A 230,686-nucleotide genomic window follows, 5' to 3' on the forward strand; every position below is an offset into this window, starting at 1 on the left:
GGACATCGGCGCAGCTAAGTGACACACGTTACGCCGATCATCACGATCGGGCCGCGCAACGCAGTGTCCCGTGTGTCCCGCACCTTGGAAAGACCCGAGCCATGATCAATGTCCCGTGGGTGTCAGGCGGGTGCGGGGCCGGCCGAGCGGGCGTCGCGGCACCGGTCAGCCGGACGCGCCGCCGGTGAAGTTCCACGAGGCCAGCCGCAGTGGCGGCCCCTCCCACCAGCCGCCGTCGAACCGGTCCGGCTGGCGGACCGGCCGCCGGCCGAGGCCGAGCACCGCTCCCGGCCCCAGCGCCCGGGGGTACGCCTCGGTGAACCGGAAGTTCCGCACCGCCCGCACCGGTACGCCGTCCTCGACCAGCCACACCCCGTTGCGGGTCAACCCGGTGATCACCAGACTCTTCGGATCGAGCACCCGGGTGTACCAGAAGTCGCTGACCAGCAGCCCCCGGGCCATCGGCGCGACCAGCGCGGCGGTGTCCGCGTCCGCCACCGCCCCCGCGACCGGGCCGCCCCCGCTCCCCGGGCCCGCCGCGCCGCCGTCCGGACCCCCGCCGGCCGCCGCCGTGCCCGCGCCGGGCATCCGGAGGTTACGGGGGATCGGGCCGAAGGTGGCGCCGCCCGACGCCCCGTGGCCGGTCGACGCCGTGCCCGCACCGGCGGCGCTGCGCCGGTCGTGGGCCACCGCGCGGGTGGTGCCCGCCTCGACCAGGGTCAGCGCCGCACGTGGGGTGCCCTCCAGGTCGAACGGCATCGCCCCGCCGTACGTCGGATCGTCGACCAGGGTCACCGCCGGATCGAACTGGGCGACGCCGGGCCGGGCGAACGACTGGCCCTCGACGTGCCGCTTGCCGTTGAAGCCGTACCAGGCGAGATTCTGCAACAGGTCGGCCACGGCGGCCGGTTCGAGGACCACCTCGTACCGGCCCGGGGGCAGCTCGACCGGGTCGGCGGCGGCCCGTGCCTTCGCCGCCGCCCGGACCCCCAGGGCCGTGCCGTCCACCTCGTCGAGGCGGCCGGCGCAGAGCCGGGCCACCCCGTCCGCGCCGCCCGCGCGGGCGATGCCGTCCATCGCCGCCTCGGTGGTGCGCCCCTGCGCCGCCTGGCCGGCCGAGTTGGCGAACGCCCCCGACCGGTAGGCGGTGCGGCAGTACCCGGCCGCCTCCAGCCCGCCCACCGCGTCGACGAAGGCCCGGACCCGGTCGGCGCGGGCCGCCGGCTCGGCGTAGGCGGTGGCCTCGTCGAGCAGGCCGTTGGAGCGCACCGCCGACGGTGGGGTCAGCCCCGGCCAGGCCGGGTCGGGCGGGCAGAGCCGGGCCGCGGCGAGGGTCCGCCCGACCAGGGCCCGCAGCCCGTCCGGGCCGACCAGGCTGCCGCCCCCGGCGGCCGTCCGCCCGTCGACGTGCACCCGCAGCCGGACCGTCAGCTGCGACTCGGCGACGTTCTGGTGGATGAACGAGTTGGCGAACCGGGTCAACGCCAGATCGTGCCGGACGACGGTGGCCTCGGCCTCGGCGGCCGGGCCGGCGATCTCGTGGACCAGCTCCACCACCCGGGCGGCGACGTCCAGCTCGGTCGCCCCGGTGTCGCGCAGGCCGGTCATGCCCGCACCCCCACCCGGACGCCCCGGAACCGGGCCGGCGCGGCCGGATGCCCGGTGTGGCCGATCTGGCCGGGCTGGCCCTTGCCGCAGTTCGGGGTGCCCCACGGGACGATCTCGGAGGAGAGCATGTCCATCGACCGCCAGAACAGCGGCCCGATGCCGGTGTAGGTGGGGTTGCGCAGCATCCGGCCGCGCCGGCCGTTGCGCACCTCCCAGGCGATCTCGCAGCCGAACTGGAAGTTCAGCCGCCGGTCGTCGATCGACCAGGACCGGTTGACGTCCATCAGCACCCCGTCGTCGGTGGCCGCGATGATCTCGTCGAGGGTGTGCGGGCCGGGTTCCAGGCCCACGTTGGTCATCCGCACCATCGGCAGTCGGGCCCAGCCGTCGGCCCGTACGCTGCCGCCGTAACCGAGGCCGGCGACGGCGGCCGAGTCCCGGCCGGCGAGCACCCCGACCCAGCGGCCCTCGCGTACCGCGTCGCGTTTGACCGCCGGGGAGCCCTCGTCGTCGAAGCCGAAGCTGCCCAGGGCGCCGGGGATCGTCGGGTCGATGGTGACGTTCATCAGCTCGGAGCCGTAGCGCAGCGATCCGAGCTGGGCCAGGTCGAGCCACGAGGTGCCGGCGAAGGCGGCCTCCCAGCCGAGGATGCGGTCCAGCTCGATGGCGTGCCCGACCGACTCGTGGATCTGCAACGCGAGTTGCTCGTCGCCCAGGATTAGGTCGGTCTCGCCGGCCGGGCACTCCGGCGCGGTGAGCAGCGCCCGGGACTCGTCGGCGATCCGGGCGGCGTGCGCGGTCAGGTCGAGCGACTCGACCAGCTCCCACCCGGTGGTGCCGTACTGGCCCCGGTAGCTCGGCCAGGAGCGGCGCTGGGTCTCGTGCTCGCCGATCGAGGTGGCCGAGATGCCGCCGCCGCACTCGCGGATGTGCTGGTCGATGCGGTGCCCCTCGCTGGAGACGAACCACTTGCGGGTGTCCCAGATCTGGTAGAGCCCCTCGGCCAGGTCGGCCCCCTGCCCGCGCGCCGCCCCGGTGGCCCGGACCAGCAGGTCACCCTTGTCGGACAGCGGCACGCCGAGCGGATCGACCGCGCAGTCGGAGGCCCAGCTCGCCACCACCGGCTCGGCCGGGGCCAGGGTGATCGGTGGGCCGGCCACCCGGGCGCTCGCGGCGGCGACCTCCGCGGCCCGCCGGCCGGCCGCGCGGGCCGCCGCGTCGGACAGCTCGGGTACGGCATGGAAGCCCCACCCCGACCCGACCAGCGCGCGTACGCCCAGGCCGAGGCTCTCGTCCTGGGTCAGCTCCTCGATCGCGCCGTTGCGCGCGGACATCGACTCGTAGCGCAGGTGCATCACCCGGGCGTCGGCATACCGGGCGCCCGCGTCGAGAGCGGCCTGTACGGCTGCGGCCGCCGCGTCGAACTCGGTCATGGACCGACCCTAGGCCAGTCCACCGACATCCGTCAGGGCAGCAGATCCTCGGGTCGGATCGTGGCCCGCACCGGCTCCGTGAGGTCGAGCGTCTCCCCGACCTTGGCGACCGCGTGCTCCAGGTAGTGCCGGCCGTGTCGGCGGTAGAGGTGCAGGTTGCCGTTCTGCTGCTCGACCAGCAGGTACCACTCGATCCCGGCGGTGGCGTAATAGTGCATCTTGAGGACCTTGTCGGTCGCCGCGTTGCCGGGCGAGATGATCTCGCACACCAGGTGGACGTCGTGCGCCTCGACGTAGACCTCGTCGAAGTCGATCTCGCCGGTGACGACGAGATCGGGAATGGTGATCCGACCCGGCTTGAGGCGGACGTTGACCGCCTCCAGGACCCGCAGGTGCGCACTGCGGGCCGGCTGCCGTAGCGCGGCCCGGAGTTCTCCCGAGATGTTCTGGTGGCGGGGGGTTGGCGCTGGGGTCACGTGGAGGCTCCCGTCGAAGAGTTCGACGCGTTGGGACGTCTTGCCGAGGGAGAGGTACTCCTCTTCGGTCCACGGTCCGTCGTGGCCGAACACCGCTGCGGTCATGGCCGGTCACCTCCACCTCGTGTCGCCGGGCATCCTCCACCGGGCACCTCGCCCATGGTCGCACCCCGGGTGCGACCGGACGGCGACGACACCGGGCGGCGACTACGCTGTGGTCCGGTGACAGCTCCCGCTCCGTAGCTTATTTTCAGCCTCGGCTCTTTGTTGTAGGTTCCCTACAACCCCGGGGAGGCGGTCGTGGACAGTCCGAAGGCAGGAGACGACCCGTACCTGCGGGTGGACGACCTTCGGGTGCGGTTCGACACGGCCGACGGCGTGGTGCGTGCGGTGGACGGGGTGTCCTTCGCGGTGCCGCGTGGCCGGACGCTCGGCATCGTCGGCGAGTCCGGCTCCGGCAAGAGCGTCACGGCGCTGGCCGTGCTCGGCCTGCACGACCCCCGACGCGGCACCGTCACCGGCACGATCAGCGTCGGCGGGCGGCAACTCGTCGGCCTTCCCGAGGAGCAGGTACGCCGGCTGCGCGGCCGGGACGTGGCGATGATCTTCCAGGACCCGCTCTCCGCGCTGCACCCCTACTACAGCGTGGGGCGGCAGATCGCCGAGGCGTACCGGGTGCACCACCCCCGGGCCGGACGGCGGGCGGCGCGGGCCCGTGCGGTGGACATGCTCGACCGGGTGGGCATCCCGCAGCCGGCCCGCCGCTACGACCAGTACCCGCACGAGTTCTCCGGCGGCATGCGGCAACGGGCGATGATCGCGATGGCGCTGGTCAACGACCCGGCCCTGGTCATCGCCGACGAGCCGACCACCGCGCTGGACGTGACGGTGCAGGCCCAGATCCTCGACCTGCTCGCCGACCTGCAGGCCGAGTTCCGAACCGCGATCGTGCTGATCACCCACGATCTGGGGGTGGTCGCCCAGGTCGCCGACGACGTGCTGGTCATGTACGCCGGGCGGGTGGTCGAGCGGGGGAGCGTGACGCAGGTGCTCCGCCGGCCGCAGCACCCGTACACCTGGGGGTTGCTCTCCAGCGTGCCGTCGCTGCGCGGCGACCCGGACGCGGACCTGGTGCCCATCCCCGGCAACCCGCCCTCGCTGATCGACCTGCCGTCCGGCTGCGCGTTCCACCCGCGCTGCCGGTACGCAGGTGACCGCTCCCGCACGGTGGTGCCGGCGCTCGGCCCGGCGGGCGCGGCCGGCCACCTGGTCGCCTGCCACCTTCCCGCCGGTGATCGCGCGGCCCTCTCCCACCAGGCCGTTCCCGGGGCGGGGGTGTCCCGGTGAGCACGACGGACGTGCCGCGGTCGCGAGCGGAGGGCGGGCCGGTGAGCGCCGGTGAGCCGTTGTTGCGGGTGCGGGGGTTGACCAAGCACTTCCCGGTCCGCACCGGCCTGCGGTCGCGCGGGCTGGTGCGGGCGGTGGACGGGCTGGACTTCGACGTGCGGCCCGGCGAGACGTTGGGCCTGGTGGGGGAGTCCGGCTGCGGCAAGAGCACCACCGGCCGGATGCTGGTCCGGCTGCTGGAGCCGACCGCCGGGACGATCGAGTTCGCCGGCCGGGACATCACCCACGCCCGTCGGCGTGCGCTGCGTCCACTGCGGCAGGACCTCCAGATCATCTTCCAGGACCCGTACGCCTCGCTGAACCCCCGGCACACCGTCGGGCGGATCGTGGCGATGCCGTTGCAGGTCAACGGGATCGACCCGCCAGGCGGGGTGCGGCGGCGGGTCCGCGAGCTGCTGGAACTGGTCGGGCTGAACCCGGAGCACTACAACCGCTACCCGCACGAGTTCTCCGGCGGGCAGCGGCAGCGGATCGGGATCGCCCGCGCGCTGGCCCTGCGGCCGAAGCTGATCGTCGCCGACGAACCGGTCTCCGCGCTCGACGTCTCGATCCAGGCGCAGGTGGTGAACCTGCTGCGGGACCTGCAACGCGACCTCGGACTGGCGTTCGTGTTCATCGCGCACGACCTGGCCGTGGTGCGGCACTTCTGCCAGCGGGTCGCGGTGATGTACCTGGGCCGGATCGTCGAGATCGGCGACCGGGACGACATCTACCGGTCTCCCCGGCACCCGTACACCCGGGCGCTGCTGTCGGCCGTCCCGGACGTGACCGCGCCGGGTGGGGCGGGGCGGATCAGGCTGACCGGGGACGTGCCCACGCCGCTGGACCCGCCGTCGGGCTGCCGGTTTCGCACCCGGTGCCCCCGGGCGCGCGACGTCTGCGCCCGCGAGGAGCCGACGCTGGTGGTCGACGGCGACCGCCGGCACGCCACCGCCTGCCATTTCCCGGAGACCGGACCGCCGCCGGCCGGTGCGGGTCGGGTCGGCGGCGACACCGAGGAGGTGGCGACATGAGTGTGTCCCCGGTCGACCCGGCGACGCTGGCCGAGGTCGGGGCCGAGGCCGCGACGGGTGGCGACCGGCCCGGGTCCGGGTTCGTCGGGCGCTCGCCCGGCCAACTCGCCTGGGCCCGGCTGCGGCGGGACCGCACCGGCCTGGTCAGCGGCGGGATGCTGGTGTTCTTCGTGCTGGTGGCGCTCGCCGTGCCGCTGATCGAGTGGGGGTACGGGATCGGCCCCCGGGAACAGTTCCAGTCCCGGCTGGACGGGTTCGGGATGCCGCTCGGCTATGCCGGCGGGGTGACCGGGGAACACTGGTTCGGGCTGGAGCCGGGGCTGGGCCGGGACATCTTCATCCGGCTGGTGCACGGGCTGCGTACCTCGCTGTTCATCGCCGTGGCGGCCGCGGTGACCACGGCGGTTATCGGGGTCGTGCTGGGCACCGTCGCCGGCTACCTGGGCGGCTGGCTGGACGCGGTGGTCAACTGGGTCACCGACCTGACCCTGGCGATGCCGTTCCTGATCATCGCGCTGGCGTTGACGCCCACCATCGCGCTGCGCTTCTACGGCCAGCGCGAGGAGGTGCCGGCCGCGTTCCAGATCGGGGTGCTGATCGCCATCTTCGCACTGTTCGGCTGGACGAGCACCGCCCGGCTGGTACGCGGACAGGTGATCGCGCTGCGCGAGCGGGAGTTCGTGGAGGCGGCGCGGGCCAGCGGCGCGGGGCTGGGACACATGCTGTTCCGGCAACTGCTGCCGAACCTCTGGGCGCCGATCCTGGTGTCCTTCTCGCTGGCGGTACCGGCGTACATCACCAGTGAGGCGGCGCTGTCGTTCATCGGGGTCGGGCTGACCGACGCCACCCCCAGCTTCGGTCGGATGATCTACCGCAGCCTGGACTACCTCCAGACCGACCCGGCGTACGTCTTCTTCCCCGGCATCACGATCTTCGCGCTCGTGTTCGCCTTCAACCTCTTCGGTGACGCGCTGCGCGACGCGCTCGACCCGAAGTCGTCCCGGTAGGAGGGCCCGGCGATGGCGCGGTTCCTGGTCAAGCGGCTCTTCTCGGCGGTGTTGACGCTCTTCGCGGTCAGCGTGCTCAGCTTCCTGATGTTCTTCGCCCTGCCCAGCGACCCGGTCACCGGCATGTGCCCCAAGAACTGCAACCCGGAGCGGCTGGAGCGGGTCCGTCAGGAGCTGGGCCTGCGCGACCCGCTGATCAGCCAGTACGCCGGCTACATGAAGGGCATCGTGACCGGCCGGGATCTCGGCAGCGCCCAGGGCGGCAGGTGCGACGCACCCTGCCTGGGCTGGTCGTACGTGTCCAACGAGGCGGTCAGCGACACCATCGCCCGGGTGCTGCCGGTGACGTTGAGCATCGTCGTACCGGCGGCGGTGCTGTGGCTGCTGCTCGGGGTGGGCCTGGGCATGGTCTCGGCACTGCGCCGGGGCACCTGGCTGGACCGGGCGGCGATCGGCTTCTCGCTGGCCGGGGCGTCGTTGCAGCTCTATTTCGTGGGGGCGGTGCTGCTGCTGGTGTTCGTCTACACGCTGCACTGGCTGCCGGTGCCGAGCTACACGCCGTTGTCCGAGGACCCGCTCCGGTGGGCCGGTGGGCTGGTGCTGGCCTGGCTGGCGCTGGCGTTCCTGTTCTCGGCGATCTACGCCCGGCTGTCCCGGGCGCAGATGCTGGAGACGTTGTCGGAGGACTTCGTCCGTACCGCGCGGGCCAAGGGCCTGGCCAGACGCACGGTGTACGGGCGGCACGCGCTGCGCGCGGCGATCACGCCGGTGGTGACGATCGCCGGCCTGGACGTCGGCGGCGCGCTGGGCGGCACGGTGATCACCGAGACGACCTTCGGCCTGGGCGGTATGGGCCGTACGGCGGTCGACGCGGTACGCGCCGGTGACCTGCCCACCATCATGGCGACCGTGCTGATCGCGGCGGTCTTCGTGGTGCTGGCGAACATGCTGGTGGACGTGCTCTACGCGGCGATCGATCCCCGGGTGCGGTTGCGCTGACCGGCCCGTCGGGCGGTGGAAGTTGCCGGAATCTGCTAAACAGTCCGAAGTTTTTCTTCTTGACGATCCCCGGACGTCGGCGGTCACCCCGCCGGTGACCGGGTGGAGGAGGTAGGAGATGCGACCACGCGCAGCAGCCGCCGTCGGCGGGGCGATCGCCCTGGTGGTGGCGTTGGGGGCCTGCTCGGAGAACACCGGCGAGGGCACCACGGTGGACACCGGCCGGCAGCAGACCGGGGTGATCGCCACCGACCCGAAGGACTCCCAGGGGCCCGCCGCCGAGGTCGAGGGGGCGACCCGGGGCGGCACCTTCACCATCATCCGGGAGACCCCCATCTCCCACCTGGACCCGCAGCGGACGTACTCGTTCGCCGGCCTGATGGCCAACCCGCTGTTCGCCCGCTACCTGACCACCTGGAAGGACGACGGCAACGGTGGCCTGGTCCTCGTCGGTGACCTGGCGCAGAACCCGGGCAACAACGTGAACAGCGACTGCCGGGTCTGGGAGTTCACCATCAAGGACGGGGTGAAGTTCGAGGACGGCAGCCCGATCACGTCCCGGGAGATCGCGTACGGCATCGCCCGCTCCTTCGACCCCGACCTGACCGGCGGCCCCACCTACCTCCAGGAGTGGCTGGCCGACACCCCGCAGTACGACACGAAGTGGGACTTCAAGAAGAACAAGACGTCGCTGCCGCCGGGGCTGACCACCCCGGATGCGAAGACGCTGCGGTTCGAGTTCGCCAAGCCCCGCTGTGACCTGCCGTTCGCGGTCTCGCTGCCGACCACCGCGCCGCTGCGGCCGGACCAGGACACCGGCGTCAACCTGGACCAGCGGCCGTTCTCCTCCGGGCCGTACAAGATCGCCAAGAACCAGGCCGGGGTGCAGCTCACCCTGGACCGCAACCCGCACTGGGACGCCGCCACCGACCCGGTCCGCCACCAGTACCCGGACCAGTTCGTGTGGACCTTCGGGCCGACCGCCGACGCGGCCGTCAACCGGGTGATCGCCGACAACGGCGCCGACCAGAGCGCGTTGGCCTGGAACTACGTGCCGGCCTCGCTGGTCGCCCGGGTCGCCCAGGACCGGGGCCTCAAGTCCCGCAGCGTCCTGTCGCCGACGCCGAGCGCCAACCAGCTCGTCATCAACAACCAGCGGGTCACCGACCTCGCCGTCCGCCGGGCGCTCAACTACGCCATCGACCGCGACGGCCTGGTCAAGGCGCTCGGCGGGCAGACCGTCGCCCAGCCGATGACCACCCTGATGCCGCCGTCCACCATCGGCTACCAGGCGTACGACGCCTACCCGGCCGGCGCCAACGGCGACGTCGACAAGGCCAAGGAACTGCTCGCCGGCAAGACCCCGGAGCTGGTCCTCGGGGTGGCCGACAACACCACCGAGCAGCAGATGGGCACCCAGCTCAAGGCCAACCTGGAACGCGCCGGGTTCAGGATCACGCTGCGCAACATCCCGGACGACGCGAAACTCGACGAGATCAAGAAGAAGAACAACCCGTGGGACCTCTACATCGGCAACTGGGCCGCCGACTGGCCCAGCGGCGCGTCGATCCTGCCGGTGCTCTACGACGGCCGCACCATCAAGGCCGAGGGCAACAGCAACCAGGCGTACTTCAACGACCCGGCGGTCAACGCCGAGATCGACCGCATCCAGGCCCTGCCCCCGGCCGACCAGGGCCCCGAGTGGGGCAAGCTCGACCGGCGGATCATGACCGAGTACGCACCGGTGGTGCCGCTCTTCGTGGACGTGGCCTACACGGTGCACGGCTCGAAGGTGGGCGGGGTCTTCATCTCCAGCGTCTTCGGCTACCCGTCCTTCGTCAACGCCCACGTCAAGCAGTGACGTCGCACTGAGCCGGAACCGGGCTCCCTCCCGACGCCGATGGTGAGGGGGCCCGTCGGCTCTGTTGGACAATTGATGCCATGAGCGAGCCCGCCGCCGAACTGCCGATCTCCGATGCCCGCGACAGTCTTGCGGACGTCGTCTCCCGCGCCCACTACGCCGGGCGGATCACCTACGTGACCCGGCGTGGGCAGCGACTGGCCGCCATCGTCCCCGCCGAGCTGGCCGAAACGATCGAACGCGCCGAGGATGCCGCCGACGTCGCTGCCGCCCGGGAGGCCCTGGCCCGCATCGACGAGGGCGATGCGCCCGTTCCACTGACCGAACTGCGCCGCGAGTTGGGCCCTGGTGCCTACCCGGGCGGTCGACCCGGGCGGCGACGAGCCGCTGGCCGGGTCGCGCGACGGGCCGGCGGTCAGTCGACCCGCAGGGCCAGCAGGGCGCTCTTCAGTTCCTGTTCGACGTACTGCCGGGAATCCCGGTCGGCAACCATCAGCAGGTAGCTGTCCTGGCGGGCCGGAATTCCCGACACCGAGAACCGGAACTGGCAGGTGCCGTCGGCGAGTGCACGGGCGTCGGTCAACCGTCCACCGGCGAAGCCGAGGCCGGCGAAGATGACCACCTGGGCACCCTCTTGGACGTCGGCGTGGCCGCCCGCCCCGGCGCAGCCACCATGACCGTCGGTGACGAAGGACCCCCGGTCGCCGAGCAGCACCGTGCCCGAGGCCACGAACGTCTCCCCCGGCGGCCGGTTCGCCGCGACCGGAGTTCGGGCCCTGGTGCTGTTGCCCACGAACATCCCCCCGGCGAGCAGCAGCCCAGCAGCAGCCCCGGCCCACATCCAGCCGGGACGACGTCGCGCGGTTCGCTCCTCGTACAAGGGCTGCATGTCGTCTCCGGGGTGTCGGGCGGGCGGGACCCCCGAAAGTGTGATCGACGCTGCCCTCTCCCGCAGCCCCGTGCCGACGTTCGGTCGCTTCGTCCACCACCCGACCCCGATGATCAAGAGGTTTGCGTCAGATTCCGGCCGCAGGATGACGCGAACCTCTTGATCGCCGGGGCAAGGCGGGGCGTGGCGGGGCGTGAGCGGGCGGGTGGGGTCATTGGGGCGATGTTGGGGTGTCATGGGGCTCGGATACCGCTATATCGGTGACGTTGAGTCGATCCGGGTCGGCGTCGACCCCCGGACAGGGGCGCAATTCGATTGACCGCCGGGCGGTCGGTCGGGACAGTTCGGGGTATGGACCCGACGTCGCGTGCCAACCGGACCGCCTGGGAACTGGCCCACCAGGAGCGGGTCTGGGCCGACGACCAGATGACGGCCGAGGCGGCGGCCGGCGTCACGCTCGTCCCCAGCGAACGCGCGCTGCTGCGCGACATCCTGGCGACCCGCCCGCTGGTGGTCCACCCGCAGAGCGGCAACGGGCAGGACGACGTCGCCCTGGTCGACGCCGGTGCCCGGCTGGTGATCGGCGTCGACTACAGCGAACACGCGATCCGGGGCGCGCGGGGGCGCGCCGACGCCCTCGGCGCCGCCTGTCACTATCTGCTCGGGACGGTCCCCGGCGTGCCGCTGCGCGACGGCTGCGTCGACCTCGTCTACACCGGCAAGGGCGCGCTGATCTGGATGCCCGACATCGACGCCTGGGCCACGGAGATGGCCCGGCTGCTGCGCCCCGGCGGCCACCTGTTCGTCCACGACGGTCACCCGGCCACCGACCTGTGGACCTGGGACCTGGACGAGCCGCGCATCCGACCCGACCGCAGCTACTTCGGCCGCTCGTTCGTCTGCCCCGACGACAGTTTCCCGGCCCACGGGGCGGTGATGTGGCAGTGGACGCTCGGCCGGATCGTCACCGCCGTGGTCACCGCCGGCCTGGAGATCCGGCAGCTCGACGAGTACGCGGAGCCGTTCTGGCGGATGGGCGACGTCGACGCGGCGGCCTTCCGGGGCCGGCTGCCGAACGCCTTCGCCCTGCTGGCCCGCCGCCCCACCGCCGGCTGACCTGCCCGGCCGGCGATCCGCAGCTGGCTGAGTCGCCCGGCCGCCGCCCCGCTGACCCGCCCGACCGGCGGTCCACCGCCCGCCGCCGCACCGCGCGGTCGCCCGCCCGGCGACCCCCGGCCCGGTCCGGCGGGACGGTCCGGCCACGGCTCAGCCCAGGTGGGTACGGAGGAAGTCGAGTTCCAGACGGAGCAGGCGTTCGGACATCCCTCCGGCCGCCATGTGGGTGGCCCCGGTCAGCGGCAGCACCGCGTGCGGCCGGCCGGTCGACAGCAGCGCCGCCGACAGCCGCAGCGTGTGCGCGGCCACCACGTTGTCGTCGACCATGCCGTGCACCAGCAGCAGCGGCCGGGCCGGCTCGCCGGGATGCAGCGGCTCCGCCGCCAGCTCCACCAGCGAGTGGTGCCCGTACACGTCGATGCCGTCGTCGGGCAGGCCGAGGTAGCGCTCGGTGTACGCGGTGTCGTACAGCGCCCAGTCGCTGACCGGGGCACCGGCGATGCCGCACCGGAACAGCTCCGGATGGCGCAGCACCGCCAGCCCGGCCAGCCAGCCGCCGAACGACCACCCCCGGATCGCCACCCGCGCAAGGTCCAGGTCGGGGTGCTTGCCGGCGAGCGCGGTCAACGCGTCCACCTGGTCGGTCAGGATCACGTCGGCCACCCGCCGGTGGATCGCCTTCTCGAACGACGGCGCCACGCCCGGCGTACCCCGGTTGTCGATGGTGACCACGGCGAACCCGGAGTCCGCCCACCACTGCCGTTCCAGCCAGGCCGACCGGGCGGCCACCACCTCCTGGTGGCCGGGGCCGCCGTAGACGTCCAGCAGCACCGGCAACCGGGTGCCCTTGACGTGCTCGGACGGGTAGAGCACCGCCGTCGGTAACCGCCTGTCGGTCACCCGGACCAGCATCGGCCGGGGTGCCGACGAGGGGGTCGCGGCCAGCGACCGCAGCCGGGCCACCTCGCCGTCGCCGCGCCACACCGACCAGGTCGTCCCCGCGTCGTCCAGCGAGGCGGTCCCGACGACCAGGGTGTCCCCGCCGACCGCCGCCGTGTGCCAGCCGGGGGTGCTGCTCATCCGGCGGGCGTCCACCCCACCACCGATCACCGTACGGACCCGGTAGAGGTGCCGTTGGCTCGGTTCGCCCTCGCTCGCCTCCACCAGCAGGTCGGCCGGGCCGGGGCCGGAGGGCAGCCGGCCCACCACCCGCCGCACGTACAGCGAGGGCGGGGTGAGCAGGGTGCCGTCGGCGAACAGGCAGCGGGCGTCGTACCCGTCGTGGGCCAGTTCGCCGCCGACCAGCACCCGGCCGTCGGGCAGGTGCGCCGGGGTGCCGGGGATCGGCTCCACCCAGCGCGGGTCGGCCAGCTCGGCGTGCACCTGCGTCTCCCCGGTGCGCGGGTCCACCGCCAGCACCAGGCCGTGCTGCTGGGACCGGCGCAGCACGGTGATCAGCGGGTTGCCGTCGGCCCAGTCGACCGAGGTCAGGTACGGGTAGGTCTCCCGGTCCCAGTGCACGTCGACCCAGCCGTCGTCCAGGTCGAGCAGGTGCAGGCTGACCTCGGCGTTCGGCCCACCCGCCCGGGGGTACGCGACGGTGGTCGGCGGGGTCGCCGGGTCCGCCGGGTCGTGCAGGTGCCAGCGGGGCAGCCGGGACTCGTCGACCCGGGCGGCGAGCACCGTCCGTCCGTCCGGGGCCCACCAGTAGCCCCGGAACCGGCCGAACTCCTCCGCCGCGACGTGCTCGGCGAGCCCCCAGGTCACTCCGCCGTCCTCGCCGGCCAGCAGGGTGTCGGTGCCGTCCGGGGCGACCACCCGCAGCTCGCCCCGGCGTACCCCGTCGGCGGCGTCGGTCACGTACGCCACCCGCTGCCCGGTCGGGTCGGGGCGGGGGTCGATCACCGGCCCGACGGTGGCCACCTCGATCACGTCGCCGTGCACCAGGTCGGCCCGGAACAACCGACCGGCCAGCGCGAACACCGCCACCCGGCCCGCGCCGTCCAGGGCGTACGAGCCGATGCCGGCGGCGGTGAGCCGGCGGCGTTCACGCAACGCCCGCTCGCCCGGGGCCAGCGCCGCCGGGTCGGCGTCCTCGCCGAGCAGCATGGCCGGGTCGGCGATCAGCCGTTCCTCGGCGGAGGCTGTCTCCAGCGCCCAGAGCGCGTCGGCCGGGTCCTCCGGGCCGCCCGAGCGGAGGAAGACCACCCGGGAACCGTCGTCGGCCACGGAAACGGCGCGCGGCGCCCCGTGGCTGAACCGACGGGTACGGGCGGCCAGCTCGGGAAAGTCCACAACCCGGATCGTAGAGCCGGGCCGGGCGTGATGTGGCCTACCTGCCTGGACGCGTACGCCCCGGGGCCCGGGGACCGCCGGTTAGAGTGACGGTCGTGACGACGCTGCCCGACCGACGCCTCCTGCTGGTCCACGCGCACCCCGACGACGAGTCCATCGGCACCGGGTCGACGATGGCGCACTACGCTGCCGCCGGGGCCCACGTCACGCTGGTGACCTGCACCCTCGGCGAGGAGGGCGAGATCCACGTGCCGGCGCTGGCGCAGCTCGCCGCCGCCGAGGCCGACCAGCTCGGCGGGTTCCGCATCGGCGAGCTGGCCGCCGCCTGCGCCGCGCTCGGCGTCACCGACCACCGGTTCCTCGGTGGCGCGGGCCGCTACCGGGACTCGGGGATGATGGGCATGCCCACCAACGGGCACCCCCGGGCGTTCTGGTCGGCCGACCTCGACGAGGCCGCCGGGTTGCTCCTGGAGGTGATCCGGGAGGTCCGACCGCAGGTCATGGTCACCTACGACCCGAACGGCTTCTACGGGCACCCGGACCACATCCAGGCGCACCGGGTGGCGATGCGCGCACACGAGCTGGCGGGCGCGGAGGGCATCGCTCCGGCCAAGGTCTACTGGACGGCGATGCCGCGCAGCGTCCTGGAGGCCGGGATGAGCCACTTCACCGAGTCGGCGGACAACCCCTTCGCCGCCATCGACAGCGTCGACGACCTGCCGTTCGGCACCCCCGACGACCAGATCGCCGCCCGGATCGACGGCACCGACCAGCACGCCGCCAAGGAGGCGGCGATGCGGGCGCACGCCACCCAGATCCCGGCCAACTCCTGGCTGTACGCGATCGCCGGTAACTTCGGCGCGGAGTTCATGGGCGTGGAGTACTTCACGCTGGCGGTGGGGGAGCGCGGCCCCGGGGACGGCCCGTACGGCTGGGAGAGCGACCTGTTCGCCGGGATCGACCCGGACCCGGCGGACCTGCCGGGCGACCGGCCCGATCCGGCGGCCGGACGGCCGGTCGCGACGGCTCGCCGGCCGGAGCGGGCCGCCCCGGCGGATGACGCGTCGGCGGCCACGGCGACGGCCGGGCTCCGGTGACCCTGCCCGCCACGCCGATGCCGGTCGTCGAGGAGGAGACCGCCGCCGTCCCGCCGCCGCCCGGCTGGACGGCCCGCCTGCTCGACGTCGTGCTGCGGGTGGCCGGTGGGCTGGTCGCCGTGGTCGGTGGGGTGCTCACCGCCGTGACCGGGCTGCTGCTGTCCACCGTCCGGGCCGGCGGGCAGCTGATCGGGGTGTCGGTGGTGGTCACCATCCTGGGGGCGGTCGCGGTGAGCTGGTTCGCGTACGCCACGGTCGGCCGCAGGTGGGCGGTGGCGTTGCCGGCGCTGCCGTGGTTCGTGCTGATGGCGGTGGCGGCGGTCCGGACCGCCGAGGGTGACCTGCTGGTCGCCGGGGACAACTGGGTCGGGCTGGCGATGATCACCACCGGGGCGATGACGTTCGCGGTGATGGCGTTCCGGCAGATGCTCAGCCCGCAGCCGCGCCGCCACGACGGGTGATGACGACACACAGCCTGCGGTGGTAGATATTCCTGCCAGGAGACCCGCCGACGGGGCGGGTGGTAGGGCGGGAGGCGTGTGATGACACAGCGGTGGCGGGCGGTCGGCGTACTCGCGGCGGCCCTGTTCGCGGTCAACGTGGTGGCCCGGGTGATCATCAAGCTCGGCTTCGACGGGAACGACACCGCCGCCGACCGGGTCTCGCTGGGCATGTTCGTCGTGGTCGGGCTGATCCTCGCCGGGGTGGTGTTCACCTGGGGTAAGGCTGTTCCGGCGGCGCGCTGGGGTGCCGACGTGTCCGCCGCGGTGGCCGTGGCGCTGCTGCTGACGGTGCTCGTCGGCCCGCTGCTGGTCGGGAACAACCCGTTCGGTGGCGGCGCGGGGCTGTTCTTCGCCCAGATCTGGCTCTACCTGGTCGCCGCCGGGGCCGGCGTGGCGCTCGGCTACCTGGTGCTGATCGCGCTCGGCCATGATTACCGCTCGCAGCAACTGCGGCGGTACGCCGAGCGCAACGTGGGCAAGCCGCGTCGGGTGGTGCGGCGCTGACCCGCGCGCCCGCCGGGCTTGATCAACTCATGGGGACGCACATAGCGGTATCCGGACCGGTGCGATGTCGCAACATCGGCCCACAGGAGTCGATCAAGGTGCCCAGGCGGGTCAGGTCACGGTACGGGGCGGGTCAGGTGGGCGGGGCGACCCGGGTCAGGTAGGTGTGGTGGGTGGTGAAGCCGAGCTTGCGGTAGAGCGCCACCGCCCCAGTGTTGCGCTGCTCCACCTGCAGGAAGGCGTGCGTCGCCCCCTCGGCCGCGCCCCATGCGGCCAGCGCCCGGATGACCCTGGCGGCCAGCCCCTGCCGGCGAGCCGACGGGGCCACCTCGATCAGGCTGAGCCCCAGCCAGCGACCCTGCCCGGTGACCGTGCCCCGGCCCGTCGCCACCAGCACGCCGTCGGCGTACACCCGGGCGAAGCGGACCCGGGCCACGGCGGTGAGGATGTGCCGGGCGGAGTCGGGCAGGCCGCCCTTGCGCCCGGCGGCGACCGCGAGCCACTCCTCGGACGGCGCGGGGTCGAGCACCACGGGCGGGTCGTCGCCGTCCCGGCCCGCGCCGTCCAGGGTCGGGCCACCCTCCGGGGACGTGCGGTGCGGGTCGGAGAGCAGGGTGGTCAGGGGAACAGTCTGGACCAGGGTCAGCGGGCGGGCGGTCCAGCCCCGGGCGTCCAGTTCGACGCCGACCGGCACGGCCAGCGGCAACGGCGTGTTGACCATGGCGGGTTGGCGGTGTCCGGCGTACCAGCGTTCGATGGCGTCGACCGCCGCCGGCAGCGGCCGGTCCGGGTCGCCCACCGGCAGGGCCGAGTTGGCCCGTCCGGTCCAGCCGTCGGCGGAGCGCAGCAGCCAGTCGCCGAGCTGTCCGCGTACCGGGGCGGGCCACGCCTCGTCGGCCGCGAGTTCCAGCTCGACCACGGCCGAGGCGGTGGGCCGGCGGGTCGGCGGCACCCGCTTGGCCCGGTGCACCTCGGCCACCGGCACCCGGAGCCGGCCCTGCGCGGTGGCGATGGTGAGATGGGTCTCGCTCAGCTCGACCAGCTCACCGAGGGCGTCCGAGAAGAGGGGCCGGCCCTCACGAATCCCCACAATGCGGCGAACCACGATCCGGTGTCCCACATCCTGCTGTCGGAGCACGATCGACCTCCTCCCCGGCGAGATACTAGGCTCTTAGCGTCGCGGGTGATCGCGACGAGTCTTGCGGAGGAGAAGACCGGTGACCTACATCATCGCCGAGCCGTGCGTGGATGTGCTCGACAAGGCATGCATCGAGGAATGCCCGGTCGACTGCATTTACGAGGGCAACCGGATGCTCTACATCCACCCCGACGAATGCGTCGACTGTGGTGCCTGTGAGCCGGTCTGCCCGGTGGAGGCCATCTTCTACGAGGACGACGTCCCCGAGCAGTGGAAGGACTACACGGGCGCCAACTACGAGTTCTTCGAGGACCTGGGCTCGCCCGGCGGCGCGTCGAAGATCGGCAAGGTGGAGAAGGACGCGACGTTCGTCGCCGGCCAGCCGCCGCGCGGCGAGGGCCACTGAACCGGCCCGCCGCCGTGACACCGGGGGTACCGGCCGGGCCCGCAGCGGCACCGGCCGGGGCCGCGCCGGAGCGTCCGGCCGGGCCCGCCCCGGTGCCGCCGGGTCGGCCCGTGCCGGTGTCGGCCCGGTTGCCCGAGTTCACCTGGGACACCCTGGACGCCGCGGCCACCCTGGCCGCGGCGCACCCGGACGGCCTGATCAACCTCTCCATGGGCACGCCTGTCGACCCGGTGCCCACGGTGATCCGGCAGGCCCTGGCCGACGCGTCCGACGCGCCGGGTTACCCGTTGACGGCGGGCACCCCGGCGCTACGGCAGGCCATCGCCGGCTGGGTGGCGCGCGCCTGCGCCGCCGGTGTCGACGGGCTCGGGGTGCTGCCGACGATCGGTTCCAAGGAACTGGTCGCCTGGCTGCCCACCCTGCTCGGGATCGGCCCCGGCGACGTGGTCGTGGTGCCCACGATCGCCTATCCGACGTACGAGGACGGGGCCCGGCTGGCCGGTGCCACGGTCGTCCGTGCCGACGCGTTGACCGCCGTCGGCCCCACCTCACGGGTACGCCTGGTCTGGGTCAACTCGCCCGGCAACCCGACCGGGCGGGTGCTGCCCGCCGCCCACCTGCGCAAGGTGGTCGACTGGGCGCGGGAGCGCGGTGCCGTGGTGGCCAGCGACGAGTGCTACCTGCCGCTGGGTTGGACGGCCGATGTCGCCCCGGTGTCGGTGCTCGCGCCGGAGGTCTGCGGTGGCTCGTACGACTCGGTGCTGGCGGTGCACTCGCTGTCCAAGCGGTCCAACCTGGCCGGCTACCGGGCCGGGTTCGTCGCCGGTGACCCGGCGCTGGTCGCCGAGCTACTGAAGATCCGCAAGCACGCCGGCATGATCGTCCCGGCGCCGGTGCAGGCCGCCATGGTGGCCGCGCTCGGCGACCAGGCACACGCCGACGAACAGCGGGAACGCTACCGGGCCCGGCGGGAGACGCTGCTCGCCGCGTTCACCGGGGCGGGGTTCCGGCTGGAGCACTCCGAGGCGGGCCTCTACCTGTGGCTCACCCGCGACGAGGACTGCTGGGACACCGTCGACTGGCTGGCCCGCCGGGGCGTCCTGGTCGCCGCCGGGGCCTTCTACGGCCCGGCCGGGCAGCGGCACGTCCGGGTGGCGCTCACCGGGTCCGACACGCACGTCGCGGCGGTCGCGCAGCGGCTCGCCCAGCCGTAGGACACCTGCGGTGGGTGACGACGTCGGCCGGCTCCGGGTCGCCGTGGTGGGTACCGGCCTGATCGGCGGGTCGATCCTGCTACGGCTGCACGGGGCGGGCGTGCGGGTGACCGGCTGGGACCCGGACCCGGCGACCCGGGCCGAGGGCCGTCGCCGGGGCATCGACCTCCCCGACGACCTCGGCGACGCGGTCCGCGACCGGGACGTGGTGTTCCTCGCCGGCCCGCTGCCCAGCCTGCCGCAGACCCTGCTCACGGTGGCGGGGCTGACCGGTGAGCGGTGCATCGTCACCGACGTGGGCAGCACCAAGGCCGCGATCGCCGGGTTCGCCGGGGCACACGGGTTGACCGGCCGGTTCGTCCCCGGACACCCGATGGCCGGCACCGAACGGGCCGGGCTCACCGCCGCCCGGGCCGGCCTGTTCGCCGACGCGGCCTGGGTGCTCTGCCCGAGCGCCGACGGGCTGGTGGCGTTCCGGACGCTGGTCGGGCTGGTCGTGGACGTCTTCGGCGCGCACGTCGTGCCCATGTCGCCGCAGGTGCACGACCGGGTCGTGGCGCTGTCCTCGCACGTGCCGCACCTGCTGGCCGGCGGTCTGGCCGGGGCGGCCGCCGACTCGACGGTGCGCGACGCGGTGGTCCGGCTCGCCGCCGGCAGCTTCCGCGACGGCACCCGGGTGGCGACCACCCCGGCCCGGCGGACCGCCGCCATGCTGCTGGCCAACCGGGAGCAGGTGCTGCGGCAGTTGGCCGAGGTGCGGGCCGCGCTCGACGCGCTCGCCGAGGCCGTCCGCGACGAGGACCTGCCCACGCTGGTGGCCCACTACGAGCGGGCCGGCGCGGTGCGGGCGGCCGGGTCGGGCCGGGAGACACCCGTCCACCGGGCGTTCGACCTCGACGCCGACCCCGCCGGGGAGTTGGCGTTCGTCCGGTCGGTCGGCGAGTCCGGCGGGCACCTCACCGGCTGCGCGGTGGCGCGGGGGACGGTGACGTACACCGGGCTGCGACCGGCCTGAGCGGGCGGAAACCGGCGGCACGCCGGCCGCGCCGCTAGGGTGGGGTGCGTGGCGGACGGACCGGTGGTGGCGGTGCGCGGTGAGGCGTACCGGGAGGTGCCGCCCGAACTGGCCCGCTTCGAGGTGACCGCGACGGCCCGGGAACGGGACCGCCAGGTCGCGCTGGCCCGGCTCGCCGAGCGGGCCGCCGCCGTGCGGGTGCTGCTCGACGAGCACGAGCCGGCGGTGGACCGCCGGGAGGCCGGTGAGCTGCGGGTCCGGCCCGAGACCAACCGCTCCGGCGAGCGGGTCGTCGGCTACCTGGGCAGCGTCTCCACCACGGTCACCGTCACCGACTTCGGCTCCCTGGCCGAGCTGATGCTGCGGCTGGCCGAGCAGGACCACGTCGAGGTGGCCGGCCCCTGGTGGTCGTTGCGCCCGGACAGCCCGGCCCACCGGGAGGCCCGGCACGCGGCGATCGCCGACGCGCTGCGCCGGGCCCGGGAGTACGCCGAGGCGCTCGGCGCGCGGGTGACCGCGCTGCTGGAACTGGCCGACACCGACGAGGGCGCCGGCATGGGCGGGACGGTGTTCGCCCGCCAGGCCCGTCAGGGCGGCCCGCCGGAGCTGGACCTGGACCCCCGCCCGCAGTCGGTGCACGCGGTGGTGCGGGCCCGGTTCACCATCAGCGAGCCGGTCCTGACCTGATGCCCGGGGCGCGTCCGTTCTCCCTCGACGACCTGGTGGCCAGGGCCCGGTCGTTGGCCGACGCCGGCCCCCGGCAGCTGCTGGGCATCGCCGGTGCGCCCGGGGCCGGCAAGTCCACCCTGGCCGAGCGGATCGTCGCGGCGGTCGGCCCGAGCGCCCGGCTGGTGCCGATGGACGGCTTCCACCTCGCCCAGGCGGAACTGGTCCGGTTGGGCCGGGCCGACCGCAAGGGCGCGGTGGACACCTTCGACGCCAACGGGTACGTGTCGTTGCTGCGCCGGTTGCGCCGGTTGGAGCCGACCGCCGTCTACGCGCCGCTGTTCCGTCGTGACCTGGAGGAGGCGGTGGCCGGGGCGGTGGAGGTGCCGCCCTCGGTCCGGCTGGTGGTGACCGAGGGCAACTACCTGCTGCTCGCCGACCCGCCCTGGGACGAGGTGCGGTCGCTGCTGCACGAGGCGTGGTTCCTCGACCTGGACGCCGGGGCCCGGCTGCGCCGGCTGGTGGCGCGGCACGTCGCGTACGGGCGGTCGCCGGAGGCGGCGCAGGCGTGGGCGTACGGCAGCGACGAGGCGAACGCCGCCGTGGTGGCGGGTACCGCAGACCGGGCCGACCTGGTGATCCGGTCAACCGACCCGGGGTGACGGGACGGTACGCCGCAGCAGCCGGGCCACCAGGGCCCGTTCCCGGTGGAACTCCCACGCCTCCGGGTAGCCGCTGTGGTTGCGGATCGGCGGGTCGGCGACCTCGCCGCCGCTGGGGTGCAGCGCCTCCGGGTCGGTGACCGGCACGTCCCGTTCCCCGGCGTTGACCTGCCAGCCGAGCGGGTCGGTGTCCCGCCAGAAGTTGGTCCACGCGACGTGGCCGGAGGGCCAGGTCAGGGCGTCGGCGAGCACCCGGAGCCGGGCCGGGCCGAAGTAGGCGGGGAAGACCCGACCGTAGAGCCGGCTGAGCTGGCACCCGTACGACAGGAACCAGATCCGTCGCCGCCACCGGGTCGGCAGTTGGAGCAGGGTAGCGGCGCAGATCACCGTGCCCTGGCTGTGCCCGGAGAGGATCACCCCGTCCATCCGGCGGGGGTCGCGCTCGGCCAGCGCCAGGAGGCCGGCGATCCGGGTCTGCAACTCGGGGACGGCGCGTTCGGCGTAGCTGGGTGGGGCGAGCGGGTGCGCGGCCCGCGGCCAGAAGGTGCCCACGTCCCACAGCACCCCGACGCTGCGCCGGACGGTGTCGTTGCGGTAGACGAGCATGCCGAGGCCGGCGACCACCAGCGGCAGCCAGCCGAGCAGGGTGTCCCCGAGGTCGGCGGCGGTGTGCACCATCCCCGGCCAGCCCGACGCGCCGGCCGGCACCGGGCTGGTCCGGGTCAGCGCCGCCACACAGGACAGCGTCACCAGCACCGCCGCGATGGTGGCATAGCAGCCGACCAGTCGTACCGCGTGCTCACCGACCAGGCGGTGCAGCGCGCGGAAGGTGCTGACGTGCCGGCAGCGGCGCAGGTCGTGCGCGGAGAGGGCCTGCCCGGCGGCGGTGAGCCGGAGGTACTCGACGCGGCGCAGCCGGTGGAAGAGCACCCCGGCGCGGACCAGCGTGCCGAGCAGGGCGGCGGTGGCGACGGTGAAGGCCAGCCCGGCCCAGATCACCGGCAGGGGCGGCACGATCGGGGAGAACCCGCTGGGTGAGGCGGCCCCGTTGAGCAGGTCGGTGACCCAGTAGAGCAGGCCGGCACAGTAGGCGATGGCCATCATCCAGCCGAAACCGGCGATCACGGCGGCCCCGCGTCCGCCCCAGGCGACGTCGGTGTGCATGCCGAGCGGCTGCTGACCGGCGTCGCTGCCGGTGCGGGGAAGCAGCAGTCCGGCCGCGGCGAGCGCGATGGCCGGGGCGGCGAGCGTCCAGAGCCGCAGCCCGTCGGGGGCGGCGGGGACGCCGGGCAGCCGACCGTCGAGCCAGGCCACGCCGAGGGGCAGCAGCACGGCGGCCGTGCCGGGGACAGGCAGCGCGCGGCGGCCGGAGCGGGCGACCGTGCCGATGGCGAACAGCAGCAGCACCTGGTAGGTGGCGAGCCAGGCGACCAGCCCGTCGTAGCCGGGCAGCGAGCGGTCGGCGCGGCAGCCGGCGAGGCCGGGGTCGCGGGTGCAGCCGACCGGTGGACGGAACTGCGCCAGCGGGGTGCCGGCGGGGCCGTCCGGCAGCAGCAGGAGGGTGAAGGTGCCGGCCAGCGCGAGGCCGGTGAGCACGCCGACGGTGAGGCTCCACCGGCCGAGCGGGCTGGCCCCGCCGCGCCGGGTCAGCCAGGGGCGGCCCACCGCCACCACCGCGATCACCACGACCGTGGCCAGGGCGGCGACGGTCGGGACGGCGACCACGGCCCGGACGCCCCGGGCCGGGTCCAGCACCAGCACCGCGCCGACGGGCACCGCCGCGGCGAGCGCCGCGCCGACGCACAGGTGCAGCACGGCGGCCCGGCGCAGCTGCCCCTCCCCGCCCCAGAAGGTGGGGTCCTGCAACGGGTTGGCCAGGTTGGACGCCGGCTCGGCCGGCTGCTCCCCGTCGCCGGCCGCCGGGCGGGGTTCGGCGGGCATCTCGGCCTCGTACTGGTAGGTGCGCCAGGACACGATGCCGAGCACCAGCAGCATCGCCAACGGCACCAGCAGGCCGACGGCGAGCGCGTGGGCGTCCGCGCGCCACCAGCCCCGGCCGAGGAACTCCCACGGGCCGGGCAGTTGCCGCAGGCATTCCTGGTCGACGCACTGCCAGGCGATCAGGTCGACCCCGATGCCGGTGGCGGCGAGCACCAGGGTGCCGGTGAGGCTGAGGCAGAACAGCCGGATCAGCCAGGCGGTGACGCCGGAGCGGCTGCCCCAGCGTTCGGTGTCCGGGTCGGGCGGGATGCCGGGGCGGGCGTACAGGGCGACGTTGGCGAGGGTGAACGGCAGCAGCAGCGTCCACAGGGCGCGTTCGACGTCCCGCGCGGTCCGCGCCCCCGAGGTCAACTGCCCCCAGCTGTACGCCTCGACGACGACGGGGTCCTCGGGGCCGGAATCGCTGGCACGGTAGAAGCCGGTGACGTCTCCGCCGGAGACGAGCCGGGCTTGCGGGCCGGTGCCGGCGGGGTCGGCGGGCAGGCCGAGGACCTGGTCGGGTGGGGTGTTGGACACGCCGTGTACCCGAAGTTCGAGTACCCGCTCGGCCATCGGTGCTCCCTGGTGACGAAGTCACTACCCAGAGTGCATCGGAATCTGCCGTTCGCCCATGGTTGCGTCGGTGTTTTCGCAGCTCACGCTGCTATTGCAGGGTGCGGATCACCCGGGCGGGGTTACCCACGGCGACCACGTTGGGGGGCAGGTCGCGGGTGACCACCGCGCCCGCGCCGACCACGGTGTTCTCCCCGACGGTCACTCCGGCGAGGACGACCACCCCGCCGCCGAGCCAGGCGTTGTCCCCGATGGTGATGGGCTGGGCGGCCTCCCACTTGTCCCTGCGGGCCCGGGCTTCGACGGGGTGGGTGGCGGTGAGCAGCTGCACGTTCGGTCCGATCTGGACGTCCGCGCCGATGGTGATCCGGGCGACGTCGAGCAGGACCGCGTTGAAGTTGACGAAGCTGCGGTCCCCGAGGTGGGTCTGCCAGCCGTAGTCGCAGTGCAGTGGCGGGCGTACCCAGGCGTCCTCGCCGACGCTGCCGAGCAGGTCGCGCAGGGCGGCGAGCCGGCCCTGCGGGTCGTCGGCGGGGCTGCGGTTGAAGCGTTCGACCAGCCGTGCGGCGCGGTCGAGGTCCGCGACGATCTCGGGATCGTCGGCGACGTACGGCTCGCCGGCCAGCATGCGTTCCCTCATGGACGTCACCAGGTGATCGTCGCCGATCGGACGGGCGGACGGAGGGGAATCGGGTCGGTCGTGTCTCGGCATTGTGTCCGGACGGTCATCCCCCGGACTTCTTTTTACATACTCAGTATGTAATTCTGAGGCGTCGATGTGACTCGGTCATCTTGAGGTGACTGGTCATCTCGATGGGCTCATGTAGGTAAACGTCCCAGGAGGAGGTTCCGTTGCACGGAAGCAGAAGAACCGCGGCCGGCGGGCTGGTGCTCGCCCTGGCCCTCGGTCTGCCGGCGACGGGTGCGCACGCCGCGCCCGCCGCCCCCGCCGCGCCCCGGCCCGCCACGCCGGCCACCGGCTCCAGCACCGTCACCCTGATCACCGGGGACCAGGTCACCGTCACCCGCACCGGCGGCGCGGCCGTGCGCCCCGGCGCCGGCCGGGAACACCAGCAGTTCCTGGTCCGTCGGGAACACGGCCACCTCTCCGTGGTGCCCCGCGACGCGGTGCCGCTGCTGCGCTCCGGGCAGGTCGACAAGCGGCTGTTCGACGTCACCGGCCTGATCGCCGCCCGCTACGACGACGCCCACCGCGACAACCTCCCGCTGCTGGTGTCGTACCGCGAGGGGCAGGCCCGGCGTGGCTCGGCCGTGCTGCCGGGCACCCGGGTGACCCGCGACCTGCCGGCGATCCAGGGCGCGGCGCTGACCGCCGGCAAGTCCTCGACCGGCGCGGTCTGGTCGACGCTGACCGGCGGCGACGCCGGAGCCCGGCTCGACGCGGCAGGGGGCGTCGAGCGGATCTGGCTGGACGGTCGGCGCACGCTCTCCCTCGACCACAGCGTGCCCCAGATCGGTGCGCCCACCGCCTGGGCCGCCGGCTGGACCGGCAAGGGGGTGACCGTCGCGGTGCTGGACACCGGCATCGACGCCACCCACCCGGACCTCGCCGGCAAGGTCGCCGAGGCCCGCAACTTCAGCGACCTGCCCGACCAGCGGGACATCGTCGGTCACGGCACCCACGTCGCCTCCACCATCGCCGGCAGCGGTGCCGCCTCCGGTGGGAAGTACAAGGGTGTCGCGCCGGACGCCACGCTGCTCGACGGGAAGGTCTGCGAGGAGTTCGGCTGCGCCGAGTCGGCGATCCTGGCCGGCATGCAGTGGGCCACCACCGAGAAGAAGGCCACCGTGGTCAACATGAGCCTCGGTGGTGGCGACACCCCCGAGGTCGACCCGCTGGAGGAGGCCGTCCAGACGCTGACCGCCCAGACCGGCAGCCTGTTCGTCATCGCCGCCGGCAACGACGGCTCCGACGGCTCGGTCGGCTCACCGGGCACCGCCGACGCCGCGCTGACCGTGGGCGCGGTCGACCGGGACGACGAACTCGCCGACTTCTCCAGCCGGGGCCCCCGCGTCGGCGACGACGCGCTCAAGCCCGACATCACCGCCCCCGGCGTCGACATCGTGGCCGCCCGCTCCGTCGACGGTCAGATCGGTGACCCGGTCGGCACGAGGTACGTCGCGCTCTCCGGTACGTCGATGGCCACCCCGCACGTGGCCGGCTCGGTGGCGCTGCTCGCCCAGCAGCACCCGGGCTGGAAGGCCGGGCAGCTCAAGGCGACCCTGATGGCCGCCGCCAAGCCGCACCCGACGCAGACCGCCTACGAGCAGGGCGCCGGCCGGGTGGACCTGAGCCGGGCCATCACCGAGCAGGTCACCACCGACCCGGTCAGCGTCTCGTTCGGCCGGGCCCTGTGGCCGCACGGCGACGACGCCCCGATCACCCGGACCGTCGCCTGGCACAACGGCGGCGCCACGCCGCTCACCCTCGACCTGACCGTCGAGGTGAAGGGGCCGGACGGGAAGGCCGCACCGGCCGGCATGTTCACCCTCGGCGTCAACCGGATCACCGTCCCGGCGGGCGGCCGGGCCGAGACCACCGTCACCGCGAACACCCGGCTCGGCGTCGACGGCTACTGGACCGGTCGGGTGGTGGCCCGCTCCGGCGGCACCGTCGCGGTGACCCCGCTGGCCGTGCACCGGGAGGTGGAGAGCTACACCGTCACGCTCACCCACCTCGACCGCAGCGGCAAGCCGGGCGGCGACTACTCGACCAGCCTGGTCGACCTCGCCGACGGCGACCTGCGCGACGTGTTCGAGGCCGACGGCGTCGCCGAACTCCGGCTCCCCAAGGGCAGGTACGGGCTGAGCAGCGTCTTCTTCGAGCCGGGCCCGGACGAGGAGTCGGGCGGGCTGGCCATGCTCGCCCAGCCGGAACTGGTGGTCGCGGGCGACACGGCGGTCACCGTCGACCTGCGGAAGGCCAAGCCGGTGCGGATGACCGTCCCGCAGGCCGACGCCAAGGTCGCCCTGGTCGACATCAGCGCCAACTACCTGCTGCCCGACGACGGCAGCTACGGGTTCGGCATCGTCTCGTTCGACACCTTCGACGGGCTGTCCACCGGCCAACTCGGCACGGCGGTGTCGGCCGACGAGTTCGTCGCCACCTTCAACAGCCAGTGGGCCGACCGGGAGGCCGAGTTCAGCCCCTACCTGTACGCGCTGGGCGAGGTCGTGCCGGGCAAGCTGCCCAGCGGGCTGGTGCGCGACTACCGGCGGGGCGACCTGGCCACGGTGGTGCACACGTTCCGTGACCCGTACCCGAAGATGGAAGCCGAGCGGCTGGTCTTCCCGGACAGCGGCTACAACCTCGGCGGCTGGGCGGTCGTCCTGCCGACCGACCTGCCCGGCCAGCGCACCGAGCACTACAGCACCAAGGGGATGCGCTGGGAGTCCGAGCTGGACTTCGGCATCCCCGACCCGGAGGGCTGGCTGGACGTCCAGGCGATCCTGCTGACCCTGCCCACGAAGTACCAGCCCGGCCGGCGGGTCACCGAGACCTGGGGGGCCGCGCCGCTCGGGCCGTCCCTGCCCGCCCCGCGCTGGCCGGGGGACGGCGTCACCCGGACCGGGGACACCATCCTGGTGAGCGTGGCGCTGCACTCCGACGCGGCCGGGCACCCCGGCGGGTCACTGACCGACAGCGCCCGTACCGCGCTGTGGCGCAACGGCACCCTGGTGGAGGAGACCGACAACCCGGGGTACGGCGAGTTCACCGTGCCGAAGGCGGCCGGCGACTACAAGCTGACCGTCGCGGCCGGGCGGAGCCTCACCGACCTCGGCACCGAGGTGGAGGCGAGCTGGACGTTCCGCTCCGGGCACGTGGCCGGTGACACGCCGAAGCCGCTGCCGCTGTCGGAGATCCGGTTCACCCCGCGGCTGAGGGCCGACAACACCGCCCCCGCCGGGCAGGTCTTCGCCGTCCCCGTGCAGGTACGGCGGCAGCCGGGCGCCGGCACCGCCAAGCTGGCGAAGCTCAGCGTCGACGTGTCGTACGACGGCGGGAGGACCTGGCGACGGGCGACCGTGGTGAAGGTGCCGGGCCAGGGCACGGTGGCGCTGGTCAGGCACCCGGCCGGTGCCGGGTACGCGTCCCTGCGGGCGACCGCCCGGGACACCGAGGGCAACACCGCGAGCACCCGGATCATCCAGGCGTACCGCCTGAGGTGAGCCGGACCCGCCGGGTCCGCTCCCAGGCGGGCCCGGCGGGGTGGCCGGGGTCGGGGCGCACGCGCCCCGACCCCGGTCAGTCGTTGGCGTGCAGGGCGGCGTTGAGCGTGATGCCCTGGCCGGCGCGCGGCTTCGCCTCCAGCGCCCCGGTCACCGAGTTGCGCCAGAAGAGCAGGCCGTCGACGCCGGACAGCTCGCGGGCCTTCACCACCCGGCCGTCCGGCAGGGTGATCTTGGAGGCGGCGGTGATGTAGCAGCCGGCCTCGACCACGCAGTCGTCGCCGAGTGAGATGCCGACCCCGGCGTTCGCGCCGATCAGGCTCCGCGCGCCGATGCGCACCCGGTCGGTGCCACCGCCGGAGAGGGTGCCCATGATCGACGCGCCGCCGCCGATGTCGGAGCCGTCACCGACCACCACGCCCTGCACGATCCGGCCCTCGACCATCGAGGTGCCCAGCGTGCCGGCGTTGAAGTTGACGAAGCCCTCGTGCATCACGGTGGTGCCGGCGGCGAGGTGCGCGCCGAGCCGGACCCGGTCCGCGTCGGCGATCCGCACCCCGGCGGGCACCACGTAGTCGGTCATCCGGGGGAACTTGTCCACCCCGTACACGGCCAGGTGGCGGCCGGCGGCCCGCTCGATCACCCGCAGCTCGTCCACCCGCTCGGGCGGGCACGGGCCGGCCGAGGTCCAGGCGACGTTCGCCAGGTGGCCGAAGATGCCGTCGAGGTTCAGCTCGTTGGGCCGCACCAGGCGGTGGGAGAGCAGGTGCAGCCGCAGGTACGCGTCGGCGGCGTCCTTGATCGGCTCGTCCAGCGCGCCGATCACGGTGACCACCTGCACCGTACGCAGACCCGGCAGGGCCCGCTCGCCGATCGCGCCGGGCGGCAGGTCCAGCACGTCGGCCTGGTCCTCGCCGGGGACCAGCGGCAGCTCACCCAGACCCAGCTTGCCGGTCGGGTACCAGGTGTCGAGCACCTGCTCGGCGGCGGTCACGGTGGCCAGGCCGATACCCCAGGCGGATTGGGACGTCACTGTTCTACCCTCTCGTTCGCGGCTGCGGGGCCGGTGGGCTCACCCCTCACACCCACCGTCCAGGACGGTACCGTGCGAATCATGGAGAACCCGCTGACCCCCGAGGTCCTGGCCGATCCGGTGGCGCTGACCCGCGCCCTGGTCGACATCGAGTCCGTCTCCCTTGACGAGAAGGCCATCGCCGACTGCGTCGAGGAGGTGCTGCGCCGGGTGCCGCACCTGAGCACCTTCCGGCACGGCAACACCGTGATGGCGCGTACGGATCTCGGCCGGTCCTCGCGGGTGGTGCTCGCCGGGCACCTGGACACGGTGCCGCACAACGACAACTTCCCGTCGACCATGCGCGGCGACCTGATGTACGGCTGCGGCACCTCCGACATGAAGTCCGGGGTGGCCTTCGCCCTGCACCTGGCGGTGACCCTGCCCGACCCCCGGTACGACGTGACGTACTTCTTCTACGAGGCCGAGGAGATCGAGTCCCGGTACAACGGGCTCACCCTGGTCGCCGAGGCCCACCCGGAGTGGCTGCGGGCCGACTTCGCGGTGCTGCTGGAACCGACGTACGGCATCGTGGAGGCCGGCTGCCAGGGCACCATGCGGGCGATCGTCACGGTGCCGGGCGAACGCGCCCACGTGGCCCGCTCCTGGCGCGGGGTCAACGCCATCCACGGCGCGGGCGAGGTGCTCCGCCGCCTGGGCGGGTATCAGGCCCGGCGGGTCACCATCGACGGCTGCGACTACCGCGAGGGCCTCAACGCGGTACGGATCGACGGCGGCGTGGCCGGCAACGTCGTCCCCGACCGTTGCGAAATAGAGATCAACTACCGGTACGCCCCGGACCGCGACCCGGCGGCGGCCGAGGCGCACCTGCGGGAGGTCTTCGCCGGCTACGACCTGGCGATCACCGACGCGGCGGCCGGCGCGGCCCCGGGACTCGACGCGCCGGTGGCCCGGGAGTTCCTGGCGGCCGTGGGCGCCGCCCCGATCGGCAAGCTGGGCTGGACCGACGTGGCCCGGTTCGCGGCGATGGGCATCCCGGCGCTGAACTTCGGCCCCGGCGACCCCAACCTGGCCCACCACCGGGACGAACACGTCGAACTCACCAAGATCCGCGACGGCGCCGCCACCCTCCACCGCTGGCTGGCCCCCGCCTGACCCCGCCCGGCGTGCTCCGGCCGCGCCCCCGCCCCGGGTTCGCCCCGGTGATCAAGAGGTTTGCGTAATCGAGAGCGCTCTCCCGTGACGCAAACCTCTTGATCGCCGAGCGCAGCGACGGCCGAGCCGGCCGGGTCGGGCTGGGGTGGGTGTGGTGAGGCCCCCGGGGTCGGGGGACCACGGGGGCCTCGGTACGTACGGGTGGAGCGTGGGTGGGCCAGGGGTGTGCGGCGGCTTGCCGGTCGGGTGACGTGGGTCGGGCCAGGGTGTCAGACGCTGGTGAGGCGGGGATTGTCCGGCTCGGCGGGCTCGACGGACGGAGCGGCCGGCTCCACCGGCACCTCCAACTGTCGGGCGCGGCGGCGCTCGGCCACCACCTCGTTGATCCTTCGCTGCATCTGCCGACGGATCCGCATCCGTTCGTTGTTGCTGATCACGCTTGCTCCTCCCCCGAAGGCGCGCGCCGGGCCATACCCGGTATGTGAATAGTAAGACGTACGGGCGACAGAATTAGTTGCCCAAGATCGCGAACTTTTTCTCCGACCCGTCTGCCGGCACCGCCCTGACGTGCGTCTCCATTACGGTGGCTGTCATGAGTCAGAGCAACGGGCGGCAGTCGGGCCGCGATCCGGAGCGGCACCGGGGCGCGGTCACGCTGCGCCGTGGCGCGATCCCCACCAGCACCGCCGACCAGCGGTTACTCGACTCCCGAGGGCGCAGCGACTGGAAGACGAAGGACGCCTGGCGGGCGCTGCGCATCCTCGCCGAGTTCGTCGAGGGTTTCGACACGTTAGCCGATCTGCCGCCCGCGGTGAGCGTCTTCGGCTCCGCCCGTAGCAAACCCGACAGTCCCGAGTGTCGGCTGGCCGAGGAGTTGGGCGCGGGCCTCGCGCGGGCCGGTTACGCGGTGATCACCGGCGGTGGCCCCGGCGTGATGGAGGCGGCCAACCGGGGGGCCAGCGAGGCCGGCGGCCTCTCCGTCGGGCTGGGCATCGAACTCCCCTTCGAGCAGGGGCTCAACGACTGGGTCGACCTGGCCATCGACTTCCGCTACTTCTTCGCCCGCAAGACCATGTTCGTCAAGTACGCGCAGGCGTTCGTCGTGCTGCCCGGGGGGTTCGGCACCATGGACGAGCTGTTCGAGGCGTTGACGTTGGTGCAGACCGGGAAGGTGACCCGGTTCCCGGTGGTGCTGATGGGCACCGACTACTGGCGGGGGCTGCTCGACTGGCTGCGGGACAGCATGGCCGCCGAGGGCAAGATCGGCCCGGTGGACCTGGAGCTGATCTGCCTCACCGACGACGTCGACGCGGCGGTACGGCACATCGTCGAGGCCGAGGCGGCCCTCGCCGTCGACCAGGAGGCGGTACGCGAGGAGGCGGTCGCCCGGACCGCCGCCGACCAGCAGGCCGCCCGCCGGGCCGCCGACACCGCCACCCCCTCCCCGGGTACGCCGTCGGGCGGCACCGGGTCCACCGGCACGGGGTCCCACGGCACCGGGGGCGCGGGCCGGGGCGTCGTCGACGGCCGGGAGGACTGAGCCGGTGGCGGCGATCTGTGTCTTCTGCGCGTCCTCCCGTACCCTCGACCAGCGCTGGCTGGAGCTGGCCGCCGAGACCGGCGCGGAGCTGGCCCGGCGCGGACACACGCTGGTCAGCGGCGGCGGCTGCGTCGGCATGATGGGTGCGCTCGTCGACGGGGCGCGGGCGGCCGGCGGACGCACCGTCGGGGTGATCCCGCAGGCCCTGGTGGACCTGGAGGTCGCCGACCTGGCCTCGGACGAACTGCTGGTCACCGACAGCATGGGCAGCCGCAAGACCATCATGATCGAGAAGTCGGACGCGTTCCTCACCCTGCCCGGCGGACTGGGCACCCTGGACGAGCTGTTCGAGGTCTGGACCACCGCCACCCTGGCCATGCACACCAAGCCGATGGTGCTGGTCGACACCGACGGCTTCTACCGTCCGCTGCTCGACTGGCTGGCCACCATCACCGACCAGACCTTCCTGAAGCCGGCCGGCCTGGACCTGCTCACGGTCGCCCCGACCGTCGCCACCGCGCTCGACGCCCTGGAGGCCCGGCTGCCCTGACCCCCTGAGGCCGGGTGGCGCCGGCCGGGTCGCGCCGGCCCGGGTCCGGGCGGGGTGGTGCGGTGGGTGGTGTCGTACCGGCGTGGTGGGATGTGGGGGTGCAGGGGTACCGGCTGGTGCGCCGACCTGCCGGACCGGGCCCGCAGGACGGGCGGTCCGCCGCGGACGTCCGGGGGGACGGTCGGCACGGCGGGCCGGCTGAGGGGCCGGGTCGGGCCGGTGCCGGCGTCGAGGGGGAGCCGCGGCCCGGAGGGTCGGCGGGCGATGCCGTGCGTCCCGAGGGCAGCCCACCGGCCCGGGGACCGGCGGACGGTGCCGTGCGCCCCGACAGGCGGCACCACGATCCGCTCCAGGCGCAGGTCGTGGCGCACACCGACGGGCCGATGCTGGTCCTCGGTGGGCCGGGCACCGGCAAGACCGGCACCCTGGTCGAGGCGGTCGCCGCCCGGGTCGCCGAGGGGGTCGACCCGGAACGCCTGCTGGTGCTCACCTTCAGCCGCCGCCAGGCCACCGGGCTGCGGCACCGGATCGAGGCCCGGGTCGCCGCCGACGGCCACCTGGTGCTGCGGGAACCACTGGTACGCACCTTCCCGGCGTACGCCTTCGGGTTGCTGCGCCGGGCCGCCGCCGAGCGGGGCGAACCGTCCCCCCGGCTGCTCACCGGCCCCGAACAGGATCTGATCATCCGGGAGCTGCTCGACGTCGTCGGCGGCGAACCCGACGACGACCCGGTCGGCTGGCCGGACGACCTGCTCCCCGCCCTGCGTACCCGGGCGTTCGCCGCCCAGCTCCGTGACCTGCTGATGCGGGCCGCCGAACGCGGCGTCGGGCCGGTGGAGCTGGCCCGGCTGGGGGAGAAGCTGGGCCGCGCCGACTGGCCGGCCGCCGCCCGCTTCCTGCGCGAGTACGTCGCCGTCCTCGCCCTGCGCGACGTCGGCAACCGGGGTTCCGTGGCGTACGACCCGGCCGAGCTGGTGCGCGCGGCCACCGGCATGCTCCTCGACGATCCGGAGCTGCTGGCGGCCGAACGGCGTCGGCTGGCCCACGTCTACGTCGACGAGCTGGCCGACACCGACCCGGCCCAACAGGACCTGCTGGCCGTCCTGGCCGGTGGCGGCCGGCCCCTGGTGGCGTTCGCCGACCCGGACTCCTCCACGTACGCCTTCCGGGGTGCCGACCCGGCCGTGGTGACCGCCTTTCCGCACCGGTTCCGCACCGCCTCCGGGGCACCGGCGGCGCAGGTCACCCTCACCACCTCGTACCGGGCCGGTGCGGTGCTGCTCGGGGCCACCGGTCGACTCGCCCGGCGGCTGCGCGGCCCGGCCGGGCACCGGCGGCTGCGGCCGCTGCCCGACGCGCCGCCCGGCAGCGTCGAGGTGCGCACCTTCCGCTCGGCCACCAGCGAGGCCGCCTGGCTGGCCCACGCGCTGCGCTCCGCCCACCTGCTCGACGGGGTGCCCTGGTCGGCGATGGCGGTGCTGGTCCGCTCGACCCACCTGCACCTGCCGTCGCTGCGCCGGGCGCTGCACACCGCCGGGGTGCCCACCGTCGTGCACGGCGAGGACCTGCCGTTGCACCTGCAACCGGCGGTCGCCCCGCTGCTGCTCCTGCTGCGCTGCGCGCTCGAACCGGCCCGGCTCGACGAGGAGTCCGCGATCGCGTTGCTGCACTCGCCGCTGGGCGGGGCCGACCCGCTCGCCGAGCGGCGGCTGCGCCAGGGACTGCGGGCACTCGCCCTGGCCCGGGGCGACCGGCGGCCCTCCGGCGAGCTGATCGTCGAGGCGCTGGCCGACCCGGCGGAGCTGGCCGGCATCGAACGGCGCTGGGTCGAACCGGCTCGCACGGTCGCGGAGCTGCTCGCCACCGCGCGGACGGCGGCGGCCGTGCCCGGGGCGACCGCCGAGGACGTGCTCTGGGCGGTGTGGGAGGCCAGCGGTCTCGCCGAACGCTGGGCCGGGGCGATCAACCGGGGGCGGGCGGCCACCGGGGAGCACGAGACCGCCCAGCGCTGGCGGGCCGAGGCCGCCGACCGGGACCTCGACGCGGTGCTGGTGCTCTTCGACGCGGCGGCCCGGTTCGTCGACCGGTTGCCCGGCGCGCGGACCGAGGTCTTCCTCGACCACGTCCTCGGCCAGGACCTGCCGGCCGACACCCTGGCGGCCAGCGCCGACCGGGGCGAGGCGGTCCGCCTGCTCACCGCGCACGCGGCCAAGGGCCTGGAGTGGGACCTGGTCGCGGTGGCCGGCGTGCAGGAGGGCGTCTGGCCCGACCTGCGGTTGCGGGGCAGCCTGCTCGGCTCCGAACGGCTGGTCGACGTGCTGGTCGGCCGGGCGGACGGCACCGGCACCCGGGCCAGCCTGGTCGGGCAGACCTCCGCCCTGCTCGACGAGGAACGTCGGCTGTTCCACGTCGCGGTGACCCGGGCCCGGCGTCGGCTGCTGGTCACCGCCGTCGCCTCGGCGGCCGTCGGCGGCGACGACCACGAGGAACAGCCCAGCCGCTTCCTGCACGAACTCGGCGTCACCGGCCAGGACGGAACCGGTCCCACCGGAGCCGGCCCCACCGGAGCCGGTCCCACCCACGGTGGCCCCACCCCGACCGCCCCCGAAGACGGCCCGGCGTCGGGCGGGCCCGGCGGCGGGCCCGGTGAGAGCGACGCGGGGGACGAGGGGGGACCGGGGGAGGGGTCGACCCGGGAGCTGCCCGTCGGGCGGCCACCCCGGGCGCTCACCCTCTCCGCGCTGGTGGCGGAGCTGCGTACCGCGGTCGTCGATCCGGCGGCGTCGGTGACCCGGCGGCGCGCGGCGGCGGCCGAACTGGCCCGGCTGGCCGCCGCCGGCATCCCCGGCGCGCACCCGGACGACTGGTGGGGCCTGCGCAGCCTCTCCGACGACCGGCCGCTGGCCGACGAGGGCGAACCGGTGCGGGTCACCCCGTCGGGGATGGAGAGCGCGCTGCGGTGCAGCCTGCGCTGGCTGCTCGAACGGCACGGCGGCAGCGGGCCGGCCAGCGCCGCCCAGGGCGTCGGCAACCTGGTGCACGCCGCCGCGATGCTGGCCGAGGACGCCAGCGCCGACCGGACGGCCCTGCTGGAGTACGTGGCCGCCCGGTTCGACGCGATCGAGCTGGCGGCCCGGTGGATGGTCGGCCCGGAACGGGAACGCGCCGAGGCCATGGTGGACAAGCTGCTGCGCTGGCTGGCCGGCAACCCGCGTCGACTGCTCGCCATCGAACACGAGTTCGCGGTCCGCCTCGACGACCCGACCCGTCCGGTCGAGCTGACCGGCCGGGTCGACCGGCTGGAGGTCGACGCCGACGGCCGGCTCGTGGTGATCGACCTCAAGACCGGCAAGTCCACGACGGTCACCGAACAGGAGATGGCCGAGCATCCGCAGCTCGGGGCGTACCAGGCGGCGGTGGAGGCGGGCGGGTTCGCCGAGTTCGGCGACGAGGCCGGGGGTGCGGCGCTGGTGCAGCTCGGCACCGGCGCGAAGGACGCCCGCGAGCAGACCCAGGCCGCCGCCGGCCAGGGCCCCGAGGCCGGCTGGGCCACCGCCCTGGTCCGGCGCACCGCCGATACGATGGCCGCCTCGACCTTCGCCGCCGTCGCCAACGCGAAGTGCCGGGTCTGCCCGGTGCGGACCAGCTGCCCGGTCTCCGGGCAGGGCCGGCAGGTCGTCGAGCCGCCGACCACCGGCGGGCACCGGGCGGGCGGGGAGTGACCGTGTCGGCCGCGCCACCGACGACCGGGCGGCCGGGGCCGCGGTGCGCGACGAGGGGAGAGCGGTGACCCAGCCGACCCTGTTCAGCGCTGCCACTCCCGTGCCGCGTACCGCCGACGCCGGGCCGCGCTACACGCCTGTGGAGCTGGCCCGGCTGCTGCGGCTGCCCGCCCCCACCGCCGAGCAGGCCGCGATCATCGCGGCGCCTGTCGCGCCGCTGCTGGTGGTGGCGGGCGCCGGCTCGGGCAAGACCGAGACGATGGCCGCCCGGGTGGTCTGGCTGGTCGCCAACTCGTACGTCCGCCCGGAGCAGATCCTCGGGCTGACCTTCACCCGTAAGGCCGCCGGTGAGCTGGCGCACCGGGTGCGTACCCGGCTCGACCAGTTGGTGCGGCGGCTCGGGCGGCGGGCCCGCAATCCGCTCGACGATCCGCTGGCCGGTGAGCCCACCGTCGCCACCTACCACTCGTACGCCGGGCGGATTGTCACCGAACACGGGCTGCGGGCCGGCTACGAGCCGACCACCCGGCTGCTCACCGAGGCGTCCCGGTGGCAGCTCGTCGACCTGCTGGTGCGCAACTACGACGGCGACATGTCCGAGGTCGACCGGATGCCCAGCACCGTCACCGACGCCGTGCTCGCGCTGGCCGGCGAACTCGACGAGCACCTGGTCGACCCGGACACGCTGGCCGCCTGGACGGGCCGGTTCTTCGCCGAGGTGCAGTCCCACCCGGGCCGCGTCTACGCCGACGTGCGTAGGGCGCTGCAACTCCAGCGGACCCGGTTGAAGCTGCTGCCGCTGGTGCGGGCGTACGCCCGGCGCAAGGACGACTTCGAGGCGATGGACTTCGCCGACCAGCTCGCCCGCGCCGCCCGGGTGGCCCGCGACCATCCGGCGGTCGGCGCGGTCGAGCGGGACCGGTACCGGGTGGTGCTGCTCGACGAGTACCAGGACACCAGCCACGCCCAGGTGGTGCTGCTCAACCATCTCTTCGGCGGCGGTCACCCGGTCACCGCGGTCGGCGACCCCTGTCAGTCGATCTACGGCTGGCGGGGGGCCAGTGCCGGCACGCTCGACCGGTTCCCCACCGACTTCGCCCGCGCCGACGGCACCCCCGCCGACGTGATGAGCCTCACCACCAGTTGGCGTAACCGGCCGGAGATCCTCGGGGTGGCCAACGCGCTGTCGGTGCCGCTGCGCGCCGCCGGTGCCCGGGTGCCGGAGCTGCACGCCGCGTTGAGTGTCCGCGACCCGATCCCGCACCGCAGCCCGCGCGGGCGGGCCGCCGGCACCGTGCACTGCGCGCTGCTGCCCACGTACGTCGACGAGGCGGACTGGATCGCCGACAGCGTGCTCGCCGCCTGGCGGGGGGCGGCCCGGATGCCCGGCGCGCTGCCCGAGCACATCCCGGTGTCGCAGCGCCCCCCCACCGCCGTGCTGGTCCGGGTACGCAGCCAGATCCCGGCGATCGAGGCGGCCCTGCGGGCCCGGGGGCTGCCGGTCGAGGTGGTCGGCCTGGGTGGGCTGCTGGACACCCCGGAGGTACGCGACGTGGTCTGCACCCTGCGGGTGCTGGCCGACCCGACCGACGGGGCGGCGCTGTTGCGGCTGCTGACCGGGGCGCGCTGGCGGATCGGGCCGCGTGACCTGGTGGCCCTGCACCGCCGGGCGCGGGCCATCGCCCGGGCCCGCCGGGAGGTGACCGGCGACGACGGGCCGGAGATCGTGGTGGACGCCCTCGACGAGGCGAGCCTGGTGGAGGCGCTGGCCGACCTGGGGCCGGCGCAGGCGTACTCGGCGGAGGGCTACGCCCGGCTGCGGTCGTACGGGATGGAGCTGGCCCTGCTGCGGTACCGGCTGGACCAGACGCTGCCGGAGCTGATCGCGGACGTGGAACGCACCATCGGGCTGGACGTCGAGGTGGCGGTCCGGGCCGGCCGGGACGGCACCGGTGACGCCGGACTGGCCCGGGGGCACCTGGACGCGCTCGGTGACGTGGCGGCCCGGTTCAGCGGCGAGACCCCGGCGGCGACGCTCGCCGGTTTCCTTGCCTACCTGGCCGCCGCCGAGGACGAGGAGCGGGGGCTGTCCCCGGGCGAGGTGGAGGTGGTCGACGGCGCGGTGCAGGTGCTCACCGCGCACGCCGCCAAGGGTCTGGAGTGGGACGTCGTCGCGGTCGCCGGGCTGACCCGGGGCGGCTGGCCCGGTCAGGTCCGCAACTCCGACCAATGGCTGGGCGGGCTCGGGGTGCTGCCGTTCCCGCTGCGCGGCGACGCCGACGGGCTGCCCGCGCTCGACCTGGCCGAGGTGACCGACCAGCGGGGGGTGGCCCGTGCGGTGGCCGACTTCACCGACGCCTGGCGGGCGCACGACGAGCGGGAGGAACGCCGGCTGGCGTACGTGGCGGTGACCCGGCCCCGGCGGCTGCTGCTCTGCTCCGGCTACTGGTGGGGGGAGGGGACCAAGCGGTTCCGGGGACCGTCGGTGCTGCTCCGCGAGGTGTACGACGCCTGCCTGACCGGTGGCGACGGCCTGCTGATCGACGAGTGGGCGCCCGAACCGGCAGGTGACGCGGTCAATCCGACCACCGCGCTGGTGTTGCGGGCGGAGTGGCCGGCCGACCCGCTGGGCCCCCGCCGGCCGGCGCTGACCGACGCGGCGGCCCTGGTCCGCCGCTTCCTCGCCGACCCCGACGCGGCTCACCGCGCTTCCGCCCCCGGCACCCCGACGGTGGCGGGTCCACAGTCGGTGGGTCCACCGCCGGTGGACCGGGCGGTGGCGGGCCCACCGGCGGCGGGTGCGCAGGCGGCCGACCCGCAGCCGGCGGCCGGGGAGTCGGCTGCTCCGGAGCCCGATCCGGAGGTGGTCCGGTGGCGGCGGGAGGCGGACCTGCTCCTGGCCGAACGGGCGGAGCTGCTGCGGCAGGCCGAGGCGGTCGAGGTGACCCTGCCCGACCACCTGTCGGTGACCCAGCTGGTGGCCCTGCGCCGGGACCCGGCCCAACTGGCCCGTACGCTGCGCCGGCCGATGCCCACCCCACCCAGCCCGTACGCCCGGCGGGGCACCGCCTTCCACGCCTGGCTGGAGTCCCGGTTCGGGATCGACCGGCTGCTCGACGTGGACGAGCTGCCGGGTGCCGCCGACGCGGACGCCGCGCCCGACGGGGCGCTGGCCGAGCTCCAGGAGCGCTTCCTGGCCAGCGAGTGGGCCGACCGGGTGCCGGTGGAGGTGGAGGTGCCGTTCGCCACGGTGCTGGCCGGCGTGGTGGTCCGGGGTCGGATGGACGCCGTCTTCTCCCGCCCCGGCGGGAGGTACGACGTGGTCGACTGGAAGACCGGACGGCAACCGACCGGCGCGGAGGCCGAGGTGGTCGCGGTGCAGTTGGCCGTCTACCGGCTGGCCTGGGCGGAGCTGGCCGGGGTGCCGGTGGACCGGGTGGGGGCCGCCTTCCACTACGTCCGGGAGGGGGTGACCGTGCGCCCGGCCGACCTGCTGGACGCCGACGGGCTGACCGCGATCATCGCCGGGTTGCCGGAAAATCCGGTGGGGGGTGGCGCGACGGCAGATCCGTGGTAAGTTGCTCTTGTTGCAGTTTTGGTTTCCAGAGACTCTGTGTGCGCCTGGCGGATTGTGGCCCCAGGCGCTCTTTGTTGTGTCCGGAGTTCTCCGGGCGGGGCGACCAAAAACAACAGGCGATTCGCGCATCCCGCGCGGAGCGCTCCTCTTCGGGCCCGCAACAGGTGCGGGTCCGACGTTCCGTCAAGGAGACGAAACAGATGGCAATTGGCACCGTCAAGTGGTTCAACGCTGACAAGGGCTTCGGCTTCATCACCCCGGACGGCGGCGGCGCCGACGTCTTCGCCCACTTCTCGGCGATCCAGACCTCCGGCTACCGGAGCCTGGACGAGAACCAGCGGGTCGAGTTCGAGGTGACCCAGGGCCAGAAGGGCCCGCAGGCGGAGAACATCCGTCCGCTCTGATCTTCGGATCGTCCGGTAACACCCTCCGGGTCCTCCGGACCCGGTGACGGACCGGTCCGCCGCGCCGCCCCCCGCTCCGGCGGGACGCGGCGTGCTGCGGCGGACCGGCTCCCGTACCCCATCGGTTCGTGCTTGTGAGTCCCCGACGGACTGCTCCGTCGGCGACCGCGCCGGTTCCCGGCGCCCTCCCTCGACACGTGCCGCGTCGAGGAAGGCCATTTCCGCATGACCATGACCGTTCCCACCTTCGCCGCGACCGGCCTCGCGCCGGCGCTGCTCGCCGAGCTGACCAAGCAGGGCATCACCGAGCCGTTCCCGATCCAGGCGGCCACCCTGCCGGATTCGCTGGCCGGCCGGGACGTGCTCGGCCGGGGCCGCACCGGCTCGGGCAAGACCCTCGCCTTCGGGCTCCCGCTGCTGCACCGCACCGCCGGCCACCGGGGCCGCCCCGGCCGCCCGCTCGCCCTGGTGCTGGTCCCCACCCGGGAACTGGCCGCCCAGGTCACCACGGCACTCACCCCGTACGCCCGGGCGCTGGGGCTGCGCTGCGTCACCGTCGTCGGTGGCCTGTCCCTGCAACGGCAGGCGGACGCGCTGCGCGCCGGGGCCGAGGTGCTGGTCGCCACCCCGGGCCGGCTGCACGACCTGATCAACCGGGGTGACGCCCGGCTCGACCAGGTCGCCATCACCGTGCTCGACGAGGCCGACCAGATGGCCGACATGGGCTTCCTGCCGCAGGTGACCAAGCTGCTGGAGCAGGTCGCCCCGAACGGCCAGCGGATGCTCTTCTCGGCGACCCTGGACGGCGGGGTGGACCGCCTCGTGCGCCGGTTCCTCAGCAACCCGGTGTCGCACTCGGTGGACCCGGGCACCGCCACGGTGACCGCGATGACCCACCATGTCCTGCACGTCGACGCGGCCGACAAGCCCGCCGCGCTGACCCAGATCGCCGCCCGTGAGGGCCGCACCATCCTGTTCATGGCGACCAAGCACCGCGCCGACCGGATGGCCCGGCAACTGCTCGCCAAGGGCGTCCGCGCCGCGGCGCTGCACGGCGGGAAGTCCCAGCCGCAGCGCACCCGCATCCTGGAGCAGTTCCGCACCGGTCAGGTGACCGCCCTGGTCGCCACCGACGTGGCGGCCCGGGGCATCCACGTCGACGGCCTCGACATGGTGGTCAACGTGGACCCGCCGACCGAGGCGAAGGACTACCTGCACCGGGGTGGCCGGACCGCGCGGGCCGGTGAGGCCGGCCAGGTGGTGACCCTGGTCCTGCCGGAGCAGCGCCGGGACGTCTCCCGGCTGATGAGCATCGCCGGCATCTCCCCGCAGTCGACCCAGGTGCGCCTCGGCGACGGTGCGCTGGCCCGGGTGACCGGGGCCCGTGAGCCGTCCGGCGTGCCGGTGACCATCGTCGCCCCGCAGCCCGCCCCGGCCGCCCGGCAGCGTGCCGGTGGCGAGGGCGGTCGGTCTCATGCTGCCGGTGGCGAGGGCGGTCGTGCCCGGGCCGCCGTCGGTGGCGGCGGCGAGGGTGGCCGTCCGCACCGAACCTCGGGCCGGTCCCGCCGCCCGCGTCGCCCCCGTACCGCCTGACCGCCGCGCGTTCCCGGTCCCGTCGCTGGCGGCGCCCGGGGCCGACCGCCCGGCGGAGATCGACTCAAGTGGGCCGATGTTGCGGCGTCGGCTGGCCGGGTGGCCGCAACCTCGGCCCAGGCGTGTTGATCTTGCGATGGGTGTGGCTCGGGACCGCGTGTCGTCGCAGTTCGGGGACGGTACGGGGTCGGACCCGGACCCTCGGTGATCATGTAGCCAGGTCGGTCGGCTTGCCGGCTGTATTGCGTCCGATCGGTGACTGTTCCATTCGGCCCGACTGGTCGAAGCTTGCTCCCGGGGGAAGAACCGGCCGGCGCGGTCGGGCACGGGAGGGGTGACCATGGGGGGCGACGCTGAGTCGGGAGCGGGGCGCGAGCTACTGGTGGTGTTCGCCGTGGCGGGTGCCGGGCTCCTGCTCGCCATGGTCGCGGCGTTCGCGCCCTGGCACCCGAGGCCGGGGCGTGCCGCCCCGGCCGGGCTGGTCGAACTGCACAGCCCCGACGAGGGGCATCCGTCGACGGTCGAGCTGACCGCCGGCTGAGCCTCCCGCGGGGGGCGGTAGGTCAGGTCGTCCCGTCCGGCCGTCGGGTCCTGGGGGACCGACGGCCGGACGGGACGACCGCCGTCAGCGGGCCGGGGCCTGCTCCTGGTGGACGAGCAGGTCGGTCAGCGTGGTCCGGTCCACCACCACGGCGATCGCGCCGTCCACCGCGAGCCACACGTCACGCAGGCCGGCGGCCACCCCGTGGTAGCCGGCGTCCTCGGCGGGCAGCCCCCGTACGGTGGTCAGTGAACCACCGACGGCACGAAGCACGTCCCCGACGCTGATCTGCGAGGCGGGACGGGTCAGCGCGTAGCCACCCTCGGTGCCCCGGTGACTGTGCAGCAGGCCGGCGCGGCGCAGGTCGAGCAGGATGCCCTGGAGGAAGCTCAGCGGGATGCCCTGCGCCCGCGCCAGGCTCGCCGCCTTGACCAGATCCCCACCCCCGTCGGGGCGTCCGCCGTCACCGCCGTCGGGGCGGGTGGTCCCGCCGTCGCCGCAGGCGGCGACGGCGAGCATGGCCCGGAGCGCGTAGTCGCTGCGCGCGGAGATGTACACGTCACTGACCAGCCTGGTCCAGCACGCCCCAGCGACGGCGGATCGCCCGGTCGGCCGCCCCGAAGGCGGCGTCGACCACCAGCCCGACCACCAGGATGACGATCATCGTGGAGAGCAGCCAGGGCGCGTCGGACAGTTCCCGGGAGTAGGTGAGCTGGGCACCCAGGGAGGTCTGCGAGATGCCGACCACCAGCAGCTCACCGGCCATCAGGCTGCGCCAAGAGAAGGCCCAGCCCTGCTTGAGCCCGGCGACGATGGCCGGCAGCGCGGCCGGCGCGATGACGTACCGGTAGAGGTTCAGCCCACGGGCGCCGAGGTTGCGCCCGGCCCGGACCAGCAGCGGCGGCACGTAGTCGACCCCACTGATCACCCCGTTGGCGATGGACGGCGCGGCACCGAGCACCACCACGAAGAAGATCGCCTTCTCGCTCAGCTCGAACAGCAGGATGGCCAGCGGGAACCAGGCGATCGACGGCATCGTCTGCAATGCGGTGATCATCGAGCCGATCGCCGCCCGCAGCACCTTGGAGCGGGCCACCGCCAGGCCGACCAGCAGGCCGACCGCGACCGAGAAGACGTAGCCGAGCGCCGCCCGTTGCAGCGTGGTGGCGAGTCCGTCCCAGAGTTGCCGGCCGCCGGCCTGCCGGGCCAGTTCCTCGGCGACGGTGACCGGGCCGGGCAGCGAGTACGGCGGCTTCCACCCGCTCCAGACCACCACCTGCCACAGCCCGATGGCGATGGCGAGCGCGGCGAGCTTGGGCCAGGTGGACGCCCAGAGCCGGGCACCCCGGGAGACCTCCTTCTCCCGGCCGGCGATCTCCAGCGCGTCGAGCCCGGAGATCTCCGCGTCGGTGCGGGCCGCGCCGGTCAGGGTGTCATTTGCCATGGCGGCCCACCTCGGTACGGAGTCGGTCGGTGACCTCGGAGGCGATCGCGGCGATCTCAGGGGAGTCGATGCGCCGGGGTCGGGGCACGTTCACCTCGGTGGACCAGATGATCCGTCCGGGCCGGCTGCTGAGCAGGATGATCCGGTCGGCGAGCCGGGCCGCCTCCCGGACGTTGTGCGTCACGAACAGCACGGTGAGCTGCCGTTGCGCCCAGATGCGTTCGAGTTCGTCGTGCAGGATGTCCCGGGTCATCGCGTCGAGCGCGCCGAACGGCTCGTCCATCAGCAGGACCGGGGTGTCCAGGGCGAGGGTGCGGGCCAGGGCGACCCGCTGCCGCATGCCGCCGGAGAGTTCGTGCGGCCGTTTGCGGCCGAAGTCGGACAGGTGGACGGTGCCCAGCAGCTCCGCCACCCGTTCCCGACGCTCGGCCCGGGGCAGCCCGCGCAGCTTCAACGGCACCTCGACGTTGGCCTCGACGGTCAGCCACGGGAAGAGCGCCGGCTCCTGGAACATCAGGCCGGGGTGGGCGTCGTCGGCCACCGTGATGGTGCCGCCCTGCGCCCGGTCCAACCCGGCGACGAGGTTGAGCAGGGTGCTCTTGCCGCAGCCGGACGCGCCGACGAGGCAGACGAACTCCCCGGGCCGGACGTCGAGGCTGACCCCGTCCAGGGCGAGGACGGCGTTCGTCCCGCGCCCGTACACCTTGGTCACGCCGGAGAGCGCGACCGCGGCGGTCGCGCTCTCCGGCGGCGTCGTGGTCGACGTCACGGCTGGGTGACCTCGGCCTGGCCCTGCGCCTTGAGCACCTCGTTGAGGTACTTCAGGTCGTAGAGGCCGTCGAGGTCGACCGGCTGGGTCAACTCGACCGCGACGGCGTGGTCGAGCCCGGTCTTGAGTGAGGACGCGATGGGGTCGTTGGTGAACAGCAGGGTGGGCCACGCCTGCTTGATCAGCTTGAGGTCCAGCGGCTTGCCGGTGATCTTGCCGATGTGGTCGGAGATGGCCTGCTGGGCGTCGTCCGGTTTGGTGTTGACGAAGTCGTTCGCCGCGACCTGCCCCTCGACCAGCTTCTTCACCGTCTCGGGGTGGGCCTTGAGGAACTTGGTGGAGACGATCAGGTTGGTGATGACGAACTTCTTGTCCGGCCAGAGGTCCCGCTCGTCGACGAGGACCGTGCCGCCGGCGTTGACCAGCCGGGAGACGAACGGCTCGGGCACCCACGCGCCGTCGATCGAGCCGCTGGAGAAGGTCTCGACCGTCTGGGCGTTCTCCTGTGGGACGATCTTGACGTCGCCGCCACCCTCCTTGGTGGTCTTGAGGCCCTTCTCCTTGAGCCAGTAGCGCAGGGCGACGTCCTGGGTGTTGCCGAGCTGCGGGGTGGCGATCTTCTTGCCGCGCAGCTGCTCGACCGAGGTGATCCCGGGCTTGACCACCAGGGCGACCCCGCCGGAGGCGGCGCCGGAGATGACCCGGACGGCCTCGCCCTTGGACTTGGAGAACGCGTTCACCGTCGGGTTCGGGCCGATGTACGTGGCGTCGAGCGCGCCGGAGAAGACCGCCTCGATGGCGGCCGGGCCGGCGTTGAACGTCTTGGTCTCCAGCTTGACGTCGCTGCCGAGCTTCTCCGCGAAGATGCCCTTCTCGACGCCGACCACGGCCGTGGCGTGCGTGATGTTGGGGAAGTAGCCCAGCCGCAGCGTGACCGGGCCGGAGTCGCCCCCGGCGCTGTCGTCGTCGCCGCACGCGGCGGTGGTGCCCATCGTGGCCACGCCGACGGCGGCGAGGGTGGCGAGGGAGAGCAGCCGACGGAAGGGGAGCCGTCTCATCATCTGTCCAATCCGCAGTATTCCTATTTAGTTGGTAGGAAGAGTGGGTCAGCGCCCCGGCGGCGTCAAGCACCGTCCGCATCATGGGATGTCGGGTCTCAGATATTCCTGGTTTTCCTACCTTCTTGATAGGTTTAGCTGCCCGGCGAGGTACACCGGGCGGGACAGGGCGAGAGGGCTGCCGACATGACCTTCCACTGGTTCCTCCCCACCTCCGGCGACGGCGACCAGGTCGGCGCCGCCACGGTCACCGCCGGCGCGGCCCGGCACGCACGGGTCGCCACCGTCGGATATCTGACCGAGGTGGCGCGGGCCGCCGAGGCGGGCGGGTTCAGCGCCCTGCTCACCCCGGTCGGCTCCGGCTGCCCCGACCCGTGGATCGTCTGCGCGGCGGTCGCCCAGCACACCGGGCGGATCGGCCTGCTGGTCGCCGTACGCGCCGGCTTCGCCCTGCCCACCCTGGTCGCCCAGCAGGCCGAGGCGTTCCAGGCGGTCTCCGGCGGCAGGCTCGCGCTCAACGTCGTCACCGGCGGCGACCCCACCGAGCAGCGGGCGTACGGCGACTTCCTCGACCACGACGCCCGCTACGCCCGTACCGGCGAGTTCATCGAGGTGCTCCGCCGCTCCTGGCGCGGCGGCCCGTTCGACTTCGCCGGCGAGCACTACCGGGTCGACGGCGGCGGGCTCTCCAGCCCGCTGACCGACCCGCCGCCGGTCTACCTCGGGGGCGCGTCCCCGGCCGCCGAGGCGGTCGCCGCCCGGCAGGCCGACGCATACCTGATGTGGGGCGAGCCACCGGCGGCGATCGCCACCCGGGTGGCCCGGATCCGGGCCCGCGCCGCCGAGCTGGGCCGCACCCTGCGCACCGGGCTGCGGCTGCACGTCATCGCCCGGCACACCGCCGCCGAGGCGTGGGCCGAGGCCGACCGGCTGCGGGCCGGGATGAGCCCGGAGCGGATCGCCGCCGCCCAGGCCCGGTTCGGCCGGATGGACTCCGTCGGCCAGGCCCGGATGACCGCGCTGCACGGCGGCGGCAGCGGACGCCTCGCCGTCGCGACGAACCTGTGGGCCGGCATCGGCCTGGTCCGCGAGGGGGCGGGCACCGCCCTGGTCGGCAGCTACGCCGAGGTCGCCGCCCGGATCGACGAGTACGCCCACAGCGGCGTCGACGAGTTCATCCTCTCCGGCTGGCCGCACCGCGAGGAGGCGGAACGGGTCGGCGCGGAGGTGCTGCCCCGGGTCACCGCGCTACGCGTCGCGGTGCCGCACTGAGCCGTAGGCCCGTGTCGCGCTGAGACGCGGGCCGAGGACGGCCGTGTCACCGGTGACGACACGCTAGGGTCGATCACGTGCCGACCCGGAGAGCGAGAATTCCAGCGACGAAATACCCGGTCGAGCGGTTCACCCTCGACAACGGCCTACGGGTGGTGCTCACCCCGGACCGCAGCGCCTCGGTGATCGGCGTGGCGGTGGTCTACGACGTCGGCATCCGCTCCGAGCCGCAGGGGCGTACCGGCTTCGCCCACCTCTTCGAGCACCTGATGTTCCAGGGCTCGGAGAACCTGGAGAAACTGGCCCACTTCCGGCACGTGCAGGGTGCCGGCGGCACCTTCAACGGCTCCACCCACCTGGATTACACCGACTACTACGAGACGCTGCCCGGCAACGCCCTGGAACGGGCGCTGTTCCTGGAGGCCGACCGGATGCGCGGTCCCCGGCTGACCGAGGAGAACCTGCGCAACCAGGTCGACGTGGTCAAGGAGGAGATCCGGGTCAACGTGCTCAACCGGCCGTACGGCGGGTTCCCCTGGCTGACCCTGCCGCCGGTGATGTTCGACACCTTCCCCAACGCGCACGACGGCTACGGCTCCTTCGACGACCTGGAGTCGGCCACCGTCGCCGACGCCGCCGACTTCTTCCGCCGCTACTACGCCAGCGGCAACGCCGTGCTCGCGGTCAGCGGGGACATCGACGTCGCGGAGGCGACCGCCCTGGTGGAGCGGCACTTCGGCGACGTGCCGGCCCGCCCCGCCCCGCAGCGTCCCGACTTCACCGAGCCCGACCTGACCACCGAGCGGCGCACCGCGTACACCGACCAGTTGGCGCCGCTGCCGGCGGTGGCCTCGGCGTGGCGGGTGCCTGACCCGGTCGGCGACTTCGCCGGCTACCTGCCCTACGTGGTGCTCGCCGAGGTGCTCACCGACGGGGACGCTTCCCGGCTGGTCGAACGGATGGTGCAGCGGGACCGCAGCGTCACCGGCCTCGGCGGCTACCTCGGTTTCATGGGTGACCCGTTCGACGTCCGCGACCCCACCGCGTTGCTGCTCCAGGCGCACCTGCCACCCGGCGGCGACGTGGACAAGGCGCTGCGCACCATCGACGAGGAGCTGGACCGGCTGGCCACCGACGGGCTGACCGACGGCGAACTGGCCCGCACCCAGGCGCGGATGGCCACCCACCTGCTGCGGGACACCGACGCGGTGCTCGGCCGGGCACTGCGGATGGCGGTGCTGGAGCAGCAGCGCGGCGAGCCGGGACTGCTCAACGACCTGCCCCGGCTGGTCGGCGAGGTCACCGAGGACCAGGTCCGCGCCGCCGCCGCCACCCTGCGCCCGGACCGCCGCGCCTCCATCGAGGTCATCCCCGGAGGTGCCCGATGAGCGCGAGGAGCGAGCCGGTTTTGCGAGCCCCGCAGTCGCGAATGGAAGACGACACCGTGAGCGCGAGGAGCGAGCCGGTTTTGCGAGCCCCGCAGTCGCGAACGAAGGGAACACCGTGACCACCGCCAACCGGGCACTTCCGCCGCTGGGGCCGAACCGGCGGCTGAAGCTGCCCCGGCAGGCCGAGCGGCGGCTCGCCAACGGGCTCACCGTGATCGCGGTACGCCGGCCCGCCGTACCCCTGGTCGAGCTGCGACTGTGGATGCCGTTCGGCCGTACCCACCTGGCCCGGGGCGCGATGCTCGCCGAGACGGTGCTGGCCGGCACCGGCACCCGTACCGCCACCGAGATCGCCGCCGAGTTGCAGAAGGTCGGCGGTGGGCTCTCGGCCGGGGCGGACCCGGACCGGCTGATGCTCTCCGGCGCGGGCCTGGTCACCGGGCTGGACCGGATGCTGGAGATCCTGGCCGACGTGCTGACCGACGCCAGCTACCCGGCCGACTGGGTGCAGACCGAGCGGGACCGGCTGGTGGACCGGATCCAGGTGGCGCTGAGCCAGCCCGCCCACCTGGCCCGGACGGCGCTGCTGCGGCGGATGTACGGCCGGCACCCGTACGCGGTGCAGACCCCGGAGCCGGACCAGGTCCGCGCGGTCCGGCCGGCGGCGTTGCGCCGGCTGCACGCCGAGCGGGTGCACCCGGCCGAGGCGGTGCTGGTGCTGGTCGGTGACGTGCAGCCGGAACGCGCGCTGGATGCGGCGGAGAAGGCGCTGGGTGGTTGGACGGGGGACAGCCGGGGTGCCGAGTTGCCGCCCGCGCCGCCGCTTCAACCCGGTCCGCTGCTGCTGGTGGACCGGCCCGGTTCGGTGCAGTCGTCGCTGCGGATCGCGTTGCCGGCGGTGCCCCGGACCCATCCGGACCATGCCGCGCTGCAACTGGCGAACCTGATCTTCGGCGGGTACTTCTCGTCCCGCTGGACGGAGAACATCCGGGAGGACAAGGGGTACACCTACGGCCCGCACTCGTCGGTGGAACACTCGGTGGCCGGGTCGGTGCTGGTCGCCGGGGCCGAGGTGGCCACCGAGGTGACCGGGCCGGCCCTGCTGGAGACCACGTACGAGCTGGGCCGGCTGGCGTCGTTGCCGCCGGGCGCGGACGAGTTGGAGCAGGCCCGCCAGTACGCCCTGGGCACCCTCCAGCTCGGCATCTCCACCCAGGCCGGGCTGGCCGCCCTGACCAGCGCGTACGCGGGCAGCGGGCTGCGGCTGGACTTCCTCGCCGAGCACGCCGCCCGGCTGGCGAAGGTCACCGTTGACGACGTCGCCGAGGTGGGCGCCCGCTACCTCGCCCCGGCGCGGGCGGTGGTGGTGGTGCTCGGTGACGCCGAACGGATCGCCGGTCCGCTGGCCGCCCTCACCCCGGTCCGGACGGAGTCGGCGTGAGTGGGGAGACCGCGCCGCCGCTGGCCCGGTCGACCCTGGACCGGGCGGCGCACCGGCGTACCGATCCGCAGTGGCTGGCGCAGGCGTGGCAGCGGGCCCGGGTGCTGGTCCTGGACTCGACCCGGGACGGGCGGGCGCTGGTCCGGGCCGACGTGAACCCGCCGGTGCTGGTGCTGCGGGACGCCGCCGAGGTCGGCACGCCGGGGGAGGCTTACCCGCTCTTTCTCGGGGTGGAGCCGGACGGGGTGCCGGTCTTCGCGGTGGACGCCCCGCTGCCCGAGCTGCCGGGCACCCGGGAGGCCAACCTGCGGGAGGTCGGCCACCTGCTCGACGACCGGGACGCGGGCATCTTCACCACCGCGCTCGCCCTGGTCAACTGGCACCTGGGGCACGGCTGGTCGCCCCGGTCGGGGCACCGGACCGAGGTCGCCGAGGGCGGCTGGACCCGGGTGGGCACGGACGGCGACCGGATGTGGCCGCGTACCGACCCGGCGATGATCGTCCTGGTGCACGACGGGGTGGACGGCCCCGACGGGCGTTGCCTGCTCGGCAACAACGCCGCCTGGCCACGGACCCCGGGGCAGCGGCGGTTCTCCTGCCTCGCCGGGTACGTCGAGCCGGGGGAGTCCGCCGAGGCGGCCGTGCTGCGCGAGGTCCGCGAGGAGGTCGGCGTCGGGGTCGAGCGGATCACGTACGCGGGCAGCCAGGCCTGGCCGTTCCCCGGCTCGCTGATGCTGGGCTACCTGGCCGAGGCGGACCCGGGGGAGCCGGTGCGGGTCGACCCGACGGAGATCGCGTACGCCCGCTGGTTCACCCGGCGGGACATCGGCGCGGTGCTGGCCGGTCGTCCGGTGGACGCCGGGGACGGCGACCGGGTGGTCCTGCCTCCGCCGTCGTCGATCGCGTTGTTCCTGATCCACCGCTGGCTCGACGGCCACTGCTGACCGGTCCCGGCCCCGGGCCGTCGTTGCCGCGACGGGCCCCGGGCCGGGAACGCGGGCCGTCGCGACCGGGCGGGGAGTCGACCCGGCGGGGCCGGACCGGCCACGACGGACGGCGGGTCAGCCGGGCGGGTTCCTGTGCCGTCGGCCGGGTTCGCCGAGCGGCAGCACCTTGATCCGCTGCCGGCCGGCGCGGACCGCGCCCACGGTGGACAGGGCCCGGGCCAGCAGCAGGGCCGCGTCCCGGTCCTCGGCGTGCACGGTCTGGCGGCGCAGTTCGGGGGTGGTGGTCTCGTTGCGTAGGCAACCTCCGCCCGCCCAGGCGGCGGCGAGGTCGATGTCGGCGGCGGTGCGGATGTCGGTACGGACGATCAGGTAACGCATGGTGGTCTCCGGACGGACCGCGGGTGGCCGGGTACGTTGTGGAACTTCCACGTCACTGGATCGTCATGTTACGCCCGCCGGTGTTCCCGGCAAGGGAAACGCCGGCCTTCGACCGGGTCCTGTCCGATCATCCGATGCCTGCTCAGGCGGGTCGCCGGGTGGAGGCGACGGGTGTGGTGGCGCGACGACGCGGGGCCGCCGGCAGGCTGCCGACGGCCCCGCTGCGGTGACCGGATCAGTCCAGGGTGAACTGGCCGTCCCGGGTGCCACGGAGGAAGCCGAGCCAGTCGGCCCGCGGGAACAGCAGCACCGGGCCGTCCGGGTCCTTGCTGTCCCGCAGCGCCACCTCGGTCGTCGCGGTGCGCAGCCGGGCGACCTCCACGCAGTTGGAGGTCTGGCTTCGGCTGCTCTTGTGCCAGCGCAGGTCGGCGGGCACGGTCTGGATCTCGTTCATGGCTCTGCTCCTGGTTCCTGGAACTGCTTCGACGAAACGAGCGGCGGTCGCCCGGCCCCGTCGGGTCGGTGTGTCACCGCTCCGTCAGGCGCCCAGGTTGTCGGCGGCGTTGGGCCGGCGCTGCTGTCGGACCCGGAACCACCACGGACGACGCCGCCGTGTCGGTCAGCCGTCCCGTCGCCGCGAAGAGCCAGGTGAGGGTGTCCGATGCGGAGAGCGCCGCCGAGCATAGCCACTCAAAGGTCACTTTATAGCGATTTACCGTAGATGCCTCGGTCGACATGACGTCGATGAAGCCTCCTTCGATCGCCAACGTCTCCGGGTCCTGCGAATCGGTGAACCGGTAGAGCGAGAAGGCCGTCGGTGGCAGGTAGAACTCGCCGATCCGGGTGTCGCGCAGCAGCAGGTGCAGCGTCACGTTCGGCAGCATGGCCAGCTCGCAGAGGTGGGCGAGCTGGTCGCGCAGCACGTCCGGCGGGCAGGCCCGGCGGCCCAGCGCCGCCTCCTCCAGCACCGCCGTGTAGCGGGGGCCGTCCGGGCGGTCCAGCAGGGACTGCCGGCCCAACCGCGCCTTGACCTCGGTTTCCGGGTCGTCCCCGGCGGACGGGTCGGCCGACGCGGCGGCGGCGTTGGCCGAGACGATCCGTAGCCGGGCGTACCCCTCGGTCTGCAACAGCCCCGGCACCAGGACCGGGTTGTACTCGCGGATCTGGGCGCAACCCGCCTCCAGCTCCGCCCAGCCCAGCTGCTGCTGGGTCATCACCGGGTACGACCTGCGCCAGGCGCGCATGTCGCCGGCCTCCTCGGTGATGACCAGCAACTCCTCCCGCAGGGCAGGGGCGGCCCGGTAGAGGTCGAGCAGGACGGCGACGTCCTCCGGGTCGGGCCGGCTGCGGCCGTTCTCCAGCCGGGACAGCTTCGACGCCGACGCCCAGCCGATCCGTTCGATCACCTGGTCGCCGGTGAGTCCCGCCGCCTCGCGCAGGCGACGTAGGTCAGTGCCGAGCCTGCGGCGACGCAGGATCGGGCTCGGTACGGCAGGAGGCACGGTGTCCTCGATTCCGTAGACCGCCACGAGACGCGACGGTAACTGTATGAAACTCGCCCCCCACGGTCAGTATGGACGGCGCGACCGGCGTCGGAGGTCCCGGCGAGGGCGTGTCTTGCGACAAAAAGACGACTGTGGAACGTGCCAGCCGGGTCCGGGACGACGCCGTCCCCACCGGCGGCAGTTCCCCCGTACGCGTCCAGCCGGACGCCACCCCCCGCCGGAGGGAACCCATGCGCACCGTCCTGCGCCGCCCCGACTTCCGTCTGCTCTTCGTCGCGCTGCTGGCCAGCATGGCGGCCGAGTCGATGCTGCTGCTCGCCCTGGCCATCTGGGTCAAGGACCTGACCGGCTCCGACGGGCTGGCCGGCGCGACCATCTTCGCGATCATCGCGCCGATGATGCTGGCCCCGCTGATCGGCTGGGTGGTCGACCGTTACCGCCGCCGGCCGTTCTTCGTGGTCGCGAACCTGGGCACGGCCCTGCTGCTCAGCCCGCTGTTCGCGGTCCGCGACCGGGCCGACGTGTGGATCATCTACGTGGTGGCCGCCTGCTACGGGCTGTCCTACCTGACCCTGCACGCGACCCTGAGCGGCCTGCTGCGCCAGCTCGTGCCGAGCGAGTTGCTGGCCGACGCTAACGGGGCGTTGCAGACCGTGCGGCAGGGCCTGCGCCTCGGTGGCCCGCTGGCCGGCGCGGCCCTCTACGCCACGGTCGGCGGTTGGCTGCTGACCAGCCTGGCGATGACCGGGTTCGTGGTCGCCGCCGCCGTGGTGGGACTGCTCCGGGTGACCGAGCACCCGCCGGCCGCCGCCGCCCTGCGCTGGCCGGCCGAGCTGGGGGCGGGGCTGCGCCACCTGACCCACGAGGCCGCCCTGCGCCGGGCCCTGCTCGGCTACGGCCTGGGTTCGCTCGTGATGGGCTTCACCGAATCACTGATCTTCGCGTACGTCGACCAGGGGCTGCGCCGCGACGCCGCCTTCGTCGGGGTGCTGATCGCCGTGCAGGGGATCGGCGGCCTGACGGGCGGCCTGCTCTCGTCGACGGTGGTGCGCCGGGTCGGCGAACTGGGCGCGCTCGCCGTCGGGGTGACCCTGTTCGGCCCGGCCGCGCTGACCCTGGCCTGGCCGGACCTGCGGCTCGGCGTGCTGGCCCTGCTGCTCGCCGGGCTGTCCCTGCCGCTGACCATGGTGGGGCTGACCACGCTGGTCCAGCGGCGTACCCCGCCGGGGCTGCTCGGTCGGGTCACCGCCGCCTCCGAGGCGCTGGTCAGCGGGCCGCAGGCGGTCTCCATCGGGGCCGGGGCGCTGCTCGTCGGCGTCTTCGACTACCGGCTGCTCTTCGTGCTGGTCGGGGTGGTCACCACAGCCGCCGGCCTGTGGCTCTGGCGGGGACGTCGGCTCACCCCGCCGGTCCCGCCCAAGCAGCCGGTCCCGCCCACGACACCGCCCGTGGCCCACATCCCGGCCCCCCGTCGTCCGCTGTCCGACCCGACGGCCGACCGGCTGCCCGGGCGCTGACCCGCGACACGACGCAGCGGCCGGCCCCGACGGGGTCGGCCGCTGCGTGACGCGGGGGCGGGCTCAGCCCGCGATCGTGGCCAGGTGCTGCTTGACCTGGGTGATGGAGGGGTTGGTCAGGGCGCTGCCGTCGGCGAAGCGCAGCGTCGGCACGGTCTGGTTGCCGCCGTTGACGCTCATCACGAACTCCGCGGCCTTCGGGTCCTGCTCGATGTCGACCACCTCGTACCCGATGCCTTCCCGGTCCAGCTGCGACTTCAGCCGGTGGCAGTAGCCGCACCACGGGGTGGAATACATGGTCAACATCGTCGGATCCTCCAAGGGTCGCCGCACCGGCCCGGGTCAGGCCAGGCTAACCGGTGCAACACCGGCCGGAGCTGAGATGATTCCTCGCTGTGGCGGTTCACTCAGCGGCGGAGACGGTGCTCGCCGGGCTGGACCCGGAGCAGCGGTCCGTGGTGACCGCCCCGGCCGGCCCGGTCTGCGTCCTGGCCGGCGCCGGCACCGGCAAGACCCGGGCGGTGACCTCCCGGATCGCCCACCGGGTGCTGACCGGCGGGATCGCCGGGCGGCACGTGCTCGCGGTCACCTTCACCGCGCGGGCCGCCGCCGAGATGCGGCACCGGCTGGCCCTGATCGGGGTGCCGGGCGTACAGGCGCGGACGTTCCACGCGGCGGCGCTGCGCCAGGTGCGCTACTTCGCGCCCCGGCTGCTGTCCGGGCGGGCCATGCCGGAGCTGCTGGACAGCAAGGTCCGGGTGGTCACCCTGGCCGCCGCCAAGGTCGGCCTGCGGGCCGACCGGGCCGCCGCCCGGGACCTGGCCGGCGAGATCGAGTGGGCCAAGTCGTCGCTCGTCGAGCCGGGGGAGTACGTGGTCGCCGCGGGCAGGGCGCTGCGCGAGACGCCGTACGAGCCGGCGAAGGTGGCCGAGGTGTTCACCGCGTACGAGCGGCTGAAACGCTCCTCCGGGGTGATCGACTTCGAGGACATGCTGCGGGCCGCGGTGTGGGGCATCGAGGAGCACCCGGACGTCGCCGAGCAGGTACGCGGCCAGTACCGGCACTTCGTCGTCGACGAGTACCAGGACGTCAACCCGCTCCAGCAGCGGCTGCTCGACGCGTGGCTGGGCGGCCGGGACGACGTGACCGTGGTCGGCGACGCCAGTCAGACGATCTACTCGTTCACCGGGGCCACCTCGGCGTACCTGATCGACTTCCCGCGCCGGCACCGCAACGCCACGGTGGTCCGGCTGGTCCGCGACTACCGGTCCACCCCGCAGGTGGTCGGGTTGGCCAACGCGGTGATCGGGCAGGCCCGGGGCACCGAGGCGCGGCTGCGGCTGGAGCTGCACGGCCAGCGCCCGCCCGGCCCCGAACCGGAGCTGCGGATCTTCACCGACGAGCCGGCCGAGGCGACCGCGGTGGCGGCCCGCTGCCGTACGCTCGTCGACGGGGGCACCCCGGCGAAGGAGATCGCCGTGCTGTTCCGCACCAACGCCCAGTCCGAGGCGTACGAGAAGGCGTTGACCGAGGTCGGCGTCCCGTACGTGGTGCAGGGGGCGGAGCGGTTCTTCGAACGCGCCGAGGTCCGCCAGGCGATGGTGGCGCTGCGGGCCGCCACCCGCTCGATCCCGGGCGGGACGCCGCTGCCGATCGCCGTCCGGGAGGCGCTGACCGCCGTCGGTTGGACGCCCGACACCGCCCCGCCCGGTGGCGCCGCCCGGGAACGCTGGGAGGCGCTCGCCGCCCTGGTCCAGCTCGCCGAGGAGTACGCGGCCACCCCCGAGGTGCTGCCGATCGGCGAGGCCGCGACGGTGGAGCGCCCGGCCGGCCTGGCCGACTTCAACGACGAGTTGGCCCGGCGGGCCGCCCAGCAGCACGTGCCGACGGTGGACGGGGTCACCCTGGCCTCCCTGCACTCGGCCAAGGGGCTGGAGTGGGACGCGGTGTTCCTGGTCGGGCTCTCCGAGGGCACCCTGCCCACCTCGTACGCCCGTACCCCGGAGCAGGTCGAGGAGGAACGGCGGCTGCTCTACGTCGGGATCACCCGGGCCCGGCAGTGGCTCTGGCTGTCGTACGCGTCGGCCCGCTCCCCGGGTGGGCGGGCCCGCCGTCCGTCGCGGTTCCTGCCCCAACTGGACCGCAGCGGTGGCGGCGAACGGGCCGGTACGGGCCGGTCGGGCGGTGCGGGTGCGGCGAAGCGGGCGGTCGAGCGGCGGCGGGCCCCGGTGGTCTCCTGCCGGATCTGTGGCGCGACCCTGCTCGCCGGTGCCGACCGCAAGTTGGGCCGCTGTCCCACCTGCCCGTCCGACATCGACGAGCAGCTCTACGAGCGGCTGTGCGACTGGCGGGCCCGGGTGGCCGGGGCGCAGCGGGTGCCGGCCTACGTGGTCTTCACCGACGCCACCCTGGTCGCGCTGGCCGAACGGCGGCCGGGCCGGGTGGAGGAGCTGATCGCGATCGCCGGCATCGGCCCCCGCAAACTCGGCCTGTACGGCGAGGCGGTGCTGGCGTTGGTGGCGGGCGCGACGGTCGACGAGATCGGCCCGGAAAAAACTCTCGAAATCTCGTCGTAAATTCGTTTGCCCTCGCCCCGTGGCGAGGAATAGCCTCAGGACGCACCTCGGGAGCAGCGCCATAACGGCTGCTCACGGGGGCTGAGTCCGAATCGGCACGAGGAACGTGAGGGAGGTGGCACCCGTGGAGATCATCACTTATGAGCGTCCGGCGGCGATGCCAGCTGCCTGCGCTCCGCTGTCGGCTGCGTGGGTGGCCCTTGCCGCTCCGCGACCGTCGATCCCGCAGGTGCACCAGGTCTCGGTTCAGGCCGAGCTGAACCTGACTGTTGCACCCACTGCGGGTGTCGAGGGGACCAGTGGCTTCACGGGTCTGGGCATCGATGTCGCCAAGAAGCGCATGGATGTCCGCGGCGTTCCACCTCGAGGTAGACCGGTCTGACACTCAGACCACCGGCTCACCTCGAGGCCGCGGAACCCGCTCACCGGGATCCGCGGCCTCAGTTTTTTGCCCGTCGAAGTACGTCGGAAATGCGATCCACGAGATCGAAGTGAGAGAGAGGTGACCGGGAGATGAGTCTGGCGTTGGCCCCCCTCGACGTGAGCGTCGAGCTGGAGGCGAACCTGCCCTGTCGGAAGTTCGACCCCGACCTGTGGTTCTCCGACTCGCCCACCGACCTGGAACTGGCCAAGTCGCTCTGCGGGGACTGCCCGCTGCGCGTCGAGTGCCTGGCCGGGGCGGTCGAGCGGGCCGAGCCGTGGGGCGTCTGGGGCGGCGAGATCTTCGAGCGTGGCGCGGTCGTCCCGCGTAAGCGGCCCCGGGGCCGTCCGCGCAAGGAGGACCTCGCCCGCGACGCCGCCCTCCGGGTCGAGGCCGAGGCGCGACTGGCGGCCAGTGGTGTGGCCACCTCGCGCAGCGCGGTCCGACTGGCAGCCTGACCTACCCGATCCGTTCCACCCACCGCCGACGGTCGTCGGCCCAGAGAAAGTTGAACCCCGATGCTGCACCTGCCGAACGGAACCGAGATGCAACTACTCCACGAAGCGTTGTCCCGGGCTCGAATGCGCCGGCCTCAGGCCGGTCGTACCACCACGAGCACTGAGGCGCACCGTTCCGCCCGTACCGTCGCGATGAACAGCCGGAGCCAGTCGGCTCGCGACCTGGGCGTTCTCTGAAACCACCACTGATACGCGGGGGCGGTGACCGGATCACGGTCACCGCCCCCGCGTCGTGTCGGCCGGCCGTCGCCGGTCAGGCGACCGGGGCGAAGCCGGGCAGCCAGCGCTCCAGGATCCTCCGGTAGGGGGCCTTCGCCTCCAACTGGCAGAGCACCCCGATCGAGCCCAGCGTCACCCGGTGGATCAGCAGGTACGACGGCGGCAGGTTGAGCTGCCGGCTGAACTGGAACGCGGGCGACTTCGGGCTGGCCAGCCGGGTGGCCTCGGCGCGCAGCCAGGCCCGGGTGAACCGGAACTCCTCCTGCGCCACCGGATCCAGCATCGGGCGGATGTAGTCCAGCAGCGCCTGGGCGTCGATCGGCTCGGTCGGGTTGACGAAGCCCTCCTCGCGTAGTCCGGCGACGACCGCGTCGGCGTCGCCGCGTAAAGACAACCCGAGCAGCCGGCCGATCGGCTCCGGGGTGCCCTCGGGCATCCGGGCCACCGCGCCGAAGTCGATCACACCGAGCCGGCCGTCCGGCAGCAACCGGAAGTTGCCCGGGTGCGGGTCGGCGTGCAGCAGCCCGGCCCGGGGCGGGGCGGACAGGTGCAGGGTCGCCATCAACCGGCCGGCGGTGTCGCGCTGCGCCTCGGTGCCCTCCCGGATGATGTCCGCCAGCGGCGTTCCCTCGATCCACTCGGTGACCAGCACCCGGGGCGACGACGAGAGCACCGCCGGGATGAAGATCTCCGGGTCGTCGGCGTACGCGGCGGCGAAGGCGCGCTGCGACTCGGCCTCCAGCTCGTAGTCCAACTCCTCGGTGATCCGTTCCCGCAGTTCGGCCAGGAGCGGCTTGACGTCCAGGCCGGGCTGGATGGCACGGAACATCCCGCCTAGCCGGGAGAGCTGCTTGAGGTCGGCGAGCAGCGCGTCCCCCGCACCCGGATACTGGATCTTGACGGCGGCGGACCGGGACACCCCGGTCTCCGGGTCCCGCCACACCGCCCGGTGCACCTGGCCGATGCTGGCCGCCGCGGCCGGGGCGTCGTCGAACTCGACGAACCGGTCCCGCCAGTCCGGCCCGAGCTGCTCGGCGAGCACCTTGTGCACGCTCGCCACCGGCAACGGCGGGGCTGCCTCCTGGAGCTTGGTCAACGCCTGCCGGTAGGGCGCGGCGATCTCGTCCGGCAACGCCGCCTCGAACACCGACAGCGCCTGGCCGAACTTCATCGCCCCGCCCTTGAGCTGCCCGAGGACGCTGAACAACTGCTCGGCGGTGCGTTGCTGGATCTCGGCGGAGATGACGTCGGAGGCGATGCCGGTGACGCGCTTGCCCATCCCGAGGACGGTCCGACCGGCGAAGCCGAGCGGCAGAGCGGCGAGCTTGGCGGTCCGGGACACGGCGCGGCGCGGGATGTCGGTCACCTGGCCATTGTTACCGACTTCGTGGCCCCGCTGCTGCGCTGAAGCCGGGCTGGGTGGACCCGTACCCCGTTCCGTGCTCCCGCGACCTCCGTCCGTCGCCACCGCGGGCGTCCGTTCGCTGCCTCGTCCGCTGCCCCGGAAGGGGGCCGGCGGTGGCTGCGGCCGGGTCGGGTGCTGCCCCGCGTCAGCGGCCTGAGCAGGAGCAGTCGGGGTGCGGAGCCCAGGCCCGACGGCGTAACCGGCCGCCCGGCCCGACCTCCACCGTGCAACCCACCGTCTCCGGGGTGCCGCCGTCGAGCTGGGCCAGCACCTCGGCGACCGCGTAACCGGCGGCGGTGAGCAGGGTGGCGGTGCCGCAGGAGTGGTCGACCGGGCCGGTGGCGAGCTGGGCGGCCAGGCCGGGCCAGCCGGGGTCACGATCGGTGCGGTGCAGCTCCAGGCAGTGCAGGCAGGGGCCCACCGGCGGCCGGACCAGGGGGCCGACCACCGGCATCCCCTCCCGCAGGGTGAGCAGCAGGTGGGGTTGGCGACGCCGGGCGAACCCGGTGGCGAGCAGGTCCGCCGGGCGGTCCGTACCGAGCTGCACCACCAACTCGACCCGGTGGCGGCCGGCCGGGCGGGTGCGGGTGCCCGGGGCGGCGCGGTCGATGGCCGCCCGGACCGCGTCAGCCAGCGGCCGCCCGACGTCGGCGGCGGCCAGCCCGGTGCCCACCAGGTCACCCGGCCGCACCGGACCGGTCAGCCCGACCGCCACCTGCCCGACGCCGGCCTGCGCCAGGGCCACGGCGACCGGCGCGCCGAGCCGACCCGACCCGGCCACCACCACCCGGGCGACACGGCGGCGACGTAGCACCTGGGCCGGGGTGCCGGGCAGGGTGGGCGTGGCCAGGGCGAGCGCCCCGGCCTCCGCGGCCAGCCGGGTCCGGTCGGGGCCGGTCAGGTCACGGGGGAGCAGGGTGTGCGCCGGTACGACCAGCCCGGCGGCGTGCAGGGTGTCGATCAACCCCCGGGCCTGGCCCGGGTCGACCCGGGCACTCGCCGCGTCCGCCAGCACGTCGCGTTCACTGCGGGTGCCGTCGAGCAGGTCAAGCAGCCGGGTGACCCGCGAGTCGGCCACCTCCAGCAGGACGGCCCGGCCGGGCGTCAGCCCCAGTTGCAGGGTGTGCCGGTCCCGCCAGAGCCGGGTCAGGCCCGGCAGCAGGGCGGGACGCAGGAGTGCCGTACGGGAGGGCGGGCGGTGCGGCAGTGGCCGGCGGGGCGGCGCTGGCTGGCAGGGCGGCGCTGGCTGGCAGGGTGCGGCGTGGGGCGGGCTCATGACGACGAATCGTGACCGAGTCCCTGCGGTGCGTCGATCGTTGTCCACAGGTGTGCAGCGCCAGATCCAGCGTTGTCCACAGGATTCGGCGAGTTATCCACAGGTCACCGGGAGTCATGTCGGGCAGCCGACAGATCTGCCGCGACCGGGTGGTGGACGACGGGACGCCGCCACGGGCGGGCCGGATGTGATGCTGTGGACGGTCCGGGTCGGAGTCGCGGGAGGGGCGGCCCGATGGGCCGCCCCTCCCGCGTCGTACCCGGACCGGTCAGACCTTGGCCTTGCCCAGGATGCGGTTCACTGTTGTGCCGCACACCGGACACTTGCCCTTGGCCATGTTCATCCCGGTCTTCGAAACCTCGACGTGCCCCTCGAAGTCCCGCTTCTCCTTGCACTTCACGCAGTAACCGTTGTAGGTCTGGGCCTGGTCGGCCACGGTAGCCTCCTCGTCTCGTCCGCCGGACACGTCGGCCCGGCGGTGCTCCCGGCGGCGGGCCGTGGGGGGCGCCGGCGCCGGGTCCTTCTCCGCGGCCACCCACGTGACCGCCGGTTGGCGGACCCTACCCAGGTCTGGGCGGTTCCATGTCAGCGGTGCATCGACACTGTGAGCAAGTCGACGTCGAGAGTGTGCATCCCGAAATAGGCGGGATAAGTGAGTTTGCCGGGGACACGCCGTGTGGAGCCCTCTGGGAGGTCCCCCGGACGGGGGTGCGGCGGCGCGGTCGAGGCCGATCACCTACGGTGGAGATCGCGCCCGGAGGTGGCCGCCGACGTCGCCACGAAGGGTGACGGGGGTTCAGGCTCATGGTCACCACCAGTTTTTTTCGGACTCCTTACTACTAACCACCATTTTCCGGGCGCGTGTCGGGGTGTTGACCCTTGCGGACCCCTGGTCAGTACGCATTAGCTTTCCATCGTGGCAGGAAACCACGGCTGCGCGGCCCACTGATGGCGGCGGCGCGGAAGCCAGTCGTCGAGGTACGGCGCAGTCAGCGCCGGCGACGCACGGTGTCCGCCTACCGGGACGGCGAGCGGGTCGTGGTGCTCATCCCGGACCAGTTCTCCCGGGCCGAGGAGAGCGAGTGGGTCGACCGGATGCTCGCCCGGCTCGCCGCCCGGGAGGGTCGGCTGGCCCGCAACGACACCGAACTGCTCGACCGGGCCCTACGCCTGATCAACCTGTACCTGGCCGACCAGGGTGGCGACGCCCTGCCGGCCAGCGTCCGCTGGGTCACCAACCAGAACGGCCGGTGGGGTTCCTGCACCCCCGCCGACCGGACCATCCGGATCTCGCACCGGCTCCAGGAGATGCCCGACTGGGTGCTCGACTACGTGCTGCTGCACGAGTTGGCGCACCTCATCGTGCCGAGCCACAACGCCCGCTTCTGGGCACTGGTCGGCCGGTACGCCAAGACCGAACGGGCCCGCGGCTACCTGGAGGGGGTCGCCGCCGCCTCCGCCGTGCCGATCGCCGGCTGACCGCCCCACCCGTCGGCCGCCCTGCCGGGGGTGATCAACTCATCTGCGCGCAGGTAGCGGTGTCTGGGCGGCGTCGACGGCGCTACTTCGGCCCACAGGAGTCGATCATCCGTACCCCGCCCACTAGGGTCGGGGAATGGTCCGACGGGTGGTGGTGGCGTTGCTCGGTCCGGTGGCCTGGTCGCCGCCCGGGGTGGAACCGACGCGCTGGCGCACCGCCCTGGCCGAGGACGTGGTGGACCTGTTCGCCACCCTCGCCGAGGTGGAGTCCGCGCTCGCGGTGACCCCGGCCGACCGCTGGCTGGCCGACGCGGTGCGCTGGCCCGACACCCCCGTGTACGAGGTGCCCGAGCCGACCGTCACCGCCGTACTGGCCGCCCTCGACGGGTACGACCAGGCCGCCGTGGTCGCCGCCGACGCCCCCGACCTGCCGGGGCTCGTCCTGGGCAAGCTGCTGCGACCACTGACCAGCCGGCCCGTCGCCGTCGCCCCCGTCGAGGGCGGCCCGGGGCTGCTCGGGGTGGCGTCCCGGCTGCCCGTACCCGGTTGGCTGCCGGCGCTGGACCTGGACGTCGCCGGGCCGGCGGACCTGCGGCGCGCGGCCCCCGCCCCGGCCGACGTGGCGGTCACCCCCGGCTGGCACCGGCTGCGCGGCCCGGCCGACCTGGCCGCCCTGGACCCGGCCGTCGAGGGCTGGGAGGCGACCCGCGCCCTGCTGACCGGCTACCGGGCCTGACCGGCCATCGGGCCTGACCGGCTACGGCATCAGGCCGACCAACGGCGACCGGCCGGGCCCGCCTGGGTCGCGGGCGGTCCGGCCGGTGGCACGGCTCGTCGGGGCCGGTCAGGGCCGGTCGGTGTCGCCGTCGGTGTCGTCGGGGCGGGGACGGCTGCCCGGCGCCTGCTCCTCGGGGCCGCCCGGGGCGGTGAAGTCGAAGGTGGCCAGCTCGTCGTCGAGATCCGTCGAGGTGGTCGCGAACGCCACCGGGTCGGCGAAGTCGGCGTCCGAGGGGAGCAGGTCGGGGTGGCCCCAGACCGCGTCCCGCCCGGCGATGCCCCGGTGCTCGGTCAACGCCGCCCACAGCGCCGACGCCTCCCGCAGCCGGCGCGGGCGCAGCTCCAGGCCGACCAGCGCGGCGAAGGTCTGCTCGGCCGGCCCACCGGCCGCCCGGCGACGACGGAACGCCTCACCGAGGCGGACCACGTTGGGCAGCCGGTCGGCCGCCGCGCTGTCCACCACGTGGCAGACCCAGCCCTCCACCAGCGCGAGCACCGTCTCCAGCCGGGCCAGCGACGCCTTCTGCGCGGGGGTGTCCTCCGGGGTGAAGATCCCTTCCAGGGCGATCGCCTGCATCGACTCCGGGTCGGTCGGGTCGACCCGGCCCATCGCCTCCTCGATCGCCTCCCGGTTGACCCGGATGCCGGACGCGTAGTTCTCGACCGCGGTCAGCACGTGCCCGCGCAGCCACGGGACGTGCTCGAAGAGCCGCTGGTGGGCCGCCTCGCGTAGGGCGACGTAGAGGCGTACCTCGTCCTCCGGCAGCTCCAGGCCCTCGCCGTACACCCGGATGTTGGCCGGGATCAGCGCGGCGGTGCCGGCCGGGCCGAGCGGCAGGCCGATGTCACCGGCGGAGAGCACCTCGGCGGCGAGCTGCCCGAGGGCCTGCCCGAGCTGACCGCCGAAGAGCGCCCCGCCGAGGGTGGCGACCATCGACTGCATCGGGCCGAGCTGGGCGCGCGCCTCCGGCGGGACCAGGTCGCCCATCGCGCCGACCATCCGGCTGGCCACCGGGTCGCAGAGCTTGCGCCAGACGTCGAGCGTCTTGTAGATCCACTCGTTGCGGTTCCAGGCCAGGGAGACGCGGATGCCCGTCGGCCAGGCGGACTCCGGCTCCAGCCAGAGGTCGGCCAGGCGCAGCGCCTCCTCCACCGCGTGCCGTTCGTAGGGGGAGGCCATCGGGTCACCCGTGGCCGCGAGCTGGCTGGCGGCCACCTGGCGGGCCAGGTCCCAGTTGACCGGCCCGCTGCCCGGCGCGGAGAGCAGGTGCTGCAACTGTGACATGAACTGCTGCATCTGCGCGGGATCGTTGGGGTCTGGTGGTTGCCCACCCGGGAGCGCGAAACCGAACGGAATATCAGGCACGACGTCTACGGTACGCGCGCCGCGCCCCTGGTAGCCGCCGTCGGCGTTGCGCTGAGGGCGAAGTCCGCCGCAGCCCGCCGGACCCGCCGCCACCGGTCGGTACGCTCTGCCGCATGAGACGTCGTGGCGTGACCGTCCTCCTCGGTGCTCTGCTCACCACCCTGCTGAGCATCGGCGTGCTCGGCGCGCCCATTCCGTACGTGGTGCTCGGCCCCGGGCCGACGGTGAACACCCTCGGCACCAACGACGGTCGGGAGGTCATCCAGGTCAGCGGCCGGGAGACCTCCACCTCCGCCGGTCAGCTCCGGATGACCACGGTCGGCGTGCAGCCGACGGTGAAGCTGCGCGCCGCGATCGCCGGCTGGCTGTCGAAGGACGAGGCGGTGGTCCCCCGGGAACTGGTCTACCCGCCGGGCGAGTCGCAGGAGGAGGTCGAGAAGCGCAACGCCGAGGACTTCCAGAACTCGCAGAGCAGCGCTGAGACCGCGGCTCTGGTCAAGCTCGGCTACCCGGTCGAGGTGGTGGCGAAGGAGGTCGCCGCGGACGGTCCGGCGGCCGGTGCGCTCAAGGCCGGCGACGTGGTCACCACCGTCGACGGTGTGAAGGTCACCTCGGCGTCCCGGCTGGTCGAGCTGGTCCGGGGCAAGCCCGCCGGCACCGCGCTGACCATCGGGTACGTCCGCGACGGCGCAGCCGGCACCGCGACCGTGACCAGCCGGGAGTCCGACGGCCGCCCGCGCATCGGCGTGGTCCCCGACCAGCGGCAGCCGCACCCGTTCACCCTGAAGATCGACCTGAAGGACATCGGCGGTCCGAGCGCCGGGCTGATGTTCGCCCTCGGCATCATCGACAAGCTCAAGCCGGAGGACCTGACCGGCGGGAAGATCATCGCCGGCACCGGTACGATCGACGACGAGGGGCGGGTCGGTCCGATCGGCGGCATCGCCCAGAAGCTGGTCGGGGCGAAGAAGGCCGGGGCCAAGGTGTTCCTGGTCCCCGCCGACAACTGCGCCGAGGCGGTCCGCAACCCGCAGCCCGGTCTGCCCATGCTGAAGGTCGGCTCGCTGGACGAGGCATTGACCGCGTTGGACACGTTGCGTGCCGGTGGGGAACCGACCCGCTGCTGAGGGCGGGGCCACGCCGGGACACCGGCGGCGACCCGGGCACGACCTGACCCGACACGTTCAGGAACACCCCGTACTCTGGGTGCCTGTCCGGAGCCGATCACATCGAGCGTGCGGAGCCAAACAGTGGCCATGCGTAGCAGCCCCCTGCCGAGGATGAGTCGGCGCGGACGCGTCACCATCGGGGTCCTGGTCGGGGTGTTCCTCCTGTTCACCCTGCTGGGCTGGGGGGTGCAGGCGTGGACCGACTGGCTGTGGTTCGACGAGGTCCGCTACACCCAGGTGTTCACCGGTGTGCTGCTCACCCGGCTGCTGCTCTTCCTCGCCGTCGGGCTCGGCCTGGCCGCGTTCGTGGGTGGGAACCTCTGGCTGGCGTACCGGCTGCGGCCGAAGCTGCGCCCGCACTCGCTGGAGCAGGCCACCCTGGAGCGGTACCGGATGCTGCTCACCCCGCGCATCGGCACCTGGATCAGCCTCACCGCCGTGGTGCTCGGCCTGTTCGCCGGGCTCTCCGCCCAGGGCCGGTGGAGCCAGTGGCTGCTGTTCCGCAACGGCGGCGACTTCGGCGTCAAGGACCCGGAGTTCGGCATCGACGTCGGCTTCTACGTCTTCCAGTTGCCGTTCTGGCGCTACCTGCTCGGGGTCGGCTTCACCGCCGTGGTGCTGGCCCTGATCGGCGCGCTGGCCGTGCACTACATCTTCGGCGGGGTGCGCCTGCAGGGCGTCGGTGACCGGATGACAGGCGCCGCGCGGGCCCACCTGAGCACGCTCGTCGCGGTCTTCGTCCTGCTCAAGGCCGTGGCGTACGTGCTGGACCGGCGGGCCATGCTGCTGGAGTACAACGAAGGCGCCAAGCTGTACGGCGCGGGCTACGCCGACGTCAACGCGCTGCTGCCGGCCAAGGAGATCCTGGCGTACATCTCGGTGGTGGTGGCCATCGCCATCATCGTGTTCTCCAACGCGGTGATGCGGAACCTGGTCTGGCCGGGCATCTCGCTGGCCCTGCTCGGCGTCTCCGCCGTCGCGATCGGCGGCATCTACCCCTGGGCGGTGCAGACCTTCGAGGTCAAGCCGAGCGCCCGGGACAAGGAGGCCCCGTACATCAAGCGCAGCATCGACGCCACCCGGGCCGCGTTCGGCATATCCGATGTGCAGACCGAGGGGTACGCGGCGAGCAACCTGGTGCCCCCGGCCAGCCTGGCCACCGACACCTCGGTGGTGCCGAACGTCCGGCTGCTCGACCCGCAGCTCGTCTCCGAGACGTACACCCAGCTCCAGCAGGTCCGGGGGTTCTACGACTTCGGCCCCAAGCTGGACATCGACCGCTACTCGGTGGAGAACAAGACCTCCGACTACGTGGTCGGGGTCCGGGAGATCAACTACGGCGAGCTGACCGACCAGCAGAACAACTGGATCAACCGGCACACCGTCTACACCCACGGCTACGGCCTGGTCGCGGCCCCGGCCAACCAGGTGGTCTGCGGTGGGCAGCCGTACTTCGTCTCCGGCTTCCTCGGCGAGAAGGCGCAGGAGGCGTGCTCCTCGCAGGCCGAGCAGATCCCGGCCAGCCAGCCGCGCATCTACTACGGCGAGCGGATGCAGCCCGACGACTACGCCATCGTCGGCCAGACCGGCCCGGACAAGGACGTCGAGTTCGACCGGCCCACCCCTACCACCGGTGGCGAGCAGTACTACACCTACACCGGTGAGGGTGGCGTCGAGATCGGCTCGTTCACCCGGCGGCTGCTCTACTCGATCAAGGAGCAGGAGACGAACTTCTTGCTCTCCGAGGCGGTCAACGACAACTCCAAGCTGCTGTACGTGCGTAACCCCCGGGACCGGGTGGAGAAGGTCGCGCCGTTCCTCACCCTCGACGGTGACCCGTACCCGGCGGTGGTGGGCGGCAAGATCCAGTGGATCATCGACGGTTACACCACGGCCGCGACCTACCCGTACGCCGAGCGGATCAACCTCCAGCAGGAGACCACCGACGAGTTGACCAACCGGGGCACGTTCCAGCTCGCCCGGGAGAACGTCAACTACATGCGCAACTCGGTGAAGGCCACCGTCGACGCGTACGACGGCACCGTCCGGCTCTACGAGTTCGACGACGGCGACCCGGTGCTCAAGGCATGGAACAAGGCGTTCGGCGGTGACCTGGTGCTGCCCAAGAGCGCCATCCCGGCCGACCTGGCCGCCCACTTCCGCTACCCGGCCGACATGTTCAAGGTGCAGCGCAACCTGCTCACCAAGTTCCACGTCACCAACCCCGGCGACTTCTACTCCGGCCAGGACTTCTGGCAGGTGCCGAACGTGCCGGACGCGCCGGACAGTGGGCAGAAGCAGCCGCCGTACTACCTGTTCACCCAGTTCCCCAACCAGGACGCCCCCCGGTTCCAGCTCACCTCGGCGGTCACCCCGAACGGCAGGCAGAACCTCGCCGCGCTGATCTCCGGCTCGTACGTTGACGGGCAGCCGAAGCTGGAGGTGCTGGAACTGCCCGATCAGACCCGGATCTCCGGCCCGGTGCAGGTGCACCAGCAGATGACCAACAACGCGACCATCCGGACCGAGCTGAACCTGCTCTCCTCCAACCAGGCGCAGGTGCAGTACGGCAACCTGCTGTCGCTGCCGTTCGGCAACGGGATGCTCTACGTCGAGCCGGTCTACGTCAAGAGCAACCAGCAGGACGCGTACCCGCTGTTGCAGAAGGTGCTCCTGTCGTACGGCGACGGCGGCTCGTACGTGGTGCTGGCCAACAACGTCAGCGACGGCATCAAGCAGCTCGTCGAGCAGGGTAAACGGGCCGGGCAGGGGACCACCCCGCCACCGGGTGGCGAGACGCCGCCGCCCTCGGGTGGCACCCCGCCGTCCCCCTCGCCGACGGCCTCGCCCGGGGCGAGCAGCCCACCTCCCGCCGCCGACCTGGCCGCCGCCACACAACGGGTCCAGGCGGCGATCGCCGAGGTCAAGGCCGCGCAGGCGTCCGGCGACTTCGAGCGGTACGGCCGCGCGTTGAAGGCGCTGGACGAGGCGATCACCGCCTTCCAGCAGGCCCAGCAGGGCAATCCGGCGGGCACGTCCAGCGGTAACCCGCCCGCCACACCGACGCCGTCCGGCGGCGGCTGACCGGCCCGCTCCCGTGTCGACGGGGCCCACGATCCACCACAGGGATCGTGGGCCCCGTCGCTTTTCCGACCGGTCGTCCCGCAACCTGACGATGCCGCTGACCGTCTCCAGTGCAGGTGGCCGGGACGGGGGGACGTGGTGCGGGCATGAGGGACGAGCGGAGTTTCGACGAGTTCTACCGGAGCACCTCGGCGCGGACCCTGCGCTACGGTCACGCCGTGGCGGGCGACCACGGCGAGGCCCAGGACCTCGTCCAGGAGGCGTACGCCCGCGCCTGGCGGCAGTGGGGCCGGCTGGCGCAGCACCCCGCGCCGGAGGCGTGGCTGCGGCTGGTGGTCAGCCGGCTGGCCGCCGACCGGTTCCGCCGGTTACGCAGCTGGCGGACGGCGATCAGCCGTACCGGGCCACCGGAGGACGTCCGGCCACCAGGTGAGGACACCGTGCTCCTGGTGGCCGCGCTGCGGCAGCTCCCCGCCAACCAGCGTCAGGCGCTGGCCCTGCACTACCTGTTCGACATGCCGGTGGACGAGATCGCCCGGGAGGCCCGGGTGCCCAGCGGCACCGTGAAGTCGTGGCTGTCCCGGGGGCGGTCCCGGCTGGCCGAGCTGCTCCCCGGCGTCTCGGCGAAGGAGTTGGAGGTCAACGATGTCGCGTGAGCTGCACCGTTTCTACCGGTCGTTGGCGCAGGACACCGACCCCGGCGGCCTGGTCCCGCCCGACCTGGTCCGTCGGTACGCCGACCGCCGGGCCCGGCTGCGGGCGACGGCCGGGGTGCTGGTCGTGGCGGCCCTGGTGGGCGGGACGGCAGCCGGCACCCGGTTCGTGCTCACCGCCGCGCCCGGCACGCCCGCCGGGCCGCCGGCCTCCCCACCCACCACCGCCGTCTCGGTGCCCGCCCCGGCGGTGTCGCCGGCGGCGACGGTGACCTCCGTCCCGGCCGCGTCCGCGCTCACCGGTTCGGCCGGCCGGTCGCCGGCCGGCCCGGCCAGCCCGGCCGTCACGTCGCCGTCCGGCCGGCCGCCGACCGCGATCCCCGACGCGGCGTTCTTCACCCTCGCCGCGGCCAACGAGACCGGGGTGCGGCCGACGTTCACTCCCGGCCCGCCGCTGCCGCAGCTGTGCGGCGCGCACCCCGGCGACTCCGGTGTCGTCCAGCGCCGGGGCCGCGTCCTGGCCTTCCGGTACGCCGACACCCCGAAGGGGTACGTCCCGGACGGCAGCTACCGGCACACCATCACCGTCTACCGGGCCGGTCGTGCCGGGGACGCGCTCGGTGAGCTGCGGGCGGCGGTGCGGGACTGCCCGGTCCAGCAGTCGTCCGACACCCCGGGGGTGACGTCCCGGTACCGGCTGCTCGGCGGGGGCGGCTACGGCGACGAGTCGGTGCTGTTCGAGCTGCGCCGGTCGTACTCCGAAGGGGCGGGTGACCCGGCCGGCGGGGACGAGACCCGGCTGGTCCGGGCGATCCGGCTCGGGGACGTGGTGACCGTGCTCTGGGAGCAGGGCTGGGAGGGCACGTCCAGTGACCGGTCGCAGGTGGACGCCGACAGCCGGCGGGCGGTGGACGCGCTGCGGGAGTGGTTGGACTGACTGCCGGGGTGCCGTTTTGCGGGCCCGGGGGTCGGTAGGCTACGGTTGACCAGCCGACGCGGGGTGGAGCAGCTCGGTAGCTCGCTGGGCTCATAACCCAGAGGTCGCAGGTTCAAATCCTGTCCCCGCTACTGTTTTCGACAGGCCCCGGAGTTCGTCTCCGGGGCCTGTCGCCGTTTCCGCCCCGGGCGGCGGTGCTCCCCGGCGGGCGGCCCTGAGCTGGGTGGACGGCGGATCGGGGGGCCGGCCGATCTCCGTCGGGCGGATGGGGTAGGCTTAACGGGCCGACGCGGGGTGGAGCAGCTCGGTAGCTCGCTGGGCTCATAACCCAGAGGTCGCAGGTTCAAATCCTGTCCCCGCTACTGTTTTCGACAGGCCCCGGAGTTCGTCTCCGGGGCCTGTCGCTGTTTCCGGTGTTCCGTCCGGAATCGCTGCGGGCTTCGGGGTGCCGGACTTGCCGCCCTCGGTCAGGATGAGGGCATGTCTACTGAGATCAAGACGTCAACTCCGATCACATGGTGGGGCCGGCTCAGCGCGGTCCTCGGCGCGGTCGTGCTCTCGGTCTTCGTGCCGGTGGCCGCCTGGGCGTCCACCGGCACCGGCGAGTTGGTGGTGGAGGCGGCCCGGCGACGGTCCAGGGCCGGCGGCTTCGGCGTCCTCGGGCTGCTCTGCTGCCTGGTGGTCGTCGGCGGCATCGTCCTGCTGGTGGTGCTGCTGACCCGCAACCGGCGCAACCGTCCGCCCCGCTGACCCGCGACCGGCGTCACCGCCCGTCCCGCCGACCCGTCACCGGGCCAGGGCCGCCTGGGCCCGGGCCATGAACTGGGTCGTCGCCGCCCGCGCCCCGGAGCGTCCCGTGCGGATGCTCCGGGCCGCCTCGGTGAGCAGGGCACGCACCTCGCCGTGCCCCCGCGGCGGCGGGGCGGGCGCCGGGCCGACCTGCTGGTGCAGCGCCTCACCGAGGGCGGCGACCTGTTCGGCAAGCGGATCGTCGAGGGTCTGCACCACCGCCTGGCGTACGGTCAGGCTGGCCGGCAGGCCCCGCTCGGTGCCGAGCAGCCGACCCACCTCCACGCTGCCGGTGAGGAAGTCGACCACGTCGGCCACCACCTGCGGGTGCCGGGTGCCCCGGAACCCGGCCCAGTACATCGACGCCCGGTCCCACTGGGCGGCCCGGGGGCCGGGAAAGCCGACCAGGGCCAGTTCGTCCCTGCTGTAGCGCTGCAGCTCGGGAAACTGGTGTGACCAGGCGAACGAGGCGGCGGTGTGTCCGCTGACGACCAGTTGCCGGGCCGGCTCGCCCCCGTCGGCGCGGTCCACCAGGGCGGCGGCCGGGGTGGCCCGTTGGCTGCGGGCCCGCTCCCAGAACTCGAACCAGTCCAGCAGCGCGGCCGGGCCGAAACCCAACTGGCGGCCCTGGTAGAACCGGGTGCCCAGCCCGCGTAGCCAGAGCCACAGCGCCCGGTGGTCGCCCGACGGGTCCATCGAGCCGGCGACCCGGCCCCGGCTGGCCCGGGTCACCCGGGCGGCCCAGCTCAGATAGTCGGCCCAGGTCATCGAGGTGGTCGGTTCGGCGACCCCGAGCCGGCGCAGCAGGTCGCGGTTGAACACCACGGCGGCGTGGGTCTGCGCGGCCGCGACGCCGTACACCCGGTCGTCGATCTCTCCGTAGTCGATCAGGCCCGGCGGGAGGGTGTTCAGGTTGATCCGGCCGTCGTCGACGTAGCCGCCCAGGTCGAGCAGGATGCCGCGCTGGGCGTAGTCGCCGAGCATCGAGTCGTCGATCTGGAACAGGTCGGGCACGTTGCCGCCGCCGGCCTGGGTGGCGAGCCGCTCGTAGTAGCCGCCCTGCCCCTGCCAGGTCACCCGGAAGGTGACCCGCGGGTTGCGGGCCGAGTACAGCCGCAGGGCCCGTTCGGTGGCCTCGGCCCGCCGGGTGCCGCCGTACCAGAAGACCGACAGCTCCACCGGGCCGTCCGGCGTCGGCGACTCCGCCTCGACGCCGCACCCGCTCAGCCCACCCGCAGCCAGCACCGGCACACCGAGCAGCGCGCCGAGCAGCCGCCGCCGGGCCGGGTCGACGCCGGGCCGGACCAGCGGGGGACGCACAGCGGACACGGGGTGCTCCTGGGGACGGGCGGGCCGGTAGCCGGACCATTCACGCAGGTGGCGCGGCCGGGTGTCAACGCCCACCCGGCCCGCCGCCCGCCGGCCGCCCGGGTGGGCGACCCGGCCGGCGTCGTCCCCGTGGTGTACTAGGGCACGTGGAACTTCTGCACTCGGGCAAGGTCCGGGACGTCTACGCGGACGGCGACGACCTGATCCTGGTCGCCTCCGACCGGATCTCCGTCTACGACGTGGTGCTGCCCACCCCGATCCCCGACAAGGGGCGGCTGCTCACCGCCCTGTCGCTCTGGTGGTTCGAGCAACTCGCCGACCTGGTGCCGCACCACGTCGTCTCCACCACCGACGTGCCGGCCGAGTTCGCCGGCCGGGCGATCCGCTGCCGCCGGCTGGACATGGTGCCCGTCGAGTGCGTCGCCCGGGGCTACCTGACCGGCGGTGGCCTCAAGGAGTACGAGCGCACCGGCGCGGTCTCCGGCGTGCCGCTGCCGCGTGGCCTGGTCGAGGCGTCGATCCTGCCGGAGCCGATCTTCACCCCGTCGACCAAGGCGCCGGCCGGGGAGCACGACGAGCCGATCACCTTCGCCGACGTGGTGGACAAGGTGGGTGCGGAAACCGCCGAGCGGCTGCGGCAGATCACCCTGGACGTCTACCGGCGGGGCGCGGAACTCGCCGCCGACCGGGGCATCCTGGTCGCCGACACCAAGATCGAACTGGGCTGGGCGGCGGACGGCACCCTGGTCCTCGGCGACGAGGTGCTCACCTCCGACTCGTCCCGCTACTGGCCGGCCGAGTCGTACCAGCCGGGCCGGACCCAGTTCTCCTACGACAAGCAGTACGTGCGGGACTGGGCGACCAGCAGTGGCTGGGACAAGCGGTCCCCCGCGCCCGAGGTCCCCGCCGACGTGGTCGAGGCGACCCGGGCCCGTTACGTCGACGTCTACGAACGGTTGACCGGCGAACGCTGGTCCTGACCTGGCGCGTTCCGGCCGGCCCGTGGCGGGCCGGCCGGAACGCGGTCAGTTGCCGCCCAGCGCGGTCTTCGGCTCGGCCCGGTAGGAGCGGTCCTCGGCCTGCTTGCCGAGCACACCACCACCCGGCGTCTCCACACTGAACGCCTGCTCGTCGGTGACGATCCCCGGACCGTCGCGGTGCTCGTCCCGGTCGTCCCGCTTCGCGGCGGTGGTCCGCCGGGGAGCCAGTTCCGGCGGCACCGGCTGCCCGCCGCGCGCCCGCCGGGGTGCCGGCCCGGCCACCGGCCGGCCCCGCAACGCGCCCGGCACCTCCTCCAACCGGGACACCCGCCCCCCTGACAGTGGTGCGGCCGGCGCGTCCAGCACCGGTGCGGTCGCCTCCGACCGGCCGTCACCCCACCACTCGCCGCCCGGCGTCACCGGTTGCGCCGCACCGGCCCGGTCACGGCGCTTCGACCGGGGCGTCCCGGTCACCTCGGCACCCCGGGCCGGGCTGCCCAGCACGGGCGGGGCGGTCCCCGGCCGGGTCGGCGTGGAGGCGTCGCCGGCCTGCCCACCGGCGGCGCGACCGGCACCGCCGGACGTGCGTCGCTCCGGCGGACGCCGGTTCTGCAACACCGGCGCGGTGGTCTCCCCGGCCGGCCGGCCGAACAGGTCCTCGTCGCCGGCACCCGGGCGGGCGTTGCCCCGCCGGGTCGGATCCGCCTGCTGCCCGCTGCCCGGCCGGCCGGAGGCCGGGGAGTGCGGGGAACCGGTCGCCGGGGTGCCCCGGGCACCGGTCGGCGGGGCCGCCGTCGACCCGGCACCGGGACCACGCAGCCCGTTCGGCGGCGCGGCCCGACCGCCGGTCGGTGGCGGGGTGGCGTTCGCGCCGGGGGACCGCAACGACGCCTGGGGTGGTTCGCTGACCGCCGGTGCGCCGGCACCGCCGCGCAGCACCCCGCTGCGCAGCCCGGCACGCTCACCGGCGAGCCCGTCGAGGCCCGGCGGCCGGGCGAGCCCGGCCCGGCCCGCGCCGGTGGCATTGGCGGTCACGCCGCGCGGCCCGGGTGCCCCGGTGGACAGGCCGGGTGGCGGCGCGACCAGCGGCGGCGGCACCACCGGCGGCGGCACCACCGGCGGCGGTGCCACGGCGGGACCCGCCCGCTCGTCGGTGCCGGGCGTCGGTGCCGGCGCACCGGCCTCCGGTGGCGGCCGCAGGGTGTCCAGCACCTGCCGGGCCAACCGGTCCGGATCATCCGGACGGGGCACCGGCCGCACCGACGCCGGCGGCGGGGTCGCGCCGACTCCCGGCGGGCGGGCACCGGGCGGCCCCACCGGCGGCGGGGCGCCGACCGGCCCGCGCCACGGCGGGTGACCGACCGGGTTGAGCACCGCGTCCATCGGGAAGAACGGCGGACCGTGCCCGCCACTGACCTTGCTCAACGTGTCGAAGTAGTCGTCGGCGGTGCGTCGGGCCAACTCCTGCGCCCGGCGGTTGTACTCCTCCTGCTTCTCCCGCACCGCCTCGGCCTCGGCCGCCTGGATGCCCTTCTCGCCGTCGTACAGGCCCAGGGTGAAGCCCTGCTTGAAGCCCTCGGAGAACTGCGTCCAGCCGTCGGAGTTCTTCGCGTCGTCGATGGCCTCCCGGTATTCCGTCCAGAGCCGGTCCATCTCCGCCCGGGAGTCGCGGGCGATGCCGACCATCGCCCGCAGCGCGGTCACGTTGTGCTGGGCCGCGTCCATCCACTCGTCGAGGTACGCCAGCGTCTTGCCCGGCCCCGCCTTGAGGAACGCGTCGCGGGCCTGCGGTGACTTCCAGTGCTCGTCGTGCAGGGTCTGACTGGCGGACAGCAACTGCTGGTGGATGCTCTGCAACAGGTTGTAGGCGTTCTGCCACTGGTCGGCCAGCGCCGAGATGTCCTCCGGGTGCTGCCCCAGCACCTGCTGGCGGACCGTCTCGATGGTGGCCCCGCCCTCGCCGCCCGGGGCCGGGGTGAACTTCAGGTCCGGGTTCTCCGGCGGCATGACGTACCGGGTGCCCTCGCCGCGCGGGCCACCGTGCGCGTACGTCGCCTGGGCGCCCCAGTAGTCGGCCATCGTGTCCTCCCCGGGCTCAGATGCCGTAGTCGTGCTGCTTGATCTCGTCCAGCGCCGCCTTGGCGGGGGAGTCGGTCAGCTCGGCCGGGTCCACGCCCTCGGTGTCCTGGCCGATGTGCAGCTCCTGGGTGACCGTGCCCTTACCGTCGGTCGTGGTGATCGTGTGCGTCCCGTCGGCATGCTGCGCGTCGACCCGGGTGGCGGTCGGCTTGTCCGCGGCGTCGAGCTGCTCGCTGGTCACCGTACGACCGCCGTCGACGCCGTACGACGTGGTCTCCCGACTGCCGCCGGTGCGCCGGCCCTCGGCGTCGGTGTTGGTGGTGGTGACCACCGTCGCGTTGCCGGTGACGACCGTGGTCGTCCGGCTGGTGCTGCTGTCGAGCACCTTGCCGGTGGCGTCGGTCGTGGTGGTGACCGTCACGGTGCCGGTGCCGCCGGGCAGTGGGCGCTGGACCACGGTCCGGACCACGCCGCCGGGGCCGAGCGCGGTGTAGGTGATGCTGCCGTCCGGGTTGACCTGCGGCTTGCCCTGGTCGACGAACTGCTCCGGGGTCGGGGCGGTCGTGGTCTGCCCGCTCGACACCGTTTCCAGGTACTGGTCCCACCAGGTCTTGCCGGAGACGAACGGCGGCAGCCCGGCGGGACGTGGCGCGTCGGCCTCCCCGAAGGCGAACCGGACCGCGTCCAGTGAGGCCGCCGACCAGCCGTCGGTGTTGGCGTAGGCGTCCGCCACCGTCTGCGCGGCCATGCCGATGTTGGTCAGCGCCGCGCCCAGGTAGGTCAGGTACTGCTGGAACTCGGCGTAGTTCAGGGTGAGCTGGGTGCGGACGTAGACGCCCTCGGGCAGCGCGGCACCCTCCCAGGCGCGGTGCGGCAACTGGCCGAGCTGGCTCAACCGGCCACCGTGGCTCTGCAGGTTCTCCTGGATGACGACCATGTTCCTGCCGTAGTCGACCAGCCCGTCCGGATCGACGTCGACGGGCTTCTGGTCGGCCAGCCAGTCGGTCCGGGTGTTCTGGTCGGTCTCGTGCTGGTACGGGTTGCCGCCCGTGCCGCCGTCGTCCTCCGCCACCGAACCTCCCCTGGTGCGGCGGGCCCCCGCCCGAGTGTCACCGGAAATCGCCCCGAGCGTAACCGCTGCCGACCACCGCCGGGACCCGGTACCACCGCTGTCGCCACCCCGACCAGCCACTTCGGACGAAGTGAGGTGGCCCGATTCGTTACGGGGCGCTACCGTCAGGGTCGGCCACGACGGCCACCACCATCAAGGGGACGCTTCCCTGACCGGGGGGCGCAAGCAGAGGAGCGGGTGAGTCCACCTTGACCGACACTCCGGGACTGGGTCAGGTTCACGCCACCCAGGATCAGTTGAACGCGATGGCGAAACGGTGCAACGAGACCGGTGAGGGCCTCGCACTGGGCATGGCGCGACTCGTCGAACGGGTGCAGGCGCTGGGCGGCAGCGGCATGCGCGGCTCGGCCAACAATGCGCTTCAGGACGTCTCCGTGCAGCTCAACGACGGCCTGAAGAAGATCATCTCGGCGCTCGACGAGCTGTCCGGCAAGATGACCAGCGCCGCCACGCAGTACGGCATGAACGACGAGGACGCCGCGACCGAGATCCGCCAGGCCGCCGCCGAGACCGGCGACGCCAGCGTGATGAGCATCCTGCGCGGCTGACGCCGCCGGCATCCACGCGGCCGTCGACCCTCACCGGGCGACCCGTGCCGCCGTGACCAGCGAAAGGTGACCTTCCAGTGAGCAGTCCCATCACCTACAACTTCGCCCAGATCTCCGACGTGGCCACCGCCATCGGCACCTACCAGGGCCAGATGGACGGCAGCCTCCAGGACCTCTACACCCAGTTCACCCAGCTCTTCGCGCAGGACTGGCAGGGCCCGGCCGGGCAGGCGTGCGACGAGGCCCGGCAGAAGTGGAACCAGGGCGCCACCGAGATCAAGGAGGCGCTGACCCGGGTCGGCGTGAAGCTCGGCGCGTCCGCCGAGCGGATGCAGCAGGTCGACCAGCAGATCGCCGCCGGCATGTGACCGTCCGGTCCGCCGCCCTCCCGCCCGGGAGGGCGGCGGACCGGCGGGGCGGCCGGGGCCGGGGCGGCCCGGTTAGGCTGCCCGTCGGAAGGGACCTCGGGGGAGGGACGATGGAGGAACGACCGAACTTCGGCGCGTTGACCGCCATGATCGGTGACCTCAAGAAGGCCTGGTCCGGAATGGACGAAGTGCAGCGCCGGATGCTCCGGGTGACCGGCACGGCCTGGTCGGACGACCGCACCGTCAAGGCGGTCGTCGGCCCCCGGGGGCACCTGCTGGAGTTGGACATCGACCCCCGGGTGTTCCGTAACCCCAACTCCAGGGCGCTGGCCGCCACCATCGTGGCGACCGTTCGCCTCGCCGTGGAGGACGCCGCCGAGCAGTCCCGCGAGATCCTCGACGGCAGCCTCGCCCCCGACCTGCGCCGGATGGCCCCCGGCGGTGCGCAGTTGGAGAAGCTGCTGCACAGTCACGACGCCGACGTGCGCCTGAAGGGGGACGACGATGAGTAGCTTCGTCGAGATCAAGACGAGCGTCGCCGACATCCTCGGCATCGCCAACCGGCTCCGGATCAACGGCCAGTCGATGCGAACCGCGATGGACGGCAGGCTCGGCGCGATCACCACGCTGGAGGCCGCCCCTGGCACGCTGCCGCGCGACGAGTTCACCGACGAGTTCCTCAAGACGTACCACAAGTCGGTCGAGGTCCCCGGCGGTGGCGGGCAGCAGATGAACGAGGCCGTCAAGGCCACCGTGCCCAAGCTCGGCGAGGCGATGGACAAGCTCGGCGCGTACGTGGCCGACGCCATGTGGAGCTACACCGGCACCGACGACGACAACGCCACCGACATCGACCGGGCCGGTGGCCGGCACTGACCCGGGCCGGCAACCCCACGGTGCCGGGGAGGACCCCGCGTGAGCGAGAGTGACCACGCCCTCGCCGAGATCCTGGAGTGGTTCTCCGACCTCGAAGCCGCCATCCCGGGCGTCCGCTCCACCGTCGGTGAGATCCTCATCGGCAAGATCCCCGAGTCGGACATCGACGCCGTCTACGAGCTTTCCGACGCCTGGGGTGCCGCGACCCAGGAACTCGCCGCCTTCTACGAGGAGGCGGTGCACGCCGCCGACGGCATCCTGACCAACTGGAGCGGCGACGGGGCCGCCGAGGTGTTCACCCGGGAATGGCTCGCCTATCTCGAATCGCTCGCCGGCACGGTCGACACCCTCGCCTCCATGGAGGAGGCGGTGCAGAGCTTCGGGCTCCAGATCGAGCTGATGAAGTTCATGGCCCTGCTCGGCCTGATCATGCTCGCCGTCTCGCTGTTCATGCTGGTCGCCGCCGCCATCCCGTCACTCGGCCTGTCCACCGCCGGCATCCCGGGGGCGTTCGCCGCCTGCCGGGCCGCGATCGGGGCCGCCGCCACCAACGCGGTACGGGCCATCGGCAGCATCTCCGTGCGCGCCGCCCTCGCCGAGGTGACCGCGCTGCTGACCCGTACGCTGCCGACCCTGGTGCGGACCCAGTTGCCGAACCTGGTCCGTACCCAGGTCCCCCGGCTGGTCACCACCCAGTTACCGCGGTTCGCGCGGACCCAGGTCCCCGCCTTCGTCCGGCAGACCCTGCCGACGGTGATCCGGCAGGGCGCCGGCACCCTCGCCCGCAACACCCTGCCGCGCAACGTCATCGCCCGGTCGGTCGCCGACCGGATGGCCGGTCAGTGGCTGCGCGGCGTCACCAACCGGGAACTGCTGCGCCAACTCGGCCGGGAGGCCGGGCTGGAGTCCCGCCGGCTGGCCGGACGCAGCCTGCTCGCCGCCCGCAACCAGCTCGCCCGGGAGATCGAGGAACAGCTGCTGCGCAAGTTCGGCGCCCGGGTCGGCACCGACCTCGCCACCCGCGGCGGGGTACGGCTGGCCGGCACCGAGGCGTTCGAGCAGCTCAGTCGGGCCACCCTCAGCCAGTACGCGACCCGCGAGATCGCCACCACCACCTTCGGCCGGGAGCTGACGAAGTACCTGGGCCAGCGGGTGGCGTTCGGGGCGGCGTTCATGGGCGGCGGCAACCTGCTGGGCCAGATGTACCAGATCGCCGGTGGCGAACGGTCCAGCCTCGACCTCGGCCAGCTCGGCGTCTCCACCGTCCAGGGTGGGCTGTTCGGGGCGTCGATGTTCGGCGGCATCCCCGGCCACGTCATCGGCGGCGGGGTCACCGGTGCCCTGGTGACCGGCGCGACCGACGCCGCGCAGGGGAAGTTCGACCTGCAGAACATGCTGCACGGCGGCGCGGAGGGGGCCAAGGCCGGCGTCATCTTCGGCGCGCAGAACAAACTGGACACCGTGCGGGTCGGCGGGATGAACCTGCGGATCGGGCGCGACGTGATGGTGCTCCCCGAGGGGATGGCCGCCGTCGACCGGGCCGCCGGCCTGCGGGTCACCTACAGCGAGCGGGGTGCGGTCTGGGCCCACGTCGACGGCGACGGCCACCGGCTCGACGGCGGGGCGATCGCCGCCGACGGCACCGTGCTCGCCCGCGACGGCGTCCGGTCGCCCGACCCGACGGTGGTCGACGGCGACGGTCCCCCACCCGGCGGCCCGCGCGGTCCGCACCCGCCGCGACCCGAGCTGCCCCCGGCCGACCTGCCGCAACGCACCGACCTGGTGGGCGGTACCGGCGACGGCGGCGGCCCGCGCCACCCCGCACCGGTGCGTACCCCGGAGGCGGGGACCCGCCTGGCCGACCCGGCCCGCCCGTCCCTCGACCCGGCCCGCCCGCCTGCCGACCCGGTGCGGCCCGGGGGCGAGCGGACGCCGGGGGAGTGGTCCCGCCCGGGTGGCGACCGGGTGGTGGGGGAGTCGACCCCGCCGACCGGCGAGCGGACGGCCGGTGAACCGGCGACCCGGCCGACGCCGGCCGACACCGCACCGGTGCGCGGTCCCGTCGACGGCGCTCCCATCCGCCCCGACGGCCCACCGCCCGGCCGGGACGCCGACCCGGTCCGCGCCGACGCCGACCCGGGACGCCGCGACGTCGATCCCGTCCGCCGCGACGTCGATCCCGTCCGCCGGGACGCCGGGCCGGGACGTCACGAGGTCGGGCCGGCCGGGCGCGAGGGCGAGTCCGTCGGGCGCGATCCCGGCCCGGGACACCGGGACGTGGAGCCGGTCGGGCGGGACGCCGAGCCGGCACGCCGGGACCCTGACGACGCGCCACCCCCGTTGCCGGCCGACCGCCCCGAACCACCGGCGACCACCATCCGGGACCATCCGGCGGCCACCGGTACCGACCGGACCGGGCCGGCCACCGACCCGGCCGGGATGAACAGGACAGATCCCCGCCCGGAGCACCCCCGGCCCGAGGACCGCCCGGTCACCGACCGGCCCCCGCAGGACCGGCCCCCCGAGGACCATCGGGCGGAGCACCGGGAGGCCGGGGACCGGGACGCGCAGAGCGGGGCCTCGATCCGTCCCCGCGACCAACTCCGGGCGATGGAATGGGCGGACCGGGCCTACGACCGGTTCCGCGCCGACCCGGGTGACGTCGCGGACATCGCGGCGAACCTCGCCACCGTCGCCCGCCCCGGCGGCACGACAGGGTTCACCCACGCCGAGATCGCCCGGGTGAAACAGCACCTCATGGTCGACGAGCATGTGCTGCGGGACTACCCGGACGGCTGGGTCCGTCGACGCTTCGACGCCGACGAGGACATCGCGGAGGCGTGGATCAGGCTGCGGGAGGGCCGCCCGCTCGAACCCGACCTGGTCCTGCTGGAGCACGAGCTGGCCGAGTCGGGCTACCTGCTGCTGCACCCGGAGGCCACCTACCCGGATGCCCACGCCTACGCCCAGAGCCTGTTCAATTGGGAGCGGGTCGCGCCCGGCCGGACCGGAGAGGACCTGGACAACTCGTGGCCGAGGAGAACCGGTGATGGCGATTCTGGTGGACTTCGAAATGGTCCGGGAGGACAGTCGGGAGGTCGAGTACAGCTTCGGCTACCCGGAGAAGGACCGTCGGCTGGTCATCCAGAAGGCGTCCCGGGAGGGGCAGGTGCTGGACGGGCCGGAGGACATGCAGTACAGGAAGGCGTACGGCAAGATCCTGCGGATGCAGGCCGAGGCCGCGAGCTGGCCGCCGGGGGGCAGCCACGCGGCGTAGCGCAGGGCCACGTCCCGGCCGAGCTGGTGCCGGCCGGGACGCACCCGGCCGGGCCCGCGGTGCCGCTGCCCGAGGCGGTGCGGTCGACGTTCGACGGGCACGTGGGGGAGCTGCTGGCCGGCCGGGACGCCGGGCCGGTGGACCAGCCGCACCGGGCGAGCTGGGACGGGTCGTCCCGCCTGCTCACCGTCGAGTACCCGGACGGGCTGCGCGTCGGGGTGGTGCTCCAGGTCAACTCGGCGCTGCCACCCGGGCAGCCGGTGGTGCTACGGCCGGGAATGACGGTCGAGCACGGGCAGTGGGTGCAGCGGGAGCCGGCCGGGGTCGTGTTGCCGGAGCACCTGCCGGCCGACCCGGCCGCGCGGACCGCCTTCGTCGACCGGCAGCTCGGCGACGCCTGGCGCACCCTGCACCGCGAGATCCACCAGGTGCTCGACCGTCCGGTCGGGCCCGGCCGGGCCGGGGTGCCGACGGACGGCGTACCGGAGGGGGGTCGGGCCGGGGCGACGCCGCCGGACGGGCCGGCGCGACCCGGACCGGCGCGGACGTCACCGGAGCCGGCGCTGGCGGCGCTGGAGGCACCGGCGCGGCCGGACCCGCCGGTGCTGGACGCCGACGCGGTCGGTTTCCGGGACGCCACCGCCCCCGCGCCGGTACCGCCCCGGCCGCTGACCCCGGACACCGTGCGCGGCCTGCTCGCCGACGACCCGGCCACCCCCGCAAAGCTGCGGGACTGGGCCCGGGAACACCTCGCGGTACGCCGGGAGGACGGCTCCTACCAGCCGCGTAGCCAGGCCGAGATCGACGCCGTGGTGGCCCGGCTGCGGGCGGAGGCGACCGCACTGGTCGCGCAGCGGACCCCGGCCGACCCGAACGCCGCACCCCCCGCCACCGTGCCGGATGCCGCCGTGCCGTCGGACGGGTCGCCACGGGTCGGCGACGAGCTGCCGATCAGTCAGGAACTCGCGCCGAGCGGCAACTTCCCGGCCCACCGCACCCGGACCGGCGCGGAGCTGCCCGGGCAGGTGCACGAGCTGGTGGGCAGGGCGAAGGAGAACCTGCTCGCCCGGTACCCGGAGGCGGCGGTCGCCGGCCGGCTCGCCGACCTCGACGCGGTGGCCGGGCAGGCCGACCGGTTGCAGGCGGCCGCCGACCGGGCCCGCGCCGGCGGCCCGCTCGGTGACGTCGTGCGGGAGGTACGCGCACTGAGTCGGGCGGTCGACGGGTACGCCGACCGCTACCGCGACTGGCGGGACTTCTCCCGGGGCGGGGAACACGCCGACCCGGGCTGGCGGGACCTGGACGGGGTGGACCCGCTCAACTCCGTCGAGATGGCGCACCGGGTGGTCAGCGTGGACCCGGTCACCCACCGGTTCCACGTCATCGACCAGGCGATCGCGGTGGCGAAGATCGGCGACGTGCTCGGGCCGGCGTTCGAGCGGCACGCGGCCGACACCTTCGAACGCGTCATCCCGAAGGACCCCGACTCCGCCCGCGCCCTGGTGCCGGCCGAGGCGTACACGCCCGCCCTCGAACAGTGGATCGCGCAGGGTGCGCGTGGCGGTTTCGACTCCCGGCACGGGCTGACCTTCGTCGCTGCGGAGGACGGCGGGCAGCCGCGACCGATCAGTGCCCTCGCCGCGACCGTGCTGCACGAGGGCATGCACCGCCTCCAACCGAACCCGGACCACATCGGGTCGCACCTGCTCGAAGCGGTGGCCGAGGGCCGGCTTCCGCGTACCGCGCGGGACGAAGTCCTGGTCAGCCTCCGCTTCGAGGGTGAGTTCCAGGCGTTCACCGTGCAGCAGCAGTTCCTGCGGGGGCTCGCCGGATTCCGTTCGGCCGACCATTCCGCAGACCCGCGCCTGCCGCGCTCCGACGGCTACCGGTCGCTGGCCGACCTCACCCCCCGGCAGCTCCAGGAGTACGTAACCAGCCGCTACGTCGCGCCCACCAGCCGCTCGGCACTCTCCCCGGACATGCTCCGGCGGCTCGCCGAGCTGCCGCCGGAGAGCTTCGTGGAACGGGCGCGGCAGGCGATCGAGGAGGCCACCCACCCTCTGGCGGAGCAGCGGCGACAGGGAACCCTCCACGGCCCGATGAGCCGTGATGTCGCCGAACGGTTCGGCCTCGACCTGGACGCCCTGGGCAGGGAACAGGCGGCGCGGGTGGAACCGCCCCTGCGTGACCGGGGTGGCTCTGCCCCGACCGTTCACCAGGACCCCGCCGCACCCCCGCCGCTCGCGGAGTGGGGTCCCGGGGGCCCGGCGGACCGTCCCGGGTTCCACCCGTCCGGCCCGGCCCCCGAACGGCCCCGGGGTGGGCTGCGGCGCATCGTCGACCGGGTCGCCGGTGTGTTCCGGTCGACGGAGGAACCTCCGCCGGCCCCGGAGGGGCAGGGCCGAACCCGGGGCGACGATGCGCAGAGGCCTCCCGTCGGGTGGCCGGAGCCAGCCGAACGCCCGGCTCCCGGTGAGCCGCAGCCCTGGGCGTCCGACGGACCCCGTTCGCCAGGGGAGGCGACGGGGGAGGCCCTGTCCGCCCGGGGTGGGCTGCGCCCGCCCGGCCCGGCGGTGGATGCCGCCACTCTGCTACGCGCCGAGGAACGACGGTACGCGCTGGAGGAGCTGCGTGCCGCGACGAACCCGATCGACCAGGCACGGCTCCGTGCGGAGCTGGACCGGTTCGACGCCGACCTCGCCCGGCGCGGGTATCCCGTCCACCAGTTGGAACCGGTCCCCGAGGCTCCCCAGCCGCAGGACTCTCCGCACGTCGACGGACGCGACCACTCCCGTCACGACGAGCTCTGGACCGACCGCCGGTGGCGGCAGGAGGACCGCCGACCGTCGCTGGACGAACTGCTCCCCTCCTCCGACGAGGAGGTGGCGGCCTGGTCGGACGTCGTCCGCGCGGAGGTCGCCGCCCAGTTGGACGGGCGTGAGTTCGCCGGCCTGCGGATTCGCGTCGACCTGGCCGACGAGTACAGCGTCGGTGTGCACCGGGACCAGGTGATCGTCCGGGCCGACATCGTCGATCCGGAACGTGGCAGCGTCGGGCGGGTCGTGCGGGTGTTCCAGCGCGACCACGACGGCAGTCTCTTCGTGGAGCACACCTCGCTGCGGCTCGCGGAGAGCGTGCAGGGTCGGGGCTTCGCCCGGGAGTGGAACGCCTACCTGGAGGACTGGTACCGGGAGTCGGGCGTGCAGCGGATCGAGGTGCACGCCGCCGCCACCGTCGGCGGGTACGCGTGGGCGCGCGACGGCTACGACTGGGCGCCGGACACCGGGCACCGGGCGAACGCCGTGCTGGACCGGCTCCGGGGCGAACTGCGCGAGGTGGACGTCGACATCGCGCTGGCCGGCCGGGCCACCGACGGCCCCGTGGACCCCGACCGGCTCCGGGCCCGCTACGGCACCACCGATCCGCAGCGGGTGCTCGCCGAGGCGTACCGGCAGCGGGAGGCGGGACGGGAGATCCTGGACCGGGCGGCCCGGCACCCGTTCGGCACCCGTGGCTTCCCGACCCCGTTCGAGATCAGCCAGGCCGGCTGGGGGGAACACCACCAGGGGCGGGACGCCGCGTGGATCGGCAAGCGGGCGTTGCTCGGCGCGGACTGGAAGGGCGTCAAGCCGGTCAGTGACACCGGCCCGCTGCACCCCCGCTCGGCGTACACCGTCGGGCTGCCCCGGGTGCCCGACCCGTCGGCGATCCACGGCCTGCTCAGTGGCGGCCATCCGCCGGTCACCGCCGCCCGCGTCCCCGACGCGCAGTTCCACGGGTACGGCCGGGAAACCCCCGAGCCGGAGCTGGTACGGCAGCTCGGCGACGACGCCCTGCGGCAGACCGTGGGCCGGTTGCCGCCCGACAGCCCGCTGCGGGGCGTACGGCTGGAGTTGACCGCCGTGCCGGCGGACGTGCTGCCCGACGGCGCGGTGGCCCGGTCGGTGCCGGTCGACGCGGACGGGCGGGACCTGCCGCACGGCACCGTCCCGCCGGACGGGGGCGGTTGGCGGATCGAGCTGTCCGACCGAGCGGCCGACGTCACCGTGGCACGGGCCGTCGCCCACGAGGCCGCCGAGCTGACCGCGATCAGCGAGCGGGCGGCCGGTGGGCTGGACCCGTTCGCCCCGGACGCGTTGACCCCCGGGGCGCTGGCCGACGGCGTCGGCCTGAGCCCGCACGACCTGGGCCGGCTGGCCGAGGCGGAGGTGCTGGCCGACCTGCTGCACGACCCGGCCCAGGCGGCGTACGCCCGCACCGAACTGCGGGCACTGCGCGACCATCTCGGGCTGCACCCGGACGATCCGGGCCTGGCGACCCGGCTGCGGTTGCTCGACGGGCGGCTCAGCGACGCCGGCCGGGAGGCGCTCGTCGGTGCCGACCCGCCGGCCCGGACTCCGACGCTGCGGATGCTCGGCTTCGCCGAGGGGGTCGCCCCCGGCGGGACGGTGCACCGGGTGGCCGAGGCCCTCGGTGGGCGCGGCGACGAGCTGAGGATCCGGGTGCCGGGGGCGCAGCCGTCCACGCCGGCCCCCGGGGTGCGGGTGTTCGGCGCCGATCCCGTCCCGGGCGTCACCGGGTCGCTGAGCCCGCTGCTGCGCCCCGACGGGCTGCCCGGCGACGTGGACGTGCTGGTCGGCCACGGGCAGACGGCGGGCATCGCGGACGTGCGGCGGGACGCCTACCCGGACGCCGCGGTGGTGCAGCTTCTCGACCGGGTGCCGACCGACCCGGAACACCTGCGGGTGCTGTCCCGGGCGGACCTGGTGGTGGCCGTCGGCCCGGACGTGGCGGACGGGCTGCGGCAGGGGCTGACCGGGCTGGGCGGGCGGATGCCGGAGATCCGCGAGGTGACGCCGGGGTTCGTGCCCCGCCCGGTGCCGCCCGTCGGTGACGGCACCGGCGCAGGCCCCAGGCTCCTGGTGTACGACGGCGACTCGGCCGCCCACCGGCAGGCCGCCCGGGTGGTCGCCGAGTTGCGCTCCCGGGGTCTGGACGGTGCCCGGCTGGTGGTGACCAGCGTGGAGTCCGACCCCGGCGTGCGGCAGGTGCTCAGCCGGGAGTTGAGCACGCTCGCCGGCACGTTCGTGGAGGTCCGTGCGCTGCCGACGGAGGCGGAAGCGGTCACCGCGACGTTCCACGCGGCGGACGTCGTGCTGGCGTCGTCCCGGAGCGACGGCTACGGGCCCGGGTTCGTCCTCGCCGCCGAGCACGGCGTCCCCGTCCTGGTCGACGGCGCGACCGGTGCCGGCCGGCTGCTCGCCGACCCCGACCGGGTCCCGCCCGGCCTGGGGCGCGACTCGGTGGTGGGCGAACCCATGGCCGTCCCCACCGCCTGGGCCGACCGCGTCCAGGGGCTGACCGATCAGGCCGTCGCCGGCCGCGAGCGTGCGCTGGAGCTGCGGGATCACCTCACCGGACGGTTCGGGCCCGAGGTGACCGCGCAGGTCGTGCACGACGGTCTGGCGGCGGCCGGGGTGCGGGGCGGCCGGGTCGCCGACGGCGACTGGAACGGTGAACTCTCCCCGTACGAGGTGGTCCGCCGGAACCCGGCCCCGGCCGGGGAAGCCGCCGGGCGGCTGCGGGTGATGACCACCTGCACCGAATGGCACTCGAAGCTCGGCGGGGTGCCGACGGCCAACCGGGAGCTGACCGAGGCGTTCGCGGCGGCCGGGGCGCAGGTGCACGCGCGGGTGTCCGCGGTCGACCCGGACCGGCCGGACCTGGTCCGGGAACGCGTCGCCGACAACCTGGAGGTGACCGGCGTACGACCGGTGTGGGGGGTGCTGGACGCCAAGGGCCTGCCCGACACGCGGGCGCTGCTGATGCTCTTCGAGAACCTGCCGCCCGAGGTGGACGTCGTGGTCGGTCACTCGCGGTTCAGCGGTGGCGCGGCCCGGCTGCTGGTGGAGCAGCTCTACCCCGGGGCCCGCTACGTCCACGTGCTGCACACCGCGCCGGAGGTGCTGGACGGCCTGCGGGGCAACCCCGCTGAGGGGCTGGGACACGCCGAGACGGAACGTCGTCTGATGGCCGGTGCCGACCTGGTGACCGGGGTGGGTCCGCTGCTCGGTCAGGAGGCGGCCCGGCTGGCCGGCGAGGGGACGGCCCACCCGCCCCGGACCCACGAGATCATCTCGGACATGCCCCGCCTGCCGGGCGAGCCGGCCGCCCGGCCGGCCGACAGGGTGGGCTTCGACCTGGTCGTCCAGGGCCGCGCCACCGACCCGATCAAGGGCATCGACTTCGCCGCCAAGCTGGTACGCCACCTGCGTGCCGAGGGGGTCGACGTCCGGCTCACCGTGCGCGGCGCGCCCCCCGCCGATGTCGCGGCGCAGACCGAACGCCTCGCCCACCTGGCCGGGACCGAGGTCCGGGTGCTGCCGTTCGTGAAGCCGGGCAGCCCGGAGCTGATGACCGACCTGTACACCGCCGACCTGGTGCTGATGCCGTCGATCCACGAGGGCTTCGGGCTGGTGGCCAGCGAGGCCGCCCGGGCGGGGGTGCCCGTGCTGGTCGGCGAGGGCACCGGCGCGGGACTGTTCTTCGGGGACCCGAGGTACGTGCCGGCCGCCCTGGGCGAGCCGGCCACGGTACGGGACGGGGTCACCGTCGCCGCGTGGCGACGCGGACTGGCGGCGATCACCCGCCCGGACGGCACGGTCGACCCGGCGGACCAGCGGGCGCTGCTGGATCGGGTGGCCGACGAGCGGGTCCCGGTCTGGGCCGAGCACGTCAAGCGGCTCCTGAACGACCTGTCGGCCCAACGTGAGCGGGCGCTCGACCTGCGCCGCCACCTCGACGCCGGGTATCCGCCGGGCAACGCGGCCCGGGAGTTGCTGGCGGTGCTGGCACGGCAGCCGGACGCCGTCTCCCGTGCCGACGCCGCGTCCCGCGTCGACGCCTCCCGCCCCGACGCCGCCAAGGGCGGGCGAGAGCACGACGGCGGCACCGGCACGGCGACGCCCGGCCGGCCGTCTCCCGACGTCGACCGTGCCGGGTCGGGCGGCTAGCGTGGGGACGGAACCGACCGGCCGACCGTGCGGGTGCCGACGAGGAGGGGCGCAGCCTGATGACCGACGCTGATCCGGACCGGGACGCCGCCGCGCACCTGCTCTGCCAGTACGACTACGGGCAGGCCGGCGACGGGCGCGGCGTACGGCGGCCCATCGGGCTGGCCGAGGCGGCCGACCTGTGGCGACGGACCCTGGAGTCCGGCCGGGCGGCCGAGTCGACGGTGGACGGGCCCCGGGCGGGCGACGACGTGATCGCCTTCTCGACCGCGCGGGCCCACGTCGTGGCGGCCCTGCTGGAGGAGTTCGCGGCCCGGGTCGAGCCCGGCCGGTCCACGCCGGCGGTGCGGGCCGACGACTCGCTGGCGGAACTGGCGACGCGGCTCGCCCGGCACCTTGAGTCGGGCACCGGTTACTGAGGGGACGTGGCGATGAGCGACGACGACCTGACCGTCCCGGTCCCACCGGCCGACCCCGCCCGGGACCTGCTGGTCTGGCCCGACTACGAGCGGGACGCCAGCGGTCGTACGACGGTGCGCCGGGTCGGGCTCGACGAGAAGGCCGCCCAGTGGCGGGCGACGGTCGACGCGGGACGCGTGACCGAGGAGCGGCTCGGCCCGGCCGCTCCCGGACTGGTGTCGATGTCGAGCGCCCGTGGCCTGGTCGTCGCGGCGATGCTGCGGGAACTGGCGGCCCGGGTCCGGCCCGGGTTCGCCTGTGGCCCGGTCCGCTCCGACGGCTCACTCAGCGCACTGGCCCGCGAGCTGGCCGACGACCTGCGTCGCCGCACCGACCGATGACCCCGGCCGGTGGAGAACCCGACCGGCGGCAGCCGGAAGGCGCCTCGACGGGTTCCTGTTCGGTTGGGAACCCGCACGACGAGGGCGGCGTGGTGCTGCTGCCGGCGCTGCGTACCCGGGACGAGGCCGATATCTATCTCGACCTGCACCCCTGCCCGCGCTGCGGCTCGATGGAAACCACCTGGCGGGACGGGCCCGTGACGGTGCGGTCGCGGCGGGCTCACCGGTACGCCGGCCGCTGCGCCGACTGCGACGAGAACCGGGAGCTCCTGTTCGAGGTTTCCGAGGACGGCGACGGACCGGCTCCGCCGGGGCCCCGTCCGAGGACCCGGTTCGGTGGGGATGGACCCTCCCTGCTGCTCGACCCCGGCGAGTGGATGCTCGTCGCCGACTGGTGTGTCGAGGCATGGTCGTCGTCGGATGCCCGGGGCGACGACACGGGGGCGGCAGACTCATTGTGGACCGCGGTGGCCGCGATCGAGGAGGTGCGCAAGTTCCTCCCGGCCGACGGGGAGGCCGTACCCGAGTCGGCGTTCTGGTCGGTGCGGGGCCGTACGGTCTATCACCGGGAACCCGGCCGGTTCCGGCGTCGCCGGTTGCAGGTCCTGCTGGACCTCTACCTCAACCGGGTGCCCTGGGTGCCGTCGTGACCGGCGTGCCCGCCACCGGGCGCACCGGCCCGCCGATCGACCCCAGCCAGGTACGGAGGAGTGGATGGACACCCGACGGGTGATCGACATGCTCGAACGTGCCGTCTTCACCGGCGACGAACGGGTGAGGCGTACGTTCGGTGGGCCGGCCCTGCTGGGGCTGGAGACGGCCCAGATGGGCTACGAAGCGCGGCCGGCGGACTGGGCGGTGGCGCGGGAGAGCTGGGTCGACGAGGTGATCGAGGTGGTCGGCACGAACGGTGCCGTGACCACCACCTTCGGCCTGCTGTTCCCCCGTGCCGGCGAGGGTGTGGTGTTGAACTCGCCGGCCACGATGGCGGCGCTGGGCCGGCGGGTGGGGGTGGACCTCGATCCGGTGGCGTACGCCGAACTGCTCGCCATCCTCCACTCCGGCGCGACGCCCGACGGCGGATTCGGGTACGCGTTCTCCGCGACCCCCGCGTTTCCGCCGGGATGGTTGGTCCGCGACCCGGACCACTTCCGCACCGTCTTCCCGGTGCCGTCGGCACCCCCGGTCGGGCCCCCGACGTTCTCAGGGCGGGCCGACGGAAGCTGGACGCTGCACTTCTGGTCGCACGACTACCACCTGTTGGAGGCACTGGCGGCAGCGGTTGACGTCCACGAGTGGGAGGTGACCGGTGATCCGGCCGGACCGGCGTCCTGGTCGCGCCGGACGGTAGGCACCCGACTGCCGCTCGCCTGAACGACGACGGCTGCGGTGACGCCGGCAGGGCGCGGTGAACCCGGCAGGGTGCCGCGGGCCGACGCCTGGCGGGTCGGGTGGCAGAATGACGTGCGCCCCGGTCCGTCGGTCCGGGCGGGCGGCATCCGGAGGTGACCCGAAGGCGATGACCGACGACCCGCAGCGACAGCGCAGGCTGCGCGAGCTGGCCGACCTGCACGCCCGGTGGCAGGCCACGCACCAGGTGGACGACGCCGACTTCACCCCCGAGGGCGCTGACTCGGCGCAGCGCCGGTCGCCGTCGGCGCAGGCGCAGCGCGAGTACATGCGCCGGGCCCGGGAGATCATGGGCCTCGACCCGGACACCGGCCACTACCGGGACACCGAGTGACCCTGCTGCCCGCCGCCCGGACCCGGGACGAGGTCGACCTCTACCTGGAGTTGCACCCGTGCACCCGGTGCGGGTCGATGGAGGCCGCCTGGACCGCGACGGCGACGACACGGGACTCCCGTCCGGCGTACCGGTACGCCGGACGGTGCGCCGAATGCCACGGGCAGCGCGAGTTCCTCTTCGCCCTGCCCGAGGGGCGGACGGCACCCGCCGATGCCGGTCCGCACCCCCGCAGCAGGTTCGGCGGCCCGCAGCCGTCCGCCCTGCTCGACCCCGGTGAGTGGCTGCTCGTCGCCGACTGGTGCGGCCAGGCGGCGGAGGTGGCCGAGCGGCAGGGCGACGACGCCGAGGCGGCGGACCTGCGGTGGACCGCCGTGGCCGCCCTGGAGGAGGTCGGTAAGTTCCTGCCCGTGTCCGGCGACGCGGTGCCGGAGGCGGCGTTCTGGTCGACCCGGGGGCGGACGGTCTACCAGCGGGAGCCGGGGCGGTTCCGGCGTCGCCGGATCGAGGTCGTGCGGGACTTCCACCTCGACCACATGCCGTGGAGCCCGGCGTGACGCCGCTGGTAGCGCGCTCCACCCACGAGGCCCACCTCTACATGGACCTGCAACCGTGCGGCTGCGGGCAGGGGGGCTTCCCGCGCGCCTCCACCGTGCTCACCCTGCCCGACGGCGACCTGGCCCGCCGCTACACCGGCGCGTGCCAGGGGTGCGGCACCCCCCGCGATTTCCTGTTCCGGCTGCCCGCCGTGCCCGTCGGGGTGCAGGAGGGCTTCCGGTACGGCGGCCCGGAACCGTCCCGGCTGATCGACGCCGGGGAGTGGCTGTGGGTGGCGGAAAACCACGCCCGGGGGGTGCCGGCCGGGGCGGAAACCCTGCCGGAGGTGGACCGTCGGCGGTGCCGGTCCCGGCTGGCCGCCGCCGTCGCCGCGCTCGACGAGGTGGTGAAGTTCGTGCCGCTCGGCGGGGCCCGGGTGCCGTTCACGGCGGTCTGGACGGCGCTGGGCCGCACCGTCTACCAGCGGGAACCGGGACGGTTCCGGACCGGCCGGCTGGCCGCGGTGCGGTCGGCGTACGTGGGGGCGCTGCGCCGCCTGGGCTGAGCCGTCGTCGGCGGCGCGGTCAGCCGGCGGTGCCGCCCGACGGCCGCGCGGGGGTGGGGGTCCCGCCGGCCGGTGGGCCGGCCGACAGGTTCGCCTCGCACGTGGGGGAGATGCTGCTCTGGTCCTGCACGAGCCGGTCGCCGAGCAGGATCGTGCAGTGCAGCGTCGGGATCCCGGCGGCGTACGCCAACCGCTCGTCGACCCCCGGCCGGGCCTGCGGCGTCGCCGACACCCACACCCGTTCGACGTCCGGATAACGCAGCGTCACCGCGTGGGACCAGGCCCAGGTCAGGCTGGTGGCGGACTGTGTCTTCAACCTGCTGTGCCCCCAGGTGACCGCCATCCCGAACAGCCCGCCCCCGCCGCCGACCACCTCGACGGTGAGCGTGACCACGTGCTCCACCGGGGCCGGTGCCGGGGCGGGCGACGGGCCGGCGGAACAACCGGCCACAGTGGCGGCCAGGGCGACGACCGCGACGACACGTCGCATGGAACCTCCTGCGGAACATTGGCGGACGGCGACCGGCCCGTAGCCTAGCGTGCGCCCGGCGCGGGTCCCGCCCGCCGGTGGGACATCGCTAGGCTCAGGTCGGCACCGGGCAGGGAGGGAGACCCGTCGTGGACGAGTCGTGGCAGCCGGCCAACGACACCGAACGGGCGTTGCTGCGCGCGGCGCGCGATGACGACCGCACCGGATTCTTCCGCATCCTCACCCGGGCCGAGCTGTTCCTGCCGCAGGTGCGCGACGACGACCCGGCCGACGGCGGGCAGCGGTTCGTCACGATGGACCTTTTCGGAGCGCCGTTCCTGCCCGTCTTCACCTCGCTGGAGGCGATGGCGCCGCAGGTCGCCGGGGTCGCCGACGCGTACACCGTGACCGGTTACGACGAGCTGTGCGAGCGGTGGCCGGTGGCCGGCTGGCGGCTGGCGGTCAACCCGGGCACCCCGCTGGACGCGTACCTGCCGGTGGAGGCGGTCCGGGCGGCGGCGGACGGGGAGCTGACCGTGCCCGCCGGTGCGGAACTGCTCACCGAGCTGGCCGAGGCGGCGGCCGACGACGAGATCGCCGCCGCGACGGCCGACGGGCCGGACGACCCGGCCACCACGCCCGTCCCGCCGGCCCCCGCCCCAGGGCCGGCGGACGAGCCGGACACCGCGGCGCTGTTGCGGGACGCGGCCGAGCGGGGCGACTCCGCCGGCTACCTGGACGCGCTGCTCGATGCGCTGGTGGTGCTCCCCACCGCCGCCCCCGTGCCGGACCCGGCCCGGCTGGTCGACGTGGACTTCCCGTGGCGGGCGGTCGGCGCGGGCGAGACACCGGTGGTCGAGGTGTTCACCACTGCGGAGCGGTTCGCGCGGGCCTACCCGGACGGTACGCCGAGCCTGCGGGCCACGATGGCCGCCCTGCTCACCGTCTGGCCGCCGGGGCACGCCCTGGCCGTCGACCCGGACTCCCCGGCCGGCGTCACCGTCCCCGCCGACCAGGTCCCGTTCCTCCTGCTCTGGCCCACCCCCGACGGGTGGGGCCGGTGAGCGGGGCCGGGCCGATCCCCGCAGCCCGGTACGCCTTCGGGGTGGCCCACCCGGTCGCGCCGATGCTACGGGTCCGCTACCGGCAGGGCGTGCCGGTCGACCCGTACGGCTTTCCCGACTGGACGCCGTACGCGCGGGCGGTGGTGGAGCTGCCACCGCTGCCGCCGGGCATCGGGATCGACGAGGCCCGGGTGCTGGACGTGCTCACCGCCAACCTGGCGGTGCCCGACCCGGCCGATCCGCAGGCGTCGGGGCGTACCCCGGCGGGGTGGGTCTGGGCGCACCTGGCGCGCAGCCGGCGGGTCGCGCTGGTGCCTGCGGAACTGCACGCGGCACTGCGGCACCTGGGCGGGGTGAGCACCGGCGACGCCGACCCCCGGCGGCGCGGCCTGCCGGTGGACACGGCCACCCCGCCGCCGCTGCGGTTCGCGCAACGGCTCACCACGCAGGCGGTGGCCCGCGTCGAGCAGCGGCTCGGTTTCCCCCTGCCGGCCGGCTACCGGGACTTCCTGGCCCGCACCAACGGCGGCTGGCCGGACTGGCCCGCCGTGCACCCCCGGTTCGGGTTCGTCGTCGACCAGCCGCTGTTCGGCGTGGTCCGGCCCGACTGGATGCAGGACCTGTGCCACGCGAACGCCTGGTTCACCGACCGGTTCACCGCCGACTTCCTGGCCGTCGGGCACGTGCAGGGCGGCCTGCTCGCCGTCCGGGTCGCCGGTGGCGACGAGGGGTCGGTCTGGTACTGGGACGACGACGACCCCCGGGCCCGCGACGACGACACCGCCGCCGACGTGGCCGACCGGCTGCTGCACCGCTGCGCCGACAGCTTCGGCGTCTTCTGGCACGCCCTGCGCGCGGTGCCCGGGTCACTGCGTGAGCTGGCCGTCGACGCGGTGGCCGGGGGCCGGGTCGGCCGGGTCGACGACGGGCGCACCGGGTCGGCGCTGCCGCCCGCCCGCCGGCAACCGGCGGCGTGAGGCCGGGACGGAGGAACACATGACGGGGTACCCGCCGGTCCGGCCACAGCCGGACGACCAGGTCGGTGCGGGCGGTCGCCCGGACCGCGCCGGCCCTGCCGCAGCGTCACCGACGGCCGGTGACACGACCGGGCCGGCCCGGGAGCGGACCACGGCCGGTGGACCGGCCCGCGCGGGGCGGCGTCCGGTGGCGGGTGCGCTCGCCGTCGGGCTGGTCGCCGCCGCCCTGGTCGGCCCGGTGCGGCCCGCCACGGCGGCACCCGACTGCGCGCCGGCCGGCGAACAGGTCGGCACGCCGTCCTGGGCGCAGCAGGTGCTCGCCCCGGAACAGGTGTGGCCGTTCAGCCAGGGGGCCGGGGTGACCGTCGCGGTGCTCGGCTCCGGAGTGGACGCCGACCACCCGCAGTTGCGGGGGCGGGTCGGCAGCGGCTTCGACGCGGTCCGGGGCAGCGGCCCGGCCGACACCGACTGCACCGGGCAGGGCACCCGGGTGGCCGGGCTCATCGTCGCCCGGCAGGCCGGCGGCTCGCCGTTCGCGGGCCTCGCGCCGAGCGCCCGGGTGCTGCCGGTACGGGTGGTCGACGACCGGGCGTCCGGTGCCGCCCCGCTCGACCCGGCGGTGCTCGCCCGGGGCGTCGACTGGGCCGTCGACCGGGGCGCCCGGGTGGTCGCGGTGACCGTGGCCACCGACCGGGACGCCGCGACCCTGCGGAACTCGGTGCGCCGGGCCGTCGACCGGGGCGTCCTTGTGGTGGCCGCCAGCGGTGACCGGGGCTCCGACGGCAACCCGGTGTCCTATCCGGCCGGCTACCCGGAGGTGCTCGCCGTCGGGGCGATCGGCCCGGACGGGCGGCGCTGGCCGAAGTCGCAGTACGGGCCGTACCTGGACCTGGTCGCGCCGGGCGTGGCGGTGACCACCACCCAGCGCGGTGAAGGACTGGTCGAGGCCGCCGACGGCACCGCGCTGGCCTGCGGGTTCGTGGCCGGCGCGGGGGCGCTGACGCTCGCCAAGCGGTCCGGTACGCCGCGCAGCGAACTGGTCAGGCTGTTGACCGTGACGGCGGTCCCCGGTGCCGACCGCACCGAGTACGGCCACGGCACCGTCAACCCGTACGGGGCGGTCAACGACCAGTTGCTGCCGCAGGCCCGACCGGCCCCACTGCCCCGGTTCCGGCCCGCCGACGACCGGCCCGACCCGGCGGTACGGGAGAGCCGCCGGATCGCCCTGGCCGGCACGGCCCTCGCCCTCGCCACCGTCCTGGTGGTGTGCGCCGTCGCGCTGACCCTGCCCCGGGTGCGGCGTCGCCGGTGGCGGGCGGCCGTCGCGCCGGCACCCGCCCGGTCGACGCCGCCGACCGATCCCGGCCCACCGGTGCAGCTCTTCGACGATCCGACGCCCGGTCGCTGACCCGGCACCGCAGGTGGGCCGGTCAGCCGCCGGTGGTGATCGACGCGGGGCGGACCGCGGCCAGGGGGTCCAGGACGGGACCGGTCGGGATTAGCATGGTCAGGCTCGGCGGCACCGTCAGCGCCCCCTGGGCCGGGTAGCCGAGCAGGCGCAACGCCTCGGCGGACGGCACCGGATACCGGATGCCCAGGTCGGTGACGATGCTGTACGCGCCGGGGCTGCCGGGTAGTCGCAGCACGGTGACCCGGCCGGCGGGGGCGGCGATCCGGTCGGCCAGCGGGATGCCGTCGGGGGAGACGGAACCGGTAGGCGCGGCCCGGTCCGCGTCGGACAGGGTGCCGCCCACGGTCAACTCCGGCGGGGTTCCGGCGTCGGCGGTGGCGGCGCAGATCTGCTGCCCCGGCTCGGGGCCGAGCAGCTTCGGCGGGGTGGCGGGCGGCTGGCCCCGGTCCGGCGGGCGGGGGACCTGCTGGCTCTTCGGCAGCGAGGTGACGTCGGAGACGGCGACCGGGACGGGTTGCCGCCCCGACTGACCGGCCTGGATGGCCTGCTGCACCGGGGTGATCGGGGCGACCCCGTCGGCGAGCACCAGGTAGTGCTGCGGGCCGGAGGCGGTCTGGGTGACCAGCACGTCGCCGTTGCGTCGCCCGGACACCTCCCGGGAGGTCTTCCCCCGGTCGGCGACGGGCAGGGCGGCGAGGTCCACCCCGGCGGGCAGCGCGTTCAACCAGGCGGTGCCGACGGGGGTCGGGGTGACCGCCCCGAACAGGGCGGGCACGACCACCCGGGAGCCCTGCACCAGGTGCCGGCGGCCGTGCCAGACCAGGTAGTTCATGCCCAGCGTGGCGTCCTTGACGAGCAGCCCGTCGTCGCCGACGCCCCGCCCGCCGGCCGGCCGGGCGGCCAGCGCCAGGGTCACCGTGTCGGTGGTGCGGCCGGCGTCGTCGGTCGTCGGGGTGGAGCAGACCGTCCACGGCAGACCGGCCCGCCGGTTCGCGGCCGGCAGCGAGGCGGGGGCGTTCGGGATGCCCATCGTCACCCCGCGTGGCACCGTGCCGAGGGTGCTGGCGGAGACGCGTACCACCGGGGTGCCGGGGCGGCCGGCCGCCAGCAGCGCGGAGGCGTAGTTGAGCGTCGGGTGCAGCCGCCCGTCCAGGTAGATGTAGGTCGCGCCGCTCTCCTTCTCGATCACCACCGCGCCGGGCTGCCGCCAACTGTTCCCACCGACCTTGGTGAGCAGCCCGTAGATGCCCACCCCGGCGGCGACCAGGACGGCGACCATCAGCCCACCGAAGAGCGCGCCGATGCCCCGACGCAGCGGCGACTGCTGCGGGTCGGTCTCGCGCATCACGAACGCGGACATCACCCGCTGGGTCATGAACTGGTACGACTGGAGCTGGTCCCGCCGCGTCGTCATCGTCGTCTCACCCGCCGATCGAGGCGAACATCCCCCGGATCGCCCCGAACAGGCCGATGACCGCGCAGGCCAGCGGGATCAACGCCATGATGGCGATCACGTCGGCGATGTCGGCGGCCCGACCCAGGTAGGGCGACGGCCGGCGTCGACTGTAGACCAGCCCGGCGACGAGCGTCAGCGCCGCCGCGGCGACCACACCGAGCCAGACGAGCACCCGGCCACCACCCGGCGCGATGCCCAGCAGCGTGGCGGCGGCCAGCGACGACAGCCCCAGCAGGCCACTGACCAGCAGCGGCACCCGCTGCGCGGCGGTGGGGAAGAGCCGCCCCCGCAGCAGCAGCGCGCCGGCGCCGCAGAGCGCCAGCAGCGCGCCGGCCGGGGTACGGTCCCCGGCCAGCAGGAACGCGATGGCCAGCGCGCCGCAGACCGAGGCGGACAGCAGCATCCCGGTGAGCAGTTCGGTGGCCCGTGCCACGGTCACGAAGACCTTCGCCCGCTCGGGCACCGGCCGGTCGGTCAGGATCTCCTCCGGCCGGTCGGGCAGCTCCGGCACCGGCAGCCTGCCCAACCAGCCGGCGATCAGCGGATAACCGGGCAGCAGACCGATCACCGTGGTCAGCGTCGCCGCCGCCGAACCGGCGGGGGAGACCCCGCCGTAGCAGAGCAGCGCGGCCAGCACGCCGGTGAGCCCGGCCGCCACCCCGGCCATGAACAGCCGCTGCACCCCGCCCACCGCGGCGTAGCCGACGATGCCGAAGACCAGCAGCGCGGCGGAGCCGAGCAGCAGGCTCGGTGCCCCCAGATCGACCAGCCGGGCGTCGTCCGGCGCGCCGAGCAGCGCCCCGCCGAGCAGCGCGTAGGGCAGGCCGGCGGCGGCCACCACGGCCCCGGCGGTGGCGTCGGGCACCGCCCGCGACAGCACCGGGCCGACGACCGCCAGCAGCGCCGCGACCCCCAGCGCCAGCAGCCCCGGGGTACGCCACGGCGCGCCGACCGCGAGCAGCGCGACCAGTCCGAACCCGAGCAGGGCGGCGGTGACCGCCAGCCCGGCCCGCCGGGTGGCGTCGTCGCTCCACGATCGACCGGTGCGCCGCGCGCCGCTGGCGATCACCTCGACCACGTCGTCGTACGCCAGCTCGGGCCACTCGTCGCGGCCGGGCGTGAGGTGCAGCAGCTCGCCGTCGCGGACGCCCTGCACGGCGAGGTTGCGGGTGGCCTCCAGCAGGGTGCCGGTGGCCCGGCGCAGCACCCACCCGCCCTGCTGTTCGCCGACGTCGCCGAGGCCCTCCCCGGCGTGCCGGAGCAGGTGCGGCAGGAGTTCCCCGACGAGCATGCCGTTGGGCAACGCCACGTCCATCCGCCGCTGCGGGGCGGCGATGGTCACCCTGGCCAGACTGAGACCGCCCGGGGCCGTCACGCTGGTCACCTCCCCGTGTGCCACGCGTTCGCGCGGCGTCTGCTGGGCCCGCCGCGGCGGTCAAAGTAGCACGGTCGCGCCGTCCGTCGGGTGGCCGTCCGGGCGCGGACGGCGGTCCCTGCCAGGGGCGACCGGTCGATAGAGTGGCCGCCGGAGACCTACGTGGTGGGAGGTACGGGGGAGATGTCGTCGTTGGTGGTCGTCAAGCGTCCACCCCGCCGGCCGGCGCCCCCGCTGCCGACCGGTGAGGTGCTCCTCGACCCGCCGCCCGAGGTGCCGGCGGCCGGTGGCCGGGGCTGGACCCGGATGCTGATGATCCTGCCGATGGCGGCGGGTGCCGCGGCGATGGGCCTGATGATGGGCATGCAGCGCGGCGGAGTGATGACCTATGTGGTCGGTGGGATGTACGGGGTCTCCATCCTCGGCATGATCGCCGTGATGGCGGTCAACCAGACGGGGCCCGGCAAACGCGAGATGATCGAGGCCCGCCGCCAGTACATGCGCCGCCTCGCCCAGCTGCGCGCCCAGGTCCGCGCGACCGTACGCCAGCAGCGGGAGGCCATCCACTACCGGCACCCCGACCCGGACTCGCTCTGGTCCACCGTGACCAGTGGCCGGCTGTGGGAGCGTCGCCGGGGTGACGCCGACTTCAGCGTGGTCCGCATCGGGCTCGGCCCGCAGGAGGTCGCCACCCCGCTGATCCCACCGCAGACCCGCCCGGTGGACGAGTTGGAGCCGCTGTGCGCGGTGGCGCTGCGCCGGTTCGTCGCCACCTACTCGGTGGTGCCCGACCTGCCGGTGGCGATCGCCCTGCGCGATTTCTCCCACGTCTACCTGCGCGGTGCCGACGACGCCGCACGGGGGCTGGTCCGCGCGGTGGTCGCCCAGCTGACCACCTTCCACGCCCCCGACGACCTGCTGGTCGCGCTCTGCGTCGACCCGGACCGGCGGGCCGGATGGGAGTGGGCCAAGTGGCTGCCGCACGCCCAGCACCCGACGAAGCTCGACGCGGTAGGTCCGATCCGGCTGTTCGCCCCGACCGTGGTGGCGTTGGAGGCGATGCTCGTCGACGTGCTGGCCAACCGGCCCCGCTTCGACCCGACGGCGACGGCGGCGGTCGCGCCCTACGTGCTGGTGGTGGTCGACGGCGGGCAGGTCGCCGGCTCCGACCACCTGATGACCGAGGGTGGGGTCGCCGGGGTGACCCTGCTGGACCTCACCGGTGTCCCGCCGCGCCTGCTCGACGAGACCTCCGTGGTGCTCGACGTCGCCGACGACGGCACCGTCTCGGGCACCACGATGGACGGCACCACCCGGGTCGGCCGGGCCGACACGCTCGACCCGGCCCGGGCCGAGGTGCAGGCCCGGGAGCTGTCGCCGCTGCGGCTCTCCGCCGCCTCGTACGCCGACCAGCCGGCTGTCGCCACCGACCTGGGCCTGGCCGACCTGCTCGGCCTCGGCGACCCCTACGAGCTGGACCTGGCCGACGCCTGGGGGAGCCGCCCCAACCGCAGCCGGCTGCGGGTGCCGATCGGGGTCAACGAGAACGGCCGGCCGATCGAGCTGGATCTCAAGGAGTCCGCGCAGGAGGGGATGGGCCCGCACGGGCTGCTCGTCGGCGCGACCGGCTCCGGCAAGAGCGAGCTGCTGCGTACGCTGGTGCTGGCGCTGACCGTCACGCACAGTCCGGAGATCCTCAACCTGGTGCTCGTCGACTTCAAGGGTGGCGCGACGTTCGCCGCGCTGGACCGGCTGCCGCACACCAGCGCCGTGATCACCAACCTGGCCGACGAGCTGTTCCTGGTCGACCGGATGCTCGGTGCGATCCAGGGCGAGATCACCCGCCGGCAGGAGCTGCTGCGCCGGGCCGGCAACTACGCCTCGCAGCGCGACTACGAGCGGGCCCGCGCGGCCGGGGTGCCGCTCGCCCCACTGCCCAGCCTGCTGATCGTGGTGGACGAGTTCAGCGAGCTGCTCAGCGCCCGACCGGACTTCATCGACATGTTCGTGCAGATCGGCCGGGTGGGCCGGTCGCTGGGCATGCACCTGCTGCTGGCCTCGCAGCGGCTGGAGGAGGGTCGGCTGCGCGGCCTGGAGACGCACCTGTCGTACCGGCTGGGCCTGCGCACGTTCTCCTCGATGGAGTCCCGCGCGGTGCTCGGCGTGGCCGACGCCTACGAGCTGCCCCGCTCGCCGGGGCACGGCTACCTCAAGGCCGGCACCGAGGGGCTGATCCGGTTCAAGGCCGCGTACGTCTCGGGGGCGGTCCGGCAGCACGGCGGGGTGCCCACCGTCGGCGGCCGGCTGATCGACCCGGTCCGCGACTACACCACCGACTACGTCCCGCTCGCCACCGACGACGAGCCGGACGAGCCGACCCGGCCCCCGGTCGACGAGCACGTCGGGGAGAGCCTGCTCGACGTGCTGGTGGCCCGGATGGAGGGGCGCGGGCCGGCCGCCCACCAGGTCTGGTTGCCGCCGCTGGAGGAGCCGCCCACCCTCGACGCGCTGCTGCCACCGGTGGTGGTGTCCCCGGTGCGGGGCCTGACGGTCGCCGCCGAGGACCGGCACGGCGCGTTGCACGGTGTGGCGGGCATCGTCGACAAGCCGCTGGAGCAGCGCCGCGACCCGCTCTGGCTGGACCTGGCCGGGGCGGCCGGCAACGTGATGGTGGTGGGCGCACCGCAGACCGGCAAGAGCAACCTGCTGCGTACCCTGGTCACCAGCCTGGCTCTGGGTAACACGCCGCGCGAGGCGCAGTTCTACTGCCTCGACTTCGGCGGCGGCACGCTGGCCGCGCTGGCCGGCCTGCCGCACGTCGGCGGGGTGGCCAGCCGGCGCGAGGTCGACAAGGTCCGCCGGACCATCGCCGAGCTGCACGGGCTGATGCAGGCCCGGGACGCGCTGTTCACCACGCACGCGGTGGAGGGCGCGGCGGCCTACCGGCGGGCCCGCCGCGAGGGCCGGTTCGCCGAGGACCCGTTCGGCGACGTGTTCCTCGTGGTGGACGGCTGGGCGGCGCTGCGCGCCGAGTTCGAGGACCTGGAGCCCCTGGTCACCGAGCTGGCGAACCGGGGTCTCGGCTACGGCATCCACATCCTGGCCGCCACCAACCGGTGGATGGACGTCCGCCCGGCGGTGCGGGACATGTTCGGCGCGAAGGTCGAGCTGCGCCTCGGCGAGCCCGCCGACTCGGTGATCAACCGGCGGGCCGCGGTGAACGTGCCGGAGCAGCACGGCCACGGGCTGACCCCCGACGGCCTGCACTTCCTCGCCGGCCTGCCCCGCCTCGACGGCCGGCCGGTGGTCGACGACCTGCCGGACGCGCTGGCCGACCTGGTCAAGCGGGTGCAGCAGCACTGGACGTCGGCGGGTGCCCCGGCCGTCCGGCTGCTCCCCGCCGAGCTGCCCTTCGAGGCGCTGCCCGCCGCGCAGGGTGGCGTGATCCCGATCGGCATCGCCGAGACCGACCTCCAGCCGGTACGCCTCGACTTCACCGCCGAACCGCACCTGCTGCTCTTCGGGGACGTCGAGTGCGGCAAGAGCACGTTCCTGCGCGGGCTGGCCCGCAGCATCGTCGAGGGCAACGACCCGGCGGCGGCCCGGATCATCCTGGTCGACTTCCGGCGCAGCCTGCTCGGCGCGGTGGAGTCCGAGCACCTGATCGGCTACGGCACCTCCCCGCAGGTCACCGCCGACCTGGTCAAGCAGGTGGCCACGGTGATGGGGGAGCGGTTGCCGGGGCGGGACGTCACCGCCGAGCAGCTACGCGACCGCAGCTGGTGGAAGGGCCCGGAGCTCTACCTGCTGGTCGACGACTACGACCTGGTGGCCGGGGCGGCGCTCAACCCGCTCGCGCCGCTGCTGGAGTACCTGCCGCAGGCCCGCGACATCGGCCTGCACCTGGTGCTGACCCGGCGGATCGGCGGTGCCGGGCGGGCCATGTTCGACCCGGTGATCGGGCGGATCAGGGAACTCGCCTCCCCGGGCATCATGATGTCCGGTCCGCGGGAGGAGGGCGCGCTGTTCGGCACCGTCAAGCCGCAGCGGCTGCCGCCCGGCCGGGGCTGGCTGTTCACCCGCCGGCACGGCGCCCAACTCGTCCAGCTCCCCCTGGTGCCCCCGGTCGGCTGACGTCACCGGCCGGGGCGGGCCGAATGCCATGATCGACCCCAATGGGGCCGAGCTTGCGGTGTCGGCCCGCTCCGATACCGCTGCCCCGCCACAATGGCGACTGGCCCAGAGCCGGGCGGTGGCCGGCGTCGACGACGGCGCTGCCCGTCAGCGACGCGGCGCGCCCAGCAGGTGCTGCTCGACCGGGGTCTGACTGATCCACAGGTGCCGGTCCGCGCCGCCACCGACCAGGGTGAGCATGTCGTCGGCCATCACCTGGAGGAACCGGCCGCTGTCCGGCGGCAGCCGCAGCGCCTGCTGCGCCGTGACGGACTCGTCGGCGGAGAGCCGTTGCAGCACGCAGAGGTCGCTGTCCCGCAGGGCGGACGCGGTGCCCGGATCGAGCCGCCGCACCACGGTCAGCTCGGCCTGCCACGAGCCCGGGGCCGCCGCCCCGGACGCGGCCGGGCGGGTCGCACCGGACGGCAGGTCGCGCACGATCAGGGTGGGCTGCTGCGGGGTACCGTCGGTGGGCACCGGCCGGTCGTCGGCGCGTACCTCGACCCGGCCGAGCGCCGCCGGGCCGAACCCGGCCCAGGTGGTCGGTTCGGTGGTGAGCACGACGACCCGGGCACCCAGGGCCAGCGCCCGGAAGGCGACGAGCTGACCCGCCCACACCCCGCCGACCAGGGTGACCCGGGTCGGTTCCGGGCGGAACAGGCGGATGGTGACCGCCGCCCGGCGGCGGTCCGCGCCGAGCACCAGACCGGCCGGGAGCGGGCTCGGGCTGAGCCGGGCGAGAGCTGCCGGGGAGACCGCGTGGGTGCCGATCCGCAGCCGGGGCAGCCGCCCGGACGGCCCGCCCCGACCGGGTGCGTCCCCGACCTCGGAACGGCTGGCCGGCGGTGGGCCGCCGGGAGCGGACGGGTGGCTCTGCGGGGCGGCCAGCGGACTGGCCAGGGCCCGGGTCAGCGGGTCGGCGGTGGCCAGCGCGGTCGCGGCGGCGGTACCGGCCGCGTCGGCCCCGGCCTCCGCGTCGACCCGGACGCGGGGCGCACCCAGCACCGGCGCGTCCGCTCCGACCGGCGGCGCGGTGACCGGTGGTGCGGGCACCGGCGGTGGTACGGCGGCCGGGGCGACCGCCCCACCCGGGTACGCCCCGGCCACCGCCGGCCCCTGCGGATACGGTCCTCCGGACGGGTACGGCTCACCGGCCGGCACCTGCGGGTACGGCCCGGCGGACGGGTCCCGGTGCGGCCCGGCCGGCTGGTCGGTGGAGGTGCCGAAGGTGGCCGGCACCGCCGTACGCCGGTCGTCTCCAGGGCCGGTCATCCCGCGCCACCTCCCGTCGGTGCCGACGCGTACACCGCCGGACCGTGTTCGCCGTCGAGCGGGAAGAGTTCCCCGCCGGCCTGCCGTACCCCGTCGACCGCCGGCCCGCACAACTGCGGCAGCAGCTCCGCTGGCCCGGTCACCCGGACCAGGCCGCGCAGGTCGAAATCTTCACCCGGACCGTTCGTGGCCACCGTCAACGACACCGTCACCAGCGACGCCGGCAGGGTCTCCAGCCAGCCCAGCATGGCCGCCGCCCGGTCGACCGGCGGCCAGCGGCGGATCCAGAACGAGCGGTGCGCGAGCGGCCCGCAGTGCCACGCCGACCACTCCTCGCGGACCCCGGCCGTGCCGGCCGGGACGCCGGGGGTGAAGCCGCAGGACCGGCCGACGGCGGCGAGCAGGCCGTGCGCGTCCAGCAGCCGGTGCCCGACCCCGCTGCGCCGCAGCGACCTGCCGGTCTGGCGGGCGAGCGCGGCCACCACCGAGGGGGCGATGCCCAGGTCGACCGCGTAGTCGCCGACCGCCTCGGCCAGCGCACGGGCGTCCAGCCGGACCGCCACCCAGGTCGACCGTACGGCCGGGACCGGGGTGCCGCCGAGACCGGTCAGCAACTGCCGGTAGGACTCCCGGGCCGGGGCGGTCGGGTCGTCGGTCGGACCGCCGGCCGGCACGGTGCTGGTCACCACCTGGAGCACGGTGCCCGGCTGGCCGGATTCGGCGAGCGCGGTGGCCAGCACGTCAAGCGGCAGGCCGGCCGGCGCGTCACCGGTCGGCCCGGAGCCGTCGACGGCGGCCACCGCGAACCAGCCGGCGTCGTCGCGGGCCACCCCGATCCGGGTGCCGTCGGCCAACGTCACGGTGCCCACCGACAGGCCGGGGGCGAGTCGTTGCAGGGCGTCCAACCCCGGGTCGGCGGCGACCGGGACCGTCGCGGCGGCCCGTCGCCGCTGGTGCCGGGCCAGCACCCGCTTCTCCAGCCACCAGCGGCCCCGCGAGCGCAGGAACACCACCGTCAGCAGGAGTACGCCGCACAGCGCGGCGACGACCAGCACCGGCATCCCGAACAGTCCACTGGCGAGGACGCCGAGCAGCACCGCCTCCAGCAGGAGCAGTTGCAGCACGTGCAACTCGCCGATCCGGCCGGGCCGGCGGCGGGGGGCCAGGTGTACGCGGGCGTCGGGGCCGTCGGGCCGGAGTGCGGCACCTGCCGGCCGTGGTGCTCCGGTCATCTCCGGCTGCCCCCCAGACGCCTCGACCCGTTCGGCCCGCCCACGGTGGGCCGTCCTCATCATAGGAACCCGACGCAGCGCCCCGGGGCCCGTGGGTGGGCGGCCCGGGTCAGTCGACCCGGAAGCCGGTCCGGGGGTCGGCCGCCGCCCCGGACCGGTACGCGGCGAGCGCCGGCTTGTCCGAGTCGATCACCCAGTCGCCGGAGCCCTTCTGGTTGAAGTAGACGAAACCCAGCAGGTCGGGGCGTTTGCGCAGGGCGGTGAAGAGTTCGTCGACGGCCCGACGACGCATCGCGCCCGGCTCGGACCCGGTCTCCACGATCAGCAGCGGTCGGGCGGTGAACTTCCGCACCTGGGTGATGGTGGGGCCGAACAGGTCGTCGAAGGTCTGCTCGCCGCGCCTGGTGAAGTACCCGTCGATGCCGACCCAGTCCACGTACGCGTCGCCGGGGTAGAGCGGGGCGAGCTTCACCGACGGGACCGGGTTGACCACGTTCGGGGTCCAGGTCCAGATCACGTTCGTGGCGTCGGCGCGGGCGAAGACGGCGTGGATGTGCCGCCAGGCGGCGACGAACTCCCTGGCGGTGTTGTCGTGCGCGCCCCAGGAGTACCAGTGGCCGTTCATCTCGTGCGCGATGGTGAGCGCGACCGGCAGGTTGAGCCGGCGTACCGCGACGGCGAACTCCACCAGGTACGGGTCGTGCCGCCCGGCGGCGATGTCCTTCAGCTTCGCCTTGAACGGTTCCCAGCGGACGATCGGCAGTGCGCCGTACCGGTGGACCCGGCGGACCTCGGCGGCGGCGAACTCGTCGTCGAAGCTCTCGTAGATGGTGATGATGTTGGGTTTGCTGCCGACCAGGTCGGCGAACCGGTCGACCCGGCTCATGTCCTGCGGCGCGCCGCTGAGCGCCACCCCCAGGTAGCGGCCCTGCGGCTGGACCAGCGGGCGGACGTCGTACGCCGGGGGCGGGCCGGTGGGGGTGGGCGACGCGCTGGGTTCGGTGGCGAACCGGGCCGGCCGGCTGGCCGGACTGGGCGCGAGCGCGGCGTAGCCGAACACCCCGATCACGAACATCGTGACGATGGTGAACAGTTGCCGGGAGGTCACCGGGAACGCTCCGGCCGGATGTCCCGCGCCGGCTTCACCAGCAGCGCCTGCAACGCGACGGCCAGGTAGAACGCGCCACCGAGGAAGGCCGGCGCGAAGGTCCACAGGTCGTCGGTGATCATCCGGTGGGCCGCCAGGCCGGTCCACAGTGCTCCGCTGCCCGCCGTGCAGACGGCCATTCCCCACCACAGTCGACCCGTCCTGTTCTTCCGTCCCGTGCCGCCGGTGGGCTGCCAGCCCATGCTCTGCCCGCGCAGCAGGTCCCAGATGGCGAAGGCGTGCGACCAGCCGTAGATCATCTTCACGGTCCACGCCTCCACCCGGTACGCGCACCGGTGCCACAGCGGGAACACCACCAGGTTGTAGACCAGGCTCGGCACGATCCACAGGTAGTTCGCCGGGGCCACCGACTGCGGAAACCAGGCCAGCAGCACGATCGGCACCAGCGGCCCGACGAAGGTGAACAGCGCCGTGTGCAGGTAATAGCAGAAGCCGGAGAGGTACGACAGCCGGGTGCGCAGCCGCATCCGGGTGTTCCAGAACTTCGTCGACCCGAGCAGGCTCATCGAACCGGCGCACCAGCGGTACTGCTGGGTGAAGAACGAGTTGACGTCGGCCGGGCACAGGCCGGTGGCCAACGGCACCGGAAGGTAGCGCAACCGCCAGCCGCGCCGCCGCATGTCGAACCCGGTGTGCACGTCCTCCGAGTGCTCGATCAGCGTGGAACCGCCGATCGCGTCGAGCGCCTCCCGGCGGTAGAGCGCGCAACTGCCGACGCAGATCGCCGCCTCGTGGTGCTGCCGGGACACCTGCACCATCCGGTAGAACAGCTCCTGCACCGCCCCGGCCCCGCGCTCCAGCCACCCCTGGCCGGAGTGCACCCGGAAGTACTGCGGGGACTGCACGATCCCGAGATCCGGCTCGGCGGCCAGGTAGGGCACCATCTCGTCGAGCATGTCGTGCCGGGGGGTGAAGTCGGCGTCCAGCACGAGGATGTGCTCGCCCAGCGTGCGCTGGTACGCGTACCGCATGTTGCCGGCCTTCTTGTACCAGCCCCGGTTGGGGCGGCGCTGGTAGACGAAGCCGAAGGCGAGCGCCATCGCCTCCCGCTCGTCGGTGGCCGAGTCGTCGAGCACGTAGACGTGCACCCGGCCCGGGTAGTGGTCGACCATCCGGCTGACGTGCTCCCAGGTGTTGCGCAGCACCTCGGTCGCCTCGCCGCAGACCGGCAGGAACACGTCCACCGACGGGTGCACCGGCGGGCGGAAGTCGCGGACCAGCCGGCGGTGCCGCTCCAGGTCGAACCCGGGCGTGCCGATGTTCACCGTCGCCGAGATCAGGTAGTAGAGGACGGTGAAGCCGAACAGCGGCAGCAGCGCCGGCAGCCAGGGTGCCATCCGGACGAAGAGCAGCTGGCTGGTGAGCAGCCCGGTGAAGCTGACGAACGAGGCGATCATCAGCACCGGCAGCCGGCGGTGCCGGTAGGCGGCCTTCTCGTCGTCGTCCGGCGGCAGCGGCAGGGACGGGTCGACGCCCGCCGGTCGCCCCAGCGCCGTCGGTGCCACCGCCTCCCGCGCCGACGACCCCACCGGGGCCGGAGCGGCTGTGGTCGGTGCGGCAGGGGCCGGCACCGCCGCCGGCCCGCGCGGGGTCGGCACCGCCGCCGGACCCCGACGGGTCGGCACCGTCACCGGGTCCTGCGCAGCGGGGGCCGGCAGCGGAGCACGCGCGGCGGGAACCACCGCCGGGCGACCCCCTGCGGTCCGCCCCGGCCACGACGGCGGCACCGGACGGTGGAACTCCGTCGTCTCGTCGGTGCGGCCCCCGCCGGCCCGGGTGCTCACCTGCCCACCTCCGGCTTGCGTACCAGCAGGGCGATGCTGAAGCCCCGGACCCGCCAGGTGCGGTCGACGACGTACGGCTTGAGCGCGGCCTCCTTCGCCGGCCCGATCCGCTGCACCGGATCGTCGAGGGCCCCCTTGCGGACGACCCACACCCGCTCCGGGCGACCCAGACACACCGGTACGTCCCGGTCGGCGCACTCGCGCGCACCCAGGGTGCCCTGCCGGCGGGCCGGTACGGTCATCAGCACGTCCCGGGGCCGCCAGCTCTCGTCGACGTACCGGTTCACCGCGTCCCGGCTGGTGCGCTGGTCACCGGCGTCGAACGGGCCGTACACCAGGGTGTCGCCGGGGCGCGCGTGCGCCCGCAGCACGGCGGCGATGTCCTTGGTGCCCTGGCTGTGGCCGGTGACGCCCCGGATCTCGACCTGCACCGGGATGCCGAGCAGGCCGACCGCCAGCATCGCGGCGGTGCCCCGCAGCAGCGAACTGCGCCGCAACGCCAACGAGGCGACGAGCGCCCAGGCGGGCACCGTGAACAGCAGGTAGCGCGGCAGCCAGAGCGGGGTGAGCTGGGCGGCGAGCAGCAGGCCGACGGTGGGCAGCACCAGCCAGGCGGTGGCCACCGCCGACCGCTGGCGCATCGACATGCCGAGGAAGGCCAGGGCGAGCACCGCGCCGGCGAGCAGCGGCCCGCCGAACAGCGCCTCCGGCGTGTCGACCAGCCGGTCCAGGGTGACCGGGGGAATCCAGTTGATCTGCGTACCGGTCTGCTGCCGGCCCAGCCACAGGACGGGCAGCACGGGCAGCGTGCCGGCGACGGCCGCGCCGAGCCAGCCGACGAAGCCGCGCCGGCGCTGCGCCCCCCGCCAGGCCACCAGCGCGTGCGCGAGGAGCAGCAGCAGGCCCACCAGGTGCATCAGCCCCAGCAACGCCACCACGGCGGAGTACCCCGCGTAGCGCAGGAACCGGGGCCGTTCCAGCAGCCGGACCAGCAGCAGGGTGGCAAGCGCCGCGGCGCACACCGCGAACGCGTACGGCCGGGCCTCCTGCGCGTACCGGGAGGTGGTCGGCAGCACCGCGAACAGCAGGCCGGCGACCAGCCCGACCCGCAGCCCGCCGATCCGCAGGCCGATCGCGGCGACCAGGCCGGCGGCCGCCGCCATGGCCAGCAGCGACGGCATCCGCAACGCGACGTCGGAGCTGCCGGCCAGCGCCACCCAGCCGCGCATCAGCAGGTAGTACGGGCCGATGGAGGCGTCGACATTGCGCAGCACCGCCACGAAGTCGTCGAATCCGACGGTGACCATGCCCCAGGTGGCCAGCTCGTCCTCCCACAGGCCGGGCCGGTTCAGCCCGACCCCGCCGAGGACGGCGACCACGGCCATCGGCAGCAGCCGGGCCAGGTGCCGCAGCCAGGGTGCGTCCAGCGGTTCCGGCGGGGCCGGCTGGTCGGCCTCGGTGGGCCGCCACGGGGCGGCCGGCTCGGGTGGGGCGTCCCGGACCCGGACGATCAGGGCGGTCGGCGCGTCGCTGCGGGCAGCGGTGCCCCCGGTGGGCGACATCCCGCTCACCGGGTGGCGGCGAGCAGGTCGTCCAGGACGAGGGTACGCAGGTCGTCCCGGCTCGGCATCCGGCCCAGCGCGCGCAGCCGCCCGGACTGCGCCTTGCGCATCCCCTCCAGCAGCTTGCGGGCCTCCCGGGCGTTGCCGAAGTTCTGGTCCCGTTCGATCTGGCCGAACCATTCGAGCAGCCCGTCGGCCAACCCGTCGGCGAGCAGGTACTCGTCGTTGCGGGCGATCCGGCCGACGATGTCGACCAACTGGACCGGGCTGTAGTTCTCGAACTCCAGCGTCTTGGCGAACCGGGACGCCAGGCCCGAGTTGGCGTCCAGGAAGGCGGCCATCTCGGTGGTGTAACCGGCGACGATCACCGCGACCTGGTCGCGGTGGTCCTCCATCAGCTTGACCAGGGTGTCGATCGCCTCCTGGCCGAAGTCGCCGCCGGCGCCCCCGGCCCGGGACAGGGTGTACGCCTCGTCGATGAACAGCACCCCGCCCAGCGCCTCGGTGAACACCGACGAGGTCTTCTCGGCGGTGTGCCCGATGTACTGGCCGACCAGGTCCCGCCGGGAAACCTCCCGGAACTGGCCGTTGGGCAGCACCCCGAGGGCCTTGAGCAACTGCCCGTAGATCCGGGCCACCGTCGTCTTGCCGGTGCCCGGTGCGCCCGTGAAGATGAGGTGGTGGCTGACCGCGCCCACCGCCAGCCCGGCGTTGCGCCGCCACTCGTTGACCTGGATCTCGTCGATCAGCGAGCGCACCTCGGCCTTCACCCCGGCCAGCCCGATCATCGAGTCGAGTTCGGCGAGGAGTTCCTCGACCTTCTGCTCGTCCTGACCGACGGTGCCGCCGCCCGCGCTCACCCCGGCCATCGGCCGCCCGCCCGCCTCCGCCGCCCGGAACACGGTGCCGGCGCCCTCCGCGATCCGGACGCCCGGGGCGGCGGTCTGCTCCGTACGGCAGCCCTCGACCGTTCCGCCGCAGCCCCGGTCGACGTCGATGCCGACGCCCCGGGTGTCGTGCACCCAGCAGTCCACGATGGTGGGGCTGCTCTGCAACGCGACCACGATGCCGGCGTCGCCGGTGCCGGAGATGTCGCAGCGTTCGATGGTGGGGCGGGCCGCCTGGTAGACGTACACACCCCGGAAGCCGGCGGCGGCGACTGTGCAGTTGCGGATGGTCGGGTCGGCCCCGAGCCGCACGATGATCCCGTCGTCGGTGACGTCGCGGATCTCGCACCGCTCGACCGCGCCGCCCGCGTCCGAGACGACCAACCCGTGCTGGCCGCCGGTGACGGTGACCTCGACGGCCTCGATCCGGGCCCCGTCGCGTACCGACACGGCTGCGGCGAACCCGGCGCTGGCCTGGCACTTCTCCATGCGCAGCCGACCGCCGACCGCCTCCACCGCCGGATAGTCGCCGCCCTGCACGACCAGCCCCTGCAACAGCACCTCGCCGCCGGTGCAGGCCACCGTCGGCCGTCCGGCGGCCCGACCGTCCACGATGACCGAGCCCGGCTCGCCGGCGGCCACCAGCCGGACCCGCCGGCCGTCGAGGCGCAGCGACTCGGGGTAGACGCCGGGGGCGATCGAGACGACCGTGTCGTCCGGTGCGATCTCCAACGCGTCCGTGATGGTCGGACAGGCCCCGGCTCGGTCAGGGGAGACAGTCAGCATGCGCACATGGCCCCGCTCGGTCGTGGAAGGACGGACCGGTTCGTCGTCGACGTCCGGTCGAAGGGTACCGGTCGCGCAGGGGTGGCCTCGCCCCCGTGTCAGATGGTGAAGGTGGCCTCCCGCACCGAGGCGGCCACCTTGCGCACCTCGTCCGCGCGGTCCAGCGGCGCGGTCATCCGCAGCACCAGTTGCCTGTCGATCGCGTCCTCCGGCACGCTGCGCCAGTAGGAGAGGTAGACCAGCCCGTAACGCGACGCGCCGTCCACCCGGGCGGTCTCCGCCCAGGTGGTGAAATCGCCGCTGCGGATCCACTGCAACCCCCATGCCTCCTCCTGCCGGCGCAGCGCGGTGCGGCGCTCGTCGGTGCAGAGCCGGGGGCACTGCCGGACGATCAGGTCGCCACCGATGATCGACCCGTCGGTGGCCGGGACGCCGCACCGGTAGTGCGCCGAGCCGCTGGTGCGGCCGGCCTCGGTGCAGCTCCAACCGGTGGGCACCCGGAAACTGAAGTCGACCCCGGCCAGGCCGGTGATCTCCCGGGTGGGCTCGGTGCCGGCGAAGGTGGGCGCACCGGCGGGCCAGCCGCCGCCGACCGGTGGCTCCACCCCCGGCCGGCGCGGCGGCGTGCCCGGCAGCCCCAGGTCGACGCTCGGGGTCGCGGAGGCCGACGCGGTGACGGTGGCCGGCCCGTCGGCCGACCGGCCGGCGACGAGGTAGCCGCCCGCCGCCCCGAGGGCCGCCGCGAGCAGGGCCACCAGCACCGACCACAGTACGGCCCGACCCCGCCCGCGCGCCGGACCCGCGACCGGCGGGAACGGTGCCGGCGGGTACGGCGCGAGGGTCGTCGGCGGGTACGGCGGTCCCGCCCGCTGCGGCACCACCGGCGCGGGCTGCGCCTGCTGCGGCCCGGCCTGCTGCCGGGCTGCCTGCTGCTGGCTGACCTGGTACAGGGCTGTCTGCTGCGGGCCGGAATGCTGCGGGCCGGAATGCTGCGGGCCGGAATGCTGCGGGGTCGCCCGGTGTGGGCTGACCTGCGGCAGGGTGGCCTGCGGAACAGTGGCCCGGTGCGGGGCCGCCGGGTGGGGCAAGGTGGTCGTGCCGGGCGGGTCGGTCGTGCCCGGCGGGGTGGTCGTGCGGGGTGCGGCAGCCGGCGGCACCGTGCTGCCCGTGGCCGGCGCGACAGCCCCGGTCGCCGCTCCGTGACCGATCGCCGCTCCGTGACCGGTCGACGCAACAGGCCCGGTCGCCGGTCCGTGGCCCGCCGACGCTCCGGGGCCCGCCGACGAACCGGGGCCCGCCGACGAACCGTGGCCCGGGGACGCACCGCCGCCCGGCGAGGAACCGTGGCCCGGCGAGGAGGCGGACCCGGTGGATGCGGCGGCGCCGGCCGACGGGGCGGGCACCGGCGGCGATGGGATCCGCCCCGGCCGGGCCGTGCCTGCCGGCCCGGCGGTTCGCTGTCCGTCCGGTGCCGGTGCTGGTGCCCCGCCGGCCCCGGCGTCGGCCGGTGCTGCGGCGACCGGTGTCGCGGGGGCTGGTGCCCCGGAGGCCGGTGTTGCGGCGGCCGGTGTTCCAGCGGCCGGCCGGTGCGCCGGGTCGGACCCGCCGGACGGCCCGACGCCGGGGCCACCGGTGGGCGGCTCCCCGGCCGGGACGAGGCGCTGCCCCAGCGCGAGAAAGACGTGCGCGGCCCCGGCACCCTGCTCGGCGGCGCAGGCCACCCAGGGCACCGGGCCGGTGTGGTTGGCCCCGGTGATCGGCAGGCCGTCGGACCGGGCCAGCGTGTTGGCCGCCGCGGCGAACGCCTCCCGCCAGCCGCCCTCGGCGGCGGCCGGCGCGAGCACGGCCACGGTGAACGGCCGCTCGGCGGCGTCCCGTGCGGCCCAGACCTCGCCCAGCTCACACGAGCTGAGCCTGCGGTGCAGCGCGTACGGACCGACTGTCTGCATGTGGCATCCCCCCGACCGATCGTATCGGTCCGGCCCGACGTGGACCGGTCGACGGACGGGCCGCCACCGGAGTCAGTCGACCCAGTCGAGTGTGCGCGCGACCGCCTTGCGCCACCGGCCCAGTTCCCGCTCCCGGTGCGCCGGGTCCATCCGGGACTCCCACTGCGCGTCGGAGCGCCACTGGGCGCGCAGGGTGGCCAGGTCGGGCCAGAAGCCGACCGCCAGGCCGGCAGCGTACGCCGCGCCGAGGCAGGTGGTCTCGGTGATCCGGGAGCGGACCACCGGCACCGCCAGCACGTCGGCGAGGAACTGCATCAGCAGCCCGTTGGCGGTCATTCCACCGTCGACGCGTAGCCGGCGCAGCGCCACGTCGGAGTCGGCGTTCATCGCGTCGACCACCTCGCGGGTCTGCCAGGCCGACGCCTCCAGCGCCGCCCGCGCCAGGTGCCCCTTGGTGATGTAGCCGGTCAGCCCGGCGATCACCCCCCGGGCGTCGCTACGCCAGTGCGGCGCGAACAGCCCGGAGAAGGCGGGCACCACGTAACAGCCCCCGTTGTCGTCCACGGTGGCGGCCAGCTCCTCGACCTCGGCTGCCGAGGAGATCAGTCCGAGGTTGTCCCGCAGCCACTGCACCAGCGAACCGGTCACCGCGATCGCCCCCTCCAGGGCGTACGCGGCCGGCTGGCCGTCGATCCGGTAGGCCACCGTGGTCAGCAGGCCGTGGCGGGACGGCACCGGGCTGGCCCCGGTGTTGAGCAGCAGGAAACTGCCGGTGCCGTAGGTGCACTTGGCCTCGCCCGGCTGGAAACAGGTCTGCCCGAACAGGGCGGCCTGCTGGTCGCCGAGCGCACTGGCCACCGGTACCCCGTCGAGCACCCCGTGGGCCGTTCCGTAGACCTCTGCCGAGCTGCGGATCTGCGGCAGCATCGCGGCCGGGACGCGCAGCGCGTCGAGCAGCTCCGGGTCCCAGTCGAGGGTCTCCAGGCCCATCAGCATGGTCCGGCTGGCGTTGGTGACGTCGGTGACGTGCCGTCCGGTCAGCTTCCAGATCAGCCAGCTGTCCATCGTGCCGAACAGCACCTCGCCCCGTTCGGCGCGTTCCCGCAGCCCGTCGACGTTGTCCAGCAGCCAGCGCAGCTTCGGGCCGGCGAAGTAGGTGGCCAGGGTGAGCCCGGTGCGGGCGCGCAGCTTCTCCTCGCCGTACGAGTCGGCCAGCTCGCGCAGCAGCGGGCCGGTACGGGTGTCCTGCCAGACCACGGCGTTGGCGACCGGCCGGCCGGTCGCCCGGTCCCAGACCACGGTGGTCTCCCGCTGGTTGGTGATGCCGACGGCGGCCAACCCGTCCGGGCCGGTGCCGGCGTCGGCCAGCGCGTCGCGGACCACCCGTTCGACGTTGGCCCAGATCTCCTCGGCGTCGTGCTCGACCCAACCGGGCCGGGGGAAGATCTGCCGGTGCTCGCGTTGCGCGACGGCGACGATCCCACCGGCCCGGTCGAAGACGATGCACCGCGACGAGGTGGTGCCCTGGTCGATGGCGGCGACGTACTCTCCGGTCATTTCGGCACCGTACCGGCCGGGCGCGCTCCGGAGAACCGCGGCGGCTCCGTACGATCTCCAGACGTGCGTGACATCGCCGTGTTCAGTGGAACCGCCCACCCCGAACTCGCCGCCGAGATCTGTTCCCACCTGGGGGTGCCGCTGCACCCGGTGCGGGTGTCCCGGTTCGCCAACGACTGCCTGGAGGTGCAGTTGCAGGCGAACTGCCGGGAGCGGGACGTGTTCCTGATCCAGCCGCTGGTGCCGCCGGTGCAGGAGAACCTGGTCGAGCTGCTGCTCATGATCGACGCCGCCCGGGGTGCGTCGGCCGGCCGGATCACCGTGGTGCTGCCGCACTACGCGTACGCCCGGTCGGACAAGAAGGACGCGCCACGCATCTCCATCGGCGGCCGGCTGGTGGCCGACCTGCTCACCTCGGCCGGCGCGCACCGGGTGCTGGCGATGACCCTGCACTCACCGCAGGTGCACGGCTTCTTCAGTGTCCCGGTCGACCACCTGCACGCGCTGCGGGAACTGGCCGCCCACTTCCGGGGACGCGACCTGGGCGACACGGTGGTGGTCTCGCCGGACCTGGGCAACGCCAAGGAGGCGGCGGCGTTCGCCCGGATGCTCGGCACCCCGGTCGCGGCCGGGGCGAAGCAGCGGTTCAGCGACGACCGGGTCACCATCAGCACGGTGATCGGTGAGGTGGCCGACCGGGACGTGATCGTGCTGGACGACGAGATCGCCAAGGGCAGCACGGTGGTCGAGCTGATCGGCCACCTGCACCAGCGCAACGTCCGGTCGATCCGGCTGGCCTGCACCCACGGCCTGTTCTCCGACGGCGCGCTGACCCGGCTGGCCGCCGTCGAGGGGGTACGCGAGATCGTCTGCACCAACACCGTGCCGATCCCCGCGGACAAGCGGGTGCCGGAGCTGACGGTGCTCTCGGTGGCTCCGGCACTGGCCGAGGCGATGCGCCGCATCCACAACGGCGAGTCGGTCAGCGCCCTGTTCGGGTGACCGTCACCGGTAGGCCGGGTGGGCCGGCAGTCAGCCGAAGAGGGCGCTGATCCGCACGGTGGTGCCGGCCGCGCCGCTCTCGACCTCCATCGCGTCGCTGAGCTCCCGGGCCAGCCAGAGCCCCCAGCCGCCGGCGGTGTCCGGGGCGGGCCGGCTGCGGTCGTCGAGCCGCTGCTCGCTGATGCCGCTGCCGTGGTCGGAGACCTCGCAGACCAGCTCGCCGGTGCGTCGCCAGAGCCGCAACCAGCCCCGTCCGCCACCGTGCCGCACGGCGTTGGTGATCAACTCGTTGACCGCCAGCACGAAGTCGTCGAGCCGCTGCCCGGCCAGGCCGGCCGCGTGCGCGCAGGAGTTGACCGAGTGTCTCAGCTCGGTCACCTGTGCCTGGTCGAACGCCTCGGCGATGAGAAGGGAAGGTTCGATGGGCACCACCGTACGCGGTGTGGGAAGCTCTGCGTTCGTCATGGGCCCTGTCCCGACAGCGATCTCGGAGTTTTTCACGCTATTTCTACCGTACGCCAGGGTTCCCGGGCCCGCACCGACCGGCCCGGCCGGCTGACCTGGGACTGTGGCATCGTGGCGGCCATGCCGTCGTCCCCGCCGGGAGGTTTCGCCGACCCGCTGTGGCGTTCCGTCGCGGTCTTCCGGTTCGCCTCCCTGGCGTACGTCGGCCTGCTGGTCCTGCGCGACGCCGGCCGGTACGCCCACCCGGTCGCCGCGGGCGGCGTACTGCTGGTGATGCTGGCCTGGTCCGGGGTGACGGCGGTCGGGTACGCCCGCCCGGCCAACCGGCGCTGGCCGCTGCTCCTGGCCGACCTCGGCGTGGTCCTGGCGATCCTGGCGGTCACGCCGTGGGTGGTGGGACGCCCGGCGCTGGCCGCCGGGGTGCCCGCCCTCGCCGTGGCGTGGCTGGCCGGGCCGGTGCTGGCCTGGGCGGTCTCCGGTGGGCGGCGGCGCGGCACGGTGGCCGCGCTGCTGGTCGGCGGCACGGATCTGATCACCCGGGGCCGGATCGGCCCGTCCTCGCTGACCGGGGCGATCCTGCTGTTGCTCGCCGGGGCGGTGGTGGGGCACGTGGCCCGGCTGGCGGTGAGCACCGAGGAGCGGTTGCAGCGCGCGGTGGAGCTGGAGGCGGCGACCCGGGAACGGGAACGGCTGGCCCGGGACATCCACGACTCGGTGCTCCAGGTGCTGTCCCTGGTCCAGCGGCGCGGCGCACACCTCGACGGGGAGGCCGGCGAGTTGGCCCGGCTCGCCGGTCAGCAGGAGGTGGCGCTACGCGCGTTGATCTCCGGGGCCCCGCCGACGTCCCCCGCCGACCCGGGCGGCGAGGTCGACCTGCGGTCCCTGCTGTCCGGGTACGCCTCGGCGACGGTGCAGGTCTCCGCGCCGGCGACGCCGGTGCCGCTGCCCGCGTCGGTGGCCCGGGAGGTGGCCGCCGCGACGGCGGCGGCCCTGGACAACGTGCGGCGGCACGCCGACGGGCGGGGCTGGGTGCTCGTCGAGGACGAGGGCGACACGGTGACCGTGTCGGTGCGCGACGCCGGGCCGGGCATTCCGGAGGGTCGGCTGGTCGAGGCGGCCCGGCAGGGCCGACTGGGCGTGGCGCAGGCCATCCGGGGACGGATGACCGACCTCGGCGGCGAGGTGCGGATCATCTCGACGCCGGGGGAGGGCACCGAGATCGAACTGATGGTGCCGAGGAGGAGCCGATGACCGGGGTACGGGTGATGGTGGTCGACGACCACCCGATGTGGCGGGAGGGGGTGGCCCGGGACCTCACCGAGGCCGGGCACCTGGTGGTGGCGACCAGCGGGGAGGGCCGCCAGGCGGTCCGGGTGGCCGCCGCCGCCCGACCCGACGTGGTGGTGCTCGACCTGCAACTGCCGGACATCTCCGGGGTGGAGGTGATCCAGGGACTGCGGGCCGCGTTGCCCCGGGTCCGGGTGCTGATGCTGTCGGCCAGCGGCGAGCAGCAGGGGGTGCTGGACGCGGTGAAGGCCGGGGCCACCGGCTACCTGCTGAAGTCGGCGGCCCCGGCGGAGTTCCTGGACGCGGTGCGCCGCACGGCCGCCGGTGAGCCGGTGTTCACCCCGGGCCTGGCCGGGCTGGTGCTGGGCGAGTACCGGCGGCTGGCCGCGGACCCGCCTGCCGGTGGGTCCGGCGACGACGGCGCGGCACCCCGGCTCACCGAACGGGAGACCGAGGTGCTGCGGCTGGTGGCGAAGGGGCTGTCCTACAAGCAGATCGCCGGGCGGCTCGGGCTGTCGCACCGTACCGTGCAGAACCACGTGCAGAACACGCTCGGCAAGCTCCAGCTGCACAACCGGGTGGAGCTGACCCGCTACGCGATCGAACGCGGCCTGGACGACTGAGGACCCCGTCTGGACGACCGGGCACACGGCCCGGACGACCGGGGGTCAGTGCGCCTCGGGCGGCCGGGTCTCGTGGATGGCGAGTTCCTCGGCGCTCGCGCCGCCGCCGGCCGCGCCCGCGTCGTAGGCGATGCTGTCGGTCTCCTGGTCGGTGCGGGCCCCCTCGTCCGGCTCGACGAGCCGACCCACCTGCGCGTCGGCGACCGTGCCGAGCTGACCGTGGTCGTAGAGCGAGACCGGGGAGTTCGGGTCCGAGGTGGGGCCCGGGTCGAGCACGTCGGCGTCGAGCTGGGCCTGCGCGGCGGCCTCCTCGTTCTCCGCCTCGGCGGCGATGTCCGGGTCGACCGGCCCGGCCAGCGGGTCGTCGGCCCGCCGCTCGTACTGCTCGCGGTCGAGCTTGTACTCCAGCGACTCGCCGTCGAGCTGCTCGTCGGCGGTGGTGCCGAAGTGGTCGACGGCCACCGGGGTACGGTCGCCGGGCAGCTGGGCCGGGTCGGGGCCGTCGGCCTCCCGGCCGGTCAGCACGTCGTCGTGGGCGGTCGAGTCGTCGTCGGCGGTGTCGGGCAGGCCGAGCGCCTCGGGGTCGGACACGGGGGTCGGGAACTCGTCGTCGCGCATGGCTGAGCACTACCCACTGGCACGGCCCGGGTAACCGGGTCCCGCTCCCTGGATCGGGACGAAAGGGCAGCAATCAGTCGTGGTGCCAGTGTGACTCGTCCTCGGTGTGCAGCACGCACCAGATCACCTTGCCGTCCGGGAGCGGGGTGCTGCCCCAGCGCCGGGCCACCGTGTCGATCAACAGCAGCCCCCGGCCACCGGCCGAGGTCAGCGGGGCCGGGCCCCCGTAGCGGGGCTGCCGCCGGGAATGGTCCCGCACCGCCAGGTGCACCGTGTCGCCCTGCGCGGCCAACCGCAGCGTCATCGGGGTCGACGCGTGCGCCACCACGTTGTTGACCATCTCGGTGACCGCGATGCAGGCCGGCTCGGCCAGCTCCGGCACACCCCACCGGGCGCAGCGGTCGGTCACCAGTTCCCGCGCCCGCCGGGCCGCCCCGACCGCCGGCGTCAGCTCCTCGGTCAGCACCGCCGCCATCGGCGTACGGGCCAGGGCCGCCGTCGCCCCGGCCACGGTCGGGTGGACCTCCAGTTCCGTCGCGTCCCCGTCGGCGACCGTCCCGCTCGGGTCGACCACCAGCAGGTCGGCGGCGGGCCAGTCACGTACCACCCGGCGTACCCCGGCCAGCAGTTGCCCGGCGGTCGCCCCGTCGGCGCGCAGCCCGGCCAGGTCGACCACGATCGGACCGGGCCGGTCGACGAGCCGGACGAGCAGCGCGTCGCGTACCCGGTCGACGTCGGCCGGCTCCAGCGTCCCGGCGAGCCGGACCAGCGCGGAGGAGTCGTCGGCCGTCACCTGGCATCCCGCCCGGGGGTGCCGGACGGTTCCCGGGGTCGGCAGGTCGGCGCGGCTCATCGCGGTCGTGTCCGGTCGGTGCGGTCGGGTCGGGTCGTCTCCCCGGCGAGGCCGGGCCGGGTGGGGCGCGGCCTCGGGGCGGCGTCGCACCCGCCGGTGACGCCGGCGACCACCACGGCGGTGACGGCGGGGGTACGGGTCATCGGCATTTCCGCTCGGTACCCCCGGACGGACCCGGTCATGCCGCCGCGCGGCCACTGATCAGCGGTACCGCTCCGGTCAGCCGCGGCTCACCCCGGGCCAGGCCGGCACCGGCCCCGGTCGGTGTGGGGTGCCCCACAGTCGGCCCACCGACCCGCTGACCGCTTCCGATCTGCGAGGTTTCGGCTCGTGGGGCCCCGGTTAATGGGACGCTCTGACCGGAGACCATCCCTCGCAGATCGCATGGAGGTGCACCATGCGCGTCGGCCTCGTCTGCGCGCACGCCGGGTCGTCCCGGCACGCGGAAGGACCACCCGTCGGCACCCACGAGCACGTCGCTCGGGTCGCCGGCGAGCTGGCCGGGCGCGGCCACGACGTGCGGGTGTACGAGCGCCACGACGACCCGTCCCTGCCGGCGAGCGTCGAGATCGACGGATACCGGGTGGAACGGGTGCCCGTCGGCCCGGCCCGGCCCACCGTCACCGGCGACCTGGTCCCGTACGTGCCGGAGTTCGGTCGCTGGTTGGCCGACCGGTGGGCGGGGGAGTGGACGCCGGAGGTGGTGCACGGGCACTACTGGATCGGCGGCCTGGCCGCCGCGCACGCGGTCCGGGAGACGGACATCCCGGTGGTGCAGACCTTCCACTCGCTCGGCGTCGAGCAGCGCCGCCACCTCGGCCGCGAGTACGACGGCCCCGGCGAGCGCATCCCGCTGGAGCGCGCGCTCACCCGGGCGGTGGACGTCGCCGTCGCCCAGTGCACCGACGAGGTCGACGAGCTGACCCGGATGGGGCTGCAACGCTCCTCGGTGGCGATGGTGCCGACCGGGGTGGACGTCGAACGGTTCCACCCCGACGGGGAGGCCGCCCCCCGCGACCAGCGGGCCCGCATCCTGTCCGTCGGCGGGCTGTCCCCGGGCCACGGCCAGGACGACCTGATCCGGGCGATGCGGCTGGTCGGCGACGCGGAGCTGGTGATCGCCGGTGGGCCGCCGGCCGACCAGCTGGCCACCCACGCCGAGGCCCGGCGGCTGCGCGAGCTGGCTGAGCGGGCCGGCGTCGCCGACCAGGTCACCCTGGTCGGCGCGGTGCCGCACGACCAGCTCGCCACCTGGTACCGCTCGGCCGACGTGGTCGCCTGCACCCCGCACTACTCCGCCGCCGGCCGGGTGTCGCTGGAGGCGATGGCCTGCGGGGTGCCGGTGGTCGGCTACGCCGTGGGCGGCATCGCCGACGCGGTGGTCGACGAGGTCACCGGCCGGCTGGTGCCCCCCGGCGACGTCCGTACGCTGGGCATGACGCTGCGCCGGCTGCTCGCCGACAACGCGGGCCGGTTCGCCTACGGGCACGCCGCGGTGGACCGGGTGCGGTGCAGCTACACCTGGGAACGGACGGCCGGCGCGCTGGAGCGGCTCTACGAGCGGGTGGTGGGCCGGCGTACCCCGGTCGAGGTGCCCGACACGGTGCCGGTCGACGTCGAGGCCGACCCGGACGCCACCGTGGCGGTGCAGGTCGAGACGCCGGTCACGGGGACGACCTCCACGACCACCGGCCCGGTCGGCGTCTGACCGCGCCCGACGCCCGCGCCGGCCGGTCCGGTCAGGCGCGGGGGGCGGCGCCCACCATGGCGCGTTCCGGGGTGCGGGTCACCGCGTGGTGGTGCTGCGGTGCGGCATACCGGGTGAGCCCGATGACCGAGGCGAGAGTGATCAGGAAGCCGACGGCGGCCAGCCACTCCCGGCCCGGCCAGATCTTGTCGTTGAGCAGCAGCAGACCGACGATGGCGGCGGGCACCGCCCCGGCGGCGTCCATCGCGGCGACGGCCGCCGTCGTGGAGCCCCGCTGCATCGCCAGGCCGAGCAGCAGTTGACCCACCAGCGAATGGGCGATCAGCAGGTAGAGCAGCGGGTCGCGGACGAACGCCTCGGCCGACGGGGCGGAGGCCAGCGGCCGGGCGGCCACCGCGGCGGCGGAGAACGCCAGCCCGGCCAGGGAGCCGAGCGCCACCGAGCCGGGCGCCCCGTGCAGGCGTACCGCGAAGAAACCGAGCAGTCCGATCCCGCCGAGCGCCAGCGCCAGGGCGACCAGGCCGGCGGTGCCGAGCCCCTTGGAGGGGGCCGGCTGGGCGGAGAGCACCAGCGCGGTGATCCCGGCGAAGAGCAGCACCAGCAGCGCCACCTCGGCGGCGGGCAGCCGCCACTTGAGCACCACCACCCCCAGCAGGGCGGTCACCCCCAGCCCCGCCGCCACGCTCGCCTGCACCAGGAACAACGGCAGGTCGCGGCGGGCCAGGAAGGCCAGTACGAAGCCGGTCACCTGGCAGAGCAGCCCGATCAGGTACGTCCGGTGCCCGGCCAGCCGCAGCAGCAGCCCCGGGTCGAAGGTGTGGTGCACGGTCGTCCGGGCGGCGGCCACCGACTGGAGCATGTTGGCGAAGCCGTACGCGACGATCATCGCCGCGAGGAAGCACCAACCGGAGGACACCACCAGGCGAGAATAGAGGGCCGTCGCGTTCAGCGCGCGGTTGGCCGACCCAGCCGGGACAGCACGTCGGTGTGCAGCGGCCCGTTGGTGGCGATCGCGCTGATCTCGCCGGATGCCGTCCCACCAGGGGCGGGAGTGCCTTCCAGGGTGGTCATGGTGCCCCCGGCGGCGATCACGATCGGCACCAGCGCGGCGACGTCCCACAGCGACAGTTCCGGCTCCACCATCACGTCCAGTGCCCCCTCGGCCAGCAGCATGTAGCCGTAGAAGTCGCCGTAGGCGCGGCTGCGCCAGGTGTCGCGCATCAACTGGAGCACCGCGTCCAGCCGGCCGGCCGCCTCCCACCCGGTCAGCGACGAGTAGCAGACGCTGGCGTCGGCGAGGTCGCGTACCCCGGAGACCCGGATCGGCTCGCCGGAGGCGGCGTCGCGCCCCGCGTACGCCCCCATGCCGTCGGCGCCCCACCAGCGCCGGCCGAGCGCCGGGGCGGACACCAGCCCGACCACCGGCCGGTCCCCCTCCAACAGGGCGATCAGGGTGGCCCACACCGGCACGCCCCGGACGAAGTTCTTGGTGCCGTCGATCGGGTCGATCACCCACCGCCGGTCGTGCGGGCCGGTGGCCGGCTGCTCGCCGTACTCCTCGCCGAGCAGTCCGTCGTCCGGCCGGTGGGTGGCCAGCAGCGTGCGGATCTCCCGTTCGACCGAGGTGTCCGCGTCGGAGACGGGAGTCAGGTCCGGCTTCGCCGTCACCCGCAGGTCGAGCGCCCGGAACCGGGCCATCGAGATGGCGTCGGCGGCATCCGCCAGCCGGTGAGCAAGTTCGATATCCCCCGCATACCCCGTCACCCCGAAACCCTAACCCCCACCCACCCCCACCCCCACCCCACCCACCCGACCCACCCGCTTCCCGCGCACGCGATCAAGAGGTTTGCGTCATGGCAGAGCCCGAGATTGACGTAAACCTCTTGATCATTTGACGCAAACCTCTTGATCACCGGGCGGCGGGGCGGGGCGGTGAGACCGGGGCTGGGCGGTGACCCGGGGCGGGGCGGTGAGACCCGGGCCGGGGCGGCGGGCGCGGGGCCGGACGGGAGGGGGAGGGGTGGGGCGAGGGAGGGGGAGAGCGTGGTCAGGAGCCGGCGAGGGGGTCGCCGGGGTTGCGTTCCGCCTCGCGGGGGTCGCCCTCGCCGGCCCGGGAGGCCAGCAGCCGACGGTACGAGGCCAGCCGGCGCGGGTCGGCCTTGCCGGCGGCCACCCAGGCGTCCAGCGCGCAGTCCGCCTCGTCCGGGGTGTGCGGGCAGTTGGGTGGGCAGTCCACCGTCCCCTCGACCAGGTCGGGGAAGCCGTGCAGCAGGCTATCGGCCGAGACGTGGGCCAGCCCGAAGCTGCGGATGCCCGGGGTGTCGACGATCCAGCCCGGGTCACCGTCGCCGTCGGGGGTACGCGGCAGCCGCAGCGCCACCGCGCTGGTGGAGGTGTGCCGGCCCCGGCCGATGGCGCTGACCACGCCGACCGCCCGCAGCGCGTCCGGCACCAGCCGGTTGACCAGCGTGGACTTGCCCACCCCGGAGTGTCCGACCAGCACCGACACCCGACCGGCGAGCAGGGCCCGCAGCGCGTCCAGGTCGGAGTCGGGTCGGATGAGCACGTACGGCAGTTCCAGCTCGGTGTAGTAGCCGACCACCTGCTCCGGGCCGGCCAGGTCGGCCTTGGTGAGGCAGAGCAGCGGCTCGATGTCGGCGTCGTACGCGGCGACGAGGCAACGGTCGATGAAGCCGGTCCGGGGCGGCGGGTCGGCCAACGCGCTGACGATCACCAGTTGGTCGGCGTTGGCGACCACCACCCGTTCCAGCCGCCCTTCGGCGGTGTTCTCGTCGTCGTCGGCGGTGCGCCGCAGCACCGAGCGCCGTTCGGCGATCCGGACGATCCGGGCCAGCGCCCCGTCCGCGCCGGAGACGTCGCCGACCAGGCTCACCCGGTCGCCGACCACCACCGACTTGCGGCCCAGTTCGCGGGCGCGCATGGCGGTGATCGCGGCACCGTCGGGGGCCTCGGGGAGCACGCAGGTGTACCGCCCCCGGTCGACGGCGATGACGAACCCGTCGACCGCGTCGTCGTGCCGGGGGCGGGTCCGGGTACGCGGACGTGAGGACCGGCCGGGCCGTACCCGTACGTCGTCCTCGTCGTACTCCCGTCGCTTGGTCGCCAGGACCCGCCCCCTCCGCCGTCAGCTCTTGCCGGTCACCATCGCCGACCATAGTGCCGGGAACTCCGGCATGGTCTTCGAGGTGCACGACACGTCGTCCACCTCGATGCCTCCGACGGCGAGCCCGGCCACCGCGGCGGCGTGCGCCATCCGGTGGTCGGCGTAGGTGCGGAAGGCGCCCCCGCGCAGCGGCCGGGGCCGGATCTCCAGCCCGTCGGCGGTCTCGGTCAGGTCGGCACCGAGCCCGGTGAACTCCCGGGCCAGTGCGGCGATCCGGTCGGTCTCGTGCCCCCGGATGTGCCCGATGCCGGTGAACGTCGACGGCGAGTCGGCCAGCATGGCGAGCGCGGTCAGCGCCGGGGTCAACTCGCTGACGTCGGACAGGTCGGCGGTCAGGCCGTGCACGACGCCGGTGCCGCGCACGGTCAGCCCGTCGGTGGTCAGGGTGACCTCGCCACCCATCCGGTCCAGCAGCGAGCGGAGCTGCTCGACCGGCTGGACGCTGTTGTGCGGCCACCCCTGCAACGTCACCTCGCCGCCGGTGACCAGCGCGGCGGCGAAGAACGGGACCGCGCCGGAGAGGTCCGGTTCGATCTCCCAGCTCCGGCCGGTGAGCGGCCCCGGCTCGACCGCCCAGACGTCGTCGACGGTGTCGTCGACGGCCGCCCCGGCGGCCCGCAGCATCTGCACGGTCATCCGCAGGTGCGGCGCGGAGGGCACGGGCGGGCCCTGGTGCCGGACCACCACCCCCCGGTCGAAGCGTGCCCCGGCGAGCAGCAGGCCGGAGACGAGCTGGCTGGAGGCGGAGGCGTCGATCACCACCTCGCCGCCGGTGACCCGGCCGACGCCCTGCACCACCAGGGGCAGGCTGCCGGTCTGCGGCGCGTCGATCCGGACGCCGAGCGAGCGCAGCGCGCCGATCAGCGGACCGAGCGGCCGGACCCGGGCCTGCGGGTCACCGTCGAAGGTGACCCGCCCGTCGGTGAGCCCGGCGACCGGCGGGACGAACCGCATCACCGTGCCGGCGAGCCCGACGTCGACGTGGGCCGGGCCGACCAGCCGGTGCGGCCGGACCAGCCAGCTGTCGTCGTCGGAGACCGAGACGTGGGCACCCATCGCCCGCAGCCCGCCCGCCATGAGTTCGGTGTCGCGGGCGCGCAGCGGCCCGTGCAGTGTCGACGGGCCGCCGGCCAGTGCGCTGAGCACCAGGGCCCGTGCGGTCATCGACTTGGAGCCGGGTAGGCGCAGGGCGGCGGTGACCGGGGCGGTGGCGGTCGGTGCGGCCCAGGGCTGTTGCGGACGGGTGGCGGTCAGGTTTCCCACGGTCACATTCTGCCAACCCGACGGCGGTTTTCGAGACTGCCCTCGGGCCGACTCCCGGTGGGCGGGACAGCCGATGGCGGCGCGGGGGGTTAGCGTTGGCGTCATGTGCGGCAGGTATGCGACGACCCGCAGTTCCGGGGACCTGAGCGCCGTCTTCGAGTCGTACGACGACACCGACGGCGGGGTCCGGCCGGACCACAACGTCGCGCCGACCGACCGGGTGCCGGTGGTGCGGGTCGATCCGGAGCGGGGGCGGGCGCTCTCGGTGGGCCGCTGGGGGCTGGTGCCGCACTGGGCGAAGTCGGCCGCCGGGGCGGCCCGCATGATCAACGCGCGGGCCGAGACGGTCGCCACCAGCCGCGCGTACGCCCTGCCGTTCGCCCGCCGCCGCTGCCTCGTCCCGGCCGACGGCTGGTACGAGTGGGTGCGCCGGGCCGGCGGTGGCAAGCAGCCCTACTTCATGACGCCGCGGGACGGCTCGGTGCTGGCGTTGGCGGGGATCTGGTCCCGCTGGCAGGAGTCGCTCACGTTCAGCGTGCTCACCACGGCGGCGGTGGGCGAGCTGGCCGAGGTGCACGACCGGATGCCGTTGCTGCTGCCGCCCGACCGGTGGGCGGACTGGCTGGCCCCGGCCGACGACCCGGCGGCGTTGCTGGTCCCGCCGTCGGTGGACTGGCTGGCCGGGCTGGAGATCCGCCCGGTCGGTACGGCGGTGGGCGACGTGCGCAACGACGGCCCGGAGTTGACCGCCCGGGTGTCGCCGGACCGGGAACGCTCCCACGGGGAGAGCGCACTGTTCTGATCGCGATAGGTCACATTGGCGCGTACCAATTGCCAGAATTCCGGGTGAAACGTCGCTCGGATTTTTTGCCATCTTTCCGGCACACCCCTTGTCCCCGTAGCCGACGGTGCGATACAACACAGCGCTGGCACTGGGAGCGTCCTCGCGCAGTGCGAACGACGCCCGTCGATCTTGCCGGTCCCACGGGGGAGGTGGGTGTGATGACCCGGGCACGTATGCCCCGACCGCACGAGGTGGCCGCCGCACGACGAGATCCGCGACTGCTCCGCGCGTTGCGGGACCGCCGTTCCGATGATGCCTGGCGAACCAGAGGCACCTGCCAGAGCGTGGATCCGGAGACGTTCTTTCCGGCGCCCAACGAACCGGCCGACGCGGCGGTCGCGCTCTGCCGCGGCTGCGACGTGCAGGGTTCCTGCCTGGCCTGGGCGCTGGAGGTGGGCGACACCCACGGCGTGTGGGGCGGCACCACGCCCCGCGAGCGCCGGGCCATGCTGGTGGCCTGGCGGGGCGAGGTCGGCTCCGAGTCCGGCGCGGCCGGCGACGCCGGTCCACCGGTGCGCGACCAGTTGCTCACCCTGGTGCCGTTGAGCTGATCATTCCGCCGGCCACGGCGCAGAATGGCCGGATGTCCCGCTCCGCACAGCTCGACACCCCGCGCGGCCCGGCCCGGGTCGACACCGACCGTCCGGCCGGCCCGCCGACGTCCCTGCTCGTGCTCGGCCACGGGGCCGGCGGCGCGGTGGACGCGCCGGACCTGCTCGCCGTCCGCGACGTCGCCCGCGACGCCGGGGTGCTGGTGGCCCGGGTGACCCAGCCCTACCGGGTGGCCGGCCGTCGGGCACCGGCCCCGGCGGGTCACCTGGACGAGGCGTGGACGGCGGTGCTGGCCGTGCTGCGCCGCCGGCATTCCGGCCTGCCGCTGGTGGTCGGTGGCCGGTCCAGCGGCGCCCGGGTGGCCTGCCGGACGGCCGGCGCGGTGGGGGCGGTCGGGATCGTCGCCCTGGCCTTCCCGCTGCACCCGCCCGGCCGCCCGGAGCGCTCCCGGGCCGACGAGCTGGCAACCGGCCTGCCCACGCTGGTGGTCAACGGCGACCGGGACCCGTTCGGGCTGCCCGTCGCCGCCGGCGCGGTGCAGGTGGTGGTGCGCCGTGGCGAACGTCACGACCTGCGCCGGGACCCGGCCGGGGTGGCCGCCGCGGTGCTCGCCTGGCTGCGTACGCACCGGTGGGCCCGCTGACCGCGCCCACCGCCCCGCGCCCCGGGGCCGGTTCGCCGTGCTGACCACCCGTTTCCGCCCCGGCGGACCCCTCGTTGCATCCGGTGGTGCCGACCTTCCGGTTCGGGTGGTCGGGACCGTCCCTCCCAGGCCCTTCCTGGTCCCAGTCCTCCGGTAGCCGACCGGGCGGGCCGGGACCAGGAGCGGGGGCCGGCGGAATGTGCGGCCGGCGGTCGGGTGTTACGACTCCCGGACGAGGAATCTGGCGAGGGGGGTGACCGGTGCCGACCGAGACACGGAGCCGGGAGCGGGACGATCGGGACGCGCGGCAGCTCAGACGGCTGCTCGACGGCCCGGACTGGCCGGCGGTGGGGACCGGCCCCCGGGTGGTGAGCACGGGCACACCCGGCAGAACGGAAGCTGCGGACCGGTCCGTCCGCGTATCCTCGGCGGGACAGCATCCGACGCGAGGGGATGTGCGGTTGACCACCGAGAAGACGGACGAGCGCAGGGCCCGCTTCGAGCGGGACGCGATGCCCTTCGTCGATCAGCTCTACGCCGCCGGGCTACGGATGACGCGTAACCCGGCCGACGCCGAGGATCTGGTCCAGGAGACGTACCTGAAGGCGTACGCGGCCTTCCACCAGTTCGAGCAGGGCACCAACCTGAAGGCCTGGCTCTACCGGATCCTGACCAACACCTACATCAACTCCTACCGCAAGCGGCAGCGCCAGCCGATCCAGGCGCCCACCGAGGAGATCACCGACTGGCAGCTCGCCGAGGCCGAGTCGCACACCTCCAGCGGGTTGCGGTCGGCCGAGACCGAGGCGCTGGACCGGCTGCCGGACACCGACGTCAAGGAGGCCCTCCAGCAGCTGCCGGAGGAGTTCCGCCTGGCCGTCTACCTGACCGATGTCGAGGGCTTCTCGTACAAGGAGGTCGCCGACATCATGGGTACGCCGATCGGCACCGTGATGTCCCGGTTGCACCGCGGGCGTCGTAACCTGCGCAAGCTGCTGGAGCGGTACGCCGCGGAGCGCGGCTTCAGCGCCGCGCAGCCCGCGAAGGGTTCGACCACCGCCACTGCCGGTCGGGAGGTGTGACGTGAGCTGTGGAGAGCCGCACGAGACGGACTGCCGGGAAGTGCTCGCGGAGGTCTACCTCTACCTCGACCTGGAGTGCGCCGAGGAGCGCCGTTCGCTGATCCGCCACCACCTGGACGAGTGCAGTCCCTGCCTGCGTGAGTACGGCATCGAGCAGGAGGTGCGGGCGCTGGTGGCCCGGTGCTGCGGCAACGAGACCGCCCCCGACGAGCTGCGCGACCGGCTGCGGGTACGCCTCACCGAGCTGGTGGTCTTCGAGGCCAGCGAGTCCCGCGAACTCGCCGAGTGACGCCCGCACGGCGCACCCGCCGTGGACAGGACGAACGACGGTGGCCCGGGTCGACTCGACCCGGGCCACCGGTGCGTCCGGCGCGGGGCCGGACCTGACGTCTCGGCGGTGGCCCGCCGGAACGGCTCAGGAGTTGGGGCGCTTGCCGTGGTTCGCGCCGCTCTTCTTGCGGGCCTTCTTCTTCCGGGCCTTCTTCGCCATGCTGACCTCCTCGTGATGGGTCCGACCCTGCTGCGGTCGACCCGCGACTGCGTGCACGCCGCCGGCCTCCCGGCGTCGGGTCCGACCTGATGATGCTAGTGCGGGCGGCGGGCACCGTCGTGCGCCGGGGCGGCAGCGGTACGCCGGGGTGCGCGTGGCGCTCTCCCGCCCACGCGGGGTCGGTCCGTGATTGGATACCGACGCAGACACACCCGGTGGAGAGGGAGGGCCGTGATGGCCGAGGAGATCCGCGCCGAGATGGTGGCCAACGTGTGGAAGGTCGTCGCGTCGAGAGGGGACACCGTCTCCGAGGGGGACACGCTGGTGATCCTGGAGTCGATGAAGATGGAGATCCCGGTCGTGGCCGAGTCCGACGGGGTGGTCGAGCAGCTCGCGGTCAACGAGGGCGACGTGGTGCAGGACGGTGACCTGATCGCGGTGATCGGTTGAGCCCCGGCGACCGGTCGGCCGGGCTGCTGGTCCGGCGGGCCGTACCGGCCGAGTTCCCGGCGGTGGCCCGGCTGACCGTCGCCGCCTACGAGGCCGACGGTCAGCTCAAGGGCGAGAACGGCTACGGCGTGGTGCTGGCCGACGTGGCCGGTCGGGCGGAGCACGGCGAGATCCTGGTCGCCGTCGACGGGGCGACCGGCACGGTTCTCGGCTCGGTCACCTACGTGCTGCCCGGCAGCCCGTACGCGGAGCTGTCCGGGCCGGGCGAGGCGGAGTTCCGGATGCTGGCGGTGGACCCGGCCGCCCAGGGGCGGGGCGTGGGGGTGGCGCTGGTGCGGGCCTGCCTGTCCCGGGCGGTGGAGCAGGGTTGCTCGGCGATGGTCATCTGTGTCCGCAGCGGGCTCGCCGACGCCGCCCACCGGCTGTACGCGCGGCTCGGTTTCGTGCGTACCCCGCAGCGGGACTGGTCGCCGCTGCCCGGTGTCGACCTGCTCGCCCTGCGGCTGGCGCTGCCCACCGGCCCGGACCGGACCGCCGTCGGCTGAACGCCGTCAGCGGTCCGCCGGGCCGTCCTCCTCGATGCCGGCCAGCAGTTCGTCGGCGACCTCAAGGGCGATCTTCTTGCGTTCGTCGTCGGTGATGTCCGGGGTGCGGACGGCGAACCAGCTGCTGTGCACGGCGAACAGCACCAGTGTCGCCCGGAGCTGGGCCCGGGGGGAGTCGTCGCCGAGGCAGATCGCGTCGGCGAGCCGGTACATCCGCTCACGCATCTGCTGTCCGGCGGCGAGGCTCTTGAGCACGGTCTGGTTCTGTTCGAAGAAGCGCATCACCAGGGACTGCCCGGGGGCGAACATCGTGTCGGCGTACTGGCTGACCAGTTCCCGCCGGGTGGCCCGGCTGGCCGGTTGGTCGCGGGCCCAGTCGATCAGCTCGTCCATCCGGTGCAACCGGTCCTCGACGAAGCTGTTGACGATCTCGTCCTTGCTCTTGAAGTGGTAGTAGAGCGCGGCCTTGGTGACGCCGAGCCGCTCGGCGATCTCCCGCAGCGAGGTCTTCTCGTACCCCTGCTCGGTGAAGAGCTCCAGGGCGACGGCCTGGATGCGCCCACGCGTGCCGCCTGTGCTCTGAGTCACCTGTACCTACCACCCAACTCGCTTGACGGGGTCCCGCTGTCCAACTTACCGTGCGGCTAGTAAGGTGACTAGCCGGGCGGCAAGTAAGTGCGACAGATCTCCGGGGGAGCTTACCCATGACTCAGGAAACCCAGGCGAGGGCGAAACCCAACATCCGGGTGGTGCTGTTCGGCCTCATGATCGCGATGATGCTCGCGATGCTCGACAACATGATCGTCAGCACCGCGCTGCCGCGGATCGTCAGCGAGTTCGGCGGCGTCAACCACTTCACCTGGGTGGTCACCGCATACGTGCTGGGCACCACGGTCTCCACCCCGATCTGGGGCAAGCTCGGCGACCTCTACGGCCGCAAGGCGGTCTTCCTGACCTCGGTGGTCATCTTCCTGATCGGGTCGGCGCTGTGCGGCATGTCCGGCTCGGAGCTGCTCGGCGGCACCGGCAACGGGATGGTCGAGCTGATCGCCTTCCGGGCCGTGCAGGGGCTCGGCGCCGGCGGTCTGATGGTCGGCGTGATGGCGATCATCGGTGACCTGGTGCCGCCGCGGGAGCGGGGCCGTTACCAGGGCATGATCGCCGCCATCATGGCGGTCGCCATGGTCGCCGGCCCGCTGGTCGGCGGGTTCATCACCGACAACCTCTCCTGGCGCTGGGCGTTCTACGTCAACCTGCCGCTCGGCGGCCTCGCGCTGCTGATCCTGGCCACCAGCATGCATCTGCCGAAGTACCGCACCGAGCACCGGATCGACTGGCTGGGCGCGGGCCTGCTCTCCGTCGGCATCACCGCGATTGTCCTGATCACCACCTGGGGCGGCAACGAGTACGACTGGGCGTCCGCGCAGATCTTCGGCCTCGCCGCGCTGGCCCTGGTCAGCCTGGTGGCCTTCGGCGTCGTCGAACGGCGGGTCGTCGAGCCGATCCTGCCGCTCGGCCTCTTCGCCAACCGCAACTTCGCGCTGATCTCGGTGATCGGCTTCCTGCTCGGCTTCGCCATGTTCGGCGCGATGAACTTCCTGCCGCTCTACCAGCAGACCGTGCAGGGCGCCTCGGCCACCAACAGCGGCCTGCTCCTGCTCCCGCTGATGTTCGGCATGCTGGTGGTGTCGCTGGTGGTCGGCCGGACCATCACCAGGACGGGTCGTTACCGGATGTTCCCGATCGTCGGCGGCGTGGTGATGGCCGTCGGCATGGCGCTGCTGTCCCTGCTGGAGGTCGACACCGGCAAGCTCGAGTCGTCGCTCTACATGCTGGTCCTCGGCGCCGGCATGGGCTTCCTGATGCAGACCTCGATGCTGATCGCGCAGAACAGCGTGGAGCAGAAGGACCTCGGCGCGGCCAGCGGCGCGGCCACCTTCTTCCGCTCCATCGGTGGTTCGTTCGGCATCTCGCTGTTCGGGGCGATCTTCGCCAACCGGCTCGCCGACTCGCCGGCCGGCAGCGCCTTCGAAGGTGGCACCGGCGAAGGTCGGGGGATGGACCTGACGAAGCTCAAGGAACTGCCGGCGCAGGCGCGTGAGGTGGTGCTCGGCGGGCTCTCCGACGCCATCTCGCACGTGTTCTTCTGGGCGATGATCATCACGATCGCGGTGCCGGTGCTCGCCTGGTTCATCCGGGAGATCCCGCTGCGCACGGCGAACGCCGCCCCGCCGCCGGACGCCAGCGGCGAGGAGCAGGCCGAGGTCGCCCTCGGCAAGGCCCCGGTCTCCTGACCCGGTCCCGACCGTAGCGGCCGGTCCGTCCCCATCAGGGGTACGGGCCGGCCGTGTCCGTCGTTCCCGTGCCCGTGCCCGCTGATCGACTCGCTTGGGCCGATGTTGCGGCATCAGCTCGCTCGGATACCGCTACCTCGGCCCCGATGAGTTGATCAAGACGGGCGAGAGCCGGGACGGCGGCGGACCAGGGCGGTGAGGCGACGCCAGGCACGGGTCAGGCGGCCGCCCCGGCGGGTCCCGGCCGGGGTGGCGAGCAGCCGGTGGGCCAGCGCGGTGGTGGCCGGGTCGACGGCGGGGGTGGCCAGCGCCAGGTGGGCCAGGGAGATGGCGATCGGCACCGGTCGGCCCTGCGCGACGGCCGCCACGTCGGCGAGCCGTTCGGCCACCAGCCCGGCCACGTCGGGGCGTACCGGCGGGTCGATCCAGGCGGCGGTGACCAGGGCGAACAGCGCCGCTTCGGTGGTCCAGTCCTCCACGCCCCAGATCAGCTCCACCAGCACCCGGCGGCGGGTCGAGGTCGCCCACGGCTCGTCGGTGCGGTGGTGCAGCAGGCCGAGACAGGCCCAGACCTGCACGCACCGGACCCACAGCGACGGGTCCTGCCCGCTGAGCACCCGGCCCAGCGCGGTCGGCGGCGCGTCGGGCGGGTGCACCAGCAGGCCCAGCAGGTCGGCCAGGTCCAGGGTGGCCAGCGCGACCGCCGCGTCGTACGCGGCCGGTGGGTGCGGCCAGGCGGGGTGGGCCAGGTGGCGTACCCGCTCGGCGGCCGCCGGGGACGGGGCGGGCAGGGCCGGCGCGGCGGTGGTGCCCTCGTAGCGCCAGAGCCGGTAGCCGGTGTCCCGGCGGGGCTCGCGCGGGTCCGGCTCGGCCACCCCGGTCACCTCGACGTGCAGGCCGGGCACGGCGGCGGTGACCGTACGCATCGCGCTCGGCGGTTCCGGGGTCGTCAGGCGTACCGCCGCGTCGGGTAAGCCGTCGGCGGCGAGCGCGCGGCGCAGCACGTCGACCATCGCGCCGGTCGCCGGGGTGACCTGCCCCAGCCAGGGGCGTCCCCGGCAGGACTCGGCGAGGTCGGTGTGCTCGTGGCTGTCGTCCGGGTGGTCCCGGGTGAAGTCGGCGAGGTCGACCAGGTGCGTCACGTCGCCGTCGCGCAGGAACCGCAGCCGGTGCGCGGTGTGCACCGCGCAGTCGAAGGTCGGGTCGCGGGCCAGCGCCCGGTCGATCCAGCCGAGGGCGTCGTCGAGCCGGCCGTGGTCGGCCAGGGTGCCGGCGATGTCGGCGTAGACGGCGAGGTCGTCGGGGTCGTGCCCGACGGCCCGTTCCAGCGCGGCCAGGGCGTCGCGGGTCCGCCCGGCGCTGCGGTAGGCGTACCCGAGCCAGACCTCGCCGAGTTTGGACGGTGCCTCGCGTACCCCCCGGCTGGCCCAGGTGACCGCGAGGGTGACCTCGCCGAGCCGTCGGGCCAGCGCGGACGCCGCGCCGAGCAGCAGGGCGTGCCGGGGGTGCGCGGTGACCGCGTGCCGGGCCAGGGTGAGGTACGGCGTCAGGGGTGCCCGCCCGGCGCGGGGGACCGGGTCGGGCACGGCGGCGCAGACCTGCATGAGGATCCGGGCGCAGCGATCCGGGTCGAGCCGCCCGGCCAGCTCGGGGGCGGTGACCCAGGGCACCCCGGCCCAGTCGACGCCGGGGGAGTGGCCGGTGGCGGCGACCAGCAGGTCGAGCCCTTCGGCCGGGCGGCCGGCGGCGGCGAGCAGGTGGGCGCGGGCGACCACGGCCCCGACGTGTGCCCGCTGGCCGAGCGGGAAGAGGTCGAGGTCACCACCCGAGGCGGCGGCGATCCGGGTGAGCGTCTCGTGCGTGTCGGGCAGGGTCGGTGCCAGCACCAGCGCGGCGGCGAGGTGGTCGGCGGCGTGGGCCAGGTCGCCCTCGTCGAGCGCGAGCCGGGCGAGGGCGAGTTCCTCGGCCGCGGTCAGCGCGGGTGGCTCCTCCGACACGTCGGCCTCTCGCTAGCAGGGGGTTGCCAGGGCTGGGCAAGCGTAGGGGATACCGGCAACCGGTGCCGATCTTCTGCGCGTTAGTGCGCGATGGATTGTTGATCAGGACGCAATCGTGCAAGACTGAACATGAAACGCGCGGCAATCGCGCAGTGAAGGGAGTCTCCGTGACGCAGCCAGGGGCCGGGATGGCCGCCGACATCGCCGAGCAGCCGGCCGGTTACGCGCGGCTGCTCTCCACCGGGCACGCCGCGGCGATCGCCCGGGTCGCGGCGGTCGTCGCGCAACGCCGCCCCCGGCACGTGGTCTTCACCGCCCGCGGCACCTCCGACCACGCGGCCCTCTACGGGGCGTACCTGACCGAGATCCGGCTCGGGCTGCCCGCCGGGCTCGCCTCGCCCAGCGCGGTCACCGTCTACGGGGCCCGCCCCGACCTCTCCGACGCGCTCGTCGTCGGGGTCAGCCAGAGCGGCGGCTCACCCGACCTGACCGAGGTGCTGCGCACCGCCCGCGAGGCCGGCGCGCTCACCCTGGCGGTCACCAACGACCCCGACTCGCCGCTGGCCCGGACCGCCGAGCTGGGCGTCGACATCGCCGCCGGGCACGAGCGGGCCGTCGCCGCCACCAAGACGTACACCGCCGAGCTGCTCGCCCTGCTGCTGCTGGTGGAGGGCATCCGGGCCGGTGACGGCACGCTGCCCGCCGACCAGCGGGCCGAGATGGAGCGCCTCCCCGAGCTGGCCGAGCGCACCCTCGCCGACCCCACCCCCGCCCAGCTCGCCCCGCGCTACCGGTTCGCCGGTCAGCTCGTCACCACCGGCCGGGGGTACGCGTACCCGACCGCCCGGGAGGCGGCGCTGAAGCTGATGGAGACGTCCTACCTGCCGGCGCTGGCCTTCTCCGGGGCCGACCTGCTGCACGGCCCGCTGGCGATGACCGACCCCGACGTGCCGGTGCTGGCCGTGGTCGGCTCCGGCCCCGGCGGCCGGTCCATGGGCGAGGTGCTGCCCCGCCTCGGCGAGCGCCGCGCCGACGTGGTGGTGGTCGGCTCGGCCGAGGTCGAGGGAGTCACCCGGCTGGCCGTGCCCGAGGTCGACGAGCGGTACGCCCCGCTGCTGGACATCCTGCCGTTGCAGCGCCTCGCGCTCGCCCTGGCGCTGGCCCGGGGCGAGGACCCGGACGCCCCGCGCGGGCTGAAGAAGGTCACCGCGACGATGTGACCCGGGCCGGCCAGCGGGACGGCGTCCGGGTGGGCGTGGCACGCTGTGTCTCGTGTCCACGCTGCGCGACCTCGCCGAGGAGCACACCCAGCTCCGCCCGGCCGACATCGACCACCTGCACCGGATCGCCGGCGACTGGCAGCTGCTGTCCGACCTGTCCTTCGCCGACCTGCTGCTGTGGGTGCCGGTGGACGCCGACGGCACGTTCCTCTGCGTCGCCCAGGTCCGCCCGACGACCGCCCCGACCGCCTACCTGGACGACCAGGTGGGGCGGATCGTGGGTGGGCCGGAGGTGGCGCACCTGGAGGTCGCCTACCGGCAGGGCCGGATCTGGCGGGAGGGCGACCCGGTCTGGTACGGCGACGTGCCGGCCCGGCACGAGGCGATCCCGGTGCGGCTGCGGACCGCCGAGGGGGAGGCCGGCGAGGTGATCGCGGTGGTCGGCCGGGACACCAACCTGTCCACCGCCCGTACCCCCAGCCAGTTGGAGCTGAACTACCTCACCACCGCCGACGACCTGGCCCAGATGATCGCCGACGGCACCTTCCCGCCGCCCCGGCACCCGGGCGAGACCACCTCCGCGCCCCGGGTCGGCGACGGGCTGGTCCGGCTCGACGCGGGCGGCAAGGTCACCTACGCCAGCCCGAACGCGCAGTCGGCGTACCGCCGGTTGGGTTACGCCTCCCACCTGGTGGGCGAAGACCTGGCCAAGCTGCACCGCCGGCTGGCCAGCGACCCGCTCGACGGCACCGAGGCGGCCAACGGCATCCTCGCCGCGCTGCGCGGTGAGGGCCCGCCGCGCCGGGAGATCGACGCGCGGGGGGCGACGATGCTCACCCGGGCCCTGCCGCTGATGCCCGCCGGGGTGCCGATCGGCGCGCTGGTCCTGGTCCGCGACATCACCGAGGTACGCCGCCGCGACCGGGCCCTGATCACCAAGGACGCCACCATCCGGGAGATCCACCACCGGGTGAAGAACAACCTGCAGACCGTCGCCGCGCTGCTGCGCCTGCAGGCCCGCCGGGTGTCGATGCCGGAGGCCCGGGTCGCCCTGGAGGAATCGGTACGCCGGGTCGCCTCCATCGCCCTGGTGCACGAGACGCTCTCCATGTCCAGCGACGAGGCGGTCGAGTTCGACGGGATCGTCGACCGGGTGGCGAGCGCGGCGACCGAGGTGGCCGCGACCGAGGTGAGCGTCGGGATGCGCCGTACCGGCAGCTTCGGGGTGCTGCCCGCCGAGATCGCCACCTCGCTGGTGATGGTGCTCAACGAGTTGCTGCTCAACGCCGTCGAGCACGGCTTCCCGCCGGCCGAGGACGGCGACGAGCCGGTGGAGCCGGCGACCCGGCCCGAGGTGGTCGTCACGGCGCACCGGCAGCGCAAGCAGCTGCACGTCTCGGTGACCGACAACGGACGCGGGCTGCCGGCCGAGTTCGACGCCGACCGGGGCGGGCGGCTCGGGTTGCAGATCGTCCGGGCTCTGGTGACCGGGGAGTTGCGGGGCAGCATCGAGCTGCGTCCCGGCCCGACCGGTGGCACCGAGGCGGTGCTGGTGCTCCCGCTGGCGAAGGGCTGACGACGGTCGACGTCGGACGGGTGTCCGGCCGGTGACGCCGGGATGAATGTGAGTAGGGCGACGCTCGATCTGTGGCCTGGTGGGGCTTTCGATCGATTCGCGGGCATTGACACCTTGCGGTCGACTGAATAGTTTTCAAGCTTCACCATCAAGCAGACACGGCCAGTTCACCGTGCCCGGCTTTCCTGGACGCGTCCGGCGACATCCCGCTCGCACTGTCGGGGAGGCCGTGCGGCCCGGCGAGCGGGGGAGACGAAAGCGATGACCTCACCGCCTGCGGTCGATCCGGCCGCGGTGCTGTCGCCGACCGCCGAGTTCCGGGTGCCGCGGCAGGTGTCGAAGTGGACCCCGCGCAGGACCGACGACGCACCGCACCGGCCCGCGTACGCCCCGGTGCCGTTGCCGCCGACGGACGCCGAGATGGTCTCCTACCGCAAGCGGCGACTGGCCGCCCTGATGGTGCCGTCGCTGGTCAGCTTCGGCTGCCTGATCACCAGCCAACTGCTCTTCGTCCGGCTCGCGCCGTGGCTGTGGCTGCTCGCCCCGCTGCTGTTCTTCACCGTCGCCTACTACCTGATCTCGCTGGCCGTCAACCTGTTCACCCCGGGTTTCGACCTGGCCCGGCACCAGGAACTGGTGCGCACCTGGCGGCCGACCCGCTACCCGAGCGTCGACGTCTTCCTGCCGGTCTGCGGCGAACCCGCGCACGTGCTGCGCAACACCTGGGAGCACGTGCGGGCGATGGGCCGCCACTACCGGGGCGAGGTCACCGTCTACGTGCTCGACGACTCGCCCAACGAGGCGATGGAACGGATGGCGCTCGCCTTCGGCTTCGTCTACCAGCGGCGGCCCAACCGGGGCTGGTTCAAGAAGGCCGGCAACATGCGGTACGCCTTCGAACGCACGATGAGCGACTTCATCCTGGTCCTCGACGCCGACTTCGTCCCGCGTAAGGACATGCTCGACCAGATGCTGCCCTGGTTCGACGCCGAGCCGAAGGCGGGCATCGTGCAGTCGCCGCAGTACTTCCGGGTGCACCTGGGGCAGACCTGGGTGGAGCGCGGGGCCGGGGCGGTGCAGGAGCTGTTCTACCGGTCGGTGCAGGTGTCCCGGCAGGCCCACGACTCGGCGATCTGCGTGGGCAGCTGCGCCGTCTACCGGCGTGACGCGCTGTTCTCCATCGGCGGGTCCACCCTCATCGAGCACTCCGAGGACGTACACACTGGCTTCGACCTGCGGATGAAGGGGTGGAACCTGCGCTACATCCCGGTCGTGCTGGCCGCCGGGCTCTGCCCGTCGGACGTGGACTCGTTCTTCACCCAGCAGTACCGCTGGTGCGCCGGGTCGATGAGCCTGCTCGGGTCGCGGAAGTTCTGGTCGACGAAGCTGCGGCTGCGGGCCCGGCTCAGCTACATCTCCGGCTTCTGCTACTACCTGCACACGGGGCTGTTCACCTTCGTCGCACCGGTCATTCCGGTGCTGATGCTGACCGTGTTCGCACACCAGATCGCGATCGCCAACTACCTGCTGATCCTGCCCAGCGTGGTCTACAACCTGGTCATCTTCCCGCTCTGGCACCGCAACCGGTACGGCCTGGAAAGTTGGACGGTCAAGATGATCTACGGTTGGGCGCACGCCTTCGCCATCATCGACATCGTCCGGGGCCGGCGGATGGGCTGGCAGCCCACCGGCGGCACCGCCAAGAAGAGCAAGACCCGGCGGCTGTGGACCGGCATGAAGGTGTGGACCGCCGGCACCGGCCTGCTCTGGGCCGGCGTCGCCGGCTGGCGGATGCTCGTCGAACCCGAACCGTGGATCTTCGTGCCGGCCCTGCTCAGTGCGGTCTTCTACCTGGCCGTCGTCGGGCAGGCGCTACTGGTCGACCCGGAACGCGACGTCGAGGTCGTCCGGTGAGGACGAAGTACCTGGTCACCTTCCTGCTGGTGGTCACGCTGGCGTTCACCGAGTTCGCCGTGCTGCGCCGGGTCGACATCAAGGTCGCCGGGTCCGCCGCCGGGCCGGGCGCCGCCGCCACCGACGAACAGATCCCGGCGTACGACGTCACCGCGCTGAAATCGCCGAAGGGCAAGTACCTCGGCGTCACCGTGACCGGCGGCGCCGAGATGGCGCGGGTCCGTGCGTTCGCCGGGGAGACCGGCAAGACCCCCAACCTGGTGGCGATCTTCGAGAGCTTCGACGACAGGTTCGCCGCCAGCGAGGTCCGCGAGCTGCACAACTACGGCGCGCTGGCGGTGATCCGCTGGGAGCCGTACGACGTGCCCCTGCGGGACATCGCCGCCGGCAGGCACGACGCGTACGTCAAGGAGTTCGCCACCGCCGTACGCACCCTGAACCTGCCGATCGCCCTCACCTTCGCCCACGAGATGAACGGGCACTGGTACTCCTGGGGGACGAAGCAGACCAGGGCCACCGAGTACGTCGCCGCCTGGCGGCACCTGCACGACATCTTCACCCAGCAGGGCGCCACCAACGTGATCTGGACGTGGACCCCGAACGTCGTCAACTACCTGCGCAAGGTCAGCATCAGGGCGCTCTACCCCGGGGACGCCTACGTCGACTGGGTCGGCATGGACGGCTACTATACCAACCGGGGCCCCAAGACGTTCCAGGACCTCTTCGTTCCCACCATCACCCAGATCCGCACCTTCACCAGGCGTCCGCTGCTGATCGTGGAGACCGGGGCCGAACCGAGCAGCCGGCGGCCGGCCCAGATCACCGACCTGCTCACCAACGTGGCCAAGCGCAGGGACTTCCTCGGGGTGGCGTACTTCAACATCAACGGCTCCGGGAAGTGGAACATCGACCGGGACGACGCCGCGCTGCGCGCGTTCCGCCGGGCCGCCGCCAAGGACACCTTCGGCTTCGACATCAGGACCGCGAAGTGACCGCGCCGACGGTGCAGTGGACCGGGCAGGCCGACCCGGCGGAGGTCACCGGCACCGCCGTACCCCGGCGGGCGGTGGCCCGGGGCGGCGGCTGGTGGGCGCTGCTGCCGACCGTCGTCGCGCTCGGCCTCGGCTGGTGGCGGCTGGACGCCCGGGACCTGTGGAACGACGAGCTGGTCACCTGGCACGTCACGTCGCTGTCGGTCGAGCAGTTCCGGATGCTGGTCGGCAACATCGACCTCGTGCACGCCGGCTACTACGTGATCATGTCGGTGCTGACCACGCTGACCGGGGACTCGACGACCGCGCTGCGGCTGCCGTCGGTGCTCGCGGTCGGGCTCACCGCCGGGCTGGTCACCCTGATCGGGCGGCGACTCTTCGACACCCCGGTCGGGGTGCTGGCCGGCCTGGTCCTCGCCCTGCTGCCCACCGTCTCCCGCTACGCCCAGGAGGCCCGCTCGTACGCCCTGGTCACCCTGGCGGCGGTGGCGGCCACCTGGCTCTTCCTGCGCGCGGTGGACCGGCCGACCCGGGGCCGCTGGTGGGCGTACGGCGTGCTGCTGGTGCTGGTCGGCTGGCTGCACTTCGTCGCGTTGCTGGTGGTCGTCGCGCACCTGTTCCACCTGTGGCGGTCGGTCCCCGGCGAGGAGCCCCGGTGGCGCTGGGCGGCGTCCACCGGCATCGCCGGGCTGTTCGTCCTGCCGGTGCTGATCCTCGGCAGCCGGCAGTCCGGGCAGATCTCCTGGGTGGAGAACGACGGCGACGCGGTGCTCCGTTTCCTGGCGAACCTGACCGGCACCACGGCCACGTTGGTGCTGGTCGCGGCGCTCGCCGTCCTCGCGGTGGCGGTCGCCGGCCCACGCTGGCGGGCCACGGTGCTGATGCTGCTGATCTGGGCCGTGCTGCCCCCGGTCGCCGGTTACCTGACGTTCAGCGTGGTGCACCTGTTCCTGGCCCGGTACTTCCTGTTCACCGTCCCGGCGTGGGCGCTGCTCGCCGCCTTCGCGGTCTGCCGCACGGCGCGGCTGGCGACCCGGGAGCGGTTGCCGGCGGCCTGGCTGGCCGGGGCGCTGGTGCTGCTGCCGGTGCTGGCCTGGCAGACCCTGCCGGCGCAGGAGCGGGTGCGCTCCAACGAGGCCGACGGGCAGCCCCGCTACCTCGACGCGGTCCGTTACCTGGGCAGGCAGGTCAAGCCGGGCGACGGGGTCGCGTACAACGACGGCTTCGGTGGCTCCAGCGACGTGGCCCGCAAGGCCACCGACTACGGCCTGCGCGACCAGGCACACCCCCGGGACGTCTTCGTGGCCGTCCCGGCCCGGCAGACCGGTTGGCTGACCGCCCGCGAGTGCCGGGAGCCGCTGCCCTGCCTCGGGGACACCCGACGGATCTGGCTGGTGGAGACCGGCCACCTCAACGACCCGCTGGCCGGGTTGCCGCCGGCCCGGGAGGCGCTGCTGCGGCAGCGCTTCCTGATCCGGCACGTCGAACGCTTCGACCGGGTGCGGGTCGTCCTGCTGGAACGCAAACCGGCCTGACCCCGGCGGGCGCGGTCAACGTCGCCGCGCGAGCAGCGCCACCGTCACCCCCGGCCGTGGGTGGACCTGCTCGACGGTGAACCCGGCCCGCAGCGCGTCGCCCTTGTCGCCCGGGACCGTGGTGAGCGGGTCGTCGTGCCGCCCGGCGATCACCAGCCAGACCCGGTCCGCGCCGGCCAGGCAGCCGGCGGGCCGGTCGCACTCGCGGACCCACAGGTCGGCCCGGTCCCGCCGCCCCTCGCCGACCAGCACGTCCCGGGGCCGGGGCCCGGCGGCGGCCCGCTCACCGGCGGTCCGGGGCAGGTGGTAGTCGATGCCGAGGTCGAGGAAGAGCCATCCGTCACGGGGCGCGTAGACCACCGCGTCGCCGGGCCGCTGGCCGGCGGCGATCACCGCCGCCGCCCCCCGGTAGTCGACGGTCGCGCTGCGCGGCCAGCCGTGGCTGTGCCGTACCGCCGCCTGGTCGGGCAGCCCGAGCAGCGCGGCGAGCGCCACCACCGCCAACCCCGCTCCCGCCGGGCGGGTCAGCTCCCGGGCCGCCGGTGGTGCGGGGCCGGCCAGGGCGGCACCGGCGAGCAGGCAGGCGAAGGGGACCGTGAAGAACAGGTAGCGCGGCACCCAGAGCGGCACGACCAGCCCGGCGACGAAGACCAGGAGCACCGGCAGCAGTACGCACAGGCCGGGCAGCAGGCCCCGGCGCCCCGAGCGGGTCGCCCCGAGCGCGGCGAGCCCGACGAGCACGCCACCCACCACGCCACTGTGCGCCAGCGCGCCCGGTAGGGCCGCCAGGTCCGCCAGCCGGGCCGCGGCGACCCAGTCGAGCTGGTGGGACCGTTGCCGCTGCGCCGTGACCAGCAGCGGGGTCAGCACCACCAGGGCGGCCGACACGGCCAGCACCCACCCCCGCAGCCGCCGTCCCCACGACTCGCGGGTGACGCCGCTGCTGGGCGGGCCCCAGGCCGCGAAGGTCAGCACCGCCACGGCGTGCGCGGCGAGCAGACCCAGGGCGAGCAGGTGGGCCAGGCCGAGTCCGGCGACGGCCGCCGCGTAGCCGGCCCAGCGCAGCCGGCCGGGACGGTCCAGGGCGCGGACCAGCAGCACGGTGGCCAGCACGGAGAGCAGCGTCACCAGCGCGTACGGCCGGGCCTCCTGCGCGTACCGGGAGGTGCCCGGGAGGACCGCGAACAGCAGGCCGGCGAGCAGGCCGGCAGGTGCCCCGAACAACCGTCGTCCGAGTGCGCCCGTGAGGCCCGCCGCCCCCGCCATCGCCAGCACCGAGGGCAGCCGCAACGCCGTCACGGAGTCGCCGAACGCCCCGGTCCAGGCGTGCACCACCAGGTAGTAGGCCCCCGTCGCCGCGTCGACGGTACGGGTGAGCCGGAGGAGGTCCCCGACCGGTCGGGTGGCCGCGCTCCAGGTGGCCAGCTCGTCCCGCCAGGGTTGGGCGCTGCTGATCCCCGAGCAGCCCACGACCAGGGTGAGAAGCAGCGGAACGGCCCACACCGCCACCCCCGCCGGTCCAGCGGGCGGGGCCGCCGGTGAGGTCGTGCAGGAACGCGAGTGCGCATGCTCCTGCCCACCCGAATGCCCTTTTCCGGACATTGTGCCCACGAATCGAGGGTCCCACACCCGACCCGGCGGCACCGTCGGAGCCGGAGGCGACCAGGCCGTCCGCGGGCAACGAGGTGTGGTCCGCGTCCTTTCGAGCTGATGTCGAAGACGATTCACCCTGGTCCTGGGCGGGCCGCCCGTGCCGGGGCCCCGGCGGCCGGTCACCCTGGGCCTGGGTGGGCCGACCACCCGGCGACCCCGGCTTCCGGTCGTCCCGGTCCTCCGGCAGGCATCGACTTCGCGGCGATGCCTGTGCGCTCCCCGGGCATCACCCCGGGTCGGCTCCCGGCCGACGGGCTGCCGGCCGCCGACGGGCCGGTCGCCCTTGATCGACTCATGTGGGCCGATGTTGTGGTGTCTGTTCGGCCGGATACCCCTTCTTGCGCCCATCGGCGGCCGTCCCGCCCATCGGCGGCCGTCCCGCCTGTCGGGGGCCGTCCCGGCCGGCGCGCGACCCCGGTGACGGTGGGGATGCGGCCCGTGATGTGGGATGCGGCACGCGGTCCTTGGCCGGTTTCCGCAGGGTGTGGGAACATGGCTGCATGACCGCCGCTGTCGTCCGCCGCTTCGTGGCACGTCGCCACGTCGATTACGGCCGCGTGCGCAGCGCGATCTGTCCGGCCCACTGACGACGCCCGACCCATCCGTCTCGGGCGCGTACTCTGCGCCGGCCGTTCCGACACCGTTGTCCTCGGCCCTTCCCGGGCCGGCCGCCGCCGCGTCCGCGCTCCCCCGAGGCACCGCAGAGACAACGGAGGACGCCGCGATGGCGGTCAGCAGCACCCCGGCCCGTCCCGGGACCCCGACGGCCACCACCGTCCCCGCCACCCGTGCCCCCCGCCGTGCCCGTGGCGAGGGACAGTGGGCCCTCGGCCACCGCGAGCCGCTCAACCCCAACGAGCGGATCAAGAAGGACGACGACCCGCTGAACGTCCGGGCGCGGATCGAGAACATCTACGCCCACCGCGGGTTCGCCTCGATCGACCCGCAGGACCTGCGCGGCCGGTTCCGCTGGTGGGGCCTGTACACCCAGCGTAAGGCCGGCATCGACGGCGGGCGCACCGCCGTGCTGGAGCCGCACGAGCTGGAGGACGAGTTCTTCATGCTCCGGGTCCGGGTCGACGGTGGTCAGCTCTCCCTGGCCCAGCTCCGGGTGATCGCCGACATCTCCCGGGAGTTCGCCCGGGACACCGCCGACATCACCGACCGGCAGAACATCCAGTACCACTGGATCCGGGTCGAGGACATGCCGGAGATCTGGCGTCGGCTGGAGTCGGTCGGCCTGCAGACCACCGAGGCGTGCGGCGACTGCCCCCGGATCGTGCTGGGCAGCCCGGTCGCCGGGGTGGCCGAGGACGAGGTGCTCGACCCGACCCCCGCGCTCGACGAGATCGTCCGCCGCTACGTGGGCGACAAGGCGTTCTCGAACCTGCCCCGCAAGTTCAAGACCACGATCTCGTGGCTGGTCGACACCCCGTACGAGGCGAACGACATCGCCTTCCTCGGGGTCGAGCACCCGGAGCACGGCCCCGGCTTCGACGTCTGGGTCGGCGGCGGTCTGTCCACCAACCCGATGCTGGCCAAGCGGCTCGGCGTCTGGGTGCCGCTGGCCGAGGTGCCGGACGTCTGGGCGGGCGTGGTCGGCATCTTCCGCGACTACGGCTACCGCCGGCTGCGCAACCGCGCCCGGCTGAAGTTCCTGGTGGCCGACTGGGGCGTGGAGAAGTTCCGCGAGGTGCTGGAGAAGGAGTACCTGGGGCGTACCCTGCTCGACGGTCCGGCCCCGCAGCTGCCCGACAAGCCGGTCGACCACATCGGCGTGCACCGGCAGCGCGACGGGCGTAACTACGTCGGGGCCGCCCCGGTGGTCGGGCGGGTCTCCGGTGGGCAGCTGGCCAAGCTCGCCGACGTGGTCGAGGCGCACGGCAGCGACCGGGTGCGGCTCACGCCGTACCAGAAGCTGCTGGTGCTGGACGTGCCGCCGGCGCGGACCGAGTCCCTGGTCGACGAGCTGCGCGGGATCGGCCTGGAGGCCCGGCCGTCGGCCTGGCGGCGCGGCACCATGGCCTGCACCGGCATCGAGTTCTGCAAGCTGGCCATCGTCGAGACCAAGGCGCGTGGCGAGGAACTGGTGGCCCGGCTGGAGGAGCGGCTGCGCGACTTCGACGCGGACATCTCCATCCACCTCAACGGCTGCCCGAACGCCTGCGCCCGCACCCAGGTCGCCGACATCGGCCTCAAGGGCCAGTTGGTGGTCGGCCCGGACGGCCGCCAGGTGGAGGGCTTCCAGGTGCACCTCGGCGGCGGGCTGGGCATGGCCCAGGGCCAGACCGCCGGGTTCGGCCGCAAGCTGCGCGGCCTGAAGACCACCGCCGACGAGCTTCCCGAGTACGTGGAACGACTGGCCCGCCGCTACCTGGCCGGCCGGACCGAGGGCGAGACGTTCGCCAACTGGGTGATCAGGGTCGACGAGGAGGAACTCCGATGAGTGAAACCCGATCCGCGCCGCTGCACTGCCCGTACTGCGGCGAAGAGGACCTGCGGCCGAACGAGGCCGGCCACGGCGCCTGGGAGTGCCACGCCTGCGCCCGGGTCTTCACCGTCAAGTTCAACGGCCTGCTGAGCCGGGCGGTGACCCGGTGACCGGGCTGCTGTCGGCCACCGGCCTGGGCCTGGTCGGCCCGGGCGGCCCCAGGACGGCCGACCCGGCCCGCCGTGACCCGGCCGAGCTGCGGGCGCTGGCCGAGCGGGCCGGCCGCGAGCTGGAGGGCGCCCCGGCGCTGGAGATCGCCCGCTGGGCGGCCGACACCTTCGGCGACCGGTTCTGTGTGACCAGCTCGATGGCCGACGCCGTGCTGGCCCACCTGGTGTCCCGGGTCGCCCCCGGGGTGGACGTGATCTTCCTGGACACCGGGCTGCACTTCCCGGAGACGCTACGGGTCCGCGACGAGGTGGCCCGCCGGCTGCCGGTGAACGTGCGCTCGATCCGGCCCCGGCAGACCGTCGGCCAGCAGGACGGCGAGTACGGCCCCCGGCTGTTCAACCGCTCCCCGGACGACTGCTGCCAGCTGCGCAAGGTCGAGCCGTTGGAGCGGGCCCTGTCCGGGTACGACGCCTGGGCCGCCGGGCTGCGTCGGGACGAGTCGCCGACCCGGGCGAACACCCCGGTGGTGACGTTCGACCCCCGGCGCGGCAAGGTGAAGGTGAACCCGATCGCCGCCTGGTCCCAGGCCGACGTGGACTCCTACATCTCCCGCTACGACATCCCGGTCAACGAGCTGCTCAGCCGGGGCTACGGCTCGGTCGGCTGCTGGCCGTGCACCCGCCGGACCAGGGCGGGGGAGGACCCCCGGGCCGGCCGTTGGGCCATGTTCGAGAAGACCGAGTGCGGTCTGCACGTCTGACCGGGCCGGAACACGCCCCGACGGCCGGCGCTTCGGCTCGGGCCGGCGCGGGTGTGCCGGTGGTGCTGGTGGCGCACGGCAGCCGGGACCCCCGGGCGGCGGCGGCGACCCGGGCACTGGCCCGTGCCGTCGAGACCGCCCGTCCCGGTACGCCGGTGCTGCCCAGTTGGCTCGACCACACCGAGCCGGAGCCGACGGAGGTGCTGCGGGGCCTGGCGGCCGACGGGCACCGTACGGCGGTCGTGGTGCCCCTGCTGCTCACCGCCGCCTACCACCGACGGGTGGACGTCCCGGCGGCGGTGGCGGCGGCCCGGGAGGCCGCTCCCGGGCTGACGGTACGGGTGACCGACGTGCTCGGGCCGGCCGACGGGACGGTGGACGCCGGATTGCTGGCCGGGCTGGGCCACCGGCTGGCGCAGGCGTGGCCGGGGCCGGTGGACGCGTTGGTGCTGGCGGCGGCGGGCACCCGGGACGCGCGGGCCCGGGGGTCGGTGGGGCGGGTCGCCGCCGCCCTCTCCGCCGGGTACGGGGTGCCCTGCACGGTGGCGTACGCCTCGGCGGCCCCGCCGATGGCCGATGTGGCGGTGACCCGGCTACGGGCGGCCGGTGCGCGCCGGGTGGCGGTGGTGGCGTACTTCCTCGCGCCGGGGCTGTTCCACGACGCGGTGGTGGTGGCGGCGGAGCGGGCCGGGGCGGTGGCCGTCAGCGCCCCGCTGAACGACTCCCCGGATCTGGTGGATCTGGTGCTGCGCCGCGTCGACACGTCGGGTGACGGGTGACCGGAGTCACTCACGTGTTCATTACCGTCGGTAATTGTCTCGCGACAATGCATTGACGAATTCTGATCACGGGGGTGCGGGCAGCAGAACGCCCCGGCGGGCGGACCCGGCCGGGGCGAACAGCGTGTGTGATCGGTTTTTTCAGGCGGAGTGAGCGCGCAGCACCCGGAGACCGCCACGGCGCTTGACCGCGCGGCGCTCCTCCTCGCTCATCCCGCCCCAGACGCCGGCGTCCTGACCGGACTCCAGTGCCCACTGGAGGCACTGATCGGTCACGGAGCAGCGCCGGCAGACGGCCTTGGCCTGCTCGACCTGCAGGACAGCAGGGCCGGACGTCCCGATCGGGAAGAACAGCTCCGGGTCCTCGTCGCGGCAGACGGCATTGTGACGCCAGTCCATGGCGGCAACACTCCTCATTCTGGATGGATGGCAGTAACGCTGGTGCTTTTCTTATATCCGTCCGCAGTGCCGGTCGTCACGGTTCGCATACGACTATTCGGCAATGCGTGAGCAGACTCGTTTTCGGCGCCTGGGCCTGCTGGAACTGCTCAACCGGCCGAGCATATCCAGGCAATGTCCCGGTAACTCAAGTTCGCTTGTGAATACTTTCACGAACGAACGCGATGTCAAGGGGTGACGCTCGGAAAAACTCCGCTCGGTGAGCAAGCTCACGACCTTTTTGTCCGGTTTTCAGGCTTCCCTGTCACCCGGCGTACCACAGTCGAGGATCAATATAGTACAGTCCGCGTGACATTGCTGACATTTCCGACACTCCTCCTCGGTGTGGCGGCCACCGCGCCGCGCGGTGTCCCGACCGCTCGACCTAGGGCGTTACCCGAGACCTAGCAGATTACTCTCAGTGCGCCGGAAACGGAGGTGAATCTGACTTTGTGTCGCTCGCCGAGGTAGTCCCCGTCCAGCTGGAAGGCCTGCGGGCGGGCCGAGACCAGCGTGAACTCCTCCAGATCGTGCAACCGGAGCACCTGCTTGCCACGCGGGTCGGGGTGTCGGGAGAGGAACTGTGTCACCGTGCGTGTCGTGCTGGCGACGCGGAGCTGACGGAGCGCCATCACGTCCAGCCCGAGATCGAACGACGCCGCCGGGTTCGGGTTGACCTCCCGGTCGCCGAGGTACGTCCACGGCGCGGTGTTCTGGATGATCACGGTCGCCAGCTCGGCCTCGGCCGGCTCGCCCGGCCGCTCCAGGCTGATCGCCGGATGCCGCCGGTCGGCACCGAGGAAGTAGTGACTCAGGGTGGAACGGAAGTAGAGCGCGGGGGAGGAGACCCGCCCCCGCCGCCGGGCCTGCTCCACCCGATGGATCACCGCCGCGTCCAGGCCGAAGCCGGCGCAGAAGGTGAAGTAGCGGTCGTCGGCCCGGCCCAGCCCGATCGTGCGGGACCGGCCCAGCCGCAACGCCTCCAGGATCATGCTGGTGCCGTCCGCCCACTCCCTGGGCAGCCCGAGAGCGCGGGCGAAGACGTTCGTCGAGCCGCCCGGCACGGTGGCCAGCGCCGGCAGCCGCTCCGCCGGGGAGCCGCCGGTGCGGATCGTCGGGGGATCGGCGGTCATCAGGCCGTTGACCACCTCGTTGACCGTGCCGTCACCACCCAGGGTGACCACCAGGTCGACGCCTTCCTGGGCGGCCTCCCGGGCCAGGTCGGTGGCGTGGCCCCGGCGTCGGGTGTACCGCACCGACAGGTCTACTTGGCTGCGCAGTGCCCGGACCAGCACGTCCCGGCTGCGTTCGCTGGTGGTGGTGGCCTTCGGATTGACCACCAGGACGGCCCGCATGGCCGGCACTTTACGTGATGGGGCAGGGGTATCGTGGCCCGCGTGACGATCGACTCCGCGCCGGTTCCCGACACCCTGCGCTGGGCGGTACGCCTGCTGCGGGCCGAGGCCGTCGCCCTGGCGCTGGTCGCCGGCTGGCTGGTCTGGGCCGACCTCACCGCCACCAAGACCGACCTGGTCTCGGCACTCTTCGTGACCGGCTTCGCCATCGCCGGTGCGGTTGCGCTCTGGGCGTTGGGCGGGGCGCTGGCCCGCCGCCGCGCCGGTGCCCGCGCCCCGGCGATGGTGCTGGAGCTGATGCTGGTGCCGGTCGGCTGGTTCATGATCACCGGCGGGCTGGGTTGGCTCGGCGTACCCCTGATCGTGCTCGGGGTGGGCGTCTGCGCGCTGCTGGTCAGCCCGCCGACCACCCGGGCCCTGGGTTTCGGCTGACCCACGCCGCCGCCGCGGCGCGAAGCCGGCGGCGGGCGGTCAGTAGCCGGCGGAGCGGCGGGTGAGCAGCGAGATGGTGGCCCGGCCCGGGGTGGACTCGGCCGCCGCCGCCGTGGTCAGCGCGGTGAGCACCTTCCAGGCGAACGAGGACTCCCCCGGCAGGGCCGCGCCACGCACGGTCGGCACCGTCACCTCGACGGTCAGTGCGTCCTCGGTGACCGCGAACCGGCACTCCAACTCGGCGTCGCGGGTGGCGATGGCGAGCAGCATCGCGCACGCCTCGTCGACCGCGATCCGCAGATCCTCGATCTCGTCGAGCGCGAACTGGAGGCGGGCCGCGAGCCCCGCCGTGGCGGTGCGCAGCACGCCCAGGTAGCCGCCGTCGGCGGGCACGGTGAGGTGCACGACGTCGTCGTCGGTCGCTGGCTGGCCGGTCAGTTGAGTCACGCCTCATCCCCCCGGTCCGGGACTCTACCCGGCCGGTCGGACAGACGCGTGGCCGACGTCACCCCTTCGGCGGCGAGGCCGTGCAGGGCCGCCCCGTCGAGCCGGTAGGGCACCCACTCGGTCATCGGCTCGGCCCCGATCGAGGCGTAGAACCGGGCGGCCGGGTTCCAGTCGAGCATCCACCACTCCAGCCGCCGGTAGCCGCGCTCCACACAGATCCCGGCGAGGGTGGCCAGCAGCGCCCGGCCGGCCCCGGTACCCCGCCACGCCGGGCGGACGTACAGGTCCTCCAGGTAGATGCCGTGCACGCCGGCCCAGGTGGAGAAGTTGAGGAACCACAGCGCGAAGCCGACCGGCTGGTCGTCGTCGTCCACCGCGACGTGCCCGAACAGCGCCGGGGCCGGCCCGAACAGGGCGGTGTCGAGCTGGGCCGGGGTCAGCCCGCAGCGGTCGGCGGCCTGCTCGTAGTCGGCCAGCTCGTGCACCATCGCGACGATGGCCGGCACGTCCCCGGGACGCGCCGGCCGGATCGTCGGTGCCGTGGTGGGCAGGCTCACGCCTGCTTGGTCTCCCAGAAGATCTTGGAGATCTCGTCGATCTTCTGGAGCAGCTCGTCGGCCTTGGCCGGGTCGGTCGCACCCTTGGCGCCGGCCGCGCCGGCCGCCTTGGTGGCCTCGTTGAACAGCTGGTGCAGGTGCGGGTACTTCTCGAAGTGCGGCGGCTTGAAGTAGTCGGTCCAGAGCACCCACAGGTGGTGCTTGACCAGGTCGGCGCGCTGCTCCTTGATCAGGATCGCCCGGGTGCGGAACTCGGGGTCCGTGTTCGCCTGGTACTTCTCGCAGATCATTTTGACCGACTCGGCCTCGATCCGGGCCTGCGCCGGGTCGTAGACGCCGCAGGGCAGGTCACAGTGTGCGCTGGCGGTCACACGGGGCGAAAGGATGCGGGGAAGTCGCATCAGGCTCCTCCATGGGATGTTTGCGATGATCCGAGCCGACATTACTCCTGAGGACGTCCCCGGCAGGGACGGAGGGGAAACCTCGTGACGGTCGGCGGCTCCGGTCCCACCCTTCGGTCGCGCGCCCCGTTCACCGCCGTCGGCGTGACCGGGCCGTCCATGTCACCCACCCTGCGCCACGGCGACGCGCTGCTGGTCCGCCGGGGTGGCCGGCCCGTCCGCCCCGGCGACGTGGTGGTGGCCGTGTTCCGCAGCCGCCCGGACCTGTTGGTGGTCAAGCGCGCCGTGCGCCCGCAGGACGGCGGGTGGTGGCTGCACGGTGACAACGCGCTGGTCACCGACGACTCCCGGGCGTACGGGGTGGCCGACGTGCTGGGCCGGGTGGTCCTGCGCTACTGGCCCCGCCCCGGTCGGCCGGCCGCCGCACCGATATGACCCTCCTCACAACCCGCTACCGGTGGCCTGACTATGCTCGGGAGGTGCCCGGGTGACCCCCGTACCGCGTGTCGCCGCTCCGCCTCACCTCGCGCCCTCGCGCCGGCCGCTCCGTCTGCTCGACAGATCCTGGAGTCACCATGTCTGCGTCCACCGTGGATCCCGCTGATCCCGTCTTCCGACTGCACCTCGGCGGCAAGCTCGCCGTCGCCTCGACCGTCCCGCTGACCAGCCGCGAGGACCTCTCGCTCGCGTACACCCCGGGGGTGGCCCGGGTGTGCGAGGCGATCGCCGCCGACCCCGCCCTCGTCGACGACTACACCTGGGTGTCGCACACCGTCGCCGTCGTCACCGACGGCTCCGCAGTGCTCGGCCTCGGCAACATCGGCCCCCGCGCGGCGCTGCCGGTGATGGAGGGCAAGGCGGTGCTGTTCAAGCAGTTCGCCGGCGTCGACGCGGTGCCGGTCTGTCTGGACACCCAGGACGTCGACGAGATCGTGGCGACGGTCCGGGCCCTCGCCCCCTCGTTCGGCGGGATCAACCTGGAGGACATCAGCGCCCCGCGCTGCTTCGAGGTGGAACGGCGGCTCGACGAGGCGCTGCCCATCCCGGTCTTCCACGACGACCAGCACGGCACCGCGATCGTGGTGCTGGCCGCGCTGCGCAACGCGGCCAGCCTGCTCAACCGCAAGCTCGGCGACCTGCGGGTGACGGTCAGCGGGGCCGGCGCGGCCGGGGTCGCGGTCACCCACATGCTCGTCGCCGGGGGAGTGGACCCCGAACAGGTGGTGGTCTGCGACTCCCGGGGCGTGATCGGCCGGCACCGCGACGACCTGACCGAGACCAAGGCGCACCTCGCCGCGACCACCAACGCGCAGGGCCGGCGCGGTGACGTCACCGAGGCGCTGCGCGGCGCGGACGTGCTGATCGGCGTCTCCGGCGGGCTGATCCCCGAGGCGGCGGTCGCCGGGATGGCCCCGGGCGGCATCGTCTTCGCGCTGGCCAACCCCACCCCCGAGGTGGACCCGGAGGTCGCCGCCCGGCACGCGGCGGTGGTCGCCACCGGACGCAGCGACTACCCCAACCAGATCAACAACGTGCTCGCCTTCCCCGGGGTGTTCCGGGGCGCGCTGGACGCCCGGGCCACCCGGATCACCGACGGGATGAAGGTGGCCGCCGCCGACGCGATCGCCGGGGTGGTCGACGGGTCGCTCAGCGCCGACGCCATCGTGCCGTCCCCGCTCGACCCCCGGGTCGCCCCGGCGGTGGCGGCGGCGGTGGCCCAGGCGGCCCGCCACGACGGCGTCGCCCGCGCCTGAGCGACAGGCGACGGGCGCACGACGCGCCCTGCGAGCAGGTGCGAAGGGTCCGGGCCGGCCGGCCCGGACCCTTCGTGAACGATCGTTCCGCTGTTACGGTGCGGATCATGCGTGCCGCCTATGCCTCCCGGTTCGACGCCGACAACCCGCTCGCCGCGCTCACCGTCGGCGACCGTCCCGAGCCCGCCCACCTCGACGACGACTGGGTGACGGTGCAGGTGCGGGCCAGCTCGCTCAACCACCACGACCTGTGGTCGCTGCGCGGGGTGGGGCTCGCCGACGGTCAACTGCCGATGATCCTCGGCTGCGACGCGGTCGGCACCGACCCGGACGGCAACGAGGTGGTGATCTACCCGGTGCTGCCCACCCCCGGCGACCCGCGGGGCGTCTCGATCCTCTCCGAGCACTACCAGGGCACGCTGGCCGAGCGGGTGGCCGTACCCCGGATGAACCTGCTGCCGCTGCCCGCCGGCCTGTCGGCGACCGACGCGGCCTGCCTGCCGACCGCCTGGCTCACCGCCTGGCGGATGCTCACCACCCGGGGCCGGATCGCCGACGGCGAGGCGGTGCTGGTGCAGGGGGCCGGCGGCGGGGTCGCCACCGCCGCCGTCGCGCTCGGCCTGGCGCTGGGCAAGCGGGTGTACGCCACCAGCGGCGACGCCGCCAAGCGGGACCGCGTCGCCGCGCTGGGTGCGACCGCCCTGGAACCCGGCGCCCGGCTGCCGGAGCGGGTCGACGTGGTGATCGAGACGGTCGGTGCCGCCACCTTCGACCACTCGTTGAAGTCGGCCGCCCCGATGGCCCGGATCGTGGTCGCCGGGGCGACCTCAGGTCACCTGCCGCCGGTGAACCTGCGCCGGGTCTTCGCCATGCAGCTGGAGATCCTCGGCACCTCGATGGGCACCCCGGACGAGCTGACCGAACTGCTCGCCTTCTGCGCCGAGCACGAGGTACGCCCGGTGGTCGACAGTGTGGTCCCGTTCAGCCGGGTGGCCGACGCCTTCGCCCGGCTGCACTCCGGTGCGGTCTTCGGCAAGGTCGTGGTCGACCACACCGCCTGACCCGTGCTCAGAGGCGGTCGTCGAGGGTGGCGATGTCGCCCCGGGTGGCCGAGGCGGGCAGCCGGTCCCGGGCGGCCGCGTCGCCGTAGAGCGTCCAGCGGAGGAACTCGACGATGGTGTCGGAGACCACCCGCAGGGCCGTGTCGTCACCGAGCAGGATCCGGCCGTGGTCGCCCCTGGTCAGGCTGAGCATCGCCTTGGGCCACGGCACCGCGTCGTAGACGGCCTTGCCAGCGGCGTAGTCGACCACCTCGTCGGCCCGGCCGTGCACGAAGAGCTGCGGGGCGGCGGCCCCGGCGAAGGCCGTACCCACGCCCAGCCCCGTCCCGGCGAGGACCACCCCGGCGCGCAGCCGCTCGTCCCGGCCGGTGGTGAACAGGCCGATGGTGGTCACCCCGCCGGCCGAGTGCCCGGCCGCGGCCACCCGGTCGGTGGCCAGCCGGCCGCGCAGCGGGTCACCGGCCTTCGCGTCCAGCGCCAGCACCTTGTCCAGCACGTACGACACGTCGGCGGGCTGGTTGAGCACGTCCAGGACGCTGCCGTCGGTGCCCTTGCCGGTGTGCGGGAACATCGGCGCGGCCACCACGAAACCGGCCGCCGTCCAGCGGGTGGTCAACGCCCGGTAGTCGGTCGGCCGGCCGTCGAGGCCGTGGCTGAACGCCACCACCGGGAACCGTCCGGCCGCCACCGGGGCGTCGCGCTGCGCCGTCCCACCGGCGGTGCCCCGGGCCGGATACCAGAGCGTCACCGGCAGCGGGCGGTCGCCGCCCCGGTTGAGCGTGAGCTGCCGTACGCCGACCGCGAACGCCCGCGTCGGCGCGGTCCCGGCGGGAACGCTCGACGCCTGCGGTGCGGCCTGCGGCGCGGTCGCCTCCGGCGTCGGCGACGGGGCGGCGGGGGGCGCGGACGGCGACGCCGAGCAGCCGACCGGGCCGGCGGCGAGCAGCACGGCGGTCAGCAGGACCGGGATACGACGACGGGACATGAGAACGATTGTGCCTGCCCGTCGTGGCTGCCCGGCGGGCTACGGTCCGGCGTCGGCCAACCGGTCGTCGAGGGTGGTGACGCCGGGGCGGGTGGCGTCGGAGCGCAGCCGCCGGCCGGCGTCCCGGTCGTCGTAGAGGGTCCACCGCAGGAAATCGGTCACGGTGGCGATCACCTGCTCGAAGCCCGGCCGGCCCGGGATGAGGTATTCGCCGTGCCCCTGCCCGAGCACGCTGAGGAACGCCTTCGGGCCGCCCGCCCGCCGGTAGCCCGCCCGGCCGACGGCCAGCGGCACCACCGGGTCGGCGGTGCCGTGCACGAACAGCAGCGGGGCACCCGGCCCGGCGAACGCGCCGGCCAGTCCACCCCCGGCGATGATCACGCCGGAGCGCAGCCGGGCCGGGTGGCCGGAGGTGAACATGCCGGCCGTGGTGAAACCACCCGCCGAGTGCCCGGTCGCCGCGAACCGGCCCACGTCCAGGTGCCCGGCGAGCGGGTCACCGGCGCGGGCGTCCAACCGGACCAGGTGCCGGATCACCCGCCAGCCGTCGGCGGGCTGGTTACGGACGTCGGCGCGGTCGAACCGGGCCGCCCGCCGGTTGGTGTACGGGTAGGTCGGCGCGGCCACCACGAAACCGGCGGCGGCCCACCTGACGGCCAACGCGGCGTGCAGCGCGGGGAGGCTGTGCAGGCCGTGGCTGTGCACCACCACCGGGAACCGGCCCGGGGCGACCCGGCCACCCACGCCCGGGTACCAGAGCGTCACCGGCAGCGGGCGCGGCCCGGCCGGGTCGACGGTGAACGTACGTACCGCGACCGGCAGGGCGTGGTCCGGGGCGTGCCGGGCCGGCGGCGGTGGCGGTGGGTCGGTGGCGGCGGTGGCCGGGCCGCAGCCGGCGAGCAGCGCGGCCAGCACCACGGCGCACAGCCGCCTCACCCCCATGCCTGCACGGTAGGTGGTCGGCGGGCCGGTCCGGCCCGGCCGTCCGGACGACGGTGGTCACCGCCCCGGTCGGTCCGGCTCCGCCACCCGGTCCGCCCCGGCCAGCACCGTGCGGGTCTGCCGGGCGATCTCCCGCTCCTCGTCGGTGCCGACCACGCAGACGCTGACCGGCGCGCCGGCCGGTGAGATCACCCGGTCGCCGGTGCCGGCATTGCGGTCCGGGTCGACGGCGATGCCGAGCCGGTCCAGCCCGGCCAGGGCGGCGGCGCGCACCTCGGGGGAGCGCTCGCCCACCCCGGCGGTGAAGGTGATCGCGTCCGCCCCGCCCAGCAGCGCGTGGTAGGCCCCGACGTAGCCGGTGATCCGCCGGCAGTAGACGTCGAAGGCGAGCACGGCGGCGGGATCCCCGGCGGCCCGCCGGGACTGCACCTCCCGCATGTCGTTGACCCCGGTGAGGCCGAGCAGCCCGCTGCGGTGGTTGAGCAGGTCGTCGATCTCGTCGACGCCCATTCCGCCCTCGCGGCGCAGGTGGAAGATGACCGTCGGGTCGAGGTCCCCGCTGCGGGTGCCCATCACCAGCCCCTCCAGCGGCGACATGCCCATCGAGGTGGCCACGCTGCGTCCGCCGTCCACCGCGCAGGCGCTCGCCCCGTTGCCCAGGTGCAGGCTGATGGTGCGCAGCCGGTCGTACGGCCGGTCGAGCAGCTCGGCGGTGCGCCGCGACACGTACGCGTGCGAGGTGCCGTGGAAGCCGTACCGGCGGATGTCGTGCCGGCGGGCGGTCTCCAGGTCGATGGCGTACGTGGCGGCGGACTCGGGCAGGGTGTGGTGGAAGGCGGTGTCGAAGACCGCCGCTTGGGCGACGTCCGGCAGCAGTTCCCGGGTGGCCGCGATGCCGGCCAGGTTGGCCGGGTTGTGCAGCGGGGCCAGCGGCACCAGTTCCCCGATCGCGGCGACGACGGCGTCGTCGATCCGCACCGGCGCGCTGAACCGTCGGCCGCCGTGCACCACCCGGTGTCCCACCGCGGTCAGCCCGGTCAGGTCGAGCCGGCCGAGGATCTCCCGGACGGCGGTGGCGTGGTCGGGCGGACCGCCGCCCGGCTCACCGACCCGCTCCACGGTGCCCGAGTCGACCGTCGACCCCCCGGCGTAGAGCCGGTACTTCACCGACGACGATCCGCAGTTGAGTACCAGCACCCGGTCGGTCACGACCCCTCCTCCGACGATCCGGCCGCCTGGATGGCGGTGATCGCCACCGTGTTGACGATGTCGGCGACCTTCGCGCCCCGGGACAGGTCGTTGACCGGCCGGCGCAGGCCCTGCATCACCGGGCCGACGGCCACCGCCCCCGCCGACCGCTGCACCGCCTTGTACGTGTTGTTGCCGGTGTTGAGGTCCGGGAAGATGAACACGGTGGCCCGGCCGGCGACCGTGCTGCTCGGCAGTTTCGTCGCCGCGACCTGCGGGTCGACCGCCGCGTCGTACTGGATCGGCCCCTCGACCAGCAGGTCGGGCCGGCGTTCGCGGACCAGCCTGGTGGCGGTGGCGACCTTCTCCACGTCGACCCCCGCGCCGGAGTCCCCGGTCGAGTAGGACAGCATCGCCACCCGGGGTTCGATGCCGAACCGGGCCGCCGTGTCGGCCGAGGAGATGGCGATGTCGGCGAGCTGGGCGGCGTCCGGGTCGGGGTTGACCGCGCAGTCGCCGTAGACCAGCACCCGGTCGGCGAGCAGCATGAAGAACACGCTGGAGGCCACCGAGACGCCCGGCACGGTACGGATGAATTCGAAGGCGGGGCGGATGGTGGCGGCCGTGGTGTGGGTGGCCCCGGAGACCATCCCGTCGGCGTGCCCGGTGGCCACCATCATGGTGCCGAAGTAGTTGGGTTGGGCCATGATGTCGTACGCCAGCTCGACGGTGATGCCCCGGTGGGCGCGCAACTGCGCGTACCGGGTGGCGAACTCGTCCCGCCAGGCGCTGCCGGCCGGGTCGACCACCTGCGCGCCGGTCAGGTCGATACCCAGCTCGCGGGTGCGGCGGGCCACCTCGTCGGGGCGGCCGAGCAGGGTCAGGTCGGCCACCCCCCGGCGGAGCAGGATCTCGGTGGCCCGCAGGATGCGCTCGTCGGTGCCCTCGGGCAGCACCAGCCGGCGGCGGTCGGCGCGGGCCCGGTCGATCAGGTCGTACTCGAACATCAGCGGGGTGACCCGTTCGGAGCGGCTGACCCGCAGCCGGCGGGCCAGGTCGACGGTGTCGACGTGGCCCTCGAACGCGCCGAGCGCGGCCTCCACCTTGCGCGGGTTGGCCGGGCCGGGCCGGCCCTCGATGTGGCTGGACGCCTCGACCGTGTCGTAGCTGTCGCTGGTCACCGAGAGCACGGCGAAGCCGGTGTTGAGCCGCTCGACCAGGCGCATCGCCCGGGGGTCGGGCTGTTCGCCGAGGGTGAGCACCACGCCGGCCAGCGAGACCTGCCCGGCCACGTGCGCGGTGGCCGCCGCGACCAGCAGGTCGGCCCGGTCGCCCGGAGTGATCACCAGGGCCCCCTCGGTGAGGTGGTCGAGCAGGATCGGCACGTGCGCCGCGCCGACCACGTAGTCGAGCACGTCCCGGCCGAGGGCGGCGTCGTCCCCGGCCAGCAGGGTGGCGTCGAGCGCCGCCGCCACCTCGGCCACCGTCGGCGCGGACACGCTCGGCACCTCCGGGATGGCGTACGCGGGGACGGGCAGCTCCGGCAGGGTCAGTGCCCCGGTCACCCGGTTGGCGATCACCGCCAGCACCGTCGCGCCCAGGTCGGCCAGATCGTGGTACGCGCCGCGCGCCGCCGCCGTGACCGCGTCCGGCTGCTGCCCGAAGCCGTCGACCACGGGCACCACGACGCTGCCGAACTCGGTGGCCAGCCGGGCGTTGAAGGCCAGCTCCCGGGGGCCGGCGGTGTCCCCGCCGTCGGTGAAGTCGCTGCCCACCACGATCACCGCCGGGCAGCGCCGTTCCACCGCCCGGTACCGCTCGACGATCCGGGAGATCAGCTCCTCCCGCCGGCCGTCGGCGACCAGGGCCGCCGCCTCGGTGTACGTGGTGCCGGTCAGGTCGGCCTGGGGCAGGTCGATCCGGTAGCGGTCGTGCAGCAGGGTGAGGATCGGGTCGTCGCCGGTGTCGGAGACCAGCGGTCGGAACACGCCGATCCGTTCGACCTGCCGGGAGAGGAGTTCCGCGAGGCCGAGGGCGATGGTCGACTTACCCCCGCCGGACCCCACGCTGGTCAGGTAGACGCTGCGGGCCACGGCACCACCCTAGGAGATCACGTCGGGTCCCGCCCGGGACCTTCGTCCTGAATCGTCACCCGCAGGTGCGACCCGAGTCTCATTCGTGGGACGAGCTGGAAGCTGAGTGATCCTCGTGCCTAAACTCGCATCCCATGACTGCCGACCGCCTGAGCAGGAAAAATGCGCCATCCAAAGGATCGAAGCCGGTGGGCGCGCTCGGTGTTCGGTCGGCTGCTGATCCACATTGTATCGATGACGTGACGGTGGTCGATGGCCCGACCGTGGTGCTCGACCGCACCGCCGGCCCGACCGACGGCCCCACCGCGTTGATCGCCGCCGTACCCCGGCCGGTCCCCGTCTTCGTCGACCCCAGCGGTCGCCGCCACTCCCGGCTGCGATGGCTCGCGTACGCCCTGGGGCTGGTGGTCCTGATCTACTCCGGGCTGGTCGGGATCAGCTTCGCCGGGGGCATCGCCCCGCACGCGGTGCTCCCCTTCGTGGACGAGGTCGCGCAGCCGGAGCGGTCGGAACCGCCGGCCCGGACGGCCACCACCCCGGCGGCCCCCGCCACGACCACCGGCGCCGGGGCACCGACCGTCACCCCGCGGGCGCCCCGGGGGAGCGGGCCGGCCGTCGCCCCGGTCACCCCGTCCGCCACCCGGGGCACCGCCAGCCCCTCACCGTCGGCGAGCGCCAGCCGGTCACCGGGCCGCAGCCCGGCCACCTCTACGGCATCGCCCCGGCCGACCCGGCCGACACCGGAGGCCACGACGCCGAACCCGCCGACGCCCACCGACGAGCCACCCACCCTGCCCGACCCGCTACCCGGCGGTGCCGACGGCGTCCGCGTCGATGGTTGAGCCGGCCGGCCCGACCACCCGTCGTCGCGCCCCCGGCCCCGCCCGGCGGCGTCGGCCGGTGCCGCCGCCGAGCGGAATCCTGCTGGGCACGGTCCTCGCGCTGCTGGCCGGTGTGCTGCTGGTCGGCGCGTACGCCAACGCCTCCTTCGCCCCGGACCGCCGGGACAGCGCCGCCGGGCAGCGGGAGGTGCCCACCTCGGTGGTGACCGGCGGGCCGATCATCAGCGCCAGCAGCGAGCTGGTCCGCTCCTACCGGCTGCCGCCGCGCACCATCGCGCTGACCTTCGACGACGGCCCGGACCCGGTCTGGACCCGCGAGGTGCTCAAGGTCCTGAACGCCCACCAGGTCAAGGGCACGTTCTTCGTGCTCGGCTCGCAGGTCGCCCGGCACCCCGAGGTGGCCCGTGAGCTGACCGACGGCGGACACCAGCTCGGCGTGCACACCTTCACCCACCCCGACCTCGCCGAACTGCCGGCGTGGCGGCAACGCCTGGAGTACGCCCAGACCCAGCTCGCCGTGGCCGGGGCCACCGGGATGCGGACCTCGCTGGTGCGCTTCCCGTACTCGTCGCACCCGGGCGCGATCGACAACCGGGACTGGCCGGTCGTCACCGCCGCCGGTGACCTGGGCTACCTGACCTTCCTCAACGACACCGACAGCCAGGACTGGTCGCTGCCCGGAGTGGACCGGATCGTGGCGAACGCCGCCCCCGACGGGGACTCCGGTGCGGTCACCCTCTGGCACGACGCCGGCGGAGACCGGTCGCAGACCGTCGCCGCCCTCGACCGGTTCATCCCGATGATGAAGGAACGGGGGTACCGGTTCGTCACCGCGACCGAGGGGCTGAACCTCGCCTTCGCCGCCGCCGGGGTCGACCACCGGATGGACGCCGCCACCCCCGCCGGCACCGGGGAACGGTGGCGCGGCCGGACGCTGATCTGGGCGGTGCAGGGCGCCGACCGCATGCTGACCGTGTTCGGTGTGCTCTTCGTCGTCGTCGGCGTGCTCACCGTGGGCCGTACCCTCGTGCTGTTCGTGCTGGCCGGGCGGCACGCCCGTCGGCGGCGGGCCAGGGACTGGAGTTGGGGGCCGCCGGTCACCGCGCCGGTCTCGGTGATCGTCCCGGCGTACAACGAGAAGGAGGGGATCGCCGCGGCGGTCCGCTCGCTGGCCGGCGGCGACCATCCGGGCGGGATCGAGGTGATCGTCGTCGACGACGGCTCCACCGACGGCACCGCCGACATCGTCGACGCGCTCGGCCTGCCCAACGTCCGGGTGGTCCGCAAGCCCAACGGCGGCAAGCCCAGCGCCCTGAACACCGGCCTGGCGCTGGCCCGGCACGACCTGATCGTGATGGTCGACGGGGACACCGTCTTCGAGCCCGACGCGGTCCGCCGGCTGGTGCAGCCCTTCGCCGACCCGCAGGTCGGCGCGGTGGCCGGCAACGTCAAGGTCGGCAACCGGCGCAGCCTGATCGCCAAGTGGCAGCACATCGAGTACGTCATCGGGTTCAACCTCGACCGGCGGCTCTACGAGACGCTGCGCTGCATGTCCACCGTGCCGGGCGCGATCGGCGGGTTCCGGCGGGAGGCGCTGCGCTACGCCGGAGGGATGACCGACGACACCCTCGCCGAGGACACCGACATCACCATCGCCCTGGGCCGGGCCGGCTGGAAGGTGGTCTACGAGGAGACCGCCCGCGCCTGGACGGAGGCCCCGGCGACCATGGGACAGCTCTGGAAGCAGCGCTACCGGTGGAGCTACGGCACCATGCAGGCGATGTGGAAGCACCGGCGCTCGGTGCTCGACCGGGGCGCGTCCGGCCGGTTCACCAGGCGCTGCCTGTTCTTCCTCAGCCTCTTCGGGGTGCTGCTGCCGCTGCTCGCGCCGGTGATCGACCTGCTGGCCCTGTACGGCCTGTTCTTCCTCGACCGCCGGGCCACGGCGGTGGCCTGGCTGGTCATGCTCGGCGTGCAGACCCTCACCGCCGTGGTGGCGTTCCGGCTGGACCGGGAGAAGCTCGGCGTGCTGTGGGTGCTGCCCCTGCAACAGTTCGTCTACCGGCAGCTGATGTACCTGGTGATGGTGCAGGCGGTGGTCACCGCGCTGACCGGCGGACGGCTGGGCTGGCAGAAGCTGCGGCGTACCGGCCTGGAACCGGCGGTACGCAACGGCTGACCGCCCCCGCGCCGGTGCGGGGGCGGTGCCGGATCAGTCCTCGTCGAGGTCGTCGAGCCGGGCCAGCCAGGTGGCGAACCGCTCGACCGGCGTCTCGAACTCCGGGTTGAGGTCGACGAAGTCGCGCAGCCGCTCGCCCAACCACTCCAGGGTCACCTGCTCGTCGCCCCGCCGCTGCACCAGTTCCTCGATCCCACGATCGGTGAAGTACACCGTGTTCCTCGTTCCTCGCTGACGGGCCCGGCCCGCGCCCTGGACAGGGGCGGGCCGGGTGGGTGGATGGGGATCGGATCAGGGGCGGGGCAGCGCGGCGTCGATCAGCGCGGTCTGCTCCACCTCGTGCATCTTGGCCGAGCCGACCGCCGGGGCGGCGGCGGCGGGCCGGGAGATGCGGCGCAGCCGGACGTCGGCCAGGTGCTCCAGCAGGTTGAGCGCGACGAAGCTCCACGCCCCCTGGTTGGCCGGCTCCTCCTGCACCCAGGCGAAGTCCTCCGCGTTCGGGTACGCCGCCAGCGCGTCCCGGATCTCCTGCACCGGCATCGGGTAGAGCTGCTCGAGCCGGATGATCGCGGTGTCGGTGACCCCCCGCTCCTGCCGGGCCTGGAAGAGGTCGTAGTAGACCTTGCCCGAGCAGAGCAGCACCCGCTTGACCTGCTCCGGGGCGGGCCCGGTCGGGTCGGCCAGCACCGGTGCGAAGGTGCCGGTGGTGAAGTCCTCCACCGGGCTGACGCAGAGCTTGTGCCGCAGCAGCGACTTCGGCGTGAACACCACCAGCGGCTTGCGCTTGGGCGACAGGGCCTGGCGGCGCAGCAGGTGGAAGTAGTTCGCCGGGGTGGTCGGGATGGCCACCCGCATGTTGTCCTCGGCGCAGAGCTGGAGGAACCGCTCCGGGCGGCCGGAGGTGTGGTCCGGGCCCTGGCCCTCGTGGCCGTGCGGCAGCAGCAGGGTGACCGCGGAACGCTGGCCCCACTTCACCTCGCCGGAGGAGATGAACTCGTCGATCACCGACTGGGCGCCGTTGACGAAGTCACCGAACTGCGCCTCCCAGCAGACCAGCGCGTTGACGTTCTCCACCGAGTAGCCGTACTCGAAGCCCATCGCGGCGTACTCGCTCAGCAGCGAGTCGTGCACGAAGAACCGGGACCGCTCGCCGTCGGCGGTGAGCGACTTCAGCGGCAGGTAGTCCTCGCCGGTCCTGGCGTCGACGATCGAGGCGTGCCGCTGGACGAAGGTGCCCCGGCGGGAGTCCTGCCCGGCGAGCCGGACGGTGATCCCATCGTGCAGCAGCGAGCCGAAGGCGATGATCTCGCCGTACCCCCAGTCGATGTTGCCCTCGGCGGACATCCTGGCCCGCCGGTCGAGCAACTGCTGGATGCGCTTGTGCGGGGTGAAGCCCTCGGGCAGGTTGACGTGCGCCTCGCCGATGGCCTTGACCACGGCGGTGGAGGTGGCGGTCTGCACCTGCGGCTCCGGCTCCTCGGCGCGGCTGGGCCGGCTGACCTGGCGCGGGGTGGTGGCGGCGTCCCGGGTGGCCTTGAAAACCCGCTCCAGCTGTGCCTGGTAGTCGCGCAGCAGTTCCTCGGCGTCCTCGACGGTGATGTCGCCCCGGCCGATCAGCTCCTCGGTGTAGAGCTTGCGGACCGACCGCTTCGAGTCGATGATCTTGTACATCTGGGGGTTGGACATCGACGGGTCGTCGCCCTCGTTGTGGCCGCGCCGCCGGTAGCAGACCATGTCGATCACGACGTCCTTGTTGAACGCCTGGCGGTACTCGAAGGCCAGCCGGGCCACCCGGACCACGGTCTCCGGGTCGTCGCCGTTGACGTGGAAGATCGGCGCCTGGATCATCCGGGCCACGTCGGTGCTGTAGAGGCTGGACCGGCTGTACTCCGGGGCGGTGGTGAACCCGACCTGGTTGTTGACCACCACGTGCACGGTGCCGCCGGTGCGGTAACCACGCAGCTGGGACAGGTTGAGCGTCTCGGCGACGACCCCCTGCCCGGCGAACGCGGCGTCACCGTGCACCGCCAGCGGCAGCACGGTGTAACCCTCCAGCTTGAGGTCGATGCGGTCCTGCTTGGCCCGGACGATGCCCTCCAGCACCGGGTCGACGGCCTCCAGGTGCGACGGGTTCGCCACCACCGACACCTTGACCGAGTGGTCGCCGTCCGGGGTGGTGAACTTGCCGTTCTGGCCCAGGTGGTACTTCACGTCGCCGGAGCCCTGGGTGGAGCGCGGGTCGAGGTGCCCCTCGAACTCCGAGAAGATCTTCTCGTACGGCTTGCCGACGATGTTGGCCAGCACGTTGAGCCGGCCCCGGTGCGCCATGCCGATGACGACCTCGTCCAGCCCGTCCTCGGCGGACGCCTCCAGCACCTCGCCGAGCAGCGGGATCAGCGACTCGCCGCCCTCCAGCGAGAACCGCTTCTGGCCGACGTACTTGGTCTGCAGGAAGGTCTCGAACGCCTCGGCGGCGTTGAGCCGGTTGAGCACGTGCTTCTGCTCGTCGGCGGCCGGCTTCTCGTAGCGCCGCTCGATCCGCTCCTGGATCCAGCGGCGCTCCTCCGGGTCCTGGATGTGCATGTACTCGATGCCGAGCCGACGGCAGTACGAGTCGCGCAGCACGCCGAGGATCTCGCGCAGTTTCATCCGCTGCTTGCCGGCGAAGCCGTTGACCGGGAAGGTGCGGTCGAGGTCCCACAGGGTCAGCCCGTGCTGGAGGACGTCCAGGTCGGGGTGCTTGCGGATGGTGAACTCCAGCGGGTCGGTGTCGGCCATCAGGTGGCCCCGGACCCGGTAGGCGTGGATCAGCTCGTGCACCCGCGCGGTCTTGTTGATCTGGCCCTCGGAGTCGACGGCCACGTCCCGCATCCAGCGCACCGGCTCGTACGGGATGCGCAGCGAGGTGAAGACCTCGTCGTAGAAGCCGTGCTCGCCGAGCAGCAGCTCGTGCATGACCTTGAGGAACTCGCCGGACTGCGCGCCCTGGATGATCCGGTGGTCGTACGTGCTGGTCAGCGTGATGATCTTGCTGACCGCCAGTTCGGCCAGGGTCGCCTCGCTCATCCCCTGGTACGGCGCGGGGTACTCCATCGCGCCGACCCCGATGATCGCGCTCTGCCCCTGCATCAGCCGGGGGATCGAGTGCACCGTGCCGATGCCGCCCGGGTTGGTCAACGAGATCGTCGTGCCCGAGTGGTCCTCCATGGTCAGCTCGTTGCGGCGGGCGCGCCGGACCACGTCCTCGTACGCCTGCCAGAACTGCCGGAAGTCCATCTGCTCGCAGCCCTTGATGGACGGCACCACCAGGTTGCGGGAGCCGTCGGGCTTGGTCAGGTCGATGGCGATGCCCAGGTTCACGTGCTCCGGGCGGACCATCGCCGGCTTGCCGTCCACCTCGGCGTACGAGTTGTTCAGCTCCGGGTGCGCGACCACGGCCCGGACCAGCGCGTACCCGATCAGGTGGGTGAAGCTGACCTTGCCGCCGCGGCCCCGGGCGAGGTGGTTGTTGATCACGATGCGGTTGTCGACCAGCAGCTTGGCCGGGACCGCGCGCACGCTGGTGGCGGTCGGCACGGACAGCGAGGCGTCCATGTTCTGCACGATCCGGGCGGCCACCCCGCGCAGCGGTGTGGTGCCGGCCGCGCTGGCCGTCGGCGCCTTCGCCGCCGGCTTGGCCGGGGCGGCCTTCTCCGTGGCCGCCGGCTTCGCGGCGGGCCCGGGGACGGTCTTCGTGGTGGCCGGCTTCGTGGTGGCCGGCTTCGGGGCGGCGGCCGGCGTGGCGGTGGCGGTCGACCTGGTGGCGGCCGGCCTGGTGCTGGCGGCCGGCTTGGCGTCGGTCGTCGCCGCCTTCGCGGCGGGCCCGGTCGCGACGGTGGCGACCGGCTCCTGCTGCGCGGCGGGCTCCGGCGTCGCCGCCCCGGCGTCAGCCGGGCGCGGGGTCGCCGCGCCCGGCCCGGGTCGGTAGTCGGCGAAGAAGTCGTGCCAGGCCGAGTCGACGCTCGACGGGTCGGCGAGGTAGCGCTGATACATCTCCTCGACGATCCACTCGTTCGGGCCGAAACCCGCCAGTGGGTTCTCCTGCGAAGTCTGCTGGGTCGACACGGCCGGTAATCGCCTCTTTCACGCGGGTCTGTGTGTCACGCGGTGTCCGCCGTCGTCCGAACGTACATGTGGACGGGCGACGGCTCCCAGGCTACGCCGCACGAACACCATAGGCATTTCCGCCTCCAAGGGGTGTGCGGTTTCACAGAAGAAGCCGAAAGTCAATCATCTCTTCGTGTTCCGATGACTCCTTTCCGCAGTTGCGCTGAGTGGCGCGGCACGTGGCGGGGCCGCCCGGAAAGGCGCCGGCCCGGCGCGACTGGTCGTCGCGCCGGGCCGGCCGGGGAACGGGTCGGTCAGGAGATGTCCCGCCGCCGCATGGTGAGCGTGCCGATCGCGCCGGCCACCACCGCGTACCCGATGAGGACCACCGCACCCGCCCAGCGCGGCGGGTTGCCCGGGATCTCGGTGCCGCTGACCATCAGCGACGACGCCAGCGACGGCACCAGCACCTGGAGGTCGTTGATCCAGTCGCCCCAGCGGGCGGCCAGGATGCTGATCGCGATGGCCGCGCCGACCGCGCCACCCAGGTAGAGCAGGATGCCGGTCACCGTGGCGCCGATCTGGCTGCGGATCAGCACCCCGATCCCGACGCCGAGCACCGACCAGAGCAGGTACGCCAGGCCGTTGAGCGCGGTGGCCCGCCAGACCGCGCCGCTGCCGAGCTGCGAGCCCAGGTCGACGCTGTTCATCACCAGTGCCCCGAAGGCCAGGTTGAACACGGTGGTGACCAGCCAGAACAGCACGGCCAGGATGGCCGCGGCGGCCAGCTTGGCCAGCATCACCGCCGTCCGGTGCGGCACGGTGAGGAAGGTGGTGGTGACCGTCTGGTGGAAGAACTCGCTGGTCACCACGATGATGCCGAGCAGCATCACGATCATCAGGCCGAAGAACTGCCCGTTGGTGTAGACGTTGGCGGCGAGGCTGTCCACCGACTGCGCGGCCTGGATCTGGTCGGCCTGGTCGGCCGGCACATCGCCGAAGTTGTTGCTGGCCAGCGCGTCGGTCTGCAACCAGTTGATCAGGGCGGTGAGCGCCCACAGCGGCACCGTGATCAGCCCGAAGATCCACCAGGTGCTGGTGGTGCGGATCTTCAACAGCTCGGATCGGACGAGGTTCATCGGATGCCCGCCTTCCCGGCCGTCAGCTCCAGGAACACCCGCTCCAGGTCGGGTCGTTCCGGGGTCAGTTCGTGCAACTCGACCTTGGCGGCCAGCGCGGCCCGGCCGATCGCCGGCGCGTCCACCCCGCTGACCAGCAGCACACCGTGCTCACCGGTCTCCACCGTCGCCGACTGCTCACGCAGCGCCACGGTCAACTCCTCGGCCTGCGGGGTGCGCACCCGAACCCGGCCGCCCTGCGACATCGAGCCGAGCACCTGCTCCACCGGACCCTGCCGGATCAGCTTGCCGGCCGCGATGATCACCACGTCGTCGGCGAGGAGCTGCATCTCGGACAGCAGGTGGCTGGAGACCAGCACGGTCCGCCCCTCGTGGGCCAGCCCCTTGAGGAAGCCACGCATCCAGCGGATGCCCTCCGGGTCGAGACCGTTGGCCGGCTCGTCGAGGATCAGCACCTGGGGGTTGCCGAGCATCGCGGCGGCGATGCCGAGCCGCTGCTTCATGCCCAGCGAGTAGCCCTTGAACTTGCGCTTCGCCGCCGGGGTGAGCCCGACCAGGGCCAGCGCCTCGTCGGCCCGGCTCTTCGGCAGGCCGGCCGCCGCGCAGATCACCCGCAGGTGGTTGATGCCGGTACGGCCCTTGTGCGCGCTGGACGCCTCCAGCACCGCGCCCACGTGCCGCAGCGGGTCGGTCAGGTCGGCGTACCGCCGGCCGCCGATGGTCGCCGTGCCGCCGGTCGGGGTGACCAGGTTCAGCAGCATCCGCAGGGTGGTCGTCTTGCCCGCCCCGTTCGGGCCGAGGAAGCCGGTCACCCGACCGGGCTCGACCGTGAAGGACAGGTTGTCGACCGCCCGGACGTTCTTGTACTGCTTGGTCAAACCGGACACGACGATCTGGCCGGTGCTGGGGCTCCACTGCCCGTCGGACATCGTTCTCCTCCCGTGCGGCGGCGCACGGGGCACCGCGTTCTGCGACGCCGTTGCGGAATGCGCCGCTGCCAGCCTCGCTGGTCAGGTCAAGCTACGCCATCAGCCCCGGTCGGTAGGCCCTGCTCCGACTCAGGCAGGAGCGGGTCGTCCTCAGGGACGAGGCCCGGCAGGCAGCGCGACCCAGGTGGCGCGCGCCCGACCCAGCAGCCCACCGGCACCGTCGTAGAGGCTGGTACGTACCACCGCCAGGCGTCCCTCGACGGTGTCCACCGCCCCGGTGACCACGTACTCCCCGCCCGGCGTGGGCAGCGCGTCCACCGTCACGGCGAGCCGACCCAGCACGTAGGGCCGGCCCGGGGCGATCACCGCCCAGCCCCCGGGACAGTCCAGCGCCGCCCACACCGTCGGCGCGCTCACCCGCCCGGGTGCCCGCCACGGCGCGGCGGTCCGGCCGTCGGGCAGCCGCCCCGGGTAGATCCGCAGGCCGTCCGGGTGCTCCGGGCCGCAGACGTAGCAGCCGGGAAAGGGGTGGTCCACCAGTCCCGGGTACGTCGCCGAGGCGGCCCGCGCGGTCGCCGGGTCCACCGGGGGGACCGGGGCGGGCGGATCACCGGCCGGGCGTACCTCGGCGACCAGGTGCCCCCCGGGGTCGCGTACGTCGCCGTCGGTGAGGGTGAGCGGGGTGTCCAGCGGCGGCGGGCGACGCAACGTCACCTCGACCGGCCCGTCCGCGCCGTACGCCCCGGCGAAGATCCCCGCGCTCCAGCCGCCGTTGCCGGTGCCGGGTGGCCCCTGGTACCGCGCCTCGATGATCATCGATCCTCCACCGTGTCGTCGGCCCGGCCGGCCGGGCCCCCGCAGCAGCCTCGCACGCGCCGGCCACGCCCCCCGACCGCCCCACCGGCCCCACCCTGGTCAGGCCCGGGAGCGGTCCCGCCGACCGGCGTTCACCGGATCGACACCCGTGCCCGGGGGGCCGGCAACCCGGGGCACCTACACAGGTCCCATGGCTGTTCTGCATGCCGCTGGCGCACCCCTGACGACCAGTGGATACACCCTGCTGATCGCCGACGACCCGACCCAGGTCGCGGCCGCGCAACGCCTGCGCCACGAGGTGTTCGCCACCGAACTCGGCGCGACCCTGCGCCCGGGCGCCGCCGGGCTGGACACCGACGACCTCGACGTCCACTGCGACCACCTGATCGTCCGCGAGGAGCGCACCGGCGCGGTGGTCGGCACCTACCGGCTGCTGCCCCCCGGCCGCACCGACCGCCGGTACGCCGCCGGCGAGTTCGACCTGACCCCGCTCGAACCGCTGCGCGACCTGCTGGTCGAGACCGGCCGCTCCTGCGTCCACCCGGACCACCGCTCCGGCGCGGTGCTCAACCTGATGTGGGCGGGACTGACCCGCTACCTGCACCTGCGCGGGGTGAACTGGCTGGGCGGCTGCGCCTCGGTGCCGGTCGACGACGGCGGCCGGGCCGCCGCCGAGACGTGGGCACTGGGCCGGACGGGGCACCTCGCGCCCCCGCTGATGCGGGTCCGTCCGCTGCGGCCGTGGTTCGCCGAGCCGGGTGCGGCGGCACCGGCCTCGGCCACCGCGGACCCCGCCGGGCGGGCGCTGATCCCTCCGCTGGTCCGCGGCTACCTGCGGCTCGGCGCGTGGATCGCCGGGGAACCGGCGTACGACCCGGACTTCCGCTGTGCCGACTTCTACCTGCTGTTCTCGTTGGACCGGATGAACCCGCGCTACCGGCGGCACTTCCTCGGCGGGGTGACCCGGTGAGCGCCGAGTTGTGGCGCCCGACCGCCGGCTGCGGGCCGGACTGCCTGCCGGGGGAGGGCCGGGCCGGGGTGTCGCCGGCCCGGCAGGTGGCGCGGTTGGTGGGCGTACTCGGGATGCTGCTGGCCGGGGCCGGCCTGGCCGTGCTGCTGCCGGTGCTGCCGGCTGCGGAGCGGGCGGCGGTCCTGCGGGCCTGGGCCCGGCGGACCGTCCGGGTGCTCGGTGTACGGCTGGTGGTGCGCGGGCGGCTGCCCCGGCGGCGGGCGCTGCTGGTCGCCAACCACGTCTCCTGGCTGGACGTCTTCGCGGTGCTGGCGGTCGCACCGGCCCGGCTGCTGGCCAAGCGGGAGGTGCGGGACTGGCCGGTGCTGGGGCTGCTGGCCCGCGCCGGTGGCACGGTCTTCGTCGACCGGTCCCGGCCCCGGGACCTGCCGCGCACGGTGGCCCGGGTCGCGGCGACCCTGCGCGCCGGTCACCCGGTCGCGGTCTTCCCGGAGGGTACGACCTGGTGCGGTGTCGTCCCCTGGGCCGACTGCCGGCCGCGCCGGGGCTTCCGGCCGGCGGCCTTCCAGGCGGCGGTCGACGCCGGTGCCCCCGTGGTGCCGCTTCGGATCAGCTACCGCTGCGCTGCCACCGGGGCGACGACCACCACCGCGGCCTTCCTCGGCGACGACACGCTGTGGCGCTCGGTGCGCCGGGTGCTGGCCGCCCGGGACCTGGTGGTCGACGTCGCGGTGACCGCCGCCCTGCACCCGGTCCCCGGGGCGGACCGCCGGGTGCTGGCCCGCGCCGCCGAGTCGGCCGTGCACCTGCTGCCGCCGCGTCCGGTCGTCAGCCGTCCCACCCTGGCCGTCGTCGGCCCGGTGTCTCCGCCCGGCCCGGTGTCTCCGCCCGGTGCGGTGTCCCCGCCGGCTACCGGGACGGGCCTCGGCCTGGCCGCCTGACCCGCAGGCCAGAATCGCGCCCCTCCCGCGATCGCCCCGGCGGGTTCCACGTGATCGACTCATGTGGGCCGATGTTGCGGTGATCGGTGGCCGGGATACGCCTGGATCGGCCCAGACGAGTGGATCTTGCCGACTGGGGCGGGTCGGTCGGGCGGGTGAGTCGGGCCGGCCGTGCGGTGCGGCGGGCGGTGAACGGGCGGGTGACTCGCGACAGTCTTGTTCTATCGCGATGTATCGCGTTATGCTTTCTCCGTGCAGTGGCGCGGCCATCGGCCGTGACCCCCGGAGGGAGACGTCATGACCAACTGGAAGGTCGACAGACCACAACGGATCACCATCGACGAGCCGGTCACCCGGCTCGACGTGCGTCTGGTCGCCGGGCGGCTCAACGTGGTCGGCACCGACGGGCCGGCGCGGGTCGACGTCACCCGGGTCAGCAGCCGGCCGGTCATCGTCGAGCACCGGGACGGCGTGCTCCGGGTCGGACACGAGCACCCACCCCGCCGGCCCGGTTTCCTCTGGTGGCTCGGTCAGCTCGGTCGCCGCTACCGCGCCGAGGTGTCCATCGCCGTACCGGCCGACACGCTCGCCGACCTGCACCTGGTCGACGGCGCGCTGGTCGCCTCCGGGCTGGTCAACGACACCACGGTCAACGTCACCTCCGGGCAGGTCACCCTGATGGGGCTGGCCGGGCGCACCGACGCGCGGATCGTCTCCGGCCCGGTCGAGGCGCTCGGGGTCACCGGTGACCTCACCCTGGACACGGTTTCCGGCGAGGTGACCCTCGGCGAGAGCGCGGCCGGCCGGGTGCACGCCAACACCATCTCCGGGGCGATCACCTGCGACCTGGACAATCCCCGGCGCAGCGAGATCCGGCTCACCACCGTCTCCGGCCCGATCACCGTCCGGGTCCGCGAGGACAGCGACCTCGACGTCCACCTGCACACCACCTCCGGCCGGATCACCAGCGGTTTCCCCCAGGTCGACGGCGTGGGCGGCATCGGCCCGGTCAAGGACAGTCACGGGGTGCTCGGCGCGGGCGAGGGTAAGCTCTGGGCGTCCGCGACGTCCGGCAGCATCGCGCTGCTCGCCCGGCCGGTGGACGACGACCAGGAGGAGCAGCCGTGACCGCCGTGTTCAGCCACGGGCGGCTCCGGCTCTACCTGCTCCGGCTGCTCGACGACGGTCCCAAGCACGGCTACGAGCTGATCCGGCTGCTGGAGGAGCGTTTCCTCGGCCTGTACGCCCCGAGCGCCGGCACCATCTATCCCCGGCTGCAACGGCTGGAGTCCGACGGCCTGGTCACCCACACCGCCGCCGGTGGCCGCAAGGTCTACGAGATCACCGATGGCGGCCGGGCCGAGCTGCGCCAGCGCGCCGACGAGCTGACCACCCTGGAGTCCGACATCTCCGCCTCGGTGGAGGATCTGTCCGCCCTGGCCGGCGAGATCCGGACCGAGGTGCGCGGCTCGGTGCGCGACCTCAAGCGGGAACTGCGCGAGGCCACCCGGCAGACCCGGCAGGCCCGCTGGGAGCGGCCGGCACCCGGCCCGACGCCCCGCCCGGCGGCCCCCGCCCCGGGCGATTCCCCCCTGCTGACCGAGTTCGACAGGCGACTCGCCGAGTTCACCGTCGAGGTCGGCGCGTTGGTCCGGGCCGGGCGGCTCAGCGACACCCAGTTGCGGACCGCGATCCGGGTGCTCGACGGTGCGTTGGACGGGCTGCGCCGGCTGCTGCGGTGACCGCCCGTCCGCAGGGTGCGGCCCGGAACCGGGCATGGTGGCGGTCGAGGAGCCGGTGTCGGCACGGCTTCACAGGTTTTTTGCAGGAAGCGTCCAGCGCCGACGCAGCGACGTCACGGATGATGGCCAGCATGGCCGCTACCCAGACCGAGGCGCGACTGCTCGTCGTCGAGGACGACCCCAACATCCTCGAACTGCTCTCCGCCAGTCTCCGCTTCGCGGGGTTCGACGTGGCGACCGCCACCAGTGGCAGCGCGGCCCTGCACGCGGCCAAGGACCACCGTCCCGACCTGGTGGTGCTCGACGTGATGCTGCCCGACCTGGACGGCTTCGAGGTCATCCGGATGCTCCGCGAGGGCGGCACGCGTACCCCGGTGGTGTTCCTGACCGCCCGGGACGCCACCGACGACAAGATCCGTGGGCTCACCCTGGGCGGCGACGACTACGTCACCAAGCCGTTCAGCCTGGAGGAGCTGACCGCCCGGATCCGGGCGGTGCTGCGGCGTACGGCCACCGGCGAGCACGCCCCCTCCCGGCTCACCTTCGCCGACCTGGAGCTGGACGAGGAGACCCACGAGGTGCACCGGACCGGCCAGCGGGTCCAGCTCTCGCCGACCGAGTTCAAGCTGCTGCGCTACCTGATGCTCAACGCCAACCGGGTGCTGTCCAAGGCGCAGATCCTCGACCACGTGTGGAACTACGACTTCCGGGGTGACGACAACATCGTCGAGTCGTACATCTCGTACCTGCGTCGCAAGGTCGACAACACCCAGCCCCGCCTGATCCACACCCTGCGCGGCGTGGGCTACGTCCTGCGCAAGCCGGCGGCGTGAACCCGCTCGACGAGGCGAAGGGGCGGCTCCGGAGCATCCCGCTGCGGGTCAAGCTGGTCGCGGCGGTCCTCACCCTCGTCGCCGTCGCCCTGGTGGTGATCAGTTCACTGACCACGTACTTCCTGCGTGAGTACCTGATCGGGCAGGTCGACGGCGAGTTGCAGTCGGCAAGCGTCCAGGTCGGTCGGCAGCTGCCCAACCTGGAGGCCGGGCGGGTCAGGGCCACCCTGCCCACCGACTACGTCGTGGCGCTCGGCGACTCCGCCGGCTCCCGGTTCATCGGTTACGACCCGGCCCTCGAACCGGACGACCTGCCACCGATCCCCGCCGACGTGGCCGGATTCCAGACCTCCGAGGGTGCCCCGTTCACGGTCCGGTCGCAGGACGGCCGAGAACGGTGGCGGATGCTCTACCAGGAACTACCCGACGGGCGGGTGCTCGCCCTCGGGCAGCACCTCACCGACGTCGACCTGGCGGTCAAGCGGCTGATCTGGATAGACATGCTGGTCGGCGGGGCGGTGCTGATCCTGCTCGCCTCGATCGGCGCGGCCATCGTGCGGACCAGCCTGAAACCGCTGGTGGAGATCGAACGGACGGCCGCCGCGATCGCCGGCGGTGACCTGACCCGCCGGGTGCCCGACCCCGAGGAGGGGCAGGAGTGCGCCACCTCCGAGTTGGGCCGGCTCTCCCGGGCGTTGAACGCGATGCTGGCCCAGATCGAGACCGCCTTCACCGCCCGCGCCGCCTCGGAGATGGCGGCCCGTACGGCCGAGGCCGGCGCCCGGGACGCGGCGCACGCCGCGCTGGCGTCGGAGGCCCGCGCCCGGCGGTCGGAGGAGCGGATGCGGCAGTTCGTCGCGGACGCCTCGCACGAACTGCGGACCCCGCTGACGACCATCCGGGGCTTCGCCGAGCTGTACCGGCAGGGGGCGGCCCGCGCCCCCGAGCAGACCGCCGACCTGCTGCGCCGCATCGAGGACGAGGCGGCCCGGATGGGGCTGCTGGTGGAGGACCTGCTGCTGCTCGCCCGGCTGGACCGGGAGCGTCCGCTGTCGCTGGCCCCGGTGGAGTTGCCGGTGCTCGCCTCCGACGCGGTCGAGGCGGCCCGGGTGGTCGCCCCCGAACGGCACATCGAGCTGGAGATCGCCCCGAACTCGGGCCCGCTGGTGGTGCACGCCGACGACGCCCGGCTGCGGCAGGTGATCGGCAACCTGATGACCAACGCGTTGACGCACACCCCGCCGGAGGCGTCGGTGACCCTGCGGTTGCGTTCCGAGGACGGGAACACCGCAGTGGTGGAGGTGGCCGACACCGGTCCGGGGCTCGCCCCGGAGCAGGCCGAACGGGTCTTCGAGCGGTTCTACCGCGCCGACGCGGCCCGGACCCGCCGGGCCAGCGGGATCACCAGTACCGGACTGGGCCTGGCCATCGTCGCGGCGCTGGTCAGCGCCCACCAGGGCACCGTCGAGGTGGACGAGACACCGGGTGGCGGCGCGACGTTCCGGGTCCGGCTGCCTCTGCTGCCCGGGGCGGACGGCGACCCGGAGTGACGCCCCGCCGGCCCCGCTGTGACTTTCAGAAAACTTCCAGGCGGGTTCCAGGTGGGTGACAGTGCCACGGGGAAAACTAGGGGCATGACCGAGTTCGAGACCGACCCGCAGCGTCGGCCGGCTGCCCCCGACGCCGAGCCGTCGCACCCCTCCGCCGAGCCGTCCCGCGCCACGCGCGGCGAGTCCGACACCCCCAACACCCCCGGTCAGGCCGCCGGCACCGCGGGGGAGCCGGCCGGCACGGCCAACCCCGGACCGGGGTACGCGCCGCCCGCGTCGCCGTACGCGCCGCCCGCCGCCACGCCGTACCCGCAGTCGTCGTACCCGTCCGGTGGCGGCGACCAGCAGTACCGGCCCGGCTATCCCGCGTCCACCGGTTACCCGGGCCACTCCCCGGCGGGGCAGCAGTACCCGTCGGCGGGTTACCAGCCCGGCCAGCAGCAGTCCGGGTGGGCCGGTGGCTACCCCGGCCAGCACCGTCCCGGCCAGCCGGGCGCGGGCACCCCGTCCGGCTACCCCGGTCAGCCGGGCGTCGGTTACGGCCAGCCCGGGGTGGGCCAGCCGTCCGCCGGCTACCCGGGGCAGGGTGGGCCGCAGCACCCCGGCCAGCCGACCCCGCCGTGGGCGCCGGCCCCGGCACCGCAGGCCGGCAAGGTGGCCAAGTTCGTCGGCGCCGGGGTGGCGGTCTTCGCCCTGATGCTCGGCTCCGGCGTGGCCGGTGGCGCGCTCGCCCTGGCGGTCGACGGCGACCGGGGCGGGATCACCCGCAACTACTCGGCCGCGCCCGTGATCAACAGCGCCGATCTGCCGAAGATCGCCGCCTCGGTACAGGACAGCGTGGTCTCGATCATGACCGACAGTGGTGAGGGGTCGGGCGTGATCCTCAGCTCCGACGGCTTCGTGCTGACCAACAACCACGTGGTCGCCTCCGCCTCCGGCAACGCCGTCCGGGTGGTCTTCGCCAACGGCAAGACCGCCCCTGCCAAGATCGTCGGCACCGACCCGAAGACCGACCTCGCGGTGGTCCAGACCAGCGGCATCGACAACCTCAAGGCGGCGAAGTTCGGCGACAGCGACGCGATGCAGGTGGGCGACCAGGTGCTCGCCCTGGGCAGCCCGCTCGGCCTGCAGGGTTCGGTGACCGCCGGCATCCTCAGCGCCCGCGACCGCACCATCCAGGCCGGCAGCGGCGACGGCCCGCAGCAGTCTCCGCAGGGCGGTGCCAGCTCGATCTCCGGCCTGCTCCAGACCGACGCCCCGATCAACCCGGGCAACTCCGGTGGCGCGCTGGTCAACACCCGGGGCGAGGTGATCGGCATCAACACCGCCATCGCCACCGCCGGCCAGGGCAGCACCGGCAACATCGGGGTCGGCTTCGCCATCCCGAGCAACAAGGCCAAGGACGTCGCCGAGAAGCTCCAGCGCGGCGAGAAGATCAGCCACCCGTCCCTGGGGGTCAGCGTCAACGCGGCCGAGGACGGCGGGGCGCTGGTCGCCTCCGTCGCCGGCGGCAGCGCCGCCGAGAAGGCCGGCATCCAGCGCGGCGACGTGATCACCAAGTTCGGGGACAAGGTGATCAACGACTCCAACGATCTGGTCGGCGCGGTGCAGGCCGGCAAGGTCGGCGACCGGGTCCAGGTGACCTACAAGCGAAATGGTGCCGAGTCGACCGCAACCGTGACGCTCGCCGAGACGTCCTAACCACAGACCTGCCTCCTCCGGGCGGCGGGCGGCGGAGCCAAGGGGGTTGGCTCCACCGCCCGCCGCCGCACGCGCCCCGGACGGGCCCCACCCGGCCGGGGCGCGTTTGCCTGTCCCACCAGGGGGAAATCGCCGCCGATCCCACCGGACACACCTGCCGGACCGGGACAACGGGGAGGATTCGTGGCAGTGACCCACCGTCCGTCGGAACATCCGCCGTCCGGGCCGCCACTGCGGGTCGCGATGCTCGTGCCCCCCTGGCTGTCGGTGCCACCACCGGGGTACGGCGGGCTGGAGCAGGTGGTGCACGGGCTGGTGGACGCGCTGGTCGGGCACGGGCACCGGGTGACCCTGTTCGGGGCCGGCCGGCAGCACGGCACCACCGCCGACTTCGTCTCCACGGTCGACGAGTTGCAGTACCACCGGCTGGGCGAGTCGCTGCCGGAACTGGCCCACCTGGCCCGGATCAACCGGCTGGTCTCCGCCGCCGACTTCGACGTGATCCACGACCACACCACGATCGGGCCGCTGGTGGCCGCCCGCCGTGCGGTGCCCACCGTGGCCACCGTGCACGGCAACCCGGTCGGCGAGTACGGGGCGGTGCTCGGCGACACCGACCACGGGGTGGGCCTGGTGGCCATCTCGCACGCCCAGCGCCGGTCCAACCCCACCCTGCCCTGGGTGGGTACGGTGCACAACGCGCTCGACAGCCGGGACGTACCGGCCAAGCGGGAACCCGGCCGGGGCCCGGTGCTCTGGCTGGCCCGGTTCAGCCCGGACAAGGGCCCCGACACGGCGATCCGGGCCTGCCGCGCGGCCGGTCTCCCGCTCACCCTGGCCGGCAAGTGCAACGAGCCCGCCGAGCGCCGGTACTTCGCCGAGGTCGTCCAGCCGATGCTGGGCCACGACGTCGACGTGGTGATGAACGCCGACCGGGAGGCGACCCTGCGGCTGCTCGTCGACGCCCGCTGCCTGATCATGCCGATCCAGTGGGAGGAACCGTTCGGCATGGTGATGGTGGAGGCCATGGCGACCGGCACGCCGGTGGTGGCGCTGCGCCGGGGCGCGGTGCCCGAGGTGGTGGTCGACGGCGTGACCGGGATGGTCCGCGACGACGCCCGGGAGCTGCCGGCTGCCCTGCGCGAGGTCGTCCGGCTCGACCCGGCGGCCTGCACCGCGCATGTGGCCGAGCACTTCTCCACCGAACGGATGGCCCACGGCTACGAGGCGGTCTACCGGGCCGTCGCGTTCGGCACGGCCCCACCGCTGCGCCGGCCCGTCGGGCTGCGTACCCGCTGACGGGTGCGCAGCGGGCACTCAGACGGTGGTCGCGGCCAGGTCCCGGACGGCGGCGTCGAGCTGCCGGCCGTACGCCGGGGTGATGCCCCCCTCGTCGATACGGCGGGTGACCTTCTCGCGCAGCGCGGTCACCTGTGCGGGCACGTCGGAGCGGCCCTCGGCGGCGGACCGGGTCAGGTTGGCCAGCACGTTGCGCAGGTCCAGGCCGACGTCCTCGCGGACCTCGCCGGTGCGGACCCCGTCGTCGATCAGCCGGCGCATCCGGTCGGCGGCCTCGGTCAGCCCGCCGCCGCCCTGCCCCCCGCCCGGGGTGGTGGCCGGCGGGCGCGACGGTGCGGGCGCGGTGGTGGCCCGTCGGGGGGCCGGCGGCGCGGTGGGGTCCGCCGCCGGCTGGGTGCGTGACGGCGACGGTTCGGTCACCGGGGTCTCGCTGCTCCCGGCGACCGGCGGGGTGTGGGTGCCGGGTTCCAGCAGCGGGGCGAGCAGGAGGACCGCCGCCGCGGTCAGCACCACCAGCACCCCCACCGCCACCAGCGGGCGGCGCGACGGCGGCAGCAGCTCCGGTTCGGGGCCGCCACCATCCGGTCCGCCGTCGCCGCCGTGCCGGGCACCCGGGGTGCCGGTGTCCGCCGTCGCCGCAGTCCCGACCCGGCCGCCGACCCCGGCCCGGCCGGCCGCCGCGGCACCGTCACCGTGGCCCGTGGTGCCGGCCGCCGATCCGCCGCCGGCCGCCGCAGCGACGCCCGCTGCCGCAGCGGCGCCGGCTGCCGGGCCGATGACGGCCGGGCCGGCCCCGGCCACCGGCGCGGTGGGCCGGTCTCCCGGGGCGTCGGCACCGGGGACGGCGGGCAGGGTGACCGTCGGGGAGAGCATCGTGGCCGCCTGCGGATCACCCGGCAGCAACTGGTCGCGCAGGGCGGTGGCGACCTGGTGCGCGGTCGGCCGTTCGTGCGGGTCCCGGGCCAGGCAGCGCAGGCAGATGTCGACCACCACCGGGGGCAGCCCCGGTACGCCGTCCAGCGACGGCGGTCGCTCGTCGGCGATCGCCGTGGCGAGCTGCTCCCAGGTTTCCGCCGGGTACGGCGGCTGGCCGGTAAGCGTCTCGTAGAGCAGCACGCCGAGGGAGTAGACGTCGGTCGACGGCTGGGCCGGCGCACCGTCCAACCGCTCCGGCGCGACGTACGCCGGGGTGCCGAAGGTGCCGCCGTCCTCGTCGTCGTCGGGGGTGCCGGCCTGGGTGGCGATGCCGAAGTCGAGCACCTTCGCGCCGACCCGGGTCATCATCACGTTCGCCGGGGTGATGTCCCGGTGCACGATGCCGAGCCGGTGCGCCGCCGCCAGCGCCTCGGCCACCTGGGCACCCACCTCGACCGCCTCCGGCCAGGGCAACGGCCCCTCGCTCAGCCGGTGCTCCAGTTCCTCTCCGGTGAGCAGCTCCATCACCACGAACGAGGTGATCTCGCCGTCCGGGGCGAGCGCCTCGCCGTAGTCGTGCACCGCGGTCACGTGCGGGTGGACCAGTTGGGCGGCCGAGCGTGCCTCCTCGCGCACCATGTCGCGGAACCGGGCGTCGGCGGCCAGCGACGGCGCGAGCACCTTGACCGCGACGACCCGGTCGAGCACCTCGTCGCGGGCCCGCCAGATCACCGACATCCCGCCGGCCCCGATCCTGTCGAGGAGCCGGTACCTGCGGGCCAGCAACCTACCGGCGTTCAGGGCTGCCATCAGTGTTCGCACCTGCCTGGGGTTCGGGGTGGTGTCAGGTTGCGCGAATGTGTCCCCCCTGTCAACGGTTGTCCACTTGCCCGATGACCCTCCGCAGTGGCGGTTTCGCCCACCGCCACCGTTGCCGGGCGCGTGCGGCGGTGACCAGCGGCTGCACCACGGTCACGGGCGGTGGCGTGCCAGGATGAACGGCATGAGTGGCGGTCCGGTGGCGTTCGTGCTCGGCGGCGGGGGAGTGCTCGGCGCGGTCGAGGTGGGAATGCTGCGTGCCCTGTTCCGGGCCCGGATCCGCCCCGACGTCGTGCTCGGCACCTCGATCGGCGCGGTCAACGGCGCGCTGGTCGCCGCCGACCCGTCCGAGGCGGTCACCGACCGGTTGGTCCGGCTGTGGGCGTCCCCGGAGGCCAGCGAGGTGTACGGCGACTCGGTGGCCCGGCAACTGCGCCGCTTCGCCGCCCGAACCCACCTGCATTCGCCCCGGCCGCTGCGCAAGCTGCTGGAGGGGGAGTTGGGCGCGGACACCACCTTCGCCGACCTGAAGGTGCCGTTCCGCTGCTGCGCGGCCAACATCGAGCGGGCCGCCGAACACTGGTTCCATACCGGACCGCTGGTGCCGGCGGTGCTCGCCTCGGCCTCCGTACCGGGGCTGCTGCCACCGGCGCAGATCGACGGCCAGCACTACATCGACGGCGGGATCGTCAACTCGATCCCGATCGGCGAGGCGGTCGCCGTCGGCGCGAGGCAGATCTTCGTCCTCCAGGTGGGGCGGATCGAACGGGAACTGACGCCGCCCCGCCGGCCGTGGGAGATCGCCCAGGTCGCGTTCGAGATCGCCCGCCGGCACCGGTTCGCCCGGGAGATGGCCGCCCTGCCCGACGGGGTACGGGTGCACGTCCTGCCGACCGGCGGGCTGGAGCCGCGCGACGACAGCCCGTGGGCGTACCGGGACATGGCGGCGGTCGGGCGGCGGATCAGCCGCGCCTACACCGCGTCACGGCACTACCTGGCCAGCCTGGACCGCTGATGCCGCTGCCCCCTCGGTGGGTACGCCGGCTGCTGGTCGCGCCCGGGGTGATCCTGCTCGCGGTCACGGTGCTGACCACGGTGCCGGTCTGGGCGCTGCTCGCGCTGGCCGCGTCGCCGTTCGTGCCGGGCCGGTTGCGCCCGCTACGGCTGCTCTGGATCGGCTGCGTCTACCTGGTCTGGGACGCCGCCGCGCTGGTCGCCCTCTTCGTGCTCTGGCTGGCCTGCGGGTTCGGCAGGTGGAAACGTACGCCGGCCTTCCAGCGGGCGCACTACGTGCTCGCCGGCTGGTTCCTGCGGGTGCTGTTCTGGCAGGCCCGGTGGACGCTGCGGTTGAGCATCGACGTGGTCGGCACCGACCCGGACACGGCCCTGCCCGGCCGACCGGAACTGGTGCTGTGCCGGCACGCCGGCCCGGGTGACTCGTTCATCCTGATCCACTCCCTGGTCAACTGGTTCCAGCGGGAGCCCCGGATCGTGCTCAAGGAGGCGCTCCAGTGGGACCCGGCGATCGACGTGCTGCTCAACCGCCTGCCCAACCGCTTCATCGCCGCCGGTGACGGAAAGGGGTCGGCGGTCCGGCAGATCGCTCACCTGGCCACCGGACTGGACGACGACGACGCCTTCGTGATCTTCCCGGAGGGCGGCAACTTCACCCCCGGCCGGCGGCTGCGGGCCATCGCCAAGCTGCGTGCGCTCGGCCTGGAACGGATGGCGGCCCGCGCCGAGCGGATGCAGCACGTGCTCGCCCCGCAGCCCGGCGGGGTCCTCGCCGCCCTGGACGCCGCCCCGGAGGCCGGCGTGATCTTCGCGGCGCACACCGGCCTGGACCGGATGCTCACCGTCGCCGACGTGTGGCGCGAACTGCCGATGGACAAACGGATCGTGATGCGGTTCTGGTCCGTGCCGCCCGAGGACGTCCCGACCGGCCGGCAGGAGCGGATCGACTGGCTCTTCGACTGGTGGGACCGGATCGACAGGTGGATCGCCGACAACCGGGACGGCGTGACGGCACGGTGAACGCACCGTCACGGTCGACCGGTTCGCCGCCATTCCCACGTAAGGTGCGCAGGTGGACCAGATCTGCGTGGTGACGACGGTGGTGGACTCGCGCTCCGTCGCGGACCTGATGGCGGCCGCCGCGGTGGCCGGGCGACTGGCCGCCTGCGCCCAGGTCGGCGGCCAGGTCGACAGCACGTACTGGTGGCGGGCCGGGGTGGAGACCAGCACCGAGTGGTCGGTGCAGTTCAAGACCGCCCCCGACCGGGCCACGGCGCTGGTCGCCCAGATCCGGTCCAACCATCCGTACGAGGTGCCCGAGATCCTGGTCACGTACGCCGAGAGCGGCGACCCGGCATACGCCACCTGGGTACACGAGAACACCCGTACCTAGGTACGGGCACTCTGGCCTCCGGTTGCGGCCCACCGGCAGGATGGCCGGGTGCAGAACACCGGTTACCCCTGCCCCCGCTGCGGAGCACCCGCCGAGCTGACCCGTGGGTGCGCCGGCTGCGGGCTCGGGCCGTACCCGCCCGCCGCCGAGGTGGTCCGGTTGGACCGGGAGATCGTCGCCCTCGGCCGGGAGGTCGAGCGGGCCCGGCAGGTGTACCAGGGGCTCGGTGGCCGACTGCTCGCGGCGCAGCGCCGGCGGGCGGAGCTGGCGGCCGACATCCGCCGGGAGATCCCCGCCCCGGTCCCGGTCGGCGCGGCGGTCCGCCCGCCCGCGCCGGCCGCACCTCCCGCCACGCCGGCCGGCCCCCCGGTCGCCACGCCGGCCGGTCCGGTCGCGCCGCCGGTGCGCCCGGGGAGGCCGATGTCGCCGGGCGCGTTCGCCGGGCCCGTGCCACCGACCGGGCCGGTGCCCCCGCAGGACACCACGGGTCGCCCGGAGACGTCCACCCGGACGATCCAGTGGCTGCTGTTCGTCCTCGGCGGCCTGCTGCTGGGCACGGCGGCCGTGGTCTTCACCGCCGTCGCCTGGGCCACCGTCGGGGTGGCCGGCCGGGCGCTCATCCTGGCCGCGTTCACCGCGCTCGCCCTGACGGTGCCGCTGGTGGCGAAGTGGCGTGGGCTGCGCGGCACCGCCGAGACGTTCGCCGCCGTCGGTCTGCTGCTGGTGGTCCTCGACGGGTACGCCGCCTGGTCGGTGAACCTGCTCGGCACCGCCTACTGGCCGGGCACCCGCTACGCCGCCGTGGTCGCCGGGGTCAGCGCGGCCGTCGCCGCCGGGTACGCCCTGCTCAGCCGGCTCACCGTGCCGTGGTTCGCGGCGCTGTTCCTGGTCCAGCCGGTGCTGCCGCTCGCGGTCGCGCAGTCGCGTCCGGGGGCCACCGGCTGGACGCTGACCTTCCTCGGGGTGGCGCTGCTCGACCTCGCGGTGGTGGTCGTGCTGCGCCGCCGCTCCCCGGCTCCGGCCGGGTCCGGTCCCGCCGCTGCGGTGCCGGCCGCAGCGGTGCCACCCGCGGTGGCCACGGCCGTCGCGGGTCCGGGGGGAGAGGTGGTGGTGCCCGCCGGGGGGTCGGGCACCACCACCGCCCCGGCGGCCGGGGGTCCGGCGGCCGGCGGGGGGCCGGTCGCCGGGCCGTCCGGTTCCGTGCTCGCCGGCCGGGTGCTCGGTTGGCTCGGCTTCGGCGCCGCGCTGACCGTCGCCGCGAGCTGCGCCCTGGTGCCGCTGGCGCTGGGCGGCGCCGGCGGTCAGCCGCTGCTCGCCGGCCTGCCGTTGCTCCTCGTCGGCCTGGTCCTGACCGGTGCGGCCCGGGTCGCCGCAGCGACGGTGTTCCGGCAGATCGCCGCCGGTCTGCTGGTGCCGCTGCTGGCCGTGGCGGTGCTGCGGCCGGTGGCGGAACTGCGGGCCGGGTTCCTGCTGCTCGCCGTCGGACTGGTCGCCGCCGCGCTGGGAGGTGCCGTCCGGCTGCTGCCGCAGCGGCACCGTACCGGCCCCCGGGTCGGCGCGCTGCTGGTCGCGGGCGGTGCCGCCCAGGTCGTCGTGCTCGCCACCGGGGCCGTGGCCGCGCTCGCGGTGGACCGGTCACTGCCCGCCTGGCAGGGTGCCGCCGCCGGACCCGACCTCGCCTGGGGCTGGCAGCTGCCGCTCGTCGTCCTGCTCACCGCAAGTGCCGGTCTCCTGCTGCTGCCGCGAGCGGCCCGCCCGGTGACCGTACTGCTGGCGGTGGTGCTCACGGCTGCGGCGCTGCCGGCGGTGACGGTCACCCCGTGGCCGGCCACCCTCGCCGTCGACCTGGTCGTCGGCGCGGCGCTGCTGCCGGTCGCGGTGCTGCGCGGCCGGCGCGCCCCGACCGTGCTGGTCGGCGCGGCGGGGTCCGCGGTGCTGCTCGGCCACGGCCTGCTGGTGGCCTCGGCCGCCCCGGCCGGGATGCTGGTGGCGCTCGGGGTGGTGCTGGCCGCCGGGCTGGCGGTGGCACTGCCCGGCCGCCCGACGGGCGCCGTCGCGGGCCGGGTCGCCGCGGTCGCGCTGACGGTCGCGCTGCTCACCGTGCCGGCCGCCGCGGCGGTCGCGTCGCGGGCCGTCGGGGCACCGGCCTGGTGGCAGCTGCGGGCCGGGTTCGTCGCCGCCGTGCTGCTGCTGGTCCCGCTGCTCGCGCTGCGTCGTCGCCGCCCCGACCTCGACGGGTACGCCGGCACCGCGCTCGCCCTGGCGCTCGCCGCCGTGGTCGCGCCGAGCGTCGTACCCGGTGGGGAGCCGTTCGCGCTCTACGCGGCGCTGGCGGTCGTCGTGCTGGTAGCGGCCGACCGGCGTACCACGCCGGTGACCCCGGGCCGGGTGGTCGGTGCGGTGCTGGCCGGCCTGGCGCTGGCCGCCGCCGTGCCGGTGACCCTGGCCGCGCTCGCCGCCCCCTACGGTGGGCCGGTGCGGCCCTGGTCGGGAGTGCCGACCGGGGACGGGTCGCCCGGTGCCCCCACGGTCGGGGCGGCGCTGCTGGTCCTGGCCGGCACGGCCGCGCTGGTCGTCCACCGGCACACCGGCGAGCGGTCCGGGGCGGCCGTCGCAGCGCTGCCGTTCGGGGCGGCGGCGCTGCCCGTGCTGCTGGTCGGCGTGGCCGCCCCCTGGCCGGTGGTGCCGGCGGCGGTGCTGCTCGTCGGGGTCGCCGCCCTGCTCACCGCCACGCTCACCGGCCCGGCCCGGCCCGCCGCCCCGGGCGCGACCGTCCCCCACGGGGCTGCGCCGGGCGTTCCCGGAGCCGCCGCGCCCGTCCCGGCCCGCTCGCGTGGCCGGGCGCTGCTGGTGCCGGTGACCACCCCGGTCGGTCTGCTGTGGACGGTGGCCGGTCTGGTCGGACTGCTCGCCACCCGGGCCGGCACGCTGGCCGGTCTCGCCCTGCTGGTGGTCGCGGCGGCGGTGGTCGGCGCGATCGGCCGGCGGGCCGAGGTACGGCTGCTCGGCTTCCTGACCGCCGTCGCGGCGGCCACCGGGTTCGCGCTCACCGCGCCGCTGGCCGCGGACCTGCCGCTGCGCACCGCAGGTTTCCCGGTGCTCGGGGTGGCGGCGGCGGTGCTCCTCGGCGCACCGGCGCTGGCCCGGCGCGGCTCGTTCACCGTACGGGCGCTGGAGGTTGCCGCACAGGCGGTGGCCGTGCTCGCCCTGCTGCTCACCGTCGGCGCGATCCGGTACGCGGCGGTGATCTGCGTGCTCTGGGGAGCCGCCGCAGCGCTGCGGGTGCTGTACCCGGGCCAGTCGGCCGGCCGGCGGTGGGCCTTCGGGGCGGTGGCCGGTGGCAGTGAACTGCTCGGGGCGTGGCTGCTGCTGATCAGCGGCGAGGTGGTGCTGCTGGAGGCGTACACCCTGCCGGCGGCCGGGCTGACCCTGGTGGCCGGCCTGCTCGCGCTGCGGGCCCGACCCGGGTTGACCAGCTGGCTCGCCCTCGGCCCGGGGCTCGCCGCCGGGCTGCTGCCCAGCCTGGTGTCGGTGCTGGTGGCCGCCGACCCGCAGCCGTGGCGGCGGCTGCTGCTGGGCGCTGCCGCCCTGGCCGTGGTGCTGGTCGGGGCGGTACGGCGCTGGCAGGCGCCGGTGGTGCTCGGTGGGGGTGCCCTCGTCCTGCTCGCGGTGCACGAGCTGGTCCGGGGGTGGGACCTGCTGCCGCGCTGGATCTACCTGGCCGTCGGCGGGCTGGCGTTGATCACCCTCGCCGCCACCTACGAGCGGCGTCGGCGCGACGTGGCCCGGCTGCGCGCGGCGGTGGGCCGGATGGGCTGATCCGGGCACCGGTAGGGTCGTGCCAGGGCAGCGCCTGTTCACCCCGGCGGGCAGGTGCCGGCCGGGCCGGCGGTGGCGGTCCGGCCGATCGACGACATCCTCCGGAGCGCGCGATGAGATTCGAGATCAGCAAGGTGCTGGACGCCATCGAGGGGCGGGTCTGCACCGACCCGTCCCTGGCCCGAGCGGTACTCGACCTGGCCGAGGTGATCCGCTACCAGGATCTCGACGGTGGCCGCCCGGCCAGCCTGCTGCGGCTCGGCATGGTGATCGACGCGCTCGCCCGCGAGCTGGCCGAGGACAGCGTCCCGGTCTACGCGATCGTGCACCGGGCGTTACTCTCCGACGCGGACCTCACCTCCAACGAGCGGATGGTGGTCCGCCGCTGGGCCGACGACGGCCTCGTCGAGGTGCTCGACAACCCGGGCGACCGGATGCTGGAGGTGGCCGACCTGCTCGGTCTGCCGGTGGTCAGCCGGGTCCGGTTCGACGGCCTGCGTGGCCGGTTCCCGTGGCTGGTGGAGCAGCCGGGGCGGGTCGTCGCCCCGGTGCCCGGCGCGGGCGGCCCGGCCTTCGTCGCGCACGTCGGCGGCGGGCACATCCCGGTCGAGGGCGACCGTTCCCCGGTCGGCGGGCAGTTGCTGGCCCGTACGTGGCGCTGCCCGGAGCCGGGCTGCGCGCTGTTCGGCGGCGGCGGGGGCGGTGGGGCGTTCGCCGACCTGGCCCGGGTGGACCGGGCCCCGGCCGGTCAGCCGCCGCCCGCCCTGCGCAACGGCGTGCCGACCTGTCCCCGGCACGGTGCCCGGCTGTCCGACGCCGGGCCGCGCCCGCGCAGCGAGGTGCTGGCGATCCGGATCGGTGGCCTGATCCGCCGCCGGTTCGTGCTCACCGAGGACGAACCGGTGACGGTCGGTCGGGCCCCCGAGGAGACCGGGGGCGTGATGCTCGGGCAGTGGCTCAACGACGAGGCGCGGCGTTGGATCAGCCGGGCGCACGTCCGGTTCGAGCTGCGCGTCGGCGAGGTCATCGTCACCGACGTCAGCACCAACGGCTCCGGCATCCGGCCGAACGGGTCGATGGCCGAGGCCGACCGCGTCCCGCTGACCCCGAAGCAGTCCCGGGTGCTGGGCGGTGCGGACATGGTCGAGCTGTACCCCGGGGTGCAGGTCGGCAGGGCCCGGGAGCTGCCCACCGGTGCGGCGTTCACCCCGACGTCGGTGATGGCCGAGGCGCCGACCATGGCGATGCGGCTGCCACGCAACTGACCCGGCGGCGGGGGCCGGCGTCGGGACCGGACGCCCGCCCCCGCCGCGGAGGGTCAGCCGGCCAGTACGGCGGCGAGCTGCGCCACCGCGTGGTCGATCTCGTCGGAGGTGATCACTAGCGGCGGGGCCAGCCGGATGGTCGAGCCGTGGGTGTCCTTGGCCAGTACGCCCCGGTCCATCAGCCGTTCGCACGCCTGCCGGCCGGTCATCAGCGCCGGGTCGATGTCCACCCCGGCCCACAGCCCGCGCACCCGTACCGCCACCAGCCCGCTGCCGAGCAGACCCTCCAGTCCGGCACGCAGCCGATCGCCCAGCTCGGCGGAGCGGCGCTGGAACTCCCCGGTGGCCAGCAGCCGGACCACCCCGGTGCCGACCGCGCAGGCGAGCGGGTTGCCACCGAACGTGGAGCCGTGCTGGCCCGGCCGGAGCACACCGAGCACGTCGGCGTCCGCGGCGACAGCGGAGACCGGCACGATGCCGCCGCCGAGCGCCTTGCCCAGCAGGTACATGTCCGGTACGACGCCCTCGTGGTCGCAGGCGAAGGTGCGCCCGGTCCGGCCGAGGCCCGACTGGATCTCGTCGGCGATGAACAGCACGTTGCGGTCGGTGCAGGCCCGGCGTACGCCCGGCAGGTAACCCTCCGGCGGCAGCACCACGCCCTGCTCGCCCTGGATCGGCTCCAGCAGCACGGCGACAGTGTTCTCGTCGATCGCCGCCTCCAGTGCCGCCAGGTCGCCGTAGGGCACCACGGTGAACCCGGGCGTGTACGGCCCGAAGTCGGCGCGGGCGTCGGCGTCGGTGGAGAAGCTGACGATGGTGGTCGTCCGGCCATGGAAGTTGCCGTCGGCGACGACGATGTTCGCCTGCCCGGGGGTGACCTTCTTGACCTGGTAGCCCCACTTGCGGGCCACCTTGATGCCGGTCTCCACCGCCTCCGCGCCGGTGTTCATCGGCAGCACCAGGTCCTTGCCGCAGAGCGCGGCCAACTCCCGGCAGAAGTCGGCGAACTGGTCGTGGATGAACGCCCGGCTGGTCAGGGTGAGCCGGTCGAGCTGCTCGTGGGCGGCCCGGATCAGGGCCGGGTGCCGGTGGCCGAAGTTCAGCGCCGAGTAGCCGGCCAGACAGTCCAGGTAGCGCCGACCGTCCACGTCGGTGAGCCAGGCCCCCTCGGCGGAGGCGACCACCACCGGCAGCGGGTGGTAGTTGTGCGCGGTGTACCGCTCCGCGTCCCGGACGGCGGACGGGGTCCGCAGCATGTCCTCGATCACTGGCTCGCCTTTCCCTGACGGAGTCGCAACGTGCAGCACTTCGGTCCGCCGCCGGCCTTGCGCAGCTCGGACAGGTCGACACCGATGGTCTGGTAGCCCCGGCCGCGCAGCTGCGCGGCCAGCCCGGTGGCCTGCGCGGGCAGCACCACGTGCCGGCCGTCGCCCACCGCGTTGAGGCCGAGCACCTCCGCGTCGGCCATGCTGGCCCGGACCGCGTCCGGGAACAGCCGGCGCAGCACCGCCCGGCTGCCGGGGGAGAACGCCTCCGGCAGGTACGCCACGGTCCGCTCGTCGAGCACGGTCAGCGCGGTGTCCAGGTGGTAGAAGCGCGGGTCGACCAGTTGCAGGGTGACGACCGGGTAGCCGAAGACCTCCTGCAACTGGGCGTGCGAGGCGTGCGCGGTGCGGAACCCGGTGCCGGCGAGCAGGTGGTCGCCGACCAGCAGCACGTCCCCCTCGCCCTCGTTGACGTGCTTCGGGTCGTACACCTCGAAGCCGGCGGCTTCGAACCAGGCCCGGTAGGCGGGGGCCTCGTCGGCGCGCTGCGGGTCGCGGAACTGCACCGCCATCGCCCGGTCGCCGATGACCGTGCCACCGTTGGCGGCGAAGACCATGTCCGGCAGGCCGGGGACCGGGTCGATCAGTTCGACGGTGTGGCCGAGGTCGAGGTACGTGCGGCGGAGCTGCTCCCACTGCCGGACCGCCAGGGCGGCGTCGACCGGCGCGGTCGGGTCCATCCACGGGTTGATGGCGTAGTCGACGGCGAAGTACGTCGGCCGGCACATCAGGAAGCGCTGGCTGGTGGCGTCCATCGTCATTGTCCTGCTCCCGGGGTCGGGCGCGCCCGGCCTCCGTGGCCCACGGGCTGGCGCCGTGGCTCAACGGTATGCGGCCCGACCGTACGACAACCACCGCCGAACCGTGCGTCCGGCGGTGGTTCGTTGCGTGTGATCCGACCGTGGCGGCGATCCGTTGCGTGGTGGCGGACGGCGAAGGGGCCGCCACCCCGGCGGGAGGTGACGGCCCCTGTGCGCTTCGGTGGCGGCGAACCGCTGCCCCCGAGGTGGGGTGCCCGGCTGGTGAACCACCAGAGCTGCTCGGGCGGTGCCGGCGAGCCGGCTGGTCCAACGTCGCCGGCGAACCGCCGGCGGGGTCAAATGTGCCCTCAGAACCGGTCCACAAACTGTGAGTCAAGCCACTCCCGGAACCGGGCCACCCAGTCGCCGTCGGTGGTCGGCCAGTCGAACTGGCCGGTGAAGGCGAGCACGCCCAGCACCACCGCGGCCAGGCCGACCAGGACGCCGAGCAACGCGTCAGTGGTGCCGGCCACGTGCCGACGCCGGGTCGCGACCAGGCCCAGCACCGCGAAGACCGCGCCGAGCGCGCCGAGGGCGATGCCGTACCCGGCCAGCGTGCCGGTGAGCACGAACGCCGCGCCCACCACCGAGACGATCAGACCCAGGGTGGCGAGCAGACTCGTCCTCGGCTTCGGTCCGGCCACCACCGGCGGCTGCGGGTCGGCCCGGTCGGTGTCCACCCGGTCGGCGGGGCGGGTGTCGGCGGGCGGGGTCGGCGGAACGGGTGTCCGGTCCCGGTCGACCGGCCGGTCCGGCACCGGACGCGGCGCGGGGTCGGTGACCCGGATCGGGTCGGTCGGCGTCCGCGGCTCGTCGTCCACGGTGGTCGACCGGGCGGCGGCGGCGCTGCGCGTGCCGTCCACGGCGCTGCGGGCGGTCGCCGCCCGCGCCAGCGCGCCGCGCTCCGCGGCCCGCTGCTCCGCATCGCCGTCGGTGGCAGCCCGGCTCTCGGCGGTGCGCCGCGGCACGTCGGCATCGCGCTTGCCGTCGGCGGTCGGCGACCCGCTGCGGTACGTCGTCCGGTCGCCGTCCCGGTCCGTCACCACCGGCTGGCCGTCACGCGCGTCGACCACCCCGTCGCCGTTGCTGTCCTGGGTCGCCGTCCGGCGACGCAGGAGGGAAGAAACATTCACCACCACACCTCCTCGTCGATGCGTGCAGCCCTCGGAAGGGTCGGTGGCCGCCACGCGGGAACATCCCGGATGTACCCCGTCCGTCGATCGACCACACTCCGGCCGACCCGGACGGCACCGCCGCCGGTGGGGTCGGGACGCCTGACTACCCTTGGTACCCGTGCCAGAGGGACACACCATCCACCGCCTCGCGACCCGGCACGCCGAGTTGTTCGCCGGCGACAAGGTCACCGCCGGCAGCCCGCAGGGCCGCTTCACCGAGGGCGCCGCCCTGATCTCCGGCACCGTCCTGCACGGCACCGAGGCGTACGGCAAGCACCTGCTGCACCACTACGCCGACGAGCGCACCCTGCACGTCCACCTGGGCCTGTACGGCAGGTTCACCGACGGGGACGGCGAGCCGCCCGTACCGGTGGGGCAGGTCCGGCTGCGGCTGGCCAGCGACCGGCACTGGCTGGAACTGCGCGGACCCACCGCCTGCGAACTGCTCACCCCGCCCGAGGTGGCGGCGTTGCGCGACCGGCTCGGCCCGGACCCGCTGCGCGCCGACGCCGACCCCGACCGCGCGTACGCCCGGATCGGGCGCAGCCCCACCCCGCTCGCCGCGCTGCTGCTCGACCAGTCGGTGGTGGCCGGCACCGGGCTGATCTTCGTGACCGAGGTGCTGTTCCGGGCCGGCCTGCGGCCGACGCTGCCCGGCCGGCAGCTCACCCCGGCGGGTTGGACGGCGCTCTGGGCCGACCTGGTGGCGCTGATGACCCTGGCGGTGGCGCGCGGCCGGATCGACACCGTCCGCGACGCCCACCTGCCCGAGGTTACGGGCCGCCCCGCCCGGGTCGACCGGCACGGTGGCGAGGTGTACGTCTACCGCCGCGCCGGTGCGCCCTGCCACGTCTGCGGCAGCCCGGTCAGCCGGGGTGAGCTGGCCGGCCGCAACCTCTACTGGTGCCCCACCTGCCAACGCTGACCCCGGCCGGGGCGGCTACGGGCCGTCGACGAGCCACCGGGCCACCTCGACCTGGTTGGTGAAGACCGTGTCGCCGTCCAGGCTCCAGGCCAGGCAGTGCGCGATCGTCCAGCCGACCACCCGGTCCCGGTCGAGGCCGAGCGCCCCGGTGATGCGGTCCAGCCGACGCCGTACGGCCTGCGGGGAGTGCCCCAGCTCGACCCCGCGCACGATCGGCACCACCGCGAACTCCCGCTCGCCCAGCAGCGGCTTCGGGTCGATCACCAGCCACGGTTCCCGGGTGGCCCGCAGCACGTTGCCGGCGTGCAGGTCCTGGTTGACCAGCACCTGCTCGCCCTGGGTGTCGACCAGCCGGTCGAGCTGCTCCAGCGCCGCGTCGACCAGCCGCCGCCCGTACGGCCGGCCGGCCCGGTCCCACTGCTCGGGCAGTCGGTGCCGCCAGCCCACGGCCTCCTCGGCGAGCGGGATGAACGGCCCGGCCGGCCGCCGCCACAGCCGGGGCAGCAGGCCGGCCACCACGTCCACCGCCTCGTCGGCGGGCACCTCGTGCAGCGGCGAGCCGGGCCGGCACCGCTCCACCAGCAACGCCCGCCGCTGCGGGTCGTGGGCGAGCAGCCGGACCGCCGCCTCGCCGTCCCAGTGCGCCAACGCGTCGGCCTCGTGCCGGCTGTCCGGGGCCGGGTACTGCAACTTCAGCACCGCCGGGGTGCCGTCGGGCAGGTCGGCGGGCATCGCCAGCGAGGCGAACGCGTACGGGAAGGGCGGCCCGAGCCGCAGCGACCACTGCTGCGCGCACTCGTCCCGCCACCGGGCCAGGGTGGCCAGCCACTCCCGCCCCTCCGGCGTCCGCCGCACCCACGACAACCCGGCCGGAATCTCCACCCGCCCATTGTGGCGACCGTGGAGAGTTGTTGCTGCCCTGGCGACAACAACTCTCCACACAGAACGCGACGACCGGATGCGCCGGAGCCGGTCAGGGGTGCCAGCCGGCGGCGGTGAGCGCGGCGCGGAGTTGGGCCGCCACCTCGTCGGGGCGGTGCCGGACGTCGAACGCGGTGAACCGCAGGATCCGGTCCCCGGAGATCCACACCCCGTTCTGCCGGCGCAGGTCCGCCGCCCAGTGCCGGACGTCCATGTGGTGTGCCCCGTCGACCTCGACGTGTAGCCCCCACCGCCGCCAGTAGGCGTCCAGGTAGCGGGTCCGCCCGTCCGCGTCGCGCCGGCGTTCCTGCAACTCCGGCCGGGGCAGCCCGTACCGGCGACAGAGCCGGACCAGGTCGATCTCGGACAGCGCCTCCGCCCCGCCGGCCAGGTCGCCGATGGTCTGCCGGATCAGGGTCGACCGACGCAGGCGCGGCAACCGGCGGGCCACCGCGTCGAGTTCCCCGGGGGTGACCCGCCGCTGCTGGCAGCCGGCCGCCAGCACCGCCTGCGCGTCGTCGTCGCTGCGCATCCACTGTGCGGCGTCGAGCAGCGAGCGGGCCATCGTGGTGCGGTCCGGCCGCCCCCGCTGCCGGTCGCCGTCGAGGTGCCGGGTCCGTCGTACCCGCACCGCAGGCATGCCGAGGGGTAGCCGGCGCAGCAGGTCGGGGGCCTGACGTTGGTACGGGATCAGCACGTCCACCGCCTCGTGCCGCCACCGGCCGCGCAGCCCGCCCGCCTGCGCCGCGGCGAGACCGGCCAGGACGGCGTCGGCACCGGCGGCCAGCACCGCCACCCAGCGTGCCTGGTCGACGGTCACCGGGCCGCCGCCGACCCGCAGGATGCCCCGGCACACCCGCTCCCACCGGCCGGTGGCCAGCAGGTGGCGGACCCGGGAAGGGGTGAGTTCGGTGGTGGCCTGCGCCCAGCTCACCACCCCGGCCTGCGTGAAGAGCAGCCAGTCGAGGGCGGCATCGTCGTCGCCGGGCATCCGCATCCGACGAGCAGACCATGCTTTGTGGAGAGTTGTTGTCGCCCCAGCGACAACAACTCTCCACAATGTTCCGCCGGGACGGGGGACGTCAGCGGCCGAGGGCGTCGACGGCCTTGCGGGCGGCGATCAGCACCGGGTCCCAGACCGGCGCGTACGGCGGGGCGTAGCCGAGGTCGAGGGCGGTCATCTCGTCCACCGTCATCTCGTTCCACAGCGCCACGGCCAGCGCGTCGATCCGCTTCGCAGCCTCGGAACGGCCGACGATCTGCGCGCCGAGCAGCCGACCGGTGGGCCGCTCGGCGATCAGCTTGACCGTCATCGACTGGGCGCCCGGGTAGTAGCCGGCCCGGTTCGTCGACTCGGCGATCACCGAGACGAACTCGAACCCGGCCGCCGTGGCGTCCCGCTCCCGCAGCCCGGTACGCCCCACCTCCAGGTCGCACACCTTCGTCACGGCGGTGCCGATCACCCCGGGGAAGGTGGCGTATCCACCGCCGATGTTGATCCCGGCGACCCGGCCCTGCTTGTTGGCGTGGGTGCCGAGCGGGATGTGCACCGACATGCCGGTGACCCGGTGCAGGGTCTCCACGCAGTCGCCGGCCGCCCAGACACCGGGCACCCCGGGCACCCGCATCCGCCGGTCGACGCGGACCCCGCCGGACGCGCCCAGCGGGAGGCCTGCGGCGGCGGCGAGCGCGGTGTTGGGGCGTACCCCCAGGCCGAGGACCACGACGTCGGCCGGTACCGGGCCGGCGGAGGTGACCACCGCGGACACCCGCCCGTCGCGCTGCTCGACCCCGCTGACCGTGACACCGGTACGGATCTCGACGCCCAGCCCGCGCATCGCCTCGGCGACCAGGCCGGCCATGTCCTCGTCGACGGTGGCCATCGGCTGCTCGGCCCGCTCGACCAGGGTGACGGCGAGCCCGCGTTGGATCAGCGCCTCGGCCATCTCCACCCCGATGTAGCCGCCACCGACCACCACCGCCCGGGTCGGCGTCGGGTCGGCGTCCAGCCAGGCCCGCAGCGCCGCCGCGTCGTCCAGGGTCTGGATGCCGAAGATGCCCTCGACGTCGCCGTCGGCCCAGTCGGGCTGGTTGGGCACCGAGCCGGTGGCGTACACCAGGGTGTCGAAGCGTTCGCGGACCTCGCCGCCGTCGTCGAGCCGGCGGGCGGTGACCTCGCGGCGGTCGAGGTCGATGCCGGTGACCTCGGTGCGCAGCCGTACGTCGATGGCGAAGTCGTCCCGGAAGGTGGCCGGGTCACGGGCGATCAACGCGTCTCGCTCCTGCACCAGCCCGCTGATCCAGTACGGGATGCCGCACGCCGAGTACGACGTGAAGTGTCCCCGCTCGAACGCCACGATCTCCAGGTCGTCGACGCCCCGGCGGCGACGGGCCTGGGACGCCGCCGCCATGCCGGCGGCGTCCCCACCGACCACGACCAGCCGCTCCGTCACGACGCCCAGTCTTCCACGCGCGGGTCGCCCCCGGGCCGGTCAGCGGCACGCCGGCCGGCGGCGGCCCGGCGGGTGGCCCGCCGGCCGTCGACCGGCCGGTCGCCGTCGGGCCTGCGGCCGGTGCCGGGCCGGTCAGCCACGGGTCTGCCGGGCGACCTCGGCGACCACGTCCTCCAGCCGGCCCGAGCGGGCGAACACGGCCCGCTGCCGGGCCGCCCCGGTGCCGTGCCGGCGCAGCGTGGCCAGCAGTCCGGTCACCTCGGCCAGGTCGTCGTGCGCCGCGAGCGCCGGGCGGACCCGTTCGACCAGCCGGTCGACCAGTTCCCAGGCCGGGCGCAGTTCGCCGTTGGACAGGTCGACGCCGTCGCCCTCCAACCCGTCGTGGGCGGCCCGCCAGTGCGCGGCCACCAGCAGGTGGTGGTCGGTGTTCACCGGTGGGCGGCCCGCCGCCACGTCGTCCATGGCGGTGGCGACCAGCGCCCGCACCAGCCCCGCCACCAGCACCGCGTCGTCCACCGAGGGGCAGACGTCGCCGATGCGGACCTCCACCGTCGGGTACTTCGCCGACAGCCGGGCGTACCAGTAGAGCATCCCCTCGTCGAGCATCACCCCGCTGGCGATCAACTGCCTGATCAGCCGCTCGTAGTGTTCGTACGACTCCAGGTAGGGGGTCGGCGCGACCGACGGCCAGCGTTCCCACTCGACGGACCGCCAACTCGCGTAGCCGGTGTCGACGCCCTCGGAGAAGGGCGAGTTGGTGGTCATCGCGTGCAGCACCGGCAGCCACGGCCGGATGTGGTTGAGCACCTGCACCCCGGTGTCCGGGTCGGGGACGCCCACGTGCACGTGCATGCCGTTGTTACCGGGGCCGGGCACCAGCAGCCGGAACCGGGCGATCATCCGGTCGAAGCGGGGCTTGTCCACCACCGGCGGCACCGGTCCGGCCACCGGGCCGGTGCCGATGGCCAGCACCCGGACGCCGGCCCGCTCGGCGGCGTCGGCCAATGCGCCGCGCAGCACGCCCAGCGAGTGCCGGATCGAGCCCAGGTCCAACCCGGGCGGGCTGCCGATCTCGATCTGGCTGGTCTGGAACTCCCGCTCCACCTGCCCGCGCAGCTCGGCCGGCACCTGCTCCATGACCAGGTCGACGGCGGGCACCGCGGCACCGGTGTGCGGATCGACCAGGAGGAACTCCTCCTCCACGCCCACCGTGAGCCGGTCGGGCCCGGTCCGCTCCGGAGCCGCCGCCCCGGCCGCCACCCCACTGGTCATCGCCATCACCGTCCGTCCGGTCCCGCCGCGGCGGGTCCGCCGCGCTGCTGCCCGCCCATTACCCGCGGTGTCCGGCGGAGAAAACGCGACACGGCGCGTCGTCGCGCCGGATGCTTACCATGACCCGGTCCCGCCGACCGGTGCCGTGCCGCACCCCCGCCCCGACCTGGAGCGGGCCGGGGCCCGAACGTGAGGGAGGCCAGGTGACCCCGACGACGGTGCCCCGATCGGCGCCCCCGACCCCGGCGCGGCGGCCCGGCCACCCGCCCCGGCCGGCCGGGCGGGACTGGCGGCGGCAGGTGCCCCGGACGTTCGCGGCGCTGCTGTGGTTCATCGCCGCGATCTGCGCGCTGGCGGCGGTCAGCAGCGCGGCCAACGCCGAGTTCCAGCCGATCCGGACCACGATCGACACGCTGCTGGTGCCGGCCCCGGCCAACCTGGCGTACGCGGTGTTCCTCGGCACCCTGGCCGCGGCGGTGCTGCGCCGCAAGCGGCTGGCGTACTGGGTGCTGGTCGTCTACTTCATCCTCAGCCTGGTCGTCGGCGTGCTGACCGGCCTGCTGCTGGTGACCGTCGGCGCGGACCAGCTCACCGACGACGCCGGCCGACGGCTGTTCAGCCTGGTCGAGACCGTCGGCGTCTGGGTGGGCATCGGCTTCGCCGCCGTCGCGCTGGCGCTGCTGCGGGCCGCCCGGCGGGAGTTCTACGCCCGGGTGCGCAGCGGCAGCACCCGGCGTGCCCTCGGGGTGTTCTTCGGCCTCGCCGCGGCGGCCGTCGGGCTGGGCTACCTGCTGCTCACCGCCGTGCCCGGCAGCCTGCGCAGCTGGCTGGACCGGGTCGGGTACGCCATCGAGAAGGTCTTCGGCGGCGCGATCACCCTGGACGTCACCCGGCAGGGGCAGGCCCCCGGCTGGGTCAACCTGCTGCTCGGCGGGATGGGCGCGGTCGCCTTCCTGGCCGGCCTGTTCACCCTGCTGCGCTCCCAGCGCGCCGCCGCCGTGCTGCACCCCGACGAGGAGCAGCGGATCCGGGAACTGCTGGCCCGCTACGGCGACCGGGACTCGCTCGGCTACTTCGCCACCCGGCGGGACAAGGCAGCGATCTTCTCGGCCAGCGGGAAGGCGGCGCTGACCTACCGGGTGGTCAACGGGGTGAGCCTGGCCAGCGGCGACCCGGTCGGCGACCCGGAGGCGTGGGGCCCGGCGATCACCGCGTGGCTGGACCAGGCCCGGGAGTACGCCTGGACCCCGGCGGTGATGGGGGCCAGCGAGGCCGGCGCGCGCGCCTACCACCGGCACGGGCTGAAGGTGCTGCAACTGGGTGACGAGGCGATCCTGCTGGCCCGGGAGTTCGACCTGGGCGGGCGGGACATGCGCCCGGTCCGGCAGGCGGTGCACCGGGTGGAGCGGGCCGGCTACACCGCCGCCGTACGCCGGCACGCCGACATCCCACCGGCCGAGCTGGCCGACCTCGCCGCCCTGGCCACCCGCTGGCGGGACACCGAGCACGAACGTGGCTTCTCGATGGCGCTGGGCCGCCTCGGCGACCCGGCCGACGGTGACTGTGTGCTGGTCGAGGCCCGGGACGGCGACGGCCGGGTACGGGCGCTGCTGTCGTTGAGCCCGTGGGGCGGCAGCGGGCTGTCGCTGGACCTGATGCGTCGGGACCGTACCGCCGAGAACGGGGTCACCGAGTTCATGGTGGCCGCGCTGCTCGGCGGAGCCGCCCGGCTGGGCGTCGAGCGGGTGTCGCTGAACTTCGCCGTGTTCCGGTCGGTGTTCGAGCAGGGCGCCCGGATCGGCGCCGGCCCGGTGATCCGGCTGTGGCGGCGTACGCTGCTGTTCTTCTCCCGCTGGTGGCAGTTGGAGTCGCTGTACCTGTCCAACGCCAAGTACCAGCCGCACTGGATGCCCCGCTACCTGTGCTTCGGCGAGCGGCGGGAACTGGCCCGGGTCGGGTTGGCCGCCGCCGTCGCGGAGGGCTTCGTCGCGTTGCCCGGCGGCCGGCCGTCGCCGCTGCACGGGGCACCGCCGGCCGGTGGGGCGGTGGGGTTCGTGCCGCCGGACGCGGCGACCGTGCACGCGGTCAGCCCGGAGCCGGCGCACGGGCAGCAGCCCGAGCAGGTGCGGGTCCGGCGGGTGAAGCTGGACCGGCTGCGGGCGCAGGGCGTCGATCCGTACCCGGTGGGGTGGCCGCGTACCGACGGGTGCGCGGCGGTGCGGGCCCGGCACGCCGGGCTGGCCCCGGACACCGGCACCGGGGAGACCGTCTCGGTGGCCGGGCGGGTGCTGCTGGTCCGCGACCACGGCCGGATCTGCTTCGTCACCATCCGCGACGGCAGTGGCGACCTGCAACTGGTGCTGGAGAAGGAGCTGGACCGGTGGCGGGCCAGCGTCGACATCGGCGACCACGTCGGCGCGACTGGCGAGGTGTACGCCACCCGGCGCGGCGAGGTGTCCGTCCGGGTGGCCGACTGGCGGCTCACCGCCAAGTGCCTGCGTCCACTGCCCGACAAGCACCACGGCCTGGCCGACCCGGAGGCACGGGTCCGCCGCCGCTACCTGGACCTGGCGACCAGCACCGAGGCGCGGGACCTGCTGCGGGCGCGCAGCGCCACCCTCACCAGCCTGCGCCGGACCCTGGTGGACCGGGACTTCCTGGAGGTGGAGACGCCGATCCTGCAACGGGTGCACGGCGGTGCCAACGCCCGCCCGTTCGTCACCCACAGCAACGCCTACGACCTGCGGTTGACCCTGCGGATCGCCCCCGAGCTGTATCTCAAGCGGCTCGCCGTGGGCGGCGTGGAGCGGGTGTACGAGCTGGGCCGGGTGTTCCGCAACGAGGGCGTCGACTTCAGCCACAACCCGGAGTTCACCGTGCTGGAGGCGTACCAGGCGTACGCCGACTACCACGACATGCGGGAGCTGGCCCGGGAGTTGATCGTCGCGGCGGCGGTGGCGGTGCACGGGGCTGCCCTGGCCCGCCGGCCGGGCACCGGTGAGCTGGTGGACATCGGCGGGCCGTGGCCGGTGCACACGGTGCACGGGGCGGTCTCCGCCGCGCTCGGCGAGGAGGTGACCGTCGACACCGACGTCGCCACCCTGCGCCGCCTCGCCGACGCCGCCCGGGTGCCGTACGACCCGGGGTGGGAACGCGCCGAGCTGCTGCTGGAGCTGTACGAGCGACTGGTCGAGGCGCGTACCGACGTGCCCACCTTCTACCTGGACTTCCCCACCGACGTCTCCCCGTTGACCCGGCAGCACCGGTCCGATCCCCGGTTGGCCGAGCGGTGGGACCTGGTGGCGTTCGGGATGGAGCTGGGTACCGCGTACTCGGAGCTGGTCGACCCGACCGAGCAGCGGCGGCGGTTGACCGCCCAGTCGCTGAAGGCGGCCGGGGGTGACCCGGAGGCGATGGAGCTGGACGAGGACTTCCTCACCGCGCTGGAGTACGCGATGCCGCCGACCGGTGGCCTGGGGCTGGGCGTGGACCGGTTGGTGATGCTGCTGACCGGCCGGTCCATCCGGGAGACGCTGCCCTTCCCGATGGTCCGCGAGTCGTCGTGACCCGCCCGCACCGTGATCCGGACCCGGCGGCCCGTGGGGGCGGCGGACACCGGGCCGCCCGGACCGGGGCGGCGGTGGCGTTGGTGGCGGCGGCGGTCTGTTACGCCTCCTGGCTGCTCGCCCCGGTGCTCAACCCGGGGCTGCGGCCGGTGCGGAGTTACCTGAGCGAGCTGGCCGCCCGGGACCAGCCGTACCACCTGGTCTTCCAGCTCGGCGACGTGACGACCGGGCTCTGCGCGACGGCGGCCGGGCTGCTGCTGGCCCGGGTGGCCCGGGACGTACCCCGGCCGGCCTGGTGGGGGCTGCTGGTGTTCGGCGTGGCCACCGCCGTCGACGGCGGGTACACCTCGATGGACTGTGCCCCGTCGATCGATGACCGCTGCGCCCGGCTGGAGGAGCTGGGGGAGCTGTCCTGGCGGCACCAGGCGCACACGGTCACCTCGTCGGTGGCGGTGGCCGGCGCACTGCTCAGCGCGGTGGCGGTCCTCGCCGTGCTGCGCGGTCCGGCCCGCCGCCGGTTGGGGCTTTCGGTGGCGGTGGTGCTGGCGGTCGGCACGGTCGGCACGCTGGTCGCCACCCTGCACCCCGAGTGGGGGCTGGGCCTGTGGCAGCGGGTCCAGCTCACCGGCCTGTCCGGCTGGCTGCTGCTCACCGCCGCCGTCGCCCGGTGGGGCCCCGGCCCGGAGCGCTCCCGGTGACCGGCCCGCCCACCGGCGACCCGGCGGCGCGGGCCGGCGGACCGGGGGCGCTGCTCTGCCCGGGGCTGGGGGAGGGGGCGGCGACCTGGGACCGGCTGGTGCCGCCGCTGACCGCCGCCGGGTACCGGGTGCGGCGGCTGGACCGGCCGGACGACACCCGGGTGCCCACCCTGACCGCCGAACTGGCCCGCCTCGACGCGGCGGTGACCGGGCTGGACCGGCCGGTGCTGGTGGCGCACTCGGCGGCGGCGTTGCCCGCCGAGGCGTACGCCAGGCGGTATCCGGGGCGGCTCGCCGGGCTGGTGCTGGTGGACCCGAGCCTGGTGGACCCGGACGGGGCGGCCCGGTGGCGGTGGTGGTCGGCGTGGACGGCCGGCGCGGTGGCGGCCGGGGCACCGGTGCTGGCCGGGGCGCTCGACCGGTCCGGTGCGGCCCGCCGGTACGGCCCGGGGGCGTGGCGTCGGGCGGTCCGCCGGATGAGCGTCCGCCCGCCCGACCCGGCCGCTGCGGCGGCGTACGGCCACGGATCGGTGCTGGTCGGGGCGTTGGTGCAGTGGCTGGCGCACCCGGCGGTGGCGGCGGAACTGGTGGCGTTGCGCGCGGTGACGGCGACGCCGACGCTGCCGGTGCGGGTGCTGACCGCGCTCGGCGACGTGCCGACCCCGGCGGGTCGGGCGGCGTGGCGGGCGGGACACGCCGCGCTGGCGGCGAGCTTCCCCGCCGGCCGGCAGGAGGTGTTCCGGGACGCCCGGCACCTGCTGCACGTGGACCGGCCGGAGGCGGTGGCTGACGTTGTCGCGGCGGTCGGACGTGACAGCGGGTCCTAGGCTGGCGGTCGTGTCGGGGCTGCGGGTGGTGACGGGTCTGTGGGCGTACGCGCTCGTCGGGCTGACCCTGCTCGCGGACCGGCCGGGTGACCTGCTGGCCGGTGCGGCGGTGGCGGCCGCGTTGCTGCTCGTCGTCCTGCTGGCGGCCCGGCCCCGGCCGGCGTCCGGCCCCGGCACCGGGCGGCGGCGGGCGGTCGGGTTACGCGACCGGGCCCGGCGTCGACGCGTACCCCGGCAGGTTGATCCGGACGCGGCGGGCCGTCCCCGCCCCCGGGCACCCGGGGGTCCCCTCCCGGTCGGCTGGTCCCCGGTCGCGGGCTGATCCCGCGCGCCGCCGACCCCGACCGGTTCCGTCGTCATCCGTCCCACGGTGGACCGCCGACCGCCCTGACCGGCGGCCGGTCGCCGTCCCGTGCGGACCTCCGGAATCGGACCGAGGGGTTCCCCCATGCTCGCCTTCTCACCTGTGCACGACGCGGCCGCCGCCGCGGGTTCCGCCGTCGGCTGGCTCGCCGGACTGCTGACGCCGCTGGCCGGCGGGGCCGCCACCGCCGCCGCCATCGTTGTTTTCACCATCGCCGTCAGGCTGTTGATCTCACCGCTCACCGTCGCCCAGGTCCGTGCGGAGCGGCGTCGCGCGGCGCTCGCCCCGCAGTTGCGCCAGCTCCGGCAGCGGTACGCGGACGACCCGGCGACGTTGCAGTCGGAGATGTTCGCGCTCTACCGCGCCGCCGGGGCATCGCCGGTGGCGGGGTGCCTGCCGGCGCTGCTCCAGGCGCCGTTCTTCCTGGTCATGTACCGCCTTTTCGGCACCGGTGACGGTGCCGGCGGGCTGCTCGACGCCCGGCTGGCCGGGGTGCCGCTGGGCTGGCACCTGGGCGACGGGCTGACCCTGTCGGTGCTGCTGGTGTTCGGGGTGCTGCTGGCGGCCCTGGCCGGCCTGGCCACGGTGCTGTCCCGGCGGGCGCGGCGGACGGCGGCGCAGGCTGGCGCACCCGCCGACCAGCCGGGGGCGGCGCTGCTGGCCCGGATGCTGCCGCTGCTGCCGTACGGCACGGTGCTGCTGGCGTTGGTGGTGCCGCTGGCGGCGGTGCTCTACCTGGTCACCACCACCGCGTGGACGGTGGCGGAGCACGTGCTGCTGCGTCGGCCGCAACCGGTGCCGGCCGAAGCCATCGACGAGCGTTGACAAGTGGTGGGACGGGAGCGTAGAAAACCGCTCAGAGAGCGCTCTCTTGCTCCCGTCCCCCAGAGAGGCACCCCGATGAACGCTGTCCCGGCGGCTCCGGTCGCCCCCATCGCCCCGCGCCGGTCCCGCCGCCGGCTCGCCCTGGCGGTCACGCTCGCCGCCGCCACCGCGCTGACCGGCGTCTCGGTCGCCGCGCAGGCCGCCGTCCCGACGCCGCCGTCGGGATGGAGCCTGGTGTGGAGCGACGACTTCACCGGCGCGGCCGGCACCCTGCCGTCCTCGGCCAACTGGATCGTGGACACCGGCACCAGCTACCCGGGTGGCCCGGCCAACTGGGGCACCGGCGAGATCCAGACGTACACCGGCAGCACCGCCAACCTGGCCCACGACGGGTCCGGCAACCTGCGGATCACCCCGCTGCGCGACTCCGGCGGCCGGTGGACCTCGGCCCGGATCGAGACCGTGCGCACCGACTTCAAGCCCCCGTCGGGCGGGGTGCTGGCGATCGAGGGGCGGATCCAGATGCCCAACGTCACCGGCGCGCAGGCGGCCGGCTACTGGCCGGCGTTCTGGGCGCTCGGCGCGCCCTACCGGGGCAACTACCAGAACTGGCCGGGCATCGGCGAGATCGACGTGATGGAGAACGTCAACGGGCTCAACCAGGTCTGGGGCGCGCTGCACTGCGGGGTCGCCCCCGGTGGCCCGTGCAACGAGTTCAGTGGGCTGGGCGCGACCCGGGTCTGCCCCGGCAGCGCCTGCCAGGCCGCCTTCCACACCTACCGCACCGAGTGGGACACCTCGGTCAGCCCGCAGCAACTGCGCTGGTACGTCGACGGCCAGTTGTTCCACACCGTCACCCAGACCCAGGTCGGTGCCACCTACTGGGCGCAGATGACGGGCCACGGGGGCTACTTCCTGCTGCTCAACGTGGCGATGGGCGGATCCTTCCCGGACGGGGTGGCCGGCGCCGTCACGCCGACCGGCTCGACCGTCTCCGGCCGGCCGATGCTCGTGGACTACGTGGCGGTCTACCGCCGGGGCGGCGGCTCCACCCCGACGCCGACCCCCACCACGCCGGCCCCGACCACGCCACCGCCGTCGGGCACCGTGGACGCCTACTCGACGATCCAGGCCGAGGCGTTCTCCGGGCAGAACGGGGTGGCCGTCGAGACCTGCGCCGAGGGCGGGCAGAACATCGCCGCCCTGCGCAACGGTGACTGGGCCCGCTACGACAACGTGGACTTCGGCGGCAGCGGCCCGCGCGACTTCCTGGCCCGGGTGGCCTCCGGCGCGGCGGGCGGGGTGAGCGGCCTGGTCGAGGTGCGGGTGGACAGTCCGACCGCCACCCCGATCGGCAGCTTCGCCGTCGCCAACACCGGCGGCTGGCAGAGCTGGCGGTCGGTGCCGGGCAACGTTTCGGCGGTGACCGGGCGGCACACCGTCTACCTCACCTTCAGCAGCGGTCAGCCGTCCGACTTCGTCAACGTCAACTGGTTCACCTTCCGCCGCTGACCGGGCCGCGAGGGGGTCCGCGCCACACCGGCGCGGACCCCCTCGTCGGTGGGCTCTGGACATTAACAGTTAAGAGTCTTAATAATAGGCGCGGACGTGGACGACCGTGGATGTCGTCCCGGCGGTCCCACCCCCGGACCGCGTCCACCGGCCCGCGCACCCGGACCGGTCGCACCCCCGACGCCCCCACCCCCGGTCCACTGGAGGCCACCCGTGAGACTCCGCTCCCCCCGCGCGGCCACCCTCGCCGTCGCACTCGCCGCCGCCCTGGTCACCGGCACGCTCGTGGCCCCACCGGCCGCGTCCGCCGCCACCGCCGCCTTCGTCCGTACCGCCAGCTGGGGCAGCGGGTACGAGGCGAAGTTCACCGTCAGCAACGACACCTCGACCGCGATCAGCTCGTGGACCGTCGTGTTCGACCTGCCCTCGGGCAGCACCGTCGGCTCGTTCTGGGACGCCCGGCTGAGCAGCTCCGGCCAGCGCGTCACCGCCCTCAACCAGAGCTGGAACGGCAGCCTCGCCCCCGGTGCCAGCACCACCTTCGGCTTCGTCGTCGCCGGCACCGGCGACCCGACGAACTGCACCGTCAACGGCGGGTCGTGCACCGGCGGCGGCCCCGGCAACCCGACCGGCCCGGCCACCCCGGGCGGGCTGCGGGTCACCGGCACCACCGCGTCATCGGCCACGCTGGCCTGGAACGCCGTCTCCGGCACGGTCACCGGCTACCGGATCTACGAGGGCGGCACGGTGAAGGCCACCGTCACCGGCACCTCGACCACCGTCTCCGGGCTGGCCGCCTGCTCCACCCACAGCTGGACCGTCACGGCGTACAACGCGGCCGGCGAGTCGGCGAAGTCGGCAGCGGTGTCGGCCACCACCACCGGCTGCACCGGCGGCAACGGCACCATGGCCGCCGCCCCCTACCTCTACCCGGGCTGGGGCGACCCGCCCGCGCCGGCGACGGTGATGGGGGCGACAGGGGTGAAGTGGTTCACCATCGCGTTCGTGCTCTCCGGCGGTGGCTGCACCCCGGCCTGGGACGGCTCCGGCCCGCTCACCGGCGGCGCGCACGCCAACACCATCGCCGCGATTCGGGCGGCCGGCGGCGACGTCATCCCGTCGTTCGGCGGCTGGAGCGGCAACAAGCTCGGCCCGAACTGCGCGTCCGCCAGCGCCCTCGCCGGGGCGTACCAGCAGGTGATCAACGCGTACGGCCTGAAGGCGATCGACATCGACATCGAGAACAGCGACGAGTTCGAGAACGAGGTGGTGCAGGACCGCATCCTCGGCGCGCTGAAGATCGTCAAGCAGAACAACCCGGGGATCAGGACGATCGTCACCTTCGGCACCTCGACCACCGGGCCGTCGTACTACGGCACCCGGCTGATCAGGCAGGCCGCCGCGCTCGGGGCGAACATCGACACGTTCACCATCATGCCGTTCGACTTCGGCGGTGGTGCGGACATGTACCAGAACACCGTCAACGCCGCCGAGGGGCTGAAGACCACCCTCAGGTCCGCGTTCGGCTGGTCCGACGCCACCGCGTACGCGCACATGGGCATCAGCGGCATGAACGGCCTGTCCGACCAGCGGGAGCTGACCTCGCCGGCCACCTGGACGCAGATCCGGGACTGGGCCAGGGCGCGGGGGCTGTCCCGGTTCACCTTCTGGTCGGTCAACCGGGACCGCGCCTGCCCGGACGGGGGAGTGGTCGCCAACTGCTCCGGCATCGCCCAGAACCTCTGGGAGTTCACCTCGATCACCGCGAGGTTCTGAACACCACCGCCCGGTGGGGCCGGCCCGTCCGGCTCCACCCGGCGGGGCGGTCGGCGTGGGTACGGTGGCCCCGTCAGCGGTCGGTGGTCACCGACTGCCGCTCACCCCGGTCGTTCCGGTCGCGCCGGGCGCGGATCTTCTTGCCCACCCAGCTCACGATCATGATGGCGAAGACCGCGAAGATGGCGTAGTTGAACCAGTCGCTGTACTTCTCCACGTCCTGCCAGCGCGAGCCCAGCGTGTAGCCGAGGCCGACGACCAGCGCGTTCCACACCCCGCTGCCCAGCGTGGTGAGCAGCACGAACTCGCCCATCGGCATCCGGTTCGCGCCGGCCGGGACGGAGACCAGGCTGCGCACCACCGGCACCAGCCGGCCGATCAGCACCGCCCACCGGCCGTGCCGCTCGAACCAGCGGTCGGCCTTTTCCAGATCGTCCCGGTCGACCAGCGGGATGCGGTCCAGCCAGTGCTTGAGCCGTTCCTCGCCGATCGCCGCGCCGAGCCAGTAGAGCACCAGCGCGCCGACCAGCGAACCGACAGTCGCGGCGACGACGATCAGCACCAGGTTGAACCGGCCCTCGGCGGCGAGGTAGCCGGCCATCGCCAGCACGATCTCACTCGGGATCGGCGGGATGATGCTCTCCAGCGCCACCAGGAAGGCGACGCCGACCGCGCCGAGGGAGTCGATGACGCCCGCCACCCATCCGGTCAGCCCGGTGAACTGGTTCGGGTCGACGTTCTCGGCGAGAGCCATGGGCGTCCTTCCAGCGGGCCGGCGGGATCGGACAGTGGTACCCAGCCGGCCACCACTTACACCCCGCGGTGAGTGGGGCCACCCCGCCCGCGCCCGGCCGGGCGCTGCGACCTGCGCCGTCGTGCCGACCGGTAGGCCCCGTCGGCTGAGCCGGGGATCAGTCCGAGGGGTGTAGTCCCCGGTCCGCCGGCCCCTGCCGCCAGCCGGTGAACCGGACGGTCAGCCCGCCCCGGGTCGGCGAGCAGCAGAACGGCCCGGCCAGCGTCACCGCGTCCGGGGCGAGCGGGGCGAGCCGCACCAGCCGCCACGGCTCGTCGGCGACCCGGGCCCGGACCGTCAGCGCGTCGCCGTCACGGCTGGCCCGTACGGTCACCTCCCGGCCCTGCCAGTCCGGCACCGGGGCCACCGACCAGTCGGAGAATTCCCGGGTAACCACCGCGCCGACCTGCGGCAGGCCGTCGCTGACCTCCACCCCCGCCTTGATCCAGTTCTGCTCGTCCACCCGGACCAGCACCCCGGCCTGGTCGAACTGGGCGGTGTAGTCGAGCAGGAAGTCCACCTCGACCGCGCCGCCGGCCGGCAGCGGGGCGAGCAGCGCCGGCCCGTCGTCGTGGACGAAGCCGTAGCTGGTGTGCCGCCACAGGTCGCTGTTGGCGGCCGGTTCCACCAGCAGCGCGCCGTCGTCGGCCCGGTCCACCCGCACCGGTGGACGCAGCCACCGGCCCCCGTCCCAGTCGACCGTGCGGGAGCCGTCCGTCGGATGCGCAGCCATGCCCGGACCGTACCCCGCACCGGCCCGTCCCGGGTCGGTGCGGCGGTCGCCGGCGGACGGTGGAACGGGACTCGCGTTTGCGGCGTCGGCGCACCGGAGACATTAGGCCGGCATGGGTGACAGGTGGTATTCCGAGGCCGTCGTCTACTGCCTCGACGTCGACACGTACGCGGACTCCGACGGCGACGGGGTCGGTGACTTCCGGGGCCTGATCGGCCGGCTCGACTACCTGGCGCGGCTGGGGGTGACCTGCCTCTGGCTCAACCCGATCCATCCCTCGCCCAACCAGGACGACGGATACGACGCGACCGACTTCTACAACGTCGACCCGCGCCTGGGGACCCTCGGTGACTTCGCCGAGCTGCTGCACCAGGCACAGAACCGGGGCATCCGGGTCATCATCGACCTGGTGGTCAACCACACCTCCGACCAGCACCCGTGGTTCCAGTCCGCCCGGTCCTCGCCGGACTCGCCGTACCGTGACTGGTACGTCTGGGCCGACCACGAGCCGGCGGACCGGCACCAGGGCATGGTGTTCCCGGGCGAGCAGCACGAGACGTGGAGCTACGACCGCACCGCCAAGGCGTGGTACTACCACCGCTTCTACAAGTTCCAGCCGGACCTCAACATCGAGAACCCGAAGGTCCGCGAGGAGATCAAGAAGATCACCTCGTTCTGGCTCCAGCTCGGCGTCTCCGGCTTCCGGATGGACGCCGTGCCGTTCATCATCGAGCGGACCGAGCCGGGCAACCCGGACGCGGCCAAGGACTTCGACTTCCTCACCGACCTGCGTCAGCACGTGCAGTGGCGGCGCGGCGACGCGGTGCTGCTGGCCGAGGCGAACGTCGAACCCGACCAGCTCCCGGTCTACTTCGGCGACGGCAGCGGCTCGGGCAACCGCATCCACATGCTCTTCGACTTCATGCTCAACGGCCGGCTCATGCTGGCCCTCGCCCGGGAGGACCCGGAGGCGATCATCGACGCGCTGCGCGACACCCCGAAGCTGCCCACCGGCGGCCAGTGGGCGACCTTCCTGCGCAACCACGACGAGATCGACCTGTCCCGGCTCACCGCCGACCAGCGCAACGACGTGCTGGCGAAGTTCGGGCCGGACGAGAACATGCAGCTCTACGGCCGGGGCATCCGGCGGCGGCTCGCCCCGATGCTCGGCAACGACCGCCGGCACATCGAGCTGGCGTACGCGCTGCAGTTCTCGTTGCGCGGCACGCCGGTGCTGCGCTACGGCGAGGAGATCGGGATGGGGGAGAACCTCGCGCTGGACGGGCGGGACGCGATCCGTACCCCGATGCAGTGGTCGTACAAGGAGAACGGCGGTTTCTCCACGGCGGACCCGGAGAAGCTGATCCGTCCGGTGATCGACAAGGGTGACTTCGGCTACCAGAAGGTCAACGTCACCGCCCAGCGGGGCGACTCCACGTCGCTGCTGGCCTGGTTCGAGCGGATGATCCGCACCCTGCGGGAGGCCCCGGAGATCGGCTCCGGCTCGACCACGCACATCGACGTGCCGATGCCGGCCGGGGTGCTCGCGCACCGCGCCGACGGCCCGACCGGCACCATGGTCTTCCTGCACAACCTCGGCACCGAGGACGTGGAGGTGGACCTGAGCACCCTGGCCCCCGAGGCGGACCTGCCGATAGACGTCCTCACCGACCGGGGTTACGGCGACGTGGGCAAGCTGGACAGCCTGAAGCTGGGCGGGCACGGCTACCGCTGGATCCGGCTCTGCCGCTCCACCACCTACTGACCGGCGCGTCCGCCGACGTCCCCGCCCGGCCGGGACGTCGGCGGACGTCGGGGCGGGTAGGCTCTTCCGGTCGAGCCAGAAGTTACCGGGAGGTAGTCATGTCGGAGCAGCCCCGCGTCGCCATCGTCACCGGAGCCGCACGCGGTATCGGCGCGGCCACCGCCCGACGGCTGGCCGCCGACGGCATGGCCGTCGCCGTGGTCGACATCGACGAGGCGGCGACCGGGCCGACCGTGGAGGCGATCACCGCCGCCGGTGGCCGGGCCCTCGGCGTCGGCGCGGACGTCGCCGACCGGGAGCAGGTCGAGGCCGCCGTCGAGCGGGTCGCCACCGAACTGGGCGCGCCGACCGTGCTGGTCAACAACGCCGGGGTGCTGCGGGACAATCTGCTGTTCAAGATGACCGACGCCGACTGGGACACCGTGCTGGGGGTGCACCTGCGCGGCGCGTTCCTGTTCAGCCAGGCCGCCCAGCGGCACATGGTCGAGCAGAAGTACGGCCGGATCGTCAACCTGTCCAGCACCTCCGCGCTGGGCAACCGGGGCCAGGCCAACTACGCGGCGGCCAAGGCCGGCCTCCAGGGCTTCACCAAGACCCTCGCCATCGAACTGGGGCCGTTCGGGGTGACGGTCAACGCGGTCGCCCCCGGCTTCATCGTCACCGACATGACCGCCGCCACCGCCGCCCGGATGAAGGTCGACTTCGACGACCTCCAGAAGCACGCCGCCGCCGAGATCCCGGTCCGCCGTCCGGGTCGGCCGGAGGACGTCGCGCACACCATCTCGTTCCTGGTCAGCGAGGGCGCGTCCTTCGTCTCCGGCCAGGTCATCTACGTCGCGGGCGGCCCGAAGGACTGACCGAGGCCGGGGCACCCGCGCCGGGAGCCGGCACTGTCAGGCGTCGGCGGCGGTGCGGGTGCGCCACAGCCAGAGCAGCCCCAGTACGGGCAGCACCAACGGGATGTAGCCGTACCCGCTGCCGAAGCCGGACCAGACCGTCTCGTCGGGGAACAGTTCGGGGTCGACCAGGCTGAGCACGCCGACGCCGACCACCCCGACCAGCTCCGCCGAGCAGCAGGCCAGCGCGACCCGGCGGCCGGCGTGCCCGGCGCGGGCCAGCCCGACCGCCGCCACGATGTAGATCAGCGCGGCGACCGCCGAGAGCAGGTACGCCACCGGCGCCTCGTCGAACTTCGTGGCGATCTGGAGCCCGGCCCGGGACGTGGCGGCGATGGCGAACAGGAGGTAGACGGCGATCAGTAGCCGTCCCGGCCCCGCGTTGGTGGCGCGCCGCGGCGTCCGGGTGTCAGCCACCGACGACCTCCCAGGTCTGCTGCAGCCGGACCACGACCACCGGCAGCACCAGGCAGACCGCGCAGACGATCGCCGAACCCCACCGGGTCGGTTCCATCCGGGCCAGCACCCAGGCCAGCGGGGGCAGGCAGACCAGCGTCACCAGGTAGCCGAAGAACGCGCCCGGCTCGCCCGGCCGCTCACCCCCGACGACGGCGACCAGGGCCGACACGGTCAGCGCGAGCAGCGCCACCTCCAGCAGGCCCAGCCCGACCGACTGCACCAGGTCCGGTGGCCGGTGCCGGACCGCCGCCACCACAGCCCACAGCGCGAGTACGAGCGACAGCCCGATCGTCACGGTGGCGAGTACCCCGTCCACCGGCGAACCGGCCGACGCCGCGCCGGTCATCGCCGCCATCCGATAGGTGTCTCGGTCACCGGCACAGCCTACTAACCGGCGTAGTAATCACCGTCGTCCCGGTCCCGGTCCCGGTCCCGGGTCGGCGGCCCGGGTCTGCGGACGGCGGCCCGGCGGTGCGGGTCGGCTGCGGAAACAGGGGTGGGTGACTAGCGTGGATCACGGCCGCGACGGGCGTGGCCGACGACGAGACCGGGGGTACCCCGTGCTGCGGTTCGGCCTGTTCGGCACCGGCCACTGGGCGGCGCGCACCTACGGCGCCGGGTTGGACGCCCATCCCCGCGCCGAACTGGTGGGGGTCTGGGGACGCAACCCCGACCGGGCCGCCGCGCTGGCCACCCGGCACGGCGTCCCGGCGTTCGCCGACGTCGACGCGCTGCTCGACGCCTGCGACGCGGTGGCCGTGGCGCTGCCCCCGGACGTGCAGGCCGGGATCGCCGTCCGGGCCGCCACCGCCGGCCGGCACCTGCTGCTGGACAAGCCCCTCGCGCTGAGCCTCGACGAGGCCGACCGGGTGGTCGCAGCGGTGCGGGCCGCCGGGGTGGCCTCGGTGGTCTTCTTCACCCAGCGGTTCCACCCGAACGTCGACGGCTTCCTCACCGCCACCGCTGCGGCCGGCGGTTGGCAGCACGCCCGCGCCACCCTGTTCGCCTCGATCTACCAGCCCGGCAGCCCGTACGCCGGTTCCCGGTGGCGGCGGGAGCAGGGCGCGCTGTGGGACATCGGCCCGCACGCCCTGTCGATCGTCGTGCCGGTGCTCGGCCGGGTCATCCGGGTCGCCGCGCTGGACGGTCCCGGTGGGATGGTGCACCTGCTGCTCACCCACGACGGCGGTGCGACAAGTGCGCTGTCGCTGACCCTGGACGCGCCGCCGACGGCGCTTGCCCGCGACTTCGTCTTCTACGGTGAGAACGGCGTCGAGACCGTACCGCCGGGCGACGGCAACGCGCTGACCGCGTTCGGTACGGCCGTCGACCAACTGCTGGGGCAGGTCGACTCGGGTGAGCGGGACCACCGGTGTGACGTCCGGTTCGGCCGGGAGGTGGTGGCGGTCCTGGCAGCGGCGGAGAGCGCCCGCGCCGAGGCCCGCACCGTCGACCTCCAGCCCTGACCCCTGACCCCTGCCGCCCCCGGTCAGGCCGGTCGGTGGTCAGGTGGGGCGTTGGCCGGCGTGTCGGTGACGGGTTCACGTGCTGCCCCGGACGTCATTCCTGAGAGTCATAAATATGCCCCTGCGTCATGACGGTGGGCGGGCAGGGGGTGTGCTGTCGAGGTGACCGTGGGTCACCGGTTGCCGACCTCGGTGATCGCCCGCCGACGGAAAAACGCGGTGCGCACCGTGGGGTGTGCGCTAGCGTGGCCGCCATGTGCATGCACGCCCTGATCACCGTGGCCGTCACGTCGGCCGCGCGGGGCCCCCTCCTGGTGGCCCGCCCGCGAGTCCGGCGTCCGGCCCTGGCCGGCCGGGACGCCCACCGCGCCTGACCCGAGCACCACCCCGCGTCCCCGCCGATCTGTCCAGGGCCGTCCGAGTCCCGATCCACTCGGACAGGCCCGGCATCGTGCTGCGCCTGTCCGTACCGTCGCCGAGCGGCGACAGACAGGACGAGCCCCGTGGCGCCCCGCCCCGACCGCACCACCGCACGCGACCGGTCCCGTCGCGTACTGTCCCAGAACTTCCTCGCCGACCCGGCCACCGTCGACCGGATGGTGCGCGCGGCCCGTACCGGCCCGGACGACCTGCTGCTGGAGGTGGGCGCCGGCCGTGGCCAGCTGACCCGGCCACTGGCGCAGCGGTGCGGCCGGCTGATCGCCTACGAGGTCGACCCGGCCGTCGTCCCCGCCCTGGCGGCGGTGTGCGCGACGCTGCCGCACGTGCGGCACCGGCAGGCCGACTTCCTGACCGCCGCGCCGCCCGACGAACCGTTCGCCGTCGTCGGCAACGTTCCCTGGTCACTGACCGCGGCGGTGGTCCGCTGGTGCCTCGCCGCGCCCCGGTTGCGCGCGGCCACCCTGCTCACCCAGTGGGAGTACGCCCGCAAGCGGACCGGAGACCTCGGTCGGTGGAGCCGGCTGACCGTGCTGACCTGGCCGGAGTACCACTGGCGGCTGTCCGGCCGGGTGGCCCGCACCGCGTTCCGCCCGGTGCCCGCCGTCGACGGGGGCATCCTGCGCATCGAACGTCGGCCGGCGGCGCTGCTGGACCCGGCCGGGCTGCCCGCGTACCGGAAGATGGTGGAGCTGGGGTTCGGCGGGGCGGGCGGGTCGCTCGCGGCCTCGCTGCGCACGGCCCATCCGGGCCGGCGGGTCGACGGCGCGCTGCGGGCGGCGCGGCTGGACCCGGCGACCCCGGTCGGCCTGGTCTGGCCGGAGCAGTGGCTGGTGCTGTTCCGGTTGCTGCACGCTCCCACGGGTCGCGCCGGTGGCCGGCGGTGGTGACCGGTCGGTGGGGTGCGGCGGGTTGCTCAGGCGAGGGTGCCGAGGGCCTCGTTCAGCTCGGCCGGGTCGTCGAACTGCCCGGCGGGCAGCGCCCGCAGCATCTGGAGCAGTTCGGTGCTGGCACCGTTCTCCTGACCCCAGCGGACCAGGTCCTCGCGGGAGACGGGGTAGTCGAGCCCGGCCAGGTACTCCTGCAACTGCATGGCGGTGACGGTCATGCCGCCGGCTACCCGTTCCACCCGACGCCACACCGCCCACCGCGCACCGGACGGCGGTTTGTCGGCCGACCCTGCCGGGTAGCCCCGCCCATGCTGGTACAGCGGCTCGGTACGCCGAGCGACTTCGACCCGCTGCTGGAGCGCGCCCGGGACGCCCGGGTGGTGATGATCGGCGAGGCGACGCACGGCAGTCACGACTACTACCGCCTGCGTGAGCAGCTCACCCGACGGCTCATCGCCGAGCAGGGGTTCGACTTCGTGGCGGTGGAGGGCGACTGGCCGGACTGCGACCGGGTGCACCGGTCGGTGGTGGGCGCGCCCGGCGGCGCGCCGGACCCGCGTACCGCGCTGGGTCGGTTCACCCGTTGGCCCACCTGGATGTGGGCCAACGCCGAGGTGGACCGGTTCTGCCGCTGGCTGCGGGCGTGGAACCTGGAGCGCCCAGAGCGGGAGCGGGCCGGTTTCCACGGGCTCGACGTCTACAGCCTGTGGGAGTCCATGCAGGCCATCTTCGACTACCTGGGCGAGGAGGACCCGAAGTCGATGGAGGCGGCGCAGGACGCGTACCGGTGCTTCGAGCCGTACGGGCGGCGGGTCGAGGAGTACGGTGCGGCCAGCCGGTTCGTCTCGGCCCGCTGCGAGGAGGAGGTGATCCGGCTGTTGGCGCGTACCCGGGCACACGTCGCCTCGGACGGCCCGGACGCCTTCGCGGCCTGGCAGAACGCGGAGGTGGTGGCCGGCGCGGAGCGGTACTACCGGGCGATGGTGCACGGCGGGCCGGATTCCTGGAACGTGCGTGACATCCACATGGCCGACACCCTGGACCGGCTGCTCACCCGGTACGGCCCGGGATCACGCGGGATCGTCTGGGCGCACAACACCCACATCGGGGACGCCCGCGCCACCGAGATGGCCGGCGACGGGATGGTCAACATCGGCCAGCTCGCCCGGGAACGCCTCGGCCGGGACGCGGTGACGCTGATCGGCTTCGGCGGCTACCGGGGCACCGTGGTCGCCGCCCCGCACTGGGGTTCACCGGCCGAGGTGATGACGGTGCCGCCGGCCCGGGAGGGCTCGGTGGAGTGGCGGCTGCACGAGTTGCTGCCGGAGCGGGCGGTGCTCGTCTTCGGCGGCCCCGACCAGCCCGACTGGGTCACCGGCACCGTCGAGCACCGGGCGATCGGGGTGGTCTACGACCCGACCTTCGAACGCTGGGGCAACTACGTGCCGAGCCGGCTGGCCGACCGCTACGACGCCTTCGTCTGGTGCGACCAGTCCACCGCCCTGCACCCGCTCCCCACCCGACCACGGGTAGGCGAGCTGGAAACCTACCCCGCCGGGGTCTGACCCGCCCCCCCTGCGTGGATCATGGAGTTGTGGTGCCCGTTCCGGGGTTTTTGCCCCGCCTGTCCGGCACCACAACTCCACGGTCGGCAGGGTCAGACGTTGACCGGGTGTTTGTCGAGGTGGGCGCGGAGACCTTCGCCCTCGATGTCGACGTTGGGCAGGGCCCGGTCGAGCCAGCGGGGGAGCCACCACGCCCTGGCGTTCAGCAGGGACATCACGGCGGGGACGATGGTCATCCGGACCACGAAGGCGTCGATGGCGACCCCGACGGCGAGCGCGAAGCCCATCGACTTGATCACCGGGTCGTCGAGGAAGACGAAGCCGCCGAAGACCGACATCATGATCAGCGCGGCGGCGGTGACCACCCGTGCCCCGTGCCCCATCCCGTTGATGGTGGCCTGCCGGGCCGTGTCGCCGTGCACGAAGTCCTCCCGCATCCGGGAGACCAGGAAGACCTCGTAGTCCATGGCCAGGCCGAACAGGATGCCGATCAGCAGGATCGGCAGGAAGCTGATCAGCGGGGCCGGGCTGTCCAGGCCGACCAGGTCGGCGAGGTGGCCCTGCTGGAACACCGCGACGGTGATGCCGAAGGTGGCGGCCACCGTGAGCAGGAAGCCCAGCGCCGCCTTCACCGGCACCAGGATCGACCGGAAGACCAGCATCAGCAGCAGGATCGACAGTCCCACCACGAGCAGCAGGTAGACCGGCATCGCGTCGGACAGCTTCTCGGACACGTCGATGCCGATCGCGGTGACGCCGGTCAGCAGCACCTCGGCGTTACCGATCGAGCCCACCCGGTCCCGGATGTCGTGCACCAGCGTCTCGGTGGCCGCGTCGGTCGGCCCGCTCTTCGGGATGACCCCGATCAGCGCCGTCCGCCCGGACGGGTCGAGCTGCGGCGGGGCCACCGCCAACACCCCGTCGGTGCGCTGGACCAGCGCGGCGACCTGGGGCACGGCGGCGGCGGTGTCCTGCGGGGAGTCCGAGGTCACCACCACGGCGAGCCGGCCGGTGAAGCCCGGACCGAAGCCCTCCCGGATCAGGTCGGCGCTGGTACGGGCCGGGCTGCCCACCGGGGCGGTGCTGGCGTCCGGCAGGGCGATCCGCATGTCCTGGGCGGGCAGGGCGAGCAGCCCGAGACCGAGCAGGCCGACCAGGATCACCGGGATGCGCAGCCGGGTCACCCACCGCGCCCAGCGGAACCCGAAGCCGGAGCGGTCCTCGGCGGCCGGCACGGCGTCGACGGCGTCGGTGGCCTCGGCCGCCGGGGTGACATTGCGCAGCTTACGGGGCAGCACCCGGCGACCGGCGAAGCCGAGCAGCGCCGGGGCGAGGGTGATCGCCACCAGCACCGCCACGCTGACCGTGCCGGCGGCGGCCAGACCCATCACGGTGAGGAACGGGATGCCCACCACGGCGAGGCCGGCGAGCGCGATGACCACGGTGGCGCCGGCGAAGAGCACGGCGGAACCGGCGGTGCCGACGGCCCGGCCGACCGCCTCCTCCGGGGTGAGCCCTTCGAGCAGGTGCTGCCGGTGCCGCGAGGTGATGAACAGCGAGTAGTCGATGCCGACCGCCAGGCCGAGCATCAGGGCGAGGATGGGCGCGGTGCTGGTCAGTTCGACCACGCTGCTCAGCGCGAACAGGCCGGCCATGCCGACCCCGACGCCGATCAGCGCGTTCAGCATGGTCATCCCGGCCGCGACCAGCGAGCCGAACGTGATGATCAGGACGATCGCGGCGACGAGGACGCCGAGCGCCTCGGTCGAGCCGACCTCCGGCTCGGAGTTGAGCACCTCACCGCCGGGGGCGATCTGCCACCCCTGGGCCTCGGCCTGCGCGCCGACCTTCTCGTACGCCGCCCGCTGGTCGTCGGTGACGTCGTCCGCACCGGTGGCGAACTGCACCTGGATCAGCGCGTAGCGGCCGTTGGGGGTGATCGCCTGGGACTGGTACGGGTCGACCGCGCCGATGACGCCGGGCAGGGCGGCCGCCTCCTGGACGACCCCCTTCACCACGGCCTGCCCGTCGGGGGTGGTCAACTGGCCGTCGGCGGGTGCCTTCACCGCGATCGTGCCGGTGGCGCCGCTGGCTGCCGGGAACCGCTCGGCGAGCAGGTCCAACGCCTGCTGCGACTCGGTGCCTGGCATGGTGAAGTTGCTGGCGGTCGGGCCCTTCAGGGTGGCGGCGGCGATGCCGAGGCCGACGAGTACGACGAGCCAGAGGGCGACGACGAGTCGCCGGCGGCGCAACGATGCCCGGCCTAGCCGGTACAGCAGGGTCGCCATCAGATCCTTGTCCTCAATCCTGGTGTTGGTGGTCGAGAGGTGGCCGTGGTGGCGGCGGTGCGGAGGTGACGAGCACCCGCTGGGCGACGGCCAGCAGGGCGGGACGCAGTTCCTCGTCGGAGATGTCGGCGAACGCGCCGCACCCCTCGGCGATGCCGGCGAGCAGCACCAGCGCGGCGACCCGCGCGTCCTGTCCGCCGTCGGGGCCGGTCATCGCCTCGATCAGCCGCTCGGAGATCCGCTGGATGTGGGCGAAGGCCGGTTGGGCGAGCAGTTCCGGGAACTCCCCGCGCAGCAGCGCGATCTCCCCCCGGAACCGCACCGCGAGGTCGACGAAGCCCTCCGCCGCCACGCGCTGCGCCGCCGTGCCGGTCAGCGCCGAGATCCGCTCGTCCAGCTCGCACAGGACCGCGATCGGTCCTGCCATCAGCTCGGCGAGCAGGGCTTCCTTGTTGGCGAAGTGGTAGAGCACCGCCGCCTTGGAGCAGCCCACCTCGCGGGCGATGTCCTGCAACGAGGTGCCCTTGTAGCCGGTCACCGCGAACCGCCGGGCCGCAGCGGCGAGGATCTCGCCGTGCGTGCGGGGGGTACGTCGGATCATGCGTTCCAGCATGCCTGACCGATCGGTCAGACACTGACCGATCGGTCAGAGGAAGTCGGTGGCATTCGCCACAGCGCGGTGTCGCTCACCCCCGGCCGTGTTCCCGGTCGTACGCCGCCCGCGCCTCGCTGATCGCCGTCCGGTGCCGGTCCGCCCAGGCGGTCAGCGCCCGCAACGGCTCGTACAGCTCCAACGCCATCGGGGTGGCCCGGTACTCGACCCTCGGCGGCACACCCGGGTGCACCCGGCGGTGCAACAGGCCGTCCCGTTCGAGGTTACGCAGGGTCAACGTGAGCATCCGGCGGCTGATCCCCTCGACCTGCCGGGTCAGCTCCGAGAAGCGGACCGGGCCGGGGGAGGCGGCCAGCAGGATGCCGATCGCCCACTTACCGCCCACCCGGTCGAGCGCCTCCCGCAGGGTGCAGTCGCCGTGCTGGTCCGGGCCGGCGTGGCTCTCGCCGTCCTGCTGACCGCCGGTGCGGCCGTCGCTGTGCTCCCGGGACACGGGGGTCTCCTTCCGCCGGTGCCATGGTCACAGACGGACACCCCGACACGGGACCGGCGGTCGACCCGTGTCGGGGTTGCGCCGGGCCGGCACGGCCGGGAGGGTGGGCGGATGGGTGGGGCGGAGGAGACGCGGGACGGGGTCGGCCTGACCAACCTGGGCCAGCCGCTGCTCGTCGGGAGCGACCTGACCAAGCGGGACCTGGTCGACTACCTCGACGCCGTACACGGGCGCATCCTGCCCGGCCTGCGCGACCGGCCGCTGTCGGTGGTCCGGCTGCTGCGCGGGCAGGAGCCGTTCATGCAGAAGAACCTGCCGAAATACACTCCCGACTGGGTACGTCGCACCGCGATCTGGGCCGAGACCTCGCACCGCCAGGTGTCGTACGCGCTCTGCGACGACCGGCGCACCCTGCTGTGGTTCGCCAACCAGCGGGCGATCGAGTACCACCCGGCGCTGGTCACCGCGACCCGCCCCGAACAGCCCACCCACCTCGTGCTCGATCTCGACCCGCCCGAGGGGGACGCCTTCCCGACGGTGGCCCGGGTCGCCGGGGCGGTCCGCCGGGCGCTTGCCGACGTCGGGCTGGCCGGCGCGGTGAAGACCAGCGGCGCCAAGGGGCTGCACGTCTTCGTGCCGGTGCATCCGGACACCACCGGCGAGGAGGTGGCCGCCGCGACCCGGGCGCTCGCCGTACACACCGAGCGTCTCGACCCGCAGGCGGCGACGACCGCCTTCATCCGGGAGGACCGGGGCGGCCGGGTCTTCGTCGACCCCACCCGGGCCGGCGGCGCGACGGTGGTCGCCGCGTACAGCCCCCGGATGCGTCCCGGGCTGCCGGTCTCCTTCCCGGTGGCCTGGGACGACCTCGGCCGGGTCACCCCCGGCGACTTCACCGTGCGGACGGTCCCGGCGATGCTCGGCGACCGGGACCCGTGGGCCGGGGCGATGCCCGCGCCGCAGCGCCTGCCGGCCGACCTGGTGGCCGAGGGGCGGACCATTCCGGTGCCCCGGGTGCAGGCCATGCACGAGGGAAAACGCCGCGCCCGAGCCCGCCGCGAAACCCCCTGACCCACCGACTGCCCGGCCCGACGGTGACCGACTCCCGTGGGCCGGCCCGGTCCGGCGGCGATCGACTCCCGTGGGCCGGTGTAGCGGCATCGCCGAGCCGTGACAGCGCCACGGGGGCGACATTGAGTCGATCATCGCGGTGGCACAGATGCCCGCCACGGCCGGTGGCGGCCGGACATGGCCGGACACACGACGAAGGCCGCTGATCGGGTTTCCCCTGGTCAGCGGCCTTCTTGTGCTGGTCGCGGCTTCCTTAGCAAGTGTGCCCCCGGCAGGATTCGAACCTGCGCCCCCGCCTCCGGAGGGCGGTGCTCTATCCCCTGAGCTACGGGGGCTCAGCGACCTGAGAAGAGTAGCAAACCCCCTTCCGGATCACCGAATCGCCACCCGGCCCCTCTGGGTTCTCCCCCTCGACCTGCGTGATCGTGACGTCGGGGCCGGCTGGTCAGGCGGCGGCCAGGGTGCGCCCGCAGCTCGGCAGCGGGTGCAGGACGATGCGCCGGGGCAGGCGGCGGGGCCACTCGTTGCGGGGCCAGGAACCGTCCACGATCAGGTGCACCGGGTGCTGGTCGGCGCCGCTGAGCCGCAGCACGAAGTCGCGGGGCAGCGGCGGGTCCACGCTCGGCGTGGTGACCATGAACCGGACCCGGCCCCGGGACGACACCGCCGAGATCACCTCGGCGGCGGGCATGGTGCCGCGCAGGCGTACCCGACCGATCCAGTAGACCTCCGCGTCGTGTTCCTGGGCGGCCCGGGTGATGGCCGGGTACTCGCCGCGTACCCAGCGTTCGACCGCGCCGACGCAGAGCCCGCAGGCCCGCTCGCGCGGTTCCCGGGGGCCCAGCCCCCAGGCCCGCAGGTACGCCCCGACCGTGCCGGTGTCCATGGTGAGGTCGAAGCGGCGCTGGATCAGCGCGGCGAGGCTCTGGCGCGTCCAGAGTTCCTCGTCCAGCCCGAACTCGTCGGGGTGGACGCCACGCAGTACGTCGATCAGTTCGAGTTCCTGTTGCCGGCTGAGCGCTCCCGACTCGCCCTGCCGGTGTCCGCGACGGGCGGCTGCGACCGCCCCGTCACCGCCGATGGTGTGGCGTCGGCACCAGCTGGTGACCGAGCGCCGCGCGTCTCTGAGTGCAACCCCCACGTCCTACGCAACGAGCACTAATCGCTACTGGTCACGATATGTGGGTAGAAACCTCTCGTAGGGCCTCAAAGGTGCGCAGCGCGCTAAAGATGCAAATCACCCATAACCCCACATCGGTGTCGGTGGAGGCGCGGAGGCCCGCGTCCGCCGGAGCGGTACGCGGGCCTCCGGGGAGATCGGGCGGGTCAGCCGCCCAGCCGCTTCAACGCGTTCTGCAGGTTGGTCAGGTCGGTCTGCTGGGTGTTCTTCATGGTCTGCGCGACCTTGAGGACGTCGTCGTCGCCACCGGCGTCGAGGATGCCCTGGATCATGTGGATGCCGCCGAGGTGATGCTTGATCATCATCTGGAGGAAGAGGACGTCCAACTCGCGCCCCTGCGCGGCGCGCAGCCTGGCCATCTCCTCCGGCGTCGCCATGCCCGGCATCAGCCCGTTCTCGACCCTGGCCCCGTCGGGCATCCAGGCCATCCGGGGCTCGCTGCCGGTCGGGTCGAGCCCCCACGACCGCAGCCAGGTCTGCATGGTGCCGATCTCGCCCTGCTGCCCGGTGGCGATGTCGCCGCCGATCTGCCGCACCTCGGGGTCGGTGCCCCGGTCGAAGGCGATCAGCCCCATCTCGACCGCCTGGGCGTGGTGGGTGCTCATGTCCCGGGCGAAGCCGGCCTCCGCCGAGCTGTCGCCCGGCCGGGTCAACGTCGGGGTGAGCAGTCCGCCGGCGTACCCGAGCAGGAGGCCGACCACGACGGCGGCGGCCAACGCGAGCACGCCGTAACGGCCGGTGGGCCGCCGGTCACCTGCGGGGGTGACCGGGGGCCCGGCGGGCGGCGTGTCGGTCGTCGCGGGAGCGGTCATCGCCACGTCCTCACTGGGTGGGCTGCTGCTGCTGCGGGAGGTTGTCGCGCGGGGCGGTGCCGGTGGCCGTGATGCCCTGACCGCAGTTGGCGTTCGGGCCCTCGACCGAGGCGTTCACCCGCAGGGTCTTGATGAACTCGTCGATCCGGCTGTCGTCGGCGTTGTCGACCTTGAGCTGGTAGCCCCACGCCTGGAGCGAGATCGGCTTGTCCAGCCCCTCGAACGGGCTGAGCATGGCCTTCTCGACGCCCTGCACCTTGCTGCGGAGCTTGCTGACCTGGTCGGCCGGCAGGTCGGGGCGGTAGGTGATCCACACCGTGCCGTGCTCCAGGCTGTGCACCGCGTGCTCGTTGGCGATCGGGGCGTCGTAGACGTCACCCATGCAGTTCTGCCAGGCCGGGTTGTGCGGGCCGGCCACCGGCGGGAGCACGTCGTACTTGATCGCGCCCTGCTGGTGCTGGCCGCCCTGGACGAGCTTGGGGTCCTTCTCCCGGAAGTCGACGATGCCGTCGATGTCGGCGGCCCGCTGCTCCCACGACTTCGAACCCTGGAAGGCCGCGTACGCGCCGTAACCGATGATCGAGACGGCGAGCACGCCCACGGCGACGAACAGGGCGATCGGGCCCCAGGACCGGCCCTGGCTCACCTTCACCGGCGTGATCGGCTTGCGGGGGCCCTTGCCGCCCGAACTCTGCCGGGGCGCGCCCGCGGACTTGCCGCCCCCGGGCTTGGCGTCGGCCGCGGGCCGGCCCGCCGCCGGCTTCTTACCGGTGCTGACCACGGTCGGACGGCGCTGCGGGCCGCCCGGGGTGCTGATGCTCATCGTGCCTCGTCAGGTCGGTCGGTCAGGGGATCTGGCGGGCCGGGTGACGCTCAGGGTCGCCGCCGAGTGCCCGAGTCTACCCCCGATAACATGGTTCGGTGACTCCCGCAGAACTGGCCGAGGTCGTCCTCTCCGCAGCCCACGCCGTTTTCACCGAGCGTGGGCTCGACCCCGCCGCGCTCCCGGCGCACACGGCGGTGGAGCGACCGCGCAATCCCGACCACGGCGACTACGCCTCGACGCTGGCGCTGCAGCTCAGCAAGAAGGTGGGCGTCCCGCCCCGGGAGTTGGCCGCCGCGCTGGCCGACCAGCTCGGCCGGGCGGCCGGGATCAAGTCGGTGGAGATCGCCGGCCCGGGGTTCCTCAACATCCGGCTCGACGCGGCCGCCGCCGGTCAGCTCGCCCGGGTGATCGTCGAGGCCGGCGAGGAGTACGGCCGCAGCGACCGGCTCGCCGGCCAGCGGATCAACCTGGAGTTCGTCTCGGCGAACCCGACCGGCCCGGTGCACATCGGCGGGGTCCGCTGGGCGGCCGTGGGTGACGCGCTCAGCCGGCTGCTGCGGGCCACCGGCGCCGACGTCGGCACCGAGTACTACTTCAACGACGCCGGGTCGCAGATCGACCGGTTCGCCCGGTCGCTGCTGTGCGCCGCGAAGGGCGAGCCGGCCCCCGAGGACGGCTACGGCGGGGCGTACATCGCCGAGATCGCCGAGCAGGTCCGGGCGGTCCGGCCGGACGTGCTCGACCTGCCCGACGCGCAGGCCCAGGAGGTGTTCCGGGTCGAGGGCGTCACGCTGATGTTCGCCGAGATCAGGTCCTCGCTGCGCGGCTTCGGGGTGGAGTTCGACACCTACTTCAACGAGAAGGACCTGCACGACCGGGGCGAGTTGGACCTCGCCCTGGACCGGCTGCGCGCGCAGGGCCACCTGTACGAGGCCGACGGGGCGACCTGGCTGCGCACCACCGACTTCGGTGACGACAAGGACCGGGTGCTGCGCAAGTCCAACGGCGAGTGGACGTACTTCGCCGCCGACTGCGCCTACTACCTGGACAAGCGGGAGCGCGGCTTCGAGCGGGTCGTGATCATGCTGGGTGCGGACCACCACGGCTACATCGGGCGGATGAAGGCGATGTCCGCCTGTTTCGGCGACGACCCGGCGGTCAACCTGGAGATCCTCATCGGCCAGCTGGTCAACCTGGTCCGCGACGGCGTGCCGCTGCGGATGAGCAAGCGGGCCGGCACCGTGGTCACCCTGGAGGACCTGGTCGACGCGATCGGGGTGGACGCCGCCCGCTACGCGCTGGCCCGCTACTCCAGCGACTCCCCGATCGACATCGACGTCGAGCTGTGGACCCGGGCCACCCGCGACAACCCGGTCTACTACGTGCAGTACGTCGCCGCCCGGACGGCGAGCGTCGGCCGCAACGCCGCCGAGGTCGGCCTGAGCCGGGGTGACGGGGCCGGGTTCCACCCCGAGCTGCTCGACCACGACAAGGAGAACGAGCTGCTCAAGGCGCTCGCCGAGTTCCCCGCCGTGGTCGCCGCCGCCGCCGAGCTGCGCGAGCCGCACCGGGTCGCCCGCTACCTGGAGGATCTCGCCGGGGCGTACCACCGGTTCTACGACAACTGCCGGGTCCTACCGCGCGGCGACGAGGAGGTCACCGACCTGCACCGGGCCCGGCTCTGGCTCAACGACGCCACCCGCACGGTGATCGCCAACGGGCTGCGCCTGCTCGGCGTCTCCGCCCCGGAGAGGATGTAGCCCTGATGCGTGCCCACGAAGCCGGTGCCCTGCACGGCGACATCGGCCACCGGGGGCCGGCCTGGCTGCGCCCGCCGGCCGACGTCAACGCCCTGGTGCCGCAGCTCTGGCCGCGCCGGGTCGAACGCGGCGCCCACGGCGCGCTGACCGTCGCCGGTCTCGACGTCCGCGAGCTGGCCGCCGGGTACGGCACCCCGGCGTACGTCCTCGACGAGGACGACCTGCGCTCGCGCGCCCGGGACTTCCGGGACGCCTTCCCCGACGTGGACGTCTACTACGCCGGCAAGGCGTTCCTCTGCCGGGCGGTGGTCCGCATGATCGCCGAGGAGGGCCTGCACCTGGACGTCTGCTCCGGCGGCGAGCTGGCCACCGCGCTGTCGGCCGGGATGCCGGCGGAACGGATCGGCTTCCACGGCAACAACAAGTCAGTCGCCGAGCTGACCCGGGCGCTGGACGTCGGGGTGGGGCGGATCATCCTCGACTCGTTCACCGAGATCGACCGGCTCACCGCGCTGGCCCGCGAGCGTGGGGTCCGCCCCGGCGTGCTGATCCGGGTCACCGTCGGGGTGGAGGCGCACACCCACGAGTTCATCGCCACCGCCCACGAGGACCAGAAGTTCGGTTTCTCGCTGGCCGGCGGGGCCGCCGCCGCCGCGGCCTTCCGGGTCATCGACGAGGGCGTGCTGGACCTGCGCGGGCTGCACTCGCACATCGGTTCGCAGATCTTCGACACCAGCGGCTTCGAGGTCTCCGCCCGCCGGGTGCTCGCCCTGCAGGCGCAGATCCGCGACGCCCGGGGGGTGGAGCTGCCCGAGCTGGACCTGGGCGGCGGCTTCGGCATCGCGTACACCACCCAGGACGACCCGGCGACCCCGGCGGAGCTGGCCAAGCGGCTCCGCAAGATCGTCGACTCGGAGTGCGCGGCGGAGAACCTGGCCGTCCCGCACCTGTCGATCGAGCCGGGCCGGGCCATCGTCGGCCCCGCCGTGTTCACCCTCTACGAGGTCGGCACCGTCAAGGACGTCGACGGGCTGCGCACGTACGTCAGCGTGGACGGCGGGATGAGCGACAACATCCGGACCGCCCTCTACGACGCCTCGTACTCGGCGACGCTGGCGGGCCGGGCGTCGACCGCCGAGCCACTGCTGGCCCGCGTGGTGGGAAAGCACTGTGAGTCCGGGGACATCGTGGTGAAGGATGAATTCCTGCCCGCCGACGTGCAGCCCGGAGATCTTGTCGCGGTCCCCGGCACGGGGGCGTACTGCCGGAGCATGGCCAGCAACTACAACCATGTGCCCCGCCCCCCGGTGGTAGCGGTGCGTGACGGCCGAGCCCGGCTGATCGTACGGCGGGAGACCGAAGAAGACCTGCTCGCTTTGGATGTGGGATGACGTCACCTGTGCGCTTGGCCCTGCTCGGCTGCGGAACGGTCGGTAGCGAGGTGGTCCGGCTGCTGCATGAGCAGGCCGCCGACCTGGCCGCCCGGATCGGCGCTCCGCTGGAGATCGCCGGTATCGCCGTGCGCCGTCTCGGCCGGGACCGGGGTGACCTGCCCGTCGACCCGGCGCTGTTCACCACCGACCCGCTCGGCCTGATCAAACGCGACGACGTCGATGTCGTCGTCGAGGTGGTCGGGGGCATCGAGCCGGCGCGGAGCTGGCTGGTGGAGGCGCTGCGCGCCGGCAAGAGCGTGGTCACCGCCAACAAGGCGCTGCTCGCCGAGGACGGCGCGGCCCTGCACGACGCGGCGGCCGAGGGCGGGGCCGACCTCTACTACGAGGCGTCCGTCGCCGGGGCGATCCCGCTGCTGCGTCCGCTGCGCGAGTCGCTGCACGGCGACCGGATCAACCGGGTGACCGGCATCGTCAACGGCACCACCAACTTCATCCTCTCCGCGATGGACGCCACCGGTGCCGGCTTCGCCGAGGCGCTGGACGAGGCGACCGAGTTGGGGTATGCCGAGGCCGACCCGACCGCCGACGTGGAGGGCTTCGACGCCGCCGCGAAGGCCGCGATCCTGGCCTCGCTCGCCTTCCACACCCGGGTCACCGCCGCCGACGTGCACCGCGAGGGCATCACCGAGGTCACCGTCGCCGACATGGCCAGCGCCAAGGCGATGGGCTGCACCATCAAGCTGCTCTGCATCGCCGCCCGGGGCACCGACGCCGCCGGCCGGGAGACGGTCAGTGTCCGGGTGCATCCCGCGATGATCCCGCTGACCCACCCGCTGGCCAGCGTCGGCGACGCGTTCAACGCGGTCTTCGTCGAGGCCGAGGCGGCCGGGCAGCTGATGTTCTACGGCCGGGGGGCCGGTGGCGCGCCGACGGCCAGCGCGGTCCTCGGCGACGTGGTCGCGGTGTCCCGCAACCGGCTCGCCGGTGCCCACGCGGCCAGCGAGTCCGCCTACGCCGACCTGGCGGTGAGGCCGATGGGCGAGGCGCTGACCCGCTACCACATCAGCCTCGACGTGGTCGACCGTCCGGGTGTGCTCCAGGCGGTGGCCGGGGTGTTCGCCCGGCACGACGTGTCCATCGCCACCGTCCGGCAGGGGCCGGCCGGCGGCGGTCCGGCCGGTCGTGGCGAGGACGCCGACCTGGTCATCGTCACCCACGTCGCCCCGGACGCCGCGCTCGCCGCGACGGTACGGGAGCTGCGCGGCCTGGACATCGTCCGGTCCGTGGCGAGCGTGCTGCGGGTCGAGGGCGGGGCATGACCGGGCGTCTCGCCTGATGGTTATCGACGGGTGTGCCGGGGCCCGGTCGACGAGGCTGGTCCAGGCTGGCAGGGGCCCCGGCACGGCCGGGGCGGCAGAGGCGAGGAGAGCGACATGTGGCGGGGCCTGATCGAGACGTACCGGGACCGGCTGCCGGTCACCGACGCCACGCCCGTGGTCACCCTGCACGAGGGGAACACCCCGCTGCTGCCCGCGCCGGCGCTCTCTGCCCGGCTCGGCGCGGACGTCTACCTCAAGGTCGAGGGGGCCAACCCGACCGGCTCGTTCAAGGACCGCGGGATGACCGTCGCCGTGTCCAAGGCCGTCGAGGCGGGCGACAAGGCGATCATCTGCGCCTCCACCGGCAACACCAGCGCCTCCGCCGCCGCGTACGCGGCCCGCGCCGGGATCACCTGCGCCGTGCTGGTGCCGCAGGGCAAGATCGCGCTCGGCAAGCTGGCCCAGGCACTGGTGCACGGGGCCAAGCTGCTCCAGGTGCAGGGCAACTTCGACGACTGCCTGGCGCTGGCCTCCAAGCTCGCCCAGGACTTCCCGGTGGCCCTGGTCAACTCGGTCAACCCGGACCGGCTGCACGGCCAGAAGACGGCCGCCTTCGAGATCGTCGAGGCGCTCGGTGACGCCCCCGACATCCACTGCCTGCCGGTCGGCAACGCCGGCAACATCTCCGCCTACTGGATGGGCTACTCGGAGGACCTGCGCGCCGGCAACGCCACCCGCGCCCCCAGGATGTACGGCTTCCAGGCCGCCGGTGCGGCCCCGATCGTCAGCGGCCAGGTGGTGCCGGAGCCGTCGACGATCGCCACCGCCATCCGGATCGGCAACCCGGCGAGCTGGACCAAGGCCCTCGACGCCCGGGACGCCTCGCAGGGGCTGATCGCCGCGGTGACCGACCGGGAGATCCTGGCGGCGTACCGGTTGCTCGCCCGCGAGGTGGGGGTCTTCGTCGAGCTGGGCAGCGCGGCCAGCGTGGCGGGTCTGCTCCAGCAGGGGGCCGAGGGTCGGGTGCCGGCCGGGGCGACGGTGGTCTGCACGGTCACCGGCCACGGCCTGAAGGACCCGGAGTGGGCGATCTCCACCGCGCCCGCCCCGATCACCATCGCCAACGACGCCCTGACCGCCGCTCGCTCGCTCGATCTGGCCTGATCCGATCCCGCCGCGGGCGGCGGTGCCGGCCACCGTGCCGTCCCCCGTCGCCCCGGCCGGCGGTGACCACCCCGTTACGGGTAGGGAATACCGGGTCGGGCAGACTTTCTCCACGCCCATCCCCTCTCCCAGGAGTGAGCCACGCCGATGTCGCTGCTCGCCAGATCCAGCCTCGCCAACCGGGGGCTCGTCGCCCTGATCGCGGTGGTGACCGCGGCGTTCGGGGCGTTCACCGTCCCCTCGCTCAAGCAGCAGTTGCTGCCCTCGCTGGAGTTCCCCGGCGCGTTCGTCGTCGCGGTCTACCCGGGCGCCTCGCCGGAGATCGTCGAGGCGCAGGTGACCGAGCCGATCGAGAACAGCCTCCAGAGCATTCCCGGACTGGAGAAGGTCACCTCCACCTCGCGGGAGGGGTCGGCGACGATCGCCGTGGAGTTCGTCTTCGGCACCGACGTCGACGACGTGGCCAACAAGATGCAGACCGCGCTGAGCCGGGTCGACGCGCAACTGCCCGACGACGTGGACCCGCAGGTCATCACCGGCAGCACCGACGACCTGCCGGCCGTGGTGCTGGCCGCCACCGGCGGCGGTGACGAGCAGGCGCTCGCCGCCAAGCTGCGCGACACGGTGGTCCCCGAACTGGAGGGGATCGACGGGGTCCGCACGGTCGCCGTCACCGGCACCCGCGAGCAGGTCGTGACGATCACGCCGGACCCGGCGAAGTTCGCCGCCGCCAAGCTGACCCCGACCGCGATCGCCACCGCGTTGAAGTCCAACGGCATCGCCGTCCCGGCCGGTGCGGTCGTTGACGGCACCACCGCGCTGCCGGTGCAGGTGGGTGCCCCGGTCACCACCCTCGACCAGTTGCGGGGCATCGCCCTCACCCCGACCGCCCCGAAGGCCGTCCCGGTCCGGCTCGGTGACGTGGCGACCGTCGAGCAGCAGCTCGCCCCAGCCACCGCGATCACCCGCACCAACGGCAAGGAGAGCATCGGGGTCCAGGTCACGGCCGCGCAGGACGGCAACGCCGTACGGATCTCGCACGACATCCGGGACCGGCTGGACGACCTGCGGTCCGCCTCGGGCGCCGAGCTGACCATCGTGTTCGACCAGGCCCCGTTCGTGGAGAAGTCGATCGAGAGCCTGACCACCGAGGGGCTGCTCGGCCTGCTGATGGCGGTCGTGGTGATCCTGGTGTTCCTGCTGTCGGTCCGGTCCACCCTGGTCACCGCAGTCTCCATCCCGCTGTCGGTGGTGGTGGCGCTGCTCGCCCTCTGGGCCGGCGACTACTCGCTCAACCTGCTCACCCTGGGCGCGCTCACCATCGCGGTCGGGCGGGTGGTCGACGACTCGATCGTGGTGTTGGAGAACATCAAACGCCATCTGGAGTACGGCGAACCGAAGCGGGACGCGATCGTCACCGCCGTCCGCGAGGTGGCCGGGGCGGTGACCGCGTCGACGCTCACCACGGTCGCGGTGTTCGCGCCGATCGCACTGGTGGGCGGGTTCGTCGGGCAGCTCTTCGCGCCGTTCGCGATCACCGTCACGGTGGCCCTGCTCGCCTCGCTGCTGGTGTCGCTGACGGTGATCCCGGTGCTGGCGTACTGGTTCCTCAAGCCGCCGCGTGACGGGGCGGACGAGGCGGTGCGCCGGGCCGCCGAGGCCAAGGAACTGCGCAGCCCGTTGCAGCGGGCGTACCTGCCGGCGATCGGGTTCGCCACCCGGACCCGCCGGACCCGGTGGATCACCGTGGCGGTGGGCATCCTGCTGCTGTTCGGCACCTTCGGGCTGGCCCAGAAGCTGGAGACCAACTTCCTCGACGACTCCGGCCAGGACACCCTGAACATCAGCCAGAAACTGCCGGCCGGGTCCGGGCTGGCCGCCACCGACGAGGCCGCCCGCCTGGTCGAGGGGGTGCTGGCGCGCACCGACGGGGTCGAGACCTACCAGGTGAGCGCGGGCGGCAACGACCAGCCGTGGCTGGGCGGCGGGGGCAACAACACCGCCCAGTGGTCGGTGGCGCTCGGCGGGGACACCGACGCCAAGGAGATGAAGGAGGTCCTGCGCCGGGAGTTCGACCGGCTCGGGTCCGGGGCCGGCGAGTTGAGCTTCGGCAACGGGCAGGGCGGCACCTCGGGCAGCCAGTTGGAGGTGGTCGTCCAGGCCGCCGACACCGACACCCTGAACCGGGCCGCCGACCAGGTCCGGGCCGCGATGGCCGGCACCCCGGGCGTCGAGGACGTGGCCACCAGCCTGGCCGACCGGGTGCCCCGGGTCGACGTGACCGTCGACCGGCTGGCGGCGGCCCGGGTGGGGCTCAGCGAGGCGGCGGTCGGGCAGTTGGTGTCGCAGGCGTACCGGGGCAGCCCGCTGGGTCGGGTCACCCTCGACGGTGGGCAGCAGGACGTGGTGCTGCGGACGACGGCGGCCCCACCGCTGACCGAGGAGCAGTTGCGTGCGCTGCCGGTGGGCCCGGTGAAGCTGGACGACATCGCCGACGTCACCCGCGGCGAGGGGCCGCAGCAGATCACCCGGATCGACGGTGAGCGCAGCGTCTCGGTGA

The 230,686-nt window shown here is 74.0% G+C and carries 194 protein-coding genes, 3 tRNA genes and 2 pseudogenes (1 of these 199 running past the window's edge); 117 read left to right on the plus strand and 82 right to left on the minus strand.

Features of this window, described 5'->3' with window-relative positions; genetic code table 11:
* Nucleotides 1-165: 165 nt before the first annotated feature.
* Genes ACN260_RS03465 through ACN260_RS03475 form a run of 3 tightly spaced genes read right to left on the minus strand, consistent with a single transcriptional unit; the run spans nt 166 to nt 3,622 of the window.
* Nucleotides 166-1,608 (minus strand): TldD/PmbA family protein, encoded by a 1,443-nt coding sequence (locus ACN260_RS03465; protein ID WP_422754670.1) that lies wholly within the window; start codon nt 1,606-1,608, stop codon nt 166-168.
* Nucleotides 1,605-3,041 (minus strand): TldD/PmbA family protein, encoded by a 1,437-nt coding sequence (locus ACN260_RS03470; RefSeq protein WP_422754671.1) that lies wholly within the window; start codon nt 3,039-3,041, stop codon nt 1,605-1,607. Before ACN260_RS03470 ends, ACN260_RS03465 begins: the two co-directional genes overlap by 4 nt.
* Nucleotides 3,042-3,073: 32 nt before the next feature.
* The gene (locus tag ACN260_RS03475) at nt 3,074-3,622 is read right to left on the minus strand and encodes a Uma2 family endonuclease (RefSeq protein ID WP_421490112.1); all 549 of its coding nucleotides are present in this window, start codon (nt 3,620-3,622) and stop codon (nt 3,074-3,076) included.
* A 195-nt stretch (nt 3,623-3,817) separates the two neighbouring features.
* On the opposite strand from ACN260_RS03475, the gene ACN260_RS03480 reads away from it, so the two are divergent.
* The 6 genes from ACN260_RS03480 to ACN260_RS03505 all read left to right on the plus strand — a co-directional run bounded on the left by ACN260_RS03480 (nt 3,818) and on the right by ACN260_RS03505 (nt 10,307).
* A complete protein-coding gene (locus tag ACN260_RS03480; protein ID WP_422754672.1) occupies nt 3,818-4,864 on the plus strand; it encodes an ABC transporter ATP-binding protein in 1,047 nt (348 codons plus the stop codon).
* Nucleotides 4,861-5,937 (plus strand): ABC transporter ATP-binding protein, encoded by a 1,077-nt coding sequence (locus tag ACN260_RS03485; RefSeq protein WP_422754673.1) that lies wholly within the window; start codon nt 4,861-4,863, stop codon nt 5,935-5,937. The genes ACN260_RS03480 and ACN260_RS03485 overlap by 4 nt, the downstream gene beginning before the upstream one ends.
* Nucleotides 5,934-6,944: an ABC transporter permease gene (locus ACN260_RS03490; protein ID WP_422754674.1), complete on the plus strand. Its 1,011-nt coding sequence runs from the start codon at nt 5,934-5,936 to the stop codon at nt 6,942-6,944. The genes ACN260_RS03485 and ACN260_RS03490 overlap by 4 nt, the downstream gene beginning before the upstream one ends.
* 12 nt (nt 6,945-6,956) lie before the next feature.
* Complete coding sequence (locus tag ACN260_RS03495) at nt 6,957-7,943, plus strand: ABC transporter permease (RefSeq protein ID WP_422754675.1); 987 nt, start codon at nt 6,957-6,959, stop codon at nt 7,941-7,943.
* 118 nt (nt 7,944-8,061) lie between these two features.
* Nucleotides 8,062-9,804 carry an ABC transporter substrate-binding protein gene (locus ACN260_RS03500; protein ID WP_422754676.1) on the plus strand — a complete coding sequence of 581 codons (1,743 nt, stop codon included), beginning with the start codon at nt 8,062-8,064 and terminating at the stop codon, nt 9,802-9,804.
* Between the two features lie 80 nt (nt 9,805-9,884).
* A complete protein-coding gene (locus tag ACN260_RS03505) occupies nt 9,885-10,307 on the plus strand; it encodes a type II toxin-antitoxin system prevent-host-death family antitoxin (protein WP_422754677.1) in 423 nt (140 codons plus the stop codon).
* Here ACN260_RS03505 and ACN260_RS03510 read toward each other — a convergent pair.
* Complete coding sequence (locus tag ACN260_RS03510; RefSeq protein ID WP_422754678.1) at nt 10,220-10,693, minus strand: hypothetical protein; 474 nt, start codon at nt 10,691-10,693, stop codon at nt 10,220-10,222. The two genes, ACN260_RS03505 and ACN260_RS03510, sit on opposite strands and share 88 nt — an antisense overlap.
* Nucleotides 10,694-11,044: 351 nt before the next feature.
* On the opposite strand from ACN260_RS03510, the gene ACN260_RS03515 reads away from it, so the two are divergent.
* Complete coding sequence (locus tag ACN260_RS03515; protein ID WP_422754679.1) at nt 11,045-11,809, plus strand: class I SAM-dependent methyltransferase; 765 nt, start codon at nt 11,045-11,047, stop codon at nt 11,807-11,809.
* Between the two features lie 150 nt (nt 11,810-11,959).
* On the opposite strand, the gene ACN260_RS03520 is transcribed toward ACN260_RS03515, so the two are convergent.
* Nucleotides 11,960-14,104 (minus strand): prolyl oligopeptidase family serine peptidase, encoded by a 2,145-nt coding sequence (locus ACN260_RS03520; RefSeq protein WP_422754680.1) that lies wholly within the window; start codon nt 14,102-14,104, stop codon nt 11,960-11,962.
* An 86-nt stretch (nt 14,105-14,190) separates the two neighbouring features.
* On the opposite strand from ACN260_RS03520, the gene mshB reads away from it, so the two are divergent.
* From mshB to ACN260_RS03535, 3 genes are all read left to right on the plus strand, one after another.
* Nucleotides 14,191-15,201 carry an N-acetyl-1-D-myo-inositol-2-amino-2-deoxy-alpha-D-glucopyranoside deacetylase gene (mshB, locus tag ACN260_RS03525; protein ID WP_422754681.1) on the plus strand — a complete coding sequence of 337 codons (1,011 nt, stop codon included), beginning with the start codon at nt 14,191-14,193 and terminating at the stop codon, nt 15,199-15,201.
* 17 nt (nt 15,202-15,218) lie between these two features.
* Nucleotides 15,219-15,662 (plus strand): hypothetical protein, encoded by a 444-nt coding sequence (locus ACN260_RS03530; protein ID WP_422754682.1) that lies wholly within the window; start codon nt 15,219-15,221, stop codon nt 15,660-15,662.
* Nucleotides 15,663-15,743: 81 nt separating this feature from the next.
* The gene (locus ACN260_RS03535; RefSeq protein ID WP_422754683.1) at nt 15,744-16,208 is read left to right on the plus strand and encodes a hypothetical protein; all 465 of its coding nucleotides are present in this window, start codon (nt 15,744-15,746) and stop codon (nt 16,206-16,208) included.
* A 133-nt stretch (nt 16,209-16,341) separates the two neighbouring features.
* On the opposite strand, the gene ACN260_RS03540 is transcribed toward ACN260_RS03535, so the two are convergent.
* Nucleotides 16,342-17,346 (minus strand): GNAT family N-acetyltransferase, encoded by a 1,005-nt coding sequence (locus ACN260_RS03540; RefSeq protein WP_422754684.1) that lies wholly within the window; start codon nt 17,344-17,346, stop codon nt 16,342-16,344.
* Nucleotides 17,347-17,425: 79 nt separating this feature from the next.
* On the opposite strand from ACN260_RS03540, the gene fdxA reads away from it, so the two are divergent.
* From fdxA to ACN260_RS03565, 5 genes are all read left to right on the plus strand, one after another.
* Nucleotides 17,426-17,752: a ferredoxin gene (fdxA, locus tag ACN260_RS03545; RefSeq protein WP_007072862.1), complete on the plus strand. Its 327-nt coding sequence runs from the start codon at nt 17,426-17,428 to the stop codon at nt 17,750-17,752.
* A 92-nt stretch (nt 17,753-17,844) separates the two neighbouring features.
* Complete coding sequence (dapC, locus tag ACN260_RS03550; protein ID WP_422756603.1) at nt 17,845-18,966, plus strand: succinyldiaminopimelate transaminase; 1,122 nt, start codon at nt 17,845-17,847, stop codon at nt 18,964-18,966.
* A gap of 10 nt (nt 18,967-18,976) precedes the next feature.
* Nucleotides 18,977-19,981: a prephenate dehydrogenase gene (locus ACN260_RS03555; RefSeq protein ID WP_422754685.1), complete on the plus strand. Its 1,005-nt coding sequence runs from the start codon at nt 18,977-18,979 to the stop codon at nt 19,979-19,981.
* Between the two features lie 48 nt (nt 19,982-20,029).
* Nucleotides 20,030-20,668 carry an SIMPL domain-containing protein gene (locus ACN260_RS03560; protein ID WP_422754686.1) on the plus strand — a complete coding sequence of 213 codons (639 nt, stop codon included), beginning with the start codon at nt 20,030-20,032 and terminating at the stop codon, nt 20,666-20,668.
* Nucleotides 20,668-21,309, plus strand: coding sequence for a nucleoside/nucleotide kinase family protein (locus tag ACN260_RS03565; protein ID WP_357929659.1), 642 nt, complete (start codon nt 20,668-20,670; stop codon nt 21,307-21,309). Before ACN260_RS03560 ends, ACN260_RS03565 begins: the two co-directional genes overlap by 1 nt.
* Here the strand turns inward: ACN260_RS03565 and ACN260_RS03570 are convergent.
* Together ACN260_RS03570 and ACN260_RS03575 are read right to left on the minus strand one after the other, a co-directional pair.
* Nucleotides 21,292-23,862 (minus strand): hypothetical protein, encoded by a 2,571-nt coding sequence (locus ACN260_RS03570; RefSeq protein ID WP_422754687.1) that lies wholly within the window; start codon nt 23,860-23,862, stop codon nt 21,292-21,294. The genes ACN260_RS03565 and ACN260_RS03570 overlap by 18 nt on opposite strands.
* Before the next feature lie 91 nt (nt 23,863-23,953).
* Nucleotides 23,954-24,511, minus strand: coding sequence for a sugar O-acetyltransferase (locus tag ACN260_RS03575; protein WP_422754688.1), 558 nt, complete (start codon nt 24,509-24,511; stop codon nt 23,954-23,956).
* 203 nt (nt 24,512-24,714) lie between these two features.
* Here ACN260_RS03575 and ACN260_RS03580 point away from each other — a divergent pair, with 203 nt between their 5' ends.
* Nucleotides 24,715-28,053 carry a S8 family serine peptidase gene (locus ACN260_RS03580; protein WP_422754689.1) on the plus strand — a complete coding sequence of 1,113 codons (3,339 nt, stop codon included), beginning with the start codon at nt 24,715-24,717 and terminating at the stop codon, nt 28,051-28,053.
* 76 nt (nt 28,054-28,129) lie between these two features.
* On the opposite strand, the gene dapD is transcribed toward ACN260_RS03580, so the two are convergent.
* Nucleotides 28,130-29,086, minus strand: a complete 957-nt coding sequence (dapD, locus tag ACN260_RS03585) for a 2,3,4,5-tetrahydropyridine-2,6-dicarboxylate N-succinyltransferase (RefSeq protein WP_422754690.1) — start codon at nt 29,084-29,086, stop codon at nt 28,130-28,132.
* Between the two features lie 81 nt (nt 29,087-29,167).
* On the opposite strand from dapD, the gene dapE reads away from it, so the two are divergent.
* Nucleotides 29,168-30,241: a succinyl-diaminopimelate desuccinylase gene (gene dapE / locus ACN260_RS03590; RefSeq protein WP_422754691.1), complete on the plus strand. Its 1,074-nt coding sequence runs from the start codon at nt 29,168-29,170 to the stop codon at nt 30,239-30,241.
* A gap of 269 nt (nt 30,242-30,510) precedes the next feature.
* Here the strand turns inward: dapE and ACN260_RS03595 are convergent, their stop codons facing one another.
* A complete protein-coding gene (locus ACN260_RS03595; RefSeq protein ID WP_422754692.1) occupies nt 30,511-30,678 on the minus strand; it encodes a hypothetical protein in 168 nt (55 codons plus the stop codon).
* A gap of 155 nt (nt 30,679-30,833) precedes the next feature.
* Here ACN260_RS03595 and ACN260_RS03600 point away from each other — a divergent pair.
* From ACN260_RS03600 to ACN260_RS03630, 7 genes and pseudogenes are all read left to right on the plus strand, one after another.
* A pseudogene (locus tag ACN260_RS03600) lies at nt 30,834-31,655 on the plus strand (TIGR00730 family Rossman fold protein); the annotation flags it as partial.
* Between the two features lie 130 nt (nt 31,656-31,785).
* Nucleotides 31,786-32,331: a TIGR00730 family Rossman fold protein gene (locus ACN260_RS03605; RefSeq protein ID WP_422754693.1), complete on the plus strand. Its 546-nt coding sequence runs from the start codon at nt 31,786-31,788 to the stop codon at nt 32,329-32,331.
* 98 nt (nt 32,332-32,429) lie between these two features.
* Entirely contained in the window at nt 32,430-36,053 is a 3,624-nt protein-coding gene (locus ACN260_RS03610; protein ID WP_422756604.1) for an ATP-dependent helicase, read from the plus strand.
* Nucleotides 36,054-36,117: 64 nt separating this feature from the next.
* The gene (locus ACN260_RS03615; protein WP_422754694.1) at nt 36,118-39,630 is read left to right on the plus strand and encodes an ATP-dependent helicase; all 3,513 of its coding nucleotides are present in this window, start codon (nt 36,118-36,120) and stop codon (nt 39,628-39,630) included.
* A gap of 200 nt (nt 39,631-39,830) precedes the next feature.
* Nucleotides 39,831-40,034: a cold-shock protein gene (locus tag ACN260_RS03620; RefSeq protein WP_067374184.1), complete on the plus strand. Its 204-nt coding sequence runs from the start codon at nt 39,831-39,833 to the stop codon at nt 40,032-40,034.
* Between the two features lie 225 nt (nt 40,035-40,259).
* Nucleotides 40,260-41,627: a DEAD/DEAH box helicase gene (locus tag ACN260_RS03625; protein ID WP_422754695.1), complete on the plus strand. Its 1,368-nt coding sequence runs from the start codon at nt 40,260-40,262 to the stop codon at nt 41,625-41,627.
* A gap of 340 nt (nt 41,628-41,967) precedes the next feature.
* A complete protein-coding gene (locus ACN260_RS03630) occupies nt 41,968-42,168 on the plus strand; it encodes a hypothetical protein (protein WP_422754696.1) in 201 nt (66 codons plus the stop codon).
* A gap of 84 nt (nt 42,169-42,252) precedes the next feature.
* On the opposite strand, the gene ACN260_RS03635 is transcribed toward ACN260_RS03630, so the two are convergent.
* From ACN260_RS03635 to ACN260_RS03650, 4 genes are read right to left on the minus strand one after another with little or no spacing between them, the layout of a single operon-like run.
* Complete coding sequence (locus ACN260_RS03635; protein WP_422754697.1) at nt 42,253-42,726, minus strand: RrF2 family transcriptional regulator; 474 nt, start codon at nt 42,724-42,726, stop codon at nt 42,253-42,255.
* A 1-nt stretch (nt 42,727) separates the two neighbouring features.
* The gene (locus ACN260_RS03640) at nt 42,728-43,612 is read right to left on the minus strand and encodes an ABC transporter permease (RefSeq protein ID WP_088644248.1); all 885 of its coding nucleotides are present in this window, start codon (nt 43,610-43,612) and stop codon (nt 42,728-42,730) included.
* Nucleotides 43,602-44,381, minus strand: a complete 780-nt coding sequence (locus ACN260_RS03645) for an ABC transporter ATP-binding protein (RefSeq protein WP_422754698.1) — start codon at nt 44,379-44,381, stop codon at nt 43,602-43,604. Before ACN260_RS03645 ends, ACN260_RS03640 begins: the two co-directional genes overlap by 11 nt.
* Entirely contained in the window at nt 44,378-45,439 is a 1,062-nt protein-coding gene (locus ACN260_RS03650) for an ABC transporter substrate-binding protein (RefSeq protein ID WP_422754699.1), read from the minus strand. Before ACN260_RS03650 ends, ACN260_RS03645 begins: the two co-directional genes overlap by 4 nt.
* A 186-nt stretch (nt 45,440-45,625) precedes the next feature.
* On the opposite strand from ACN260_RS03650, the gene ACN260_RS03655 reads away from it, so the two are divergent.
* From ACN260_RS03655 to nudC, 4 genes are all read left to right on the plus strand, one after another.
* Nucleotides 45,626-46,711, plus strand: a complete 1,086-nt coding sequence (locus ACN260_RS03655; RefSeq protein ID WP_422754700.1) for an LLM class flavin-dependent oxidoreductase — start codon at nt 45,626-45,628, stop codon at nt 46,709-46,711.
* A gap of 77 nt (nt 46,712-46,788) precedes the next feature.
* Nucleotides 46,789-48,099, plus strand: a complete 1,311-nt coding sequence (locus ACN260_RS03660) for a M16 family metallopeptidase (protein ID WP_422754701.1) — start codon at nt 46,789-46,791, stop codon at nt 48,097-48,099.
* 115 nt (nt 48,100-48,214) lie between these two features.
* The gene (locus ACN260_RS03665; RefSeq protein WP_422754702.1) at nt 48,215-49,540 is read left to right on the plus strand and encodes a M16 family metallopeptidase; all 1,326 of its coding nucleotides are present in this window, start codon (nt 48,215-48,217) and stop codon (nt 49,538-49,540) included.
* Nucleotides 49,537-50,484 (plus strand): NAD(+) diphosphatase, encoded by a 948-nt coding sequence (gene nudC, locus ACN260_RS03670; RefSeq protein ID WP_422754703.1) that lies wholly within the window; start codon nt 49,537-49,539, stop codon nt 50,482-50,484. Before ACN260_RS03665 ends, nudC begins: the two co-directional genes overlap by 4 nt.
* A 117-nt stretch (nt 50,485-50,601) precedes the next feature.
* Here the strand turns inward: nudC and ACN260_RS03675 are convergent, their stop codons facing one another.
* The 3 genes from ACN260_RS03675 to ACN260_RS03685 form a co-directional block, all read right to left on the minus strand.
* The gene (locus ACN260_RS03675; RefSeq protein WP_422756605.1) at nt 50,602-50,865 is read right to left on the minus strand and encodes a hypothetical protein; all 264 of its coding nucleotides are present in this window, start codon (nt 50,863-50,865) and stop codon (nt 50,602-50,604) included.
* Nucleotides 50,866-51,100: 235 nt separating this feature from the next.
* Nucleotides 51,101-51,319, minus strand: a complete 219-nt coding sequence (locus ACN260_RS03680) for a DUF397 domain-containing protein (protein WP_088644241.1) — start codon at nt 51,317-51,319, stop codon at nt 51,101-51,103.
* Nucleotides 51,320-51,392: 73 nt separating this feature from the next.
* Nucleotides 51,393-52,367 (minus strand): helix-turn-helix domain-containing protein, encoded by a 975-nt coding sequence (locus ACN260_RS03685; RefSeq protein WP_422756606.1) that lies wholly within the window; start codon nt 52,365-52,367, stop codon nt 51,393-51,395.
* Nucleotides 52,368-52,600: 233 nt separating this feature from the next.
* On the opposite strand from ACN260_RS03685, the gene ACN260_RS03690 reads away from it, so the two are divergent.
* Complete coding sequence (locus tag ACN260_RS03690; protein WP_422756607.1) at nt 52,601-53,887, plus strand: MFS transporter; 1,287 nt, start codon at nt 52,601-52,603, stop codon at nt 53,885-53,887.
* 63 nt (nt 53,888-53,950) lie between these two features.
* Here the strand turns inward: ACN260_RS03690 and ACN260_RS03695 are convergent, their stop codons facing one another.
* Entirely contained in the window at nt 53,951-54,193 is a 243-nt protein-coding gene (locus ACN260_RS03695) for a mycoredoxin (protein ID WP_422754704.1), read from the minus strand.
* Nucleotides 54,194-54,282: 89 nt separating this feature from the next.
* Between ACN260_RS03695 and ACN260_RS03700 the strand changes: the two genes are divergently transcribed.
* The 3 genes from ACN260_RS03700 (at nt 54,283) to ACN260_RS03710 (ending at nt 57,342) form a co-directional block, all read left to right on the plus strand.
* On the plus strand, nt 54,283-56,463 hold the full coding sequence (locus tag ACN260_RS03700) for an ATP-dependent DNA helicase UvrD2 (RefSeq protein WP_422754705.1): 2,181 nt from the start codon (nt 54,283-54,285) through the stop codon (nt 56,461-56,463).
* Nucleotides 56,464-56,587: 124 nt separating this feature from the next.
* On the plus strand, nt 56,588-56,845 hold the full coding sequence (locus ACN260_RS03705; RefSeq protein ID WP_088644283.1) for a hypothetical protein: 258 nt from the start codon (nt 56,588-56,590) through the stop codon (nt 56,843-56,845).
* 131 nt (nt 56,846-56,976) lie between these two features.
* Nucleotides 56,977-57,342, plus strand: a complete 366-nt coding sequence (locus ACN260_RS03710) for a WhiB family transcriptional regulator (protein WP_145921584.1) — start codon at nt 56,977-56,979, stop codon at nt 57,340-57,342.
* 313 nt (nt 57,343-57,655) lie between these two features.
* On the opposite strand, the gene ACN260_RS03715 is transcribed toward ACN260_RS03710, so the two are convergent.
* From ACN260_RS03715 to ACN260_RS03725, 3 genes are all read right to left on the minus strand, one after another.
* Nucleotides 57,656-58,987 (minus strand): ABC1 kinase family protein, encoded by a 1,332-nt coding sequence (locus tag ACN260_RS03715; RefSeq protein WP_422754706.1) that lies wholly within the window; start codon nt 58,985-58,987, stop codon nt 57,656-57,658.
* 184 nt (nt 58,988-59,171) lie between these two features.
* Nucleotides 59,172-60,302, minus strand: a complete 1,131-nt coding sequence (locus ACN260_RS03720; RefSeq protein ID WP_422754707.1) for a hypothetical protein — start codon at nt 60,300-60,302, stop codon at nt 59,172-59,174.
* Between the two features lie 268 nt (nt 60,303-60,570).
* Nucleotides 60,571-60,738 (minus strand): DUF5679 domain-containing protein, encoded by a 168-nt coding sequence (locus tag ACN260_RS03725; RefSeq protein WP_007464795.1) that lies wholly within the window; start codon nt 60,736-60,738, stop codon nt 60,571-60,573.
* 512 nt (nt 60,739-61,250) lie between these two features.
* Here ACN260_RS03725 and ACN260_RS03730 point away from each other — a divergent pair.
* Entirely contained in the window at nt 61,251-61,781 is a 531-nt protein-coding gene (locus ACN260_RS03730) for a M48 family metallopeptidase (protein ID WP_088644234.1), read from the plus strand.
* Between the two features lie 136 nt (nt 61,782-61,917).
* Nucleotides 61,918-62,517, plus strand: a complete 600-nt coding sequence (locus ACN260_RS03735; RefSeq protein WP_422754708.1) for a hypothetical protein — start codon at nt 61,918-61,920, stop codon at nt 62,515-62,517.
* Nucleotides 62,518-62,625: 108 nt separating this feature from the next.
* Here ACN260_RS03735 and ACN260_RS03740 read toward each other — a convergent pair whose 3' ends face one another.
* The gene (locus ACN260_RS03740) at nt 62,626-63,924 is read right to left on the minus strand and encodes a zinc-dependent metalloprotease (RefSeq protein ID WP_422754709.1); all 1,299 of its coding nucleotides are present in this window, start codon (nt 63,922-63,924) and stop codon (nt 62,626-62,628) included.
* A gap of 113 nt (nt 63,925-64,037) precedes the next feature.
* Here ACN260_RS03740 and ACN260_RS03745 point away from each other — a divergent pair, with 113 nt between their 5' ends.
* The 7 genes from ACN260_RS03745 (at nt 64,038) to ACN260_RS03775 (ending at nt 70,517) form a co-directional block, all read left to right on the plus strand.
* The gene (locus ACN260_RS03745; protein WP_422754710.1) at nt 64,038-65,051 is read left to right on the plus strand and encodes a YlbL family protein; all 1,014 of its coding nucleotides are present in this window, start codon (nt 64,038-64,040) and stop codon (nt 65,049-65,051) included.
* Nucleotides 65,052-65,180: 129 nt separating this feature from the next.
* The gene (locus ACN260_RS03750) at nt 65,181-68,177 is read left to right on the plus strand and encodes a UPF0182 family protein (protein ID WP_422754711.1); all 2,997 of its coding nucleotides are present in this window, start codon (nt 65,181-65,183) and stop codon (nt 68,175-68,177) included.
* A gap of 146 nt (nt 68,178-68,323) precedes the next feature.
* Nucleotides 68,324-68,833, plus strand: a complete 510-nt coding sequence (locus ACN260_RS03755; RefSeq protein ID WP_204926787.1) for a SigE family RNA polymerase sigma factor — start codon at nt 68,324-68,326, stop codon at nt 68,831-68,833.
* A complete protein-coding gene (locus ACN260_RS03760; RefSeq protein WP_422754712.1) occupies nt 68,823-69,767 on the plus strand; it encodes a hypothetical protein in 945 nt (314 codons plus the stop codon). The genes ACN260_RS03755 and ACN260_RS03760 overlap by 11 nt, the downstream gene beginning before the upstream one ends.
* A 57-nt stretch (nt 69,768-69,824) precedes the next feature.
* Nucleotides 69,825-69,898: transfer RNA gene (locus ACN260_RS03765), tRNA-Met, on the plus strand.
* Between the two features lie 157 nt (nt 69,899-70,055).
* Nucleotides 70,056-70,129, plus strand: a tRNA-Met gene (locus ACN260_RS03770).
* A gap of 118 nt (nt 70,130-70,247) precedes the next feature.
* Complete coding sequence (locus ACN260_RS03775) at nt 70,248-70,517, plus strand: hypothetical protein (protein ID WP_422754713.1); 270 nt, start codon at nt 70,248-70,250, stop codon at nt 70,515-70,517.
* Nucleotides 70,518-70,553: 36 nt separating this feature from the next.
* Here ACN260_RS03775 and ACN260_RS03780 read toward each other — a convergent pair whose 3' ends face one another.
* Entirely contained in the window at nt 70,554-71,885 is a 1,332-nt protein-coding gene (locus ACN260_RS03780) for an ABC transporter substrate-binding protein (RefSeq protein WP_422754714.1), read from the minus strand.
* Between the two features lie 146 nt (nt 71,886-72,031).
* On the opposite strand from ACN260_RS03780, the gene ACN260_RS03785 reads away from it, so the two are divergent.
* Nucleotides 72,032-72,865: a phosphoribosylaminoimidazolesuccinocarboxamide synthase gene (locus ACN260_RS03785; RefSeq protein ID WP_145921574.1), complete on the plus strand. Its 834-nt coding sequence runs from the start codon at nt 72,032-72,034 to the stop codon at nt 72,863-72,865.
* Between the two features lie 45 nt (nt 72,866-72,910).
* On the opposite strand, the gene ACN260_RS03790 is transcribed toward ACN260_RS03785, so the two are convergent.
* Both ACN260_RS03790 and ACN260_RS03795 read right to left on the minus strand, forming a co-directional pair.
* On the minus strand, nt 72,911-74,944 hold the full coding sequence (locus ACN260_RS03790; protein WP_422754715.1) for a hypothetical protein: 2,034 nt from the start codon (nt 74,942-74,944) through the stop codon (nt 72,911-72,913).
* A gap of 16 nt (nt 74,945-74,960) precedes the next feature.
* The gene (locus ACN260_RS03795) at nt 74,961-76,016 is read right to left on the minus strand and encodes a WXG100 family type VII secretion target (protein ID WP_422754716.1); all 1,056 of its coding nucleotides are present in this window, start codon (nt 76,014-76,016) and stop codon (nt 74,961-74,963) included.
* Between the two features lie 248 nt (nt 76,017-76,264).
* Here ACN260_RS03795 and ACN260_RS03800 point away from each other — a divergent pair, with 248 nt between their 5' ends.
* From ACN260_RS03800 to ACN260_RS03855, 12 genes are all read left to right on the plus strand, one after another.
* Nucleotides 76,265-76,624 carry a WXG100 family type VII secretion target gene (locus ACN260_RS03800; RefSeq protein ID WP_422754717.1) on the plus strand — a complete coding sequence of 120 codons (360 nt, stop codon included), beginning with the start codon at nt 76,265-76,267 and terminating at the stop codon, nt 76,622-76,624.
* A 77-nt stretch (nt 76,625-76,701) separates the two neighbouring features.
* Nucleotides 76,702-76,992, plus strand: coding sequence for a WXG100 family type VII secretion target (locus ACN260_RS03805; protein ID WP_088644222.1), 291 nt, complete (start codon nt 76,702-76,704; stop codon nt 76,990-76,992).
* A gap of 110 nt (nt 76,993-77,102) precedes the next feature.
* Nucleotides 77,103-77,504 (plus strand): YbaB/EbfC family nucleoid-associated protein, encoded by a 402-nt coding sequence (locus ACN260_RS03810; RefSeq protein ID WP_422754718.1) that lies wholly within the window; start codon nt 77,103-77,105, stop codon nt 77,502-77,504.
* Entirely contained in the window at nt 77,497-77,868 is a 372-nt protein-coding gene (locus ACN260_RS03815; RefSeq protein WP_422754719.1) for a hypothetical protein, read from the plus strand. The genes ACN260_RS03810 and ACN260_RS03815 overlap by 8 nt, the downstream gene beginning before the upstream one ends.
* A gap of 39 nt (nt 77,869-77,907) precedes the next feature.
* Nucleotides 77,908-88,158, plus strand: coding sequence for a glycosyltransferase (locus ACN260_RS03820; protein ID WP_422754720.1), 10,251 nt, complete (start codon nt 77,908-77,910; stop codon nt 88,156-88,158).
* Between the two features lie 59 nt (nt 88,159-88,217).
* Complete coding sequence (locus ACN260_RS03825) at nt 88,218-88,577, plus strand: hypothetical protein (RefSeq protein WP_422754721.1); 360 nt, start codon at nt 88,218-88,220, stop codon at nt 88,575-88,577.
* Between the two features lie 12 nt (nt 88,578-88,589).
* Nucleotides 88,590-88,958, plus strand: a complete 369-nt coding sequence (locus ACN260_RS03830) for a hypothetical protein (RefSeq protein ID WP_422754722.1) — start codon at nt 88,590-88,592, stop codon at nt 88,956-88,958.
* A gap of 89 nt (nt 88,959-89,047) precedes the next feature.
* Nucleotides 89,048-89,608 (plus strand): hypothetical protein, encoded by a 561-nt coding sequence (locus tag ACN260_RS03835; RefSeq protein WP_422754723.1) that lies wholly within the window; start codon nt 89,048-89,050, stop codon nt 89,606-89,608.
* A 64-nt stretch (nt 89,609-89,672) separates the two neighbouring features.
* A complete protein-coding gene (locus tag ACN260_RS03840; RefSeq protein ID WP_422754724.1) occupies nt 89,673-90,332 on the plus strand; it encodes a hypothetical protein in 660 nt (219 codons plus the stop codon).
* Between the two features lie 145 nt (nt 90,333-90,477).
* Nucleotides 90,478-90,702 (plus strand): hypothetical protein, encoded by a 225-nt coding sequence (locus ACN260_RS03845; RefSeq protein ID WP_422754725.1) that lies wholly within the window; start codon nt 90,478-90,480, stop codon nt 90,700-90,702.
* The gene (locus ACN260_RS03850; protein WP_422754726.1) at nt 90,699-91,259 is read left to right on the plus strand and encodes a hypothetical protein; all 561 of its coding nucleotides are present in this window, start codon (nt 90,699-90,701) and stop codon (nt 91,257-91,259) included. Before ACN260_RS03845 ends, ACN260_RS03850 begins: the two co-directional genes overlap by 4 nt.
* Complete coding sequence (locus ACN260_RS03855; RefSeq protein WP_422754727.1) at nt 91,256-91,804, plus strand: hypothetical protein; 549 nt, start codon at nt 91,256-91,258, stop codon at nt 91,802-91,804. The genes ACN260_RS03850 and ACN260_RS03855 overlap by 4 nt, the downstream gene beginning before the upstream one ends.
* A 19-nt stretch (nt 91,805-91,823) precedes the next feature.
* On the opposite strand, the gene ACN260_RS03860 is transcribed toward ACN260_RS03855, so the two are convergent.
* Complete coding sequence (locus ACN260_RS03860) at nt 91,824-92,294, minus strand: hypothetical protein (protein ID WP_422754728.1); 471 nt, start codon at nt 92,292-92,294, stop codon at nt 91,824-91,826.
* Nucleotides 92,295-92,422: 128 nt separating this feature from the next.
* Between ACN260_RS03860 and ACN260_RS03865 the strand changes: the two genes are divergently transcribed.
* Genes ACN260_RS03865 through ACN260_RS03875 form a run of 3 tightly spaced genes read left to right on the plus strand, consistent with a single transcriptional unit; the run spans nt 92,423 to nt 95,722 of the window.
* Nucleotides 92,423-93,337, plus strand: a complete 915-nt coding sequence (locus tag ACN260_RS03865; protein ID WP_422754729.1) for an SseB family protein — start codon at nt 92,423-92,425, stop codon at nt 93,335-93,337.
* Nucleotides 93,334-94,314, plus strand: a complete 981-nt coding sequence (locus tag ACN260_RS03870; RefSeq protein WP_422754730.1) for an SMI1/KNR4 family protein — start codon at nt 93,334-93,336, stop codon at nt 94,312-94,314. The genes ACN260_RS03865 and ACN260_RS03870 overlap by 4 nt, the downstream gene beginning before the upstream one ends.
* 19 nt (nt 94,315-94,333) lie before the next feature.
* Entirely contained in the window at nt 94,334-95,722 is a 1,389-nt protein-coding gene (locus ACN260_RS03875) for a S8 family serine peptidase (protein ID WP_422754731.1), read from the plus strand.
* Between the two features lie 22 nt (nt 95,723-95,744).
* Here ACN260_RS03875 and eccB read toward each other — a convergent pair whose 3' ends face one another.
* The gene (gene eccB / locus ACN260_RS03880) at nt 95,745-97,139 is read right to left on the minus strand and encodes a type VII secretion protein EccB (protein WP_422754732.1); all 1,395 of its coding nucleotides are present in this window, start codon (nt 97,137-97,139) and stop codon (nt 95,745-95,747) included.
* Nucleotides 97,140-97,146: 7 nt separating this feature from the next.
* The gene (gene eccD / locus ACN260_RS03885) at nt 97,147-98,556 is read right to left on the minus strand and encodes a type VII secretion integral membrane protein EccD (protein WP_422754733.1); all 1,410 of its coding nucleotides are present in this window, start codon (nt 98,554-98,556) and stop codon (nt 97,147-97,149) included.
* A 183-nt stretch (nt 98,557-98,739) separates the two neighbouring features.
* Between eccD and eccCa the strand changes: the two genes are divergently transcribed.
* Complete coding sequence (gene eccCa / locus ACN260_RS03890; protein ID WP_422754734.1) at nt 98,740-102,690, plus strand: type VII secretion protein EccCa; 3,951 nt, start codon at nt 98,740-98,742, stop codon at nt 102,688-102,690.
* A 147-nt stretch (nt 102,691-102,837) separates the two neighbouring features.
* Here the strand turns inward: eccCa and ACN260_RS03895 are convergent, their stop codons facing one another.
* The 8 genes from ACN260_RS03895 to glpK form a co-directional block, all read right to left on the minus strand.
* Entirely contained in the window at nt 102,838-104,001 is a 1,164-nt protein-coding gene (locus tag ACN260_RS03895) for a hypothetical protein (RefSeq protein ID WP_422754735.1), read from the minus strand.
* A complete protein-coding gene (locus tag ACN260_RS03900; RefSeq protein WP_422754736.1) occupies nt 103,998-105,233 on the minus strand; it encodes a type VII secretion protein EccE in 1,236 nt (411 codons plus the stop codon). The genes ACN260_RS03895 and ACN260_RS03900 overlap by 4 nt, the downstream gene beginning before the upstream one ends.
* Before the next feature lie 109 nt (nt 105,234-105,342).
* A complete protein-coding gene (locus ACN260_RS03905) occupies nt 105,343-106,341 on the minus strand; it encodes a glycoside hydrolase family 26 protein (RefSeq protein ID WP_422754737.1) in 999 nt (332 codons plus the stop codon).
* Nucleotides 106,338-108,185 carry a glycosyltransferase family 2 protein gene (locus tag ACN260_RS03910; RefSeq protein ID WP_422754738.1) on the minus strand — a complete coding sequence of 616 codons (1,848 nt, stop codon included), beginning with the start codon at nt 108,183-108,185 and terminating at the stop codon, nt 106,338-106,340. The genes ACN260_RS03905 and ACN260_RS03910 overlap by 4 nt, the downstream gene beginning before the upstream one ends.
* Nucleotides 108,182-109,747, minus strand: coding sequence for a glycosyltransferase family 39 protein (locus ACN260_RS03915; protein ID WP_422754739.1), 1,566 nt, complete (start codon nt 109,745-109,747; stop codon nt 108,182-108,184). Before ACN260_RS03915 ends, ACN260_RS03910 begins: the two co-directional genes overlap by 4 nt.
* A 5-nt stretch (nt 109,748-109,752) precedes the next feature.
* A complete protein-coding gene (locus ACN260_RS03920; protein WP_422754740.1) occupies nt 109,753-111,420 on the minus strand; it encodes a right-handed parallel beta-helix repeat-containing protein in 1,668 nt (555 codons plus the stop codon).
* Between the two features lie 98 nt (nt 111,421-111,518).
* Complete coding sequence (locus tag ACN260_RS03925) at nt 111,519-113,369, minus strand: hypothetical protein (protein WP_422754741.1); 1,851 nt, start codon at nt 113,367-113,369, stop codon at nt 111,519-111,521.
* 72 nt (nt 113,370-113,441) lie between these two features.
* Nucleotides 113,442-114,926, minus strand: coding sequence for a glycerol kinase GlpK (gene glpK, locus ACN260_RS03930; protein WP_422754742.1), 1,485 nt, complete (start codon nt 114,924-114,926; stop codon nt 113,442-113,444).
* Between the two features lie 63 nt (nt 114,927-114,989).
* Between glpK and ACN260_RS03935 the strand changes: the two genes are divergently transcribed.
* The gene (locus tag ACN260_RS03935) at nt 114,990-115,928 is read left to right on the plus strand and encodes a ribose-phosphate diphosphokinase (RefSeq protein ID WP_422754743.1); all 939 of its coding nucleotides are present in this window, start codon (nt 114,990-114,992) and stop codon (nt 115,926-115,928) included.
* 30 nt (nt 115,929-115,958) lie between these two features.
* Here the strand turns inward: ACN260_RS03935 and ACN260_RS03940 are convergent, their stop codons facing one another.
* Nucleotides 115,959-116,393, minus strand: a complete 435-nt coding sequence (locus tag ACN260_RS03940; protein ID WP_422754744.1) for an ATP-binding protein — start codon at nt 116,391-116,393, stop codon at nt 115,959-115,961.
* Between the two features lie 120 nt (nt 116,394-116,513).
* On the opposite strand from ACN260_RS03940, the gene macS reads away from it, so the two are divergent.
* Both macS and ACN260_RS03950 read left to right on the plus strand, forming a co-directional pair.
* A complete protein-coding gene (gene macS, locus ACN260_RS03945) occupies nt 116,514-117,644 on the plus strand; it encodes a MacS family sensor histidine kinase (protein WP_422754745.1) in 1,131 nt (376 codons plus the stop codon).
* Nucleotides 117,641-118,303 carry a response regulator gene (locus ACN260_RS03950; protein ID WP_422754746.1) on the plus strand — a complete coding sequence of 221 codons (663 nt, stop codon included), beginning with the start codon at nt 117,641-117,643 and terminating at the stop codon, nt 118,301-118,303. Before macS ends, ACN260_RS03950 begins: the two co-directional genes overlap by 4 nt.
* A gap of 45 nt (nt 118,304-118,348) precedes the next feature.
* Here ACN260_RS03950 and ACN260_RS03955 read toward each other — a convergent pair whose 3' ends face one another.
* From ACN260_RS03955 to ACN260_RS03965, 3 genes are all read right to left on the minus strand, one after another.
* Nucleotides 118,349-118,921: a DUF5709 domain-containing protein gene (locus tag ACN260_RS03955; protein WP_357929788.1), complete on the minus strand. Its 573-nt coding sequence runs from the start codon at nt 118,919-118,921 to the stop codon at nt 118,349-118,351.
* Between the two features lie 73 nt (nt 118,922-118,994).
* Nucleotides 118,995-119,714, minus strand: a complete 720-nt coding sequence (locus tag ACN260_RS03960) for an ATP-binding protein (RefSeq protein ID WP_422754747.1) — start codon at nt 119,712-119,714, stop codon at nt 118,995-118,997.
* Between the two features lie 56 nt (nt 119,715-119,770).
* On the minus strand, nt 119,771-119,917 hold the full coding sequence (locus ACN260_RS03965; protein WP_422754748.1) for a hypothetical protein: 147 nt from the start codon (nt 119,915-119,917) through the stop codon (nt 119,771-119,773).
* Between the two features lie 254 nt (nt 119,918-120,171).
* On the opposite strand from ACN260_RS03965, the gene ACN260_RS03970 reads away from it, so the two are divergent.
* Complete coding sequence (locus ACN260_RS03970; protein WP_422754749.1) at nt 120,172-121,482, plus strand: glycosyltransferase; 1,311 nt, start codon at nt 120,172-120,174, stop codon at nt 121,480-121,482.
* A gap of 31 nt (nt 121,483-121,513) precedes the next feature.
* Here the strand turns inward: ACN260_RS03970 and ACN260_RS03975 are convergent, their stop codons facing one another.
* The 4 genes from ACN260_RS03975 to aroA form a co-directional block, all read right to left on the minus strand.
* Nucleotides 121,514-122,368, minus strand: coding sequence for a hypothetical protein (locus ACN260_RS03975; protein WP_422756608.1), 855 nt, complete (start codon nt 122,366-122,368; stop codon nt 121,514-121,516).
* A gap of 59 nt (nt 122,369-122,427) precedes the next feature.
* Nucleotides 122,428-123,246: a histidinol-phosphatase gene (hisN, locus tag ACN260_RS03980; protein WP_422754750.1), complete on the minus strand. Its 819-nt coding sequence runs from the start codon at nt 123,244-123,246 to the stop codon at nt 122,428-122,430.
* 283 nt (nt 123,247-123,529) lie between these two features.
* Complete coding sequence (gene rsgA / locus ACN260_RS03985; RefSeq protein ID WP_422754751.1) at nt 123,530-124,462, minus strand: ribosome small subunit-dependent GTPase A; 933 nt, start codon at nt 124,460-124,462, stop codon at nt 123,530-123,532.
* A gap of 165 nt (nt 124,463-124,627) precedes the next feature.
* Nucleotides 124,628-125,929, minus strand: a complete 1,302-nt coding sequence (gene aroA / locus ACN260_RS03990) for a 3-phosphoshikimate 1-carboxyvinyltransferase (protein WP_422754752.1) — start codon at nt 125,927-125,929, stop codon at nt 124,628-124,630.
* Between the two features lie 103 nt (nt 125,930-126,032).
* Here aroA and ACN260_RS03995 point away from each other — a divergent pair, with 103 nt between their 5' ends.
* The 5 genes from ACN260_RS03995 (at nt 126,033) to rsrA (ending at nt 129,339) form a co-directional block, all read left to right on the plus strand.
* The gene (locus tag ACN260_RS03995; RefSeq protein ID WP_422754753.1) at nt 126,033-126,731 is read left to right on the plus strand and encodes an SOS response-associated peptidase; all 699 of its coding nucleotides are present in this window, start codon (nt 126,033-126,035) and stop codon (nt 126,729-126,731) included.
* 200 nt (nt 126,732-126,931) lie between these two features.
* Nucleotides 126,932-127,324 carry a WhiB family transcriptional regulator gene (locus tag ACN260_RS04000; RefSeq protein WP_422754754.1) on the plus strand — a complete coding sequence of 131 codons (393 nt, stop codon included), beginning with the start codon at nt 126,932-126,934 and terminating at the stop codon, nt 127,322-127,324.
* A 32-nt stretch (nt 127,325-127,356) separates the two neighbouring features.
* Entirely contained in the window at nt 127,357-127,968 is a 612-nt protein-coding gene (locus tag ACN260_RS04005; RefSeq protein ID WP_422754755.1) for an alpha/beta family hydrolase, read from the plus strand.
* A gap of 260 nt (nt 127,969-128,228) precedes the next feature.
* Nucleotides 128,229-129,050, plus strand: coding sequence for a sigma-70 family RNA polymerase sigma factor (locus ACN260_RS04010; protein ID WP_088646016.1), 822 nt, complete (start codon nt 128,229-128,231; stop codon nt 129,048-129,050).
* A gap of 1 nt (nt 129,051) precedes the next feature.
* Nucleotides 129,052-129,339 carry a mycothiol system anti-sigma-R factor gene (rsrA, locus tag ACN260_RS04015; protein ID WP_422754756.1) on the plus strand — a complete coding sequence of 96 codons (288 nt, stop codon included), beginning with the start codon at nt 129,052-129,054 and terminating at the stop codon, nt 129,337-129,339.
* A gap of 126 nt (nt 129,340-129,465) precedes the next feature.
* On the opposite strand, the gene ACN260_RS04020 is transcribed toward rsrA, so the two are convergent.
* Nucleotides 129,466-129,540: a 50S ribosomal protein bL37 gene (locus ACN260_RS04020; RefSeq protein WP_369700219.1), complete on the minus strand. Its 75-nt coding sequence runs from the start codon at nt 129,538-129,540 to the stop codon at nt 129,466-129,468.
* A gap of 234 nt (nt 129,541-129,774) precedes the next feature.
* Between ACN260_RS04020 and ACN260_RS04025 the strand changes: the two genes are divergently transcribed.
* A complete protein-coding gene (locus tag ACN260_RS04025; protein ID WP_402896657.1) occupies nt 129,775-129,990 on the plus strand; it encodes a biotin/lipoyl-binding carrier protein in 216 nt (71 codons plus the stop codon).
* Nucleotides 129,987-130,535, plus strand: coding sequence for a GNAT family N-acetyltransferase (locus ACN260_RS04030; RefSeq protein WP_422754757.1), 549 nt, complete (start codon nt 129,987-129,989; stop codon nt 130,533-130,535). Before ACN260_RS04025 ends, ACN260_RS04030 begins: the two co-directional genes overlap by 4 nt.
* 6 nt (nt 130,536-130,541) lie before the next feature.
* On the opposite strand, the gene ACN260_RS04035 is transcribed toward ACN260_RS04030, so the two are convergent.
* Nucleotides 130,542-131,123: a TetR/AcrR family transcriptional regulator gene (locus ACN260_RS04035; RefSeq protein ID WP_422754758.1), complete on the minus strand. Its 582-nt coding sequence runs from the start codon at nt 131,121-131,123 to the stop codon at nt 130,542-130,544.
* A 116-nt stretch (nt 131,124-131,239) separates the two neighbouring features.
* Between ACN260_RS04035 and ACN260_RS04040 the strand changes: the two genes are divergently transcribed.
* Complete coding sequence (locus ACN260_RS04040; RefSeq protein WP_422754759.1) at nt 131,240-132,829, plus strand: MDR family MFS transporter; 1,590 nt, start codon at nt 131,240-131,242, stop codon at nt 132,827-132,829.
* A 155-nt stretch (nt 132,830-132,984) separates the two neighbouring features.
* Here the strand turns inward: ACN260_RS04040 and ACN260_RS04045 are convergent, their stop codons facing one another.
* Nucleotides 132,985-134,826, minus strand: a complete 1,842-nt coding sequence (locus tag ACN260_RS04045) for a tetratricopeptide repeat protein (protein WP_422754760.1) — start codon at nt 134,824-134,826, stop codon at nt 132,985-132,987.
* A 188-nt stretch (nt 134,827-135,014) separates the two neighbouring features.
* Between ACN260_RS04045 and ACN260_RS04050 the strand changes: the two genes are divergently transcribed.
* The 5 genes from ACN260_RS04050 (at nt 135,015) to ACN260_RS04070 (ending at nt 142,063) form a co-directional block, all read left to right on the plus strand.
* Nucleotides 135,015-136,046: an SIS domain-containing protein gene (locus tag ACN260_RS04050; RefSeq protein ID WP_422756609.1), complete on the plus strand. Its 1,032-nt coding sequence runs from the start codon at nt 135,015-135,017 to the stop codon at nt 136,044-136,046.
* Between the two features lie 52 nt (nt 136,047-136,098).
* Nucleotides 136,099-137,622, plus strand: coding sequence for a sensor histidine kinase (locus ACN260_RS04055; RefSeq protein ID WP_422754761.1), 1,524 nt, complete (start codon nt 136,099-136,101; stop codon nt 137,620-137,622).
* Nucleotides 137,623-137,883: 261 nt separating this feature from the next.
* Nucleotides 137,884-139,536 (plus strand): glycosyltransferase family 2 protein, encoded by a 1,653-nt coding sequence (locus ACN260_RS04060; protein WP_422754762.1) that lies wholly within the window; start codon nt 137,884-137,886, stop codon nt 139,534-139,536.
* The gene (locus ACN260_RS04065; RefSeq protein WP_422754763.1) at nt 139,533-140,528 is read left to right on the plus strand and encodes a glycoside hydrolase family 26 protein; all 996 of its coding nucleotides are present in this window, start codon (nt 139,533-139,535) and stop codon (nt 140,526-140,528) included. Before ACN260_RS04060 ends, ACN260_RS04065 begins: the two co-directional genes overlap by 4 nt.
* Complete coding sequence (locus ACN260_RS04070; protein ID WP_422754764.1) at nt 140,525-142,063, plus strand: glycosyltransferase family 39 protein; 1,539 nt, start codon at nt 140,525-140,527, stop codon at nt 142,061-142,063. Before ACN260_RS04065 ends, ACN260_RS04070 begins: the two co-directional genes overlap by 4 nt.
* A 15-nt stretch (nt 142,064-142,078) precedes the next feature.
* Here the strand turns inward: ACN260_RS04070 and ACN260_RS04075 are convergent, their stop codons facing one another.
* Complete coding sequence (locus ACN260_RS04075; RefSeq protein ID WP_422754765.1) at nt 142,079-143,572, minus strand: glycosyltransferase family 39 protein; 1,494 nt, start codon at nt 143,570-143,572, stop codon at nt 142,079-142,081.
* Between the two features lie 868 nt (nt 143,573-144,440).
* Here ACN260_RS04075 and ACN260_RS04080 point away from each other — a divergent pair.
* From ACN260_RS04080 to ACN260_RS04095, 4 genes are read left to right on the plus strand one after another with little or no spacing between them, the layout of a single operon-like run.
* Nucleotides 144,441-146,162 carry a nitrite/sulfite reductase gene (locus ACN260_RS04080; RefSeq protein WP_422754766.1) on the plus strand — a complete coding sequence of 574 codons (1,722 nt, stop codon included), beginning with the start codon at nt 144,441-144,443 and terminating at the stop codon, nt 146,160-146,162.
* Nucleotides 146,159-146,317: an IS1 family transposase gene (locus ACN260_RS04085; RefSeq protein ID WP_141723017.1), complete on the plus strand. Its 159-nt coding sequence runs from the start codon at nt 146,159-146,161 to the stop codon at nt 146,315-146,317. Before ACN260_RS04080 ends, ACN260_RS04085 begins: the two co-directional genes overlap by 4 nt.
* Complete coding sequence (locus ACN260_RS04090; RefSeq protein ID WP_088646003.1) at nt 146,314-147,078, plus strand: phosphoadenylyl-sulfate reductase; 765 nt, start codon at nt 146,314-146,316, stop codon at nt 147,076-147,078. Before ACN260_RS04085 ends, ACN260_RS04090 begins: the two co-directional genes overlap by 4 nt.
* On the plus strand, nt 147,060-147,857 hold the full coding sequence (locus tag ACN260_RS04095) for a sirohydrochlorin chelatase (protein ID WP_422754767.1): 798 nt from the start codon (nt 147,060-147,062) through the stop codon (nt 147,855-147,857). Before ACN260_RS04090 ends, ACN260_RS04095 begins: the two co-directional genes overlap by 19 nt.
* 141 nt (nt 147,858-147,998) lie before the next feature.
* Here ACN260_RS04095 and ACN260_RS04100 read toward each other — a convergent pair whose 3' ends face one another.
* Together ACN260_RS04100 and ACN260_RS04105 are read right to left on the minus strand one after the other, a co-directional pair.
* Complete coding sequence (locus tag ACN260_RS04100) at nt 147,999-148,256, minus strand: WhiB family transcriptional regulator (RefSeq protein WP_067311984.1); 258 nt, start codon at nt 148,254-148,256, stop codon at nt 147,999-148,001.
* Nucleotides 148,257-148,699: 443 nt separating this feature from the next.
* On the minus strand, nt 148,700-149,650 hold the full coding sequence (locus ACN260_RS04105; RefSeq protein WP_422754768.1) for a diacylglycerol/lipid kinase family protein: 951 nt from the start codon (nt 149,648-149,650) through the stop codon (nt 148,700-148,702).
* A gap of 42 nt (nt 149,651-149,692) precedes the next feature.
* On the opposite strand from ACN260_RS04105, the gene ACN260_RS04110 reads away from it, so the two are divergent.
* The gene (locus ACN260_RS04110; protein ID WP_422754769.1) at nt 149,693-150,082 is read left to right on the plus strand and encodes a hypothetical protein; all 390 of its coding nucleotides are present in this window, start codon (nt 149,693-149,695) and stop codon (nt 150,080-150,082) included.
* Between the two features lie 39 nt (nt 150,083-150,121).
* Here ACN260_RS04110 and ACN260_RS04115 read toward each other — a convergent pair whose 3' ends face one another.
* From ACN260_RS04115 to sodN, 3 genes are read right to left on the minus strand one after another with little or no spacing between them, the layout of a single operon-like run.
* Nucleotides 150,122-150,529, minus strand: coding sequence for an ATP-binding protein (locus ACN260_RS04115; RefSeq protein ID WP_422754770.1), 408 nt, complete (start codon nt 150,527-150,529; stop codon nt 150,122-150,124).
* Nucleotides 150,526-151,086, minus strand: a complete 561-nt coding sequence (locus ACN260_RS04120) for a GNAT family N-acetyltransferase (protein WP_422754771.1) — start codon at nt 151,084-151,086, stop codon at nt 150,526-150,528. Before ACN260_RS04120 ends, ACN260_RS04115 begins: the two co-directional genes overlap by 4 nt.
* Entirely contained in the window at nt 151,083-151,487 is a 405-nt protein-coding gene (gene sodN / locus ACN260_RS04125) for a superoxide dismutase, Ni (RefSeq protein ID WP_088645999.1), read from the minus strand. The genes ACN260_RS04120 and sodN overlap by 4 nt, the downstream gene beginning before the upstream one ends.
* 84 nt (nt 151,488-151,571) lie before the next feature.
* On the opposite strand from sodN, the gene ACN260_RS04130 reads away from it, so the two are divergent.
* The 3 genes from ACN260_RS04130 to ACN260_RS04140 all read left to right on the plus strand — a co-directional run bounded on the left by ACN260_RS04130 (nt 151,572) and on the right by ACN260_RS04140 (nt 154,302).
* Entirely contained in the window at nt 151,572-151,922 is a 351-nt protein-coding gene (locus tag ACN260_RS04130) for a S24/S26 family peptidase (protein ID WP_422754772.1), read from the plus strand.
* A 140-nt stretch (nt 151,923-152,062) separates the two neighbouring features.
* On the plus strand, nt 152,063-153,241 hold the full coding sequence (locus ACN260_RS04135; protein ID WP_422754773.1) for an NAD(P)-dependent malic enzyme: 1,179 nt from the start codon (nt 152,063-152,065) through the stop codon (nt 153,239-153,241).
* Between the two features lie 98 nt (nt 153,242-153,339).
* Nucleotides 153,340-154,302 carry a zinc-binding dehydrogenase gene (locus ACN260_RS04140; protein ID WP_422754774.1) on the plus strand — a complete coding sequence of 321 codons (963 nt, stop codon included), beginning with the start codon at nt 153,340-153,342 and terminating at the stop codon, nt 154,300-154,302.
* Between the two features lie 7 nt (nt 154,303-154,309).
* Here ACN260_RS04140 and ACN260_RS04145 read toward each other — a convergent pair whose 3' ends face one another.
* From ACN260_RS04145 to pta, 4 genes are read right to left on the minus strand one after another with little or no spacing between them, the layout of a single operon-like run.
* Entirely contained in the window at nt 154,310-155,287 is a 978-nt protein-coding gene (locus ACN260_RS04145; protein WP_422754775.1) for an alpha/beta hydrolase family protein, read from the minus strand.
* Between the two features lie 39 nt (nt 155,288-155,326).
* Nucleotides 155,327-156,229: an alpha/beta hydrolase family protein gene (locus ACN260_RS04150; protein WP_422754776.1), complete on the minus strand. Its 903-nt coding sequence runs from the start codon at nt 156,227-156,229 to the stop codon at nt 155,327-155,329.
* Nucleotides 156,230-156,286: 57 nt separating this feature from the next.
* Nucleotides 156,287-157,438, minus strand: coding sequence for an acetate/propionate family kinase (locus ACN260_RS04155; protein ID WP_422754777.1), 1,152 nt, complete (start codon nt 157,436-157,438; stop codon nt 156,287-156,289).
* Nucleotides 157,435-159,510, minus strand: coding sequence for a phosphate acetyltransferase (gene pta / locus ACN260_RS04160; RefSeq protein WP_422754778.1), 2,076 nt, complete (start codon nt 159,508-159,510; stop codon nt 157,435-157,437). The genes ACN260_RS04155 and pta overlap by 4 nt, the downstream gene beginning before the upstream one ends.
* Before the next feature lie 239 nt (nt 159,511-159,749).
* On the opposite strand from pta, the gene ACN260_RS04165 reads away from it, so the two are divergent.
* Together ACN260_RS04165 and ACN260_RS04170 are read left to right on the plus strand one after the other, a co-directional pair.
* Nucleotides 159,750-160,352, plus strand: a complete 603-nt coding sequence (locus tag ACN260_RS04165) for a hypothetical protein (protein WP_422754779.1) — start codon at nt 159,750-159,752, stop codon at nt 160,350-160,352.
* Entirely contained in the window at nt 160,345-162,531 is a 2,187-nt protein-coding gene (locus tag ACN260_RS04170; protein ID WP_422754780.1) for a bifunctional polysaccharide deacetylase/glycosyltransferase family 2 protein, read from the plus strand. Before ACN260_RS04165 ends, ACN260_RS04170 begins: the two co-directional genes overlap by 8 nt.
* Nucleotides 162,532-162,564: 33 nt before the next feature.
* Here ACN260_RS04170 and ACN260_RS04175 read toward each other — a convergent pair whose 3' ends face one another.
* The 5 genes from ACN260_RS04175 to ACN260_RS04195 form a co-directional block, all read right to left on the minus strand.
* Nucleotides 162,565-162,744, minus strand: coding sequence for a DUF6104 family protein (locus tag ACN260_RS04175; protein WP_088645992.1), 180 nt, complete (start codon nt 162,742-162,744; stop codon nt 162,565-162,567).
* 78 nt (nt 162,745-162,822) lie between these two features.
* Nucleotides 162,823-166,635, minus strand: a complete 3,813-nt coding sequence (locus ACN260_RS04180; protein ID WP_422754781.1) for a multifunctional oxoglutarate decarboxylase/oxoglutarate dehydrogenase thiamine pyrophosphate-binding subunit/dihydrolipoyllysine-residue succinyltransferase subunit — start codon at nt 166,633-166,635, stop codon at nt 162,823-162,825.
* A 296-nt stretch (nt 166,636-166,931) separates the two neighbouring features.
* On the minus strand, nt 166,932-167,756 hold the full coding sequence (locus ACN260_RS04185) for an ABC transporter permease (RefSeq protein ID WP_357684703.1): 825 nt from the start codon (nt 167,754-167,756) through the stop codon (nt 166,932-166,934).
* Nucleotides 167,753-168,685, minus strand: coding sequence for an ABC transporter ATP-binding protein (locus tag ACN260_RS04190; protein WP_422754782.1), 933 nt, complete (start codon nt 168,683-168,685; stop codon nt 167,753-167,755). The genes ACN260_RS04185 and ACN260_RS04190 overlap by 4 nt, the downstream gene beginning before the upstream one ends.
* A 150-nt stretch (nt 168,686-168,835) precedes the next feature.
* A complete protein-coding gene (locus ACN260_RS04195) occupies nt 168,836-169,501 on the minus strand; it encodes a hypothetical protein (protein ID WP_422754783.1) in 666 nt (221 codons plus the stop codon).
* Between the two features lie 190 nt (nt 169,502-169,691).
* Here ACN260_RS04195 and ACN260_RS04200 point away from each other — a divergent pair, with 190 nt between their 5' ends.
* From ACN260_RS04200 to ACN260_RS04235, 8 genes are all read left to right on the plus strand, one after another.
* A complete protein-coding gene (locus ACN260_RS04200) occupies nt 169,692-170,471 on the plus strand; it encodes a GNAT family N-acetyltransferase (RefSeq protein ID WP_422754784.1) in 780 nt (259 codons plus the stop codon).
* Nucleotides 170,468-171,412 carry a lysophospholipid acyltransferase family protein gene (locus ACN260_RS04205; protein WP_422754785.1) on the plus strand — a complete coding sequence of 315 codons (945 nt, stop codon included), beginning with the start codon at nt 170,468-170,470 and terminating at the stop codon, nt 171,410-171,412. The genes ACN260_RS04200 and ACN260_RS04205 overlap by 4 nt, the downstream gene beginning before the upstream one ends.
* A 297-nt stretch (nt 171,413-171,709) precedes the next feature.
* Entirely contained in the window at nt 171,710-172,540 is an 831-nt protein-coding gene (locus tag ACN260_RS04210; RefSeq protein ID WP_422754786.1) for a DUF4097 family beta strand repeat-containing protein, read from the plus strand.
* Nucleotides 172,537-173,154 (plus strand): PadR family transcriptional regulator, encoded by a 618-nt coding sequence (locus ACN260_RS04215; RefSeq protein WP_422754787.1) that lies wholly within the window; start codon nt 172,537-172,539, stop codon nt 173,152-173,154. Before ACN260_RS04210 ends, ACN260_RS04215 begins: the two co-directional genes overlap by 4 nt.
* Nucleotides 173,155-173,285: 131 nt before the next feature.
* Nucleotides 173,286-173,987 carry a response regulator transcription factor gene (locus ACN260_RS04220; RefSeq protein ID WP_422754788.1) on the plus strand — a complete coding sequence of 234 codons (702 nt, stop codon included), beginning with the start codon at nt 173,286-173,288 and terminating at the stop codon, nt 173,985-173,987.
* Nucleotides 173,984-175,537: an ATP-binding protein gene (locus tag ACN260_RS04225; RefSeq protein WP_422754789.1), complete on the plus strand. Its 1,554-nt coding sequence runs from the start codon at nt 173,984-173,986 to the stop codon at nt 175,535-175,537. The genes ACN260_RS04220 and ACN260_RS04225 overlap by 4 nt, the downstream gene beginning before the upstream one ends.
* A gap of 84 nt (nt 175,538-175,621) precedes the next feature.
* Nucleotides 175,622-177,238 carry a trypsin-like peptidase domain-containing protein gene (locus tag ACN260_RS04230; protein ID WP_422754790.1) on the plus strand — a complete coding sequence of 539 codons (1,617 nt, stop codon included), beginning with the start codon at nt 175,622-175,624 and terminating at the stop codon, nt 177,236-177,238.
* 189 nt (nt 177,239-177,427) lie between these two features.
* Nucleotides 177,428-178,537 carry a glycosyltransferase family 4 protein gene (locus ACN260_RS04235; RefSeq protein ID WP_422756610.1) on the plus strand — a complete coding sequence of 370 codons (1,110 nt, stop codon included), beginning with the start codon at nt 177,428-177,430 and terminating at the stop codon, nt 178,535-178,537.
* An 18-nt stretch (nt 178,538-178,555) separates the two neighbouring features.
* Here ACN260_RS04235 and ACN260_RS04240 read toward each other — a convergent pair whose 3' ends face one another.
* A complete protein-coding gene (locus ACN260_RS04240) occupies nt 178,556-180,262 on the minus strand; it encodes a serine/threonine-protein kinase (RefSeq protein WP_422754791.1) in 1,707 nt (568 codons plus the stop codon).
* A gap of 193 nt (nt 180,263-180,455) precedes the next feature.
* On the opposite strand from ACN260_RS04240, the gene ACN260_RS04245 reads away from it, so the two are divergent.
* The 5 genes from ACN260_RS04245 to ACN260_RS04265 all read left to right on the plus strand — a co-directional run bounded on the left by ACN260_RS04245 (nt 180,456) and on the right by ACN260_RS04265 (nt 187,762).
* A complete protein-coding gene (locus ACN260_RS04245) occupies nt 180,456-181,286 on the plus strand; it encodes a patatin-like phospholipase family protein (RefSeq protein WP_422754792.1) in 831 nt (276 codons plus the stop codon).
* On the plus strand, nt 181,286-182,305 hold the full coding sequence (locus ACN260_RS04250) for a 1-acyl-sn-glycerol-3-phosphate acyltransferase (RefSeq protein ID WP_422754793.1): 1,020 nt from the start codon (nt 181,286-181,288) through the stop codon (nt 182,303-182,305). Before ACN260_RS04245 ends, ACN260_RS04250 begins: the two co-directional genes overlap by 1 nt.
* A 52-nt stretch (nt 182,306-182,357) precedes the next feature.
* Nucleotides 182,358-182,678, plus strand: a complete 321-nt coding sequence (gene cutA / locus ACN260_RS04255; RefSeq protein WP_422754794.1) for a divalent-cation tolerance protein CutA — start codon at nt 182,358-182,360, stop codon at nt 182,676-182,678.
* Nucleotides 182,679-182,726: 48 nt separating this feature from the next.
* Entirely contained in the window at nt 182,727-186,497 is a 3,771-nt protein-coding gene (locus tag ACN260_RS04260) for an SCO7613 C-terminal domain-containing membrane protein (protein ID WP_422754795.1), read from the plus strand.
* Between the two features lie 113 nt (nt 186,498-186,610).
* Complete coding sequence (locus ACN260_RS04265) at nt 186,611-187,762, plus strand: FHA domain-containing protein (RefSeq protein ID WP_422754796.1); 1,152 nt, start codon at nt 186,611-186,613, stop codon at nt 187,760-187,762.
* Nucleotides 187,763-187,815: 53 nt separating this feature from the next.
* Here ACN260_RS04265 and rocD read toward each other — a convergent pair whose 3' ends face one another.
* The 3 genes from rocD to ACN260_RS04280 form a co-directional block, all read right to left on the minus strand.
* Nucleotides 187,816-189,030 (minus strand): ornithine--oxo-acid transaminase, encoded by a 1,215-nt coding sequence (rocD, locus tag ACN260_RS04270; RefSeq protein ID WP_422754797.1) that lies wholly within the window; start codon nt 189,028-189,030, stop codon nt 187,816-187,818.
* Nucleotides 189,027-189,842 (minus strand): dimethylargininase, encoded by an 816-nt coding sequence (gene ddaH / locus ACN260_RS04275; RefSeq protein WP_422756611.1) that lies wholly within the window; start codon nt 189,840-189,842, stop codon nt 189,027-189,029. The genes rocD and ddaH overlap by 4 nt, the downstream gene beginning before the upstream one ends.
* A 353-nt stretch (nt 189,843-190,195) precedes the next feature.
* Nucleotides 190,196-191,020: a thrombospondin gene (locus ACN260_RS04280; RefSeq protein WP_422754798.1), complete on the minus strand. Its 825-nt coding sequence runs from the start codon at nt 191,018-191,020 to the stop codon at nt 190,196-190,198.
* Between the two features lie 160 nt (nt 191,021-191,180).
* Here ACN260_RS04280 and ACN260_RS04285 point away from each other — a divergent pair, with 160 nt between their 5' ends.
* Nucleotides 191,181-191,987 (plus strand): Fpg/Nei family DNA glycosylase, encoded by an 807-nt coding sequence (locus tag ACN260_RS04285; RefSeq protein WP_422754799.1) that lies wholly within the window; start codon nt 191,181-191,183, stop codon nt 191,985-191,987.
* Nucleotides 191,988-192,002: 15 nt separating this feature from the next.
* Here the strand turns inward: ACN260_RS04285 and ACN260_RS04290 are convergent, their stop codons facing one another.
* From ACN260_RS04290 to ACN260_RS04305, 4 genes are all read right to left on the minus strand, one after another.
* Nucleotides 192,003-192,869 (minus strand): aminoglycoside phosphotransferase family protein, encoded by an 867-nt coding sequence (locus tag ACN260_RS04290; protein WP_422754800.1) that lies wholly within the window; start codon nt 192,867-192,869, stop codon nt 192,003-192,005.
* A 91-nt stretch (nt 192,870-192,960) separates the two neighbouring features.
* Nucleotides 192,961-193,905 (minus strand): hypothetical protein, encoded by a 945-nt coding sequence (locus tag ACN260_RS04295; protein ID WP_422754801.1) that lies wholly within the window; start codon nt 193,903-193,905, stop codon nt 192,961-192,963.
* Nucleotides 193,906-193,990: 85 nt separating this feature from the next.
* Entirely contained in the window at nt 193,991-195,361 is a 1,371-nt protein-coding gene (locus tag ACN260_RS04300; protein WP_422754802.1) for an FAD-dependent oxidoreductase, read from the minus strand.
* A gap of 132 nt (nt 195,362-195,493) precedes the next feature.
* A complete protein-coding gene (locus ACN260_RS04305; RefSeq protein ID WP_422754803.1) occupies nt 195,494-196,633 on the minus strand; it encodes a carboxylate-amine ligase in 1,140 nt (379 codons plus the stop codon).
* Nucleotides 196,634-196,836: 203 nt separating this feature from the next.
* Here ACN260_RS04305 and lysX point away from each other — a divergent pair, with 203 nt between their 5' ends.
* From lysX to ACN260_RS04340, 7 genes are all read left to right on the plus strand, one after another.
* Complete coding sequence (lysX, locus tag ACN260_RS04310) at nt 196,837-200,199, plus strand: bifunctional lysylphosphatidylglycerol synthetase/lysine--tRNA ligase LysX (RefSeq protein WP_422754804.1); 3,363 nt, start codon at nt 196,837-196,839, stop codon at nt 200,197-200,199.
* Nucleotides 200,196-200,897 carry a DUF998 domain-containing protein gene (locus ACN260_RS04315; RefSeq protein WP_422754805.1) on the plus strand — a complete coding sequence of 234 codons (702 nt, stop codon included), beginning with the start codon at nt 200,196-200,198 and terminating at the stop codon, nt 200,895-200,897. Before lysX ends, ACN260_RS04315 begins: the two co-directional genes overlap by 4 nt.
* On the plus strand, nt 200,894-201,724 hold the full coding sequence (locus tag ACN260_RS04320; protein WP_422754806.1) for an alpha/beta fold hydrolase: 831 nt from the start codon (nt 200,894-200,896) through the stop codon (nt 201,722-201,724). The genes ACN260_RS04315 and ACN260_RS04320 overlap by 4 nt, the downstream gene beginning before the upstream one ends.
* Before the next feature lie 10 nt (nt 201,725-201,734).
* Nucleotides 201,735-202,046 (plus strand): DUF6412 domain-containing protein, encoded by a 312-nt coding sequence (locus ACN260_RS04325; RefSeq protein WP_357764705.1) that lies wholly within the window; start codon nt 201,735-201,737, stop codon nt 202,044-202,046.
* A 126-nt stretch (nt 202,047-202,172) separates the two neighbouring features.
* On the plus strand, nt 202,173-202,913 hold the full coding sequence (locus tag ACN260_RS04330) for a YidC/Oxa1 family membrane protein insertase (RefSeq protein ID WP_422754807.1): 741 nt from the start codon (nt 202,173-202,175) through the stop codon (nt 202,911-202,913).
* Nucleotides 202,914-202,988: 75 nt separating this feature from the next.
* Nucleotides 202,989-204,425, plus strand: a complete 1,437-nt coding sequence (locus tag ACN260_RS04335) for a carbohydrate-binding protein (protein ID WP_422754808.1) — start codon at nt 202,989-202,991, stop codon at nt 204,423-204,425.
* 213 nt (nt 204,426-204,638) lie between these two features.
* Nucleotides 204,639-206,201 (plus strand): cellulose binding domain-containing protein, encoded by a 1,563-nt coding sequence (locus ACN260_RS04340; protein ID WP_422754809.1) that lies wholly within the window; start codon nt 204,639-204,641, stop codon nt 206,199-206,201.
* Nucleotides 206,202-206,274: 73 nt separating this feature from the next.
* On the opposite strand, the gene ACN260_RS04345 is transcribed toward ACN260_RS04340, so the two are convergent.
* Together ACN260_RS04345 and ACN260_RS04350 are read right to left on the minus strand one after the other, a co-directional pair.
* A complete protein-coding gene (locus tag ACN260_RS04345; RefSeq protein ID WP_422754810.1) occupies nt 206,275-206,955 on the minus strand; it encodes a DedA family protein in 681 nt (226 codons plus the stop codon).
* A 157-nt stretch (nt 206,956-207,112) separates the two neighbouring features.
* A complete protein-coding gene (locus tag ACN260_RS04350) occupies nt 207,113-207,727 on the minus strand; it encodes a DUF1349 domain-containing protein (protein WP_422754811.1) in 615 nt (204 codons plus the stop codon).
* Nucleotides 207,728-207,839: 112 nt separating this feature from the next.
* Between ACN260_RS04350 and ACN260_RS04355 the strand changes: the two genes are divergently transcribed.
* Together ACN260_RS04355 and fabG are read left to right on the plus strand one after the other, a co-directional pair.
* Nucleotides 207,840-209,492 carry an alpha-amylase family protein gene (locus tag ACN260_RS04355; protein WP_422754812.1) on the plus strand — a complete coding sequence of 551 codons (1,653 nt, stop codon included), beginning with the start codon at nt 207,840-207,842 and terminating at the stop codon, nt 209,490-209,492.
* Between the two features lie 98 nt (nt 209,493-209,590).
* Entirely contained in the window at nt 209,591-210,349 is a 759-nt protein-coding gene (gene fabG / locus ACN260_RS04360; RefSeq protein ID WP_422754813.1) for a 3-oxoacyl-ACP reductase FabG, read from the plus strand.
* Here the strand turns inward: fabG and ACN260_RS04365 are convergent.
* Nucleotides 210,322-210,805, minus strand: a pseudogene (locus tag ACN260_RS04365) (hypothetical protein). The gene fabG and the pseudogene ACN260_RS04365 overlap by 28 nt on opposite strands.
* Nucleotides 210,798-211,202, minus strand: coding sequence for a hypothetical protein (locus ACN260_RS04370; RefSeq protein WP_422754814.1), 405 nt, complete (start codon nt 211,200-211,202; stop codon nt 210,798-210,800). The pseudogene ACN260_RS04365 and the gene ACN260_RS04370 overlap by 8 nt, the downstream one beginning before the upstream one ends.
* A 205-nt stretch (nt 211,203-211,407) precedes the next feature.
* Between ACN260_RS04370 and ACN260_RS04375 the strand changes: the two genes are divergently transcribed.
* Nucleotides 211,408-212,313: a Gfo/Idh/MocA family protein gene (locus ACN260_RS04375; RefSeq protein WP_422754815.1), complete on the plus strand. Its 906-nt coding sequence runs from the start codon at nt 211,408-211,410 to the stop codon at nt 212,311-212,313.
* A gap of 503 nt (nt 212,314-212,816) precedes the next feature.
* On the plus strand, nt 212,817-213,641 hold the full coding sequence (gene erm / locus ACN260_RS04380; RefSeq protein WP_422754816.1) for an ErmE/ErmH/ErmO/ErmR family 23S rRNA (adenine(2058)-N(6))-methyltransferase: 825 nt from the start codon (nt 212,817-212,819) through the stop codon (nt 213,639-213,641).
* Nucleotides 213,642-213,667: 26 nt separating this feature from the next.
* Here erm and ACN260_RS04385 read toward each other — a convergent pair whose 3' ends face one another.
* The gene (locus tag ACN260_RS04385) at nt 213,668-213,859 is read right to left on the minus strand and encodes a DUF2795 domain-containing protein (protein WP_422756612.1); all 192 of its coding nucleotides are present in this window, start codon (nt 213,857-213,859) and stop codon (nt 213,668-213,670) included.
* A gap of 90 nt (nt 213,860-213,949) precedes the next feature.
* Between ACN260_RS04385 and ACN260_RS04390 the strand changes: the two genes are divergently transcribed.
* Nucleotides 213,950-215,206: an erythromycin esterase family protein gene (locus tag ACN260_RS04390; protein ID WP_422754817.1), complete on the plus strand. Its 1,257-nt coding sequence runs from the start codon at nt 213,950-213,952 to the stop codon at nt 215,204-215,206.
* A gap of 92 nt (nt 215,207-215,298) precedes the next feature.
* Here the strand turns inward: ACN260_RS04390 and ACN260_RS04395 are convergent, their stop codons facing one another.
* The 3 genes from ACN260_RS04395 to ACN260_RS04405 form a co-directional block, all read right to left on the minus strand.
* On the minus strand, nt 215,299-217,494 hold the full coding sequence (locus ACN260_RS04395) for an MMPL family transporter (protein WP_422754818.1): 2,196 nt from the start codon (nt 217,492-217,494) through the stop codon (nt 215,299-215,301).
* A gap of 13 nt (nt 217,495-217,507) precedes the next feature.
* Nucleotides 217,508-218,095 carry a TetR/AcrR family transcriptional regulator gene (locus ACN260_RS04400; protein WP_422754819.1) on the minus strand — a complete coding sequence of 196 codons (588 nt, stop codon included), beginning with the start codon at nt 218,093-218,095 and terminating at the stop codon, nt 217,508-217,510.
* Nucleotides 218,096-218,180: 85 nt separating this feature from the next.
* Entirely contained in the window at nt 218,181-218,513 is a 333-nt protein-coding gene (locus tag ACN260_RS04405; RefSeq protein WP_422756613.1) for a winged helix-turn-helix transcriptional regulator, read from the minus strand.
* 198 nt (nt 218,514-218,711) lie between these two features.
* On the opposite strand from ACN260_RS04405, the gene ACN260_RS04410 reads away from it, so the two are divergent.
* The gene (locus ACN260_RS04410) at nt 218,712-219,671 is read left to right on the plus strand and encodes a DNA polymerase domain-containing protein (RefSeq protein WP_422754820.1); all 960 of its coding nucleotides are present in this window, start codon (nt 218,712-218,714) and stop codon (nt 219,669-219,671) included.
* 263 nt (nt 219,672-219,934) lie between these two features.
* Here ACN260_RS04410 and ACN260_RS04415 read toward each other — a convergent pair.
* The 4 genes from ACN260_RS04415 to ACN260_RS04430 all read right to left on the minus strand — a co-directional run bounded on the left by ACN260_RS04415 (nt 219,935) and on the right by ACN260_RS04430 (nt 222,486).
* Nucleotides 219,935-220,006, minus strand: a tRNA-Arg gene (locus ACN260_RS04415).
* Between the two features lie 110 nt (nt 220,007-220,116).
* A complete protein-coding gene (locus ACN260_RS04420) occupies nt 220,117-220,812 on the minus strand; it encodes a winged helix-turn-helix domain-containing protein (protein ID WP_422754821.1) in 696 nt (231 codons plus the stop codon).
* Between the two features lie 185 nt (nt 220,813-220,997).
* Nucleotides 220,998-221,663 carry a DUF305 domain-containing protein gene (locus ACN260_RS04425; RefSeq protein ID WP_422754822.1) on the minus strand — a complete coding sequence of 222 codons (666 nt, stop codon included), beginning with the start codon at nt 221,661-221,663 and terminating at the stop codon, nt 220,998-221,000.
* Nucleotides 221,664-221,673: 10 nt separating this feature from the next.
* Nucleotides 221,674-222,486, minus strand: coding sequence for a DUF3105 domain-containing protein (locus tag ACN260_RS04430; protein WP_422754823.1), 813 nt, complete (start codon nt 222,484-222,486; stop codon nt 221,674-221,676).
* A 98-nt stretch (nt 222,487-222,584) separates the two neighbouring features.
* Between ACN260_RS04430 and argS the strand changes: the two genes are divergently transcribed.
* The 5 genes from argS to ACN260_RS04455 form a co-directional block, all read left to right on the plus strand.
* Nucleotides 222,585-224,249, plus strand: a complete 1,665-nt coding sequence (gene argS, locus ACN260_RS04435; protein WP_422754824.1) for an arginine--tRNA ligase — start codon at nt 222,585-222,587, stop codon at nt 224,247-224,249.
* A gap of 5 nt (nt 224,250-224,254) precedes the next feature.
* A complete protein-coding gene (gene lysA, locus ACN260_RS04440) occupies nt 224,255-225,640 on the plus strand; it encodes a diaminopimelate decarboxylase (RefSeq protein ID WP_422754825.1) in 1,386 nt (461 codons plus the stop codon).
* Nucleotides 225,641-225,648: 8 nt separating this feature from the next.
* Nucleotides 225,649-226,962 (plus strand): homoserine dehydrogenase, encoded by a 1,314-nt coding sequence (locus ACN260_RS04445; RefSeq protein WP_422756614.1) that lies wholly within the window; start codon nt 225,649-225,651, stop codon nt 226,960-226,962.
* Between the two features lie 114 nt (nt 226,963-227,076).
* Nucleotides 227,077-228,126: a threonine synthase gene (thrC, locus tag ACN260_RS04450; protein WP_282343763.1), complete on the plus strand. Its 1,050-nt coding sequence runs from the start codon at nt 227,077-227,079 to the stop codon at nt 228,124-228,126.
* Nucleotides 228,127-228,273: 147 nt separating this feature from the next.
* Nucleotides 228,274-230,686: the 5' portion of an efflux RND transporter permease subunit gene (locus ACN260_RS04455; protein ID WP_422754826.1), read on the plus strand. Its footprint extends 860 nt past the window's final position; only the first 2,413 of its 3,273 coding nucleotides appear in the window; its start codon is at nt 228,274-228,276; the stop codon falls past the right edge of the window.

It is taken from the genome of Micromonospora sp. WMMD708, from assembly GCF_049315245.1.
GTDB lineage: Bacteria > Actinomycetota > Actinomycetes > Mycobacteriales > Micromonosporaceae > Micromonospora > Micromonospora wenchangensis.

Bases quoted from the DNA above. Each gene is read 5' to 3' on its own strand.
- ACN260_RS03465 (WP_422754670.1), bottom strand. From the start codon at position 1,608: ATGACCGGCCTGCGCGACACCGGGGCGACCGAGCTGGACGTCGCCGCC.
- ACN260_RS03470 (WP_422754671.1), bottom strand. From the start codon at position 3,041: ATGACCGAGTTCGACGCGGCGGCCGCAGCCGTACAGGCCGCTCTCGAC.
- ACN260_RS03475 (WP_421490112.1), bottom strand. From the start codon at position 3,622: ATGACCGCAGCGGTGTTCGGCCACGACGGACCGTGGACCGAAGAGGAG.
- ACN260_RS03490 (WP_422754674.1), top strand. From the start codon at position 5,934: ATGAGTGTGTCCCCGGTCGACCCGGCGACGCTGGCCGAGGTCGGGGCC.
- ACN260_RS03495 (WP_422754675.1), top strand. From the start codon at position 6,957: ATGGCGCGGTTCCTGGTCAAGCGGCTCTTCTCGGCGGTGTTGACGCTC.
- ACN260_RS03500 (WP_422754676.1), top strand. From the start codon at position 8,062: ATGCGACCACGCGCAGCAGCCGCCGTCGGCGGGGCGATCGCCCTGGTG.
- ACN260_RS03505 (WP_422754677.1), top strand. From the start codon at position 9,885: ATGAGCGAGCCCGCCGCCGAACTGCCGATCTCCGATGCCCGCGACAGT.
- ACN260_RS03510 (WP_422754678.1), bottom strand. From the start codon at position 10,693: ATGCAGCCCTTGTACGAGGAGCGAACCGCGCGACGTCGTCCCGGCTGG.
- ACN260_RS03515 (WP_422754679.1), top strand. From the start codon at position 11,045: ATGGACCCGACGTCGCGTGCCAACCGGACCGCCTGGGAACTGGCCCAC.
- ACN260_RS03530 (WP_422754682.1), top strand. From the start codon at position 15,219: ATGCCGGTCGTCGAGGAGGAGACCGCCGCCGTCCCGCCGCCGCCCGGC.
- ACN260_RS03535 (WP_422754683.1), top strand. From the start codon at position 15,744: ATGACACAGCGGTGGCGGGCGGTCGGCGTACTCGCGGCGGCCCTGTTC.
- ACN260_RS03565 (WP_357929659.1), top strand. From the start codon at position 20,668: ATGCCCGGGGCGCGTCCGTTCTCCCTCGACGACCTGGTGGCCAGGGCC.
- ACN260_RS03570 (WP_422754687.1), bottom strand. From the start codon at position 23,862: ATGGCCGAGCGGGTACTCGAACTTCGGGTACACGGCGTGTCCAACACC.
- dapE (WP_422754691.1), top strand. From the start codon at position 29,168: ATGGAGAACCCGCTGACCCCCGAGGTCCTGGCCGATCCGGTGGCGCTG.
- ACN260_RS03620 (WP_067374184.1), top strand. From the start codon at position 39,831: ATGGCAATTGGCACCGTCAAGTGGTTCAACGCTGACAAGGGCTTCGGC.
- ACN260_RS03625 (WP_422754695.1), top strand. From the start codon at position 40,260: ATGACCATGACCGTTCCCACCTTCGCCGCGACCGGCCTCGCGCCGGCG.
- ACN260_RS03630 (WP_422754696.1), top strand. From the start codon at position 41,968: ATGGGGGGCGACGCTGAGTCGGGAGCGGGGCGCGAGCTACTGGTGGTG.
- ACN260_RS03640 (WP_088644248.1), bottom strand. From the start codon at position 43,612: ATGGCAAATGACACCCTGACCGGCGCGGCCCGCACCGACGCGGAGATC.
- ACN260_RS03650 (WP_422754699.1), bottom strand. From the start codon at position 45,439: ATGAGACGGCTCCCCTTCCGTCGGCTGCTCTCCCTCGCCACCCTCGCC.
- ACN260_RS03655 (WP_422754700.1), top strand. From the start codon at position 45,626: ATGACCTTCCACTGGTTCCTCCCCACCTCCGGCGACGGCGACCAGGTC.
- ACN260_RS03675 (WP_422756605.1), bottom strand. From the start codon at position 50,865: ATGCGTTACCTGATCGTCCGTACCGACATCCGCACCGCCGCCGACATC.
- ACN260_RS03680 (WP_088644241.1), bottom strand. From the start codon at position 51,319: ATGAACGAGATCCAGACCGTGCCCGCCGACCTGCGCTGGCACAAGAGC.
- ACN260_RS03690 (WP_422756607.1), top strand. From the start codon at position 52,601: ATGCGCACCGTCCTGCGCCGCCCCGACTTCCGTCTGCTCTTCGTCGCG.
- ACN260_RS03695 (WP_422754704.1), bottom strand. From the start codon at position 54,193: ATGTTGACCATGTATTCCACCCCGTGGTGCGGCTACTGCCACCGGCTG.
- ACN260_RS03710 (WP_145921584.1), top strand. From the start codon at position 56,977: ATGAGTCTGGCGTTGGCCCCCCTCGACGTGAGCGTCGAGCTGGAGGCG.
- ACN260_RS03720 (WP_422754707.1), bottom strand. From the start codon at position 60,302: ATGAGCCCGCCCCACGCCGCACCCTGCCAGCCAGCGCCGCCCTGCCAG.
- ACN260_RS03730 (WP_088644234.1), top strand. From the start codon at position 61,251: ATGGCGGCGGCGCGGAAGCCAGTCGTCGAGGTACGGCGCAGTCAGCGC.
- ACN260_RS03735 (WP_422754708.1), top strand. From the start codon at position 61,918: ATGGTCCGACGGGTGGTGGTGGCGTTGCTCGGTCCGGTGGCCTGGTCG.
- ACN260_RS03745 (WP_422754710.1), top strand. From the start codon at position 64,038: ATGAGACGTCGTGGCGTGACCGTCCTCCTCGGTGCTCTGCTCACCACC.
- ACN260_RS03750 (WP_422754711.1), top strand. From the start codon at position 65,181: ATGCGTAGCAGCCCCCTGCCGAGGATGAGTCGGCGCGGACGCGTCACC.
- ACN260_RS03755 (WP_204926787.1), top strand. From the start codon at position 68,324: ATGAGGGACGAGCGGAGTTTCGACGAGTTCTACCGGAGCACCTCGGCG.
- ACN260_RS03760 (WP_422754712.1), top strand. From the start codon at position 68,823: ATGTCGCGTGAGCTGCACCGTTTCTACCGGTCGTTGGCGCAGGACACC.
- ACN260_RS03775 (WP_422754713.1), top strand. From the start codon at position 70,248: ATGTCTACTGAGATCAAGACGTCAACTCCGATCACATGGTGGGGCCGG.
- ACN260_RS03790 (WP_422754715.1), bottom strand. From the start codon at position 74,944: ATGGCCGACTACTGGGGCGCCCAGGCGACGTACGCGCACGGTGGCCCG.
- ACN260_RS03810 (WP_422754718.1), top strand. From the start codon at position 77,103: ATGGAGGAACGACCGAACTTCGGCGCGTTGACCGCCATGATCGGTGAC.
- ACN260_RS03815 (WP_422754719.1), top strand. From the start codon at position 77,497: ATGAGTAGCTTCGTCGAGATCAAGACGAGCGTCGCCGACATCCTCGGC.
- ACN260_RS03825 (WP_422754721.1), top strand. From the start codon at position 88,218: ATGACCGACGCTGATCCGGACCGGGACGCCGCCGCGCACCTGCTCTGC.
- ACN260_RS03830 (WP_422754722.1), top strand. From the start codon at position 88,590: ATGAGCGACGACGACCTGACCGTCCCGGTCCCACCGGCCGACCCCGCC.
- ACN260_RS03840 (WP_422754724.1), top strand. From the start codon at position 89,673: ATGGACACCCGACGGGTGATCGACATGCTCGAACGTGCCGTCTTCACC.
- ACN260_RS03845 (WP_422754725.1), top strand. From the start codon at position 90,478: ATGACCGACGACCCGCAGCGACAGCGCAGGCTGCGCGAGCTGGCCGAC.
- ACN260_RS03860 (WP_422754728.1), bottom strand. From the start codon at position 92,294: ATGCGACGTGTCGTCGCGGTCGTCGCCCTGGCCGCCACTGTGGCCGGT.
- ACN260_RS03875 (WP_422754731.1), top strand. From the start codon at position 94,334: ATGACGGGGTACCCGCCGGTCCGGCCACAGCCGGACGACCAGGTCGGT.
- eccB (WP_422754732.1), bottom strand. From the start codon at position 97,139: ATGACGACGCGGCGGGACCAGCTCCAGTCGTACCAGTTCATGACCCAG.
- eccCa (WP_422754734.1), top strand. From the start codon at position 98,740: ATGTCGTCGTTGGTGGTCGTCAAGCGTCCACCCCGCCGGCCGGCGCCC.
- ACN260_RS03895 (WP_422754735.1), bottom strand. From the start codon at position 104,001: ATGACCGGCCCTGGAGACGACCGGCGTACGGCGGTGCCGGCCACCTTC.
- ACN260_RS03900 (WP_422754736.1), bottom strand. From the start codon at position 105,233: ATGACCGGAGCACCACGGCCGGCAGGTGCCGCACTCCGGCCCGACGGC.
- ACN260_RS03915 (WP_422754739.1), bottom strand. From the start codon at position 109,747: ATGTCGCCCACCGGGGGCACCGCTGCCCGCAGCGACGCGCCGACCGCC.
- ACN260_RS03920 (WP_422754740.1), bottom strand. From the start codon at position 111,420: ATGCTGACTGTCTCCCCTGACCGAGCCGGGGCCTGTCCGACCATCACG.
- ACN260_RS03925 (WP_422754741.1), bottom strand. From the start codon at position 113,369: ATGCAGACAGTCGGTCCGTACGCGCTGCACCGCAGGCTCAGCTCGTGT.
- glpK (WP_422754742.1), bottom strand. From the start codon at position 114,926: ATGACCGGAGAGTACGTCGCCGCCATCGACCAGGGCACCACCTCGTCG.
- ACN260_RS03940 (WP_422754744.1), bottom strand. From the start codon at position 116,393: ATGACGAACGCAGAGCTTCCCACACCGCGTACGGTGGTGCCCATCGAA.
- macS (WP_422754745.1), top strand. From the start codon at position 116,514: ATGCCGTCGTCCCCGCCGGGAGGTTTCGCCGACCCGCTGTGGCGTTCC.
- ACN260_RS03950 (WP_422754746.1), top strand. From the start codon at position 117,641: ATGACCGGGGTACGGGTGATGGTGGTCGACGACCACCCGATGTGGCGG.
- ACN260_RS03955 (WP_357929788.1), bottom strand. From the start codon at position 118,921: ATGCGCGACGACGAGTTCCCGACCCCCGTGTCCGACCCCGAGGCGCTC.
- ACN260_RS03965 (WP_422754748.1), bottom strand. From the start codon at position 119,917: ATGACCCGTACCCCCGCCGTCACCGCCGTGGTGGTCGCCGGCGTCACC.
- ACN260_RS03970 (WP_422754749.1), top strand. From the start codon at position 120,172: ATGCGCGTCGGCCTCGTCTGCGCGCACGCCGGGTCGTCCCGGCACGCG.
- ACN260_RS03975 (WP_422756608.1), bottom strand. From the start codon at position 122,368: ATGATCGTCGCGTACGGCTTCGCCAACATGCTCCAGTCGGTGGCCGCC.
- ACN260_RS03995 (WP_422754753.1), top strand. From the start codon at position 126,033: ATGTGCGGCAGGTATGCGACGACCCGCAGTTCCGGGGACCTGAGCGCC.
- ACN260_RS04000 (WP_422754754.1), top strand. From the start codon at position 126,932: ATGACCCGGGCACGTATGCCCCGACCGCACGAGGTGGCCGCCGCACGA.
- ACN260_RS04005 (WP_422754755.1), top strand. From the start codon at position 127,357: ATGTCCCGCTCCGCACAGCTCGACACCCCGCGCGGCCCGGCCCGGGTC.
- ACN260_RS04025 (WP_402896657.1), top strand. From the start codon at position 129,775: ATGGCCGAGGAGATCCGCGCCGAGATGGTGGCCAACGTGTGGAAGGTC.
- ACN260_RS04040 (WP_422754759.1), top strand. From the start codon at position 131,240: ATGACTCAGGAAACCCAGGCGAGGGCGAAACCCAACATCCGGGTGGTG.
- ACN260_RS04050 (WP_422756609.1), top strand. From the start codon at position 135,015: ATGGCCGCCGACATCGCCGAGCAGCCGGCCGGTTACGCGCGGCTGCTC.
- ACN260_RS04060 (WP_422754762.1), top strand. From the start codon at position 137,884: ATGACCTCACCGCCTGCGGTCGATCCGGCCGCGGTGCTGTCGCCGACC.
- ACN260_RS04080 (WP_422754766.1), top strand. From the start codon at position 144,441: ATGGCGGTCAGCAGCACCCCGGCCCGTCCCGGGACCCCGACGGCCACC.
- ACN260_RS04085 (WP_141723017.1), top strand. From the start codon at position 146,159: ATGAGTGAAACCCGATCCGCGCCGCTGCACTGCCCGTACTGCGGCGAA.
- ACN260_RS04100 (WP_067311984.1), bottom strand. From the start codon at position 148,256: ATGGACTGGCGTCACAATGCCGTCTGCCGCGACGAGGACCCGGAGCTG.
- ACN260_RS04105 (WP_422754768.1), bottom strand. From the start codon at position 149,650: ATGCGGGCCGTCCTGGTGGTCAATCCGAAGGCCACCACCACCAGCGAA.
- sodN (WP_088645999.1), bottom strand. From the start codon at position 151,487: ATGCGACTTCCCCGCATCCTTTCGCCCCGTGTGACCGCCAGCGCACAC.
- ACN260_RS04135 (WP_422754773.1), top strand. From the start codon at position 152,063: ATGTCTGCGTCCACCGTGGATCCCGCTGATCCCGTCTTCCGACTGCAC.
- ACN260_RS04145 (WP_422754775.1), bottom strand. From the start codon at position 155,287: ATGTCCCGTCGTCGTATCCCGGTCCTGCTGACCGCCGTGCTGCTCGCC.
- ACN260_RS04150 (WP_422754776.1), bottom strand. From the start codon at position 156,229: ATGGGGGTGAGGCGGCTGTGCGCCGTGGTGCTGGCCGCGCTGCTCGCC.
- ACN260_RS04170 (WP_422754780.1), top strand. From the start codon at position 160,345: ATGGTTGAGCCGGCCGGCCCGACCACCCGTCGTCGCGCCCCCGGCCCC.
- ACN260_RS04185 (WP_357684703.1), bottom strand. From the start codon at position 167,756: ATGAACCTCGTCCGATCCGAGCTGTTGAAGATCCGCACCACCAGCACC.
- ACN260_RS04190 (WP_422754782.1), bottom strand. From the start codon at position 168,685: ATGTCCGACGGGCAGTGGAGCCCCAGCACCGGCCAGATCGTCGTGTCC.
- ACN260_RS04195 (WP_422754783.1), bottom strand. From the start codon at position 169,501: ATGATCATCGAGGCGCGGTACCAGGGGCCACCCGGCACCGGCAACGGC.
- ACN260_RS04200 (WP_422754784.1), top strand. From the start codon at position 169,692: ATGGCTGTTCTGCATGCCGCTGGCGCACCCCTGACGACCAGTGGATAC.
- ACN260_RS04210 (WP_422754786.1), top strand. From the start codon at position 171,710: ATGACCAACTGGAAGGTCGACAGACCACAACGGATCACCATCGACGAG.
- ACN260_RS04220 (WP_422754788.1), top strand. From the start codon at position 173,286: ATGGCCGCTACCCAGACCGAGGCGCGACTGCTCGTCGTCGAGGACGAC.
- ACN260_RS04230 (WP_422754790.1), top strand. From the start codon at position 175,622: ATGACCGAGTTCGAGACCGACCCGCAGCGTCGGCCGGCTGCCCCCGAC.
- ACN260_RS04240 (WP_422754791.1), bottom strand. From the start codon at position 180,262: ATGGCAGCCCTGAACGCCGGTAGGTTGCTGGCCCGCAGGTACCGGCTC.
- ACN260_RS04245 (WP_422754792.1), top strand. From the start codon at position 180,456: ATGAGTGGCGGTCCGGTGGCGTTCGTGCTCGGCGGCGGGGGAGTGCTC.
- ACN260_RS04250 (WP_422754793.1), top strand. From the start codon at position 181,286: ATGCCGCTGCCCCCTCGGTGGGTACGCCGGCTGCTGGTCGCGCCCGGG.
- ACN260_RS04265 (WP_422754796.1), top strand. From the start codon at position 186,611: ATGAGATTCGAGATCAGCAAGGTGCTGGACGCCATCGAGGGGCGGGTC.
- ddaH (WP_422756611.1), bottom strand. From the start codon at position 189,842: ATGGACGCCACCAGCCAGCGCTTCCTGATGTGCCGGCCGACGTACTTC.
- ACN260_RS04295 (WP_422754801.1), bottom strand. From the start codon at position 193,905: ATGCGGATGCCCGGCGACGACGATGCCGCCCTCGACTGGCTGCTCTTC.
- ACN260_RS04305 (WP_422754803.1), bottom strand. From the start codon at position 196,633: ATGACCAGTGGGGTGGCGGCCGGGGCGGCGGCTCCGGAGCGGACCGGG.
- ACN260_RS04330 (WP_422754807.1), top strand. From the start codon at position 202,173: ATGCTCGCCTTCTCACCTGTGCACGACGCGGCCGCCGCCGCGGGTTCC.
- ACN260_RS04335 (WP_422754808.1), top strand. From the start codon at position 202,989: ATGAACGCTGTCCCGGCGGCTCCGGTCGCCCCCATCGCCCCGCGCCGG.
- ACN260_RS04345 (WP_422754810.1), bottom strand. From the start codon at position 206,955: ATGGCTCTCGCCGAGAACGTCGACCCGAACCAGTTCACCGGGCTGACC.
- ACN260_RS04350 (WP_422754811.1), bottom strand. From the start codon at position 207,727: ATGGCTGCGCATCCGACGGACGGCTCCCGCACGGTCGACTGGGACGGG.
- ACN260_RS04355 (WP_422754812.1), top strand. From the start codon at position 207,840: ATGGGTGACAGGTGGTATTCCGAGGCCGTCGTCTACTGCCTCGACGTC.
- fabG (WP_422754813.1), top strand. From the start codon at position 209,591: ATGTCGGAGCAGCCCCGCGTCGCCATCGTCACCGGAGCCGCACGCGGT.
- ACN260_RS04370 (WP_422754814.1), bottom strand. From the start codon at position 211,202: ATGGCGGCGATGACCGGCGCGGCGTCGGCCGGTTCGCCGGTGGACGGG.
- ACN260_RS04385 (WP_422756612.1), bottom strand. From the start codon at position 213,859: ATGACCGTCACCGCCATGCAGTTGCAGGAGTACCTGGCCGGGCTCGAC.
- ACN260_RS04390 (WP_422754817.1), top strand. From the start codon at position 213,950: ATGCTGGTACAGCGGCTCGGTACGCCGAGCGACTTCGACCCGCTGCTG.
- ACN260_RS04395 (WP_422754818.1), bottom strand. From the start codon at position 217,494: ATGGCGACCCTGCTGTACCGGCTAGGCCGGGCATCGTTGCGCCGCCGG.
- ACN260_RS04400 (WP_422754819.1), bottom strand. From the start codon at position 218,095: ATGATCCGACGTACCCCCCGCACGCACGGCGAGATCCTCGCCGCTGCG.
- ACN260_RS04410 (WP_422754820.1), top strand. From the start codon at position 218,712: ATGGGTGGGGCGGAGGAGACGCGGGACGGGGTCGGCCTGACCAACCTG.
- ACN260_RS04425 (WP_422754822.1), bottom strand. From the start codon at position 221,663: ATGACCGCTCCCGCGACGACCGACACGCCGCCCGCCGGGCCCCCGGTC.
- ACN260_RS04430 (WP_422754823.1), bottom strand. From the start codon at position 222,486: ATGAGCATCAGCACCCCGGGCGGCCCGCAGCGCCGTCCGACCGTGGTC.
- lysA (WP_422754825.1), top strand. From the start codon at position 224,255: ATGCGTGCCCACGAAGCCGGTGCCCTGCACGGCGACATCGGCCACCGG.
- thrC (WP_282343763.1), top strand. From the start codon at position 227,077: ATGTGGCGGGGCCTGATCGAGACGTACCGGGACCGGCTGCCGGTCACC.